We start from the raw sequence: 230,686 nt of genomic DNA, 5'->3' as shown, positions 1-230,686 counted from the left end.
CAGAATGCGCTGCTCGGCGGCGGACGGTATGACGGTCTCTCGGAGATGCTGGGCGGGCCGCGCGCGCCGGGAATCGGATTCGCGATCGGTGAGGACCGGCTGATTCTCACGTTGCAGGCTCAGGCCAAGGCTGCTTCCGCGACGAAGAAGCTCGATGCGTTCATCGCCCCCATGGGCGTGGAGCGCAACGCCGCCGCGCTGGCTCTTGCGAAAGACCTTCGGAGAGCGGGGCTGTCGGTCGAGGTCGGCGACGGTGGGTTCCGCCTGAAGAAGTCGTTCGAGGCCGCGGACAAGGTCGCGCGGAGAATTGTCATTCTCGGCGAGGACGAGGTCGCGAGCGAGGTCTACACCGTGAAGGAGTTCGCCACAGCCACGCAGACGAAGGTGCCTAAGGCAGAGCTGGTGGAAGCGCTGCAAGCTTAGGGCAGCTTTTTGTCGACGAGCAGGGCTGAATCACCGCTGGGAGAGACCTTGGTGCCGATTAGCGCTTCGATCCGGTCCCAGACCTGGCGGTCGTTTTCGATCTCGATGTGTTGCCGCATGAAGGTGCGGGCGAACCACGGGTAGCCGTCGAGCGGCACCGGGCTACTGCGGTAGCTGGATTGAAAGTTCCCAAGGATGGTCGTGCGCTTCGGGTCCATCGCCTGAATGGTCGCCCGTCCGTGGAGAAGCCCCTCGGTCTGATAGAAGTTGATGGCCTCGTGGACGTTCGGCGGAATGGTGCCGTCGTCTTCCGCGAGCTTTTCGACGCTGTCGACCTGCACGGTGAGCAGGACGGGGATATTCATGCCCTGGAGACGTTTCGCCAGCGTGATGGTCTCGGACGCACCCCAGCTATGGCCGTAAAGGACGATCCGGGCGGAGCTCTTTTCGGCCGGGCTAAGGCATCCGTCGCGGTTCTCGTCGAGCAGGTCGAGCAATCTATCGAGGGCGTGGGTCGCGTCGTGGTTGGCAAAGACCTCGGTATGAAGCGTATCGGGATAGCGGCGCTGGAGCTGCTGCGCCATCAGGGCTTCGCGGTGGACATAGTTTGTGGCGTGCACGCGGCCGCCCATGAATCCGAGGACGATAAGCTTGCGGGGTGCCTCAGAGGTGCGCTGCAGCGCGGTGGGCGTGGCGCAGAAGAGAGCCGTCTTCGCGTGAAGCTGGGTGGAAAAGGCGGCGATCAGAAGAAGTGCTAGGGAGGCCCGTGCGATTCGCATGATGTGCTCTCTGCGCGATGGCGTATCTCGTGTCCGTGGCGAACACACTCTGGATTGGATCACAGCGGCTGTACGATTGGCTCTTTTTCATGGAGATCGGTTTTGCAGGACGGAAACAGCGCTACGATAGGGGCGTCTGCTGGGAGTGGGAACGATGCTTCGTCGCGAGTTTCTGATCGGTTTGGCATTGGCGGCAACGGTACGCCCGGAGAAGCCTGGCGTCCGTCTGGCCCGCGCGGCGCGAGCTCAGCTCGGCGTGACCAGAGGGTACGATCCCGGGTACGCCCGAATCGCGTTTCCAAACGGCGATGTACCGCGCGAAACCGGGGTCTGCGCCGATGTCGTCGTGCGCGCCGGACGAAATGGGCTGGGGCTCGACCTGCAGGAGCTTTTGCATACGGATATCGCCAAGAACTTCGGGGCCTATCCGGCACGGGCAACGTGGGGACAGACGAAGCCGGACACCAACATCGACCACCGCAGGGTGCCCAATCTGGAGACCTTCTGGGCCCGGACAGGATGCCAGATCTGGGTAGCGAAAGGCGCGGTGGCCGGCAACGAGTTCCCTGCTCCTCTCCTTGTCGGCGATATGCTGAGCTGGCGTCTGGGCGGACGGTTGCCGCATGTCGGCGTGGTCAGTTCGGTGGACCTGCTGGGAGCGGTCGTGGTGCACAACATCGGCGGTGGCGTGGAGGAGAATCGTTTGTTCGGGTTCCGCGATCAGAAGGCGTTCGGCCACTATCGTCGGCCTTCGGCTTAACGCACATCGATTACTATGGCGATGTCTGGTGTCCATCTTCTTCCAAGGATTCTTATGCGTTTTGCTCTTCCCATGCGTCTTCTCTCCGCCACCCTGGCCCTTTCGTGTGTCTGTGTGGCGCAGCCGGACCGCAAGCCGATGGTGGTCGTGATCAGCCTGGACGCGTTCGCGGCGGAGAGCCTGAAAGATCCGAATCTGCCGGCTCCTACGCTGCACTGGATGATGAAGACGGGAGCTTACGCGGCGGCGATGCAGCCCATCAACCCGACCGTGACCTGGCCGAACCACACGGCGATCATTACGGGAGTCAACGCCTCGAAGCACCATGTGCTGGTCAATGGATTGATCCAGGGACAGCGCGGCACGGATGATCCGAAGATCCAGTTCGCCGCACCCAAGAAGGTGCTGGTCGCGGTACCGACGGTGTATGACGCGGCCCACGAGGCCGGGTTGACGACCGCCGAGGTCGACTGGGTCGCGATCACGCATCCCGGAACCATCGACTGGAGCTTTCCCGAGCGCGCCGATGAAGGGCCGATCGTGGACGATCTCGTGAAGGACGGATCGATGACGAAGGACCAGGTCGCGCACTTCTTCAAGCCGTCGCAGGCCTGGCGCGACCGCATCTACACGCTCGCGGCGGTGGACATCCTCAAGAAGCACCACCCGAACCTGAGCCTCTTCCACCTGCTCGCCCTCGACGGCATCGAGCACAAGACGGGGTACGGCAACGACGCGGGACGCAACACGATCGCATTCCTGGACGATCGCGTCAAGGACATCGTGGACGCGGTGCGGGAGGGCGGCGACCTCGACCGCACCACCTTTATCATCGTCTCCGACCATGGGCAGGAGAGCACGCACTATGTCATGCACCCCAACGCCCTGCTGCGCGACAGCGAATCGAAGCCGGGTGGCCAAACCTACGCGATCCCCGAGGGCGGCTACGCGCTGCTCTACCAGCAGCATGCGACGCCGGAGTCGACCGAGGCGCTGGCCAAGGTGTTTCGCGGGCAGAAGGGCGTGAGGGCTGTGCTGACGCCGGAGCAGGCCGCGAAGGATGGCTGGCCGACGCCCGCGCAGACCAACCAGGCACCCGACCTGCTGCTCTACGCCCAGGACGACTACAGGTTCGGCGATGGCGACAAGGAGCCATTCGTAACGACCGCGCTCGAGGCCGGCGCGCACGGCTTCCCCAACACCGTGCCGCTGATGCAGGCGATCTTCATCGCCTCCGGACGTGGGATCAAGGCCGAAGGCAAGATTCCGGCGATCCCGAATATCGATGTGGCACCGACCATCGCGAAGCTGCTGGGAATCTCGTTTACGGGGATCGACGGAAAGCCGCTGACGGCGATTTTGAAGTAAGACAAAGGCGCCCTATGCGGGCGACGGTCACTTCGTGACACGTATTGCGCTTCGCGGTGGGCCTCCTGTTGGTCGGTAATAAATTTCGTTGCCGACCAATGGGGTAAGACGCCCGAGGGACTAAAAGGGCTTGCGAACGCCTACAATAGAAACATTGTGACACTCGACTTTTTAGGCACGCTCGAACGCACCAAGTACTGCGGAGATCTCCGCGCTAGTGATGACGGTACGACCGTCGTTTTGATGGGCTGGGTGAACCGGCGCCGCGACCATGGCAACCTGATCTTCCTCGATCTGCGCGACCGCACCGGGCTCGCCCAGGTGGTGCTCGATAACGAGTTCGCCCCGATTGCACACGGCAAAGGCGAGCAGTCGCGCCCTGAGTACGTGGTTGCGGTCGTTGGCAAAGTCCGCCGCCGCGCCGCCGGCCTCGAAAATCCGAATATGGCCACCGGCGAGGTCGAAGTGCTTGCCAGCGAGTTGCTGATTCTGAACGAGGCGAAGACGCCTCCCTTCCCGATCGCGGAAGAGGGCGCGGTGAACGAAGAGGTGCGGCTGAAGTACCGCTATCTCGACCTGCGCCGCCCGGCGATGCAGTACAACTTCGCGCTGCGCAGCAAGGTCGCGCGTGCCATCCGCAACTACCTCTCGGACGAGGGCTTCCTGGAGATCGAGACGCCGTTCATGACGCGGTCGACCCCCGAAGGCGCGCGTGACTATCTCGTGCCCAGCCGCGTGCATGGCGGCCAGTTCTATGCGCTGCCGCAGTCGCCGCAGATCTTCAAGCAGATCCTGATGATCTCGGGCTTCGACAAGTACTTCCAGATTGCGCGCTGCTTCCGCGATGAGGATCTCCGCGCGGATCGCCAGCCGGAGTTCACCCAGATCGATCTCGAGATGACGTTCCCGCGGCAGGAGACGGTCTTCAAGGTCGTCGAGGGTTTTTTGACCGCTGCGTTCAAGACCGCCGGCATCGATCTCAAGACGCCATTCGTGCAGATGACCTACGACAACGCCATCGCGAAGTACGGCATCGACAAGCCGGATATGCGTCTGCCGGCGATGGTCGATCTCTCAACCGAGCTGACGGCGGAGCTACGCGAGACGCTGAAGATCGAGCAGGGCTTGCCTGTGCTCGGCTTCACGATTCCCCGCGTCGGCGAGCTGAGCGGCACGGCGCGCAAGTCGCTATTGAGCGAAATTCGCGCGAGCTTTGGCGATTCGGGACTCGATGTGCTCGATCTCGCTCGGCTGGGCACCAACGAGACCTTCGCGCCGCTGGCGAACGCGATCCACGCACAGCTTTCGACCGAGCTGGAGACCTTCTACGGCAAGGCGCTGGAAGCGGGCGATTTGAGCGTTGTCGTGACGCCGAAGCTGGGCACCCCCGCGATGTGGAACTACGACGTGCAGTGGATCTGGAAGAAGGTCGGCGCGCTTCGTCTGCAGCTCGGCCAAAAGTATGCCGACAAGCACGGCTTCTACACCAAGACCGGCACCGAGGCGGACTTCAAGTTCCTCTGGGTCACCGACTTCCCCATGTACGAGTGGGACGAAGAAGCGAAGGTCTGGAACGCCGCGCACCATCCCTTCACCTCGCCGCACGAAGAGGACATCAAGGCCGGTCGCCTGACGTCGGACAAGGGTGCCGTCCGCGCACTCGCCTACGACGTTGTGCTGAACGGCACGGAGCTCGGGTCGGGCTCGATCCGTATCCACCGCAAGGATGTGCAGGCGGAGATCTTCCGTTCGCTCGGCATGTCGGATGAAGAAGCAAAGGAGCGCTTCGGCTTCTTCCTCGATGCGCTTGAGTACGGCACGCCTCCACACGGCGGCATCGCGCTTGGGCTGGATCGTATCGTCATGATCCTGGCCGGTGCGACGAGCCTCCGCGAGGTGATCGCATTCCCGAAGACGGCCAAGGCGATCGACCTGATGGTCGATGCTCCGAGCGATGTGAGCGAACAGCAGTTGAAGGAACTCAGCCTGCGGATCGCAACACGCAGCTAAGGGTTCTTCTGCGGAAAAGGTCCACATCCGGCTTCGGAGGTGGACCTTCTGCTTGAGCGGGTGCACGTTCCGTGGGAGCGATCACAGCCCTGTATCGCAGACCTCAATGGCCTCGCTGAGATGGGCGAACAGGAAGGGCGCCGAGAAGAGCGCGGTGACGCCGTTATCGAAGGTCACCAGCACTCCATTATCGATACATTCCGTTTCCGTAATGCAAAGTGGTTCCATATCTCTGACACTAGGCTTTTCGGGGAAGCTTGTCGGTATCGGCTCTTACAGAGCGACGCAGCGGAGGTCTTTGCTCCGGTCCTCGGAGTGGCTGAAATTGGCGTAGTGATCCAGGTGGTCCTTGATCACCTGGTAGCACTCACAGGACCTTTTCTTGAGCCCCGCAACGTCCAGGATGCGAATCTCGCCCCGAGTGTAGTCGATGAGTCCTTCCAGCTTCAGCGTCCTGGCTGCAATGGAAACCGAGGGCCGCGTGCTTCCCAGCATCTCCGCCAGAAAGTCGTGCGACATCGTGAAGTTGTCGTCGTTTCCCCGGTCCGCGCAGATCAGGAGCCATCGGGCCAGACGGCTTTCGACCTCATGCTTCGCATTGCAGGCCGTGGATTGCGCCGACTGCACGAGCTGCGCCTGGACATACGCCAGCGCAAGTCTTTGGAACTGGCCGCCACACTCGAATTCGCGCCTGGCGGCTTCCATGAGGCACGAGTATCCACGGCCCGCGATCTGGGTATAGACCCGATTCAGACTCTTCTTCGTCCCCATCAAGGCGGATACGCCGATGACGGATTCGTAACCGAAGGTGCCAACCTCGACCTGCGCACCATTCATAAAAGTGACCGTCATGGAAGCCATGCCTGCCTCGACGAAGAACAGGTGTTGAATCGGCTTGCCGGGAAATTCGAACTCGTGCTCTACCTCGAAGACAACCGGTTTGAGATTGAGCCGCAGGATAATGTCGGGATGGAGCGCCTTCAGGATGGTGTTTCGAAAGACGGGAATCGGCATGCCTTTTCACCTGCACAATCTTTGGGCTGGCAAGGGCTTGCGGTCCCTCCGACCAGCAGGATAGAAGAGGAGACCTGTCGATACTGTTCCCCATTGCTCATCGGAAACATTTTTTCAATCTCATGAGCCAGATCGCGGCGCAAAGCTCCAAACGCAACAAGTGGAAGGAGATCATCCATATTTTGCTTGTGTGCGCTATGTCATCCTGCGAACATAGTGGCTATGAAGGGTACGATCCTGCACAGTCTGCTGATCGGCGTCACCAGGGCTCTCGTGGATTCTCCTGAGCTCGTCTTCGTGACGGTCACCCCATCGGAGCGTGGCTACAACCTTGATATCCAGGTGGCTTCGTCGGACATCGGCAAGGTGATCGGCAAGCAGGGGCGGACGGCCCGGGCGATTCGAAGCATTGTCGGAGCGGCCGCCGTGAAGCTGAAGACCACGGCCTGTGTGAACATAGCCGCTCTTCCGCTTCGTTGAACCTCTCAGAGCAATTCGGCTCAGCATGTCCAGGGAGAACCCGCTATCGTTGGTCTTCGAGGTGGGGCCCATGCAAGGCAAGCATACGATTTTCGATACCCGAAGAGTGTCGCTGGACGATGACCGGGAAGGCTCGAGCTCTACCGGTCAACGCGGCGAATCCCCCATCGCGCATGTGTCTCCTGCACCGTCGCCTCTCGCGGACAAGCGTGAGGGCCCAGCACCCTTCAAACCGAACCGGAGTCTTCATCTGATTCGCGCACGGGCCTGAGCGCAAGAAGCTCATCGACGGAATACTGTGCGTGCGTCCCGTCCGAAAAGCTGACGAAGATACCGTCTCCATGATCACGGTCCACTGCTGTCACCAAAATCGTATCTGCCATACGCCCTCCGTTGCGGGCTGGATGTTAGCCAATTGCCTCGAGGCTCTATGCGACCCGTTATGTACCATCATCGCGAAAATGGCGACGGAACGTGGGATTCCATCTGCCCAACGTGCTTCCGGACGACCGCCCATGCCTCGACGGAACCACTCCTGCCCAGGCTGGAAATACACCATCGCTGTGCGCTCGACTCCGTGGCACGGATGATGATGACGAATGACCGCGAGGGTCGAGGCCAGGTGCAGCCTGTACTCTGCTTGCTCTCAACCGAGACCTCGGTCCCTCACACATGAATTCCACGCTAGCCGCCAAACGCTTGTCGGTCATCCTTCCGACATAAGGGAACTTTCCAGCGGACTCCGCCTGGTGGCTATCCCAATCTGGCTGCCGTGGGCCAGAGGACGGCCACTATAGAGGAACCTCTATCCCTCGCAGTCGCAGTCGCCAAGGGCTCGTTCCGTAGCCACAGACCGTGACCGGCCCCTTCGCCCGTTCGTGTATATTCGCACCATCGTTTCCAGGATGATGGCCTTCCCCGCGCGTGCGTTTCCCCGGCACTTCCGCGCTGCGCCATCGCGTTGGACGAGAGATCGGCAAGCGGAGACACAGGCAATGAAGCGGATGGTTCGTTGGACAGGCGTATCGGTCGTGGCACTGGGCACATTCGCAGCAGGAGCGCAGACCGCGCTAACCTACCAGAAGCCGCCCGCGCCCATTGAGCAGTTGCTGGACGCCCCTCGCACGCCTGAGGTGCTGCTCTCGCCCGATGGCAGGACCATGCTGATCCAGCAGCCGGCGACGTTCCCCACGATCGCCGATGTCGCCCAGCCGCGCTATCGCCTCGCAGGCATTCGCTTCAACCCGAAGGTAAGCGGGCCGAGCGTGGAGCAATACGCGATCGGTGCGAGTTTGCAGCGCGTCGGAGGACCAGCCAGGCTGATCACCGGCCTCCCGGCCAAGATGAGGCTGACCAATGCCGTCTGGTCGCCGGACTCGAAGCACGTGGCGTTTGTGGAGCGCAACGACGTTACAGCAACAGCCGGGCTGGAGCTCTGGGTCATCGACGTGGTGGCGTCTCATGCGCATCGACTCGGCACCGTGCATCTCGATGCCGTGCTTGGCCGCACGCCCTGCGAGTGGCTCCCGGACGCGAAGGCATTGCTGTGCAAGGTCATTCCCACACCACGCGGCGCGGCTCCCAGGCAGAGCGAGATTCCGGCAGGCCCTGACATCAGTGAGAACCTGGGCAAGGTCACACCCGCTCCCACCTATGAGGACATGCTTCAGACCGAGACCGACTCAGCGATCTTCGAGTACTACGCCACCTCGCAGCTTGCGGTTGTGCCTCTGGTTGGCCCCGCCCGCATGCTTCCGGTAAAGGGCATGCTCGAAGGCGTATCGCCGTCACCCGACGGCAGGTACGCCCTGGTCTCGATGCTGCACCGGCCCTTCAGCTACACGGTTCCGGCGCAGCGTTTTCCGATGAAGACCGAGATCGTCACGCTGAAGGCCGGGGTGCCGAAGGTTCTGCAGGATCGCTCCCTGCTCGACAGCCAGCCCATCTCACGCGACGCCGTCGAGCCCGGACCGCGCGACTACCAGTGGCGCAGCGATGCACCCGCGACTCTGGTCTGGGTGGAGGCCGCGGATGGAGGCCGGCCGAAGAAAGGCGCAGCGGTCTACGACCGCGTCCTGTCGCTGCCCGAGCCGTTCGAAGGCCAGCCGACGATGATCTACGAGGCTCCGTTGCGGATCGCGCGCGGCGGCCCGGGCGGCGGACGCGGCATCGAGTGGGGCAACGAGCACCTGGCCATCGTCAGCGAGGCTCGCTTCTCCGATCGCAAATCGATGCTGGTCGCATTCGACCCATCATCGCCCGGCAACGGGATCAAGACGCTTTATTCCGGCTCGTCGCAGGAGCGCTACAAGAACCCCGGACGCCCGCTGACGGTCGAGAACGCCAGCGGCAAGCGCGTGCTGAAGCTTACGGCGGACGGTCAGGGCGTGTACTTCGTCGCGCCGGGCGCAACGCCCACGGGCGACAAACCCTTCCTCGCGGTCATGCCCCTCAGCGGCGGGGCAGAACAGATCCTCTTTCGCTCCTCGGATCCCTATTACGACGAGCCTGTAGCCCTGCTGCCGGACGACAAGGTCTTGATCCGCCGCGAGAGCCAGACCATGTCGCCGAACTACTTCGCGGCTCCCTTCCACGGTGGCGATCCCGTAGCCCTGACGGTCTTCCCGGCACGCTATGCCGGCGTCAAAATGCCCACCAAGCAGCTTCTGAAGTACAAGCGCGCCGACGGCGTCGACCTCACCGCGACCCTGTGGCTGCCGGCCGGCTACGACAAGAGCCAAGGCCCACTGCCCACGCTCATGGAGGCCTATCCCGCCGAGTTCAAGACGCGCGACGCAGCCAGCCAGGTGGCGGGGTCGCCCAACCGCTATCCCACCTTCGGCGGGCAGTCGCATGTGTACCTCGTGCAGTCCGGCTACGCCATCCTCGATAGCGCTACGATTCCCATCATCGGCGAAGGCGACCAGCAGCCGAACGATACCTACGTGGAACAACTCGTCGCAGGAGCCAAGGCCGCGATCGACGAAGGCGTTCGCCTGGGAGTCGTGGATCGCTCGCGCGTTGCCGTCATGGGCCATAGCTACGGTGCCTTCATGACCGCCAACCTGCTGGCCCATACCGATATCTTCCGGGCCGGTATCGCGGAGAGCGGCGCCTACAACCGCAGCCTGACGCCCTACGGATTCCAGAACGAAGACCGCACGTACTGGCAGGCGCCCGACCTTTATAACAAGATGTCGCCCTTCAGTTATGCGGACAAGATCAAGACGCCCATCCTGCTCATCCACGGCGAAGCCGATGACAACACCGGCACCTATCCCATCCAGAGCGAACGCTTCTACGCCGCGCTGAAGGGCCAGGGAGCCACGGTGCGGCTGGTCTTTCTGCCACTGGAGCCGCACGCGTACGGCGCGCTGGAGACCAGGCAGCATGTGCTGTGGGAGATCGACCGCTGGATGAACACCTACGTCCGGCCTGCGGTCTCTCCGATCCAGAAGACGGCTGCGAAGTAGGCTAGTTCATCCACCGCTTGTCGGTGGGATCCTTGTCATCCGGCGCGACGTAGCGGCCTTCCTTGTCGAAGTGAACCTCGCGGTCCTGCTTGCGCATGTAGACCTCGAACTTCTTCGCGGCATTGCGGCGCTTGCGGCGGTAATAGTCGTTGCGCATCGCGTAATAGCGTTCGGAGAGGTTGAAGCTCGCGTTCGGCAGGAAGCCGCGGCGCGGCGCATAGCGCATATAAAGGTAGCCCGCGAGTCCGCAGCACAGGCAGGTCAGCGCACCGAAGCGGTTCGGCCCAAGGATAAGGATCGCGAGATAGTAAAGCCCGTAGATAGCAACGAGATACTTCAGCTTCAAGGTAAAGATGAAGTTGAAGCGAATCATCTCTTCGCCGGACACGTAGGCGGAAGCCACAAGAAGAGCGAGGATGGCTCCGCGCGGCCCGGCCGCAGCCACCAGAGGACTCATGCGGAAGAGCCCGGTCATGGCCAGCAGCGCGGCGAACAGCGCCCCGGCAGCCGAGGTAAGAAGGTAGTACTCCGTCAGCCAGCGGCTGCCGAACTGATCCTCCAACTGCGAGCCGAAGAACCAGAGCGTCAGCAGCCAGAAGATCGTGTTCAGGATGCCGGTCACGACAAACTCGTACGTGAAGAGCTGCCAGACCTGACCGTGGAAGAGCGTCGCCGGGATCAGGGTGACGAAGCCGAGGAGCCTCTCCAGCAGGTCCGGCGAGAAACTCCCCAGTACGGCGATGGCGAAGAAGGCACCCAGGCTGATGAGAACGAGCCTGCGTGTCGCTCCGTGAAACGGGGGGAAAGTAAGCGTGATGGGGCCGCGTGCCATGTACAGCTATTTCACCACAGGTTGGACGGCGGGGACTCCAACCCCGGGGGCGTTGCGAATCCCGCGCGCGGGCACGGGGTAAACCGCATAGCTGCGATGGCCGGCCGCATCCACCGTCCGGATACCGAAGATCGTGTTGTCCTTCGAGACCGCCAGGGTGATCTTCGTGACGTGAACCGGCTGCACGGCAGTCCAATCGGTCTGGTCGGTGGGGCGGGAGAGAATCTCGTAGAAGGCACCCGCGGGCATGCCCACAGGCGGCTCCCAGCTCAGTTCCGTGTTGTTGTCCAGGTTCGTCGTGGTGACGTGTACGTTCTGCGGAACGCCCGGAGCGGCGGCGAAGGTCGCAAGCGACGCGGCATTCGTCCGCGCGACCTGCGCCACATAGTTGAAGTCGACGAACTTGATATTGTCCTCGATCTCAATGCCCTTCTCGACGCGCGGGGTCTGGTGCTGGTGGTTGAAGTTCTCCTGCCACTCCGTGATGCGAACCGCGGGGAAGCCTTCCAGGTTGAAGCTGGTGTGATCGCCACCGCGCAGGAAACGGTCACGGCGAAGAATCATCACCGGCTGGAAGGCCGGAACAAGCCGCATGGCCATCGATCGAGCCTTGCCGGGACCAGCCGGAGCCGCGCCCTGCGCATGCTGCCCCATGTACGTGCGGGAGTTGTCCAAGATGGCGCGGGCAATCTCCCGCGAGGGCGAATCCGACTCGGAGCCGAGTGTCTGGATGAGGTGAACCTGCTCGATGGTTGCCGGTCCCGGGACGCCTTCCGAGAACACCCGCACCTTATTCTTGTCCTGCGTCGTATCGCCCGGCGTGGTGTCGCCGCCGACGATGTCGTTATTCAGCACTGCTTCAAGCTGCCAGCCCTCGGCCTTCGCAAGACGCGCAAGGTGCCGGCTTCCGTTCAGCCCCTGCTCTTCTCCCGCGACCGCCACGAAGACGATGGTCGACGGAAATTTGAGCTGGCTCAGCACCCGCGCGCATTCGAGGGAGACGGCCACACCGCTGGCATCGTCGTTCGCGCCCGGAGCGGGATCGTGAGTATTGAAGTTGTCCGAGTTGCGGGAGTCGTAATGCCCCGTGACGAGCACCCGCCGCGCACTCTGGGCAGGGTCCGTTCCCTTCAGCACAGCATAGATATTGTTAAGCTGCGTGTCCTTGAGGATGCGGGTCCCGGGCGTACCGGCCTCGACGAAGGTGTCGCGCTTCACCTCAAGACATCCCCCGCAGTCGGCTGAATACGACTGAAATTGCTGCTCGATCCAGTCGGCGGCGGCCAGGATGCCGGTCCCGGGAGGGAGATCCTTGTCCATGCTGGAGAGTGTGCTGCGGTTCTTGAAGGACACAAGCTTGGTGATCGTGGCCTGGATGCGGTCGGCCGAAACCTGCTGGAGCGCCTTCGCGATGGCGGGATCGGCCGGAGCGGCAGGAACCTGCGCGGCAAGAGGAAGCGCCAGGGAGACAGCGAGGACGGCGGAGCGGCGAAGAAGGGTGAGCAACATGGTCAGTTCGGCCTCTGGTATCTGATATATGTCTGAAGGGTGTAGATCTAGGTACGAGTGGATCCAGCAAAAAGACGCGCTACCATTCCTATGTTGCAGACCTGCTGGATGACGGAAGATTCATCCCGCGAGACCGGCACGGATGCGATGATGTTCTCTCTGCATCGTTTGTATCATCCTGTGGAGGTTCTTTGATGCCAGCACTTTGTCCCGAATGCGAGAACCTGGTCGTGGTGGACGCCGACGCGGTGGAGGAAGGCGATCTGCTGGAGTGCGATGAGTGCGGTGCGGAACTGGAGATCGTCTCGCTGGAGCCGCTGAAGGTAGTCCTCATGGATGGGCTGGGGTATGACGATCCGGAAGAGCTTTCGTTCGCCGACGAAGTGGAGTGACACGCCGCAAGTTGCTGAAACGACGTATAATTGGAGCATGAAAAACGCTTCCCGGTCCCGGTTTGGTTCCCTTGTTCTGGCGGTTTGTCTCGCAGGTACGGGCGCTTCCGTGCTGCAGCCGGTAGCCTTGATGGCACAGGCTTCGCAACGGACGGTGTCGGGAAGGGTGACCGATAAGTCGGACGCCCCGATGAAGGGCGCGATCGTCTACCTGAAGGACGACCATACGCTTTCGATCAAGAGCTTTATCGCCGACGAGACAGGCAGCTTCCGCTTCGGCCAGCTCTCCTCCACCACCGACTACGAGTTGTGGGCAGAGCACAATGGCAAGAAGAGCGCCGTGAAGACGATCAGCTCCTTCGATTCAAAGACCGCGTTCACCATCAACCTGAAAGTCGATACAGGCAGCTAAAGATTTCTTCCGCAATGAAGAGGGGGAAGGCCAAATGGCCTTCCCCCTCTTCATTGCGTACGGCTTGCCTGGTGCGTTAACGCCTGTGGGGGAGCCGCTGGACGGCTCCCCCCACAGGGTTCGGTTGCGATTGCGTTAGAAGACGAACTTGATCTTCAGACGGATCTGACGTGGGGTCTGGAACGCAGTCGGCACGCCATACTCGCTGTTGAGAGTAATCTGCGAAGCCGTTGTGTTCGAAAGGCCCTGGTAGTCGTAGGCGTGCATGAGGAGCGAGTAGTTCAGCGCGCCACCGGTGTTGTAACCGACCGGCTTGATGAACTGACCCGACTTGTTCGGCGAGTTGATCTTCGAACCGTAGATCACGGGACGCTTGGTGTTCAGGACGTTGGTCAGGTTGGCTTCGAATCCGAGACGCCATGCTTCGTGAGCCTTGCTGACCTGGTAGGCATGCGTGAAGGACAGATCCGACTGGAAGAAGACGGGGGTCCGGCGCAGGTAGGGGGTTCCGTAGGTCATGAAGCCAGTTGCATCCGCCGTGATGGGGATCCACTTGGCGCGACCCTCGGGGTAGACCTGGTAGCTGCCGCCACCGGCCACGTCGATGTAGGAGCTGAGAGGGGTGCCTGAGTAGATCTGCTGGAAGAGACCAACGGTCGACTCGTGACGCTTCAGGGGGCTGAAGCGGTAGTAGGTAATCGCCTTGAAGGTGTGCGGGCGATCCGTGGCGAGCAGGCCGTTGAAGGGCTTGCCGTGCGCGTCGAACTGGAAGTACGGCTCGTCGAAAGCGCGTCCGGAGTTCGGGCTGGTGGAGCGGATACCAGCTACCGTCGTCGAGTTTCCATCGGCGATATCGGAGTCCACAAGACCGCTGTAGTTTCCACGAAGACGACTGTAGGTGTAGTCGAACTGACCGAACCAGTGACGGCTGGCTACCTTCGTGAAGCGGAACTCCACACCATCGTAAGCACGAGCAGCCTTCGGCTGGTTAGGGCAGGTGGGGCAGTTGGGTACGGGCTGCGTGTCGATTCCTTCACCCGGGTTGGAGATGGGGAAGGCTTCGCCGTTGGGGGTCTGAATTCCGGTGTCTTCGATCGCATGATCGACACGGCGGCGGGTCCAGCGGCTCTCGAACGACCAGTTACGCGAAATCTGGTAGTCCGCACCGAAGACAGCCTCGTGCTGACGGAAGGGCTTGAGGTTGGGATCGACGCCTGGCTTGACCGGGTTCGCAGGATCGTTCGCAGCGATGCGGAAGTCCTGGTTCTCGATGAAGCGGATGGCGGGGGCGGGCGTGACGGCCGCGAGGTTGGCAGGTCCGGTTCCAGAGCAGTAGTGACCGTTTGCGTCACGGATGGGCTGGATGCGAGTGTAGTTTGCGTCGTCGAGGGCATAGTAGCAACCATGCCAGTAGTTGCCGCCGAAGGAACCGATGGCGAGGTTGAGTTTGAAGACATCGTTGAAGACGCCGTAGGAGCCGAAGAGCTTCAGCTTGCCATTCTGGAAGACATCCCAGGCAGCGCCGAGACGGGGAGCAACCTTGCCGCCGAGGCCGAAGCTGATGCCCGAGGGGTACAGGTTGAAGGAAGGAACGTACTCTTTCTCCAGACGAACGCCGAGGTTAAGGGTAAGGCCGTGACCGACCGTCCAGGCATCCTGCACGTACAGTCCATGGTTGTTTGAAGAGACCTGACCGTTCCCGTTGGTGTACTCGCGAACGATGGCATATCCGTAGTTACCACGGCAGCTCGTCGGATCGAAGCCGCCGGCGGTGCCGGTCTGGCCGTAGCGAGCCAGGTTGGTCGTTTCGATCGCTGCGCAGTTGGGCTGGTTCGCCGAGAGAGGCGAGTAGGTCTGGCCCCAGTACACCTGAACAAGGGCGCTGTTGTAGAGCTGACGGATGTTGTACGTCTGGTGGTTCAACTGGTAGCCGACCTTCAGGTTGTGCTGTCCGAAGAAGCCCTTCTTGAAGTAGGCGAGGTCCTGGTTGAACTGGTGGACGATGTTCTGGGTTGCGGCAGTGGCGGTGTTATCCGCGATGTTGGCGTAACCGGAGGCCTGCTGGGCGGGCGCACCCGCGTTGCTGGTAGAGCCGACCGTTCCGTCGAGGGCGGTGGTACCGATGCCCGAGGCGGAGAACAGGTAACGGATTCCGGCAGGAGTTCCTACGGTATGAAGGTTGTTATAGAAGTAGCCGTAGCGAGTCGTGGCGACAAGCGAAGGCGTGATGGTGATGTCCGCGCCGGCCGTAAAGGTCGAGTTGGGCTGCACGCTGCCAAGGCCATGGTTGAAGTTGAAGGGGTTCGAGGTCGAGCTGCTGTTGAAGAGCCCGTTGATCGAATCCGGGTTGGGCAGCGTGCTTCCGGAGATGCGGTAGTACTGGTACAGGAAGGCACCGAAGACGCGGATCTTGTCCGTGACCTTACCGTCGAGACGGATAAGGCTGTAGTACTGCTGCGTGTCCTGGGTGGAGACGACCGGACCGATGCTCGAAACAGCTCCGTTGGTGAAGTTGAAGTTGGTCGTCCGGCGGGTCGAGGTGAAATACGGCTCAATCGCAGCGGTCATCCAGAGGCGATCCTTCATCAGGTAGCCGGTGACGATGGCGCCGGGCTGCACCTGACGATAGTGATCCTTGATCGGCGTGTAGTTCTGGTACGGGATGTCGAGGCGATTGCTTGCGTTGGCGGAGATCTGCGGATTGAAGCGGACGGTCGTCGCGGGGCTCGCGTCCAGCGGATCCGCTTCGTAGTAGGTGAGCAGTTCCCCGTGGAAGTTGTTGCTTCCACGCTTCTCGGTCGCGGTGACAACGCCGCCAAGTGCGCCGCCGAACTCAGCAGCGAAACCGGAGGTCTTGACTTCCACTTCCTGGATGAACTCGAAGGGCAGGTTCGACTTCGACTGACCGCTATCGAGCGCGCTGCTCTGCATGCCGTCGATCAGGTAGCCGTTTTCGCTGGAGGTTGCGCCGTCGATCGAGTAACCGTTGGCCTGAAGCGGTTCCTGGCGGGCGCCGGGGGCAAACTGAATCACGGACTGGAAGGAGCGGCCACGCGGATCGTAGTCGAGCACGTCGCGGGTCACGTTGGTCTGAGCGTTGGATTGGGTGACGTCGATGAGGGGAACGGCGGTGGAGACTTCGATGACCGTCTTGTCCGAACCGATCGAGAGGTTGATATCGATGCTCGGAAGGCGACCCACCTGAAGCAGGATGCCATCGCGCTTGGTCTCGGAGAAGCCGCTCGCGCTGACCGTCAGAGAGTAGGATCCTGGAGGCAGGTTGGTGAAGCGATAGTAGCCCGACTTGTCTGTGTTCGCGGTTTTTTCACCGATCAATTGGCTTCCGGAGACGGTAACCAGAGCTCCCGCGATGTTGGCACCGCTGGGATCCTTGATCGTTCCCTGGATGCCTGCCGTGGTCTCCTGCGCCTGTGCGGCGGGAACCAGAGCTAGGATCATCAGGAACAGGGTAAAGACAGCCGCAAGAGAGCGGCATGCCCTTGTAAAGGCATGGTTCATAGGTATGGACCTCTTCGGAAAAAGTCTCCAGATCGCTCTGGAGTGAAACATTTGGTTCTTTTTTATTCGCTGCGGTCTTTGCCGATGTCAGCGTTCCTACAGTTGTTCGAACTGCACGCGTCCCGCAAGGAAAGCGTTTTGTTGCGATCCCTCAAAGACTGAGGGAGACGACAAGACGGGCCAAGAAAAGCCTGCCTGCCAAAACTGTGTTGTCGGATACAAAACAGAGCGTACAGATGGCTGGACTGTTCGTCAAATTTTTATCAATTTTTTTGTGAGCGGATGCCCGTTTTCGGGAAACTTATTCGAAGCTGCTTACGTATAAGCGGATTCCGGACTCAAAGTGCTTCATAGCGGTCGCCATGGCTCGGCGGCTGGCTCGTGACCAGGATGCTGAGGTCTTGTTTGCTATGATTTGCAGCCTGGTGAGCCTGTCCCGGCGCAATCTCGACCCCTTCGCCCGCCTTCAGCACATAGACATGGTGCTCGATCTCCATGGTGAGCTCGCCCTCCAGCACATAGAAGAACTGCCGCGACACCTTGTGATAGTGGCGCGTCTCGAAAGCGGCCGGCGGCAGCCGTTCCTCGATGATGTTCAGCGCCGGCGTACGCACAAGGTACCAGCCGTCGGAGACATCGTTGTGATCGCCTCCCCAGCGATAGTGTTCGGCGGTGCCTCGGCTGATGGGGGTTGCGGGCATGCATGCTCCTTGGATGTGATGGCTACAGTGGGATATTCCCATGCTTTTTTGGCGGGTTCTTTTCGCGTTTGGTCGCGAGCATGTCCAGCGCGGTGTTGAGCCGGCGGCGCGTCTCCGAGGGCGGAATCACGGCATCGACGTAACCTCGTTCGGCGGCGACATACGGGTTGGCAAAACGCTCGCGAAACTCGGCAACCTTCTCGGCGCGGGCCTCGCTCAGAATTTGTAACTTTTCTTGTTCCGTAAACGGTTTGCCCTGTGGCCACATGGCTTCCGCGTCCTTCACCGTGCGCGCAAGCTCGCTCTTGTAGACGATATTGACCGCACCCTCGGGTCCCATTACCGCGATCTCAGCCGTCGGCCAGGCGATGTTCAAATCCGCCCGCAGATGCTTCGAGTTCATCACGCAATAGGCTCCGCCGTATGCCTTGCGGGTGATGACGGTGAGCTTCGGAACCGTCGCTTCCGCAAACGCATAGAGCAGCTTGGCACCATGGCGGATGATGCCTCCATGCTCCTGCTGGACGCCGGGCATGAACCCCGGAACGTCTTCGAAGACGATGAGCGGAATACTGAAAGCGTCGCAAAAACGCACGAACCGCGCGGCTTTTACGCTCGCGTTGATGTCCAGCACACCGGCCAGGAAGGCTGGCTGATTGGCGACGATGCCTACGGGACGTCCATCCATGCGCGCGAAGCCGATGACGATGTTCCGCGCATAGGCCTCCTGGATCTCGAAGAAATAGGCCTCGTCGACCACGCGGGTGATGACGTCCTTGATGTCGTAGGGCTGATTCGACTCGGTCGGGATCAGCGTGTCAAGAGCCTTGTCCGCGCGATCGCGTGGGTCGGTGTTCGGCCGTCGCGGTGGATCTTCAAGGTTGTTCGAAGGCAGAAAGCCAAGGAGCTCGCGGACCAGCGCCAGGCACTCACGGTCGTCCGCGGCGATGAAGTGGGCTACGCCGGAGATTTCGTTGTGGGTCGCGGCACCGCCAAGGTCGGACATCGTGACGTCTTCATGGGTCACCGTCTTGATCACATCCGGCCCGGTGACGAACATGTAGCTCGTCTTCGCGGTCATCAACGTAAAGTCCGTGATGGCGGGCGAATAGACGGCTCCGCCAGCGCATGGCCCCAGGATCGCCGAGATCTGCGGCACGACACCCGACGCCAGCGTGTTGCGCAGAAAGATGTCCGTATACCCGGCCAGCGAGACGACGCCCTCCTGAATGCGAGCTCCGCCGGAGTCATTCAAGCCCACGACCGGAGCGCCGACCTTCATGGCAAGGTCCATCATCTTCACGATCTTCGCGGCATTTGCCTCCGACAACGACCCGCCAAGCACGGTAAAGTCCTGCGCGAAGACGAACGTCACCCGCCCGTTGACGCGACCGTACCCGGTAATAAAGCCGTCGCCCGGCACGCGCTGCGCGGCCATGCCGAAGTCGGTCGCGCGGTGGGTGACGAACTTGTCGGCCTCCTCGAAGGTGCCCTCGTCCAGCAGGAAGTCGATGCGCTCCCGCGCGGAGAGCTTGCCCGCCTTGGTTTCGCGGGCGCGTCGCTCGGGGCCTCCTCCCTCTTCGGCGATGGCGTTGCGGGCGGCGAGTTCGAGCAGTTGGCGCGCTGACTGGGGAAGGGCGGGATCGGCCATAGGGGGTGATTTTAGCAGCGCGAGACGAAGGCTTTCGAGGCGCACACGCTCCGGACTGCGTAAAATAGAGGGATCGTAAAGTTTTGCAGTCCGAAGGATGGTTTTCCGAATGAGCATGGGTACAACGACGGTTTTGATGGCGCAGGTTGAGCAGGCTGCCGCGGCGGCTGGTTTGAAGGTCACGGCAACCGAGCCCGGTGTCGACTTCTCCGGCAAGGCAACCACGAAGTTTACGCTGGCATTGGCCGCCGACGCGTCGAAGACGCAGGGCCTGGAGCTGAGCGAGAAGTTTGAGTTTGGCCGCACGGATCTGCTGGAGGCGGTGAAGACCTACCTCGCCGAAACCGCAACGCGCCTGAAGAATCCACGGCCGAACGACTATATGACCTTGAGCGGCCTGCCGGTCAGCTTCTCGAAGTTCGGATGGCCCTTCCATCCCTCGAGCTCGGGCGCGGATACGTTCCTCGTGCATGGTGAAGTGAAGCTCGAAGACGGCGAAGACAGCCCTTTGCACGCGAAGGTTGCGGCTTCCATGACCGTCACCTTCGCCACCATCGTTCCGGCGATGGAGCAGCCGTTTGCCGAAGGCTTTATCTACAACGCCGTGCGCAAGACGATGGACCAGGGACAGCTTGAGCTCGTCAAGAGCGGCAACCGCCAGCCCGTGCCCGTCACCACGCGGTACTACAGCATGAAGCAGTCGAAGTTCATCTTCAACGACACCAGCGAGACGCAGCGTCGTGAGTTCCTGGCCGCGAAGGTCTACTGGCTCTCGGGCGTGCTGGGCAAAGGCGCTCCGGTCTGGGTGCTCGATCCGCGCGATGCCCAGTACCTCAATACGACCGTCAGCGACCTGAAGGCTTCCGTTGCGACGCTGGTAAGCGATGGTCTGCTCGCGCCGGCCGGCGACGACGGATTCGTCACACCCACCCAGAAGCTGATGGAAGCGCGCGCCCAGTATGAGGTCGACATGGCCGACGCACTCGCCTTCATCAAACCCACCTTCAACGAAGACATGCGCGGCGGACATACCAACATGTAGTCGCGTTGCCGTCTCTCAAAAACGCCGTCCGGGGTTGCTCCCGGACGGCGTTTTCTTATTTTGAGCATCTGGACAACGGCCCCGGGGTGGAATCCATCTGATTGATTTTGCATGCGTTATGCATGCCCAGGAGAACGTGATGAAAACCTTGAAATTCGCAGCACCGGCACTTGCAGTGGTTCTCCTTGGAACGGCGGGACTATCGTTCGCCCAGGGCTACCCGCAGCCGCAGCCGTACCCCCAGCAGCAACAGCAGGGTTATCCCCCGCAGGGTCAGCCCGGGTATGGGCAGGACCGGGACAATCGCTGGGAGGCACCACCCCAGGAGATGCGCGAGTTTGCCCGGCAGGGCTTCCGTGACGGCATTCAGGGGGCGCGCCGGGACATGGAGAACCATCGCCGGCCGAATGTAAACAACCGCGACGAGTTCCGTCATCCGCAGGTACCGCGCAACGTCCGCGACGACTACCGCATGGGATTCCGCCGTGGCTACGACATGGCCGTCCAGCGTGCAGCGGGTGGTCCGGGCAACGGATACGGCCCGCCGAACCGGCCTTACTAAAAGCCACATCCTTCATGGCAACACTTGGACGCCGTATGGGTTTTCTCTCCTGTACGGCGTTCTTGCTGTGCCGGGTAAACAGTTCCGGACGCAGGCAATGCCCAAAGGCGAAAGGATGTGTGCGATGAGAACGATGCGTTGGGCTGCACCGATGTTGGCTTTGGCGATGCTTGGATCCGTGAGCGCTGCAAGGGCCCAGTATGGGCCTCCCCCGCCGCCGCATGAGGGCTATGGACAGGGTGGATGGGATGTACCGCCGGGTGAACTGCGTGAGATTGCGCGCCAGGGCTTTCGCGATGGCATCGTGGGCGCGGAGCGCGATATCCAGAACCACCGGCGACCGAATGTGAATAACCGCGATGAGTTCCGCCGTCCGCATGTGCCGGAGAATGTGCGCGGCGACTACCGCATGGGGTTTCGGCGCGGCTATGACGTCGGCATCCGGCATGCGCTCGGATACGGCGCACCACCTCCGCCACGGCCCTACTAGCGATTGGGTGGTCCATCGAAATCCCGGCTGAGTAGAATTGGCTTGCGTGGTCTTTGACCGCGCAAGCCTCTTTCGTTTTCCGACTCTGCCGTTCGACGCTGCCTGGAGTGTGTACGTGAAAAAGTTACAGATTCACCCTTCGCTTGTTCTGGCCGGTCTTTTGCTTGCCCCCGCTTCCACCTGGGCTCAGTCGCAGGCCTCGCAGACGACGACCGTACCCGCCAAAGCGGCGCAGACAAAGAAAGCCCCCGCAAAGACAGCGCGCAGCAAAACGCCTGACAAGGCGGCCCCCGAACAGACGGACGAGGTGCAGGCCACACCCGGCGCGGCCACCATGACCCGCGTCGCCGAAGCGCCGGTGGCAGGTCTGCGCCGCCGCGATGCCGATGCCGTAGCGGTGACGATTCCCGGCAAACAGGCGAGCCCAAACGTCGACGCGACCTCCGAGCTTTTGATCCACGACTTCGACTTCGACGGCGTACCCGTCCCCACCACCAAGCTCCACTTCAAGGAACTCAGCCCCGGCGTCCTGGAGATTCGATCGCTCGCCTCGCAGGTCGGCATCTGGCGCTTCTACGTGCGCGACTCCGCCAACTACTATGGGCTCGGCGAGCACTTCGACGTCCTGAACCACTCGCACCAGATCGTGAAGAACCTCTCCCAGGACAACGGCGGCCCCAAGGGCAGCTCAACCTACAAGCCGATGCCCTTCTTCATGAGCACCACCGGTTACGGCCTGTGGGTGGATACGACCGGCGAGGCCACCTTCGACATGAACGCAACCAGCAAGGACGACGCCATCGTCGACGTGGCCGCGGGACGCCTGCGCATCGTCCTCTTCTTGGGCCCGCAGTTCAGGACCATCCTTGCAAACTTCACGGCCCTCTCAGGACGCGCCATCGTGCCTCCCTACTGGGCCTTCGCGCCATGGAAGGGACGCGACTTCCACCAGAACGACGCACAGGTACTCGAAGACGTCGACAAGATGCGCGCGCTCGGTCTGCCCGCCAGCGTCATCCTCATCGATTCGCCCTGGGCCTCCGCCTACAACAACTACAAGTTCAACCCGAAGCAGTTCAACGACGCACCCGGCATGATCAAGCATCTGCACGAGCAGGGCTACAAGATGGTGCTATGGCATACCTCATGGATCAACTCGAAGTCCGACCCGCCGCACGAGGCCGGCTTTGAAGGCAAGATTGCCGCGATGTCCGACAACTATGCCGAGGCCGCGGGCAATGGCTACTTCGTCAAGAACCTGAAGGGCGAGCCCTACGTCGGTCGCTGGTGGAAGGGCGAGGGATCGCTCATCGACTTCACCAAGCCCGCCGCGAAGCGCTGGTGGCAGGATCAGGTGCGTCTCGCGATCGCTGCCGGCGCCGATGGATTCAAGGATGACGATGCCGAAGGCAACTTCATCGGCGACGTCTCCTTCGCCGATGGCAGCGACCAGCGCGTCATGCGCAACCGCTACGCCGTGCTCTACAACAACGCAATGGAAGAGCTGATCCAGAAAGATCTGAAGGGCAACGGCGTCCTCTTCGCCCGCAGCGTGACCGCCGGAGCGAACGGAATCGGCATGTTGTGGGGTGGCGACAACGAAGCCAGCTTCAGCCCCGACAACGGCCTCCCCACTGTCGTCACAGCCGGCATTGGCGCGGGTCTAAGCGGCATGCCGCTCTGGGCCACCGACCTCGGCGGCTACGAAAAAACAGCCTCCACGCCCGACGTTCCGCTGTTGATGCGTTGGACCGAGTACTCCGCCTTCTCCCCCGTGATGCAGGTGATGTCCGAGGCGAACATCTCGCCATGGGACTTCGATCAGAAGACCGGAGGAACACGCGCGCTCGACAACTACCGCAAGTACTCCGTGCTGCATATGAGCCTGTTCCCCTATCGCTACGCAGCCGCCCTCGAGGCCCAGAAGACAGGCATGCCGCTGATGCGTGCGCTTGTGCTCGACAACCAGAACGACGCCCACGCGCAATCGCGCAAGGATGAATATCTCTTCGGCCCCGACATGCTCGTCGCTCCGGTCATCGATGAGGGCACATCGCGCGTCGTCTATCTCCCCGAGCATGCCGGCGCGGAAAAGGCTCCCATCCGCTGGATTCAGTACTGGACCGGTGTCGCCACCAACGGCGGCACCACCATCGTGGAGCAGGCCCCGCTCGATACGATCCCCGTCTGGATTCGTGCCGGCGCGGTCATCCCGAAGATCCCCGAGGATGTGATGACGCTTGTCCCTTCGAGCGAAAGCGGCAACACCTCCATCAAGACGCTCGATGATCGGCGTATCTTCGAGATCGTCGGCAGCTCCGCCGAGGATGTCACCGAGACCGACTTCGAAGGCCGCACGCTGGTCCACAGCGGCAACAAGCTGACGATCTCAGGCGAAAAGAAGGCCCATATCACCCTGCGGTGGAAGTTCGCCAACGCCCGCGGCGTAACGCTCGAAGGAGCGACCATCACCGCGCAGAACGGCGGCGCGGTCGAGTTCGACTACGCCGGAACCCCGGTCACCGTCGCCTGGCGGTAGGCCGGCGGCGGTGGATACGAGAGAATGCCGTTGGCGATCTGTGAGGCTACGGCGACGTTGTAAGCGCGCACCCGTGCCGGCATGAAGAAGCACTCGATCCAGCCAAGGATGTGCGGGATCCCGGTCCAGAAGAACAGCACATAGAGGATGCCGAGCCCGGTATTGCCCAGGTAGAAGTGATGGATGCCCCATCCCCCGAGGAAGATGGCAAAGAGCACACCGGCGATCTCGTCCTTGCGGGCGCGTTCGTACTCGGCGTAAAACCAGGCACGCTGCTGGTCGTTCATGCGGGCGGTATAGATGCTGTCGGGATAGAGCATAGCGGATACCTCGTCGGAAAGCAGTACGCAGGACCGCGAGGCGTAGTTCCCATGCCTTAAAAACCATCGCCGCACTCGAATGAGTGCGGCGATGGTCAATGTTGAACCTAAACTTCTTTGACGCCATCCACGAACGCCTTCAGCTTGCGGCTGCGGCTCGGGTGACGAAGCTTCCGGAGAGCCTTCGCCTCGATCTGCCGGATGCGCTCACGCGTCACCTGGAAGCTCTGGCCGACCTCTTCAAGCGTATGCTCGGAGCCGTCTTCAAGGCCAAAGCGCATCTTGATCACACGCTCTTCGCGCGGGGTCAGCGTACGCAGCACCTGCGACGTGTACTCCTTGAGGTTCACCGAGATCACGGCATCCGACGGGCTGACCGCCATGCGATCTTCGATAAAGTCGCCAAGGTGCGAATCTTCCTCTTCACCAATCGGCGTCTCAAGCGAGATGGGCTCCTGTGCGATCTTCAGGACCTTGCGGACCTTCGCAACCGGGATATCCATACGACGCGCGATCTCTTCCGAGGAGGCCTCACGCCCAAGCTCCTGCACCAACTGGCGCGACGTCCGGATCAGCTTGTTGATCGTCTCGATCATGTGTACCGGAATACGGATCGTACGAGCCTGATCCGCAATGGCGCGCGTAATCGCCTGACGAATCCACCACGTCGCGTACGTCGAGAACTTGTAGCCACGGCGATACTCGAACTTGTCGACCGCCTTCATCAGGCCGATGTTGCCCTCCTGAATCAGGTCGAGGAACTGCAGGCCGCGGTTCGTGTACTTCTTGGCAATCGACACCACGAGGCGAAGGTTGGCCTCGATGAGTTCACGCTTGGCGCGCTCGGCATCCATGTCGCCCTGGATCATCTCGCGCTGCGTGCGCTTCAGATCCACCAGCGAGATACCGGCATCCTTCTCCACCTGCTCGAGATCGATGCGGCAGTTCTTCTGCTGGCGCTTGTACTCCTTCTTCAGCTCTTCCGAGCGCGAAGCCTCATACTTGGCGTCCAGCGACTTGATCTGGCGCTCCAGCGTACGCATCGCGTCGACGGTCTTGTTCACCTTGTCGAGCAGCCGCTTCTTCTCGCCGTTGGTGTACTTCAACTCGCGCACAACGCGGTTGATGTACACGTGCTCGCGGCCGATCAGCCAGCGCAGCTTGCGCTGATCCTTGACCTTCTGCTTGGTGTCCTTGGTCGTCGAAGGCTCAAGCTTCTCTTCGAGCTGCGAGACCTTCTTCTGGTGCTTGACGATCACGTCGATACGGCTCACGGTCGCGCGTACGCGGGACTGCAGGATCTCCTCGGTGAGCTCTTCCTCGTCGAAGGTGACCACTTCCTTGATGTTCCGCACCCCGCGGCGCAGATCCTCACCCAGGCCGACGATCTCGCGAATCACGATCGGCGAACGGGAGATGGCCTTCATCACGCGGATCTGCCCGCGCTCGATGCGCTTGGCGATCTCGACCTCACCCTCGCGCGTGAGCAGCGGCACGGTGCCCATCTCGCGCAGGTACATGCGGACAGGGTCGTTGGTCTTCTCAAGCGTTCCGGGCGAGAGATCGAGTTCGACGTCGTCGGACTCTTCCCCGGCCTCGGGCTCGTACTTGTCCCGATCCGACATGCGTCCTTCGCCCGAAAGCACGTCGATGCCCTGGGTATTGATGGTCGTCAACAGGTCGTCGAGGTCGTCGGGAGAGGTAATATCGCCCGGCAGCAGGTCGTTGACTTCCCCATAGGTGAGGTAGCCCTTCTCCTTGCCGGTGTCGATCAGTTTATCTAGGTCGTCGTCGTACTTATCGATTTCATCAGCCACGTGTGGACTCGCTTCTTGCTTAAATTTTTGCGGGAATAAATCGTACCCAAACCGTTCTCGGACGGCGGTAGATAGAGGCTTCCCTTGTGATTGGATGCGGTGGCTGGAAATTTGGATATGCGGATAAAACCGCGGTGGCAAGCCATATTGACGCTCACTGTGGAGGGTCGGGGCGCTCACTTTTCCAGCGATCACAAGTGTATCACGTCTACTATTGGACGCCGATATCGCGGAAAAGACTCATTTTGGGACGTACGCTTGCCGATGCGTAAAAAACATTGACATTCGTTTGGGACAGGCATTCGATGGAAAAAGGTAGAAAACTCCCCCGGCTTTCAGGCAGCGGAGGGAATGGCTGGAAAGGTCTCATTGCTGGAAGTACGCAATGAGAAGAGCAATCTTCGACAGCAGGAAGAGAATTACTTCTCCGGGTATCCGCATCGAAAACCGACCCCATCGAACCAATAAAGGTTGCATGGGCCTCACCTCCTCTACAGAGAGATCGTCCCGGGCGGCAACCCGGGACGTTTCGCTTTTCAGGGCGAAACTCGCAATCCCACGGTGATGCCCTGTGCGAGCCTGATCTCTGTTGAGGCGAGTTAAGGATCTGCTGGTCGATTCCCTTCAGGAATGCGTCGTCAGCAATTATTTTCCGCTTTGTTTCAAGACGGGAAAAGACTCGGTGGAGCCTCGCGCAGCGTCTCCCCCTTGGCCCCGTCCTGGTGCCTCGGACAGCGCCGAGAGTGGATATCCACGCCGTTCGACCCATACTCATGGTGGCAATGGACGCACCGCATCCGGTAGATCGTCTGCCCCGGAAAGCTGTCGGACGGAAATCCCGTGTTGGCAATCACCTCTTGCCCATTCTTGTTCCGGAAACCCGGAGTCGTACTCGGATGTCGTGGCATAAACTCCCTAAAGCTCCCGCATACGCCGCATAATCTGCACCAGTTCAACCTGCAGACGGTTGGACATCTCCGTATCGCCCCGGCGGTCGGCCTCGGCGAGCATCGTCCGCAGTTCGCGCTGCCGCCGTTGCAGCCCACGCGTCTCCAGGTTCACCAGCGCCTCCCGCACCTGGTCCACCGGCGTCTGCACCCGTCCCCCAAGACTCGGTGGAGCATCGTCCCCCGATCCACGCCCCAGCGCCCGCGCCAGAATCTGCCGCGTCTCCGCATCCACCGCAGCGTCCAGCGGATTGTCCGGCGCCGGCCCGTTCGCCAGCGACTCAAATAAACTCGCCGCCGCCATCCCCTCGTACCAGGACGGATTGTTCGAAAGCCGCTCCGCCGCCAGAGCCCGGGTCGGATCCGAATCCGGCAGAACCAGCGCCCGCAGCAGAATCGCCTCCGTCTCCGAAACCGGCTCCGCCCTTCGCGCAGGCAGACTCGCCACACGGCCGGCAGCGGCCTGCTTCACCTCCTGCAGCAGAATCCCCGAGTCGATCCCCAGCTTCTGCGCCGCGTCCAGTGCAAAGCTGTTTCGCTGCAAAGCATTGGGCATCCGGCGGATATGCGGCAGCAGATAGTTCATCGCCTTCACATTCGACTCCGCCGTCCGAGCCGGAAACTCCTGACGCGCCCGCTCGATCAGATAATCCGCATACCGCACCGCCCCACGCAGCGCCGCCAGATACGCCTGAATCCCACGCTCCTTCACATAGCGGTCCGGATCGAGCCCACCCTCCAGCGTCACGATCTTCACCTCGAAGTCCTCTTCCGTCAGCAGCGCGATCGACTTCTCCGCCGCCGCCCGCCCCGCGTTGTCGGGGTCGAAGTTCAGCACTGCCCGATGCGTGAACCGCGCAAGCTGCCTGACCTGCATCTCGGTAAAGGCCGTACCGGATGTCGCTACCACCGAATGCACCCCGGCCATATACACGGAGATGCAATCCATCTGCCCTTCCACCAGCAGCACAAAGTCGTTCGTCTTGATCGCCGACTTCGCCTTATCCAGGTTGAACAGCACCTGGCCCTTGGTATAGAGCGGCGTCTCCGGCGAGTTGAAGTACTTCGCCACAGGCCGTCCTTTTTCGTCGTTCTCCTCGATCGCGCGGCCCGTAAACGCAATCGGCTTGCCTGCCTCGTTCATGATCGGGAACATGATGCGCCGCCGGAACTTCGCGTACATCTGACCCTGCCGCCCGTCGGCCTCTTCCTTGGCCGAAAACAACCCGGACTGCCGCAACGCATCCTCCGAAAAGTGCGGCTGCAGCCTCTCCCGCATGTCGTTGAAGCTCTCCGGCGCATAGCCGATGCGGAACGTCTTGATCGTCTCCGGCGTCACCCCGCGCCCCGTCAGATACTCCCTCGCCCGCGCCGCCTCGGGACTCTTCAGCATGCCCTCGAAGTACTGCGTCGCGCCCTCGTGCAGGTCCATCAACTGCCGCCGAATCCCCGCCTCGCGCGCCTCTTCCGGCGAGTTGAACTCCCGCTTCGGCAGCGGAATCCCGCACTTCGTGGCCACCGTCCGCACCGACTCCGGAAAGCTGATCGACTCCATCTTCATCACAAACGTGAAGACATCGCCCTTCTCATGGCAACCAAAGCAGTAGAAGTAGTTGTGCGTCGCATTGACCGAAAAGCTCGGGCTCTTCTCTTTATGGAAGGGACACAAACCGGAGAAGTTCTGCGCGCCGGACTTCTTCAGCTTCACGTAGTCGCCGATGATCCGCACAATGTCGGCCTGCTGCTTGACGGTTTGTGCGAAGTCGTCCGCCATGGGGTCTTTTCCAGTTTAGAACGCGGCGGGCTGTGGACGTTGGGCACCAAATCGAAGCGGCGAACGCGATTTTTCGGAACTTCCTAAGGGAGCGTGGGTTGAAACCAACTGTACGCGGGACGGCGGTTCGCGAAGAAAGTTTCACCGCAACGCCTACAGCCCGGCCGAACCTGTATCGCAAGGGAGCAAGACAATGAAGAACCTGAAGACGACTCAGACATTTCGCAAGTTTCTGGTGCTGGCCGCTCTGGCCCTCGCGCCTCTGGCCTCCTACGCCGGGGTCATTATCTCCGTGGGCTTTGCGCCCCCTGCGTTGCCCGTCTATGCACAGCCCATCTGCCCCGGCGACGGGTATCTCTGGACTCCCGGCTACTGGGCCTACGGTCCGGGCGGCTACTACTGGGTTCCCGGCGTATGGGTCCAGCCGCCCACCGTCGGCCTCCTCTGGACGCCCGGATACTGGGGATGGGGCGGTGGTGCCTACATCTTCCACGCCGGATACTGGGGACCCCACGTCGGCTTCTATGGTGGCATCAACTACGGCTTCGGATACGTCGGCAGCGGCTTCTATGGCGGTGAATGGCGCGGCGGCCACTTCGCCTACAACGCGGCCTACTCACACGTGAACACCGCCGTGATCCACAACACCTACGTCAACCGCGTCACGATCAACAACACCGTCATCAACAACCACACCAGCTTCAACGGCGGCAGCGGTGGCATCCAGGCTCGTCCTTCGGCGCAGGAAGCTCAGTTCGAGCATGAGAACCATGTGCAGCCCACCAGCGTGCAGCAGGCTCACTTCCAGCAGGCCAGCACCAACCGAGCCAACTTCGCCTCGGCCAATGGTGGACATCCTCAGGTCGCCGCCATGGCTCGTCCCGGTGCGATGAACACGGCTGTCCCGGCGCGTGGCGGCTTCGGTGGCAATGCCCAGAACCGGCCTGCAGGAAACAATGCTGCCCGTCCCAACACGCCCGGCAACGGCAGCTTCCAGAACAACCGCGCTGCCGCAGCGCCACAGGCCAGGGCGCAGGTCCAGCCGCAGGCACGTCCCCAGGCGGAGGCGAGGCCCCAGGCAGCGCCAAGGCCCCAGGCGGCGCCTCGTCAGGAAGCCGCAAGGCCGCAGGCTCAACCGCATGCCCAGGCACCTCGCGGTGGCGGCGGGGAGCACCACCGCTAAACACCAGCCGCTCCAACCAGACACCACGCAGGGCCAGGGATCTCTCCCCGGCCCTGCGCTGCGTTGGCGGCATCGATTAGTAGAATCATGAAGTGAGTTCCCCTTCCCGTTCCATCGATCGCACACGCATCCGCATCGTGCTCGTGCGCGCCCGCAATCCCGGCAACATCGGCGCGGTCGCGCGAGCCATGCATGACTTCGGCTTCCACGATCTGCACGTCGTCAACGAGTTCGCCATCCCCTTCGAGGCCGCCAAGTCCGCCATCGACGCCTCCGACGTCCTCGAGTCCGCGACCCTCTCCGCGACCGTCGCCGAAGCCGTCGCGGGCTGCACCCTCGTCATCGGCACCACGGCCGTCGGGGAGCGCGATCTGCGGCATCCCCTCCTCGGCCTCGCCGACGCCTCCGTCCGCATACGCAGTGAAGCCGCCGGGGAAGGCCGCGTGGCCCTGCTCTTCGGCTCCGAAAAAACCGGCCTCTCCAACGAAGACCTCAGCTTCTGCGATCTTCTCCTCACCATCCCCATGGAAGAGTACGAAGGCATCCGGCATCCCTCCATGAACCTTGGTCAGGCCGTGGCCGTCTGCCTCTGGGAGCTCGTCCGCCCCGGCGTCGCGCCCGAAGGCGTCAAGGTCCAGGCAGCCGACGCCGCCGAGATCGAACGCCTCATGGCGCTCCTCTACGAAGTCCTCGATGAGACCGAGTACACCCGCCGCCACGCCGCCAGCGCCTCCATGGAGCAGGTGCGCCGCCGCCTTCACCGCATGCGGCTCGAGACCGAAGACATCCCCGTCTGGATGGGAATCCTCCGCCAGATACTCTGGAAGATCCGTACCCCATCCGGCACGAGCAAGTCGTAACGGTTGATATACCAAATGCTAGACTGATGCGAAACTTCCGGGCACGCCTTCAGGCTTGGATTTCCGTCAGCTTTTCCGGGCAGAATCTCGTCTGAACTCGTATTGCCCGCTGTTTCCGAGGAGAACGTTCATGCCGTCGCGCACCAAACCTGTATCTCGCGTTGCAACCAGCGCCGCCCTTCTCGGTGCCTGCCTGCTGCCTCTGGCCGCCGTATCCCAGCAGCGGATCCTGACCAAAGACGACTACGCCAACGCGGAAAAGTTCATGGCCTACGGGGCGAACCCCCTCGTCCAGCACACCATGGCGACGCCTACCTTCCTGCCCGACGGGCGCTTCTGGTATCGCGACACCGGCGACGACGGCGTCGTCTTCTTCATGGTCGACCCCGCCAAGGGCACCAAAACGCCCGCCTTCGACCAGGTAAAACTCGCCGCCGCGCTCAACGCCGCCATGGCCAAGGCTCCCCTGCCCGACGGCATGGCCGCCCCCCGCACCATCGATCCTCATCGCCTGCCCATCACCGACTTCACCCCCGGCGACGGACAGACCTTCACCGTCAGCATGGGCAGCGCCATGCGCATGCACTGCGACATGGCCGGTGCCGGCACATGCACCCCCCTGCCGGGCGGCGGACAGGGGAGCGGAGGCGGTCGTGGCGGACGCAACCGCGCCGCAGCCGAGCTCTCCCCCGACAAAAAGAAGCAGGCCTTCATCCGCGACTGGAACCTCTGGATCCGCGACGTCAAGACCGGCGAAGAGACCCAGCTCACCACCGACGGCCAGAAGAACTACGGCTACGCCACCGACAACGCCGGATGGACCCACTCCAACAACCCCATCCTCGTCTGGTCCCCCGACTCCAACAAAATCGCCACCTTCCAGCAGGACCAGCGCAAGACCGGTGACATGTACCTCATCAGCACCAACAACGGTCACCCCAAGCTCGAGGCCTGGAAGTATCCCCTCGCCGGTGACAAGGACATCACCATGATCGAGCGCGTCGTCATCGACGTGCCCGCCAAGAAGGTCGTCCGCTTCAAGATGCCGCCCGACCAGCACCGCTCCACCCTGTGCGACGACATCAGTTGCCGCGGCGGCTCCGGCTGGGACGACGTGATGTGGAGCGACGACTCCAAATCCATCGCCTTCGTCTCCACCGCCCGCGACCACCGGCAGGAATGGCTGCGCATCGCCAACCCCGAGACCGGCGACATCCGCGAGGTCTACACCGAGACCGTGCCCAAGTTCTTCGAGAGCGGCAACGGCAAGGTCAACTGGAAATACCTGCCCGCCTCCAACGAGTTCCTCTGGTTCTCCGAGCGCGACAACTGGGGCCAGATGTACCTCTATGACCTGACCACCGGCAAGCTCAAGAACCAGATCACCACCGGCGAAGGCAACGTCACGCAGGTCCTGCGGATCGACGAGAAGGCCCGCGTCCTCTACTTCAAGGCTGTCGGCAAGGAGAAGGGCTGGGACCCCTACTACGAGGCCTTCTACCGCATCGACTTCGACGGCAAGAACATGAAGCTGCTCTCGCCCGAGAAAGCCGACCATCAGATCACCCTGTCCCCTGACGGCAGGTTCTTCGTCGACGTCTACTCCACCGTCACCGAGCCCCAGACCGCCGTCGTCCGCGACGACGCCACCGGCCGCATCGCCGTGCAGCTTGGCCGCCAGGACATCAGCCGTCTCCTCGCCAGCGGATGGGTTCCCCCCACCCCCATCACCGTCAAGGGCCGCGACGGCAAAACCGACCTCTACGGCTTCATGTTCAAGCCCACCAAAATCGAGATGGGCCGCAAGTATCCCATCATCAACCACGTCTACCCCGGCCCCCAGACCGGCTCCTGCGGCGCACGCACCTTCGCCGCCGCGCACGGTGATCTGCAGTCCCTCGCCGAGCTCGGCTTCGTCGTCGTATGCATCGACGGCATGGGCACACCATGGCGCTCGAAGACCTTCCACGAGTTCTACTACGGCGACATGGGCGACGCCACCATCCCCGACCAGGTCGCCGGCATGAAGGACCTTGCCGCAAAGTATCCCTTCATCGACCTCTCCCGGGCCGGCATCTACGGCCACTCCGGTGGAGGCAACGCCACCGCCGGCGCCATGTTCCACTTCCCCGACTTCTTCGCCGTCGGCATCGCCGAGAGCGGCAACCACGACAACCGCGAGTACGAAGACGACTGGGCCGAGAAGTGGTCGGGCCTCGAAACCATCAGTGCCGATGGCTCCTCCAGCTACGACAGCCAGGCCAACCAGAACTACGCCAAGAACCTCAAGGGCCATCTCCTGCTCGCGCACGGCACCTTCGACGACAACGTGCCACCCAATAACACCCTCATCGTCGTGGAGCAGCTCATCAAGGCCAACAAGGACTTCGACCTCCTGATGATCCCCAACGTCCCCCACGGATACGGCTACGCCACCCAGTACATGACCCGCCGCCGCTGGGACTACTTCGTCCGCTACCTCGCCGGCAACACACCCCCGAAGGAGTACGAGATGCAGCCACCCGAACGGTTGATGTCCGCCATGGGCCTTGGCCCCGACGCGGATGAACCCAACGACACCGAGTTCGATGTCACCGGCAACGACCTCTGGCAAAGTAAGTAACAAAAACCATCACACATGACAAAAGAGGCCGACAGCGATTCCTGTCGGCCTCTTTTCATGAAACGTCGCCCCGTTTATCGCAAGGCGACTGCTTCGAGTCCACTATTCGACCACGCTTCCATCCGCGCTCGTAGCCGCCCGCGTGCTTCCCGAAGCGCTCGACACCACCCATCCTCCAGTCGTGTTCGAAAGCGTCGCAGAGCCCGTCAGGTTCGGCGCAAGATTCGCCCGGATGCTGGGAAACGCGTTCTGCGTCTCCGGAGCCGTCGCCCACGCCGGCGTTCCCGAAAGCCCATAGTGATAGCTCACCTGCGTCGTCGCTCCAGGCTGATCCGTCGTGGGCGTCGTGCTGTCGATCGACGACACCGACCAGTGTCCATAGCAGAAGTTGCCGTATCCCGGCTGGTTCACATCCGCCGTCCACGCCGAACGTCCCTGGTCCGAAAGATCGTAGTTCGTCACCTGCTTCGAAAGGATGATCAGCTCCTTCTTCTCGCCGGTGGTGCGGACCAGAAGCCCCTGGTCGACCAGCGCATCGAACGGTGCCGTCTTGTCGCCATCCGAAGTGTTCGCCTGCGTCGGGAACTTCTTCGACTGCGTCCAGAGACATGCCGGATGAGCGTCGTAGTACGTATTCAGCGCACTCTTGTAATTCAGCGAATTGTCGGCAGTTTTCTTGCAACCTGCCACGCCCAGTACAGCAACGGCGCAGAGAGCAACTGCCTGTGTGATCTGGTTCAGCGAAGTCTTCATCGGTGCATCCTCCTCGTTCTAAAGGTCTGATGCCTCGAACGGGACGATAGTCAACCAGGCAACCTTTACAGCCAACCCTTGGCCCGCGCAATCCGGGCCGCGTCGATACGATTCGACGCATCCAGCTTCGCGATCGCCTCTGAAAGATAGTTCCGCACCGTCCCCTCCGAAAGCCGCAACGCCGTCGCAATCTCAGCCGTCGAACGCCCCTCGCCGGCCCGCTGCAAAATCTGCCTCTCACGATCCGTCAGCGGATCCAGCTCCGCGTTCCACGCCTCCGCAGCCAGCGCCGGATCCACCACACGCAGTCCCCGATGCACCCTCCGCACCGCATCCGCCAGCTCCGCCGCCGGCCGATCCTTCAACAGATACCCCCGCGCCCCCGCATCGAGCGCCCTCCGCAAATACCCGGGACGCGCAAACGTCGTCAGGATCACCGTCCGCACCGCCGGATGCGTCCCCCGCAGGTGAGCCGCCACCTCCAGCCCCGTCATCAGCGGCATCTCGATATCCGTCACCAGCACATCCGGCGTCAGCTTCACCACCGCGTCGAGCGCCTCGCGACCGTTCGCCGCACACGCCACCACCTTGATGTCCGGCTCCAGGTCCAGCAGCGCCGCCAGCGCCCCCAGCACCATGTTCTGGTCCTCGGCAATCACCACACGAATCTTGTTCGCAGTCGTCAACGCGCAGCCTCGATCGGGAGCCGAATCAACAGCCGCGTCCCCGCTCCACTCTCAATCGAAAACACCCCGCCCAGCGCCGCCACCCGCTCCCGCATCCCACGCAACCCATTGCCTTCACGCTCAATCCGATGCATCCCATCATCCTCCACCTCCAGCGCATGGAAGCCGCTCGTCGTCGAAATGCTCACGCGGCACTCCGTAGCCTCCGCATGCCGCACGATGTTCGTCACCGCCTCGCGCACCGCCAGCGAAAGCACCGTCTCCTGCGTCACCGTCATCGGCACCGCACGGTGCGCACCGCCATCCGGAAGCTCCGGTGTCGTTGCCGCGCAGCGCAACGCAACCCCAGCAGCATCCAGCGTCCGCCGTGCCTGTTCCAGCTCCGCCGCAAGCCCCTGCGCACGATACCCGCCGATCGCCTCCCGCACTTCCTTCAGCGCCGTCCGCGCCGTGTTCTCGACATCCGCGATCTCACGCGCCGCACGCGCCGGATCCTGCGCCGCGCCCTCCTGCAACAAACGCCCCGCCAACTCCGCCTTCAACACAATCACCGAAAGCGTATGCCCCAGCACATCATGCAGATCCCGCGCAATCCTCTCGCGCTCCGCCACCGCCGCCAGTTGCTCAATCTCTTCATGCGCCATTCTCAACTTGCAGTCCGCGCGCTTCTGCTCTCCCACAAAGAAATTCGACACCCCAATCACGACGATGAACATCACCGTCGAAGCGACGCTGATCAGATTCACATGAAAGATCGCGCCCTCAGCCACCACCATCAGACACTCTGTCGCGAGCACCGTCGCCACCATCTTCCGCGAAGGCGCGCACAGCGGAAACACCGCGGCCGTAAACACAAAGAAGGTGGAAGCACCCGGGTTCGCCGGGTACGACAGAAGCCCAAGTCCCGTAAAGCTCAGCGCCCACAACGCACTCGTCCGCGGCGTCACGGCCCGCATGCATGCCACGTACAACCCCAGGAACACCGCATAGATTCCCAGGCATTGCACCCAGTACGCCGTGCTGTGACGAAAGAACGGTTCAATGAAGTAGAAGACCGAATACACCAGCCAGATATAGTCGCGACGGCCCTGTGGCCCGTTGCGCCTCGTCCAGTCGCTGCTCGCGTTCGCCTTCTCCAGTGCGGTCATGCTCTCTCCCCGTGCAGCGGCGCCCCCTGTAACACCGGAGCGCCTTGCCAGAAGTGTACTCGCGACAGCCCTAGGCATTCTTCTGCGACCGGTTGAAGACAAGCCAGCTCGTGCCCAGCATCAGCATCGTAAATCCCGCCAGCGCCAGCCAGTGCGTCGAGACCGCAACATCCGGCTCCTGGTACCCGAAGATGCTCTGCATCAACTGCGACAGATGATACGTCGGCAGCACCGGAGCGAACGCCTGCAGCCAGCGCGGCAGAAAGTGCAAAGGCACCCACAGTCCGCTCAGGAACGACATCGGCAGATAGATCAGATTCACAATCCCGGGAGCCGCATTCGCCGGCACCACCAGAGCCAGCAAAAGCCCCATGCTCGCGAAGGCAGTCGAGCCCGCCACCGTGAACGCCATCATCTTGGCAAGCTCCACCCCGCTCAGCGAAACCCCCGCCATCGTCACGCCAATCGTCGTCAGGATCGAGACGATGATCAAACCAAACGCAATCGCCGCCATGCACTTCGCAAACAGATACGCCGCCGGAGGCATCGGACTCGCCTGTTTCACCTCCAGCCATCCCGCGGCCCGCTCCCCCGCCATGCCGACGCCGATCCCGAACAATGCCGAACCGACCAGCCCGAACACCGCGTAGCTCGCCAGCATGTACTTCGCAATATGCACGCCCCCTTCGATGCCATGCCTGTTCGCGACGCCAAACAGCAGGTAAAACATCACCGGGAACCCAATCGTAGCGGCCGAGAAAGAGCGTGTCCGCAGCAGCTTCAGAAACTCGTACTTCGTCTCTTTCACGAAGATGTTCACCACCGGAGCAGTTCCGGCGACGGGATAAAGAGCACTGGTAGCCATGGTGTTTCTCCTTCGTACAAAAAACATTTTGAGAAGAATCGGAAGGTGGAGAGGGCTTTGTGTTTGTGGGCCGAAAGCCCACCCCATCGCGTGCCTCGCCACCAGCAGGTTGCGTTAGTTCGTTGAAGTCAATTCAAGGAAGGCATCTTCCAGCAGGGGACTCGTCACCTCAAGGTTCGATAACGTTGCATCCGCCGCAAACATGCGACGAAGCACCACTTCCGCATCCACCGCCGTCACCGTCACCACGCTTCCCTGCCGAGCCACGTCAGTCACCGTGGGCATCTCCCACAGCGCCTCATCGCTCATCGCCGTATGGCAGCGAATCCGCCGCCCATGCGCACCCGTCGCGTGGCTCTTGATCTCCGCCGGCGTCCCCTCCGACACAATCTTTCCCTTGTTGATCACCACAATCCGGTGCGCCAGCGCATCCGCCTCTTCCAGATAATGCGTCGTCAGCAGCACCGTCTTGCCGCGCGCCGCCAGCGACCGGATCTGCACCCAGAGCCCCCGCCGCGCCTCGATATCCATCCCCACCGTCGGCTCATCCAGAAAGATCAGATCCGGGTCACCGGCCAGCGCCAGCCCGAACAGAACCCTCTGCTTCTGCCCTCCGCTCAGCGTGCCGAACTGCTTGTTCGCGATCCCCTCAAGCTGCGCGATCCGCACAATCTCCGCCTCCGGCAGCGGGTGCGGATAGTAGCTCCGGAACAGGTCGATATGCTCCCGCACCGTCATCACTTCAGGAATCCGTGCCACCTGCAACATCGCCCCAATCCGAACCCGCGCAGCCGGATCCCGGGGATCCTGCCCAAACACACGCACCGAACCCGAAGTCGGCGCAATCAAGCCCAGCAGGCACCGGATCGCAGTCGACTTCCCCGCCCCGTTCGGCCCCAGCAGCGCCAGAATCTCGCCCCGCCGCAGCGTCAGCGAGAGCCCATCCAGCGCCCGCGTCCCGCCATACTGCTTGACGACCCCATCCAGGCCCGCGATACGGGCCGCCGCCGGAGCCGTCGCTACCCGATCCTGCACTCCCTCCAAAACCGTTACCGTCGCCATGCCGATCACCTCAAGGTCCTGCGTCACCTGCTTACAGAACCAATCATCCGCGACCCCGCCCCGGCAAAACAGTGTCACGAATCAGCAGTCTGAGGTGACAGATGTCACCGCGCGCCCCGCGAAAGGGCTGGACAATGATGAAAAGGGAGGCCTACACTGCCACCCTGTTTGCTTCGCACCCGGCAAAGGATGCGAAGAGCACCGCGAGGTGAACCATGCTCCCCTTCGATAACCGGCCCTGGGCCAAACGCGTCGCCGCCATCGTCATCGTCTGCACCATCGTCTGCGAGATCTCAGTCGCCCTCTGGATTCGCGCTGAAGGCCCCCTCGACTTCTCCGAGATCCTCGCCTTCGTTCTCTTCTTCCTCGCCGTCGTCCCACCCAACATCCACATCCTCCGCAGCAAACGACCCATCGTCCAAAAGGACGATGGCACCGCATCCACGCGCGGCCGTATCGCGCAGGGTGGCGTCGAAACCGCAAAGGTCTCATCGTAGCCGCCGCTACATGTACTCCGTGCCGTACTGCACCGGAATCTGCGTGAACGCAATCCGAGTCGGCGCAGCCTCCCGCGCCGGCAGCATCCCCGCAAAATGCACCGTCGTGTGCCCGAACTTCAGATTCAGCTTATCCATCGCGCTCGAAAGCTGGGCACGGTTATCCGGATCGCCAAACAGCCCCACCTGAAACTCGTCCTCGGGCACCAGCTCCCGCAGCGTAACCCCCACAAAAAACGGCTTCTGAAACTCCGGACCCACCGGCCTCTGCGCCCACATCTTCCGCAGAATATCCAGCAGCGAAAGCGTGTCCTGGCAGTCCGGAAACCGCGCCTCCATCCCCCACCCGGAGTGCTTGATCCCGCTCGTATGCTTCTTGCTCTTCATCCGCTCCGCCTCTTCGCGGCTCAGCATGTACTTGATCGTCACCGCCATCGACCCCGTATAGAACTTCTCCATCCGCAGCCGCATCGCCGCCTTGTGTAGCAGCTTATGCGCCACCGCCCACGCCCCCTCCTGCGACCGATGCTCCGGCCCCAGCACATGCGAGTGACCCAGCGACTTCTGCACCTCCGCCGCCACCGGAGCCCCATCATCCCCCGTCGCCGCGCCCCGCAGCCAGTGATACAGCCGATCTCCCCACACCGAATCCCATAGCGCGTGCATCCCCGTCCGGTCCAGCGCCAGCAGCTCCGGCATCGTGCGAATCCCCTTCGCGTTCAGCCGAATCTCCGTCTTCGCCCCCACCCCCGGCAGATCCCTCAGTTCCAGATGCGCAATCGCCCGCGGCAACTGCGAAGGCAGCAGCCCGATCAACCCATCCGGCTTCTGCATATCGCTCGCAATCTTCGCCAGGTACCGGTTCGGAGCCATCCCGATCGAGCACCGCAGCGTCTCGCCCACATCATCCTTGATCGCCTGCTTGATCTCCAGCGCAATCTTCCGCGCACGCGGAGGCTCCTGCTCCCGCCCGATCAACTGGCACACCATCTCGTCGATCGAAGGCGTATGCGCCACCGGACAGCATCGCTCCACCGCCTCCGCAATCTTGTGCGAAAACTTCGCGTACTCCGTATGCGACCCGGCCACCAGAATGATCTCCGGACAGATCCTCTTCGCCTCACCCACCTGCGTGCCCGTCTTGATCCCCAGCGCCTTCGCCTCGTAGCTCGCCGCGATACACGAGGTCGTATCCGCCATCGTAGGCACCACGGCCAAAGGCCGGTCCCGCCACTCCGGATGCAACTGCTGTTCCACCGAGGCGAAGAAGCTGTTCAGGTCGATATGCAGGAACCCGAACCGGTCCGCCTGCAACCGGCGGAAGCCCTCCTCGTACTCCGGAATGTGCACCTCATCCGCCATAAAACGCCTCGTCTCATTCTAAAGCGCGCTTCGTCGTTTCTTCGCCAACCCACGAAAACCTTTCAACATCCCCCAGTTCGCCGTCTTTTGCCGTTGCGGTTGCCCTTTTGGTTGTCATCCCCGAAGGGGATCTGCTTCTTCTTTTGCTGTTGCTGTTGTTCCTGCTTCTGCTTCCAGGTACCCCAAGGATTCAGCCTTGGGTCTCCCAGGACCGCCAACAAAACGGGCTTTCGCCCCTGGGGCATGCCTTCCTATCCCAGACAGGCAAACCCAAACTTGCCCCCGTGCACCTCCATCCGCGATCATCGTACCAACATGGAAAACCTGGCCGCCCTCACCACCGAAGCCCGCAACCCTGCCTCCGCGAAGATCGACGAGCTCTCCACCCTCGACCTCCTCACCGTCATCAACGACGAAGACGCAAAGGTAGCAGCGGCGGTCCAGGCCGAGCTCCCCCGCATCGCCCAGGCCGTCGACGCCATCGCAGCCCGCTTCCAGCAGGGCGGACGCCTCTTCTACACCGGAGCCGGAACCAGCGGACGACTCGGAGTCCTCGACGCCAGCGAGTGCCCCCCCACCTTCTCCGTGACCGCCGAACTCGTACAAGGACTCATCGCCGGCGGCGACCGCGCCCTGCGCCTCTCCTCCGAGCACTCCGAAGACTCCAAAGAAGAGGGAGCCCGCGACCTCGCCGCCGCCGGCTTCACCGCCAACGACACCCTCGTCGGCATCGCCGCCTCCGGCCGCACCCCCTATGTCATCGGCACCCTCGAATACGCCCGCTCCCTCGGAGCTCTCACCGTCTCCCTCACCTGCGTCGCCAACTCCGCAATGGCCGCTGTAGCCGAGATTGCCATCGCCCCCGTCACCGGCCCCGAGGTCCTCACCGGAAGCACCCGCATGAAGGCCGGTACCGCCACCAAGCTCGTCCTCAACATGCTCTCGACGGGAATCATGATACGCACCGGAGCCGTCTACGGCAACCTCATGGTGAACGTAAAGCCGACGAACGCGAAACTCGTCGACCGCGCCGAACGCATCATCGCCAGCGCCACCGGATGCGATCAGGCCACCGCCGCCCGCCTCCTGGAAGAGTCCGGCAAGTCCGTCAAGACCGCCATCGTCATGCACAAGCTATCCCTCGACCGCGCCTCCGCCGAAGCCAGACTCACGGCCGCCAAGGGAATCCTGCGCACCGCCCTGGAGCAATAAAACGGAGCGGCACCAGACCGAGCGGAACAAAGGAGCATGGCTCAGCCGCCGCGAAACGGAAAGACATGGCTGTAGCCATGCCGAAAAAGGCCGCTCTTAAGATCATCGATTCATTCCCAAAGGGAATCGTCGCGCCTCGTCCGCCCCCCAAGCCCCAAGACTCAAACCCGCCCAACTGACAACTGGGAAATGAAAACGTACAACTGCCTTCACAGGTACTCCTTCAACCGATCCCCAAACCGCGAATAAAGAAACGAAACCAGAATCAAAGCCACGCCCACGGCCACGAACAGGAAGATCCGTTCCCCCTGCGGCAGCCCCCAGATATCGACCACCAGCAGCTTCGCCACGCCCACCAGCAGCAGCCCCAACCCCGACAACCGAAAGCTCCTCTCCCCCGCCGCCAGCGCCACCAGGAAAAACGCCAAACCCAGCCCGCTCCACGCCATGGTCAGGTTCCCGCCATGGAACTCCGCCGGAGCCCACGCCGCCAGCAGCGCAAACACGGCAAAGAAGAACACCTGCTCCGGGTGCTCCAGCACAGCACCCATCCAGTGCCGCTCCGCCAACGCCTTGCGCCGCAGGAAAAACCCGACCGGCACAGCCGCCCCCAGCAGCCCGACAGCCGTAAAGAACGCCACCCTCCCCCACCCCTGCGGCCAGACCGTCGTCTCCCCCGCGAACAGCACCGGAGCAAGATTCACCGTCAGACCCCGTGCCACCACCATCACCGCCAGAATCAGCGCCTTGCTCCGAATCCTGGCCCCATCCCTCACCAGCGCAGCCCCCGCCAGCACCAGCGCAAACCCCGCCCACCCCGCCGCCAGCCACCTCTCCGGCAGCTCCATGTACAGCAGCGAAGACACCAGCGCGCTCGCGCACCACATCACCGCGCCACCCACCAGCGACCGCTCCCGGGAAGCCGCCTCCAGAGCCCGCCCAATCCCCTCATAGAACAACAAGCATCCCGCGACCACCCCGACCCCGGCCCAAAGCCGCAGGTCTCCCCATCCCGCCTGCGCGCCGCTCTGGAAGTTGACCGCCACCAGCCACACCAGCGACCCCAGCAAAGCCCCATACCCCTGCAACCGAGGCCCAGCCGACCGTTCCCGAATCCCAACCTCCAGCAGCACCAGCGCAAGCCCCACCCATGCCACCGCCAGCCACGCCGGAGCGATCTCAAGATACAGCAGGAACATCGCCAGCCCGCTCGCAGCCCACATCACCACCTCGGAGACGCCCTGACTCTCCAGCGCATGCACCGCATCCGCGCCCGCCCGCAGACGCAGATGCAGCGCCACACAACCCGCCATCACACTCAGCCCCGCCCACAGCCTCACATCCCCAAAACCCGCCGTCCCCGCAGCACTCAGGTTGACCACCATCAACCGCACCAGAGCCACCGCCAGCACCGCATACCCCTCGACCCGCAGCCCCATCGACCGCGACCGAATCCCTACCTCCGCCAGCACCAGCGCCAGCAAACCCCACACCAGCACCAGCGTCCACCCCGGAATCACGATCCAGAGCCCGGCGACCGTACACAACGCCGCCGCAAACGAGCTCAGCATCAGCGTCCCGGCATACGGAGAAATGTCGTGACCCAGCGGCTCCGCCTCCCGCCGCCCCAGCCACTCCGCATTCCCCCACATCGCCGCCGCGACCACGAAGAACGTCGTCGCCACCAACGCCGAGTCCGCCGTCCACGCCCCGCCGACGATCTCTCCATGCATCGCGATCATCTGCCCCACCACCAGCAGATGCACCAGCATCCCCAGCCACCGCATCAGCCTCTCGCGCAGCACCACGCCACACACAAACAGCGCCTCGCCCTCCAGCACCCAAAGCAGCGGCCACGTCACCCCATGGAACCGGAACGGAATCGCCGCCACCAGCAGCACCGACCCAATCGTCACCAGCACCGCGAACGCAGGCCTCCGCCGCCCGCGCATCGCAAACGCCAGCCCCATCTCCACCGCGCCCAGCGCCAGCAGCGCCCGGAACGCATACTCCGGGTGAAAGCTCTGGTACTTCATCAGCGTCATCACGCCAATCGAGTTCAGCACCGCGACCAGCCCCGACATCCCCTCCGCCGCCGCGCTCTTCGGCTTCCGCACGCAGTACCCCGCCCGGAAGATCGCCCAGAACAAAAGCAGCAGCCCCGTACTCTGCCCCCACAGCGGAAACGGATGCCCCGGCCCGCCATAGCTCTCCAGCACCTTGTCGAGCCACAGGAAGTGGTTTCCATAAGCCGCCAGAACCCCGGCGATCTCCAGCCCGTACCACTCCTCCCGCACACACACGAACTCCAGCCCCAGCGCCAGCACCGCGCTCGCCAGCAGACTGAACGCCGACACCTGGCTGATCGTCACCGTCGAAAACGCCAGCAGAAACGCCAGTCCCGTCACCACCTGCGACCGGTATCGCAGCGAGTGCACCACCATCCCTACGCCCACCGCGAACAGCAGCACCAGGTCCACCGCCTGCGACCGCAGCACCTGCGTCGCCGGAAAGAAGTACATCGCATACGTGGTCAAGAACCCGAGCGCCCACCCGCCCCCAATCCCCGCCCGCGCAAACACCCTGTACTGAGCCTTCGGCTCCAGCCAGAGTCCCCCGCCCAGCATCACCAGCGCCACGCCAAACGCCATCAGAATCCGCCCCACCGGACCCACATGCGTCACCTCATACGCCAGCCCAAACGCCACGCCGAACACCACAAACGTCACGCCGATCCGGTTCAGCCAGTTGGTCCCCAGCCTCTGCTCCAGCGACTCCCGCTCCTTCGCCGCAACGAACACCTGCTCTGCAACAAGAGGTGGAGGCGGTGGTGGAGGCGCAGGCGCAGGCGCAACAACAGGCTCTGCCTCACGAAACACCGGCTCCGGCGCCACGAACTCCCCGGTCACCGAAGCGGCCACAACCGGAGCGGCCGCCACAGGCGGTGGCACAGCCAAAACTTCTTCCGTCGGAACAGCGACAGGGGCCACAAACGCAACAGGCTCAGCCACCGGCGCCCGATACGCAGCCGGACGAATCGTAATTTCTTCCGCTGCTTTTTCCGCCTCAGCCTTCGCCACAACCGCGGCCATCTGCCAGGCGATCGCCTTCTCCATTGCCGCGATCTGGTTCCGCAACCGGGAGATCTCTTCGTCCTGCCGCTCCATCCGCTCGCGAGCCTCGCGGTTATCGAACCCGCGAACGACCAGCCAGCCCAAAACCACCAGCAGCAGAATCCAAATCTCCAAGCGCCACCCCTCCGACCCGGAATCGTTACCTACGCAGGGTACCTGAAGACATAAGCGCCAGCGACGCAAAAGAAAAGCTCAGCCCCCGATGGAGGCCCGGCCTAACCCATCCACAAACTTCGGACTAGAGCCCCGAACAACCCACGAACCAGAGCATCACAATGTCCTAGTTAACCAAGTCTTCCGTTCCCATAGCTTGAGGCTGCGCCGCATACCGCTGCTCCAGCCAGCCCATCCCCTGACACTCTTCGAGATAATCCGCAACGCTATCGAAGTCCACCAGAGGAGGAAGATCGATCGCATAGAGCTTTCCGTCCGCATTCTCGCAGCTCGCGCCAAGCTCCTCCACCCGTGCGAAGACCACATCCTTCTTCTCCATCCCTTCGTCGCAAAAGACGATCTGAATCGCCCGGTGCCCACCGCGGCGGACGACCTCCTGCACCACGGGATTCTTGTTCTCGGCGGAAGCGATAGCCCTCACCACATCCATGAAGTTGATTTCAAGTGTGTGCCATGGCGAATTGCGGATCTCATATCGATCCTCCCCCACCTTCACCGACCACACTCCTTCGCCGCCAACCCCATCCTCAGCGTCCGGGAGATCGATCACAACCTTCACAAACTCTTCTTCCGATTCAGACATCCGCCCCCTTAAAACAACCCACGCGGCCCAGGCATCTCAATCCCAAAGTGCTCATACGCCAGCCGCGTAGCCACCCTACCTCTCGGCGTACGATCCAGAAACCCAATCTGGATCAAAAACGGCTCATACACCTCTTCCAGCGCATCCTGCTCCTCAGCCAACGCGGCCGCCAAAGTATTCAGCCCCACCGGCCCCCCATCGTACTTCTCGATGATCGTCATCAGCAGCCGCCGGTCCAACTGATCGAACCCATGCGCATCCACCTCGAGCATCTCCAGCGCCGCCATCGCCACCGGACGCGTAATCTCCCCATTCGCCCGCACCTGCGCATAGTCCCGCACCCGCCGCAGCAGCCGGTTCGCAATACGCGGAGTCCCCCGCGACCGCATCGCAATCTCCGCCGCTCCATCATGGTCGATCGGCACCCCCATCACCTCCGCCGACCGCTCCACCACAAACCGCAGCTCATCTTCGGTGTAGAACTCCAACCGCAGCAAAATCCCAAACCGAGACCGCAGCGGCGAACTCAACAACCCCGGCCGCGTCGTCGCCGCCACAAACGTAAACGGCTTGATCTCCATCACATGCGTCCGCGCGCTCGGCCCGGTCCCGATCATGATGTCCAGCGTATAGTCCTCGAGCGCCGTATACAGCTTCTCTTCCAACACTGCCTGCAACCGGTGAATCTCGTCTAGAAACAACACCTGCTTCTCCCGCAGGTTCGTCAGAATCGCCGTCAGATCCCCCTGAATCTGCAACGCAGGCCCACTCGTCTGCTGGTACCCCACCCCAAGCTCATTCGCAATAATCGTCGCCAGCGTCGTCTTCCCCAGCCCCGGAGGCCCAAACAGCAGCACATGGTCCAAAGCCTCCCCACGGCTCTTCGCTGCCTCCAGCGCAATCGCCAACTGCTCCTTCGCCTTCTCCTGCCCAATGAACTCCGCCAGCCGCGTCGGTCGCAGCTTCAGCTCAAACGCCGCGTCTTCCTCCCCGCGCTTGCCGGAAACCAGCCGATCCGCATCCTTGCTCATCGTCGTAAAGCGCCCCCAAAGGCGATGGTAAGGCGAAGCCCGCCCCCGCGCAACCTACGCATGACTTTCCAAACCCGCAAGGAGCCCTTGCCGTTGCCCCCTTGGTTGTCATCCCCGAAGGAGATTTGCTTCTGCCGTTGCCTGTGCTGATCCTCCTTTCATCGTGTCGATCGAGGTACGCCTCGCTTTCTCCACCGCTCAATCCCCCAGCAGATCCTCCCCAGCCCCCGCCCGCAGCATCCACACCACGCATCCATGCGCCGGCACCACCACACCTTTCACCTCCCCCGTCCGCCCCGCCGCGGTCCCGTCCCAGACATTCCGTACCCTGTACTTCCCCTTCCCCAGCCCATACTTCGCAAACTCCACATCCATCGTCATCGGCGTATCCCCCACATTGAACAACGCCAGCGCCTTCTCCCGCCCCGGCAGATCCGCCGTCCACGCAATCAAATCGCCTTCATGCGAAACCTCCCGGCTTCCCATCGAAGCCTGGTCGATCCGGATCAGATCCCGATTCACCAACAACGTCGTCGTAAACCCATCCAGCATCGTCAGATTCGCCCCCAGAATCAGCGGCGACCGAGCCATCGCCCAAAGCGTAATCTGCGTCTTCGATTCATCCTCCGTCAGCCGCGACGTCCGAGCCTTCCCCCACCCCGGCTGCGGCCGCAGCTCACCCAGCGGAAGCATATCCGCATCCGGCCAGTTCCCCGGCTTCGCATACTTCTCCCACGCCGCCACCCGCGCAAACTGGCTCGTCACGCTTTGCGGAAACCCCGTCTCCGCCTTCCACACATCCCAGATGTCATCCGAGATCCGCCACATCTGCGCCAGCTCCCCCACCTCCGCAGCATGACTCAAATTCGTCGGCCCCGGCGACAGACTCAACACCACCGGCCTGCCCGCCTTCTCGATCGCCCGTCGAATCATCCGGATCTCATCCACCTTGTACGGATGGTCCGAAATACAATCCACCTTCAGCAGATCCACCCCCCACCCTGCAAACTGCCGCAGCAGCGAGTCGTAATACGCCTGCCCCGCCGCATTGTCCTTGACGCCCCAGTTCGTAGGGTCCCACGGACAGGCATCCTCCTGGTCCGCGACATCCACCGCATGAAACGCGCTTCCCTCAACCGGCGTATTGGCGATCACCGCCATCCGCGGAATCCCCCGCACAATATGAATGCCAAACTTCAGCCCCGCCGCATGCACATCCCGCCCAATCTGCTCGAACCCACGATCTCCCACCGCCGAAGGAAATCGCGTCACCGCCGGAATATACCGGCCATACGCATCGATCAGCATCCCCGACGTCGAAGGCTTCGGGCTGTCCGTGGGGTTCACCATGAACCACCCCTCGTCGATCACCGCGTAGTTCCACCCGTAGGGCTTCAGTGCCGTCGCCAGCACCTTCACATTGGCCCGAAACTGCTCCTCGGTAATGGTCAGCCCGTACGCATCCCAGCTATTCCATCCCATCGGAGGAGTTGCCGCCACCGGCTTGGTCGTTTGCGCGACCACCCCACTCGCAATCATCAAAACAAAGGCAAAAAGACGAATCCGCATGCGACGAACCTTACCACATTGTCCTGCCGGACGGGCGCCCTGCGCGGGCGGCGGTCACTTCGTGACGCGTATACCGGTCTTGCCGCAATGATCTCGTGCGGGCCTTCCGTTGGTCGGCACGGAACTCTGTTCCCGACCAACGGAAGGGCCACGCGAAGCGGTAAAAAGGCGTGTGAACGCCCGCCGCCCGCGTTGGGCGCTTTTATTGCAGTAAAGCGATGGAAACCGCCGTAAGGCTCTTCACGCCCGTCTCCAGAGTAGGCTCCGGATCCGGCTCGAACCGGCTCGTATGCCATCCCGGCAGCTCTTTCCCCGCCGCCTTCGCCGCTGCCAGCTTCGCCGGATTCGCCGATCCCAGCCGGTAATACATCACCGGAATCTTCCCATCCAGCCCAAAAACACCCACATCCTCCGAGCCCATCGCCACCGGCTCCGGCTCCACCTTCTCCGCACCCAGAGCCTTCACCAGCGCCGCATGCACCCTCTCCGCAAGCGCCGGATCGTTGTACTGCAGCGGAGCCGACTCATCCTCCAGCACCGTCACCACCGGCTCCAGCCCCTTCGGCAACGCCGCAGATACCGCAATCCCCGCCGCCATCGACCGAATCCCATCGAGAATCACCTTCCGCCCAGCATCCGACAGCGACCGCGTCGTCAGCTCCAGCTTCACCTCGTTCGGAATGATATTCCGCTTCGTTCCGCCGTGGATATCCCCCACCGTCACAACCGACGGGTCCAGCGGATTCTCCTCCCTGCTCACAATCGTCTGCAACTGCATGATGAACTCCGCCGCCAGCACCACCGGATCGCGCCCTTGGTTCGGCCTCGCCCCATGCCCGCCAATCCCCTTGATCGTCACATCGATCGAAGTCGAACTCGCCATCGCCGCCCCGCTCCGCATCGCCACGGTTCCCGCGGCATGCTCGGCCGAATCGTGCAGCCCAATCACCATATCCGGCTTCCCGAACCGTTCATACAGGTGGTCCGCAATCATAGCCTTCGCCCCATCGATGGTCTCTTCCGAGGGCTGCCCAACAATCATCAGCGTGCCATGCCAAAGCCCCTTGTTCGCCGCCAGAGCCCGCGCCGTCCCCACCAGCACGGTCGTATGCACATCATGCCCGCACGCATGCATCACCCCGACCTCCTGGCCGCTCTTGTTCTTGGTCATCACATGGCTCGCATAGGGAACGCCCGTCTCCTCGATCACCGGCAGTGCGTCCATATCCCCCCGCACCAGCAACGTCGGCCCCGCCCCGTTCTTCAAGATCCCCACAACCCCATACGCCTTCGACCCATCCGGATAAACTCCCACGTGATCCGTAACGGTGTAGCCAGCCTTCTTCAGCTCCGCCGACACCATCGCAGAGGTATTCGCTTCAAAGTGCGAGAGCTCCGGATGCGCATGCAGGCCCTTGTACATCGTCACCAGCCCAGGCATCTCCTGCTTCTCAAACGCAGCCACATCCTGCCCGAACAACGCGGCACCCGAAATAACCAGCAAAGCAGCAACACCAGCCTTCAGCATGGGAGACTCCTCACGACAGAACGAAGAATTTCTTCCGAGTCTAAACCCTAGGCAGTATGCACTTTTTAGTGATTTAGATTTGCGGCCCGTCTTTCCAGTCGATTGAGAGCATTTTTCTTCAGGATGGGATTGTCCGAAAGCGCAAGCGCTTGCAGCTTGCTCTCGACGTCCTCTCCGGGAAGTTTGCCAAGCGCCCAGATTGCCTTGACGGCCAAGGCCCTGTACTCATCAAAATCCAGATACTCCGGTATCCATTGCGTCGCACGAGAAAGCGCCGTCACCGCCGAAGGGCTTCGCAAATCGTCCAACGCGCTTACCACATCCTCGTGCCTGAAGTGCCAATCTGCTTCTACGAGATGACAGAGGATATCTTCGTGCTCAGGGCCAAAACCGAAGACAAACCAATGATCAGCGCATACTCCAAATCCTCGGCATTCTTGGTTTCATAAGCTGCTTCAAGCACGGCCATCGCCATTTTGCCGTTCTGAACCGACGCAGGAAAATGGCGTAAGAATTCTTCCTTGGAAATTCGACTCTTCCCTGAGGGAGGACTAATGACCAAACTGGATACGAGTTTTCGTTCTTGAGGCGTCATTTAAAGTGAATAGGATTGAGGTCGTTAGCAGTTTATCAATACCTATGACACTCCACGTCACCATGGAAACCGATGAAGATGGCTGGATCGTAGTCGAATGCCCTGCCTTGCCCGGTTGCGTATCTCAGGGCCGCACCGAGGAAGAGGCCATGGCAAACATCAAAGATGCAATTGAAGCTTGGATGTGGGCCGAAGATCAAAAGGCGATTGGAGAGTTGCCATCGGATCGTTCAGCGGTCTGAGTAGCCGTTTAATCCCCACAGACAGGCCCTGTTTCCCACAAAGATAACTGTCGCAAGAATTGTGCAAGTGGGATGAGCCTTGATGCATGGGAACGCTCACCAACATCTCCGGAGAAGAAGCTGCCAAGGCCTTCATGCGTGCCGGATGGGAGCGCCAAGGTCAGCGAGGTAGCCACCTCGTTTTAAGCAAGCCAGGAATGCGCTGTCACCTTACGATCCCGCAGCACAAAGAACTCGCAAGGGGACGCTTCGTTCCCTCATTCGAATGCGAGACTGACCGTGGATGAGTTTCTTGCGCTTCTACAGTATTTCCGCCTGGGAATACTGCGCGGTTATCGAAGCAAAAACATACCACTTTCCGCTGAACGGCATTTCCATCCATTTGGCCACAAAATCCATGCATGTACCCACGTTTTAGCGTCCAAAACCCTTCTGGTGAAACATTGGGGTTTTCGCATCGTCCACCCGTAACTCCTTTCGATCACCATGATTACAGACAGCGCATCATTCTCCTCTTTTCATACCAATTTTTAGGCCCACCTAACCCAAGAGGTCAGACCAAAAGCAAATCGCGCCCCAGACCACAGGGCGCGATGCAAGCGAAACCGACACGGAATCAGACCGTCATCACATCTTTTTCCTTGGCCTTGAACATCTCCTCGAGCACCTTGATCTGCGCGTCGGTAAGCTGCTGAATCTCTTCATTCGCGCGCTTTTCATCGTCCGCCGAGATCAGCTTGTCCTTGGCCGCCTTCTTCACCGCCTCGTTGCCGTCACGGCGAATATTGCGCATCGACGTCTTGTGCCCTTCCAGAACGCCCGCCAGATGCTTGACCGCCTCCTTGCGCCGCTCCTCCGTCATCGGCGGAATCGGCACGCGGATAATGCGCCCATCGTGCATGGGGTTGAAGCCCTGACCGCTCGTACGAATCGCCTTCTCAATCGCGCCAACCAGCGAGATCTCCCACGGCTGCACCACGATCAGTTGCGCCTCGGGCGTCGTCACCTGCGCTACCTGCGAGATCTGCGTGTCCGTGCCGTAATAGTCGATCTTGATCTGGTCCAGCATGTGGACGCTCGCGCGACCGGTGCGCGTAGACAGCAAATTCGCGCGAAAATCCTCGATCGTCTTGTCCATCCGTGTCTTCACCTGCACTTGCAGGTCCTTCAAAGCCGGAATACTCGCCATTGCCGATGCCATGTGTCTCTCCTCAAAAACGCCGTCTCCTATCTTAGAGGAAATGCGGCGTCTCGACACCTCGCAGGGGTCGCCGCCGCCCAAGACTAGCCCCGTTTGTACTCCGGACGCGGGAACGATTGGAGATGCTCGATGGCCTCGGCGGCACGCTGGCGGAGACCGGTCCGCTCAGCCTCGCTCTTGCGCCGCAGGGTCTGGTACGGCATCTGCATCCGGAACATGCCGCCCAGCACAGGCTCATGACGCTCAAGGAAGGTCCAGTAGAGTGCAGTAAACGGGCATGATCCGGGGCCCGTGGACTTCTTTGGATCGAACTGGCAGCGGCCACACAGGTTCGACATCCGGTTGATGTAGGCAGCACCCGAGACGTACGGCTTGGTGGCCGTGAGGCCGCCATCCGCGTAAGTCGACATGCCCAGCACATTCGGCTCAACGACCCAGTCGAAGGCGTCCACGTACGCGAACCAGAACCAGTCCGTCAGCTCGCGAGGAGAAAAGCCGCACAGCGTGGCCAGGTTCGAGAGGACCATGAGCCGTGGAATGTGGTGCGACCACCCCTCCGCGATGACCTGCGCCACCGTCGTATCGACACAGCGCAGACCCGACGCGACACCCCAGTAGGCAGCCGGAAGCGGCAACGACGCGCCGAGAGCCGATGGCCGCGCACCCCGGTAGGCTTCTTCATCTGGGTAGGCGGAGGATGAGGCTTCCTGCGCAGGACCTGGGCGTTCCTGCGGGACATGGTCAACGAGCAGGCGGTATCCATCGGTCTGCTGATGCACATGCCGCATGAACTCGCGCCATCCGAGAAGCTGGCGGATGAATCCCTCGGCACTGGCCATGGGAATCGAACCGGACCCGGCGGCTGTGGCCACATCCCCGATCAAGGCGGCGGGCAGGAGACGTCCAAGATTGACGAGCGCCGAGGTCTTGGAGTGAAAGAGCTGGGGCTCATCGTCGCGCATCGCATCCTCGAACGGCCCGAAATGAGGCAACAGACGCGTGAGCGCGAACTGCCACATGCGGTCGCAGTCGGCCTGCGTGCAGGGCAGGTCGAAGCTTTCCGTGGTGCCGAAGTGGTCGGCGTACACCGTGTCGACCATCGCGATGACCTCGCGCGTAATCTCGTCCGGCGCGAATCCCGGCGCGATCGGCACAGGCACCTGTCCCTTGTAGGGCAGGCGGTTCTCCGCGTCGAAGGAAAACTGTCCGCCCACCGGCTTGGCGTTGTGCATGAGGATTCCGGTCTTCTGCCGCATCGCGCGATAGAAGCGATCCATCACGTAACTTCGGCCATGCCGGTACGGACCATACACGGCCATAAAGTCATCGAGCGTCGAGAGCCAGGTCGTATCCGCCACGAATCGCATGTTGAGGCCATGCTCGATGGCGGTCGCAAGATCGAGCCGAAGCTCCCGCTCGGCGGGCGTCATGCAGACCAGTTCCGGAAGACCGCGTGCGCGTTGCAGCTCCAGAAGCCCCTGACCATGGCTCTTCGGCGAGAAGTGATACAGGACGGCGACACCCCGCGCAGCCTGCTCCAGCGCGAAGTGGCGCATGTTGGCGATAAGCACCACGAGCTTCTTCCTGTGATACGGGCGGCGCATGGCCTTCGCGGTCGATTCCACGATGACGATGCCCGTGGCCTGCGCCCCCTGTTCGGCGAGCGGTCCCGTCCGGTCCGTGAAGCGATCGTACGGCACATAGATCCAGCGTCTGCCGGCGATGTCTTCCGCAGTCGGCTGCGCCGTGGCGATTCGTGCTGAAAACGTCTGCATTCCAGCATGGAAGCACAAAGAGGATAGAGTCTGCTGCCGCGACGGATGCATTTGTTCCATGCATCCGCCGCTTGGACGGCAAACTCCATCCTCATGAAAAAACGGCGCCTATTATTTCGTCTCAAGCTCCAGGATCTGAATCGAGTATCCGGGAATCGTGTACGTGAATTTGCCCGAAGCCTTCTTGAACGTGCCGTCGACAGGCACGATCTTCGTCGGCGTGGTGATCGTATTGGTTGCGCCCAGCGTCTTCGCGCTCAGCGTCACCAGCTTCGCCGTTGGAGCGACCTTCGTCGCACCATCGAGCGCAATGGTCATCGTCTTCGGCGTCGAGCTTCCGTTCACCAGCTTCAGATGAATCGTGCCCGTGGCCGCCGTACGCGTCGCCGAGTAGAAGAAGCGGCTTCCCGCGCCCTCGCTCTTGCCCGTCAGGATTTCGTCGCCGAGATACTTGTTGAACATCACCTGCGCGTAATAGCTGGGCGAACCATAGCTGGTCATCGCGTCATAGCCGATCAGATCGCTCTCCCACTGCATGCCGTTCGGATTCACGTTCACCAGCAGAGGCGCATACGACGCCATCTTGATCAGGTCGCTGTTGCGCTCCATCGACGTCATGAAGGCCGCATCGCCAAGCGCCGAACCGAAGTTCGGGGTAGGACCACCCTCGCGCGTCGCCCACTCCCCCACGAAGATTGCCGGACCATTCCGGTCCATCGTGTCGTAGTGGTCGTCCATCTCGTAGAACTCCTGCGCCTTCTTGTAATAGTGGTCGTCAATCATATCCGGCTTCATCCCGTTGACTGGCGTGGTCGCGATCAACTGCAGCTCCGGATACTTGGCCTTGATGGCCTTATAGAACTGCGCGTAGCGGCCGTCGTAGCTGCCCGACTTGTCGAACCAATCCTCATTGCCAATCTCGACGTAGCTCAAAGGATAAGGCTCCGGATGCCCATTCTTCGCACGCTCCGCGCCCCACTTCGTGCTTGTGCTTCCGGTGATGTACTCGATCTCATCGAGCGCATCCTGCACATACGGTTCGAGGTCCTTGCCCGGCTTGATGTAGTCATGCTTCAACGCGTAGCCGGCGAACACGGCAAGCAGAGGCTGCATCTTCAGGTCTTCGCACCAGTTCAAGAACTCAGGCAGACCGAACTGGTCCGTCGACCAGTAGTTCCACGGGCTGCGATGTCCGGGACGATCGACAACAGGGCCGATCGTCTTCTTCCAATCGAAGCGCTCGTTGATGTAGTCGCCTTCCAGATAGTTGCCGCCGGGGAAGCGCAGAAAGCGCGGCTGCATGGCCGCGAGCTTCTCCATCAGGTCCGCACGGCTGCCGCGTTCGCGGTTCTTGTAGGTCGGCGGGAAGAGGCTTACCAGATCGATCCAGACCTTACCCGGGTGAGCGACCGCAAGCAGAAGCTCGTTCTCGACGTTCGCCGGATGATCGGCACTCGTGGTCAGGGTAAAGTCGTACTGCTTCCACTCGGTCGTCAGGGGAGCCGTGACTGCTTCAGGCCCCTTGCCAGTGTCGTTGTTGGTCAGGCGCACATGCACCGGGCCCACCGCGGAAGAGTCCGCCTTGGCCCAGAACGATCCCTTGTAGGTCGTGCTCGGCCGGACCGGGATGCCCCAGAAGCCGCGGTTCGAGATGCCGGCCAGATCCTTGTCCGACGCCTTCGTCACCGTCAACTGCATGCACTCCGGCAGCGCCGCGCTGGGGCCGCCGGTCTTCATCAGCTCATCATGGATCTCGGCGTCACCCATGGGACGAAGCAGCCAGTGGCTATCGCCCCAGCTGCCGTGAAAGGTGCGGATATTGATGAGATCGCCGTAGAGACCGCCCTCATACGAGTAGTTGATCTCTTCGGTCATCAGGCCATAGAGCTTTGGGCTGACCTTGGCCTTCACATGCTGTGTGTCGATTGTGAGCGTAGCCTGCGCGAGTGCGCCGATGGGCGCAAGAACCAGCGAGGCGGCAAGGGTAGAACGGAGAATCCCACGGAAACGGTGCATGCAGAGCATCCTCATCTTTCGGTGTGCGGCACAAAGAAGTGCTGTTTCGAGAAAACGTATTCTTGAGTCCACAACAAGATACCCGATCCGCAGTGCAACGCGCCAGATTTTATTCGGCACCGGGGTGCGAGGACGGTGTGCCGCGCCCCGTCAGACGGCGGATGAGATCGACCTCAGCCTGCCGGTAGGGCGTGCCGTCGTGGCGAAATACCTCGTGGAACCACACCGTCGGCTGGCTCAACACATAGGGCTTCTGCCACGAATCCCAGGGCAGATACGTCTGCGTCTTGCCGGCGACCAGGCCCCAGTTGATGGCTCCAACGTGGTATTTCTTCGCAACCGGAAGGCTTCCGTCGAAGGTACTGCCCGCGCCGCGCGCCATGTACTCCGTGCAGAGAATCGGACGCCCAAGCGGCTGCAACGACTGGATGCGCGCCTCAAAGTCTTCCGGCCAGCCGTAGTTATGGAAACTGATGATGTCGGACTCTGTAAGCTGAATCTTCGCCACCGCACTCCACTTCGAAGCATTCGCCCAGTCGTCCCCCGTCCACACGCCGCTGGTCAAAGGCTGCACCGGATGCGCCGAACGCACCCATGCAAACACCTTGGGAAGAAGTCCGGCAACGAGATCAGCCTTGTGTGGAGCCTCATCGAACCGCTTATCGTTGCCATTGTCGGGCTCGTTCCAGACGTCCCAGCCGAGGATCCGGTCGTCGTTGGCAAACGCCCCCACGACGCCTGTCACATACGCCTTCAGCTTCGGCTCGTAGGACTTGTCGACGAGGCCCTTCGTGCCGGGGCTCTGCACCCAGCCCGAGTTATGCACGCCGGGAATGGGAGGGTGCTGCGGACCAAGCTTCGGGTCGGTCTCCCAGCAGGAGTCGAAGAGCACCAGAAGGGGCCGGATGTGGTGCTTCGCGGCGATGCCAAGAAACGTATCGAGGCGCTTCTTGAAGCCTTCCGGATCCTGCTCCCAGAGCTGGTCCTGCAGGAACACACGCATGGTGTTCATGCCAATCGCCTCGGCCAACCCGAGCTCACGGTCGTTGATCGCAGGGTTGAAGGTCGCGGCCTGGAACATCTCCAGTTGGTTGATCGCATCGGACGGAATGAAGTTCGCGCCCACCAGCCAGGGCTGTTTCGCATACCAGGCGTTGGCCTGCTCGGGCGTCCAGCGCTTCTGCGCAAACCCCGCTGAAAACGCACCCAGAACGAACATCACGACGACAAGCAAGCGAATCCGCATGGAAACTCCCAACCGATGAAGCAATCGATTTCATTCGCTGGAAAGGTTACCAGACCGCGGCCTTCACTTGCTCTCCGGAATGACCCCGCCAAGACCTCGGTCCGCCTTTTTCTTCTTCGTGGGATAGACCTTCGGAGGCGGCGGAGGGGCGAGCACCTCTTCCACACGCTCCGCCATCGCCCTCCAGTACTTCACGTCCGGCGGCCTCGCCGAGGGCACGCTCTGGCGCATCGCGCAGTACCATCGCGCCCATTCGAGCTCACGCGCTCCCTTGTTCTTCAGCGCAGCTTCTACCCGCGCGACCTCCGACGGAACCGCCACTAGCGTGTCCTCCCGCGCAGGCGCCGGCACGCATCCACCAGGTCAGCGTCTTTCTTCGCAAAGCAGAACCGCAGCAGATCTTCCCCACCGCCGGGACGGAAGAACGCCGAACCCGCCACCGAACCCACGCCCGTCTCCTTGAGCAGCGTGCGAGCTTTGGCCGCGGCGTTCGCGCCTTCAATCGACGATGCATCCGCAAGGATGTAATACGCGCCATCCGGCACATGCGGCGTCATGCCGGCATCGCGCAGCGCATCGACCAGCATTGTCCTCTTCTCCTGGTGATCCCGCGCCAGCCCGGTGTAATACGAGGGTGGCAACTGCTCCACGCCGTCGGCCACTCCATGCTGGAAGGGCGCGGGGGCACACACATAGGTCAGGTCGTGGAAATAGCCAATGGAGCCGACCCACTTCGCATCGGCGATCAGGTAGCCGATGCGCCAGCCCGTCACCGAAAACGTCTTCGAGAAGCCCGACATCAGGATCGTCCGCTCGCGCAGGCCGGGCAGTTCCATTGGGCTGACATGTTTCGCATTGCCATAGACGAAGTGCTCGTAGATCTCATCGGTGAAGAGGAAGAGGTCGAACTCGTCGGCGATGGCTCCAATCGCCTCCAGCTCCGTGCGCGTAAATACCTTGCCGGAGGGATTGCACGGGGTATTCACGACCACGGCGCGGGTCCTGGGCGTGATCGCAGCGCGCACCGCCTCGAGATCCAGCTCCCAGGTTCCGTACCTGAGCGCAACCGGCACCGGAACGATCCGCATGCCCTTGAACATGCCCAGGTGATAGCCGTAGAACGGCTCAAAGACCACAACCTCATCGCCAGGATTGAGCAGCGCATGGCATGCGGCCTGGAATGCGCCCGTGGCTCCGCTGGTGATCAGCACCTCGCGCTCCGGGTCGACCTCGATGCCATGCGTGCGTGCCACCTGAGCGGCAATCGCCTGGCGCAAACGCAGAATTCCTTCGAGCCGCGTATAGATGTTGAGACCGTCGCGGATGGCCTTGTGCGCGCCTTCGGCGACCACCGCCGGCACCTCCGTATCGCAGACGCCCTGCGCCAGGTTCACACCACCCATCGCGTCGCACGCAACACTCATCGCGCGAATCTCCGACTGCAGAACACGCGGCGCCAGCTCGCTCAGGCGCAGCGAAGAAGCTGTATCCATCATTGCAAGATTCCCTTCGCACACGTCGATCACATGCGTCGACTTCATCTTACCGCTCCGCCGCCTTCCCCGCCGGAGCGGAAGCCCGTGCTAGGGCCGGCAGGTATCGGCCAGATCCGGACTTTCGACAGGGAGTCCATACCGCCTCTGGATCCCAGCGAGCACACCGCAGATCTTCCGTAGCTCTTCCTCGGCAACCTCAAGCGCGGCGTGTGCCTCCGGGCGCCTGATCTCATCCCGCACCACTCCAAGAAGCCCGCGCAGCGTATCGAGCGGATCGGCGATCTGGCCGACGATCGTCTCCACGAGCACCCCGGCCACCGCCTCCTTCTCCCCCTCGACGAGCCTCGCTTCCGCCATCTTCGAACTGGTCGTCTCGGTCGCCAGCGTGGTAATCGCAGACACCGCGCCGTTGGCGTCGAAGACAGGCGTCGCATTCAGATTCCAGGAGCGATGGACGCCCGGAGACGACAGCAACTCCCCCTCGATCTCCACATCGAGCACATGCTCCCCGGCGGCTGCTCGTTCCAGCACCTCGCGGAGTCCTGGAACATCCGGAACGGCCTCAAGGCAGCACTTCCCGAGTATGTCTTCGACCGCGCAGCCCAACATATCCGCCGATCGTTGATTGAAACGCAGAAAGCGGAAGTCTCGGGCGTCGATCAACGCAAGCCCAATCGGAGCCGTGCGGTAGATCGCCTCAAGCTCCGTCCACTGCCGGAACAACTGCTTCTCCCTGTCCTCGCTCACCTGCCGCGCCAGCACCGCCTGCGTGACGTCGGTCGCCTGCACCATGACGCCTTCCACCACACCCGCCGCGTTGCGAATCGGTTGGTAGATAAAGTCGAAGTGCCGCACGTCCCATTCCTGGGTCTGCTCATGGACATAGCGGCAGGGCAGCTCCTTCCCAACGAACGGAGTGCCGGTTCGATAGACTCTATCGAGCAGACCGAAGAAGGGCTGCCCTTTCATCTCCGGATAGACCTCCCGCACGGACTTGCCCAGCACATTGGCCTTGGTCCGCCCCATCAGTTCCAGATACAGCGGATTGACGAACCGGTAGTGGTGGTCGGGGCCCATCAGGATCAGCAGAGGGGTCGGGGCCTGCATGAAGAGGTCGTACAACTCGCTCCCCGAGATCTCCGTGATCGTCGCTAGAGAGGGCGTCGACGCCCTCTCCAACTGCAACTCGGCAAGTTGTCTGTCATTCAGGTCCAACTCCACCCAACGCTGCGGAGAGGTAGGCCGGTTGATCGTCAACAATACTCCCTGCACCGTCTGAAACATCGCCTGCTTCTCGAGACTCGACTGCATGACCAGTCCGAGAAACTCATCCTCATGTCCGTAGGTATTGATTCTAAAGTCGATTTCGGAGCTCGCGTTTTGGCCCTTCGCAATTCCTACCGTCACAAGAAACAACTCATCCCTGGTATGACTAAATGCAAGCCTGACCCTCAAGCGCACTCTCCTGTCCTTGCGCCATCTTCGGCGTCTCTCGATCCATCGCAAACGACGTGTTCCGCAAGAGCGAGCGGCACACGCGCGCAGCGAAATCACCACAGAAGCAACGTTGTACTTGGATTCAACAAAGAAGTCACGATACTTTATAAGGATTCATCAGAAATCCCTCGACTTTAGTAACCAAGATCTTCCCAAAATAGGAACGGAGGAGTTACTTCAGTCCCGTCGACTGAGCCTGTTCATGCGCATGGTAGCTCGACCGCACAAGGGGTCCAGATTCCACGTGCCTGAAGCCCATCGCCATCGCCTCATGCTTCAGGAAGGCGAACTCGTCCGGCGTGTAATAACGCGTCATTGGCAGGTGATCGCGTGATGGCCGCAGGTACTGGCCGACCGTGAGGATATCGACCTTACGATCCGCAAGATCGCGAAATACCTGCAGCAGTTCGTGCATCTCTTCGCCCATGCCGACGATGATTCCCGTCTTGGTGACGATGGTGTTGCCCTTCTCTGCCGCGATCGTTTTCGCGTTTGCAAGAAATGCCAGCGATCTTTCGTAACGTCCACCGCTTTTGGCTACGCGATACAGGCGCGGCACGGTTTCGATGTTGTGGTTCAGAATCTCCGGACGCGCCTCGACCACCAATCGCAGCGCCGCATCGACGCCCTGGAAGTCCGGCGTCAGCACCTCGACCTGGCAGCCCGGAGCCTGCAGGCGGATCTCCTGGATGACGTTGACGAAGGCCGTTGCCGCACCCATGTTGTCGTCGTCGCGATTCACGCTGGTGATGACGGCGTGCATAATGCCCAACTGCGCCACGGCGAAGGCCACACGCTTCGGCTCATCGTGGTCGATCGGAGAAGGCTTGCCCTTGGGCACCGCGCAGAAGCCACAGCGCCGGGTACACAGGTTGCCGAGCATCATGAAGGTGGCGGTCTTGTGGTTCCAGCATTCGCCGATATTCGGGCACTGCGCGCTCTCGCAGACGGTGTGCAGGTTGAGCTCGCGGGCCAGCTTCTTCAAATTATGGAAGGTCTCGCCCATGGGCGCTCGGGCCTTCAGCCACTCGGGCTTTTTGGCCGGCTTACGCGGGGAAAGATCAATCTGAACGAGCTCGGCGGTGGGCGGCGTCATCTGATGACTATTCTATCGCGCCCGGTCGTTTCGGGTTCCACGGATCGAGATGCCGGGGCGTTTGTATCGATCAGATCCGCATCCTCTCGCGGACCTCGGTCCGGCTGAGATACAGGAAAAAGCAGAGATTCAGCAGGGACATCACCCAGAGTCCGGCGTTTCCCGTGGTTCGTGCCGTGTATCCGTACATGACTGATATCAGGAGGGTTCCGGCAAGTACCATCGCCCAACCCCAGCGGCGCATGCGCAGAAGGCCGAAGACACCGACAACAATCATCGTCGCGACGGGGAGCACCACGTACCGCGCGTGACCGGTGTATACCCCGTTCAGAGCGCCCATGACGCCAACCAGGGCGACCACCAGCATCCACATACAGATTCCGGCGATGCCTGGGAGCAGTTTGCCTTTTACGTCGTCGCTCATGTCTTTCCTCGTGTCCTTGCGCTTAGAGCGTATGCAGATACGCCAGCAGATCGTCCAGATCCTGTTGATCCATCGTGTTGCCCATGGCGGGCATGAGATTGCGGCCGTGCAGGACGGTCGCGCTGACCCGTTCGTCGTTGGCAGGAGCCCCGCTGGGCAGAGACTTCTTCTTGTAGAGGCCGACCAGGGCGGGCCCGTGGAGCGCCTCGTCCTTGCGGTCGTAGTGGCAGGCAGCGCAGTGCGTGGCGAATACCGCGTGGCCGCGTGACTGCTGCGGGTTCAATTGCTCCAACGGCACCGGCGGGTTTGCCTGCTTACATCCGGCCAGCACGCCTGCCAGCCCTAAACCCACCAAAGTTCCGGTCAACCCTCTCATGCATCGCATACTTTCATTCTCGCAGGCCATGGAGCGGGCCGCCAGTCTTCTATTTTTGGAAGGCTGAAATCCTATTCCTTCTATTTTTCATGAGCCGCGTGGGTCCTGTAGAAGAAAACCCGAAGAAATGGGGATATTTGGTTTGGCACGCCGATTGCTCTGTATATCTCTGTAAATGCTCACCGAGCGAACGGTCATCACCGTTCCGGGTAAGCCAAATACGATGCAGGCCCGGATAAACCTCACCCAAAGATGGTGTTGTTGCCAGTCTGAATCGCCTCTCTCTCGAGAGGCACTCTGAGGAGGCCGTGACAGGCCATTCGCTTTACCAGGCACCGAGCCGCCGGATCTGGCGGCTCTCATGCGCTCAGCGCACACTTTCCCCTTGCATGAACCAAGAATTCGAGATAACATGTGAGTTGCCTTGTGAGACCGGCTGTGGGTGCCGTTCATGATGCGCCTGTCCAGCCCTATCAAGCCTGGACAGAACCTGCTACCCGAAGACCTGAGAAGTCCGAGCGAATCAGAAGATTCCATGAAGCACTCTCTTCTGTCTCTTCTGTCCGGCTACTTCGGCTGCATGGCTCCTAGAGCGCCTCGTGTTCCAACGTGTTAAACGGGTGATGTGTCAGTCCATGGAATTCGTATAGTTTCTGTGGAATCTCGTATAGTTTCTCTGGAATCAAGAGAGATCAGAAAAAGAGATCGCACGAAAGATCGAACCGGTCGACCGAACGATTGAAAGACTGATTTCGACTGGAGCAGCACGGCGGATTGATCCACCTGTGCAAGCTCCGTCCAGAACAAGAAGCGAACCGAAGCAAAAACGTCCGTCTGAGTAAAACTTGAGACCGTTTCTTTCGAAGATGCACCGCCGGTTTGGCTACCACGCTCCCGCACTGCCGGGCAGCATGATGACGTCCCCCTGCGCCCCTACCCTCTCTTTGTCTCCGTGCGGGACGCCTCAAGCGTCCGGAACGACTGCAAACGTTTACTCCCAACTAAAGCTCCAGGAAGTGGAAGCATGACTTCAGATCAGAATAGCCCCGACGTGCAACAGAGCGTTCAGGGAGGACCTCCTCCTGTGTCTTCACAGGATTCGCTCTTTACCGGTACATCCAACACGCATGGCATGGGTCAATCGAAGTCCAGCCGGCGCCGGCGCCGCAAGCGGAAGTCGAAGTCAGAGGGCGGCGACTCCGGGGAGCAGGCAGGGGGAGAGCAGAGTGTTGGCTCCGTCCAGGCATCGGCCGCAACCGAATCGGCACCGCGCCAGCAGCAGCCTTTTCAGGCCAATGGCGGCGGCCAGCAGCAGCAGAATAACGGCGAAGGCGGATCCACGAAGCGTTGGAAGAAGAAGTTCCGGGACCGTAAGCGGACGGGCAGTGGAGGTGGCGGGTTTGAGAACAACCCCGGCAACCAGAGCTCGGGCGGCGGCTTTTCGCAGAACAACCAGAATGGAGGCGGCCAGGGCGGCTTCCGCTCTGCGGATACGCACCAGTTTGGCAATAACGCCGGTGCCAGCAGCAAGCGTAAGGGTCCGTATGGTGGAAAGCAGCAGCGTTCGGGCGGCGGTGGTGGCGGGCGGAGCTTCGTCGGTCCGATGGACCACAGCTACCGGGCGGTGAACGGCAACTTTGCCGATACGCCTCCTTCGACCATCGAGACGCACCAGAACGGCAACTACCAGGGCCGTGGACATGCTCGTCCTTCGTTTGTGTCGGATTCGCAGCCGATCGACTACTCGCAGGGCCGCGCGATTCCGATTGCGGAAGACGCTCCGACCAAGATCATCTTCTTTATCGAGGATCTTTTCTTCCTGGCGAAGATCTCCGAGACGGCCCGCAAGTTGGGCGTCAAGGTGGCGTTCATGAAGAACGACAAGGATGCGATCGCGGCTCTGACGGCCTCGGAAGAGGCTGATCGGCCAGGACTTATCGTATTCGACCTGAACAATGCGAATGCCAAGCCGCTGACGCTGATTCCGAAGCTGAAGGCCAAGCTGAAGAAGTCGACGTCGATCATCGGGTTCCTTTCGCACCTGCAGGGTGACCTGAAGGCGAAGGCCGTCGAGGCGGGTTGCGATACGGTGATGCCGCGCTCGGCCTTCTCGCAGAACCTCCCGAACCTGCTGCGGCGGTATGGGATTGTGGAAGAAGAAGAGCCGAACTTCAACATGTAATTCGACTGGAAACGGCCCTTGCGGGCCGTTTCCGTTTGGGTGATTGGTCTGTCCTGTGGTCTCAAAAGTGGTATGAAGGTGCACCGTTTTCGGTGCACCTTTTTATTTGTTCGTATCCTGGTGTTCTAAAGGGGTTACGGGTGGGCGATGCGAAAATCCCCATGTTTCACCAGAAGGATTCTGGACGCTAAGACGTGGGCTCATGCATGGATATTGTGGCCAAATGTATGGAAAATGCGGTTCACGGAAAAGTGGTCTGATCTTGCTTCGATCAACGCACGTCCGTGCGAAGATCTGCGGTGGGATCAGCCGGGGGGCCAGGTCATGTGGCGGCCACCGAGGACGTGGACGTGGAGGTGGTTGACGGTTTGGCCTCCATCGTCGCCGGTGTTGAGGACGAGGCGATAGCCGTTTTCGAGACCCTGCTCACGGGCTACCCTGGCGGCGGAGGCCATGAGGTGACCGAGCATGGCTTCGTCCCCGGCCTGGGCCATGGACTGGACGTGAACCTTCGGGATGACGAGGACATGGACCGGCGCCTGGGGATGAATGTCGGCGAAGGCGAAGACGGTTTCATCTTCGTAGAGGGGCTTGACCGGGATGGTGCCGGAGGCGATTTTGCAGAACAGACAGTCCATGGCGGCTCCTACTTCTTGAAATATTTCGGGGTTCCGGTTACCCAGGGGTTGTAGTCGCGGGCGAACTGGGCCCGGCTCTGGATGGAGGGGTGGCTGTAGGTCCAGAAGACGACGAAGGGGCTGGGGTGGGGCTCGGCCAGGGAGGTTTCGCCAAGGACCTGAAAGGACTTCTGTCCGGTGGCCTGGGGATCGGGGACGAGGCCGTGAATGGCTTCGAGGCCATAGACGTCGGCGGCGTGCTCCTCCCAGCGGCTGAAGGCGTTGCCGATGGGTTCGGCGAGGAAGCTGCCTATGGAGACGACGAGGAGAAGGATGACGATGAAGCCCCAGTCCTGCTGGGAGCCGACGCGCCAGACGCCTCCGTAGCGCTTGAGGAGACCTTGGGCGACGACGTACATGAGGAAGAAGCCGAGGAGGAGCATGACGGCGGTGAAGGCCAGGCCGATGGGGATGTGGTTGAGGCGGTAGTGGCCCATCTCGTGGCCGAAGATGAAGGAGATTTCGTCGGGGGTGGATCCGGCGATGGTCGTGTCCCAGACGACGACGCGCTTGGAGGCTCCGAAGCCGGTGACGTAGGCGTTCATGCCGGTGACCTTGGCGGAGGCGTTCATGAGGAACATGCGCTCGGGCGGGATGCCGATGCCGCCGCGGGTGGCTACCTTCTCCAGCTGGGTTACGAGGGCCGGGTTGGAGGTCTGGAGGGGCTCGAATTTGTTGAAGAGGGGGTCGATGACGTAGGGGGTGATGAAGACGCCGATGAGGACGAAGACCATGGCGGCTGCCCAGTAGGCGAACCACCAGCGGCGGGGGAACTTCCGGATGAGGAGGACGAGGCCCATCATCATGAGCATGCCGATACCGTAGGTGAGGATGGAGCTCTTGGCCTGGTCGGCGAACCAGCTTGCCCAGCTTTGGACGGACTGACCGTACTCGACGGCGAGGTGGTGGCGGTAGAGGGTGAGGGGCAGGTTGAGGAGGCCGGTGAGGAGAAAGAGCTCGAGGAGAAAGATGGCGCCCTGGGTCCACTTGCTTTTGGATAGGTTGACGGCGACGTTGCGCATGCGGAAGGCGATGCCGAGGGTGAGGATGCCGAGGAGCTGGAGGATGCCCCAGCCGGTCTCGACGAAGCTGAGGGCGATGCGGGCGTGGGAGTAGTGCTCGGCCTTCTGCTGGGTGGCGGGGGAGAGGGTGTAGGCGTCGTTCGTGCTTGTTGCGGGGGTCTGGGCCGGGAGGAGGGTGGATGTGCCGATCAAGGCGAAGAGAATCAAGACGAGCAAACGCAGACGAATCACAGAACCCTCCTAAAGGCCGATGGTGTCAGTGTATCGTCTGGGGGTTGTGAGATGGGCGTGAGGGATGCAGGGCCGGGGTTTCGAGGACTCATGTTCTGAGTTGGGAGACCTTACCTGCCCTGCGAGTGCGTCGGGTTGTACACGTCAGCCGATGCTGCATGACGCGGTCGGAAGTCTGCCGGCTGACCGGACTCAGGCGGTAGGTCGGCGAAGGGATTGGCGATTTTGCACTCATCGAGGACTGTGGAATAGCTCCAGGAAATTCCTTTTCAAGGAGCGAGTCTGAAGGAATACGAGAGATCGGACTCGATGAGCGGAATCGCTCCTTGAGATTGACGGATCAATGAGACGCAGATAGCCGCGTGGAAATGGGGAGCCAGGCTTGACGACGCGCATTACGAGGAGACCAGTGGGCGACATTATTGCACCTCTATCGCGGAGACGATCGCGTCTCCTTTGGTTGGTCTGAACTCAAGAATCACCATACCGTCCCTGGCATTTACTTCGAACTGCCGTTGATATGCGGTCAGCGGTCCTCCTGCGGCGGCTGCCACGTCCAGATCGGCTACAACCTTCTGGCCGTTTGCGAAGACGTCGAAGATACGCTCGCCGGGATGCAGCGATGGCTCCACAAACGTTAAGACGACGGGATGTTTCCCGTCACCGGCGGGCACACGATACGTGAACGATCCGGCACGATAGGTCGCCGCCACCTCCGGACTGCTGGTGTGGGCAATGGATACAGGAGCGGGAGCCCTGCCCCGCCCCCCGGGACCCGAGACACTCCCTGCCGTTCCGCCCTCGAAGAACGTATCCGATCCGAAGTGTTTTTCATCGCTCGCCCCTGCAACCAGTGCGCCGCAATCGATCAAGGTGTTCTTCGCGGCGGCTTCGGATAGATGCCACTCGGTCCGATCCTCTACCTCTCCCTTGGCGAAGGTCCCACTGGCAAGGATCTTGTTTGCACCGGGCACGAGCACGACGTTCTTCCAGACACAGATGCGCTCCGGGCAGTCTGCAAGGACTCCAATGAGCTTTCCATTGACCTTCAGCGAGGTCTTCGACGCGTTGCTGTACACACGCACATCGGCCACACGGTAGGCCCGCTCGGTATAGAGGCTGGAGTTGATGTGTACGGTCGGCGTATTCGTCCAGTTGGCTTTGTAAAAGAAGTACGGGTCCTTCCTATGCTTGTGGTCGAAGGTCACGATGCCTTTCGTATTGATGTCCTGGGCATTGCCTTCGCTGCGCGTGGTGCTTCCGAAGTCGAAGGAATTCCACAGAAACGTACCCCACAGGTACGGTTTGTTCTGCAGGGTCGACCAGTTCTGTTCGTGAATGTAGGATTCGTATTCCTCCGCCTGGGGCCGGTTGCGAGATTCCGCGCCACCCAGCGCATTGTCCGAGTGCAGTGAGATAGCTCCCCCGGCGCCATATTCCGTGACCGCCATGGGCTGTGCCGGCCGCGTGCGGTGGAGGGAGTCAAGATGAGGACCTAAGTCCGACGGTTTGTCGTAGTACCAGCCGAAGTAGCGATTTGCGCCGGAAAGGTCTGTGACGGCTCCGGTGATGGGCACGGTGGCGCCTGGAGCGAGCGCATGCTGCTCACAGCAGGTGGCCAGCGTCGTGGGTCGAAGAGGGTCGAGCTCGTGGGCGAGTTGGTTCAGTTCCTTGAGCAGAGGCAGGGGGTCTGGAAGGGCGCCACCATTGTTCCCGACGAATCCCGGGATACCGTTGCCGAAATCGATCTCATTGCCGATGGACCATGTGACCACCGAAGGGTGGTTGAAGTCCTGCGCGATCAGCTCCCGCAGTTGCTGGCGGGCGTTCTCACGAAGCGCTGCGGTAGGTTCCGAGTGGTCGCCCAACGTCCACTGGCTGACCAGGGGTATCTCGTCCCAGACCACAAGACCGTCGCGGTCCGCGAGATCATGAATTGGCTGGCCATGCTGGTAGTGGGTCAAGCGGATGCCGGTCACACCCATCTCACGCATCATCGCTTCATCCGCGGCAACATCCTCCGGTTGCGATGCCCACCCCTTTCCTTCACGGTCCTGGTGGTAGCCGACTCCATGAACCGCGACGTGCTTCCCATTGAGGAACAGTCCTTGATTCGGATCGAACCGAACCTGACGAATGCCAAAGGGAACAGAAACGCGATCCACCAGTTGAGAGGACTTGCTGGAGAGCTCCACCACCAGCCGGTACAGGTAAGGATCGTCCACGCCCTGCCAGAGATGCGGATGCGTCACAGCCACGTTTGCAATGCCTTCTGCCACGCTCGCTGGTGCCACGGTGACAGTCTGCTCCTGTTGTCCCGCGATCTTCCCCTGCGCGTCAACGAGCATGGTTCGGAGCATAAGCGTGCCACTCTGCTCACTGTCGTTGCGCACCCGTGCGCGCACCTGCACCTGCGCCCCGGCAGACGCGATGGACGTCGTCTTCGCATAGACCCCGGAGGAGCCGTAGTCCGTCAGGTCGAGGTGCATCTTTTTGGTGAAGATGAGGCTTACCGGACGATACAAGCCGCCGTATACAAAGAAGTCTCCTGTCAGCGGCAATACGTCGGCAGTCGAACTCCCCAGCGCGGGTTTCGTGTTGTCCACCTTCACGGTGAGCGTGTTCTCACGGCCGGGCTTGAGGGCTGCCGTGCTATCCAGGCGAAAGCGCGAGAATCCTCCACGGTGCGTGCCGAGTAAGGTTCCGTTCAACCACACCGTGGCGATGCGGCTTGCTGCGTCAAATTGCAGAAAGCTTTCCATCCCAGAGACGTTCGCGGGCGGCGTGAAGGCGAGCTTGTACCAGCCGACTCCCTGCGTCGTCACCACGTTCTGGGCGGTGTTGATATGGGACGCCGGCGCATCCTTGTAGTAGCCTGCCCGGTTCCAGGTGTGGGGCACGCTGACGGTCGTCCATGTTGCGTCCGGTTCGGTCTGTAACTCCGTGGCCGACTCCGGCCCGAACTTGAAGCGCCATCCATCGCGGAGTGACATCTCGACACGGGCATCGTTAGCCGTGGAACGCTGGGTTTCGTTTGTTGCAGACCGTTGCGCCTGATCGTCCAGGGTGAGCAGCAAAAAGCAGATCATCAGCAAACAAGGAATGCGTGGCAAGGCAGGCTCCATGGAATTGCGCGGTTAGATGGAAAGCGCGATTATAGACATCACATCAAGCGCTGTCACCGGGCTGATTGAAACCGATATTGAGGCGGCTCAAGGGCCGACCATGCCTTGACCTCAACGCTCGCTGAGGAGAAGGCGCTGGCCGTGCTCGTGACGCAACTGGCGAACGAGTGAGCGGTAGACTTCTCCAGGCGAGCGTGGCCGATCGAAATGGTCAGCGAGGTGAGAGGCTGTTTTATGCGGTTGTCGGAACTTGGAGAACGCATCTGCATTTTAGGGCCTTCCAACAGCGGCAAATCGACGCTTGCCGAAGCCATTGCCCGAAAGCGTGACTTGGACGTGGTTCATCTGGACCAGCTTCACCATCTTCCCCATACGGACTGGAAGATGCGTCCGGCAGGCGAGTTCCTCGCTCTGCATGATGAGGCGATCGCCAGAGAACGGTGGGTCATCGACGGGAATTACTCAAAGTGCTTCCCGCAGCGTTTCCAGCGTGCGACAGGGATCGTGCTGCTGGATATCTCGACATCCGCAAGCTTGTTTCGATACGTTCGCAGGACACTCTTTGGCAGGGGAAGAATCGGCGCACTCGAGGGCGGACAGGACAGCATCAAGCTTTCCATGATCCATCACATTGCGGTGGTTACGCCACGGAACCGAAGGCGCTACGCAGATGTTTACCGGCAGATCAAGCTGCCGAAGGTGTCTCTGGACTCCATGCACGCGATCGACGCGTGCTATCAGGATTGGGAGCTGGAACGTAGGCCGCGGAGAACGGGATAGTCTCTTGCGTCGGGGTCTCGATCGATTCAGTTTGGCTTCGGCCATTTCAGTATGGGAGGGTGAAGCGCTCGACGAGCGTTCTTATTCGTTCTTTCTGGCGGCTGCGCGGAAATCGCCTGGTTCTTGTGAGCTCGGCGATCCCGTGAAGGCTTGCCCAAAACAGTTCCGCTAGAACCTCCGACTTCGAGCCATGGCCCTGAAACAACTCCAGGAGCTGGGCAAATGCGAAGCGCAGTTCCGGAGGCGTCGCCGCGTCGCCGAATGGAACGCTCAAGCTGAGCGAAAACATCACTTCATACAGCGCCGGTGAAGACGCGGCGAACTCCAGGTATGCGACCGCAAACGATTCGACGGGGTTTCCACTCCTGGCCCGCTTCCGTGCCTTCTCCAAAGCGAGGCCTATCTCCTGGAAGCCCTCGATCGCAACCGCAGCGAGGATTCCATCGCGGCTTCCGAAATGAGAGTACAAGACGGGTTGGCTGTATGAAATTTCGTCGGCTAGCCGCCGAACGGTCACGCTGGGCCACCCTTCAAGCTCCGCGATTCGTCGTGCGGCGCTGAGAATCTGTGTCCGGCGGGTGGCTCTGTCGCGCAGTTTTCGTTCCGCGATGCGGTTTGCTGCCTGTTTCGTTTCCATCGACCATCATTATAGCAACGCTATTTAAAATAGCGGATTGATAAATTTTCGGAATCTTCTTGCATCGACGCGGGATTGCCCGCATCATTTATAGCGTTGCTAGATTTTCTATCGAAAACACTTCGGGTGCGGCGATTCTTTTGCGTATCCGATCGACAATCCTCTTATCTTCAGCACGCTCCCTGCTTTCGCGATAGGGAGAGAAAGAACAGACACCCCATGAACACGACAACAGGCTTCGATCGTTCGACTTTGAAAAAGAATTCGCCGCTCTTCTGGTTCACGCTGCTCGTGCCGGTGGCTATTATCGGGATCGGCATCAACTTCATTCTCAACCCGGTTGGGGCTTCCACTGGCTTCGGCATTCCAATCCACGACCCGGCCGCGTTTCCTTTTATGTGGATCAAGGGAATTCGCGACATCTTTTCGGGTCTTGTCGTGCTGACGTTTCTTCTTCGGGGAGACCGGCGCACCACGGCGATCCTCTTCGCGCTTGCAGTCTTGATCCCGATCGGCGATGGCTTTGTCATTCTGAGTCATCTTGGCTTTGCGCCGCCGATCTTCATCCACTGGGGAACCGCGCTTTACATGGCGATCGTTGCCGCATTTCTTCTTCGGACGGAGTAGCCGTCATGCAACCGCAGGTGTTGTTTCTGGAGGAATTCATCATGGAAATCCTGGATGTTGCTGCGATGATGGTCGCTGGACTGATGGTTGGATGTGAACTGGCCATCGCCGTTTTCATTCACCCCACGCTCGATAAACTGCCGGATGGTGCTCATCAGCCAGCCGCAAGCGCGATCGCTCGCGTTCTGGGGACGGTGATGCCGTTTTGGTACAACCTTACGTTTTTGCTGACGCTCGCCGAGCTTGTTCTCCGGTGGCACCAAACGGCACACGTGTCTATCGTGCTCGCTGCATCGGCTTCTCTGTGGATGTTGGCGAGTGTGTATTCGCTCATCGCTCTTGTGCCGGTGAACAACCGGATTCAATCCTGGGACACGTCCGCTCCGCCTGCCGATTGGAAGAAGTACCGGCGTACATGGGATATGCATCACCGGTGGCGTACTGCCGTGCTCACGATAGCTTTTGGGTTTCTCCTTGTGGGCGTTCGCTAGTGCTTGTTCGCTCAAACGGCAAGGGGAAAGAGAGAGCGCGGCATGCATCGGCTGCTTCGATCTGCGAGTGTGGCGGGTGCGTCTGACGTCCTGGTGAATTTGATGGACGTGCTGTGTGAGGCGGGGGCGGATGCCGGGGCCACGGCACGGGCGGCGGCTGTCCACGAGGAACGAAGGGCGTTGGAGGCTTTGATCCGGCGGGGGGTTCGGGTGGATCTGGCATTGGCGGCGGCTTTGCACCGGTTTTCGGAGTTTGTGCGGTTGTTGCCGGTAGCGACGGGTGAGGAGCGGCACCTGGCTTTCGCGGTCGCCTCGCAGTATGGGGGGGTAGAGATGGTGCGGATGTTGCTGGATGCCTGGGAGTATCCGAACCGGTATAACCCCGTGGGAGGGCACTCGCATGGCACGCCCCTGCACCAGACGGCGGGGTTTGGGTATTTGGAGCTGGTGAGACTGCTGGTGGAGCGAGGGGGGCAGACGGATTGGAAGGATGTGCTTTGGGGTGGGACTCCGGAGGATTGGGCGCGGCACGAGGGGAGGGTGGAGGTCGCGGAGTCTTTGCGGGAGGTGGATGAGGCGATGTCAAAAGCAACCGCAGATCCCCTGCAGGGATGAAGCCCCAAAGGCCAGCGCGTGTCCGTCTAACCGGTGGGGGCGGAAATCCGATACACTCCCCATCAGCGCCGCCTTCAGGATTCTTCATGCCCAAGTACCACCCCGTTTCCCTGCTCCTCGCCCTTGCCCTTCTGCCTGCCGCTCGTGCGGCTGGCCCTGCCGACGTGCCGAAGACGGCTCCAGACTCGAAGCTGATGACGGCGCTGGAGACGGAGCTGACGCGCGCCATGAACACGCTGGGGAACGATCCGGCGGCGAAGGCCAAGTCGCCCAAGCCTTACTTTTTGTCGTATGCGGTGGCGGATGCGAGCAGCCTGACGATGTCGGCGCAGTTTGGGGCTTTGACGAGCTCGAACCAATCGCATACGCGGACGGCCGACGTGCAGGTGAGGCTGGGGGAGCCGGCTCTCGACAATACGCATGGTGACCATCGGAACTCGGCGTTGTCGACGATTCCGCTGCCGCTGACGGACGATCCGGCGGCGCTGTCGCGGTCGCTCTGGTATGCGACGAACCGGGGGTACGGGCGAGCACTGGACAGCTTTTTGAAGGTGAAGACGGAGCAGCAGGTTCGGGCGAAGGAAGAGGACGTTTCGGCGGACTTTTCGACCGAGCAGCCGAAGACGGATATGCTGCCTGCTTCGCCGGCTCTGACGGTGGACAAGGCGGTGTGGGAGGGGCGGCTGCGGGAGCTTTCGGGGCTGTTCAAGAAGTTTCCGGATGTGTTCTTCAACAATGTGAACCTGCAGGCTTCGACGGAGACGGATTATTTTGTTTCTTCCGAAGGCGCTAAGGTTTCTACGCCATCGCATGTGGCCCGGCTGGTGATTGTGGCCAGGACGCGGGCGGCGGATGGGATGGACCTGTTCCGCGTGGAGACGTTTGAATCCGATGAGGCCGGGCATCTGCCGGAGCAGAAGGTTCTGATCGAGAAGACGTTGGCCATGGCTCAGAATCTTGTTGCACTGCGGAATGCTCCGATTACGGAGCCCTATAACGGGCCCGCCATTCTTTCGGGGAGGGCGTCTGCGGTGTTCTTCCATGAGGTGCTGGGACATCGGCTGGAGGGGCAGAGGCAGCGCGGCGATGAGGAAGGGCAGACGTTTACGCGGCTTCTGAATAAGCCGATTCTGCCTACGTTCCTGTCGGTCGCGGACGATCCTACGCTCGCTACGTTTGAGGGGCATCCGCTTTCGGGGCACTATGTGTATGACGATGAAGGGCAGCCAGCACGACGGGTGGACCTGATCCAGGACGGCGTTCTGAAGACGTTTCTGATGTCGCGTTTGCCGATTGCGAGCTTCTCGCATTCGAACGGGCATGGACGCGCGGAGACGGGCAGGATGCCTACGGGGCGGCAGGGGAACCTGATCGTCACGAGCACGAAGACGGAGAGTGACAAGGCGCTGCGGGCGCAGTTGATTGAAGAGGCGAAGAAGCAGGGTAAGGCTTACGGGCTTTACTTTGAAGACATCAGCTCGGGGTTCGCGGTGACGACGCGGCGGTCGCCGCAGGCGTTCCAGGTGATTCCGCTGGTGGTGTATCGGGTGTATGTGGATGGAAGGCCGGATGAGCTGGTGCGGGGCGTGTCGATTGTGGGAACTCCGCAGGCGGCGCTGAACCGGATTCTGGCGACGAACGACAAGCCGGATATCTTCAATGGTATCTGCGGGGCGGAGTCGGGATCGATTCCGGTGAGCGCGGTGGCTCCGGCGATGCTGGTTTCGGAGATCGAGACGCAGAGGCAGTCGCAGGGGATCGCACGGCCTCCGATCTTGCCACCTCCTTCGGACGGCAAGTAGGCGTTCCCATGCCTTTTTACTGCGCGTGGCTCTCCCGGGGCCTGCGGCAAGACCGTTCGTCGAGAAGAGGATTCAGAGGCTCGATGCCCCACATCTCAGAAGCGAGATGTGGGGCACCCTGTTTGCGGCTAGTTCTTGAGTAGGTCGGCGATGGGGATGGCGTCGGGGAAGACGGTGGAGTGGGTGACTTCGCTCCACTTCGCGGCTTCGGAGGCTCGGGCTTCTTCGACGTCGCGGACGCGGGTTACGGCGTCCACACCGAGGATGAGGCGCTTGGGGACGTCATCGCTATGGGCGAGCTTGAGGATGACCTGGGCGATGCGTTTGGGGTCGCCCTCGGAGTGGCCCCGGACGGCGTTGAGGAGCTTCATCATGGGGCCTACGGTGGGCTCGTAGTCGGGCAGGAGGTCTGGGGTATTTTCACCGGCGCGCTGGGCCCAGTTGGTGCGGATGCCGCCGGGTTCGAGCGTGCAGATCTTGACGCCGAAGGGAGCGACTTCGAGGCCGACCGAGTCGCTGAATCCGCCTACGGCCCACTTGGCGGCATGGTAAGGCGAGTTGGCGGGATAGGCGATGCGCCCACCGATGGAGGAGACCTGGAAGATGTGGCCGCCGCGCTGCGCGCGCATGATGGGAATGGCGGCGCGCGTGGTGTAGACGACGCCGTAGAAGCAGGTGTCGACGACGGCCTTGAAGTCTTCGGGGCTTGTCTGCTCGAAGGGGGCGAAGTGGCCGTAGCCAGCGTTGTTGACGAGGACGTCGAGGCGTCCGTAGGTGTCTACGGCGGTTTGGACGGCGGCGATCGCGGCGGACTCTTCGCGGACCTCGAGGGTTATGGGGGTGATGCGGTTGCCGTATTGTTCTACGAGCGGGGCGAGTTGTTCGGGGCGACGGGCGGCGGCGACGACGCTGTGGCCTGCGGCGAGGGCGGCTTCGGCGATGTCGCGTCCTAGGCCGTTTCCACTTCCTGTGATGAGCCAGATCTTGGGCATTTTGGTTCTCCTGTGTATAGGATTGCAGAATGACTGACTGGTTGCTCATTTATTTCAGGCATTGTGAAGTGAGAGCGAGGCCGGGGCTAAAGCCCCTCTCTACTCCCAAGAGCAAAGGCAACCGCAGATCCCTTTCGGGGATGACAACCAAAGAGGATGGGGTTTAGCGGACGGCGCGCCAGAAGATCTGGAAGCCGTTTTCGATGAGGGCTTCGCGGTGCCTGGGGTCTTTGGCGATGAAGTCCATCGTGGCCTCCTGCATGGCGGACATGAGAGATGCCGCGTAGCCCGCGGGCATCTCCTTGAGGCCGTTACGGGCTTCGAGGTCGCTGAGCATCTTCTCGATCACGGTGCGGGACTGGATGGTGCGTTTCCTGGTCTTTGGCGTGATGAGGTTCGAGAGGTTCAGGTACACCGAAACCATGCGGCGGCTGGGGGATTCGATCCACCAGGAGAGATAGGCTCTCCAGACGTGGCGAGCGCGCGCTTCGAGGCTGGCGGTTTGCGGGTAGGCCTGGTTGATACGGGTGAGGGCTTCTTCCTTGAGCTCCAGGTAGAGCACGTTGAGGAGATCTTCCTTGTTGGGGAAGTAGGTGAAGAGGGTTCCGGTGGCGATGCCGGCGCGTTCGGCGATGCGGGCGGTGGTCGCGGACAGGCCTACGTCGGCGATCTCCGCGATGGCCGCTTCGAGGATGGCCGTTCGTTTTTCGGGACTCCGTGCGCGGGCCATGGTGAGAGGGTACAACAGCGAAGGGGGCGCGGTGTGATCCGCGCCCCCTTCGCTGTTGCTGCGTAAAGGTTAGAACTTGACGCTGAAGGTGCCGGTGATGGCGCGGGGGGCGCCGGGCTGGAGGGTGTTGTTGTTGACCGAGGTGGGATCGCTGGCGACGAAGCCGTTTGTGCCGATGGTGCCCCAGTACTTGGTGCTGGCGATGTTGTAGACGTTGAGCTGGAGCTTGAGCTGGTCGAAGGGGCCGACCTCGTCGACGTGGTAGCTGGTGCCGAACTCGCCGAGCATGCGGCCGCCGACCGAGTTGTCGTTGGTGTAGGTGAAGTAGCGCTTGCCCATGTAGTCGGCTCCCATGTGGGCGTCGAAGCCCCGGTGGGAGTAGGTGAGGGCGGTTTTGTAGAGGACCTGCGGGGAGTCGACGGCGATCTTGCCGCCGGTCTGGATGACCGAGGTGGGGCTGGCGTTGTAGTTGGAGTCGTAGGTCGACTTGGAGAAGGTGAGGGCGTTGTAGAAGCTCCAGTCGGAGGTGAGGCGGGTGGTGATGGCTCCGTCGACGCCGTTGGTGGTGACGCCGCCTACGTTGGAGAGGATGGACGCGTTGCCGGCGATGCCGGGGCCCTGCTGGATGGCGAGGAGGCGGTTGGAGAAGTTGACGTGGAAGAAGCTGGCCTGGGCCTGGACGTGGTTGTTGGTGAGGCGGTATCCGGCCTCTTCGCTCCAGGAGGATTCGGACTTGAGGTTGCTGGTGAGGGCGTTGAAGCCGGCCTGCGTGGTTCCCCAGGGCGAGGTGCCGAAGCCCTTGCCGCCGGCCTGGAAGGCGCGGACGTTTTCGGCGACGCTGGCGAAGACCTCGTTGGCAGCGTTGAGCTTGACGTTGACTCCGACCTGCGGGAGGAAGGGCTTGCCGGAGGTGAGCTTGCCCTGCGCGTAGTTGGCGGTGGAGTCGGTGGGGGCGAGGTTGATGCCTACGTTGTAGCCGACGAGGGTTCCGGTGGTGTAGGTCTCGCTGGTCTTGAAGCCGGCGGCGAGGGTGATGGCGGAGGTGAGCTTGAACTGATCCTGGAGGTGGATCTGGAAGAGGTTGGTGGGGAAGTTATAGGCCCACTGGGTCCAGAAGGGGAAGACGGGGGTGTCGTAGATGGAGCGGCCGGGGCCGTCGAGGGTGGTGGCGTAGTAACGGCGGGCGAGGTCGAAGCTTTCCTTTTCGAACCAGACACCGCCTTCGAGGGTGTTGCGCGGGGTCTCGTAGGAGAGGGTGCTGATGACGCCGCCGCGCGCGATACGGTACTCGGAGGTGCGTTCGGAGATGGGGGAGACGGCGGTGCCGCTTACGTCGTAGGTGGCGACGTAGGGGGTGTACCAGAGGCCGGCGCCGTTGTTGTGGTGGCCGTAGACGGTGGTCTTCGAGGTGAGGTGGTCGGTGAGGGCGGTCTTGTAGTTGACGTAGCCGAGGAAGTCCTTGCGGAGGCCGCCGGCGGCGTAGTAGCCGACGTCTTCGGGGTCGTTGGAGAGGTCACCGAAGCCGCCGGGCTGAAGGAGCGGGATGCTGCCTGGGAAGGCTGTGGAGATACCGGCGAAGACCTTACCGCCGCCGCCCTGGGCGTTATAGGCGTTGGCGGCCTGGAGGGCTGTCTTCCAGTCGCCGAAGTTGTCTGTCTTGTAGCCGAGGGTGTTGACCCAGACCTTGTTCTCGTCCTGGTAGTCGACTTCCTGACGGTTGGAGTAGTCGGCGTAGACGGTGAGGACGCCCTTGGAGCCGACGAACTGCTGGAGCTTGGTGTTGAACTGGAAGTAGCTCTGGCGGATGGGTCCGTCGCCGCGCCACTTGTTGGAGGTCTGGTAGACGCCGTCGACAAAGAGGCGGGTGTGGGTTTTGAGGAGGCCGGTGTCGTAGCGGGCGAAGGTGCGGGAGCCGTTGAAGCTGCCGAAGGACTGGGTGGCCTGGAAGCCGCGCTTGTCGGAGGGGTCGGTGGAGTAGAACTGGACGGCGCCGCCGAGGTTGGAGGTGGAGGCGGTGTCGAGGGAGCCGGTGCCCTGCGAGAGGGCGGCGTGGCCGAGGTTCTCGTCGATGAGGGCGCGGCTGATGTGCAGGCCGTTGAGGTTGCCGTAGGACATGTCGCCGAGCGGTACGTCGTCGAGGGTGAAGCCAAGCTGGTTCTGGTTGAAGCCGCGGATGGAGATGCGGACGGCCCACTCGTACGCGCCGTAGGGGTCGGCGGAGGTGATGGAGACGGAGGGGAGCCGGTTGAGGACGGCGATGGGCGAGGTGCCGGGGGTCTGCTCGAGGAGGATCTTCTGGTCGATGGACTGGACGTCGCGGGTTTCACCCTGCGCGGTGACGGTGACCTGCTCGGTGGAGGTAGCGCGGGCCGGGGTGGGGGCCGGGGGTTGAGGAGCAGGGTCTTGCTGGGCTTTCGCGCGGGTTGCGCCAAGCAGAGTGGCAGCCAAAGTGGCCGCGACAAGGAGCGTCTTCTTCAATGTTCCTCCTAATACGGTACGGTCCTCGCGGAATCTGGAATCGCGCACATTTCAGAGGGGTGAGCCCTGAAGGGGAGTGCGCGAGCGGTCGAGTGGGCGGCCCGGGATTGGGTCGCGCCTCGATTCCTGGCGGGATTGGTGTCGAGACTAGAGGAGGGGATTCGCGCGGGATGTTGAGGGCGGGTGAAAATGCGGTGAATCGAAGGGGCGCGCCTGTGGAAGACACATTCGACTATGATTCATCCAAACGGTTCACGAGACACACTCCCGGATGCCCATGGTCAAACTTGCTGTCGCCTTTACCCTCGCGCTCAACCTTGGCGCTTTTGCCGCTCACGTCCCTGCCCCGAGGGCCGCTGCAACGGCGGTGAACGATCCGATGCTGCAGGCCATGAAGGCTGAGCTGGAACGCGAGCAGGCCGGTCTGGTGCTGCCGGGGATGCAGAGGCCTTTCTTTATCGAGTATCGACTCGACGACATTCGGACGTACGAGGCGATTGCCAACTATGGCGCGCTGACGCGGGAAGAGGAGCAGCACCAGAGGGTGGTGCGGGTGACGGTGCGGATTGGGTCGTACGACTCGGATTCGAGCTCGAGCCGTGGCGATGGAAGTCTGCAGCTTGCGCCCCAGGATAACGATCCGGCAGCGCTGCGGTATGCGCTGTGGACGGCTACGGATGAGGCCTATAAGAACGCCTTGCGGGCCTACTCCACCAAGCAGGCTACGCTGAAGCGGTTTGAGCAGCAGAGGACCGAGCAGGACTTTGCGCCGGCCAAGGCGGTAACGGCGATCGAGCCACTGGTACCGCTGGAGATCGACAGGGCGGAGTGGAAGAAGCGGCTGATTGAGGCGAGCGGGCTGTTTCTGGAGCAGCCGGGTGCGGCGCATATCGACTACTCGACCGCGAACGTGCGCGGGATTGCGGTGAACCGGTTCCTGGTGAATACGGAGGGGACGGTGCTGCGTCATGGGTACGCGGGGTATACGGACGCGATCTCGGTGGGGACGCAGGCTCCGGATGGGATGCGGCTTTCACGGGACAACGGATCGACGGCGGCCAAGGCGAGCGAATTGGAGTCTGCGGCGGCCTTCAAGAAGCGGGTTCTGGACGATTTGAAGAGTCTGGAGGAGTTGAGGAACGCTCCGGTGGTTTCGTCGGAGGATTATCACGGGCCTGTGCTGTTCTCGGGCGATGCCTCGGCGGATGTGATGAACAGGCTGTTTGTGCCGAATATTGAGGCCGACCGGCCGGAGCTGGGGACGACGGCTCGGACGCAGGGGGCGTATACGTCGAGCTACAGGTCGCGGGTACTGCCGGAGATTCTTTCCGTGACGGACGATCCGACGGAGAAGACGTTCGCCGGACAGACGCTGCTGGGGTCGTATACGACGGACGACGAGGGCGTGCCGGCTGAGGCGGTGGATGTGGTGATCCATGGGAAGCTGACGAACTACCTGATTGGGCGGACGCCGGTACGGGATTTCGCGAGCTCGAATGGGCATGGGCGCGCGGCTCCGGGACAGGCGGCGCATGCGCGTTCCGCGGTGATTACGTTCAAGCCGACCCAGGCAGTGCCCGCAGCCGAGATGCATGCGCGTCTGCTGGCGATGGCGCGAGAGCAGGGGCGCGATGTGTACGAGGTGGAGACGCTGGCCGGAGAGCTGGCTCCGCGTCTGCTGTACCTGGTGCATGCCAAGGATGGCTCGAAGGAGCTGGTGCGTGGGGCGGTCTTCGACGAGCTGGATAATCGGAGCTTGCGGTCGGATATTGTTGCGGCGGGGGACGATCCGTTTGTTGCGCAGACGCTGGGTGCGGTGCCGCAGACGACGATTACGCCATCGCTGCTGTTTGGGGACATCGGGGTGAAGAGGGCGACGGAAGAGCAGCAGAAGCTGCCTTACTATCCGCCGCCGGTGGTGAAGTAGGCCACTAGTTTGCGGCTGCGATGGCTGCGACGATGCGGTCCATGGCATCGCGGTCGGCGGTGGTGCGCGGGGTGTGGTTGCCGACCATGACGGAGAAGATGATGGTCTTGCCACTGGCTGCGACGAGGTAGCCGCTGAGCGCGCGCGCCTCGCCGAGGGTGCCGGTCTTGGCGAAGAGATTGTCCTTGAGCGGGGCCTTGGGGAACCGGGCGATGAGGGTGCCGTCTTCGCCGCCGATGGGCAGGGTCTTCTTCCAGTCAGCGAACCAGGGTTGGGTGGTGGCCCAGGCGAGGAGCTTCGTGGTGGCGCGGGGCGTGACGAGGTCGTGGCCGCTGAGGCCGGAGCCATCGAAGAAGAGGAAATCGTCGGGGTCCAGGCCTACCTTTGAGGTCATGAAGGCGCGCAGGATGCCTTCGCCTTGTGCGCCGGAGCCACCACATGCGAGACGCGTTGCGATCTGATGGAGGAGGATCTCGGCGTGCTGGTTCTGGCTGATCTTGTTGGTGACGGTGAGATCGTCGAGGAGCGGGACGGAGACGTGCCGGGCGAGTTCGCGGCGCTCTTCTCCGTGCGATAGCGGGGCTTCCGTAAGCTGGGCGGTGCGGCACAAGAGAGTTCCCCTGGCGGAGTCTTCGGCGACCTGTATGGACTGCTCCACGAAGCCGCGAGGCTCGGAGGGGAGCTGGTGCTTCGCGCGGGCTTTGCCGGTGACCTGGATGCCGCGGGCTTCGAGCATGCTTTTGAGGGCGAGGGCGGCGTACTCGGCTGGGTCTTCGATGGCGATGTCTTCGTTGTCGGGCCGGGCATCGGTGGCGATGGTTCCGTAGATGCGGAGGACGCGAGAGCCGATCATGCGTTCGAACTGGACGTGATTGCCGGACTTTGCGGGGCCCGTGGTGAGGCCGGAGGCGTCGATGCGGTAGTAGGCGGGCATGGTGGGGTCGACGACGATGGAGACGGCATCGCCGGCGTTGACGCCCGGCTCAACGGTGAGCCCGATGGCGTTGTCGTTGATGGTGAGGGCGGAGACGGGCGCGCCGTAGTACCAGAGGGCATCGTCGATAGACCAGTCGGCTGGGTAAGGCTCCCAGGGGAAGAGGGTGTCGTCGCCGACGATGTCGCCGTCGATGAGCTTGAGGCCGGAGGCAGCGATCTGATCGGCCATGGCGGCGAGGTGGCGCAAGGGGTCAACGGGCATGTCTCCCGCTACTTTTTTGGGGCGGTCTTTGGGCGAGAGGTAGGGGATGGTGCGGCCGGAGAGGTTGGCATCGCCGGCTCCGACGATCGTGACGTCGCCCTTGAGCGATGAGGTGCCGGTGAAGGTGCCGCGGCCTACTATGCGGGTGGTGAAGGTCTTGTCGGGGCCGAGGAGGGCGATGGCGGTCGTGGTGGTGAAGAGCTTGGCGTTCGAGGCGGGCTGGAAGAGCTGGGCCTCGTTCATGCCGTAGAGCGGGGTGCCATCGAGCCGGGTGACGGCCACGCCCCAGTGGGCGCGGGAGACGCCGGGTTCGGAGACGATGGTTTGCACCTGGTGGGCAAGATCGTGGCGGGCCAGATCGGTTGTCTGCGCCATCGCGAGACCGCAACCGAGGCTGAAGACCGCGGTGAGAAATGCACCCCTACATGGAAGCTGTCGCATGGGCGCAGTGTAGCAGCATCGCGCCCTGCGAGGATGGCGGCGTGGGTCTGCTTGCTCAGGGCTCTGCGTGACGGTTGCGGGTGAGGGAGTAGTAGAGGACGGGTGTGACGATGAGGCTGAGGGCGATGGAGAGGGTGAGGCCTCCGATGACGGCGATGGCGAGGGGCTGCAACATCTGTGAACCGGCGCCGAGCGCGAACGCGAGAGGAAGCATGCCGCCTACGGCCGCGATGGCGGTCATGACGATGGGGCGGAGGCGGCGCTGGGCGGCGTGAAGCATGGCGGCGCGCGCGTCGACGCTGGGTCCGCGGTACTTCTCGTCGGCGTCGAGGAGGAGGATGCCGTTCTTGGCGACGATGCCGATGACCATGATGAGTCCCATGAAGCTGGCCACGTTGAAGTTCGTCTTCGTGATGAGAAGAGCGAGGACCACGCCGGCGATGGAGAGGATGGAGCTGGTGAGGATGGCGATGGGCGCAGAGAAGTTGCGGAACTCCGCGAGCAGGACGACGAAGACGAGCCCCAGGGCAAGGACTAAGACGCGGGCGAGATCGGCGAAGGACTTCTGCTGCTCCTGGTAGGTGCCGCCGTACTCCACGCGGACGGAGGATGGGATGTTGAGGGCGGCGACCTTGGTCTTGACCTGCTCCATGGTGCCGCCGAGGTCGGAGCCTTCGAGGCGGCCGCTGACGAGGATGACCTGCTGGAGGTTTTCGCGGCGGATCTCGTTTTGCGGGGGGAGCTGCTCGACCTCGGCCATGGCGCCGAGGGATGCGGTGTGGCCTGAGGCGGAGTTGAAGATGGTGTTCTCGATAGCGTCGAGGGAGGCGCGGCTCTCGTCGCCGAGGCGCACACGGATGGTGTAGGGGCGGCCGTTGAGGATGAGGGGGTCGTTGGTGGGGAGGCCGTCGAGGATGGAGGTTGCGTCCTCGGCGACCTCCTGCGGGGTGAAGCCCAGTTTGGCCGCGAGAGTGGGGTTGATTCTGAAGTTGGTGGCGGGCCCGCTGACAGTGTTGTCGATGCCGTTCTGGGTATCGACGACGCCGGGGATGGTCTGGAGGGCGGCCTGCACGCGAGGGGCGAGATCGTGGAGTGCGGTCACGTCGTTCGAGAAGAGCTTGATCTGGATGGGCTCGGGCGAGTTGGAGAGATCGCCGATCATGTCCTGAAGGACCTGCGTGAACTCGACGTCGAGGGCGGGCTCACGCTTCTTGACGCGCTCGCGAACGTCGGCGATGACCTCGTCGATGGGGCGGTCGCGCTTGCTCTTGAGGCGCACGGTGAAGTCGCCGTAATTGGCCTCGGTGACGGCGGCGAGGCCCATCTGGAGGCCGGTGCGGCGGGAGGTGATGAGGACTTCGGGGGTGTCGCGGAGGATCTGCTCCACGTCCTGGAGGATGCGGTCGGTTTCGGCGAGGGAGGTTCCGGCGGGGGTGAGGTAGTCGAGGATGAAGGCGCCTTCGTCCATCTCCGGAAGGAGATCCGTGGCGAGATTGCGATAGGCGAAGTAGGAGCCGACGACGAGGAGCGCACAGAGGCCGACGAGGGCGAGAGGCTTGCTCAACGCCCACTCGAGTGCCGATGCGTGCTTGTGGAGAACCCACTGCATGGCTTTGCCGTGGTCTTCGTCGGCGACGATGGGTTCTTCAGCGACGACGGGTTCGTCCGCCGCGCGGGGCTTCACCTTGAGGAGGACGAGCGAGAGGGCGGGCGTCCAGGTGACGGCGAGGACGAGCGAGGTGAGGAGAGCCGCAGTCATGGTGACGGCGAGCGCACGGAAGAAGCTGCCGGTGACGCCGCTGACCGCGATCAGGGGGAGGAAGACGACGACCGGGGTAAGGGTGGAGCCGAGGAGTGGGATGGTGATCTCACGCAGGGCCATGCGCACGGCGTCGATGCGGTTCTGTCCGGCGTTGCGATGCACGACGATGTTCTCGACGACGACGATGGCGTCGTCGATGACGAGGCCGATGGCTGCGGCGAGGCCGCCGAGGGTCATGAGGTTGAAGCTCTGGCCGATGATCCAGAGGAGGAGAATTGTCACCGCGACGGTTACAGGAATGACGAGGCCGGCGATGAGCGAGGAGCTCCAGTCGCCGAGGAAGAGAAAAAGGATGACGCAGGCGAGGATGAGGCCGATGAGGATGGCGTCGCGGACGCTGGAGATGCTCTCGCGGACGAGCTCGGATTGATCGTAGAAGGGTGCGATCTTCACGCCAGGTGGGATTTTGGCTTGCAGGGTCTTGAGCTCGGCGGCGACGGCGTCCGCTACGGCGACCGTATTGCTGGAGGGCTGACGCGCGATGTTGAGGAGCACCGCGGGAGCTCCGTTCGAGGTAACCATCGTGTAGACGGGCAGGACGCCGGGCTTGACCACTGCGACGTCGTTTACCTTGACCGATACACCGCCCGGGGTGGTCTTGATGACGAGGTTGCCGAGCTCGGTCGCGCTGTGAGCCTGAGCACCGACTAGGCCGAGGATAAGCTCGTGGTTCGCCTCGTACAGGCCGGGGGAGTCGATCATATTCGAGGCCTGGACGCCGTTGACGAGATCGAGCAGCGTGACGCCCGCGGTCTGCATGCGGGCCATGTTGGGCACGATGTGGAACTCAGGGACCTTGCCGCCCTGCACGACGACGGTGCTGACGCCATCGACGCGATTGAGGGGCGGCTTGAGGTCGTAGGTGGCTAGTTCCCAGAGCTGGGTCTGCGAGACGGTATCCTTGCCGCGATCCTCCGCGGTGAGGGCATAGCCGAGGATGGGGAAGGTGGCGAAGGTGAGGCGGTTGGTGGTGATCTTCGCGGTGCTGGGCAGGCTTTGCGAGACCTTGGAGAGGGCGGCGTCGGTGAGCTGGAGGGTGCGGAACATGTCCACGTTCCAGTCGAAGAAGAGGCTGACCTCGGCGGAGCCGCGCGAGGTGGTACTGCGCACGGTCTTCAAGCCGGGGACGGAGTTGATGGCGTCTTCGATGGGCTTGGTGATGGTGACCTGCATCTGCTCGACAGGCATGACGCCGTTGTCGACGCCGATGACGACGCGGGGAAAGTTGGTGTCGGGGAAGACGGCGATGGGCACCTGGAACGCAGCGTAGATGCCCGCGGCGGTGATGAGCAGGATCGCGAAGAAGATGGTCTTCGCGGAGCGCGAGAGCCAGAAGCCGGAGGTGTCGGGGGCGCTCACTTGTCGTCTCCGTCTTTCTTTCCAGCGGATGGTTTGGCATCGTCGGCCTCGGCTGCGGGGGCCTTGCCTACCTTGACCTTCGTGCCTTCGTCGAGTCCGTAGGCTCCGGTGGTGATGACGGTGTCGGTCGCGGACACGCCATCGAGCACCTGTACGTCCTCGGCGGTGGTGATTCCGAGCGTGACGGGCTTCTTGTGGGCAGTTCCATCGGATGCCATGAGCATGACGAACTTCGAGACACCGTCGGGACCGGCCTGGATGGCCTCCGCGGGAATGAGCAGCGTATCCTTCGCGGTGCGGCCGGTGATGGTGGCGTGGACGGGTGTACCTACCTTGTAGAGGCCTTTGGGGTTCTCGATGCGGAGCCAGACTTCAACCGTCGTGGAACCGGGATCGAGGGCCGGGCTGATGAGGGAGACCTTCGCGTGGACGGGTTCTTCGATGCCGGGGATCCTGACGGTCGCGGTCGCGCCGAGGACGAGTTGCTGCGCCTGAATCTGGGCCATGTGGAGCTTGGCGAGGAGAGCGGAGGTGTCCATGACGGTGAGGAGCGGGGTGCCGGCTGCGGCGGTCTCTCCGGCAAAGAGCGAGCGGTCGGTGACGACGCCGGAGATGGGGCTGTGAATCTCGGTATAGCTGAGCTGCGCGGCGGCACCGAGGTATTTGCCCTTGGCGGACTGAAGCTGGCCCTGCGCGGTTTCCAGGGCGCTCTTGCGGCCGATCTTCTGGACGGAGTCGAGGTGCTGCTTTGCGATGTCGTAGGCGGACTGGGCCTGCACGAGCGCGGCCTTTGCGGTGTCGAGATCGCGGCCGGGGATGGCACCCTGGGTAAAGAGCTGCGTGCGGGCGGCCACGATGGTCTCGTTGAGCTTCAGGGTGCTCTCGGCCTGCTTGAGATCGTTCTCGGCCCGGGTGGTGTCTTCGGGGACGGTAGCCTGCACGGCGTTCTCGTAGGTGCCCTGCGCGGCGGTGTAGGTGCCCTTGTTGTCGAGGACGGCAGCGCTGAGGTCGCCGTTCTCGAGCGTGGCGAGGAGCTGGCCCTCCTTGACGCGTACGCCGCGCTGCACGTAGAAGCGCTTGACGGGGGCCGAGACCTTGGGAGAGATGGCGGCCTGGGCGAGCGGGGCGAGGGTGGCGTCGGCCTGGATCTGCTCGGCGATGGTTCCCTGCTCGGGGTGCGCGACCTGCACGTAGACCTCGGGCCTGGGAGCGGCCTCTTCCCTGGCCTTGCAGCCTGTGATCGTACATGCGCCGATCAGCGTCAGTAGTGTGCCGAGTCTCTTCGTCATATCGTTCCTGTCAGAAGCTGGAGTTGGGCGAGCGCGGTCTGGTAGCGGACGGCGCCGTCGGCGCGGGCTACCTCGGCTGCGGTCAATGAGTTCTGGGCGTCGACGACCTCGAGGACGGTGGACTCGCCGGCGGTGTAACGCATGCGGGTGAGGCGCAGGGATTCAGCGGCGGTCTGCACGCTGTCTTCGAAGGACGCGAGTTGCGCCTGGGCGGCGGCGGCCTCGGCGTAGAACTCTTCAAGCTGCGCGATGAGGCGGCGCTGTGTGGCCGTCAGAGCTACCTTGGCGGCGTCGCGCTGGATCTCGCTCTGCTTGACCTTGTGCGCGGTGGAGAGCCAGTTCCAGACGGGGATGTCGAGCGTGGCGCTGGCGGAGTAGCCGAGGTTGCGCACACCCTGCGGGCCGTTGGCGGCGAACTGCTCGGCGTCGATACCGTAGGTGTAGCTGAGGGCGAGGTCGGGCAAGTACGCTGCGCGGGCGGCGGTGACGCTGAGGTTGCTGGCCTTCAACTGGGCGAGCGCGCTCTGTAGCTCGGGGTTCAGTTTGCCTGCTGCGGCTTCGATCTCCGGGCGGGGAGCGAGCGGTGGGGCGTCGGCGGAGATCGCCACCTGGTAGGGCGAGCGCGGGTCGGGGTTGAGCAGGACGCCGAGTTCAAGTTTGGCCCTGTTGTAGGAGAGCGTGGCGTCGGCCAGGTCGCGATCGCGCTGCTGCTGTTGCAGCTTTGCCTTCACGACATCGGCGTGGGCGACCTCGCGGACGGCTTCGCGCTGGGTGGTCTGCTTGGTGAAATCGGTGGCCTCACGCGCTGCGCGTTGGGCCACGGTCCACTTTGCATAGGACGACGAGACGCCGTAATAGAGGGCCACCACGGTGGCGACGAGGCCACGTCGGGCTACTTCCATCTCGGCCTGCGCGACGGCGGCTTGCGCAGAGGCGAGCGATACGGCGTTGAAGCCCTGGAGGCCGAGCGTCTCCGTGACGATGCCCTGACTGGCGTATTCGCGCACGGCGTTGTTTGCGATGAACTTGGGCGCGGCCTGTGAGCCGGTTGAACCGGCGGAGTTGGTGGCACCGTTCGGCTGCGTGTAGAGATAGGCGTTGTGGTAGGTCGCGGTAGGCAGCAGGGCTGCGCGCGCAATCGATTTTTCAAGGCCCGCGACCTTGCTGGCGGCGACCGCGGCGGCGAAGGCGGGTTCGTTGGCGCGTGCGCGTTCGATGGCCTGGTTGAGGGTGATGACCGGGCCTTCCGGTGCCGGGATTGCCGGCCGGGGAGGCGCGGCAGGCAATGCCTGTCCTGCGCCTCCCTGCACCGCGCACGCCAGCAGCAACAGCGCGAGCGTGGATGCTTTGCGTTGTTGCATCGTCTTCACTGCTTTCCGACCACGACGACCATGAAGGAGCCGGGGAGGGCTGCGGCGCGGCCACGCGGATTCGCCGCGGAGGGTGCGGGCTTGGGTCCCATGATGGCGGCGGCGAGGTAGATGCGGCCGGTGCTTTCGTCGAAGGCCATGGTGCGCGCGCCGAGCACGGTCTTGACCGTTTCGACCGCGGGGAAGTTCTTCGCCTTCGTATTCACGACGGTGAGGGTGCCTTCGCCGTTCGACGAGAAGGCGAGGCCGGTCTTCGCGTCGAAGCCCGCAGCGTCGGGGCCGTCGCCGACCTCGGCGAGGCCGAGGAGCTTGCCGGCGGCGTAGTCCGTCACGGCCATTTTCTTGCCATCGCAGACCGAGTAAAGCTTGTGGCCGGTGATATCGATCGCCATGCCGGAGGGCGACTCGCAGCCCGTGAGGGGCCATTCTCCTGTGAGTTTGAGGGTGTTCGCGTCGAGGCGGACGATCTCGTTCTTGTCTTCGATGTTGTCGTAGATCATGCCGGTGCCGTCGGCCTGGGGGAACTCGGGTTTGCCGGGCAGGGCGATGGTCGCGACGACGGTGCGGGTTTTTGTATCGATGACCGTTACATTCTTGCTGCGGCCGTTGAAGGCCCACACTGTCTTCGTCTTCGGCTCGAAGAGGATGCCGTCGGGGTTGGTGCCTGCCGGGATGGTCGCCACGTTGGCGAGGGTGGCACGATCGAAGACGTAGACCGCATTGCCCGCGCCGTCGCTGACGTAGCCGAACCTGCCGTCGGGGTCGAGGGCGACGCCGTGGGTGCTCTTGTAGCCGGTAAGCTGGCCGACGACCTTCCCGGTGGTGGTGTCGAGAACCTCGACCTTCGGGCCGTGGGTGACGTAAAGGCGGTGCGCGGGAGCATCCATGGTGAGGTAGTCCCATCCGCCCTCGCCGCCGATGGTCCACTTGGTCTCTACGGCGTAGCTCTTCTGCGCGTGGGCGGCGGGAAGGAGAGAGCAGAGGGCGAGCGCGGCGGCTCCAGTGAACGTGCGTCCGCGCGATATCCGGGTGTGAGTCATGGTCTTCTCCATTTGGCTCGATCTTGAGTCAATCTTGGGTCGATCTTTGGGGTCAGGGCGTGCTGCGCCCCATGCCCACTATTGCAAACGGAGATTAAGAGACTCTGAAGGTGGGAAGTTTGACGATAACGGTGGTGCCCGTGCCGAGGGTGCTCTCGAGGGCGATCGTGCCGGCGAGACGCGCGACGAGCGCCTTGCAGATCGCGAGACCAAGGCCGGTGCCGCCGGTGCTGCGACTGCGGGATCGGTCGCCACGGTAGAAGCGCTCAAAGACGTGCGGCAGATCTTCCGGGGCGATGCCGGCGCCATGATCTTCGACGCGGATCTCCGCCGTGCCGCCGATGGCGCGAACGACGATGCTGACGGTAGCGCCGGGGGCGCTGTGCTGGATCGCGTTCTGGACGAGGTTCGCGGCGATGAGGCGAAGCGCTTCCGCGTCCGAGGCGACGATCACGTCTGGGACGGCATCGAGTTCGACGCGCACGCCGCGATCCTCCGCCATGGGGGCGAGCTCATCAACGACGGCACGCAGCACGGACGGGGCAGAGACGCCGGTTGGCGATCCGGGGGATTCCTCGTGGTGTTCCGCGCGGGCGAGGAGGAGCATCTTGCCGACGATGGCTTCCATGCGCTCGCAGTCCACCTGCGTGCGCTCCAGGCCACTGGCGTACTCGGCGGCGGTGCGTTCGCGCATGGTGAGGAGCTGAAGCGAGGATTTGACTACGGCCACGCCGGTCTTGAGCTCGTGGGCAGCGTCGGAGACGAAGCGGTCGCGTTGCAGGAAGGATTCCCTGAGGCCATCGAGCACATCGGCCAGGGCGACCGCCAGCGGCTTGAGCTCCCTGGTGGCCATGACGCGGTCCGACGGGGCAAACTCCCAGGACTGCACGGAGACGGTCGAGGCGTCGTCGGCGAGCTCGCGAAGGGGTGCGAGGCCACGCTTGAGCAGCCAGGCCATTAGTAGGGCCGTAAGCACCATGACGGCGATGCTCATGAGCGCGTAGAACCGGACGGCCTCGCGGATCTCGTGCCAGACATGGTTTACGGGCGATCCGTAGAGGATGGTGACGCGGCGGGCGATGCCTCCGCCCTTTTCGCCGGGGTCGACCATGCGCACGCCCTCGACCCGCACCATGAAGTAGCGGATGCCGTTGACCTCCCGGGGAAAGTAGAAGCCACCACTGCGGCGGAAGGCCTCGCGCTGGCCGGACGGATGGGCGAGGGCGCCGGAGGCCTGTTCCTGCGTCCAGTTGGTGGAGCGGCCCAGCGAGGTGCCGTCCTGCGCGAGGACAAGGTAGAGGTCGTCGGCGGGCAGCCTCTTCTCGGTGCCGTCGAGCATGACGGTGTCGGCCTCGTCCCCGGCCTGCTGGACGGAGCCCAGGAGTGAGTCGGCACGACCGCGGAGCATGACGTCGAAGGTCTGGAAGCGCTCGTGGCGCTCGTGGGCGAGGGCGAGGGCGGAGACCAGCACCGCGGCGAGGAGTTCCACGGCCAGCATGACGACGATGAGGCGCCGGACGATGGAGTAGGGCTTCACCGGGGCGTCTCCTGTTCGAGGATCAGCCGGTAGCCACGGCCACGGAGGGTTTCGATGCTGGGTACCCTGGCGGCTCCGTCGAGCTTCTTCCGCAGGTTCGAGAGATGCGCCTCGATGACGTTGGAATGGTGCTCCCAGTTGTAATCGTAGAGATGCTCGAGGAGTTCTTTCTTCGAGACGATGACGCGGGGGCGATGCATGAGGTACTCGAGCACGCGGTACTCGGTGGGGGAGAGCTCAATCTGCCTCTGGCCACGGGAGACGGTCTGCTCGAGGGTGTTCATGACGAGGTCGCCGACGCGGAGATCGGGATGGGCGACGCCTTTGCCACGGCGCACGAGTGCCTTGACGCGGGCGATGAGTTCACCGAGGTCGAAGGGTTTGGTGAGGTAGTCGTCGGCGCCTGCATTCAGAAGGGTGATGACGGAGGAGGGCTCGGCGCGGGCGGTGAGAATGAGCACCGGCGTGCCGTCGCTCTGGGCACGCATACGGCGGAGGATGCCGAGGCCGTCGAGCCCCGGCAGCATCAGGTCGAGGATGACGGCGTCGTAGCAGGCGTTGCCCGCGAGATCGACGCCGGTGAGACCGTCGGCGGCATGATCCACGGCGAAGCCTGGGCCTTCGCGCAGGGCGGTCGCGACGTTCTCAGCCAGCCGCACTTCGTCCTCTACCAGCAGGATTCGCATCTAGGCAGTATCGCGCACGAGGCTTAAGTTGTGCTGAAGAGGCTAGACCAGCCGCTTCCCTGCTGCCTCCAACCGGACGGAGGCGAGGTAGACGAGGAACTCCTGGATCCAGCGGCCCATGAGCAGGCAGAGAAGAAGCATGGTGAAGAGAAGCACCCAGAAGTGCTCGGCCATCCAGATGCGCATGAGAGCGTACCAGGAGATGTACCCGACGTGATAGCCGGGGGTCGGGACTCCGTAAGAGGTAAAGGATGTCTTGCGTAGAAGACTGACGCTCTGCGAGATATCGCTGGACTGGGAGCGGTCCTGGAAGACCTCGGCGAAGCGATCGACGACCTCGTCGTTGCGGAGAACGATGAGGACCATGGAACGACCGGGGCCGGCGGGCGACTCCGTTCCTTCGATCATCAGGTCCGGCGTGCCCTCGTCGTTGGAGGGCAGATCGTTCTGCGCGCCATTCAGCTTCTGCCATACGGGCAAGCCTTGCAGCGAACGGAGAAAGCCGTTGAGTCGTCCGAAGAGGGCCTGGTTCACATGCACGCCAGTGGCGTCGAAGGTGACGGGCAGCGAGCCTTCCAACTGTCCGAAGGCGGGCTGATCGCCCACGCTGCCGAGGATGAGATAGTCGCGCCCGTTGACGAGGGCAGCATCTGGCCCGGCGACCTGCACGCGTAGGGAGGGATAGCCGGTCTGCGTGCCGAAGTGGCTCATGAGATAGAGGAGCAGGGCGATCTCCCTGGGGGTCGGGTTCGCCGGCATGACGACGGTGGTATCGGCGAGGTCGGCGAGGCGTGTGAAGGGGAAGCCCGCGTTGGCGAAGAGCTCGAGGTTGGGCATGGCGGCCCAGTGGGTGAGACCACGGATGTCGAGTGCAGAGTCGCGCAGGATATCGCCGCGCAGGGCCCGGGCCGGGTTTTGGCCGGTCTCGTTCGGATTCGCGGGGACGAAGTCGAAGTTCATCGTCATGGTGTTGCCGAAGGGGCGAAGGGTTTCGACGGGCAGAAGGATGGCTCGGGTCCTGTCCGTGGAGCCTTTGCCCGGAGCGAGTGGCGTCTCGGTGACGAGGACGCCGTTAACGTAGAGACGGAGCGCGGAACCCTGGGCGACGGCGAGCGCGTTATAGCGGTAGCTGAGCTTGAGGTTGAGGTTCTGGTTTTCGCCGTAGAAGAGATCGGGAGGAAGGCGGAAGTAGACCGGCAGGGGCTGCGATCCGTTCGAGGTCATGGAGGCCTGACGGTCGGCGAAGAGCGTCTTGAGGCGGTCGGTCATGAGCCAGCGCGGGGCGTCATCGGGTTTGCGCGGGGCAGGCATGGCGAAGTCGCCGATGCGGACGGTATCGCCGGCGGCGGCGACGTTGTCTCCGCCCTGAGCGTGCGAGACGGTCATGAGCGCGAGACTCTGGGCCACATGCAGCAACTGGTCATCATCGTCGCCGACGAGGGCGAGGACGCTTCCGGTGGGGTCTGTGGGGTTGGGCTTGAGGCTCATGGAGGCACCGCCCTGCGGAACCTGCATGGCGGGGGGGAGGCTCGCTCCGTGGTTGGAGAAGACGATGACATCGCCGGCGGGAACGGTGCCGATCGAGACCGAGAAGTGAATGGGCTTGGCGCTTTGCTGGACGCCGAACCACGAGGCCACGATGCCAGCCGCCTCAAGCATCTTCGGCGTGGGCGCGGACAGGAAACAGAACGGGATGGTGGTGGTGGTCTGGAGGTCGGGATCGAAGAGCGGCAGAGGCAGCAGGCTCAGGTCGCGGCGGACGGGGATGCGATCGCCCACGACGAGGAGAGTCGACGAAGCGCCGATGGCGGCGAGCACAGTCGCTTTCGTCTGCGGATCGAGCTGCAGCGCGGTGCCTCCGGTGAACTCGAAGGTGAGGTCGTTGTTGCGGATGAGGAGGTCCGACGGAACGCCCATGGAGGCGATGGCAAAGTCGCCGCGGCCCATTGCCTGGTCGGGAGCCTGGATGACGCCGATGGGCGTGCCGTTCATGAGGACGCGGATGGAGGCGGTCTTCGGCAGGACGAGCGAGTTGAAGTGGTAGGCGAGATTGATCTGCGCACGTCTTGGAACACGGGAGTTCGAGAGGACAAAGCCCAAGGACGCGTATGAATGCGGGCCGTGCAGTTCCAGCGCGCTCTGTACGCCCATGTCTTTGAGGGTGATCCTGTCGGTGGCCTCGGCCTCGGTGACGCGGGGAATCTCCACCGCAACGGTTGCGGATGAGGCGTCCACAGGGGTTTGTGCCTGCGACGCGGCGGAGAGGAGGGCAAGCGCGGCCAGGACGCCGACCACGGCTTTCCGCCTTGGCAAAAGGCCGCGCAGGACGCCTCCGAAGCCGGTGAACGAGAGCCGGATGACGCGGCCGAGGCTGACCAGGGGACGATCCGCTTCAATGTTTCCGCGTGAGGTGATCCAGGAGTCGGCGCGGGAGTAGATCGCGCGGGTGAGGGTCTCCTGTTCGACGATGGTGGGGGTCTCAAAGCGCAGGCGCAGCTTTTGGCCGTACTGCCCGGCGACACGTCCGCCGATCTCGCGGGCGTGGGTCTGCGCCGGGAACGAGACGCGGAACCTCGTGCCCTTCTCGAAGGTCACCCCCTCCGGCACGATGACCGATGCTCCACCAACGGAGATGTCGGTCGTTACGGTGTCGACGGGGGCCATGCCGTCCTGGCGCATGCGGATGACGATCTTCGCCATGATGCGGACTGCGGTGCGCCTCTGCTGCTGTTCGTTGGCGACGGCTGCGGCCACGCCGAGGATAACCATGTTGAAGAGGATCCAGACCAGGTTGCTCAGCACAGTGCCGGGGTGTTGGGGATCGGTGACCAGCAGACGGTAGGGGACGACGCAGATGCCGATCAGGTTCAGGCCAAGCAGCCAGGTCGTGGGGGCCGCGATGTGGTGGTCGAAGCGCGTCTCGGCCAGCGTGCTTCCCTTGTCGGTGACGTTGAACTTGCCGAGCTTGGGGTTGATCAGCGCAAGCAGCGTGGGCATGAGGATGTAAGGTGCGAGGACGGTCTCGTAGATCTCGTTCCAGAATGAGTGCCTGTGTTTGCCCTGCACACGGGAGTTGGTGATGCTGGAGATGACGAGGTGTGGCATGGCGTAGGCGAGGATAGCCACCCAGTAGCCCGGGATGATGGTACGTCCGCCAAGCATGTAGACGAGAGGCGCGCACAGGAACACCAGGCGCGGCACCGCATACAGGAAGTGCAGCATGGCGTTGAAGTAGCAGAGGCGCTGCGTGAACTTCATGCCGGTGGCAAACAGGGGGTTGTCGGTGCGGAAGATCTGGATCATGCCGCGCGCCCAGCGGATGCGCTGGCCGACGTGCGCGGACAGGGTTTCCGTGGCGAGTCCGGCGGCCTGGGGCAAATTGATATACGCTGTGCCCCAGCCCTTCTTCTGCATCTTGAGCGACGTGTGCGCGTCTTCCGTCACCGTTTCGACGGCGATGCCGCCCACTTCGTCCAACGCCGCGCGCCGGATGACCGCGCAGGAGCCGCAGAAGAAGGTCGCGTCCCAGAGATCGTTGCCATCCTGAATGACGCCGTAGAAGAGCTCGCCCTCGTTGGGAATGGTCTTGTACTGCTGAAGATTGCGCTCGAAGGGATCGGCCGAGTAGAAGAAGTGCGGCGTCTGCAGCATGGCGAGGTTCTCGTCGGCGAGGAACCAGCCGACGGTGACCTGAAGGAAGCTGCGGGTGGGGACGTGGTCGCAGTCGAAGATGGTGACCAGGGGCGAATCCATGGTTTCGAGCGCGTGGTTGATGTTGCCGGCTTTGGCGTGATTGTGCTTCGCGCGCGTGACGTAGCCGATGCCGGCCTCTTCACAGAACTCCCGAAAGTCTTCGCGGGTGCCGTCGTCGAGGATCGCCACATGCAGCTTGCGCGGCGGGTAGTCCATGTTGATGGCCGCCAGGGCCGTGTAGCGCACCAGCGACAAAGGCTCGTTGTAGGTGGGGATGAGCACGTCGACATGGGGCCACTTGGTCTCGTCGATCGGCAGCGGGATCGGCCTGCGCTCCAGCGGAGCGACGGTCTGCATGAAGCCGAGGATCATGATGAAGATGGTGTAGGCCTCGGCCGAGAGCAGCACAAGCATCAGCACCGCGTCGATGGTGATGCGGTGGTTGGTCTCATCGGAGAAGTACTGCACGATGAGGTTGACGCGCCACCAGCCGTAGCGCAGCGTGGCGGCCAGGGAGATCAGCATGAGCGCGACCGTCACGACGCGGGACGTGGAACTGCGGTTCAGCACAAGCACCAGGAATACGCTGATACCGCCGACCACGATCTGCTTCGGCCAACTGAGATAGAGGCTGACGAACTGAAACAGGAGAAAAAGCGCCACACAGGTGACGACGAATCGGAAGACCCGCTGCGGGAATGTCTGTGTATCGGAAAAGGAGGTCACACCTCTACTCTCCTCGGGTTTGGCGTCTTGTCAAGCGGATGGTCACGCAAGGCGGAAAATCGCAGACTTTCCTGCCCTGACGTCCAATAGATGAACAGCTCGGGGCCAAGCGCGGGGAGGATTCCATTCGGTAAACCCTATTGACCTGCCAACAGATGGTTCCCAAAGTACCCACAACTGTGGGTTACTATAGATTGGATTCCGCAAGGGGCCATCCGAGAGCATTCAGTGCCGCAAACCCCAAACAGCATACCGAACGACGAAAACCCCGCGGACGGCGTATGGCGTACCATCGGCCGCATCCAGCACAAGCATATATCGGACGGCCACGACAACGCATGAGCCAAACCTGCCATCTAGAGGAAGTATTGGGAAGATCAGGAAACCAAGAGTGAAGCGAGTTGCCGCCATCCAGCCTGAAATTCAGGCTATTCCGAGAAAGCCCCAGAGCGGTCGCGTCCACGCGGCTGACTCCGTCGCAGAGCAGAACGCTCGCTCGTGCGCGCTGCTTGTCGAGGCGATTCAGGATATCGGTTTGTTCATGCTCGATTCGACAGGCCGCGTGCTGACGTGGAACACGGGCGCTGAACGGATCAGCGGTTACACCCCCTCGGACATCCTCGGACAGAGCTTCGAGGTGCTTCTGCCGATCCCGCTCGACCCTGCCAATCCTGGTCCGCTGCCTTTGCAGACCGCGGCCAGCACGGGCCGGTATGAGGCTCAGGGCTGGAGCCTGCGCAAGGATGGGAGCCGCTTCTGGGCGATGGTCCTGCTCTCGCCGATCTATGTCAGTGCTCAACTTGAAGGATTCGCGGTTGTCACGCGGGACCTGACGCATCGGATGGAAAGCAACGAGGCGCTGAGCCGCTCTGAAATAGCGCTGCAAAAGGAGCGCGACCGGCTCCAGGTGACGCTCGAGGCCATCGGCGACGGGGTCATCTCGACCGACACCGAGGGTCGGATCCTCTTCCTGAACGCCGTGGCCTCGTCCTTAACGGGGTGGAGCCTGGAAGAGGCGCGAGGATTGCCCATCCGGCATGTCTTTCACCTGGTCCCCGCGGGCGACGGCATCAGCGAGCTGAACGCTGCGGAGGCTTGCCTGGCCACGCGCACGCCTTACCCGCTGCGCGATGGCGGACGGCTGCTCTCACGCAACGGGCAGGAGCATGTGATTCAGGACTCCGCCGCGCCGATCCTGGACCGCAATGGCGAATTGACCGGGGCCGTGCTGGTGTTTCAGGACGTGACGCATGTGCGGCAGGTGCAGACGGAGCTTCGGCACCAGACGCTGCACGATGCTCTGACCGGCCTGCCGAACCGCAAGCAGCTCGAAAACAAGCTGCACGATGCGATTGAAGACTCCGAGGTACGTGGCACGGAGCACGTGCTTTGCTTTCTGGATCTGGATCGTTTCAAGATCATCAACGATACGGCCGGTCACTCCGTCGGCGACATGTTCCTGCGGGCCGCGACTGAGGCCATCCGGCGCGGGGTACGCGAGACGGACCTCGTGGCCCGCCTCGGAGGCGACGAATTCGCGATTCTGCTCCTGGACTGCCGACTGGAAGAGGCCGCGCCGATCCTGACCCGGGTCGCCGAGGCCGTCGCCGCCATCCGCTTCCAGTGGGAGGGTCATCTTTATCAGGTTACGGTCAGCATCGGGGTAGCGGGCATTACGCAACGTTCGGGATCTTCCTCGCATGTGATGAAGCAGGCTGACGTTGCGTGCTACTCGGCCAAGCGGGCAGGACGCAACCGCGTGATGCTCTACCGGCCCGACCAGGCGGGCGGCGAGGAAAACCATCGCGAGCTGCATATGGCAGCCGAGATCGGCGAGGCGCTCGCGCAGAACCGGTTTACGCTCTATGCGCAGAAGATCGTTCCCACCAAGCCGGGCGGGAAGGAGTATTGCGAGATCCTGGTACGCATGATCGACCGGGACGGCGGACACATTCCTCCGGGCGACTTCATCCCGGCTGCCGAGCGCTACGACCTGATGGTCGAGGTCGACCGCTGGGTGATGCAGGAGATCTTCACCAATCTCGCCCCGGACATTCTGCGGCATCCATGCCTGACGGTGAGCCTGAACCTCTCCGCGCAATCCCTGAACGACCCGAAGTTTCTGCCGTTCTTCCTCGACCTGCTGAAGCGCTCCGGGATTCCGGGTTCGCGGCTGATTCTCGAGATCACGGAGACCGCGATTGTCAACAATCTCTCGATCGCCAGCACCATCGTGGAGCAGCTCCGCGCCTACGGGTGCCGGGTTGCCCTGGACGACTTCGGGACCGGCCTGAGTTCGTTCGGCTACCTGCGGACCTTTCGCGTGGACCTGATCAAGATTGAGGGGAGCTTCGTGCGCAACATGCTCTCGAACCCGGTGGACCTGACGATCGTGCGGTCGATCAACCAGATTGCCCACGAGCTCAAGATCTTGACGGTCGCCGAGTTCGTCGAAGACGAGGCAACGATCCAGATGCTGGAGAAGTTGGGCGTGGACTTTGGCCAGGGATATGCACTGGGCCGTCCGGAGCCCATGCTGACCATGCTGGAATCGCTTCCATACGACTGAACGCGGCCTGACGTCACGCACTGGAAAGCACACGTTCCGTCTCCGGACGTGGGCTTTCCAGTGGCGCCAACGGCTATCGTTAGCGCTTGGCCTTCTCGGCTGGAGCCTTCTTCGCGGCTACTTTCTTCGCTGTTACTTTCTTCACTGCGGCCTTCTTGACGACGGTCTTAACCACCGCCTTCTTGACAGCTTTCTTGGCCGTCTTCGCGGTAACTGGAGCGGACTGGACCGCCGAAGCGACCGAGGCCGGTGCCTGGGACAGCTTCGCCTGATGCGTGACAAGGAGCTTCTCAATCTTCTGGAGCAAGATCCTCGTCTGCATCGGCTTGATCAACATCTTGTCCGCGCCGGCTGCGTCCGAATCTTCATCCGACAGCGGAAAAGCCGTCAAAAGAGCAACTGCGGGATGGTACTTTGCCGTGCGGGCCGCCTTGATCACTTCGATGCCGGAGGCGTCGCTCTCCATCCGCATATCAGTAATGATCATGTCGTACTCGCGCTTCAGAATCTTCGACTTGCCCTCCTTGGCCGAGGCGGCCGTATCCACGTCAAAGCCGCTGATCTCCAGCACAGCCTTCAACGTCAGTAGAACGGCAATCTCATCGTCGACCAGCAGAATCCTTCGTTGCTTCACCCGCACACCTCCAGGCCCAACCTCGCCTTGTTCCTTCGGAAATTTGTTCTCGGCAATGATCATATTCTGCTTCCGGGGCGATTGCTGCAACATCCTTGCCAGAACGGCTCGTTTCATCGTGTTTCTGCCGCATCCGCTCCGATGAAATCGCATCGCATAGAGAGGCCGGTGCTATACTTCACGTTGCAGCCCGGCGTTTCAATGTACGGGCCTGAAAAATTCAACCAACGCACGGTCTGCCCGTAAACAGGCTGTGGAGGCGACCTATTCCCCCGATCGATAAACGCTCCGCAAAGTCTTTCATCCGCACCAACGAACGCATTCGCGCACGCGAAGTCCGCGTCATTGACGAAAACGGCGATCAGCTTGGCGTCATGGCTCCCTTTGAAGCCCTGAAGATGGCCCGTGAACGCCAACTCGACCTCGTCGAGATCTCGCCCAATGCCGTTCCCCCCGTCTGCAAAATTCAGGACTATGGCAAGTTCCTTTACGAGAAGGACAAGTCCGATCGCGCCGCGCGCAAGAAGCAGAAGGTCATCGTCATCAAGGAAGTCAAGTTCTCCGTCACGGTGGATGAGCATGACTACCAGACCAAAAAGAACCAGGCCGTCCGCTTCCTGGGCGAAGGCGACAAGGTCAAGGCCTCGCTTCGCTTCAAAGGCCGCCAGATGGCGCATCGTGACCTCGGTTACAAGATCATCAACCGTCTGATCCTCGATATCGGCGAAGCCGGCATCGTCGAGTTCATGCCCCGCATGGAAGGCACGACGCTCCACGCCATCATTGCTCCGTCGAAGAAGGCCGAGCAGCAGGCTGCGGCAGCGGCTATTGCCCCGAAGAAGCCCGCTCCGGCACCGGTAGCAGTGGCTCCGGCACCTGCCGCCGAACCAGCCAGCTAATCCTCACCAGAAAGCCTGAAAACCCCCTGCGCAGAGAAGTCAACTGCGTAGGGGGTTTTCTATTGGGCCGCGCAACATCGGGGACTCAGCGCTAACGGCACCCGCACGCAAAACAGACTTTTTTAGAGCTTTAGCATACGTCCATCACGCATAGAGAAAGCTCACGGAGCACCTTCGTCTCCGCCGCAGTTTCTCCCTGGTACGGGTTTGCTACGTGCTTCCTTGCGCGACACGCAATCCTACGAAATCTGCCCGAAAAGACCAGTCCAGGGCATTACTTCTTATAAGAATCAACCACATAACAGATTTACAGGTAGTGACCTTAGTAATTCAAAACGTATATTACAACGATATGTTGTTGTTTTTATTGGACTTAGCTCAAGATACATCTTATGGTTACTTCATCGCCGGAGTCTAGCGAAAAATTTTAGAACCTCTCAAGGAGCAACATCATGAAGAACATCGTCCGCGCTTTCGTCGTCGCCCTCGCCATCACCGGTTTCGCCGCCGCTTCTCACGTCTCGGTCGCCCAGACCAACTCCCAGAAGGTTACCCTCTCCAAGAACTCCGCTTTCCCGGTTCCCATGTGCCCGCCCGATGACCCGACCGGCTGCGGAACCAACTAAACAAATCGTCGCGGCCTACAACTTTAGCGGTAAGTACGGGAAAAGAAGTATCTTTATCGTTGCTCTTCACACCGGCCCCCGATAGACTTATACGAGTCTCGGGGGCGGTGCCATGAAAAGTCAACTCGTGATCGACATGATCTCGTTGGGCGAGTGCTTAGCTTGCGCTTTAGCGTTGCTTGTCCTTCTGTTACGCAATCAATTTCGGAGCTACCTCAGCCTCTCTCTTTTCCTTACTACCCGGCTCGTCTCCGATCTCGTCATGGCTGCCATCATGATGCGTTTGCAGACGGATCATGCTGCTTACAAGACCTTCTATCCAGTGTATTTTTACGTGTACTGGATCAGCTATGCGCTCGAAGCCGTTCTTCTGTTGATGGCTGTGCATGGAATATACCGTCTCGCGATGGCCCCACTCCAGGGTTTGCAGCGTTTGGGCATGCTTGTCTTCCGATGGGCAGCAGCCGTCTCTCTCGCTGTTACGCTCGGTCTGGCCTTCGGTCCCCACATCACGGCTTCCCGGTTCATTGTGCGGTTTGTAGCGCAGCTTCAGCAGACCTCAAGCATCCTGACCCTGTGCCTTCTCCTCTTTGTTTGCTTTGCGATCCGTCCGATGGGGCTTTCGTATCGGAGCCGTATCTTTGGAGCGAGCCTGGGTCTTGGCATGCTGGCCACGACGAACCTCGTGGTGTCCGCCTGGATCGCGAGCGGACGACAACTGTATTCGGTCGTCAATATTGGCAATGGAATTGCGATTTGTGCTGCCTTCTGTGTTTGGGGCGTCTACTTTGCGATCCCGGAACCGAAACGTCGCATGATTATCCTGCCTACGACGTCGCCTTTCCTGCGGTGGAATCAGATTTCTCAAGCACTTGGCGACGAGCCGGGCTATGTGGCGATCGCCGGGGTGCCGCCAGAGATGTTCGCCGATGCCGAGATCGAGGTCATGAAGCGGGCTTCGCGCAAGATGGTCGAATATCCCGAGATGGCATAACAGCTTACCAACGAAACCTGAAGGGCCGCTTCCAGAAGCGGCCCTTCTCTTTTTGCTGGTAGCGCGTGGGCGCTTGTCTGGATATCCTGGGCAGCGGGCAAGAAGAAGGGCCACCCGGTATAGGGTGGCCCTTCCTGCTGGTTGTGAGGCGCTTGCTTTACTGATTCTCGGAGCGCTTCCAGTTGATCAGGTCGCCCAGCGTGGTGCTGCTGGAGGAGCTGGAGGAGGAAGAGCTGGACGACTTGCTGCTGCCGCCGGTGTGCTCGCGCTCCTTGTAGCTCTCGACCTCGGCGCGGCTGGCTTCTTCGCCGACAGCGCGAATGGACAGACCGACCTTCTTCTCTTCCTGGTTCATCTTGACGATCTTGAACTCGTGCTCCGAGTCCACATCCATCTTGACGGGCTGGCCGGTCGCATCGACAGCCTCGGAGACGTGGCAAAGGCCCTCGACTCCTTCGGCGATCTCAATGAAGGCGCCGAACTGCGCGGTGCGCAGAACCTTACCCTTGATGACGTCGCCGATGCGGTGCTGGGCGAAGAACGTATCCCAGACATCGGGCTGAAGCTGTTTGACGCCAAGCGACAGGCGGCGGTTTTCAGGCTCGACTCCGAGGACGATCGCGCGGACCTTCTCACCCTTCTTGAGAACTTCCGAGGGGTGCTTGATGCGCTTGGTCCAGGAGAGGTTGGAGACGTGAACCAGGCCGTCGATGCCGTCTTCGATCTCGATGAAGGCGCCGAAGTCGGTGAGGTTGCGTACGCGGCCCTCGATGATGGCACCCGTGGGGTACTTCTCTTCGAGCTGCTCCCAGGGGTTTTCCTGGAGCTGCTTCATGCCGAGGGAGATGCGGCGGTCGTTCGGGTTGACCGAGAGGATGATGGTGTCGACCTCATCGCCGGGCTTGACCATCTTCGACGGATGCTTCATCCGCTTAGACCAGGTCATCTCGGAGACGTGAACGAGACCTTCGATTCCCTGCTCGAGCTCCACGAACGCGCCGTAGTCGGTAACCGACAGAACGCGACCGCGAACCTGCGCACCGATCGGGTAACGCTCGGTGGCGTCGAGCCATGGGTCAGGCGTGAGCTGCTTGAAGCCGAGCGAAACGCGCTGCTTATCCTTGTCGAACTTGAGCACCTTGACCTGGATCTCGTCGCCTACGTTGACGAGGTCGCGGGGGTGGGTGAGACGGCCCCAGCTCATGTCGGTGATGTGGAGCAGGCCATCGAGGCCGCCCATATCGACGAATGCGCCGTAGTCGGTGAGGTTCTTGACCGTTCCGGTCAGGACCGAACCCTCTTCGAGTGTCGAAAGGGTGACGGCCTTCTTGGCGTTCTGGTCTTCCTCGAGCAGCTCCTTGCGGGAGATGACGACGTTGCCGCGCTTTTTGTTGAGCTTGATGACGCGGACTTCGATCTCGGTGCCGATGTAGCCGTCGAGGTTACGTACGGGACGCACCTCAACCTGCGAACCGGGCAGGAATGCCTTGATGCCGATGTCGACGGTGAGACCGCCCTTGACGCGCGAGAGGACCATGCCCTTGACGGGCACCTTGTCGTTCGCGGCCTGCTCCAGCTTGTCCCAGACCTTGTGCCGCAGAGCCTTTTCGTAGCTGACGAGGTAACCGCCCTCGGCCTCTTCGCGCTCTACAACCACTTCCACGGAATCGCCGACGGCGAACTTGGGCTTCTGCTCGGCATCGAGTACCTGCTCGAGAGGAATGAGGCCCTCGCTCTTGAGGCCGATGTCGACCACGACGTGCTTGTCGGTGATCTTGACGACGGTGCCGGTGACGACGACTTCTTCTGCGGTCATCGACTGGGCTGCTGCGCTCTCGGCCGCCTGTTCGCGGTCGAAGTTCGCAAGCGCCGCGGCGAAGTCGGCTGCGTCGTAATCGGGCTCGTCATCTTCAGCAGAGGCATCGGCTGAGGCCTGCACTTCGACCGGTGTTTCCGCGGGTGCGGCGACAGCGACGGGTGCGTCCACGACGGCGTGGGTGGTTGGGGTGGATTCGTTGGACAGTTCGGCGTTCTCCGCTGTCGACTCAGGCGTGATGGTTTCCAGTTCGGTGTTCAGGGGTTTGCTCTCGGTGTAATCGGGATTATGGTCGTCTACCATGATAGTGCGTACTCCAGGACCCAAGGATCAAGCGCCACTTCTTCTCTCGCCAGTCGTCTCTCGTCGTCGAGTCTCCGGTGGCCTCAGAAGAGAGCCCTACCGCCGACTTGTATTGACCGAGAAACGGAGCAGGCAGGGAGGAGAACACATGCTTGCAGAGGAGCGGCTGCACTTGGATCCCACACGCAGTTGCTCACTTCAAAGCTTATGCCTGATTCGGACGGGAGTCAATGAGGGAGTGCCGAAGGTCAGCGAAGGGCCAACGAAAGCCTTTCTTGCTCGCGGAATTCGAAATCCTATGGGCGACCGACCAAATCAATCAATCGGGTTGCGGCGGCTAAACTCTTGATGGCGTAAAGCGGTGTAGCAGCCACAATAGTCTTCTCGATGCTGCTACGCTTCGCCGGCTTATCGATTGTGATTGCCTCACCATAGAGCCGCTCTGGTGCCCAAGCCAGAAAAGCATACCAAGGATCCCACCCTCTCTTGAGCTTCTCCTGCGTGTCGGCAGGGCCTACCAGATATTGCGTATTCGCAACCGCCATAATCGGCTCGATGAATGTCGGATCGTTTTCGTCATAAAAACATAGATTGACGCCGAGAACTCGGCTGGAATCGCCTTTTCGGACATACAGCCTGATTAGGCCCTCTGCCAGATACGCCCGCCGCGAAATACTGCTTCCCATATTGAGGGCCACAACGTTCCCCAAGAGCGATTCGTACTCAGGAAGGGCTTTATCCAAATCACGAAGAAGTTTGATACAGTCCGCATGCATATCGAGCACAGCACGGATTGCCTTACCCATCTGCTTACCATTTTCATTCTCCATAAAACCTCCCGACAGGTTCGCCCGCAGGCCAGCCAAACGCCTCAAGTGGCACGAAGTAATCCGATGTGTAAAAACTCAAACCCGCCCAGTTCACAGGAAGCGATGGAGTTCTTAGGCCTTTGAAAGACTCAAAACCTCTCCCCTTGAGAAAGCTTGCGAGCTCCTTCAAAAGCTCATTGCCGTTCGCCTCGCTATCTGCCGTCTCCAAAATGTCTCGCCACTCTAAACCAAAAAATCTCTCGGCTGAACTTGAATCGCCAGACATACGAACGCTATCTTCAATTTCTTGATGTGCGAATATGCGCGTCAAATACACAACAAAACGGTGATCTTTGGCACAAGTCCATTCGTGAAGCGCAGCTTTGTCGTCGAGGAGCTGCAGGTATTTAACCAACTGATCGTTCTTCCCGACCCCGCTTTTCGTGGAGTTTAGCTTCATTTCAAACAGGACGATGAGGGGACAAATCGAGGGCCCCGTGAACCTGAGAATGAGATCGGGTTCTCCGTAGCGTTGGGAATTTGGCCAAAATTTCATTTCAAGGTTCATGAAGCTGCTGAGGGCAATGCCTTCATGGAAGAGTTGAGACGCAAGTGACGATTGCTGTGGACCGACATTCTTTGCCCGCTCAAATAGCTCCTGCCAAAAGAGCGAAGGCGGGATATGACGGAGATGCCCGAAGACAGCTGAAGTCAGCCAGTCTTCCTGAGTCTCGACTTCCGGTAGCCGCTTTCCGTGGATCTCTGCCAGCAACATTCGGAGAATCGTAGCACCAATATGGTTGGCGATGTGGACTCTCTTACGTTGCAAATGCAAGCAAAGACAAGAACGGAAGCCCCGACTTATTCTCAGAAACAAAAGCAACGGCAAAAGCAGATTCCCTTCGGGAATGACAAACAAAGGGCAATTGCAAACACAACGGCAACGCACCTGTAGCAGAGCCGTGGGTGGAGAATGGCTATCCGTGCCTGCACCAAAACCCCACATCTCAGAATCGAGATGTGGGGCACCCGGTTCGTTGGCTTCCTTTTCAGGATGTGGCGGGTAGAGTTGCCGGCGTTTTCGCCGTTCTCCGCAGGATGGCGGCGGAGAGCAGGGTGATCACCAGACCGACGGGAAACGGCTCAATAAAGGTCATGGCGGCGTTGTAAAAGGGGTTTTTGTACATTTCCCTGAAGTGCTGTGCCGCTTCGACCTGTTTCTGGATGGCGGCGGCGCTCGCTCCGGAGGCGCGCAGCTTCTCGATGGCCCCGGCTCCGTACTGGTCCATCATGTGCGGCATGAACTTGAAGTAGATGATCTCCCAGGTGACAACGTAGAAGATGCAGGAGATCAGGGTGATGGAGATACCGACGCCGAAGCCCCGGGCGAAGGTAATGTAGCCCTCACCGTTGGTCTCGCGGTAGGAGCGGATGCCGAAGTAGACCAGAAGGAACGACAAAACAATGGAGGTGTAGCCGATGACGTAGCCGGCGTTGCCGATCTTCTCGAGGAACGGCAGGGTGCCGACCATCATGGCTGAGGAGATGACGCCGGAGATGAGGCCGAAGGTGAGGATGGTCTTTTTCATGGGAACTCCGTAGGAAGATCGAATGCGTGAGCCAACCATCTGGGTTCGGGAGCCGTTTTGTCGTCATGCTTTCGGGTGATTTTGGCTTTGGGAGCCGAAATCATGCGAAAGGGTGAGGGATTTCAGGGCAGGAGGCCAAGTTCCTTGCCGAGCTGGACGGCCTGGGTACGCCGTTTGGCGCCGAGTTTATCGAAGACGCGGCTGGAGTGGGTCTTGACGGTGTTCTCGCTGACGTAGAGCGTGGCGGCGATCTCGCGGTTGCTGAGCCCCTTGGCGATGAGCTCGAGGATCTCGAACTCGCGCGGAGTGATGCCGAGGCCATCGCGTCTGGTGGTATCCGGCAGAGCGGGGACGGGGGGTTCGGCGAGTGCGGGCTGCGGGCGCTTGCCGGCGATGCGCTGGCCGAGCCAGATGCCGAGGCCGGCGAAGATGGCGGCGACGAGTCCACCGTAGATTTCGAGCGAGTGCTCGACGACGAGGAAGCGGTACTGGGTCCACTGGAGCAGCGCGATGAGGATGCCGCCCAGGAGTCCGTAGATCAGCACATGACGTCGCATCCTTTTCCCTGTGTGTGGATTTACCCCCGAGAGTACGCCGTTGGGGAGGGACGCGGCAAGAGCCGGAGCGGTTCCGGGCGGGGTGGCTATTCTATGGAAACGATTTCGGTGTATCCTCAACAGCAATTATGCGCGCCCCTATTTCTCGTCTTCTGATCGCCGCCACCTTCGTCGCCGCCACCACGACGCTCCATGCGCAGCAGCCCACTGCGCCGGAGCCGAAGCACCAGGACACCGAGGTCTATGAGCCGGTTCCGCCGATTGTGACACCGGGCAAGACCGACGATGCGCCGCCTTCGGACGCGATCGTGCTGTTCGACGGCAAGAACCTGGACCAGTGGGTGATGAACAAGGACAAATCGCCTGTGATGTGGCCGGTTGCGGACAACATCATGACCGTGAGCAAGGCTCCGGGGTCGGGGAATATCGAGACCAAGAAGACGTTCAAGAACTACCAGCTCCATATTGAGTGGCGAATTCCCACCAACATTACAGGATCGGACCAGGCGCGCGGGAACAGTGGGGTGTTTCTGGCCTCGACCGGCCCAGGCGACGCGGGGTATGAGCTGCAGGTGCTGGATAACTACAACAACAAGACGTACGTGAACGGGCAGGTGGGAAGCATCTACAAGCAGGCGATTCCGCTGGCGAACCCGGCGCGCAAGCCAGGGGAGTGGCAGACGTATGAGGTCGTCTGGACGGCTCCTACGTTTCATAGCGATGGGACGCTGAAGACGCCGGCCTACGCTACGGTGTTTATGAACGGCGTGCTGGTGGAGAACCACTTTCAACTAAAGGGCGAGACGCGGTATATCGGGCAGCCGTTTTACAAGGCGTACGACCGGGCTCCGATCAAGCTGCAGGCGCATGGGGACCATAGCGAGCCGATCAGCTTCCGGAATATCTGGGTGCGGGAGCTGCCGTAGGATCGGGTTCGCGTCGCTCCTGAAGGAAGCGGGAAGGCGGATGAGTGCAGGCAACGGCCTGGCTCATCCGCCTTTCGCTTTTGCGGTGTGGGTGGCGGGCGGTCTCACGGAGAATCACGCGATAGATTGCCATTGCCACGCCGACGAGCGCGAGGAGGTTCGGGCATGGGGTCATTCTAAGGCGTGGGAGCGGCATGCGTTCGCTATACTTGCGCGTATGGACCGGCTTTGGACTCCGTGGCGCTATGCCTATATTACGAAGACGGCTCCGACGCGTCCGGGTGTGCCGGAGGCTCTGGATGCGTGGCCGGGGCCGCAGTCCGGGGAGCATGACTGCGTGTTCTGCAACATGATTCATGCGGTGGACTATGCGGTGGCCAACGGTATGGCGCGGGAAGAAGCCGAGCGGGAGGCGTTGATCGTCTCGCGGGGGGCAACGACGTTTCTTTGCCTGAACCGGTATCCGTATTCGACAGGGCATGTGATGGTGGTGCCGTATGCGCACACCGATTCGCTCGCGAGCCTTGCCCCGGAGACCGCGCAGGAGATGATGGCAACCGCGCAGCGGGTCGAGGCCATGCTGCGGAGTGTGTATCGGCCGCAGGGGTTGAACTTTGGGCTGAATTTAGGGGAGGCGGCGGGCGCGGGCGTGGCGGCGCATCTGCATCTGCATGCTCTGCCGCGGTGGTCGGGCGATACGAACTTTATGACGGTGACGGCGGAGACCCGCGTGCTGCCGGAGATGCTGGAGACGACCTGGCAGAGGCTGAGGGACTGCGTGCAGGCGGACACGGACTAAGGTTTCGCTTCGGGTTCGGTTGGGGGACTCTGGCGTGCGAGGCGCGTGGCTTCAAAGTTGGTGATCTGCCATTGGCCGGACGGCGTCTTCTGGTAGACGCGCGTGTACCGGAAGCTGCCGGTGATGGGCGTACCCTCGTTGACACCCTGGACCTCGGCGCGCGAGGTGACCACGGCGGTGGTACCGAGGAGCTTCACCTTCATGTCGCTGAGGTCGATCTTGGAGATGACCAGCATCCGCGTGCGCATGCGCTCCAGTTGCTGGGCCTTGGTGTTGACCTCGCCCGCCATGGAGATGCCGAAGTAATCGTCGGAGAGAAGCTTGGACATTTCGGCGATGTTGCCGGTCAGTTGCGCGTCGCGCCACTGGGTCTCCATGGACTCGATCTGCTTTTTCACGTCTCGTTTGCCGGTGTGCCTGGCGACCTTGGCAAGACACAGGGCCGGGACACCCGCCGCGAAGACTGCCAGGAGAAGAACAAGACCGCGAGATGAAGCAGCGCAACAGAGTCGACGAAGGGTCATGACCGTACCGGATAGTAGTCCGGTTTTTCCCTATAAGTCAAAACAAAATCAGTGGGCGGTCGATGTGGTGGAAAAAGCTAGCAGATCGCGATGAGGTTCTCCATCTGGCGGTCCTTCATGAGCTGAAAGAATCCGCCGATGGCGTACTGGTGAAAGTGAGGGGAGGCGCGGTGGAAGTCGACGGCGGCCTGGTCGCGGTACTGCTCGTAGAGGAGGACGGTGGTGGCGTCTCCGTCGATGAAATGAGCGACGTAGGTGACGCAACCTGGCTCCTGCCGGGTGGCAAGAGTCAGGTTGCGCAGGATCTCGGAGACCGTATCGTGATCTTCAGCGTTGAACTTCAGCCGTACGGTAAAGCTGATCATGGACCGCTCTCCCTCTCGCGTTTAGCTGCGCAATGCCTCTTCGAACGCCGGCGTGGTGATGGTCTGGTCGCGATCGGGTCCGGTGGAGACCATGCCGATCTTGGCGCCGGACTCCTTCTCGACGAAGGCGAGATAGTCCTTCGCGAGCTGCGGTAACTGATCGTACTCCGTGATGCCCTCGGTGGTGGTGTTCCAGCCCTTGAGGGTGGTGTAAACGGGCTGGATGGAGTCGAAGCCGCGCATGTCGGCGGGGATGACGTCGGTCTCCTTGCCGTCGATGCGGTAGTGCGTGCAGACGGGGATCTCGACGCACTCGTCCATGACGTCCATCTTGGTCACGACGAGCCATTCGGTGCCGTTGATCATGTTGGAGTAGCGGAGCAGGGGCAGGTCGAGCCAGCCGCAGCGGCGCGGACGGCCGGTGACGGCGCCGTACTCCTGTCCGCGGGCGCGGAGGAGGTCGGCGGTGTCGTCGTGGATCTCAGTGGGAAACGGGCCTTCGCCGACGCGGGTGACGTAGGCCTTGGTGACGCCGATGACGGTGCCGATCTGGGTGGGGCCGACGCCGGTTCCGGTGACGGCTCCGCCGGCGGTCGCGGACGACGACGTCACGAACGGATAGGTGCCGTGGTCGATGTCGAGCAGAGCGCCCTGGGCGCCTTCGAACATCACCTTTTCACCGTTGCGGATGGCATCGTTGAGCATGACGGCGGTGTCGGTGACAAAGGGCGCGATCTGGTCGGCGGCGCGGGCGTACTCCTCGTAGATGGCCTTGGGGTCGAGGGGCTCGGTGCCGAAGAGAGCGCGGGCGATGGTGTTCTTCTCGTAGCAGGCGTTGTTGATGTGCGTGCGGAGGAGGTTCGAGTTGAGCAGGTCGATGACGCGCAGGCCACTGCGGTGCATCTTGTCTTCGTAGGCCGGTCCGATGCCGCGGCTGGTGGTTCCGATCTTGGTGCGGCCGGGGGCGTTCTCGGCGGCGAGCTCGATCATGCGGTGGTAGGGCAGGATGACCTGGGCGCGGTTGGAGACGAAGAGCTGCTCGTCAACCGGGAGGCCGGCGTCCTTGAGCTTCTTGACCTCCGAGAGGAAGGCCATGGGATCGAGCACCACGCCGTTGCCGATGACGCCCTTGCAATCCGGGCGCAGAACGCCGCAGGGGATCAGTTGCAGGACGAACTTGCGGCCCTTGATGATGACGGTATGGCCGGCGTTGTGTCCACCTGCGTAACGGGCGACGACGGAGAACTTCTCCGAGAGCACGTCGACGATCTTGCCTTTGCCTTCATCGCCCCACTGGGCACCAAGAATTACCGCTGATTTACGCTGAGTCACGAGTATGTCCGCTCCGGGGCCACGAGATAGATACGAATGCGCTGGCCCGCTGAAAGCGGCATTCACCTAATTATAACTTCGTCGTGTCCTGCCGGACGGGCCCAGTACGCGCGGAGCGGGCGTTTGCACGCCTTTTTCCGGCTTCGCGGGGCTCTCCCGTTGGTCGAGAACAGGGTTCCGTGGCGAGCAACGCGAGAACCAGCACATCGTGCGTCGGCAACACCGGTATACACGGCACGAAGTGCCCGCCGCCCGCGCAGGGCGCTCTTAGTTGTCGTGATGGACGAGAAGCAGGGTCATGTCGTCGTGCTGGGGTGCTCCCTGGGCGAAGCGCTCGACGGCGGCGAAGGCGTTCAACATCTGGGTGGCGGGTGGCTGGGTGGCGTCGCTGTTGAGTGAGAAGAGGAGGCCGCGTTCGCCCCATTCTTCGCCGGAGGCGTCTTCGGCCTCGCTGAAGCCGTCGGTGTAGGCGGCCAGGGTGGCGCCGGGTTCGAGGATGAGGGTCTCGGACTCGTACTCGGCTACCGGAAAGAGTCCCAGGACGGGGCCGCCGGTGGTGAGACGCCTGACTTTGCCGGCTTCCATGAGCAGCGGGGGGTTGTGGCCGCCGTTGACGTAGGTCATCTCGTTGGTTTCGGGCTGGAGGAGCGCGAGGAAGAAGGTGGCGTATTTGCTGGCGGAGGACGACTCGTAGATGAGCCCGTTGAGGCGGCGCATCACCTCGATGAGCGAGACGTCCGGCTGGAGCATCAGGCTGCGCAGGCAGGCCCGCAGGGTGGCCATGAGGAGCGCCGAAGGGATGCCCTTGCCGCTGACGTCGCCGATGGCGCAGCAGAGCTTGCCGCCCTCGGTGACGAAGACGTCAAAGTAGTCGCCGCCGACGCGTTCGGCGGACTGGCAGCGGCCGGAGACGCTGATGCGGGGAAGCGAGGGGAGGGTGCGGGGGAGGAGATGCTCCTGCACCTCGCGGGCGAGTTCGAGCTCGCGGGTCATGCGCTCGCTTTTGCGGCCTTCGGCGACGAGGGCTTCGAGGGTGAGCGCGGCTTCGAGGGCCTGGCCCATCTGGTGGCCGAAGCGCTGGAGGAGGCGAATCTCCATGGGGCCGAAGGGCTGGTCGGGGCGGCGGCGGATGACGGCGAAGCCGGGGAGGCCACGCCGGCCGACGAACGGCACGACGAGCTGCGCACCGAGGATCTGCAACGCGGAGATGTCGGCGCGGTCGGCCAGGAAGAGCCAGGGGGTGGAGTAGTCCCTGGCGATCGGCGCTGGGCGCTGCGTGCGGCGGAGGTGTGAAACCGTGGAGCTTTTCTCGCTGAAGCGGACGTCCGGAGTGTTCATCTCGCCCTGCTGATGCCGCACGCAGTAGCTGCCAGCCTCCTCGCGAAGGAAGATGGTCAACGAGGTCAGGCGCAGGCCGGTCGCGAAGCGCGCGGGAATCTTCCGCATCAGGCTGGCGAGATCGACGATGTGCGAGGTCTCTTCGCCCAGTTCGGTGAAGAAGAGATAGCGATCGTAGATAGCGGGGCGAAGCTTCTGCTTCGTCCAATCCTTGAGTCGCCTCGTGCTGAACCTGCGATGGATGGGGATATCAGCCTGCATAGGGGAGGGCTTCTCGCTTGAAGATCGAGTGTAACGCAGGGTGATACGGCTGGATGAAGCGCCAAGTTCAGCGTTGGGTTGAAACCGGGGCATGTGGGCAGGGCACCGGATGCACATTTTGCCCGTTCCAGGCGTGGCATAATGTCCCAAGAGGATGCAGCATGGCGACCCACAATGTTCTCAACGAGTACATCGGCGGAAGTACCTCCCTTGCTCTGGCTAAGCTTGTCGAGCATGGGCTTCCGACAGAGAGTCTGGCGCTCTTGCGGGAGAAGGGACTTACCTTCACGGAGATGTCTGCGATTATCTCCCCGCGGACGCTGAAGCACCGGAAGGCCCGTGGCGAAAACCTCTCATCGGAGGAGACGGATCGGGCGATTCGTGTCTCCTCGATTGTGGCGCTTGCGGAGTCGGTCTTTGGAAACCCCGTGAAAGCAATGGGATGGCTACGCTATCCAAACACTCGGCTCGAAGACCGGACACCTTTGAGCATGCTTCACACAGAGGCAGGTGGAAGGCTGGTGGAAGGCATTTTGTACAGCATCTCTGAAGGCATCTACAGCTGATGTTTCTATGGCGAGTCAGCCAGTATACGAATCTCACCGGGCTGGGTGGTGAGCTGTCAGGTGGGCGCTGGCACACCAAGTCGCCGGGGAAGCGTGTGCTCTATGTTGCCGAGCACCCTGCGGTCGCGCTGATTGAACACCTTGCCAACCTTGGAGCTTTACCGGAGTTCCTTCCAGATCACTATCAGCTTCTGAAGATTGTTGCGCCCGATAAGATAGAGATCGGTGAACTGACTGTGCGGCAGTTGGCCAGCATCGACCCGGAATCTTTCCCAACAACACATGCCATTGGGGATCGCTGGCTTGCTGCAGGAAAATCAGCCATCCTCCGCGTGCCTTCGATTCCCTCTCCCGAGTCGTGGAACTATCTCCTGAATCCTCTTCACCCCGACGCGTCTCAAATCCGCATCGAATGGGCGAAGACGGTGCGTTACGACCGCCGCCTGTTTCATCTATCGAAATAGAGAACCGATGCCTGAACTTCCCGAAGTCGAAACCGTAGCCAATGGCGTTCACGAACGCGTCCACGGACAGACGATCCTCTCGGTCTGGACAAGCGATAAGCCGCAGACCTTCAAGACGCCTCCCGCCGAGATCGCCGAGGCCCTGACCGGGGCGAAGATCGAGCGGGTGCGGCGGGTGGGGAAGACGATCGTCGCCGACCTGAGCAAGGGGCGGCCGCAGTTTCTGGTGCACCTGGGGATGACCGGCCGGTTGCTGGTTTCGACCGCCGAGACACCGGTGCCTCCGCATACGCACGCCATTTTGAGCCTGAGCGGCGGTAAGGAGCTGCGGTTTGTGGATGCGCGGCGGTTTGGGCGACTCTCGCTGGACCGCGAAGGGTACGGCGGACCGGGTCGGGAGCCGTTGACGATCTCGGACGACGACTTTGTGGCGCTGTTCAAGGGCCGGAAGATTGCGATCAAAGCGGCTCTGCTGAACCAGTCGCTGCTGCATGGCGTGGGGAATATCTATGCGGACGAGAGCTTGTTTCGGGCAGGGATACGGCCTCGGCGGGCGGCTGGACGGCTAACGCGGGCGGAGTTGCTGCGGCTGAAGCTGGCACTGGTGGAGGTGCTGAAGCATGCCATCAGCCTGGGTGGGTCGTCGGTGTCGGACTATGTGGATGCCGATGGGGTTGCGGGATTCTTCCAGTTGGAGCACATGGTGTACAGCCGGGCTGGAGAGACCTGCAAGATCTGCGCCACGCCGCTGAAGAAGCTGGTTGTAGGCGGACGTACGACGGTATTTTGTCCGACGTGCCAGCACTAAAAGATCTGAAAGTTGACGCCGACATGGATCTCTACCGGCACCGGTTTTCCATCGCGTGTCGCGGGGGTAAACCGATACTGCTGCACGGCTTCGACTGCCTTCGCATCCAGGCTTAGGGCGGCTTTCCGGTCCTTGGGCTTGACCTTATCGGCAAGCGATTGGTCCACGCGCACATGCTGCGGCATGCCATCCACATCGACGGTGAGCGCCACAATGACCTCTCCGCCGAGCTTCCTCTTTCGCGCCAGCTCGGAGAACTCCGGATCCACGAAGTGAATCGCCCTGGGGGACGTTACTTGAGAATGCGACGGCGGTGTCTGCTCCGTTACGGGAGCAGTGGCCGGAGCAACACCCTGTCCCATGGCCGCCACCGGCCCCATCATCAACAAAAGAACCCAGAACCAGTAGCGCCGCATGATCCGCACCTCCTGCAATCCCAGATTAGACTTATGCCGACGCCTTTCGATGGCTGCCTGATCCCCCAGCCGCCTGTTCGGCCGATACCGCCGCGCCGACGACACGGGTCTCTGCGTCATCCTGCACGACTTCGAGCGAGTAGCTCTGCAGCGGACTCATCTTCACCATCTTCTGCACGTAGTCCTTCAACATCGACAAATCGACGAAGCGGACATTAAAGCCGGCGAGGAAGAACTTGCCGGGCCCATCGAGGTGGATGGAGCTGGCGGTGCCCGCGGCCAGCGCCTTGTGCCACAGACGCTTGAACTCGAGGCAGCGGGCGTCGCCCTTGGCGGCGGCCTCGAAGACCTCTTCGGGTTCCATGTCCAGGAACCGGAGGCGCATGGCGCGATGGCCCATGATGCCCTCCATGTGGCCGCGTCCACCGCATCCGCAATAGTTTTCCTTGTCGTCGAGCGAGACGACCATGTGGCCGCCCTCCCACACGCCGGGCATGAAGGGGTAGCGGCCGTAGCCGATGCCGACGCCGAGGGTCCAGACGCGGAGGATCGAGTCCAGGCGTCCGTGCGCGGCGGCGATGCCGGCGGCAAAGCCGTCTGCGTCGTTGATGAGATTGACCGGCACGTCGAGGCCGTTTTCCTTGAGCTTGGCGGCCAGCACCTCCTGAAAGCGTGCGCCCTTCAACTGCGGGAGATTCGGTGCCTCTTCGACGACGCCGTTCTTGATGAGGCCCGGGAGACCGACGCCCACCGACATCAGGTCCGTGGCACCGTCCGCCACGGCGACGATCTGCTGGCAGAGGGTGTGAATGATCGCATCCGCGGGCATCTCGACCAGCGCGTATTCGTCGTCATGCGCGTCCGGAAAGGTCTTCAACCCGCCCGAGAGCTTATGGTCCACCACGAGCCCGGCCACCACGCGCTCCGATAAAGTCACCCCGATACTCTTCGCCATCGATCGCCCCAATCGCTTGCCTGTAAGAAAAACAAAGCATCAACCCAAATGGTGCAGAGGGTCAAGGTTCCATCGGCTCGCAAACGTACGTTACTGAAATTTGCTCACGCGGTTCAGACCGTTGAACGCGGCAACTTTATAACATTCCGCGAGAGTGGGATAGTTGAACACGGTATCTACGAAATAGTCCAGCTTTCCTCCCAGAGCCATGACGGCCTGCCCGATATGCAGCAGTTCACTGGCTCCTTCGCCGATGATGTGCACGCCGAGAATGGCGTGGGTCATGCGGTGGAAGATGAGCTTGAGGCGACCTGTCGTATCTCCGCGAATCTGCCCACGGGCGATCTCGCGGTAGTACGCCACGCCCACCTCGTAGGGCACATCCTCTTCGGTCAACTGCTCTTCGGTCTTGCCGATGAAGCTGATCTCGGGGATGGTGTAGATGCCGTAGGGGTAGAAGCTGGGGTTCGAGAGGACGGTCTCGTCGCCGAAGGCGCGGGCGGCTGCGATGCGGCCCTGCTCCATGGAGACCGAGGCCAGCGACGGGAAGCCGATGACGTCGCCGCCGGCAAAGACGTTGGGGACCTTGGTGCGGAAGTCCTTGTCCACCGGGATGCGTCCGCGCGAGTCGGCTTCGACGCCGATGGCGCCGAGGTTGAGCTCGTCCACGTTGCCCTGGCGACCGACGGCGTAAAGGAGCGCGTCGCCCTGGAGTTTCTTTTTGCTCTCGAGGTTGGCGACGACGGTGCCGTCGGGCATCTCTTCGACCGACTCCACCTCTTCGTTGAGGCGCATGGTCACGCGGGAGTCGCGGAGGTGGTAGCTGAGCGCCTCGACGATCTCCTGGTCGGCGAACTCCAGCAGACGCGGGCGGCGCTCGATGAGGGTGACGCGGACGCCGAGCGCGGAGAACATGCAGGTGTACTCGACGCCGATGACGCCGCCGCCGACGACGATCATCGTCTTGGGCAGGTTGGGCAGGTCGAGCACGAGGTCGGAGTTGATGATGCTGCGGCCGTTCACCGGGACCTTGGCCGAGGCAGCCGGCTTGGTGCCCGTGGCGATGAGGACGTTCTTGGTCTCGTAGACGACCGAGCCCTTGGAGTTGGTGACCTGGATGTGGTTTGCATCGACGAAGCTGGCTACGCCGACCAGCATCTCGATGTTGTTGCGCGAGAGCTGGGCTTCGGTGACGTCGATCTCGGTCTTGATGACGTGCTGGACTCGGAAGGCCAGATCGGCCATCGTGATCCGCTCCTTGACCCGGTAGTTCATGCCGTAGATGGACCGGTAGTTGTAGCCGGAGAGGTGCAGCACAGCCTCTCGCATCGTCTTCGAGGGGATGGTGCCGGTCGAGATGCAGGCTCCGCCTACGACCTCGCGCATCTCCACCAGTGCTACCTTCTTACCGAGCTTCGCGGCGTAAATCGCGGCTCTCTGGCCGGCGGGGCCGGAACCAATCACGATCAAATCGTATACAGTGCTCATGCGCGCGTGTTCTTCCCTGTCGCGGTTGTTGGCCTCAAGCGTGGACGGCCCTTACGTTTCATTCCCGGCTGGCGATCTCTTTCCGGTCCGCGCAGCCCTTCAGCACCGAAAAATCCTGATCGATGCCTAAAAACTACCATACGCCCATTGCGGGGTCGTGCGCCTACACTGGAGCATGGTTCGCTATGCGATCAGCGCCGGAGAGTATGGTTTTCCGTCCCGTGGGACCGCGTCTCTGCTTGACCAGATTCATCGGCTGGCGGCGGCAGGAGTTGAGTTTCTGCAGCTCCGGGAGAAGCACCTGGGGGCGGGAGAACTCGCCGCACTGACGCGGGAGATTCTCGCGATTCTGGCCGCTTCCGGTGCGCCAACCCGCCTGTTGATCAGCGCCCGGGCGGATGTGGCGGTTGCCACGCGAGCGCACGGCGTTCACCTGACCTCTGCCTGCGGCGGTCTGACGGCTGGGCAGATTCGAGACCTGTACCGGATGCGTGGGCTTCCGAAGCCGGTGGTCAGCAGGGCCTGCCACACGCACAGCGAGGTGCTTGCCGCCCGGAACGAGAGTACCGACCTCATTCTCTTCAGCCCGGTCTTCGGGAAGGGCGAGATGCCAGGAACGGGGCTTCCGGCGTTGCAAGAGGCCTGCGCCGTCGCCGCGTACGTCCCGGTGCTGGCGCTAGGGGGCGTGACGGCTGCAAATGCCTCCTCCTGCCTGACGGCAGGGGCTGCAGGCGTGGCGGGGATCCGTCTCTTTCAGGGCGATGATTTCGTCCCGACCACCACCCGCCGGATGCCCTGAAGGTCCTTGAGAAACTCGACGCCGTCCCAACCGGTCATGAGTACGCGTAACCCATCCTCCTGGCCAAAGCCGATCTCCATGGCCAGCAGACCGCCGCTCCGGAGCGTCTGCCATGCCTGCGGGATCAGGCGCCGATAGATCTCCAGACCGTCCTCCCCGGCAAAGAGCGCGGTGGAAGGCTCGAACTCCGTCACCTGCGGATGCATGGTCGCGCGGTCGCCGGAGGGGATATAGGGCGGATTGCTCACGACCACGTCCACGCCCGGCTCCACACCGGCCAGCAGATCGCCCAGCCGGAACCGAACCGTGACGCCGTTCGCCGCGGCGTTCTCCCGGGCGACCTCCAGTGCGGCCTCCGAGATGTCCACCGCCTCCACCGCGGCTTCCGGCAGAGCATGGGCCAGCGAGACCGCGATCGCTCCGGAGCCGGTGCCTACGTCCACGATTCTCCCAGCCGAAGGCATACGGGCGATCACGGCCTCCACAAGCAGCTCCGTCTCCGGACGAGGGATGAGCGTGGCGCGGGTGACGCGAAACGGAAGCCCGTAGAACTCCTGCTCCCCGGTGATGTACTGGATGGGCTCCATGGCGAGCCTGCGGGCGATGAGGCTTGCGATGCGGGCGATCTCGGCTTCGGCCAGAAGACGCTCAGGCCGGATGAAGAGCTCCGTGCGACCCACGCCGAGCGCGTGCATCAGCAGAACGTCGGCGTCGCGGGATGCGTTTTCGCGCAGCTCCGGCGTTCCGGAAAGCTGTCCCGACATCGCAACCTGCATCTCTCGAAGCGTCATCGCCGCGCCACCCGCAGATGGAACCCGAAATCCTCCAGCACAGGCATCACGGCGAGCACCAGGAGAAGCCCCGCGAGAGGGAGCGCCGAGAGAAAGCCCTCGTGTTTGAACGCCACGGCGCCCACCACGCCACCGACGAAGAACAACCCGACCAGCGTCCCCAGAAGCGTCAGCTTCGCCATATCGGCACGCACCGGGACGCCCTGCGCGGACGTGCCCCAGTACACCATCTTGCCCAACTCGATTCCGATATCGGTCACCATGCCGGTGACATGGGTCGTCCTCATCTCCGCGTGCGAGATCTTCGTGATCATCGCGTTCTGCAGCCCCATGGTGTAGCACAGCAGGGCCACCGTAGCCGACACGGCGAGCCACGCATGCTGCTGCAGACGGCCGCCCATCAGCGCGAAGCACACCAGCAGGCACGCCTGCACGCACAACGGAAGCGCATACTCGCTCTCCAGATTGCGCCGCCGCGCCCAGTTGACGAGGATGGCCGTCGACGCCGCACCCAGCATAAAGCAGGCCAGCGCGCCGGCCCCGGCCAGCATTGGCCGCACCTGCCCGAGCGCAAGGTTATCCGCCATGGAGGAGACGATCCCCGACATATGCGACGTGTACTGCCGCACGGCGAGATATCCACCCGCATTCACAGCCCCCGCGACGAACGCGAGAAAGCAGGCCAGATGACGGTTCGCCGTCTGGCTCCTCTGCTTCCCCGTCAGATCCCGCAGGTAAAAAAGTGGCATCGCTTCTTTATCATCGCCCAAACGATATGCAGACGCTGGAATTCGCAATGCGGACAAGGCTACGGCTGAGGCTTTTTCTCTCGCGTGTGAAGCTGCTTGGCCAAACCGCATCCCCCGCGCGCCAGATCGCGGTCGACGCCCTCCTGGTCGCCGGGCTGCATCTTCGCCACGTCGTAGAGGAAGACGGTCTTGTCCTCGATCTTCGGCAGACGTTCCACCAGATCCGGGCGGCCCGCGAGCCCGACCGCGTGCAGGCCGGCGCGATCGTGGTAGACGAGGTATCGCCCATCCGGCTTCGCCTCGACCACGGCCTGCGTGTCCTCCTTGCGGTCGGCGATGAAGGTGTAGGAGCGCGGGGCGACGCGCATCATCGAGGTGTGGGGGTGCTTCGGGCCGAGGAGGGGATCGGCTCCGCAGGAGACCTTGCCGTTCTTCTGATAAAGCCGGTCCACCAGATAGATGAGCGGAGGACCCGAGTACTGGGAGGTCTCCTCCGCCAGGGCGCTGGCTGGAAACTGCGCGGCGGCGACCGTATGGAGCAGGGCCCGGTGACCGGCCTGAATGGTGTGATCGGGCTTCATCGCGTCATTGTGCAGCGCCTCGTAGAGAATGAACGGAGAGGCGAGGGCCACGAACGGAAGCGCCACGAGACCGACGCCGGCGATCTCCGCCGTCTCCTTGGCGCTCAAGCGGAAGTGCCATTCAAGCTCCTTCGGGGTGGGGTCGGGCGTCTGGACAAGCTTGCCCTTGTTCGACGCCAGAGGATTGCCCGCGAGCGGCACGGCCACATCGTTGACCGGCAGGGGGTCGGACGCCACTTCGACCGCGACCGGCTTCAGCGCGACGGAGACGACGTGTCCGTGCAGCAGCGTTCCGGCGGGTGCGACCTGGCGGGAGCCTACCCAGACGGCATGCACGAGCTTCAGATCGACCGGGTCGCCGGGGTTCAGCTTCGCGGGCACCAGGGCAGCGTCGGTTTCGACCGTGACGGGGGTATTGGCGGGCAGCGTCACGGTCTCCTGCGCGGAGGCGGCAATGGAAAAGAGGCACAGGGCGGCTACGAACGATCGAGGCATGGAAGAGAAAACGAAGTTTGGCTCTCCAAAGTTCCCCGGAGATAAAAACTGATTGTTTGCATGGGGTTGAATGACGAACTCTTCATGATGCCTTAAGCTCCGATAGCATCTGATTCAACTATGACGTCTTCCGGCAAGACCCTCCGTCTCCTCTTCGCGCTCACCCTGGTCCCGTCCGCCGCCCCGTTGATGCAGGCGCAGAGTCCCGTCGAGATCATTCAGCAGATGGTCGCGCATGAGGACGATGCGGCGCTGCACAAGCAGCATTTCGCCTATACCGCGACGGAACGGTCCGAACGCACCGGGAACCATCTTTGGAAGGAGCGGATCGCCGAGACCAGCGATGGCAAGGTGCGGTTTCTGCTCGAAGAGGACGGCACGCCGCTCTCCCCCGACCGGGTGGGTCGCGAGCGCGGGCGGCTGGCCGGGATCGCCACCAACCCAGCGGACTTTATCGCCGCCGAGCATGCCAGGAAGAACGACGAAGACAAGGCCAAGGCCATGCTCGATCTGCTTCCGAAGGCGTTTCTGCTGGAGAATCTGCGGAAAGAGGGCAATCTGACCATGATCGACTTCCGCCCCGATCCCGCCTACCAGACGCAGTCGATGGAGGAGAAGGTGCTCCATGGGATGTCGGGCACGGTCTCGATCGACAATCGCGCGGAGCGTCTGCATACGATCAAGGCGAGCCTGGCGAAGGATGTCAGCGTGGGGTTCGGGCTGGCAACCGTGCACGCCGGATCGAGCTTTGCGACGACTCGCGACCAGGTGGCACCGGGCCAGTGGAAGACCGTCGTGGTGGATACGGCGATCAACGGAAAGGCCATTCTGTTCAAGTCGCTGGGCAAGAACGAGCATGTCGAGCGCAGCGACTTCAAGCTGCTGCCCTTCGAGATGAGCGTGAAAGATGCGGTGGCCGTCGTCGAACAGTAACAAGGAGGCAACAAAAAAAGGCCGCCCTGTAAGGGACGGCCTTCGTCAACGAGGTCTTCGTTAGCGGGGATACTCGCCCGGGTTTCCGGTTTCCTGCTTCTTCTTGATCGCGTGCTTCTTTTCGATATGGTGTGCGACCAGCCCGCCACCGGCACCGATACCCGCGCCTGCCACGGCACCGACAGGGCCACCGACCTTCGCGCCGATCAGAGCGCCGCCTACGGCACCGCCGCCCACGAACTTGGCCTTGGTGTGATGCTTCGCCTGGTGCGCGTCAACCTGCGCCTTGGCGTCCTCATGCGATTCCTGCGCGATTGCCGAAGAGGTGAACATCCCCGCGGCCAAAACCAGCGATCCTGCCATCATTGCGATCTTCATGACTCCTCCTCAAACAGCACAGGAAGAGAGATGCCTTGGCGGGAACGTGCAGATGCCCGCAAATAAAGAGTATTCACGGCCAACCCCGCGCTCGCATGCGTTGGAGAGGAGCGGACACCGCGTAAAAAGGGACGCAGCCGAAGCCGCGTCCCCTTTTGCCGATCTCACCCCACTCCGTTAGCGGCGTCCGCCGCCCTCATGGGGCTGACCGCCACCACCGCCCCCGTGAGGAGCCGGTGCGGCGTGCTGCTGCGGGGCAGCCGGACGGGCCTGCTGCTGGGGCGCCGGGCGGGGTGCAGCCTGGGCCTGAGGACGAGCGACCTGCGGCTGTGCCCTCTGTTGCTGTTGCACCCTCTGCTGTTGCATCTGCTGGTTGCGCTGCTGGGTCTGCTGCTGAGCCTGGGCAGCCCTCTGCTGCTGTTGCGCCTGCTGATTCCGCTGCTGCGTCTGCTGCTGGACCTGCGCGTTGCGTTGCTGTTGCTGCGCCTGCTGGGTACGCTGCTGCTGTTGCTGGTTCAGCTGCGTGCGCTGCTGCTGAACCTGCGCGTTCCTCTGGTTCTGCTGCTGCTCCTGCACGTTCCGCTGCTGTTGCTGCGCCTGCTGGTTCCGCTGTTGCTGCTGCACCTGCGCAGTACGCTGCTGTTGCTGCTGCTGGTTACGCTGCTGGGGATTGTTCGGCTGGCCTGGACGGTTCTGCTGCCCCACAAATCCCTGTGCCGGAGCCTGCATGCGAACCGCCGACACCGGACGCGCCGCGGCAATCACAGCAGGCTGGCCATGATTCTGGTTATAGAACTGCCGCGGATTCGCCGCAGCCTGCTGGCGGAACTGCACCTGCGTCTGCATGGGAGGCGTGCGCTGCTCGCGCAGAACGGCGAGCTCCTGCGGGCGTGGACGAGCATCGATGCCGCCGCGTCCGCCGTTGTAGGAGACACGGTTGTTGATGACGGTGTTGTTGATCGTCACATTCCGCACGTAGACGTTCCGGATGTTGCGTTCGTTGATGCGGTTGACCGAGCGGTTGTAGTAAAAGTCGTTGCCGCGCCAGTAGCCGCCCTCATAGCCGGTTCCAATGTAGCCGAAGCCGTAGTTGATCCCGCCGTAGAAGCCGATGTGGCGGGCCCAGAAGCCATGGTGGAAGCGATAGCGGCCGCCATAGGCACCCCAGTATCCGGGCGTCCAAAGAGCTCCGGCGTACGGTGCCGCAACCCACACGCCCGGAACCCAGTAGTAGCCTGCGTTCGCATAGTTCCAGTAGCCAGGGGTCCAGATATCGTTCGGCTCGGGAGCCTCGGGCTGGTCGTAGACAGGAAGCGGAGGAGGAGGAGCGCTCGCCTCTTCCACCGTATCGTAGAGATCGTCGACGGCCTGCTGATCGTTGTCGTAGCCGTAGTTGCCACTCTGCTGATTGGAATCGTAGGCCGGCTGCTGCTGCGGATACGCCTCGCCGCTCTGCGCAGGCTGGTAGGCCTGCTGTTGGCCAAGCACGCGCGTCCGCGCAGGTGCCTGGGCGCTCTGCGCAGGTGCCGATGTCACCGGGGCATTGGGATCCACCGGGGCAAGATTCGCCGCCGCTGGATCCTGGCCGCTGTTGTCGATGATCGTTGCCGGGGTCGCCTGGTTGCTCTTGCAGCCCGAGATGCCTGCTACCGCTGCCAGCGCAACCGCGCCCATCAAAACTCGCTTGATACCGTTCATGGCACTCTTCTCCGAAACCGTTCCGCCCATCCGTTGCCGGCGGACTAAGTACGTGTGATGCACGCTCTGTGGTTCGCGTCCACAAAAAGCTCAACCGACGCCCTGCCAGAAGAAACACGTTCGGAGTAAAATCCACTCTATGAGCCCGCGCTGCCCCATTTTGAAGCGCTTTCGTCACGGCCGCCGCGACCGCGGACGCGCCTGAGCTCTATCCCTTCTCCTCGCCCCGCCGGCGAACTCTACCGCACCAACGTACCCAAGTATCCCCTTAGGAGAACCACGCATGTCGAACGACGTCGCTGTCCACCCAGATTCCTTCCACGCTAAATCCACCCTGACCTCCGGCGGCAAGACCGTCTCGCTCTATCGCCTGCAGGCCCTGACCGAAGCCGGCATCGACCTCACCAAGCTCCCCTTCTCCCTCCGTATCCTGCTGGAAAACCTCCTCCGCCACGAAGACGGCTCGTCCGTCACCGCCGACGACATCCGCTTCCTCGCCAACTGGGACGCCAAGGCCGAACCCTCCCGCGAGATCGCTTACATGCCCGCCCGCGTGCTGATGCAGGACTTCACCGGCGTTCCAGCTATCGTCGATCTCGCCGCCATGCGTGACGCCATGCGCGCCCTCGGCGGCGACCCGGAAAAGATCAACCCCCTGCAGCCCGCCGAACTGGTCATCGACCACTCGGTCCAGGTCGACGAGTTCGGGACGACCAATGCCTATGACTTAAACGCCGCATTGGAGTTCCAGCGCAACCGCGAGCGCTACGCCTTCCTCAAGTGGGGCCAGACTGCCTTCAACAACTTCTCCGCCGTGCCGCCGGGGATGGGCATCTGCCACCAGGTCAACCTCGAGTACCTCGCCCGCGTCGTCTTCACCACGCAGCCTGACGCGAACGGCGAAGTCGTCGCCTATCCCGACACGCTCGTCGGCACCGACTCCCATACCACCATGGTCAACGGTCTCGGCGTTCTCGGCTGGGGCGTCGGCGGCATCGAGGCAGAGGCCGCCATGCTCGGCCAGCCGGTTTCCATGCTCGTCCCCCAGGTCGTCGGCTTCAAGCTGACCGGCAAGCTCAAGGAAGGCACCACCGCCACCGATCTCGTCCTGACCGTCACCGAAGCGCTCCGCAAGCTGGGCGTCGTCGGCAAGTTCGTCGAGTTCTACGGCCCCGGCATCACCGAGCTCCCACTCGCCGACCGCGCCACCATCGCCAACATGGCCCCCGAATACGGCGCCACCTGCGGCATCTTCCCCGTCGACAGGGAAACCCTCAACTACCTGCGCCTGACCGGCCGCACCGACGACCAGATCGCCCTCGTTGAGGCCTACTACCGCGAGCAGGGTCTCTTCCATACGCCCGACGCACCCGAAGCCGTCTACAGCGCAACGCTTTCGCTTGACCTGGCCACTGTGGAACCCTCGGTCGCCGGCCCCAAGCGTCCCCAGGACCGCGTCCTCCTCTCGCAGGCCGCGACCAGCTTCGCGCAGCAGCTCCCCGCGCTGCTCGGCCCCAACGCCAACAAGCAGGCCGCGCGGCAGATGGTCCGGTGGGAAGGCGAGGGCGGACACGCCAGCGCCCATGGTGACCTCACCGCCTCGCTCGGCTCCCCTGCACCCGCCGTCTCGGGCGATCTCGTCCCCGTAGCCACCCTGACGCCCGGCCCCGCAGCGATTCACGTCGAAGCCCCCGTCACCAGCATCCAGGGCCGCTTCGGCGTCGACCCAGAGCCCTACCTCTCGGACGGCTCCATCGTCATCGCCGCCATCACCTCCTGTACCAACACCTCCAACCCCTACGTCATGATGGCCGCCGGCCTGCTCGCCAAGAAGGCTGTCGAGAAGGGCCTCCGCACCCCACCCTGGGTCAAGAGCTCCCTCGCCCCGGGCTCCCGCGTCGTCACCGACTACTACGTCCGCGCCGGCCTCATGCCGTACCTCGACGCGCTTCGCTTCCAGGTCGTCGGCTACGGCTGCACCACCTGCATCGGGAACTCGGGCCCCCTGCCCACCGACGTCTCCAAGGCCATCGAGGACCACAACCTCGTCGCCGTCTCCGTCCTCTCCGGCAATCGCAACTTCGAGGGCCGTATCTCCGCCGAAGTTCGCGCCAATTACCTGATGAGCCCGCCGCTCGTCGTCGCCTACGCCCTCGCCGGCCACATCAGCCACAACTTCGACACCGATCCTCTGGGAACCGACAAGACCGGCGCGCCGATCTACCTGAAGGACATCTGGCCCAGCCAGGCTGAGGTGAACGAAGCCGTCTCCAGCTCCATCGACGCCGCCATGTTCCGCCACCAGTACTCCACCGTCTCCGACGGCGACCAGAACTGGCAGCACCTCAAGTTCCCCGAAGGCGACACCTACGGATGGGAGCCCGACTCCACCTACATCCGCAAGGCGCCGTACTTCGACGGCATGCCCGCCACTCCCGCGCCGGTCGAGGACATCACCGGCGCCCGCGTCCTCGCCGTCCTGGGAGATTCGGTCACCACCGATCACATCTCCCCAGCCGGCTCCATCAAGCGCAACGGCCCCGCCGGCAAGTACCTCGAAGACCACGGCGTGAAGCCTGCGGACTTCAACTCCTACGGCAGCCGCCGCGGCAACCACGAGGTCATGGTCCGCGGAACGTTCGCCAACGTCCGCCTGAAGAACAAGCTGGCTCCCGGCACGGAAGGCGGCGTAACCCGTCTCCTCCCCGAAGGCACCGGCATGTCCATCTACGACGCCTCGGTCGCCTACGCCGAACGCGGCACCCCCCTTGCCATCCTCGCCGGCAAGGAGTACGGTTCGGGCTCCTCGCGCGACTGGGCCGCCAAGGGACCACGCCTCCTCGGCATCAAGTTCGTCATCGCCGAGAGCTACGAGCGCATCCACCGCTCCAACCTGGTCGGCATGGGCATCCTGCCCTTGCAGTTCCAGCCCGGGGAGAGCGTCGAATCGCACCTGTTGACCGGCGAGGAGACCTTCACGCTCGGCGAAAACCCCGGCGACCTGAAGGCGATGCTCGACTCAGGCTTCGCCAACGGCAAGAGCCTGCTGGTGAAGACCACCGCCCCCGACGGTACCACCAACGAGTTCCCCGTGATGGTCCGGATCGATACCCCACAGGAGATCCTCTACTACCAGCACGGCGGCATTCTGCAGTACGTCCTCCGCCAACTTGCCGCAAAGTAAACGCCTTGCAACAAAACAACGGGCTACTCCATCAGGAGTAGCCCGTTTCCTTTGCGCACCCGGTCTGATCTGATTGCCTCTACGGTTTACTGGACCGTGGATGAGGTGACCAAACTTCCCGTCTCGTGATGCCACTCGGGGTGTCGCGGTCAAACATTGACCCCCACCCCAAACAGTCCTACCCTTGGAACAGAAAGTACGGACCTGAACCCATGCTCATTACGCCCCTGCAACTCGAACACGAACCGTTAGAGTTCGCCGAAAATATCGCCCCCGGCGTGCTCGACTACGCCCCCGACGTTCAGCAGATTGGGCCTCTGCCCGTTACCGGGCGCGCCGATCTCCTCCTCGAAAACCGGGGACACAACGATGTCGTCAACGACATCCGCCTCCGAGCCAGCTACACGGGGAACCTGGAAGTCCTCTGCGCTCGCTGCGTGGAACCCGTCCCGTTTCCGCTCGAAGGCTCCTTCGACCTCATCTTTCGACCGCAGGACGCCGACGCCGAAGCCGGCGAGCGAGCCATTACGGAAGATGAGACCGAAATAGGGTATTATGACGAGAGCGGTCTTCTGCTGGAGGACGTCGTGCGCGAACAGGTGCTTCTCTCCCTGCCAGCCCGAACCCTCTGCACACCGGACTGTAAAGGGCTTTGCCCGCGCTGTGGCCAGAATCTGAACTCAGCTTCCTGCAACTGCGAGTCGACAGCAGTCGACCCCAGATGGAATGCGCTTGCAGGCCTGGCCGGCCGGATCCAGTCCTAGACCACTAAGTTTCGCCCAAGCCATCCGCTGAGCGGCCCTTGGGTACTTCGAAAGGAACTACCATGCCTAACCCGAAGCGCCGCCATTCCAAGCGCCGCACCGCCCTCCGCCGCGCCCACGACTTCCTCACCCCTGAGAACCCGGCTCTCTGCCCCAACTGCGGCGAGCGCAAGCTCTCGCATCGCGCATGCCCCAAGTGCGGCGAGTACAAGGGACGTTCCGTCCTGGCAGTCAAGCAGGCCAGCTAAGCTGTTTCATTACCAGGCACTTCGACGGGATAGATGCCGACAGATATCGTAGTCGATGCAATGGGTTCCGATAAGGCCCCCGAATCCGAGATTCGCGGGGCCATTCTGGCGTGCCGTCAGCTTGACGTGCGCGTCCATCTCGTTGGACCTGAACATATTATTGGGCCGGCGCTCAAGACGGCGCTCCGTGGGCAGAAGCTGCCCATTGAGATCGTGCATGCCTCCGAGTGGATCAGCATGGACGACAAGGCCGCACAGGCCGTGCGCGCCAAGCGCGACTCCTCCATGCGTGTCGGCCTCAAGCTGGTCCGCGAGGGCAAGGCTGCGGGCTTCTTTACCGCCGGCAATACCGGCGCCGCCATGGCTACGGCCAAGATGGTGCTCGGCATGCTCTCGGGTGTTCATCGGCCCGCACTCGCGACGATCCTGCCGACCGTAACCGGCAACCCTTCGCTGCTGCTCGATGTCGGCGCCAACGTCGATTCGGACCCAGAAAATCTCGTGCAGTTCGCCATCATGGGACACATGTACGCGAAAAACGTGCTGCATTTCCACAACCCTCGCGTCGGCCTGCTCTCGATCGGCGAAGAGGACTCGAAGGGCAACGCGCTCACGCGCGACACGCTTCCTCTGCTCCGTCAGGTCCCCGTGCTGAACTTCATCGGCAACGTCGAGGGGCGAGACCTCTTCAACGCGCACTGCGATGTAGCAGTCTGCGACGGCTTCGTTGGCAATGTCGCACTCAAGACCTGCGAAGGCGTGGCTAAGCTGGTGAGCGTCAGCCTTCGCCAGTCCTTGAAGTCGACGGTCACGTCCCAAGTCGGTGCCCTGCTCTCCCGCAGAGCCTTCGCCGAGTTCAAGAAAAGCCTGGACTACTCCGAGTACGGTGGAGCGCCTTTGCTCGGCGTACAGGGAGTCTGCATCGTGGGGCATGGCTCGTCGAACGAGCGTGCCATCATGAACGGCATCCGCGTCGCTGCCGAGTTCGCCCACGCCGAGGTCAACTCGGGCATTGAGGCCGCAATCCGCAACCGCCCAGCACCGATTCCAATTGCATAAAACGATCCTGCCGGACAGGCCTGCTCCGCACAGGGCGGTTACAGCGTGACTCTCATGCCGGTGTTGCCGGATCAGAACATATTGATCCTTGCGTTGCTTGGGACTAGGTTCGGCCTGCTCTTGGCTGGGCGATGACCAGACCGCGCGGTGTTGGCAACAGCACCACCGAGATCAAGCCCTCGTCTTCCATCTTCAACGCCGCATCCCGCACCACGCGCATATGCGACGACGCATCATGCATCAGGATCACCCCGGTCGGCTTCATCTGCGGCAGAAACCGCTTTACCTCGGCCTCGCGGATCGGCGTATCGGAGTCTGAAAACAGCAGATCGATCGTACCTTCCACCTTCATCTCCAGCGATGATTCGTTCCGAAACTCCATCCACGGCAGCAGCTCCGAGCCCGCCAGCCGCGCCTTCGCCTTCTCGTAGACGACCGGGTCGAACTCACAACTGATCACCTTGCCGAAGCCGTTGCGCTGCATGCCGCGCGCAATCCACTCGGTAGAAACGCCCAGGAACGAGCCCGTCTCGACCACCAGCTCCGGCTTGATCGTCGTCACCAGCGTGGCAAGAAACTCCAGCACCTCGACCTCGGCGGTCATGGAGTCGATCATCGACCAGCGCTCCGGATGCGGGCACTCGGGCGTAGCCCTGTGGTACTCCGGCAACAGCGAACCGGCAGCACGCTCGTGCTGCAGCATCACCTTGTGTTCCTGTTTCAGCTTCTTCTTGAACAAACCCATACGTCATTATCACCGAACCGCACGCCAGATTCGGAGTCCCGGTGCTCAGTCGTGCATCCTAGACGTATGGCCTCTCTGAAATGGACTACGAACGACATCCCCGACCAGACCGGCAAACGCGCCCTCGTTACCGGCGCAAACAGTGGTATCGGCTTCTATACGGCGCTTGAACTGGCGCGTCACGGAGCCACCGTCGTGTTAGCCTCCCGCGACCCAAGGAAGGCTGCCGAAGCCGCCGCGCGCATCCTGAAGGAGGTTCCCGGCGCCAAGCTCGAGAAGTCCTCGCTCGATCTTGCCTCCCTTGCCTCCGTACGCGCCTTCGCGACCACGCAGACCGACATCCCGCTCGATCTGCTGATCAACAACGCCGGTGTCATGGCTCCGCCGAAGCGGAAGGAGACGCTGGATGGCATGGAGCTGCAGTTCGGCACGAACGTCGTCGGCCACTTCGCCCTGACGGCGTTGCTTCTGCCTTCGCTGACGCCCGCAGCCCGCGTCGTCACGCTGGCCTCGATCGCGCACAAGAGCGGCAAGCTGGACTTCAACGATCTCCAGTCCACCGCCAGGTACAACCCCATGCGCGCCTACCAGCAGTCGAAGCTCGCGGACCTGATGTTCGCCTTCGAGTTGCAACGCCGCCTGAAGCTCGCCGGATCGGCCATTGAGAGCATCGCTGCGCACCCCGGCGTGGCGAACACCAACCTCTTCCACAGCCCCGAACACGGCACTCTCATCAGCGCAGCGCGCCGCTTCATGGGCGTTCTCTTCGACAACTTCCTGAACTCGCAACCTTCCGGGGCTCTGCCGACGCTCTATGCAGCGACAGCTCCCGAAGCCAAGCCGGGAGGATACTACGGTCCGCAGGGCTTCCAGGAGATGCGCGGAGGCGACGTCGGTCCCGCGAAGGTCGCTCCGCAGGCCCGCGACGAGGCCGCGGCGGCCCACCTGTGGAAGGTATGCGAAGAACTCTGCGGCCTGCAAATGCTCTAGTCCTGCCGGATTCCTCGCCGAGCAACGGAAGGCCCGCACGGCTGGATCGCGCCAGGACCGGTATAAATGACCGACTGATACGCAAGGCGCTTTACAGCCCTGCGTACCAGTCGTAGCCAAGCTTGGTCCAGTAGTCGTCCGGCCTCTGGTCTGTATAAGCGATCAGCCCGATCCGCTTGATCTGCTTGTACCCGTATTTGATGGGCATATGCAGACGCAGAGGCGCGCCATGAAGCTGCGTCAGCGGCTTCCCTGCCATTTCGGTCACGAGCAACGACTGCGGATGCCGGCACGCGCTGAGGTCGTATCCGCAGTAATAGTCGCCGTACGGCGTCTCCATGTAGACGAACTTCGGGTCGCGTCCATTCACCTTCGCCGGTGGATAAAGATCGAGCAGATCGACCAACCGCACGCCGGCCCAGTGGACGATCTCGCTCCAGCCTTCGATGCACTTGAACTCCGTCACCAGCTCATGCCGGGGCAGCTTCAGGATGTCGTCCATCGTCAGGGAGAGACCAGGCGTCGCGTCGTCGAAGCTGGTCTCGCTCTCGCCCGCCTCCTCCTGTCCCCTCATCGGGTTGCCGAAGGAGTCTTTGGCGCGGGTCCACTCGGCCTTGCGCGGCGTTGCGGGGCCTTTTGCATCGGACTCCACCGGAGTTCCCCCGATATACCGCGGCGTGGTCACGTAGTTCCACGTCGTGATGTCCTTCTGGAACTGCGGAAACCTTTCCGGGTTCGCGACGCCAGCCATCTGTAGCCGCCATGTGCTCACGTCGAGTTCGTCGCGTAGGCCGTACGGCCCATTGAAGCGAAGATCGACGGAATCCTTGACGTGATACGTGGGCGCGAGGCCGCGCTCGTTGAAGACCGCCCGCGCCACCTTCGCGTCGGCCTGAAAGGCCTTGCGCAGGGGCAGTTCCTGCCGCCCCACGGAGGGGCTACGGTCAATCCAGCGATACCCCGCGTAGCCTGCCGCAGCGGCCGCCGCCCCCACCATCAGGCTGCGTCGGGTCATCGAGGCCGAGCGAGCGCGGATCGCCGCGTCGGGATCCACCGCGGGCCTCTCTTCGCCCTGCGTGGGTTCAACCGGAGCCTCGTCCACGGGGTCGGTTCCTGCCGGTGCGATTGCCTCGAACGCGCTCGGCTCCGGCTCGGAATCTTCTCCGGCTCGGGGGCCGGCGGCCTCGGGCAGCACGGGCTCGTTCGGGTCGGCGTTAGGATCTTCAAGCTCGCTCATGCATCTCTCGTTTCTTCGCTGTAGGGCTTTTCGTCCACGGGGCGGATCTCGTATCCCGTCACCATGCCGCGAAAGTTGTTCCAGCCCGTCTTGATGACCTGCCCGACGTGCAGCAGGAAGAAGCCCATGAAACCGATGGTGAGGAAAAAGTGCTCCCAACGTGCCATCTCATACCCGCCCAGCAAGCTGGTGAGATAGTGCGCCTGGGTAGGCTTGTAGATGGCGAGACCAGTGCACAGAGAGCCGAATCCCATCACAATGATGCTCGTGTAGGCGATCTTCTGGGCCGCATTGAACTTCCGCACCGGCGGATGCACCTTCGTCAGGTGAAGGTCGTACAGCGTCACGTGGATGGCCTCGCGCCAGGACTTCATCGTCGGCACCAGAAACCGCCACTCGCCTGAAAATGCCAGGTAAAGCACATACACCAGGCCGTTCAGCGCGAAGATCCACATGAAGAAAAAGTGGTATCCCAGGCCGTTTGTGATGCGGTAGGGCGCGTTGAGCCAGCGGTACACCCACTCCGGCCAGAAGCGGAAGAGCGTGATGGAGCCGATGCCGATCCGGTAGATGCGGTGCGGGTGATGGTAGAGATTGTCCGAGTCGCCCCAGTAGATCAGCATCCCCGACCAGATCATCGTGAACAACACAGGGAAGTTGATCCAGTGCATCCAGCGGATGGCGCGGGGATGCTTCAACTCCAGACGGATCGTCGGCGTGGCTTCAACTTCCGCAAGATCAGCCATATGAGCGTCAGACTGACAGGATGAGACGGGGGATGGCAAGTTAATTCCCTCCCGGGAGAGCCTTTGTGGGGTCGGGACTCGTCTCTTAGAGTGCGAGACGGTAGCCTTGGTTACAGACGGGATGAGAATGCTCAATCGATTTCGTGGGATGGCGCTTCTGTTAGCCGGAGGTTTGTCGATGGCACAGGCACAGCAACAGACAGCGCATCCAGGGGTCGAGATGCGGGCTTTCCTGCACGTCGACGTCGACGGCGCGCCCAACGCCTATGGCCCGCCGGGCAGGAAGGCGCTCGATTTCGAAAAGAATGCTCATGAAGGCGCGAAGCTGTCGGGCAAGGTTGTGGGCTATCTCACTGAAAAGCATAGCCGCAAGCCTGTCCTCCAGGGCCCGAACGATCCTTATCCCGGCTATTACATCTCGACCACGGGCTTCTACGACCGGTCGGTCGACGATGAGACCAACCCCAGGCGCTACGTGAACGCCGCCAAGATCAACTATGTCGTGCTCGGCGATTTCGGACGCAGGCACCATGTGAAACTCGGCGATTTCGTTGCAGTCTACAGCTCCCGCACCAAAAAGAGCGTCTACGCAATCGTCGGCGACGAGGGCAATCCGTCCGGCTGCGAAGGATCGCTGGCGCTGGTGCAAAATCTCGGCTACGCCATCACCGACGGCAAGGAAGACTCGGTCGACGACACCGAGATTACGATCCGCTACTTCCCCGGAACGAACCCGAACCATCTCTTCTTCAATTCGCAGGCCAAGCTGGACGCAGCCGCCAAGGCGATGGGCTTGAGCAAGGCATTCTAAAGCTCCCCGGGACGCATCCAAATACCGCATGGTGACCCGTTGAGCTTCCTCCAACTCTGCCTCTACCTGGCCGGCATCTTCGTCGTGGCCAACCTCATCCTGACGATTGTGTTGAAAGCCGCCGGCAAGGCCCCGGCATTCTGGCTCGCGCTCCAGAGCACCATCGCCATCGCGGCAACCATCGGATTCCTCGGGCTCGCATGGGGCCCGCTGGAGGACGTCCAGGGGCTCTACTCTCCCACAGCCCTCACCTACATCGTTCAGGGTCTCTTTGTTGCCGTCATGGTGCTTGGTGTTGGGCGCCTTCTTGGGGGTCTGTTCGATCGCCTCTCCGGCAGACAGGGCGGCGTGTTTCAGACCAGCCTCTTCCTCGCCCTCCTCAGCCCGTTCTACAGCCACTCCGTCGTCTGGGGGGCCCTTTACCGCATGCCCGGTACGACCATGACCAAACAGGCAACGGTCGTGGCCAGCGGCTACCAGCACGCAGGCCGGTCAAGGCAGACGCATGGCGACTGGGTCGACGTCATGTTCGCCGGCGAGCGGCGCAAACGGCACTTCATCTCCGGGGAGCCCTATCTTCTCGGGAGCGGCCATGACGCCTGTCCGCTTCGCGCAGCGCACGCCGGAGACGCCATGGAAATCGAAGGCCGCAAGAGCCCCTTCGGCTTCGCGGCCACAACGTTTACCCCTGCTCAACCCGTTGCCTGCCCGGAAGGATCTTAGCGAATGACAATCCGCACCGGTTTGCCCTGCTCGTCGGCATAGCTGACCTCACGGTTTGTCATCGTTACCTTCTCCGGCTTCACCCCTACGGCAAACTTTGGTGCCTGGTCCGCCTCGGTCACACATGCCGTCCACCGAACGCAGGGCAGCGCCTTCGTGCTGCCCGGCGTGTGGTCCCAGTTCTGCACGATCAGCGGCTGTTCGCCATCCCGCAGTACAAGCACATCGTTCGAGTAGTTGATGTAGACGTGCGCGCCCGCAACCGGTGCTCCGTCGACAGACATCGAGCCAAGCGGATCGCGCAGAAAAAGCCTCTGGTGATACACATACAGACCCACCACGAAGAGCACCAGAAGAAGCGCGAAAAACTTTCTCATCCTTTGTCCTTCTCCTCGTGATACTCCTGCTCGGTATTGATGCTCCACAGCACGGACTTCTCGACGTGTCCCGAGACCAGGCCATCGACCACCGACATCGCGGTCAGCATCGAGTGATCCTGGTTGTTGTACTTGTGCATGCCGTTGCGGCCCACGAGAAAGAGGTTCTCAAACGAGTCGGTAAAGGCACGCAGTTCGTCGAAGCGGTTGTACGTGCCGAAGTAGGCGGGATATGTCTTGGGCACGCGCACCACATGACCGTCGAGCACCTCTGCCGTCTTCAGGATGCCGATCTTCTCCAGCTCCGAGGCCGCAAACACCTTCAGCTCCTCGTCCGGCATCGACCACAGCGGATCGGTCTCGTAGCAGAAGTACTCCAGGCCGAGCCAGACCTTCGTGGGATCCGCGATCATATGCGGACTCCAGTTGTTGAAGATCTGCAGACGTCCAAGCAGCACGTCCGGCTCCTGGATGTAGATCCATGTGTCCTTCAACAAGCCGCCCTCGGGCTCAGTCACGGAGAGCCGGTTTGCGAGAATGCCCACCGTGATGAAGTCGCGGTACTCCAGCCCCTCGGAGACCTCCTTCACGGCTGTGGGAATCTCGCAGTCGAGCGCACGCACCAGCTCCTTCATCGGCATCGTCGAAAAGAAGAGATCGCCCTTGAAGGTCGCGCGCGCGCCGTCAGGGCCGATCGTGTCGACGCCCAGGATGCGCTTGCCTGCGACGTGCAGACGATCGACCGTCTGCCGCATGTGGATCTCCCCACCCATCTGCACGATAAGGTTGGCGACATGCTCCCAGAGCTGCCCGGGGCCGAACTTCGGATACATGAACCGCTCAATCAGCGACGTGTCGGTCGACTTCTGCGCAAGATCCTTCGCGGGCTTCTGCTTGCCGAAGCGCGTCGTCAGAAAGTGCTTCACCGCGGTCGTCAGCGAGAGGCCCTTGATGCGCTGCGCACCCCACTCGGCCGAGATCTGGTCGCACGGCGTGCCCCATACCTTCTCCGTGTAGCTCTTGAAGAAGGTCAGATAAAGCTCACGTCCGAAGCGGTTGATGAGGAAGTCTTCGAGGCTCTTCTCCGGCGTAATCTGCCGCACCCGCGAGGTCATGTAGCTCGCTCCGACCCGCACCGTGCGCGTGATGCCAAGATTCTTCAGCGTATTGCCCGTCAGCTTGATGGGGTAGTCGAAGAACTTGCGCAGGTAGTAGATACGGCTCTTGCGCGGACGGATCAGCATCACCAGGTCGGGATCGACCGGCTCTGGAGCAGGCAGCACTTCCGTGTGCGGCGCAACCTCTTCCTCATCCGTCTTGTGCAACGGACCAACGCCACGCAGTACCGGCTCCTCTTCGAGCACCGCCGGCACTTCCACGATGCGCGTCTTGCCCTGGTAGGCGATCTCGGTGGCACCCACCTCGGGCGGCATCAGATCGATCCACCACTGCATCACGCGGTCCGACTTCGAAAAGAAGCGGTGCCCGCCGATGTCCATGCGGTTGCCCTTGTAGCGAATCGTGCGCGAGATGCCGCCGATCTCCTCCGATGCCTCGAGGATCACGGGCTTGATGTCCGTACGACGCAGGAGTTCCAGTGCCGCTGTGAGGCCCGCCGGGCCGGCTCCGATGATGATTGCTTTTTTTGACACGCGACTCCTGAGTATACGGAAGTCTGACGCAAATCGCGTGTCTGCGGACTACACCCGGGCTGAAGCGGCCGCGCGCGGAGGCGTGACGCTGCACGTCACACACGCCACCAGATGCTCGTTGTAAGCCACTGCCGGCTTCTGCACCTTGGTGCAGGCCTCGACATATTCAGCCCGAATGGCCTTGTACTCGCTGGTAACAACGGCGTTCATCCGCATGCCCACTTCGTAGGTACGGGTCTTCGCAATTGCCTTGTCGCGTGCATCCAGAAGACGCTTGCCGTCTTCGCAGGCCAATGTCATTTAATCCCCAGTCTGATTGTGCGTACTAGCCCGAGCCTACCATGCCCGCTATTTTGCGTCTGTACGCCGTTCCTCATGGACGCGGGGCTCGGCGCGGTCGATAATCAGGCTCTATGCTGTCGGGCTCCCTCGAAACCGGTCTCGAAGTCCTCGATCTGAGAGCGGATGCCCTCTTCGCATCGCGGAAGCTGCACACTCGCGACACTCTCGACCAGATCGCAACCTGTCCAAGCCATAGGTCACCTCTTGCATCGATTGTATGACCGTCAGAAGAAAAGCCCCATGTCAGACAAACATCTGTCCAGCATGGGGCTTCCATTTCGGGCTTACTCCGCCCGTCCAGCCACTTCAAACGCCAGAGCCCCATCGGAATCCGTCGTAATCTTCACCGTATCCCCATGCAGCACCGTCCCATCGAGGATCTTCACCGCCAGCTTATCCTGCACCAGCCGTTGGACGGCCCTCTTCAGCGGCCTCGCTCCATACGCCTTGTCGTAGCCGGCCTTGAAGATCGCGCTCCTCGCCTCGGGCGTCAGTTCCAGCGTGATCTTGCGGTCGTTCAACATGCCCTGCAGCTCCGCGAGCCTGAGGTCGATAATGTGCGTCAACTGCCCCTCACTCAGCGCGCGGAAGATCACGATATCGTCCACACGATTGAGGAACTCCGGCCGGAAGTGCTGTTTGAGCGTATCCATCACGCGCGTCGTCGCTTCCTCAAAGCCCTCATCGTTGTCCGCCCAGGCCGTCGTCAACTGCGCCGCACCCAGGTTCGAGGTCATGATCAGCACCGTGTTCTTGAAATCCACCGTGCGCCCCTTGGAGTCCGTCAGACGGCCATCGTCCAACACCTGCAGCAGCACGTTGAACACATCCGGATGCGCCTTCTCGATCTCGTCGAACAGCACCACCGCATACGGCCTGCGACGCACCGCCTCGGTCAACTGCCCGCCTTCGTCATAGCCGACATACCCCGGAGGCGCTCCAATCAGCCGCGCCACCGCATGCTTCTCCATGTACTCCGACATGTCGATCCGCACCATCGCAGCCTCATCGTCGAACAGGAACTCCGCCAGCGCTCTGGCCGTCTCCGTCTTACCCACGCCCGTCGGTCCCAGGAAGATGAAGCTGCCGATCGGCCTCTTCGGATCGGACAGACCCGCACGCGACCTTCGAATGGCATTCGCCACCACCTCCAGCGCCTTGTCCTGACCGACGACACGCTCCCGCAGACGCGTCTCCATGTTGACGAGCTTCTGCATCTCGCCCTCGAGCATCTTCGACACAGGAATCCCCGTCCACTTGCTCACAACCGCGGCGATATCCTCCTCGTCGACCTCTTCCTTCAGCATGCGCGTCGTCGTCCCGGCGTTGATCGCATCCTGCGACGCCGTCAATCCCGCAAGCTCAGCGTCCAACCGCGGAATCTCGCCATACTGAAGCTCCGCCGCCCGCTGCAGGTTGCCCTTGCGCGTCTCCTCGGTCGCCTGGAACCGCAGAGCCTCCAACTGCTCCTTCAACTCCGCGATCTTGCCGATGGCGCCGCGCTCGGTCTGCCACCGGGCACGCAGGCCGGCAACCTCCTCCTGCACCTCGGCGAGCTCCTTCTCGACGATCTCCGCCCGCTCCTTGCTGTTGGCGTCGGTCTCCCGGCTCAGCGCGGCCTTCTCGATCTCGAGCGAGGTCGCCCTGCGCTCCAGGTCGTCGATCTCCACCGGCACCGACCCAATCTGGATCGCCAACGCAGCAGCCGCCTCATCCACGAGGTCGATCGCCTTGTCCGGCAGAAACCGGTCCGAGATATAGCGGTGCGACAGCGTAGCCGCCGCCACAATCGCCGCATCCTTGATCCGGACTTTATGGTGTGCCTCATACTTCTCGCGCAACCCACGCAGAATCGCGACCGTATCCTCCACGTTCGGCTCGCCGACGTAGACGATCTGGAAACGCCGCTCCAGCGCTGCGTCCTTCTCGATGTACTTCCGGTACTCGTTCAGCGTCGTCGCGCCGATCGCCCGCAGACCGCCACGCGCCAGCGCCGGCTTCAGCATGTTGGAAGCATCCAGCGAGCCCTCGCTCGCACCCGCACCAACCAGCGTATGCAACTCATCGATGAAGAGAATGATCTCCCCGTTCGACTCCTCGATCTCCTTCAGAACAGCCTTCAGGCGGTCCTCGAACTCACCGCGGAACTTTGCTCCCGCGATCATCGCGCCGAGATCGAGCGACACGACGCGCTTATCCCGCAGAATCTCCGGCACATCGCCCAAAAAGATCCTCCGCGCCAGGCCTTCGACGATCGCCGTCTTGCCGACACCCGGCTCACCGATCAGAACGGGGTTGTTCTTCGTGCGCCGCGAAAGCACCTGCACCACGCGGCGAATCTCCTCATCGCGGCCGATCACCGGGTCCAGCTTGCCCCGCCGCGCCAGCTCCGTCAGATCCTTCGAGTACTTCTCCAGCGCCTGGAACTTGCCCTCGGGATTCTGATCCGTCACCCGCTGCGAGCCGCGCACCGCGGTCAACGCCTTCAAGATCGCGTCATGCGTCGCACCAAAGCTCGCCAGTGCCGTCGCCACCGTCTCCGCGGCCCCGCCGGACTTCGCCAGCTTGGGCTCCGTCAGCGCCAGCAGAAAATGCTCCGTCGAGACAAACTCGTCCTTGAACGATTCCGCCTCCTTGAACGCCTGGTCGATCACCTTCTGCGCCGCCTGTCCAAGCCCCGGCTGTCCCCCGCCCTGCACCTTCGGCAGCTTGTCCACCGCCGCGTTCACCCTGGCCAGCAACTGCTGCACCGGCACACCAATCTTCTCCAGCACCGGCACCACGACACCCTCGCGGTCCTCCAGCAGTGCCGCCATCAGGTGAAGCGGCAACACCTCCGGATTGCCGTTGTCGGTCGCATGCGCCGCCGCACCCTGCACGGCCTCAGAGGCTTTTACGGTTAGTCTGTCCCAGCGAATCGCCATAATACGGATCTCCTGAAAACTCTTAGTCAGAGTTTAGACGCAGCAGAGCGTAAGTGGATGCAAAAATGTGAGCGAACTACACTCATATACGTGCGCGTCGTCACAGACACACTCTCCCGATGCTCCTCCTCCCCAGCCAAATCCGGAACAGCCACTCTGAATTCTTCGGCGTCGCCCCCGGGCCGGGTTTACGATAGCGCTACGTCCCGCTCTTTGAGGTATTTACCGATGTCGACCGTAGGAATGGCGCAGCAGCAGCCCTTTTCCGCCCCCTCCGCCCGCCCCGTCGCCATGGAGCGATCTGCAGGCGTCCCCTGGTACATCTACATGGGCGTCATCGCCATCACCTCCGCCCAGATCGGCGGCAACTGGGATATCTCCTGGCACCGCTCCATCGGACGCGACGCCTTCCTCACCGCGCCACACCTCATGATCTACGCCTGCGGAGTCATCGCGGCGGTCATCTGCAGCTACCTCATCTTCGCCACCACCTTCGGGAACTCCGAGGAGATGCGCCGCGTCTCGGTCAACGTCCTCGGCTTCCGCGCCCCGCTCGGAGCCTTTCTGGCGGCATGGGGCGGCATCGCCATGCTCACCTCCGCCCCCTTCGACAACTTCTGGCACAACGCCTACGGCGTCGACGTCAAGATCATCAGCCCGCCCCACACACTGCTCATCCTCGGCATCCGCGCGGTCGGCATCGGTGTGCTGTTCCTCATCCTGGCCGCGATGAACCGCGAGGCCACCGGCGAGGTGGAGACACCCACCCACCGCAGGCTGCAGAATCTCTTCCTCTATATCGGCGGCCTCACCATCTGCGGCCAGATGCTCTTCCTCCTCGAGACCACCTGGGACGTCAAGCTGCATTCCGCAACACCCTACATCGCACTCTCCCTCTTCCTGCCGGTGATGTTTGCCCTTCTGGCGCAATCGTCGCGCGCACGCTGGGCCTGCACCATCACGGCCTCCATCTACACCGCCTACGCGCTGGCCGAGATCCTCATCTTCCCGCTCTTCCCGGCCGCTCCCAAGCTTGGCCCCGTCTTCTTCCCGGTCACACACCTGGTCCCGGCAAAGTTCCCCATCCTCGTTATCATCCCGGCCATCGCGCTCGATCTGCTCTGGCAGAGAACAAAATCCTGGAAGTTCTGGCAGATCGCACTCGCCTCCGGCGTCCTCTTCACCGTCGTCATGTTCCTCGTCGAGTGGCCCTTCGCCAGCTTCCTGCTCTCGAAGGCCAGCGAAAACCGATTCTTCGGCACCATCTACTTCGACTACAACTCGCCCTCGAACGGTGTCGATCGCATGCGCCAGTGGCTCAATCCAGCCGGTCCCGCCACCATGGCAGTCGCCCTGGCCTGGGCCTCGCTCTACGGAGCCGCCGGCACCTATCTCGGCCTGCGCTTCGGGCGCTGGATGCGGGGTGTCCAGCGTTGAGAAACATCCTCCGAACCCTGCTCTGCCTTCTCCTGATCGTCCCCGCGGCCCGCGCCCACGTCGGCTCCAAGGATGTCTTCGAGACCATCGACGCCGGCCCCTACAAGCTCTTCGTCACCATCCGCCCACCCCTGGTCATCCCCGGCGTCGCCGACGTGGAGGTCCGCGTCTCCGGCGCGGCCGTAACGGCTATGCAGATCACGCCCACACCGCTCACCGGCGAAGCCTCGAAGCATCCGCCCACCGCCGATACGATGGCCGTATCCAAGGTCGATCCCGCGTTCTTCACCGGCAGCGTCTGGATCATGGCCCCCGGATCGTGGCAGGTGCGCTTCACGGTCGACGGAGCTGCCGGTCCCCAGACCGCATCCATTCCCGTCCCCGCCGTCCCGCTCGCCACGCTCAAGATGCAGCGCGGCATGGGCTGGGCGCTTGGCCTGATGGGCCTCTTCCTCGTAGCCTCCATGACCGGACTCGTCGGGGCCGCCGTTCGCGAGTCAAGACTCGCCCCGGGAGTCATCGCCGACGCAAAGCGACGCCGCTGGGGCTATGCCGCCATGGCCTGCGCGCTGATTCTGCTCTCCACCATCGTCTGGCTGGGCGGGGCCTGGTGGGACCGCAACGCCGTAGCCTACGCCAGCAACATCTACCAGCCGATGAAGGCCACGGCGAGCCTGAACGGCGACGTCCTCGACCTGCAGCTCGCGGGCATCGCCCCCAGGAAAGAGAAGGAGCGCCTGCCCGTCGATCGCCCGAAGAACGATCTCCTGCCCGACCACGGCAAGCTCATCCACCTCTACGCCATCCGCGAACCCGAAATGGATGCCGCCTTCCACCTGCATCCGGATCTGGCCGCCCCTGGCGACTTCCGCATCGCACTTCCGGCCATGCCCCCGGGCACCTACCGCCTCTTCGGAGACATCGTCCACAAGAGCGGCTTTCCCGAGACCGTCGTCACCACCCTCACCATCCCCGCCGGCCTGCCCGCCGCGCATCTCGGGCCCGATGACGCCGAGGCCACGCCCGCCCCGCTCTCCGCCGGCGCGATGGGCACCACCTACAAGCTCCCCGACGGCTACTCCATGGTCTGGGACGCCCCCGCATCGCTCACCGCAAACACCGCCGAGGTCTTCCGCTTCCGCCTGCTGGGCCCGGACGGCCAACCCGCCAACAGCATGGAGCCCTACCTCGGCATGGCCGGCCACGCCGCCTTCGTCAAAACGGACGGCACCGTCTTCGCCCACACCCATCCCGACGGGTCCGCTGCCATGCCCGCCATGGACATCGCCAACGGCACCATGGACGCCATGGCTGGCATGTCGCCCGCTCCGGTAGGCCCGGAGGTTGGCTTCCCCTACGGCTTTCCCAGCCCCGGACGCTACCGCATCTTCGTCCAGATGAAACACTCCGGCACAGTCGAAACCGGCGTCTTCGACGCTCTGGTCAAGTAACGCCGCATCTAGCGATACCGCGGTGCGTCCAGTTCGTTCGGGTGTTCCATCGGAGTTTCATTGTGCGGAAGGAAGAGCGAAAAGACGGTCCCATGGTGCCTCGCATCGACCGAGCTCTTACCCCTCAGCGTGCCTTGATGGCGCTCCACGATCCCCGCCGAAATCCATAGCCCAAGCCCGGTTCCGTTCAGGTCCTTCGTCGTATAGAACGGCTCGAACACCCGCGCAAGCACCTGCGGCGGCATGCCATGCCCGGTATCGGCAATCGTGATCCGCACCCCGGCCCGGCCCGTGGCTGGTTCATGCACGTCGTGCGCCCGCGCGATCAGCCTTCCCCCGTTGCGCATCGCGTCGATCGCATTCGCGATCAGGTTGTTCAGCACCTGGCGAATATCGTTTTCAAAACACAGAATACGGGTCGTGGAGGCATAGCGAGTATCCACCTTGATGCCCGAATTCGTCAGGCGCCCCTGGTAAAGGTTCAACACCGCATCGACCAGTTCGCCCGGCGTCACCAGCGTGGGCTTCACCGCCTGCCGGTGGAACCGCAGCGTCTGCGTTGCGATCTGCGACACCCGCGAGAGCTCCGACTGCGCCATGTGGACGTAGATCTTCAGCTCCTCCGGCAGATTCTCCGAGAGCGCGATCAGGTACAGCAGGTTCGTGATCGCCTCCAGCGGATTGTTGATCTCGTGCGAGATCGAACTCGCCAGCCTGCCCACCGCGGCCAGCTTCTCACTCTGCACCAGCGCCGCCTCGGCTCTCTTCTGGTGCGTGATGTCGAGCGAAGATGCCGTAATCGCCTGAACCGATCCATCCGCCGCATACACCGGCGTGTAACTCACGTTGAAGACGCGATGCTCCCCCGGATGCGCCGGCAACTCGCTCTCCACAATCAGGTCCCGAACCGCCTTCCCCTCGGAGACCGTGCGGATGATGTCTTCCAGGTTCGGCGAGATCGGCGCAAGCTCCGTGAGCGGCCGGCCGATGATCTGATCGGGCGGCAGGCCGATAATCTCCGCCTGCCGGTCGTTGATTCTCAGGAAGCGGAAGTCTTCCGCCGAGAAGAGCGACAGACCGATGCCCGCCGTCTGGTAGATCGTCTCCAGCTCAGCCCTCTGCCGCTCCGTCTCCCTCTGCTTGCGCTCGAGCGCCTGTGCGGAGCTGCGGATGTCGTCGATGTCCATGGCCACGCCGAGCCAGTGCAGGATCGCCCCAGCCTCATCCCGGACAGGCAACCCGCGCAGCCACCAGAGACGTGGGTGGCCATCGCCGGCGCGGAAGATGCGCGCTTCGATGTTGTACTCCTCGCCGGTTTGGACCGAATGCGTCCACGCAGCGACGACGGCACCCCGGTCGTCCGGATGGAAGCCCTCCAGCCAGCCAAGGCCACCCAGCTCTTCGAGCGTCAGCCCGATGTAGTCCAGAAAGCCCTGGTTCGCGTAGGTAATGTTCCCGGCGGGATCACCCATCCAGATCGCCTGCGGATTCAGATCCGCAAGGATGCGATAGCGCTCCTCACTGGCTGCGAGCGCCTCTTCGCTGCGCTTGCGTTCGGTGATGTCGATGGCAACACCGCCGATGCGTTTGCCGGAGGTGCCGATGCGCTGTCCACGGCTCTCGATCCAGATGGCCGAACCGTCTGCGGCGATGACCTGGTAGTCGACCGTGGCGATCTCACCCTGGGCGCAGGCGACGACTGCCTGAATCACGCGTTCGCGGTGGGCTGGAAGGACGATCGAGCGAAAGGCTTCGCGATGCGTGAGGACATCCAGCGGATGCCCATAGACCGGGTGAGAGCCCGGCCCGTACGTGACGATGCCGGTCTGGAGGTCCATGTCCCAGGTGGCGACGCGGGCCGCCTGCTGGACGGTGGCCAGCATCTCCTGCTGGTCGCGGAAAGCCCTCTCCGCAAGACGCCGCTCCGTGATGTCGCGGAAGAAGATGATGATCCCTTCATCCGAGGGGCGGCATTCGACATTCAGGAAAAGGCGAAGCGGCTCCGGATAATAGGTGTCGAACTGAGTGACAACGCGCTCTTCCATCGTGCGGCGGTAGTTGATCCAGTGGTCGCTGGCCGGATCGGCGGTCGCCGGAAACTCCTCCCAGACACTCTTGCCGATCAGATCGTTCTCCGGGTGCAGAAGCTCGCAGGCGCGTCGATTGAGGAAGGTGTAGCGGTAGTTGCGGTCGAGCATCACGATCGCATCCGTCGTGACCTCGAAGACCTCCTGGAGTTGCCGGGAGACGGAGTCCCGATGCAGCTCCGCGCGTTTGCGGTCGCCGATATCGTGGAAGAAGATGAGAATGCCGGCCTCGACCGGCGTGGCCGTCACCTTGAACCAGTAGTCGAGCGGGGCCGGATAATAGGCCTCGAAGCTGCCTGCGATGCGCTTTTCCAGGGCATTGCGATAGGTGGAGTGAAACGGCTCGACAAGATTGCCGGGAAAAAGCTCAAAAATATTCTCCCCGATCAGCTTCGGAACGCCGAGCAGATCGATCGCCGGCTGGTTCGCATAGGTGAAACGGTAGCTGAAGTCCACTGCGACAACGCAATCGGGAGAGGCGTCGAGCAACTCATAAAACTGATCGTGCGTGAGACTCCCGTGGGTCTGCCGGGGCACGGAAGGGGCCGTCTCCGGATTCACCGAAGCCGAGGCATCACGCTCTGACAGGGGACTGAACAAATCGATTCCATGGTTGCAACGGGTAGTGGATCAAGGGATTAGGAGTCGGGACCCGAACGCGGTGGTAGCTGCGCGACAAGTGCCGCCAGTTCGTCGACACGTTCCCGCAGCGCATGGATCTCGGCCTCCAGCAGATCCAGCCGCGACGGACTTCCCGGGCTGGAGGTCGACACCGCCGCCGTAACCGCCATCGAGGGCGCCTCGCCCAGCAGATGAGCATACCGCGACTCGCGCGCTCCGGGCTGGCGTGGAAGCTGAATCGTCAGCGCAGTCGTCCGCGCCGGGGGAGCTGCGGGATCGAGCGCCGGTGACCGGCTCGCCAGCCTCTCCAGCGTCGTCTGGACCGCCGTCAGATCGTCGAAGGAATACAACCGGTCGGCACGCGAGCGAAGCTCACCCGGCGTCTGCGGGCCACGCAGCAAAAGCAGGCAGATCAGGGCCGTCTCGTCCCGGCGCAGGTTCAGCACCGTCCGTGCCCGATGTTCATACTTGGCGACACGCGCGTCGCGCATCGCGCTGACCAGCCCCATATCCTCCAGAGACTGCAGCGCACCAAACACATCCCGCTCGCTCAGGTCGACCACCGGGTCCCGGCTCGAACGCTGGTTGCACGCGTTCACCAGAGCATTCAGCGACAAAGGATACTGCTCCGGCGTCGTGATCTCCTTCTCGATCAAAGAGCCGAGAACCCGCAGTTGGATGGGATCGAGAGGGACGCCGAAGGGAGGGGTAGCAGATTCAGTCATAAGGGGCGCACGTGGGAATCGACAATAAGATTACAAAGAACCGCGCCCTTCGGCCAACTCTTCACGAAAGTCTGGGTTAGACTCATAAGAGCGAATGGCGATTACTAAATCTCATTCGACCAATCTCATTGTATGGGCATGACTTACGCCTGTCCCTCGGAGTATGGATGCAGATTTTGCGTGGTAAGTGGTTTGGGCCCCTGGTAGTTATTTTCACGCTCTGCATCGCAACCGTCTCCGCACGGGCGAACGATGACGATGCCTCCGTTCTTGGCCTCAAGGGCCAGCATTTTCACCTCAAGCTCCATCATCTCCACACTGGCGAGAACCTCGACGTCGTCTACAAGATCGGCAGCACCTATGTGCCCTCCGGCCTGGCCAAATTGAACTACTTCCTGCGCGACCACCGCACCAACGACGAAGGCCACTACGACCCGAAGGAGTTCGATCTCCTCCACGACATCCTTGCCAAACTCGGACGTGCCGACAGCGAGATCGACATCGTCTGCGGCTACCGCACCCCGCAGAGCAACACCTTCCTCAGAACGCGCAGCTCCAACACCGGCGTCGCGAAGAACAGCCAGCACATCCAGTCCAAAGCGATCGACATCCGCATCCCGGGCGTCTCGACCGTAAAGCTGCGCGACACAGCCCTTTCGCTCGGCCTCGGCGGCGTAGGCTACTACCCTGTCAGCCAGTTCGTGCACGTCGACGTCGGCCCCGTCCGCCGCTGGTCCTACTTCGGAAGCGGCGACTGACGATTCCTCCGGACATGAGATTCGTCAGGGAATCGAACTCGCTCCGGCAGGCCCGAACCGCGACGCACTTGGGATTTGGTTCCAGGATTTTGTCACGAATCAGTGCGCAGATCGCATTTTGCCCGTCGATACAGCCGTAGCGGACAGAAGTGCTCGCCTGGTCGTTGCCCCGAGAAAGGCGTCGCATACGGCGGAGTGAGCCAACGCTTTGATCGCCGCAACAGCGATGGTGCATGGTCTTCATGTGGCCACGCTGAATAAAAAACACTTCGAAAAGCGCGGCGTGGAGTTGGTGGATTTCTAGCTAACCCGGCCCATTTGCCGTGGCCCAGTCCCGAGCCTTTTCAAAAGCCCCCCGCGTCTTCCACACCGTCCGCGCCCACTTATCGCCAATCGCCTCGAACTCCTTCTTCGCTACGGCGGCATCCTTGAACCGGAAAGCCATCAGCGCGAAGTGATTCTCCTCCCCCGGCGCAGCCCCAAACGCAGTCTCCAGCGCGGCATGCCCCCGCTGAAGACGCGGCCAGTCCAGCTCCGGATGGAACTTGCCATTGCTCCGGCTGATCATCACAGTCGCGATCTGAAAGTAGAGGATGTCCCCTGCATCCCCGCCGCGCTGGTCCGCCGTCTTCTTGATGAAGTCGAGTGACTCCTTCTCACTCCCATCCCACTTGGGCAGAAGGTAGTTGGCATAGCGCTCGTAGTAGTACGGGTAGTCCGGCTCGAACCTGATCGCCTGTTCAAAGAGCTTCTTCGCCCGATCCTTCTCCCAATCCTCGGCCAGCGCGACGATCTGGAGCGCGGCATACCACTCCGGGCACTTCTGGTCGAGCTTAAGCGCGTCGTGAAGAATCCCCTCCGCCTTCTTCGCCCGCTCGGTAAACAGCGGCCACGCCGAATCCGGCACCTTATCCGACTCCGCACCACCCCGCGCCACCCACGCATAGCTCGTATAGAAGTTGGCCAACGCCACCCGCGCGGTAATGGATTCCGGCTTCGCCTTCATCCACTCCTCCAGATGCTGCCGCCGCACCGCCAGAAGCTGCTCGTCGTTCTCCTTGGGGTTGAGCAGGTCATAAAACGTATGCAGCACCCACGCACCGCCCGGGGCCCGCGTCTTCTCCGTCCGCAGCCGCGTAGCGATCGATTCCAGCTTGTCGAAATCCCCATGCAGCAGCAGGTTCTCCGTCCGCGAAACGCGCCTTGGTCCCGGCTCCGGCTCTTCACCAAGCGTGTGGAGGCTGCCATCGTCAGCAGGCGTGCTCTTCTGGGCAGATGCGGAATGGACACACACGAGCAGCGGAAGGAACAGAAGAATCTTCAGACGATGCATGGCTTCTCCAGGGGCTTCCCGATGCGAACCCTGCCCCGAGCATAAAGTCTCCCTGACCAGCCGGCAATCGTGTACGACAAAGGCTCCCGTCGCCGGGAGCCTTTGTCGTTGTTGCGATTTTTAGTCGTCCGCGCAAAGCGCGGTCGAAGGCTTAGTCGCCCGAAACCGTCTCGGGAATGCTCGAGACCACTTCCACGTTCGAAGCCGGTGCCGGTGCCGCGGGCTTGATCCCACCCAGTCCGCCGATCTCGCCGATGGCGACAAATCCGCCGGGCATGTCGGGTTCCTTGAGGATCTCCTTGCGGTACAGCTTGGCCATCTTCGCGTTCTCGGCATCCTGCTTGATCTTCGCGTCGCGCGCCCGGATCTTCTCCTCGCGGGCGTTCTTCGCGATACCGGACTTCTCGAACGTATCGTTGGCGGCTGCATCGACGTGCGCCTGGTTCAGGACCAGGTCATACTTGTCCTGCTTATCGAGACCGACCTTCTTACCACCGGCGAAGATCTCGTGGCGGCCGTGCTCCTCGTACCACTTGGTGAGCGACGACGTCATGTGCATCTTCTCGATGATGTTGCGCCAGCCCACACCCGTGTTGTACGCGCAGAAGCTGATCTCGCCCTCCTGCGTCGCGTACGGGATGATGCACTGCTCGGTCCGGCGGAAATCGTAGTTGAACAGATCCTGGAACCACATGCCTGCGATGAACAGGAAGTTCCAACGATCCGCGCGGCGCTTCTCGATGTCGGCCATCGTACGATCGCCCGTGACCTTGCCGTAGTTGCGGCCGGTCGCGCCGAAGCACTTGTCGAACTTCTGCAGCAGATCCATGATGCGGAAGTGCGTCGGAGCCTTCGTGGGATCGTAGTTGCGCAGCAGCGCAAGCGACACACCCACGATCGACAGGAACTTGCCGCGGGCCGCATCGTTCACGCGAGCCACGTCCTTCGCAAGCTGCACCGCATCCAGGAACGCCGTTACGGGAACAGCTTCCTTCGTTTCCTTATCGATCATCAGCGCCATGCCGATACCGCAGTTCGGGTGGCATCCGCAGGAGAGCTGGCCCCAGTCGTGATCCGGTCCGTGAACCAGATCCGCCCAGTCCGAGAACGTCGACATGAACGAGATCGGGAACCAGTCGCGCGTGCTCTCGCCAAGGCCCGTCTGCGAACGCACATCGTGCGCAAGGTGCGAAAGCGTGTAACGCTGCGCCATGCGGCGCTCGTCCGACACATCCTCATCGCGGCCCGTGAAGCTCACCGGCTGGAACGAAAGGAAGTTGATCTTCTTCGGGTTGTCGAGCGCGAACTCGATGATGCGGCCAACCTGCTCGTTGTTGATGCCGTTGATGATACAGGTGACGGGAACGATATCCACACCGGCCGCGTGCAGGTTGTGGATCGCCTGCAGCTTCACATCGAACGAGTTGCCCACCTTGCGATGCGAGTTGGCGGCATTGCCGATACCGTCGAACTGCAGATACGCGTAGCGCAGACCGGCCTCAGCCGCGGCGCGCGCGAACTCAGCCGACTTCGCGAACTCAATCCCGTTGGTCGCAGCCTGCACCGAGTTGTAACCCACCTTGCGGGCATACGCGACGGCATCCAGGAAGTAAGGCGAAAGCGTGGGCTCGCCACCCGAGAACTGAACCGACATCTGGCGGCGCGGCTTGATGGTGATCGCGTTGTCCAGCATGGTCTTGATCTCGTCCCACGTCAGTTCGTGGACGAATCCAACCTGGTTCGCATCCATGAAGCAGGGATCGCACATCATGTTGCAGCGGTTCGTCAGATCGATCGTCAGCACCGATCCACGTCCGTGCGTCACGGTCGACGTTCCGTGGTTGTGCAGCTTCTCATCGTTGTGTGCCTTGATGTCGCGGCCCGGGAACACATCCTCGAGGTGCTTCATCATCGGCGGATCGATCGACATGACATCTTCGAAGTGGCCATGGATCGGGCAGTCCTTCACCATCAGGATCTGGCCGTCGCGCTCGATGATCTGCGCCTTGATCTCGCCGACCTTCTCATTCAGAAGAATCTCGTGGGGCAGCTTGCCGTCCACGATCTGCTGGCGAATCTCAGGGATGCATTTCGGGCAGAGAGAGTCCGTCGTACGCGGCCAGCCAAGGGGCGGCTTCTCTTTCTGGTAGCTCTTGAGCAGGGGCTTGTCGCTCCACTTGGGCGTAAAGCTCGCGTTCGGGTTGATCGAATTCAACCTGCTGAAGACGGCCCAACCGGCTTTTGCACCGTAGGTGAGTGTCTTTTCGAAGAACTTCGCTGCCTTAGGCATGGGGGTCTCGCTCCTGTAAGGAAAATCTGTCCAACTAAATGTCTTGAGTCCTGCTTTGGATTCCGGGGAATCCAGGTTGGATTCGCGGAATCGTGACAACTCGTTCATCATCTACCTCCCAGAGGCCGGAACGAAGCACCGAGGAGCGAACGGCAAGAATCTGCATTGAACGGGGATTCAAGAGCTCCAATCGGGATGCCGCCACAAAACCGGGTGCCCCGCATCTCGAAGTTGCGATGTGGGAATCCCGCCTCCAGCTCCCAAGGCAGGGAGAGCAAGCCGATGGTGCCCCACCTTCGCGACAGGCACCATCGGCGCGAAGCTTGTCTGGCGCCACAAAATCCCCCGGGGGCGTTTACTCTTCTCCTGTGAAACGCCTCCTCCCACTCGTCGTCCTGCTAGGCTGCTCCCACCCCGTCGTCCTCCAACCCATCGCGACCACCCTGCCCGCCGACGGACGCCTGCACCTCGCCGCCATCCTCCCCAACACCTCCAGCCTCAGCGCGCCCCCCCGCACCCTCCTCCAACAGGACGGCCCCAACACAAAGCTCCTCGTCCGCGCACCCGTCACCCCGGGAACCCTCCGCCTCGCCATAGCCACCAAGACCCTCCCCATGACCTTCACCCCCGACCAAGCCCCCAGCCGCTCCGCCCCCAACCTCCCCGACTGGTTCCCCCTGCACACCGCCGAGGACCGCGACGCCTTCCGCCGCTGGTTCACCGCCGTAGCCGACCGCGCCGCCGACCTCCCACCCGCCAAACTCCCCGCCGAGATCTCCGACTGCTCCGCCCTCCTCCGCTACAGCCTCCGCGAAGCCCTCCGTGCGCACGACGACAAGTGGTACGCCGACGCCGGCCGCGACATGCCCACGCTCCCCTCCGTCCTCCAGTGGACCTACCCCAACACCCCCATGGGCAACGGCCTCTTCCGCACCCGCCCCGGCGCCTTCACCCCGTCCGACCTCACCAGCGGCACCTTCGCCCAGTTCGCCGACGCCAAAACCCTCGTCGCCGCCAACAGCTTCCTCCTAAGCCGCAACCTCGCCCGAGCCCGCCCCGGCGACCTCATCTTCTACCGCCTCCTCGAAGACGACTCCCAATTTCACTCGATGATCGTCACCGGCCCCCACGCTGAGTGGGTCGTCTACCACACAGGCCCCGTAAACGGGACAAAAGGGGAGATGCGCCGCGTCCTATTGGCAGACTTGATTCACCACCCCGATCCCCGCTGGCGTCCCATCCCGTCCAATGAGAACTTTCTAGGCGTATACCGTTGGAATCTCCTCGCCGAAGACCGCTAAACACATCTCCGAGGACTGCGGAAGACGGAACGGCATGGCCTCAGCCATGCCACAACGGTCTGCTCTTACGATCATGGTCTGAGATTCCCGCAGGGAATCGTTTTGGCTTCTGAATCCGTCTGGGCTTCAATTCCTCAATCCCCCAGCGATCCCGAAAGACGCGCACCACCAAGGAGTAGTACGCTGCGAAAGAAACAAACGGGGCAGGTCACCATGCAGGTCAAGGCCAAGTTCGGCATAGTAGCGGCAGCTCTCCTTCTGCTCGCCTTCACCCCCACGGCCCACGCCGCCCCCGAGCCCTACTTCAACCTCAGCACCTACAAATCCTTCGCCCCCAACGAAAAGCCCAGGATCCACCTCTACGCCCGCAACGTCGACACCCTCGAGTTCCGCGTCTACCACATCGACGACCCAGACAAGTTCATCGCCAACCTGCCCCAGATGCACTCCTTCGGCGACCAGCACGTCTACTCCCCCGTCGAGCAGATCGACGAAAAGACCCTCCTCGAACGCTTCCACGACTGGAAGCGCGGTCTCTGGTCCGGCGTCAAGGACTTCCTCCGCACCCAGCTCTCCCACAAAACCCGTCAGGCCCTCACCGCTAAACAGTCCGGCCTCGCGAAGCGCAGCCGCATCGTCGGCGTAGCCCAGTTCGCCCAGATCCCCCTCCTCAACGACAAGCAGCTCGTAGCGCGCTGGCATCAGGAGATGCCCCCCACCTTCGTCAGCGACAACCAGGTCCTGCCCATCGACGCCCTCCCCGCCGGCATGTACCTCGTCGAGGCCACCGACGCCCACCTCAAGGCCTACACCGTCCTCATGGTCTCCCAGACCGCCCTCGTCACCCGCACCGTAGCCGGCAGCCTCCTCGCCTACGTCGTCGACCGCATCACCGGAGCCCCCGTCAGCGGAGCCGCCATCTCCCTCGGCCTCAGCGGCCATCCCCTCACCCAGAAGACCACCGACGCCGAAGGCACCGCCGAGTTCACCCCGCCCGCCGGCCCATCCACCGACGCCCCGACCGATGGAACGGACGGCACCGACGGCATCGACCACAACAAGATGTGGCTCGTCGCCCGCAAGGGCTCCGACGTAGCCCTCGTCGCCCCCTACTTCGGCTCCTTCACCGCCGTGCGCGGCACCACCTACACCAGCTTCGTCTACACCGATCGCCCCGTTTACCGCCCCGGCCACACCGTCCACTGGAAGGCCGTCCTCCGCCAGTACGCCGCGAACACCCTCGTCCTGCCGAAGTTCTCCCAGGCACACGTCACCATCACCGACGACCAGCAAAAGCAGCTCTTCGACAAGAACGTCGCCGTCTCCGCCGACGGCACCCTCAACGGCGACCTCATCCTCGCCACCGACACCTCCCTCGGCGACTACACCATCAACGTAAGCGGCGTCCAGGACAGCAACGTCGGCGTCTCCGGATACGCCAGCTTCAAGGTCGAGGAGTACCGCAAGCCCGAGTACGAGGTCCGCGTCTCCGCTGCCCAGCAGCATCTTCTGCAAGGCTCCCCCAACACCCTCACCATCGACTCCCGTTACTTCTTCGGCGAACCCGTCACCGGCGCCAAGGTCAAGTGGACCGTTCAGCAGACCCCGCACTCCTGGTGGGACTCCGAAGACGACGACTCCGACCACACCATGGCCACCGAAGAGGGCGACGACAGCAGTTACCCCGGCAGCAACGGCGATGAGGAAGCCACCGGCACCGGAACCCTCAACGCCGACGGCAAACTCGTCGTCAAGATCCCCACCCGCTTCGTAGAACGCGACCACAACGACAAGGACTACACCGTCACCGCCGGCGTCACCGACCCCGCCGGCCGCGAGATCAGCGGAGCCTACAAGTTCCTCGCCACCTACGGCTCCTTCCGCATTCACGCCGAGCCCGTCAGCTACTTCGCCCGCAAAGGCGATCCCATCACCCTCAAGCTCTCCGCCGTCGACTACGAAAACCACCCCATCGCCACCAGGATCCACCTCAAACTCACGCAGTCCAAATACAGCAACGGCAAAACCCAGACCCTCGACGCAGGCGCGGCCGACGGCAGCACCGACGCCAAAGGCGAAGGCGCCGTGCAGGTCACCCCCACCCTCTCCGGCTCCATCGAGGTCCTCGCCACCGCCGACACCCCTGAGCACCGCACCGTGCAGGACGCCACCTGGCTCTACGTCTCCGGCCCCAGGGAAACCATCGACGCCGACGACCTCGACGACTCCTCCCGCCAGATGAAGATCCTCGCCGACAAGAAGTCCTATGCCCCCGGCGACATCGCGCACCTGAGCATCGTCGGCGACATCACCGGCTTCTCCGCCCTCATCACCGCCACCGGCTACACCGCCGAGTTCCGCAAAACCCTCACCACCACCGGACAGGCCCTCACCTTCGACCTCCCCATCACCAAGGACGCGCAGCCTAACCTCACCATCGACGCCGTACTGATCAAGGACAACCAGCTCTACCAGGCCCACAAATCCCTTAAGGTCCCACCCACCCAACAGGCCCTGCAGATCGAGATCACACCCGCAGCCCAGACCTTCCAGCCCCAGCAGACCGCCGCCTACGACGTCGTTACGAAAGATGCCACCGGCCACCCCGTCTCCGCCGAACTCAGCTTCGGCGTCGTCGACGAAGCCATCTACGCCCTCTATAAAGACCACTCCGGCGACCTGCTCAAATCCATGTACCCCGAGCGTGAGACCTACGCCAGCTTCGACTCTTCCCTCACCTTCTTCTTCTCCGGCGAAGCCGGCAATAAATCCCCCATGCTCGCCGAGCGCCACACCCGTTACCGCCCCATGCTCGCGCAGGTCAAGCCCGTCAACGACGCCAAGTCCCCGCACATCCGCAAGGACTTCCCCGACACCGCCTTCTGGGCCCCCGACATCCACACCGACGCCAACGGCCACGCCCGCGTCACCCTCAAGTTCCCCGACTCCCTCACCACCTGGCGCACCACCGTCCGGGCCATCACGCGCGACTCCAAAGCCGGCTCGCTCATCAACCGCGTTATCGTGCGCAAAAACGTCATCGTCCGCATGGGCCAGCCGCGCTTCCTGCGCAACGGCGACACCGTCTCCGTCCCGGTCATCGTCCACAACTACCTCACCGACACCAAGCAAGTCACGCTCTCCCTCGAAGCCACCGGCCTCGATGTCGTGGGCGGTTCCACCCAACAGGTCACCGTCCCCGCCAAGGGCGAAGCCACCGCCTACTGGAAGCTCAAGGCCAGCCACATCGGCACCGCCAAGCTGCTGGCGAAAGCCATCACCAACGAAGAGTCCGACGCCCTCGAAATCTCCTTCCCCGTCAAACCCAGCGGCGTCCAAAAGACCGTCAACGCCTCAGGCTCCATCGCAGGCACCGGCGACAAATCCACCCCCATCGCGTTCCCCGCCAACACCGACCCCGCAGCCCACAACATCACCGTCACCGTCAGCCCCTCCATCGCGGGCTCCATCTTCGGCGCGCTCGACTACCTCAGCACCTTCCCCTACGGCTGCACCGAGCAGACCATGTCCAGCTTCCTGCCCAACATCCTCATCGCCGACGCCGCCAAAAAACTCCCCATCCCCAGGCCCAACCAGGCCACGCTCGACGCCAAAATTCAAGCAGGTTTCGACCGCCTCGCCGACTACCAGCACGCCGACGGCGGATGGGGCTGGTGGAAGGAGGACAACTCCCAGATCTTCATGACCGCCTACGTCGTCAGCGGCTACGGCCAGGCCAAAAAAGCCGGCTACGACAAGGCCGGTGAAAGCCTGCGCCGCGGCATCCAGTTCCTCGAGAACACCCTCAAGGCGCACCCCCGCATGCTCCCCGAGCTCCGCGCCTATACCGTCTACGCGCTCGCCGAAGCCGGCACCGGCGACCACAAGCTCCTCGCGAACGAGATCGACACCCTCTACAACCGCCGCACCGACCTCAGCGCCCAGGGCCTCGCCTTCTCCGGCCTCGCCATGCTCGAAGTCAACGACAGGCGCGCCCAGGAAATAGCAACCATCCTCGTTACAAAAGCAGTCAAGGAAGGCGACCGCGTGAGCTGGCCCTCGGCCCGCCAACCCCTCCTCGACATCGCGGCCGACTCCAGCGCCGAAGCCACGGGCTACGCATTGAAGTTCCTCGTACACGCCCAGCCCAACAGCCCCCTGCTCACCGGTGCCGCCCAATGGCTCGTCGCCAACCGCAGCGAGGGCTCCTACTGGGTCTCCACCGAGCAGACCGCCTCTGTCCTCTTCGGTCTCACCGACTACCTCGCCGCTACCCACGAACTAAGCGGCGACGCCGACCTCGAAGTCTTCCTCAACGGAACCTCCGCCGCCAAAAAGCACTTCACCCAGTCCGACATCCTCGCCGGCTCCGTCCTCACCGTCACCCTCGACCCCGGCAAACTCGCTCCGCAAGCGAACACCGTGAAGATCGTCGCCCACACCTCCGGCCGCGCCTACTACAGCACCGTCGGCACGTACTTCTCCACCGACAAGAGCTCCTACCAGCAGGGCACCATGAGTCTCAACATCGCCCGCGACTACTTCAAGCTCGTCCCCACGACCACCAAGGACAACACCATCGTCTACAACCTCCAGCCTCTGAACGGTCCCGTCCAGCAAGGCGACGTCCTCGCCGTCCACCTCGGCATCACCGGCTCACCCCAGAAATACCTCCTCATCGAAGACCCCATCCCCGCTGGCACCGAGTTCATCCCCAGCGAGTCCACCTACAACATCGTCCAGCGCCCCAGCGACTGGGGCTACTGGTACACCCGCCGCGAGTTCCACGACGACCGCGCCGCCATCTTCGCCACCTCCTTCGAGAAGCGGCAGGAGTCCTTCTACCTCCTCAAAGTCATCAACCCGGGCAGCTTCGAGATCAGCCCAGCCTCCGTCGCGCCCATGTACCAGCCCGGCATCCAGGCCACCACCGACGAGCTCCATCTCGACGTCAAGGAGGTGCAGTAATGCTCGCCCGCCTCAACGCCAGGACCCTCCTCCTCGCCGCAGCCGGAAGCATCGCCGTCGCCGTCGCGATCGCCCTCTGGCTTCAAATCCCCGACTCTCACACCTGGGAGTTCGCACTCTCCGTCCTCACCGGTATCGCGATCGTCCTCGCCACCCTCTGGCTCAAAGCCACCATTCTGCGCCGCATCCGCATCGGCCAGGCCGCCACACCGAAGTCCATGGCCATCCTCGTCCCCTGGATCGCCGTCTTCTGGATCCTCGTCCATCTCATCCAGCTCCTCACCATCCACGTTGTGGAGCGAGCCGGCTTCTGGAACTCCCGTCTCTCCGCCCGCCAGCGCACCCTCTTCACCGAGCCCCGCCTCGAATCCTGGCAGAACGACGCCATCAGCACCCTCCTCTGGTTCGTCCTCCCCGGCCTGCTCCTCCCCCTCATCATCGAGACCGTCTCCAGCGGCACCCTCAAGACCGCAGCCCGCGTGTACCGGCGCTGGCAGCTCTGGCTCACCGTCGGGGTCGCGACCACCCTCGGCGGTTGGCTCACGGGCAAGCTCACCACCTGGCACCCCTCCGAGACCGTCCACGGCGAACTCCTCAGCGCCATCGCCCGCCTCAGCCTCCTCTACGCGCTCCTCCTCGCCATAGCCCTCATCGCCCTAGCCATCATCTCCAACCAACTCGCCCGCTCCGCCACCAGGCAAGACTGAGCCACCAATCCGGGTGCCCCACATCTCGATCCTGAGATGTGGGAATGCCGCCACCGAACCTCCCCACAGAGTTGCTTCGCCCAACAGCCGTGCCGTAAACGCCAGCTTTTACAATCACGACTTAAGATTCCCGCAGCGAATCGTTTCGGCTTTTGTCGTTGCCTTCTACTCCCTACTCCCTGCCTTGAGGCACTCCACTCGTCAACCACCCCACCACCACCCCAACCCCATACCCCTTCACCAACCGCCGAACCATCGCCCCCGCTTCCCGATGCGCGACCTGCGCCTCCGCCAGCGATCCGGGCCGCTCCAGCTTCCCTTCGACATCCTTGACGAGCCCCACCTCCATAGACCCACCAGGCTCCGCCAAAGCCTCCACCAGCCCCTCCCGAAACCAAAGCGGCACCCCATCGGAAGCCCGCGCCTCCACCAGAACATGCAGCATCTCATGCAGCAAAAGCCCCGGCGCACGCACCCCCGCCGGCTGCATAAAGATCCGTTCCCCCCGCGTAGCCGCCAACGTCCAACCCGGCTCACCCGTCACCCCCCGAAACAGCGCCACGGTCGGAAACACCCTCACCACCGGATGCACCGCCTCCGACACCCGCACAAGCCCCCTTGCCCTCCGCCAGGCCTCATCCCCCTTCTTCACCATCTCCCCATCCGGAGCCGTCGAAACGAGCGTCCACCCCACTCCATCCCGCGTCTGCCACCCCGCATCCTGCGCAGTCACCCGCACCGCCGCCCCCGGAAAATAGAACCGCAGAATCGCCCCCGCATCCCTCCCCTCCCCTGCCATCACCCGGGCCCCCGCCTGGCTCAACCCAACCCCATGCCCATACCCTTTCCCCTCGAACACAGCCGACTGCCCCACCACCCGCACCGTATACAAATCGCTCCGCAGCCGGTTCCACCCTAGCTCCCGCCCCATCGCAAACCGAAACGCCGGCCCCGCCATCTCAAACCCGCCCACCCGAATCCGGCCCACCCTCCCCGACCCCGTCCTCCGCACCACCGCGATCTCGCGCACCGGCCCCACGACCGCAAACCCCTCCCGCACCAAAGCCTGCCGAAGCTCCTCCAATCCAATCTCCGCATGCCACTGCGAGGGAGCCCTCTCGCTCGCCGGATCCGCCTGCGACCGCAACCACACCTGCGCAACCCCACCCCACGCCACCGAGGAAGCCTCCGTCACCCCACCGCTGCTCTGCGTAAAGTACCCCGGAACCTGCCGTCCCCCGACCCACAACGTCTCCCCCGCCGTCTCCCTCACCGCATCCGCAATCGCCCCCGAAACCGCCCCCAGCCGAAGCACCTGCGTCTTCGTGGAATCCGTCAACTCACCCGGATGCGTCATCGCATAGCTCCGCACCACCACCGCCAGCGCCCGCAGCGAAGCCGGAGGCTCATCCGCCGCAGCCTCGCCGCTCAGCACCGCCGCGACATACCGTTCACTCGGCAGCGTCACCCTCACCCGCAACCCATCCCGCTCCGAGTCCACCCGCCAACTCCCCGCCGCCGAAGCCTTCCGCCGCGTATCCGTCTCCACCCGCACATCCCCCAGGACCACCACCCCCACCGCAGCCCCAGACTTCACCGTAACGGCTCTTCCCAGCGCCTGAAACGCACACCCCGGACAAGCCTTCCACGTCACCGCCCCGCTCAAAGGCGTAACCGTGACCGCCCCCACCCGATCCGTATCGAACATCCTCACCGTAAGGTCCCGAGCCGTCACATCCTGACCCCAGGCCCCAGCCGTAAACAACAAAACGAGCCACAAAACCGGGTGCCCCAAGTCTTGCCTCTGAGACCCGGGTTCCGATCGCGCCGTAAAACCCCTCATCGCCCCAAACCCTCCACCACCCGCCGACCCAACCCAGCCGCATCCGCCCCACTCCCTCGCGGCACATACACCACCACCACCGTCTTCCCCGACGCCACCCCCGCAAACCATCCATGCGTCCAGCTCTGCCCCGGATCCTTCACCGTTCCCGTCTTCCCCACCAACCCCGGCATCCGGGCGTTATCCGCCATCCCAAACTGCACACTATCCTCAAGCCCCCCCATCACCACGGGAGTCGCCCTCGATGCCAGAATCCGGTAGGCCTGCGCCATCTGCAAGGGAGTCACCCTCGACCCCACCACCCCCAGCGCCGTCAAAACCCGACCCTCCGGACTCCCGTCACTCTCCGCCGAAGGCAGCCCAAAACGAACCAGCCCCATACGCAACTCGAAATCCGACATCCGCTCCGCCAGCCGCGCAAAATACGTGTTGCACGAATAAGCCAGCGCCGCACGCCCGTCGAACACGGTCACGTCCCGCGGATGCGTACACGCCAGATTCCTCCCACCCACCGCCAGATTCCCCCGGCACTCGACCGTGGTTCCCGGCTGCACCAGCCGGGCGTCCAGTCCCAGGTACAAAATGAACGGCTTCAACGTAGACCCCGGCAGCGCCGCCGCCTCTGGCCCAGTCTTCGCCAGAAGCCTGCCCGTCCTCACATCCATCAGCACCGCCGACGCTCCGGTCCCACGCAACGCCTCATCCAGCACGGCCTTCTGCCCCGCCGCCACGCCCGTCGATACCAACACCGCAACCGCCGCGCAAAAAAGTCGCCTCAGCATCTTCGTCACCTGTCGTTCATCTTATGGAGGTTCCCCCAGTCGAAACATCCCTTTTCGACGGGATAGGAATAGACTGATTCCATGCATATGTCGGCCAGTACGGGGAAAAACGACCGCAGGCTACGCTTTGTGCTGAAGCTCTCCATGGCGCTCACCACCGCCTACATCGCCGGAACGTTCCTCTTCGGCCTCCGCGCCCACTCCCTCGCGCTCATCTCCGAAGCCGGCCACAACGTCTCCGACCTCCTCGCCATCCTGCTCTCGTTCCTCGCCGTCTTCCTCCAGTCACGCCCCGCCAACGATCGCAAGACCTTCGGCTACCAGCGCGCCGGCGTCCTCGCCGCCTTCGTCAACGCCCTCACCCTCATCGTCCTCTCCGGCTGGATCGCCATCGCCGCCATCGGACGCCTGCACTCTCCCGTCCCCGTCCAGCCCAACGTCATGATGATCGTTGCCACCTTCGGCGTCCTCATGAACGGAGCCGTCGCCGCTCTCCTCTGGCGCTTCTCCCGCGACGTCAACATCCGTTCCGTCTTCCTCCACATGCTCGGCGACACCCTCTCCACCGCCGCCGTCATCGCCGGAGGCGCTGGCATCCTCTTCACCGGCCTCACCTGGATCGACCCCGTCCTCTCCCTCATCATCGCCGGCCTCATCCTCTGGTCCAGCGCCGGCATCGTCCGCGAGACCTTCAACATCCTCCTCGAGGGCACCCCCAAGGGCCTCCAGGTCCCCGAGATCCGCGCCGCGATCCAGAAGATCCCCGGCGTCCTCGGTGTCCACGACCTCCACGTCTGGAGCCTCACCACCGACTCCCACGCTCTCGCCAGCCACATCACCATCGGCGACCGCCCCCTCGCCGAGTCCCGCGCGATCCTCAAGGAAGTCAACCACGCCCTGGAGCATCGCTTCCAGATCCACCACACCACCATCCAGTTCGAAGCCACCGACTGCTCCAAGGCCGAGGGCTGCTGCAACCCGCCCCGCCCCGTCGAAGAGCACGCCTGCTCCCACGACCACGCGCACTAAAAGCATTGACAACAACGCTCGAAGTGCATCAAGTAATAGCAGAATGTGTGGAAGATGCTTCCACAATTGCCGATGCAGTAAAAAGCCCCTCCGTGGCAGGAACCACTCGTGGGCTGTTGCAAACGCTAGTTGATGTTGTGCAGCCAGAGGAAAGCTTTGAACAGCAGGAAGAGCAGAATCTCTCCCGGCAGCTCAAACAGCAGCTTCACCCATTTGACTCGTACAAGTCTCATGGGCGTTACCTCCTCAAAGGATCGCCTCGGGGCCCTAACCCCGAGGCGTTTCGCTTGTTAGGGCGAAACTTGTACATCCCTCCGGAGTGCCCTTTGAGCGTTCCTGCCTTTGAGTCAGCGCCTCAGTATGTCATCTCGATGTCATCTCGTTTCCATTCCGCGCTATACCAAATTGACGCCGGGTTTGAGGGCCAAAGGCCCGTCTCATCACAGCCTGGGGCAACGCCCCAAGGTAAAACGGCCAAAGCCGGCAAAGGGCTGAAAGCCCGCCCCAATACAGCCGCCAACTCCAGCTGCTCCCGAGTCACCGTATACGTCCTGCGAAGTGAAAGAACCCCCGTATTTTTTCTCGAAGCGCCGCTCTCTAGAACAGGGACCGCCACGAAGCCGGGTGCTCAACCCAGAAAAAAGGCCCGCGCCGCAAACAACAGGCGCAGGCCATCTTCGCTGTCGGAGCTACCGTATCAGTTGCGCCACAATCCCATCCGCCAACTCGACTTCCTCCCGCGAAACCGTATGCGGCCGCCCCGGATACCGCTTCGTCACCACCTCGGCCCCCATCCCCTCGAGGATCGCCGCCGAAGTCTCCACCCGCGTCCACGGCACATGCGGATCCGGGTCTCCCGAAAGCATCAGCACCGGAGTCCCCGCCAAACCCGCCGCTCGTGACCCCGCAGCGACCTCGGCATCCGTCCCGATCAGCCCGCCCGTCAGCGCAATCAGCCCGCCATACCGCGCCGGATACCGCGCCACGAACTCCGTCGAGAGACATGCGCCCTGCGAGAACCCGCACAGCACAATCTTCTCCGTAGGAATCCCAGCCGCAATCACCTCATCCGCAATCGCCTTCACCTTCGCCAAAGCCGACGAAAGCCACGGCTCGTTCTGCGCCTGTGGGGCCAGAAACGAAGTCGGATACCACGTCCGGCCGGCCGCCTGCGGGGCCAGGTAAGCCAGCCCCGGATGCGACATCTCCCGGCTCAGCCCCAGAATGTCCTCAGCCGAAGCCCCGCGCCCATGCAGCAGAATCACCACCCCGCGCGCCTCGGCGAGCGGCTCGCCGAGGTGCAGCACCGGTTGGTCCTTATGCGGATCGAGAGCACTCACTGAGCACCGCCCTTCTTCAGCTCGATCACCGGCAGATTCTTCTCCACCTGCGCCCTCTTCGGCTCCAGCCACGGCGGCAGCTTCAGACCCTCGCCCAGCGACTCCACCGGCTCATCCAGTGCAAAACCCGGAGGATCCGTCGCAATCTCGAACAGCACGCCACCCGGCTCACGGAAGTAAATCGAGTGGAAGTACGTACGATCCTGCACCGGCGTCACCGCCAGCCCCTCGTTCGTCAGCAGCTCTTTCCACGCAAGCTGCGCCGCATCGTCCGTCGTGCGGAACGCAATGTGATGCACCGAACCCGCGCCCATCCGCCCATACGACGGATTCTTCGGCACCACCAAATCGATATGGTTGCCCAGAGCAGCGCCCGGAGCCGAAAACCTCGTCCTGTTCCCCTCCACCGCAACCTGAGGGAAGCCCATCGTCGTCAGCACCTGCGCGGTGCGCCCGGCATCCGCCAGCGCCAGCGTCACCCCGAAGAAGCCGCGAATCGCATGCTCCGCCGGAATATCCGCAAAGCGCGAAGGCTGCACCGGTGCCGCATCGGCATGGGCCACAATCTCCAGCCGCATCCCATCCGGATCGGCGAACGAAAGCACCTGCTCGTCAAACCTCTGCCCCGTCCGCTCCGCCGGAACGCCGTGCGCCAAAAGGTGCTTCTCCCAAAACTCCAACGAACCCGCAGGCACGCTGAAGGCAGTGGCCGTGGTCTCTCCAACACCATGCGATCCACGCGTGGCACCCGGCCACGGGAAGAAGGTCAGGATGGTGCCGGGCGATCCGGCATCGTCCCCGAAGTAGAAGTGGAAGCTTCCCGGGTCATCGAAGTTGATGGTGCGCTTGACGAAGCGAAGCCCCAGAACCTGCGTATAAAAATCGAGGTTGCGCTGCGGGTTGGAGGCGATGGCTGTGACGTGATGAAGACCAACGATCGGTGTAGGCATGGACGTACTTCTTTCTGTGGGCGGGGCGATCGATCCGCGAGCCGCATCCGAATGATCTGATGTCATCCGCCTCATTTTGATTCTTCCGGCCGTACAGTCTCATAAAACGACATCATCCGGAATGCCCATCTCGCAGCATCGGTTCTGCTCATCCCTCGACGAAACTGTGTCCCCTCGACAAGCGCTTGCATGGGATCGCAGTCGAACTGGGGATTGCCTGGCACCCGGAAGTTGATCCCGACTCCCTGATCCACCTGGTGTCTGAAACATGGCCACAAAACCCATACATTTCACCAGGTTTTCCATGCAAAACACCATACGTTCGCGACCGAAAAGTTTCTGGTGAATCCTTGGGAAATACGTGTGGTCTACCGGTAAGCCGTTTAGAAAACCATCTTTACGGAGAGTGCACCAAAAATGGTGCAAGATAGCGGCAAAGTGGTCTAACCAAATGCAAAATGCCCCGGGCCATTGGCCCGGGGCATCGCGTCTTCCGCTACTGTTTGGGGAGGGTCTTCAGACGGTCCGCAAGCAGCTTTTCGAGGTCTTCGAGAGCCTTCGAGAAGCCCTCGATGCCTTCCTTCAGTTTGTCGTGCGCCATCTTGTCCGCCGCGTGCATCTCTTCGAACTTGGCCTTGTCGATCGTCAGCTTCTCAATCGCAAGGGTCTTCGAGTAGGCCGGGTCCAGCTTCTTCGTCAGTTCGCCTTCCTTCGCATCCAACTCGCCCAGCAGCTTCGGAGCGATCGTCAACAGATCGCAACCCGCCAGCTCCTCGATCTCGCCGATGTTGCGGAAGCTCGCGCCCATCACCACGGTCTTGTAGTCGAACTTCTTGTAATAGTGGTAGATCGTCGTCACCGACTGCACGCCCGGGTCGTCCGCGCCCACGTAGTCCTTGCCCGTGTCTTTCTTGTACCAATCCAGGATGCGGCCCACGAACGGCGAGATCAGCGTTACCTTCGCCTCGGCGCAGGCGATCGCCTGGTGCAGACCGAACAGAAGCGTCAGGTTGCAGTGAATGCCTTCCTTCTCCAGAATCTCGGCGGCCTTGATGCCCTCCCAGGTGCTGGCGATCTTCACCAGCACGCGCGACCGCGGAATCCCCGCCTTGTCGTACTGCGCGATGATGTCCCTGGCCTGCTCCAGCGTCTTCTCGGTATCGTACGAAAGGCGCGCATCCACCTCGGTCGAAACCCGGCCCGGAACGATGTCCAGAATCTTGCGGCCGAAGGCCACGGCCAGCGTCTTGAACGCCAGTGCCGCTACCGTCTCATCGCTCGCGCCCTCGCCCGCTTCCTTGCGAGCGGTCTGCAGGCAGTCGTCGACGATCTGCGCGTACGCAGGCATGGTCGCGGCGGCTGCGATCAGCGAGGGGTTGGTCGTGGAATCCGTCGGCTTGAACTTCACAATCGAATTGATGTCGCCGGAGTCGGCGACCACGGTGGTCATGGTGCGAAGTTGTTCAAGGAGTGTTGCCATGGTGGTAAGACCTTTCGTTCGCGAATTTCGTCGCCTTTAGATTAGCAGGATTCCACATCCCCACTTGCTATGGGATGTCTTCGATGGCCTCGCTGGTTCGGCTTTCGTTTCCGCTGCGGTCCAGCGCCGTAACGCGGTAGCGGTAACGATGATGGGGCAGCACAGCGGTGTCGCGGAAGGCCGGTTCGGTGAGCGGTTCGGGCGTCAGCAGGCGCGGGGTGGAGAAAGGATCGGCAAGATCGACGCGGTAGACGCGATAGCCGGCGAGATCCGACTCCGTGTTCGCCTCCCAGGAAAGATCGAGCGTGGCCTTGCCGTTCAGCGATCCCGGCACCGACTCCAAACCACGGGGCGGTGCCGGCGGGAACGTATCGCGGAGCGCCACGGAGATCGTGCTGGTCGGCTCGCTGCGCAGTTGCAGTGCCCGCCCCCCAAGCTCCACATTCGAAATGCGTTGCGCCGTATATGTATACGTCAGGCCGGTCACCGGAGCCGTATCGAGCATCCCGTTGGCCGGCGTCGCGGGACGTAACAACACAGGTGCCGCCGGGTCGGTCTTCTTGCCGACGGGAATGTCCCCTTGCTTTTTCTCCTTCGGAGCGGCAGCCTGCGGCTGGACCAGCGTCCTGGTGACCTCCACGGCAGCCTCGGGAGGGGTCGGCCCCCACTCCAGCACTACCCCCGGGCGTGTCTGCGTGGCATGAAAGGCTGCCACGACCGGTTCCGCCGGACCCGACGGCGCGAAGACCGGTGCGGTTGGCGCGGCGGAGCGCCCGGACGGGTTCAGCAGACGAATTCTGTAGGCGATCGCCAGCCTGGGCCCCGCCAGCAGCGAGGCGGGCAACTTGTCCTCAGCCGTCGAGGCACCGGCGTGTCCCGGCAGATGCAGTACGGCCGTGCAAGGAACAGGAACCGGCCTGGGCGGCTTGACCCGAGGCGGTGGAAGCACCGGATCGCGGCAGATTTCGACCGTCACGGGAAAGCCGATATCCACTCCATCGGTCGTGCGTGTGGGTGGGCTCCAAGAAATTTTGACCCGGTCACCAATCCGTAGTGCGCTCAGGTCCGTAGCTTTGTCAGGAAGATTGAGTGACGGGGGACGCGGATTCCCCGGGCTGGCGCATCCAATGCAGAGAAGGCCGACCGCAACTCCGGCGGCAAGAACGGCCGGGAAACGCAACTTTAGCATCGAATTCGGGTGAAGCATCACAGACAAAGCCTAGCACCGAGCGTGCAACGGACTGGCAGAGGATACGAGGAGCTCGTCAAGGCCCCGTAAAAAAAGAATTCGAAGATCAGGCATCTATTGATGTCACTTCAACATCTGTTTACAGTATAAAGAGCTGAGGACAACCTTATGTCGACTCAAACCACACTTCCAGATCAGCAAATGGAGACCATCCCGGCAACTCCGGATGAAAGCCAGGCTGAAACGATTGAAGTTCAGACCGAGGCCCCCCTCGGTCATCAACAGGTTGACCCCACTGCAGCCGAGGCTTTTATCACCGAGAAGCGAATCGGTGAGCGGATCAAGCATCTCCGTTTGAAGAAGTCGATGGGTCTGGTCGAACTTGGCCGTCACACCGGACTCTCGGCAAGTTTCCTGTCTCAACTCGAGACCGGGCGCGTCGTGCCCACGCTGCGCAACCTCGCCCGCATCGCCATGGTCTTCTCGAAGGACCTTAATTACTTCTTCGAGCCGGAGCCGCAGACGCTGTTCCGCGTTCACCGCGGCAAGGATCGTGTCCGTCTTCCGCAGTCGGGCGTGGACGATCCGGCGTACTACTTCGAGAGCCTGGGTTACATGGTTCCCGAACGTCATCTCGATCCGTACTTCGCCGAGTTTCTGCCCAAGAAGGCAGGCCGCGAGGTGAGGGCTCACCAACACACCGGCTGTGAGTTCCTCTATCTGCTGGGTGGGCAGCTCGATGTGCGTCATGGAGACGCGGTCTACCATGTAGAGCCGGGCGACGCGATCTACTTCGACGCCAATACGATCCACAGCTACAACTGCGCCAGCGCGGAGTCGGCAACGGCCCTGATCGTGACGATGCAGCAGCCGGGATCCGGACGCCAGACGTCCGGGATGGTGCGCCGCAATCCGGACCTCACGTCCAAGAAATCGACGGATCATGGCGAGCCCGGCGTGAAGCCCAAGCGCATCGGCCTCGCTCCCAACCCACTGAGTGGTCGTCCCCAGTAAAGAGGTCCAACCTCTAGCCTGAAAAGTGGTCTGAAAGTGCACCGGTTTCCGGTGCACTTTTTTCTTTGCCCGTATCCTGGTGTTCTGAAGGACTTACACGCCTTCGATGCAAAAAAACCAACGTTTCACCAGAAACGTTCTTGTCTCGAAAACGTGGTGAAATGCATGGATTTCATGGCAAAAACGTGGTGAAAAGCGTGTAGAAAACGGTCCGATCAGCCGGGCTAGGGTTTGAAATGCAGATAGCCCCAGTGGGTGGGGATGTGCATGTTGATCAGGCCTTGCGGGGTCCAGACCCAGTTGTCTTCCTTCGGCTGTCCGGGGGTCCACTCGACACGGCTGAAGTTGACGCGCCAGGTGTCGCCGGTTTTGGGTGCGGGGACCGGGAGGCGGCTGGCGTAGGCGGTCCAGGGGATCGCGATCTCGACGGTCCAGCCCTTGTCTCGATCGGAGGGATCGTTCAGGGTGCCCTGCACGGATACGGCGGTCTTGAGACCGGGGATATCCCATGAGTTATCGGCCTTGCCGTGTTCGCGGTAGGGCTTGTTCAGGAAGAGATCCCATGAGGTGTTGAGGGCGTTGATCTCGAACTCGAAGTAGCCGGGGTCGGTGTCGAGGGGCTTGAGGAAGAGCTCGAAGTCGTTGTCGCGGAAGATGACGGAGTCGTGCTCGGTGAGCTTGGCGTGGACGTTCGGCTCTTCAAGTTCGGCGGCGATGTAGAGGTATTGATCGTCCCAGAGCATCTTGGCGCGGGTGCGGAACTTAGGCGTGGGGAGTTCCTTGCCCTGGATGTCCATGAAGTCCGTGGTCCAGGGAGCGGCGGTCCAGGCTGCATCGTCGAGTTTGCCGTCGATGTGGACCGGGCTCGTGGCGCGGGGGCAGTCGTAGGCCTTGGGGGCGGGCAGATTGGCTTCGGTGGGGAGCTGGAGGGCGAGGAAGAGAAGCGGCAGAATCAGCATGTGGGCTTCCTACTTTTCGGATTGGTTTCCGTGGTCACGACAGACGGGGTATAGCGTGTGGGCTGCTTCCAAAGATAGCGGAAGAGGGCGTCGAATTCGCGCTCGCGGGATGCCGGGTGGTTGACGCGGTGTCCCTGGCCGAGGGGTTCGATGAGGGCGTGGACTTCGTGGAAGCGGTCGGGGATGAGCACCGGGCTGGGGCTGAAGTAGCGGAAGTTGTCGCTGACGAGGATGCGTCCGTTGTTGCAGGATCCGGCGCGTCCGAGGTCGCGGCCATAGGAGATGGGATCGGCGTGGACTTCCGTATGCCCGCGGTGCGTGAAGGAACCGTCGTCGCGATTGAGCTGGTAGATGCAATCGGGGCGTGAACGGTAGGGGCTGCGCGGGGCATAGTACACGTGGGCGTCCAGTGCGCCGGAGACGATGGCGGCATAGATGACGGCGTGAAGCGGGTACTTTCTGGACTGGGCAAGGGACTGGCTGGTGACGCCGAGGATGCGGTCGCCCGCTACGGCGGTGCGGCGGATGGCGGGTTTGCAGAGGGCGAGGGTGAGAAAGGGGTGGGAGCCGGCGCGGGGTTTGGGAGCGCAGGGGGCGGTGCCGTCGTTGTAGGAGAGTTTGTAGAGATAGGTCTTCATGGGTTTGGTTGAGCTGGATTCGAAACTGAGGCGGCGGAGGGTATGACCGCAGTACCCGACCCTCTCTCGACGGCTGTGCGGTCGAGATGAGGATGGGTATCCATCGATGGCTTCTTCTTTAGGTCGTGTGGTCGACGACGATCTTCCAGCCGGCATCGGTCTTTTCGAAGACGAGGGAGAAGATGCCGTCGGCTGGGCCTCCGGCCTTCTTGGAGCGGTCGAGGTGATAGTGGCCGAGCACGACGGCGAACTTTTCATCCAGCGGATGAACCTCCAACTCCGAGAAGCCGAGCGTGCCCATCGCCTCCTTGTTGGGATAGTTCTTCTTGTACTCGAGCACCATCTGGTCGTAGCCACGCGAGATGTGCGAACCGATGAAGAGCGTGTCCGGCGAGTTTTTGTAGCCGGAGGCGAAGGCGTCGATGTTGCCGTCGTTCCAGGCTCGCTCCTGCGCCAGAAGAACCTTGATGACGCCAAGCTCCTGGGGGGTTGCGACCTTCAACTGAGCGGGGGCATGCGCGGAGGTGGCCAGGAGAGCGATGACGAGGACAGAGAGCAGGCGGCGCATGGGGTATCTCCTTGGAGGGAAGAGGGCGAAAGAAGGTTCAACGACGCATCGGCTTTCCGAAATCCTATACTGATATGCATGAACGCCGATACGGATATCGCCACAACGCACGTTGTGCATGCGGTCTGCTCGCTGGACTGCCCTGACTCCTGTGGCGTGCTCGTCACGATCGACACGGCCTCGGGCCGCGCCACCAAGGTACAGGGCGATCCCACGCACCCGGTGACGCGCGGTTTTCTGTGCGGCAAGGTGGCGAAGATGCTTGACCGTGTCTATGCACCGGACCGGTTGCTGTATCCCATGCGGCGCAAGGCCGGGGTGCCGAAGGGGAAGCTCGCCCATGGGCGGGAGGCCGAGGCCTTCGAGCGGATCACGTGGGATGAGGCGATCGAAGAGATCAGTGTGCGACTGGAGGGCATTGCGCGGGAGCATGGACCGGAGTCGGTGCTGCCTTACAGCTATGCCGGGACGATCGGACAGTTGGGCTATGGTTCGATGGACCGCCGCTTCTTTCATCGGATGGGAGCGTCGCAACTGGACCGCACGATCTGCTCCTCGGCGGGTGGCGCGGCGTTGACGAGCGTGTATGGGATTCGGCTGGGGACAAAGCCGCAGGACTATGCGAAGGCCGGGATGATCCTCGCGTGGGGCGCGAACATCCATGGCAACAATATTCATCTTTGGCCGTTCATTGAAGAGGCTCGGCGGAACGGGGCGAAGCTGGTGGTGATCGATCCGTACCGGACGCGTACGGCTGCGCTGGCGGATGAGCATCTTGCGATCCGGCCGGGCACCGACACGCTGCTGGCGCTGGGGATGATGCATGTGATCTTCCGCGAGGGGCTGGAGGATAAGGCTTATCTGGAGGCATGCGTGCGGCCCGGGGATGCGGAGGCGCTGCGAACGCATGCGTTGCAGGCGGAGCATGCTCCGGAGGCGGTTGCTGCGGTCACGGGGATTGCTGGGGAGAAGATCGAGGAGCTGGCGCGGGCGTATGCGACGACCTTTGCGACGAGCGGGAAGGGTGCAGCGATCCGGCTGAACTACGGCGTGCAACGGAGCGAAAACGGAGGCACGGCGGCGCGGGCGGTTGCGATGCTGCCGCTTGTGATCGGGAGCTGGCAGCACGAAGGCGGAGGTTTGACGCTTTCGACGAGTGGGAGCTTTCCGTTCAACACCACGGCGACGCAGATGCCGGAGCTGATGCTGCAGAGTCCGCTGGGGCGGGCGTCGCGGGTGGTGAATATGAGCGAGCTGGGGCAGGCGCTTACCACCTTGAGCGATCCTCCGGTGAAGGCGATGTTTGTGTACAACTCAAACCCGGCGGTGGTGGCTCCGAACCAGAATGCGGTGCTGAAGGGGATGGCGCGGGAGGACCTGTTTACGGTGGTCCATGAGCAGTTTTTTACGGATACCGCAGACTATGCGGACTACCTGCTGCCGGCGCCGACGTTTCTCGAGACGAAGGATGTGCAGGGGAGTTATGGGCATCTGTTGGCGCAGGTCTCGCAGAGGGCGATCGAGCCGCGGGGCGAGGTGCGGAACAATGTCCGGCTGTTTGGGGAGCTGGGGAAGAGGATGTTTGGGGATGCGTGCTTCGACGATCGCGAGGACGAGCTGATCGACCAGGCTCTGACAACGGATCACCCGTTCTTTGCCGGGATTACGCGGGAGCGGCTGGAGCGCGAGGGGCATGCGGCACTGGTGCTTCCGGGGCCGCTGCCCTTCAGCACAGCCGACTGGTTCAAGACGGCCAGCGGACGGGCGGAGTTGAAGCCTTTGCCGATGTTCGTGGCGGCGGTCGAGTCGCGGAATGCTCCGGCGGCGCGGGCGTATCCTCTGGAGTTTCTGCCGCGCAAGGCCGACAACTACATGAACTCGACGTTCGTGAACCATCCGGGGCACCAGAGGCTGGAGGCGAAGAACGCGGGCGTGCTGGAGATGCATCCTACCGATGCCGCGCCGCGCGGGATCGCCAGCGGGGATACGGTGGAGATCTTCAATGCGCGGGGAAGTATCGCGCTGAAGGCGGTCGTGAATGAACAGGTGGGCGAGGGCGTGGTGGCCGCGCGTCTGGGGTGGAATAAGCTTTCCGCGGGCTCGGCGGGTTTGAACGCGCTGACCTCGGAGACGCTGACGGATATCGGGGGCGGGGCGACGTTCTATTCGACGCTCGTCGAGGTGAGGCGAGCGGTTTCGACGGGCGACGAGCGTCCGTTGCACCAGTGAAGGTGCAACTATTACCTTCCGAGGCCCCTCATGATGAAAAACCGGCGCTGCCGAGTGCGGATTTCCTGCCCGGCACGTCTAAAAACCACCGCCGGGCGAATGCCACGAGGAACGAGCTGGACCAAAGTGTTTTGGTCGTGATTTTGGTCTGGACTCGCTAACCGCGGGGCACTCACCTATAATCAGGGTTTGCCGAAGGAACCTGCCGGGCGCGATCTTGAGAGCAGTGAGGGTGTGCGTATTTTTACCGTAAAGCGAGAGAGCGGAAGCTCCCTGAATCATCAAACCACCACGCCTGTGCGCCCGCGCCTCTGCCGCTTCCGCCACGCAAGTGCCTTCGCCGTGCTCGCAATCTGCACGGGGTCGGCGTCGTTTCTTACCGTATCCGCAGAGGCCCAGGCGGCCGCGCCCGGCTCTCCGCAGGCGCTGTGCCAGCCGCAGGTCATCGGAAATCGCCGTATTCCCAAGGAGTCCGTGCTGGCACGGCTCTTCTCGCACCAGGGCGACTTGTATGATGCGGCGCTTGTCGAGCGCGACTTCAACTCGTTGTGGAACACGGGCTATTTCGACGACATTCACATTGAGCGGGCCGATACACCGGCCTGCGTGCAGTTGATCGTCGTGGTCCGGGAAAAGCCGACCATCCGCGAGATCAACTACAAGGGCGTCAACGCGGTTTCGCAGTCGGACATCCTGGATCGGTTCAAGAAGGCCAAGGTGCCGCTCACGGTCGAGAGCCAGTACGACCCGACCAAGATCAAGCGTGCGGAAGTGGTTCTTGCCGAGCTGCTGGGTGAGCACGGACACCAGTTCGCGGTCATCAAGACCGAAGTAAAGAATATTCCTCCCGCTGCGGTTGCCATCACCTTCAATGTGAAGGAAGGCCCGACGGTCAAGGTTGGCAAGATCGAGTTCACCGGCAACGAAAATCTCTCGGACCGCACGCTGCGCGCCGCGATGAAGAACCTGAAGCCGATCGGCATTCCGCACTCGATCATCCTTGAGAATCTGTTCGCCAAGACGTTCGACGCTTCGAAGCTGGACGAGGACACGGAGCGTGTCCGTCAGGCGTATCGCGAGCGCGGTTACTTCAAGGTGATTCCGAGCGAGGCACAGTCCAAGGTGCGCGATGCGGGTGGTTTGAATCCGTTCACGCTGCGTCCCTCGACGGGCAAGCGCGCGGACATCCTCATCCCGATCGAAGAGGGTGCGCGTTACAAGCTTGGCGGCATTAACTTTACGGGAAACAAGGCTGTCACGAATCTGAAGGTCCTTCGCGCGCAGTTCGCGCAGAAGGATGGCGAGTACTTCAACGCCACCAAGTTCGGCGAAGGCATCAAGGCATTGCAGAAGGCATACGGACAGCTTGGCTATATCAACTTCGTCGGCCAGCCTGTACCGCGCTTTGACGAAGCCAAGAAGCTGATTTATCTGGACATCGATATCGACGAGGGCAAGCCCTTCTACGTATCGCGCATCGAGTTCACGGGCAACACGATTACCCGCGACAAGGTCATCCGCCGCGAACTGCTGCTTGAAGAAGGCCAGATCTACAACAGCCAGCTTTGGGACCTTTCGATTCTGCGTTTGAACCAGTTGAACTACTTTGAAGCGCTGAAGGCCGATCAGGACTCCGAGTCGCGCCAGAACGCGGACGAGGGCACGGTCGACCTGCTGCTGAAGCTGAAGGAGAAGGGCAAGAACTCCATCGGTTTGAACGGCGGTATCAGCGGTAACTCGGGTACGTTCATCGGACTCAACTACGAGACGAACAACTTCCTGGGACTGGGCGAGACGCTTTCGGTTCAGGCCAATGTCGGCGATCTCTCTCGCAACCTGAGCCTGGGCTTCACCGAGCCTTACCTGCGTAACAAGCCGATCTCGCTGGGCGTACAGGTGTTCACCAGCAAGTACGACTACAACCCGGCGAAGAGCTACGGTATCTCGAACAGCGCTTCGGCCAACCTGACCGCGGCCCAGACCTCGCAGTTGACGAACTACAACACGTCGACGACGGGTCTTACGGTTTCGCTGTCGGAGCCTCTGCGTCATCTCTTCGCGCTGAAGGGCGTTACCCGCGTGGGCGTTTCGTTCGCCCTGTCGCGTTCGTCGATCTCGACCTTCAACGACAACACACGCAACGTGTTCCAGTCGCTTGCCTTCCGTTCGGGTGTCGCGGGACAGAACCAGTTGAGCGGCATTATCACCTCGGTGATCTCGCCCAGCTTTACGTTCTCCTCGCTGGATCGTGGCGTAGGCCCGCACAACGGCAAGGACTTCAACGCGACCTTCCAGATCGCCGGCGCGGGCGGCAACGTCAAGTACATCCGCCCGGTTGTCAGCTATCGCCAGTTCTTCCCGATGAAGGGTCTGCGCGTGAGCCGCGAGGGACATAACGTTCTCGGCTACCGCCTGCAGTTCGCCCACATTGAAGGCTTCGGCGGCGAAGTCGCTCCGCCGGCCGATCGTATCTACACCGGTGGCGAAGCGGACGTTCGCGGCTTCGACGTGCGTTCGTCCTCGCCGTACACCTTCATTCCGAACAAGGTCGAGTTCAACCTGACCAACCCGGATGGAACGCTGGTCCCGCGCGACCCGACGAACCCGACGCTGGGCAATGTGCAGATTCCCCTGCCCATCTACCGCCTGGTCTCGATCGGTGGCGACACGAGCTTTACCGCCAACGTCGAGTACCGCATCCCGATCGCGAATCAGGTCACCTTCGCCTTCTTCAACGACTTCGGCATGACGATGGATCTGCTGCCTGGCCAGTTGCGCCAGAACGCAGCCGGTCTGTCGACGATCTCGAGCCCGCTGTATGGCTGCCCGACGTTTGTCAACGGCGCCTGCTTCGGCGGCAAGAAGGTGGAGTTCCCGCTCCAACTGAACAACGTGCCGTTCACGAACTACGTGCCGCGCATGTCGACGGGTGCCGAGCTTCAGGTGATCCTGCCGATCGTCAATGCTCCGTTCCGCCTCTACTACGCGTACAACGCGCTTCGCCTGTATCGCGATGTGCCGCAGCAACTGGCAGTGGACGACGCGACCTTCCGCAGCTTCTTCCCGAACTCGGGTGCGGGCTTGTTCTCCTACCAACAGGCGCTCCAGTACTACGGAGCCAACTACACCCTGCGCGAGCCGAGAAAGACCTTCCGCCTCTCGGTCAGCACTACCTTCTAACCGGAGCGTTGCAGTAAAAAGGCCACCCAATCGGGTGGCCTTTTTGCTGCGTGTGTCCTGCCGGACGGGCCCGCTGCGCGCGGGTCACTGGGTGACATGTATACCTGTGTTGCCGACTCAAGATGTTCTGGGCCTCGCGTTGCTCGGCGGGAAACTCTATTGACCGCCGCCCGCGCAGGGCCCCGTCCGGCAGGCCTCATGCACCGTTGTGGTGCGCGGATCATCTAAACCGCAGGACTATACTGAAAGATGCTTATGAAGAACGAAAATACCATGAATCATCCGCTCGATCTTGCGCAGGGCCGCACGATCCGCTCGACGACCGTGCTCTGCGTGCGGCGTGGGGACTCCGTCGTGATGGCCGCAGACGGCCAGGTTACGCTCGGCACGACCGTCATGAAAGGCTCGGCCAAGAAGATCCGCCGCATGTACCAGGACAAGGTTCTGGCGGGATTCGCGGGATCGACCGCCGATGCGTTCTCGCTGTTCAGCCGCTTTGAAGGCAAGCTGGAACAGTACGCCGGCAACCTGGGGCGGTCGGCTGTGGAACTGGCCAAGGAGTGGCGCACGGACAAGATGCTGCGGCACCTTGAGGCACTGCTGATTGTGACCGACCTGAAGCAGACGTTCGTGCTCTCGGGCGATGGCGATGTCATCGATCCGGATGAAGGCGTTGTGGCGATTGGGTCGGGCGGCAGCTTTGCACTGGCCTCGGCTCGGGCACTGATCGAAAACACGGACCTGAGCGCGCGGGAGATCGCGGAAAAGAGCCTGATCATTGCGGGCAAGATCTGTATTTATACCAACGACAACCTGATGATTGAAGAATTAAAGGCATAGCTTTGAGCTCTTGGCTGTTGGTGGTTCGCTGACGGCCGGGAGCTGCTTTCTCCTAAGGACACCATGGCAATCTTTTTACCCGGAACTGCAGAAGACCAGGCACTCGCGCTCGACGATATGACTCCGCGCGAGATCGTGGCGGAACTCGATAAGTACGTTGTTGGACAGCACGCGGCCAAGCGCGCCGTGGCCATTGCGCTGCGCAATCGCATGCGCCGGCAGAAGCTCGCGCCCGATCTCGCGGACGAGATCATGCCGAAGAACATCATCATGATCGGGCCTACTGGAGTGGGCAAGACGGAAATTGCCCGGAGGCTCGCGAAGCTGACGAACTCGCCGTTTCTGAAGGTGGAGGCGAGCAAGTTTACCGAGGTTGGCTACGTTGGGCGGGACGTGGAGTCCATGATTCGCGACCTGGTGGAGAACGCGATCGACATGGTGCGCGAGGAGAAGCTGGAAGAGGTGGAGGACAAGGCGGAGCTGGGCGCGGAAGAGCGCGTGCTCGACCTGCTGCTGCCACCCAATACGACTCCGCCCTCCACGGTTCCGATGCCTGCGGGGGGCGAGGCTCCCGCGACGCCGGCCTCCAAGGTGATTGAGCTTCCCGTGGTGACGGTCGATGAAGACCACACGACGGACGGCGCGCAGGAGAAGCACGACAAAGCGGTCGCCCAGCATGAACACGTCCTCGAGATGAACGCTACGCCCGCCGGGAACGCGGCTGCGCGGGAGAAGCTGCGGCAGCAGTTTCGCGAGGGCAAGCTGGATGACAAGATGGTCGAGCTCGATGTGCGCGACCGCAACCAGCCTTCGTTCGAGGTGATCTCCACGCAGGGCCAGGAGGAGATGGACATCAACCTGAAGGACATGCTCCCGGGGCTGTTCGGGCAAAGGACCAAGAAGCGCAAGATGAAGGTGTCGGAGGCGTTCGACTACCTGGTGCAGGAAGAAGAGGGCCGCCTGATCGATATGGATCAGGTGACGCGGATTGCGATTGAGCGCGTTGAGGACTCGGGCATGGTGTTTCTCGACGAGATCGACAAGATCGCCGGACGCGAGGGCGGCAATGGGCCGGATGTGTCGCGCGAGGGCGTGCAGCGGGATATTCTGCCGATCGTGGAGGGCACGACGGTTTCGACGAAGTACGGCATGGTGTCGACGGACCACATTCTGTTTATTGCTGCGGGTGCGTTCCATGTGACGAAGCCGAGCGACCTGATTCCGGAGCTGCAGGGGCGCTTCCCGATCCGCGTAGAGCTGCATTCGCTGACGGTGAGCGACTTTGTCCGGATTCTGACGGAGCCGAAGTCGTCGCTGGTGAAGCAGTCGACGGCGTTGCTGGAGACCGAAGGGCTGAAGCTGGAGTTTACGCCGGAGGCGCTGCAGGAGATGGCGCAGTTCGCGTTTCGGGTGAATGAGACGACGGAGAACATCGGGGCGCGGCGTTTGCACACGATTATGGAGCGGGTTCTGGATGAGATCAGCTTCCAGGCTCCGGATTTGATGAAGAACGTCGGTGCTACGGCGGAGGGTGTGGTGGGCGAGATTCAGCCTACGCTACCTTTGGTCTCGGAGCTGACCTCGGTGAAGCGTGAGGAGCAGCCGCCGGCACCGCCGCTGCCTGTGATCGAGCGCAAGACGGATACGGGCGTGGAGCGGGTGATTGTGATCGATCCGGAGTATGTGCGGCAGCAGGTGGCTTCGATCGTGAAGGATCAGGATCTGAGCCGGTACATTCTGTAAGGTTCCTTGCGCGACAAAACGTACGACAAAGCGCGGGCCTCGGTGAGGTCCGCGCTTCTGTTTGCCAGGGCCTAGGCTTCGAGGGTGGCGTCGAGGGTAATCTCGGCGGCCTTCAGCAGGCGCGAGATGGGGCAGCCTTCCTTGGCGGTCTTGGCGAGTTCGTCGAACTTTTCCTTGGTCGCGGTGGGGACCTTGGCCTTGGTGGTGAGGTGGATCTTGGTCACGGTCGGACCCTCTTCCTTCTTCATCTCAAGGGTGAGGACGGCGGTGGTCTCGATGGAGTCCGGGGTGAGGCCGGCACCGGTGAGCTGTGCGGAGAGTGCCATCGTGAAGCAGCCGGCGTGGGCGGCGGCGATAAGTTCCTCGGGGTTGGTACCGATGCCGGTCTCAAACCGCGATCCAAAGCTGTACTGCGTCTCCTTCAACACGCCGGACTGGGTGGAGATGGTGCCTTTGCCCTCTTTGAGTGAGCCATGCCAAACTGCGCTTGCGCTGCGATCCATGATGTTCTCCTGTACTGCTGCTTTTCTATCCAACTTCTATGAGATGCATGTTGCGGGGCTTTGGGTTTCGAGTTCCCTTGGCCGACATCCTGCACAAGGCATAGCATAAAAGCATGCAACAGAATGTGACTGAGCTTGTGCCTCTTCTTGCCCGCACCCCGAAGGCGCTGGACGCGCTTCTGCGTGGTTTGCCTGAGACCTGGACCCATCGCAATGAAGGCGATGGAAGCTGGAACGTCTTTGACGTGCTTGGGCATATGGCCCACTGCGAGCGCCATGACTGGATGCCGCGGGCGCGGATCATCCTTGAGGCCGGAGAGACGGTTCCCTTCCCTCCGCTGGACCGTACGGCGCACTTCCGGGCCAGCGAGGGGAAGACGCTGGAGGAGCTGCTGGATCAGTTCGCGGCTCTGCGGGCCGAGAGCCTGGTGGGGCTGAAGGCGATAAATCTGACGGAAGCGCAACTGGAGTTGAAGGGGCAGCATCCGGCGTTTGGGGTGGTTACGCTGGGGGAGCTGCTGACTACATGGGCGGTACATGATCTTACGCACCTGCACCAGATTTCGCGGGTGATGGCGTATCAGCAGAGGGAGAATGTTGGGCCCTGGAGTGCGTACCTTGGGGTGTTGAAGAAGGGGTAACGGCAAACACGAGATGCGGGGGTCTCTCCGCTGCGCGATGGACGATGAAACTGCCCCTCGCTGCGGTCGAGATGACGCAGATTTTTGGGTGGTTGAAGAAGAACGAGCAACGGCAAGGACGGAAGCAGATTCCCTTCGGGAATGACAACCAAAGACCGAAGGCTGAAGCTAGCGTTCGAACTCGAAGGTTACTTTGCCGTTGGCGTCGAGGACCAGGTAGGCGTCGAACTTTTTGCCGGCCTTGGAGACGAAGCCTTTGATGAGAGCCGTTCGGGCTTTCTTGGAGCAAAGGGCTTTGACCTGGCTCTCAGACAGCTTCTTCTTGGCTACCTCGGCCCAGATGACGAAGTCGCAGCCGCCTCCGGAGTTGGTGCACTCGTAGAGCTTCTGGTTGGACTTCAGCTTCACTTCGCCGTTGGCGCAGCGGGGGCAGAGAATGGCACCTTCCGCCACCTTGAACTCGCCGGCGGGGGCCTTGGCGACGATGCGGGGGGCGGGGGTGGAGGCGAGGACGACGGGGATGTCCTCGCGGAGGTACTCTTCGATCTCTTCGCGGAGCTCGGTAGCGTTGTACTCGCCACGCTCGATGCCGGCGAGCTTTTCTTCCATGGCGGCGGTGAGGGACGGGCTGGAGATGCGTTCGCTGACCTGGCCGATGAGGGCTGTGCCCTTGGGGGTGGGGTAGAAGAACTTGCCTTCGCGGAGGATGTAGCCGGACTGTTCGAGACGCTGGATGATGGCGGCGCGCGTGGATTCGGTGCCGAGGCCCTTGCCGCGGAGGATGGCTCGGAGCTCGTCGTCGTCGATGGCTTTGCCGGCGGTCTCCATGGCGGCGATGAGGGTGGCGTCGGTGTAGCGGGTGGGGGGCTTGCGCTCCTTGGTGACGAGGTCGAGCTGCTCGACGGGGTAGCGTTCGCCTTTTTTGAGCGGAGGGAGGGTTCCTACGGGCTCGCCGTCTTCGCGGTCGGGCTCGGCGGCGGCTCCGCCGTAGAGGATAGTCCAGCCGGGGTCCAGGACGCGGGCTCCGTTGGCCTGAAACTTCTTGCCGGCGATGTCGATGCCGACCTTCGTCTCTTCGGTGCGCTTTTCGGGCAGAAAGATGGACACGAAGCGGGTAGCGACGAGGATGTAGACGTTGCGCTCATCCTGCGAAAGGCGCGCGGTGGAGGAGCGGGTGGGAATGATGGCGTGGTGGTCGGAGAGCTTGGCGTCGTCGACGTAGTTCTTGCCGAGGGGAGGGCCGTGCTCGGCGCGGTCGATGGCCTCTTCCATGATTCTGGGGTCGATCTTTAGGGAGAGGGCCTTGAGCGTAGAGGCCAAGCCGGGGACCATGTCGGTGCCGATGTGGCGGGAGCTGGTCCTTGGGTAGGTGAGGACCTTGTGATTCTCGTAGAGGGCCTGTGCGATCTCGAGGGTGCGACTTGCGGTGTATCCGTGGCGCTTGTTGGCGTCTTTCTGGAGGGCTCCGAGGTTGTGGAGCTGCTGCGGAAGGCGGCGCGATTGCTTGACGTCGACCGACTCGATGAGGGCCTCGTTGGGGAGAGGGATGGCCTTCTGGAGGGCTTCGACTTCGGTCTTTTCTTCGAAGTCGAAGGTGATCTTGCCACCTTCGAGAAAGTTAAGGGCCTTGGCCACGAAGCCCGGGAGCGGGGCGTGGAGCTGGTAGAAGTAAGACTTGACGAAGCCGGTGATCTGCTCCTCGCGGCGGACGATGAGGGCGAGGGTAGGGGTCTGGACGCGGCCCACGGTGGAGAGGGTGCCGTTGGTGATGGTGTAGGCGCGGGTGTAGTTCATGCCCCAGAGCCAGTCGATCTCGGCGCGGGTCTGGGCGGAGTCGCCGAGGGCGTCGTAGTCGGTGGAGGGTCGGAGGCGCTGGAAGGCGTCGCGGATAGCCTCCTCGGTGAGGGAGCTGGCCCAGAAGCGGAGGACGGGCTTCTTGCAGCCGGCGAGGGTGTAGATGCGGCGGAAGATGGCTTCGCCCTCGCGGCCGGCGTCGGCGGCGTTGACGACTTCGGTGGTGGTCTTGGCGTTGAGGAGTTTCTTGACGACGGCGAATTGGTCTGCGGTCTGGGGGTTGGGGACGTACTGCCAGGCGGTGGGGATCATGGGGAGCTTGGCCGCGGTCCAGCCGCCGGCCCAGGCGGGGTTCAGCGTCTCGGGCATGGGCAGGTTGACGAGATGGCCGATGGCGTAGGTGACGATGACATCGGGGCCGGAGAAGAAGCCGTTTTCCTTCTTGTCGCAGCCGAGGACACGCGCGATGTCGCGGGCTACGGACGGCTTTTCGGCTACGACGACACGCATCGTTCCAGTTTACCGGGGCTTCCAAAGTGGAGGGCGAGGCGTCCTATCTGGCTGGAGGAATTCTGATGAAGATCGCATCCCTGATTCTTGCGGCGGTTGTGGCTTTGCCGGTTGCGGCGCAGCAGCAGGTGCCTATCGTTCCTCCTACCCCGGCGACCGATCCGGCCGCACCGGGAGCGCCTACGGCTCCAAGCAAGCCGATGCCGCCGGAGACGACCCCGAAGGGATCTCCCGCGAAGAAGCCCAGCACGAAGAAGAAGGCTGCGCCGAAGAAACCGGTCGAGAAACCGGCTAGCAATGCACCGGCTCCTGCTTAGAACGATGTTCTGCCGGAGGGACCATTCCGCGCGGGCGGTCACTTCGTGACGCGTAACTGCTTCGCATGGTCCTGCCGGGGCCTACGGCAGGACCGTTGGTCGGGCTTGGATGCTGAGCCGGCCGTCGATTACTGCGGGCGGTAGTCTTCCCGGATGGGTGTGAAGACATCGAGGACTTCGCTGGCCGCGAGAGCTGAGGCCTGGTGCTCCACGCCGCCGTCGACCACGAAGCTGTCCCCGGCGTGGACGTCGAAGATATGACCGCCGACGTCGAGGCGAAGGGCTCCCTTGACGACGTAGACGAGCTGATCGTGGGGATGGCTGTGGCGGGCACCTACCCAGTCGGCCTCGAAGAAGTGCCGGACGAGCATGATCTTTTCGTTGTGGGCCATCACCTGACGGATCATGCCGGGTTCGGGTGTCTGGCTCACCGGGTCGGCGTTGCGGATAATGGCGTTTGCATCCTCGATCAAGGTCTTGTCTCCCAAAGGTAAGTGCGTCCAGAGTACGCGAGGGCCAATGGCGCGGGCAATGCGGGGAATCGTTTTCCCAAAGGCCTCTTCCTCTGTCTATACTTCTCCCGCCGTCTGAAGTTACCGTTCTGCGTTCCTTTCTGTTTTCCCGAGGACTCCGATGCACGCCCCTACTCGCCGCACGTTTCTGGCCGGCACCGCCGCCGTCCTCGCTTCTTCATCTTCTCTCCTGAACGCCCAGCAGAACGCCGACCCTGCGGCTCCGCGTGGACGCGACCGAAACCTGCTGACGAAGGCCTTTCCGGCAGACATGGTGAAGTCTGCGCTGATTCCGATCGAGAGCTACCGGCCTTTTCCGACGATCAAGGACCGGGCGGGATGGAAGGGGCTGCGCGCGGAGACGAAGGCCGGGCTGATCTCGGATGGCGAGGCGTTCCTTGGATTTCACTGGCCGGAGATGCCGGCGACCGTCTTCCTTGAGTACGCGCGGATGGGGAATCGCACGGACTATGAGGGGATTCGCGGGAAGCGGAATGGAGCGCTGAAGGCTCTGCTGTTTGCGGAGTGCGTGGAGGCCAAGGGCAGGTTTCGCGACGACATTGTGAATGGGATCTGGGCGCTGTGCGAGCAGAGCTTCTGGGGTGTGCCGGCTCACCTCTACATCCAGAAGGCAGACCTTGGGCTGCCCGATCCGCGCGACCCGATCGTGGACCTTTTTGCGGCGGAGACGGCGGCTCTGCTGGCGACGGCGGTGTATCTGCTGGGGGATACGCTTGACCAGGTGAATCCGCTGGTGCGGGAGAGGGTGATCTTTGAGGCGGAGAGGCGGATTCTGGAGCCGTGTCTCGCGCAGAATTTTATGTGGATGGGGCTGCCGGGTGGAAAGCCCCGGCACGATCTGCCGTGGCTTGAGGATCCGCAGCATGGCGAGGTGCAGCCGGTGAACAACTGGGATGCGTGGATTTGCTGGAACTGGCTGACGGTAACGCTGTTCCTCGATCACGATCCGGAGCGGCGGGCGAAGGGCGTCGCGAAGATGATGGTGTGCCTGGACAAGTTCATCAACACGTATCCGGATGATGGCGGCTGTGAAGAGGGTCCGGGGTATTGGAATGTCGCGGCGGGCGCGATGATGGATGGGCTGGAGCTGCTGCGATCGGCGACGCATGGGACGGTCGATATTTATTCGCATCCGCTGCTCCTGGAGATGGCACTGTATATGCCGCGGACGCAGATTGCGGGTGATTTCTACATCAACCAGGGGGATGCGAGTTCCATCATTCATCTGGACGCGGACAAGATGTATCGGTTCGGCAAGCGGCTGAAGAGCAAGGAGCTGATGTCGCTGGCGGTGTCGGCGATTCCGCCCAACTACGGGCCGGTGACGGTGCCGGCGTTGTTCGCCGAGGTGGAGCTCAGGTCGCAGGGCATGGGTAAGGCTCCGTACTATCGCGATGTGTGGCTACGGGATACGCATATCTTTGCGGCGCGGCAGCAGGAGGGCTCGACCGATGGACTTTACCTGGCCTGCATTGCGAGCGATAACGGGAAGAGCCACAGCCATAACGACACGGGAAGCGTTTGGGTGTACTCGAATGGACTGCCGATCCTGATGGATCTGGGCGGCGAGACATACCAGAAGAAGAGCTTCGACAAGCACCGGTACGAGATCGAGTCGACACAGTCGGGTTTCCATAACCTGCCCAGCGTTAGCGGCTTGGATGAGGGTGTGGGGATTCCGTTTGAGGCGACGGACCATAGCTACAAGGCCACCGAGGCGTATGCGGAGTTGGGGATGGAGCTGAAGAAGGCGTATCCGGCGGCGGCGAAGATCAAGAGCTGGCGGCGGACGGTGAAGCTGACGCGCGGGGCGGTGCAATCGGTCGAGATGGTGGATGCGTTTTACCTGGAATCGCCGGAGGAGGTCATCCTGAACCTGATGACGACCTGTACGGTGACGGAGGTTTCGAAGGGGGTGTTGGAGTTGAAGGATCCGGTGTTTGGGCATACGGTGAACCCCGCGCCGGGGACGACGACTCCGCCGATCCGGATTGCGTTCGATGCGGCGCTGCTTACGTTTGCGGTCGATGTGTTTACTTCGGAGAACCGCGAGCTGAATGAGAACTGGCATGGGAAGGCCAACCGCATTCGGCTGAAGACGAAGGGGCCGGTTTCGAGTGGGAAGCTGAAGGTGACGCTAACGCGGGTTTAGAAGGGCCAGACGCGGCGGACGGCGCGGGTCAGGATCTGGGTTCGCTGCTCCGGGGTGAGGTCGAGGTGTGAGCGAAAGAGGGCTATGGCCTGGGCGTAGGTGAGAGACGGGAGCGAGACGGGCCAGTCGGTGGCGGCCATGAGGCGCTCGGGACCGAAGGCTTTGAGAAGGGCCTGGACGCGGGGTTGGGTGTCGGGGTAGGGGTAGGGCTGTTTCGAGATCGTCCCGAGGTGGGAGAGCTTGGTGAAGACCTTGGGGTAGCGGCTCAAGACTAAGAGGTTCAGATCATTGCTAAGAGGAGCGTCGGCCATATGGTCGATGACTACCGTCAGGTCTGGGTTCGCTTCGATGAGGGGGTGGATATCGGGGAGGCGGGAGGCTGGGATCAGGAGGGTCATGGGGACCTTCAACTGCTCGCAGCGGCGCCAAAGTTTCGGCATCAACGGCCCTTTGATCCAGTCGCCTTCGGGGGTGGCGGCGGGGCTGAGACGGACTCCGTGGAAGCCCTGAACTTCGGTGAGGCGGGAGAGTTGGTCGGGGGCGGCGGGGTCTTCGGGGTTGACGCGGCAGACGCCCATGAATTGCTTTGGATATCGGCGAAGAACGTCGGCGAGGTAGGCGTTGTCCCAGCGGTAGTGGATGACCTGGATGAGGACGGTGCGGTCGACTCCGTTGGCCTGCATGAGGGCGAGGAGGGCTTCGGCGGAGGCGTCGATGTCCGGAGGGTGGGAGTTGGGGGCGTAGGGGAAACGCGGGTTGCGGGTGAAGACGTGGACATGGGCGTCGATGAGCGGCTCGGGTTTTGTGACGACGGCGGCGGTGGCGGTGGTGAGGAATTGGCGGCGGTTCATCAAAGGCATACCCCAGGGGCTAAAGCCCTTTTGCTGGCGGTCCTGTGGAACCCGGGGCTGAAGCCTCTCTTCTTTTCTTGCCCGGTGACGTGGGCCTAAAGCCCCACTCTAATCCGGAGAGTAACGGCAAGAACAGAAGCAGATCCTCTTCGGGGATGACAACCAAAGGGCAAGCTCGGGGCGGTTTAGGTGATGGGAGCTGGGTTGAAGAGAGCGAACTCGTTGTGGAGGCCCCAGTGGTCGGCGTAGGTTTGGTGCTGGCCGCTGGCGGTCTTCAGGATCATGTCGAAGATCTGCTGGCCTACTTCTTCGATGGTGGCTTCGCCGGAGGCGATGGTGCCGGCGTCGATGTCGATCAGGTCGTGCCAGCGCCTGGCTAAGGCGGTGCGCGTGGAAACCTTGATGACCGGAGCCATGGCGAGGCCGTAGGGGGTTCCGCGACCGGTGGTGAAGACGTGCATGTTCATCCCGGCGGCTAGCTGGAGGGTGCCACAGACGAAGTCGCTGGCGGGGGTGGCGGCGAAGAGGAGGCCCTTGGTGGCGACACGCTCGCCGGGGCCGTAGACACCGGCGATGGGCGAGGTGCCGGACTTGGCGATGGAGCCCATGGCCTTCTCGACGATGTTGGCGAGGCCACCGCGCTTGTTGCCGGGGGAGGGATTGGCGCTGCGGTCGGCTCCTCCATGGGCGAGGTAGGCGTCGTACCAGGCCATCTCGCGGATGAGGTCTTTGCCGACTTGCTCTGTGGCTGCTCTTGCCGTGAGGAGATGGATGGCGTCGCGGACTTCGGTGACCTCGGAGAACATGACCGTGGCACCGGCGCGGACGAGGAGGTCGGCGGCGTAGCCTACGGCGGGGTTCGCTGTGACTCCCGAAAAGGCGTCGCTGCCCCCGCACTGGAGGCCTACGACGAGGTCGGAGGCGGGGCGGGTGACGCGGCGGCGCTTGTCGAGTTGTTCGAGGCGGGTTTCCGCGATATCCATGATGGCCTGGACCATGTCGCCGAAGCTCTTGTGCTCTTCGTCCTGGAGGCGGACGACGTATGGGCCGGTTTGCAGGATCGGCAGGGTACTCGATGGGAGCATCTGCGCAGGCTGGAGTTTTTCGCACCCGAGCGAAACCAGCATGGGGGCTCCGCCGAGGTTGGGGTTGAGTGCGAGGTTGTGCAGGGTGCGGATGGGGATCTCGGCGCCGGGAGCGTTGATGGCTACGCCGCAGCCGTAGGGGTGGGTGATGGCGATGACGTCGTCGACATGAGGGTACCTGGGCAGGAGCTCGGCCTTGATCTTCTTGATGGCGTAGTCGACTGTCGCGGCGACGCACTGGACGGTGGTGGAGATGGCGAGGATGTTGCGGGTGCCGACGGTGCCGTCGTCGTTGACGTAGCCCTCGAAGGTAAAGCCTTCGAGCGGAGCCGGATGGGGGGTGGCCGTAGTGTGGACGGGCAGGTGGTCGAGGGCGGGGGCTTCGGGCATAGAGAGGATGCCCTCGTGAACCCAGCCGCCCTGCGGGATGTCCTGCTCCGCGTGACCGATGAGGACACCGTAGCGGATGACGGGTGCTCCCGCGGGGATAGCCACCAGCGCGACCTTATGGGCCTCGGGGACGTCTTCCGCGAGGACCAGGCCGGACGGGAAGACGGTGCCGGCGGGGAGGCCGCCGGCGTTGACGAGGATGGCTACGTTATCCGCGGGATGGACCTTGACGTAGAGGGGTTCGCTCATGCGGGTTTGCCGTCGAGGGAGTGCGGGAGGGTTGGTGCTTGGAGCTCTGCCGGCAGCAGGGCTGTGGGGAAGTTCTGGTAGCAGACGGGGCGGAGGAAGCGGTCGATGGACATGGCTCCGACGGAGGTGGCGCGAGGGTCGGAGGTGGCGGGGTAGGGTCCTCCGTGGACCATGGCGTAGGAGACCTCGACGCCGGTGGGAAAGCCATTGATGAGGATGCGGCCAGCCTTCCGCTCCAGGATGGGCAGAAGGGACTGTGCCAGGGGTAAATCGGCGTCGTCCATATGGACGGTGGCCGTGAGCTGACCTTCAAGGGATTCGGCGATGACTTTGAATTCAGCTTCGGTCGTGCAGGCGATGAGGAGGGTGGTGGGGCCGAAGACCTCTTCGGAGAGCTCAGGCGTGGCGAGGAAGGCCTGCGAGGTGGTGCGGAAGAGTGCGGGCTGGGCGGAGGACGGGCCATTCGAGGGTAGGCCCTGCGCGAGGAGCTCGACCGAGGGGATGGCGCCGAAGGCGGCAGTTCCCTTCTCGTAGGCGGCGTGAATGCCGGCGTTGAGCATGGTGCCGGGGGTGGCGGCGGAGAAGGTGACGGCGGCGGTGGTGGAGAGCGTCTCAAACGACGAACCGGCGAGGCCGAGGACGATACCGGGCTTGGTGCAGAACTGGCCGACTCCCATGGTGGCGGAGGCGACAAGGGACTCTGCGATGGCAGCTCCGCGGCTGGCGAGGGCCGCGGGCAGGATGAAGACGGGGTTGGTGGCGGACATCTCGGCGTAGACCGGAATGGGCTGGGGACGGGCCTGAGCAAGGGCGACGAGGGCGAGGCCGCCGCGACGGGAGCCGGTGAAGCCGACGGCCTGGATGGCGGGGTGTTTGACGAGGGCTTCACCAACCGCGTTGCCGGTGCTGAAGAGGAGCGAGAAGGTGCCAGGAGGCATCTTGCAGTCGCGCACGGCCTGCTGGATGGCGCGGCCGATGAGCTCGGAGGTGCCGAGGTGCGAGGGGTGGGCTTTGGCGACCACGGGACAGCCGGCGGCGAGGGCGGAGGCGGTGTCTCCACCGGCGACGGAGAAGGCGAGCGGGAAGTTGCTGGCTCCGAAGACGGCGACGGGGCCGACGGGGATCTTGCGGGAGCGGAGGTCGGGGCGTGCGAGGGGCTTGCGATCGGGGAGGGCGGAGTCGAGGGTGAGATTGAGGAAGGAGCCGGTGCGGATGACCTGGGCGAAGAGGCGGAGCTGTCCGCAGGTGCGGCCGCGTTCGCCTTCGAGGCGGGGACGGGGCAGGCCGGACTCGGCCATGACGCGGAGGATGAGCTCTTCGCCGAGGGCTTCGATGTTGGCGGCGATGGTCTCGAGGAAGAGGGCGCGGGCCTCGAGGGGCGCGGCGCGGTAGGGATCGAAGGCAGCGGCGGCGAGGATGCAGGCCTGATCGACGTCGAGGGGGGTGCCGCCGGGGAAGTCGGGGCCGAGGGTCTCGCCGGTGGCGGGGTTGATGGCCTGAGTGGGGGTGTCGGTGCCGCGGACGGTAGTGAGGCCGATGAGCATTTCGCCGGTGATGGGCATTGTTCGAGTCTCCGTTACTTCGACTTTACTGCTGTTTGTCCTGCCGAACGTGCCCGCTCCGCGCGGGGCGTTCACTTCCTGACACGTATACCGGCCGGAGCACGCTGAGGTCGTGCGGGCCTTCCGTTGGCCGGCAAGGGCTATTGGGTGGGCGCTGCCAGGCCGAGGTCTTCTGGGGTGAGGCGGCGGATGGGACCGGTGATGACGACGTAACTGATGATGGCCATCAAGGCCGTAATGCCTACGAACATGAGGGCGATGCGGAAGTTGCCGGTGCGCTGGACGAGGTAGCCGATGAAGATGGGGGTGGTGATGCCGGCGATGTTGCCGCAGAGGTTGAAGAGGCCGCCGTTGAGGCCGACCATGCCCTTGGGTGAGGTGTCGGAGATGACGGTCCAGCCGAGGGCTCCGAAACCCTTGCCGAAGAAGGCTATAGACATGAGGGCGATGACGACCGTGGTGGAGGTCACGAGGTTGCAGAGCATGATGGACATCGCACAGGTCATGCCGAGGACGATGGGAAGCTTGCGGGCGAGGGTGACGGATTTGCCCGCGGCGATGAGGCGGTCGGAGGTGATTCCACCAAGCACGCCTCCAGCAAAACCGCAGAAGGCAGGCAGGGCGGAGGCGAGGCCGGCCTTGGGGAGCGACATGTGGAGGACCTGGTGGAGGTAGATGGGGAACCAGCTCAGGAAGAACCAGGTGAGGGTGACGATGCAGTATTGGCCTAAGTAAATGCCGAAGAGCATGCGGGTGCCAAAGAGGCGGAAGACGATGTCCCAGGTGAGGCGGGGGCCGGCGCTCTGGGTGCCGATGAGGCAGAGGCCTCCGCCCTGCTCGATCTTTTCGATCTCGGCAGCATTGACGCCGGGATGAGCTTTGACGTCGTAGATGATGCGGAACCAGAAGGCGGCGAGGGCCAGACCGATGAGTCCCAGGAGCCAGAAGCACTGCTTCCATCCGTAGGCGCTAGCGACCCAGCCCATGAGCGGTCCGAAGATAACGACGGAGAAGTATTGGCTGGAGTTGAAGATGGCCGAGGCCATGCCGCGTTCGGTGGAGGGGAACCAGGCGGCGACGACTCGTCCGTTACCGGGAAAGACAGGGGCCTGGACGAGCCCGGAGAGGAGGCGCAGGCCGAAGATGGCGACGAAGGCGGTCCCGAGGTTCGCGATGATGGTGCCGTGGAGGTATCCGGCGAAGCCAACCGCGGCGGCGAGTAGCGACCAGAGGATGATGGCGGTGCCGTAGATGCGCTTGGTGCCGAAGCGGTCAAGCATGTAGCCGGATGGGAGTTGCGCGACGACGTAGGCCCAACTGAATCCGGAGAGGAGGTAGCCGAGCTGGATGGCGTTGAGGTGCAGATCGCGAGTGAAGGCGATGGAGGTGATGGAGAGGACGACGCGGTCTCCGTAGGAGAAGGAGGAGATGGCGAAGAGGGCCGCGAGGATGAGGAAACGGACTTTGGTGGGGCGGGTTTCGGGCATCTTCGGCGACCTGAATGAGGCTTGGATGGAGTTTGGTGTGGATGCGTTCGTTCGTCGCCGCGGTGACACCCACATCTCAGAATCGAGATGTGGGGCACCCGATCTTTGTGGCTAGCTTCTTCCGGCCATGAGGGCTTTGAGGCTGGCCAGTTCGGACTCGGTAAGGTCGGTGAGGGGCGTGCGGACGTGGCCCGGGGTGCGACCGATGAGCTTGACGCCGGCCTTGACGATCGAGACGGCGTAACCCTTGCGGCGGTCGCGGATGTCGATGTATGGCATGACGAAGTCGCGGAGTTCGCGGGAGACGTGCGCGTGGTCTTTGCGGCGGACGGCAGCGTAGAAGTCCATGGCCCACTGGGGCAGGAAGTTGAAGATCGCCGACGAGTAGGTGGTGACGCCCATCTCGAGATACGGGAGAGCGAAGGTCTCGGCGGTGGGCAGGCCACCGACGTAGGTGAGGCGGTCGCCTAGCTTCAGGTAGATCTTCGTCATGGTCTCGATGTCGCCGACGCCATCCTTGAAACCGATGAGGTTGGGGCAGAGATCGGCCATCCTGGCCAGCGTGTCGGCTTTGAGGATGGCGTTGTCGCGGCTGTAGACGATGACGCCGAGGCTGGTGGAATCGCAGACGGCTTTGACGTGCGCGATGAGGCCTTCGGGATCGGGGTTGACGAGGTAGGGCGGGAAGAGCAGGAGGCCGTCCGCACCGGCCTTCTCGGCAGCCGCTGCGAACTGCTTCGCGATGGCGGTGCCGTAGCCGCAGCCGGCCAGGATGGGGATGCGGCCTGCGGTCTCTTCGACCGCGGCACGGACGACGTTGGAGAACTCATCGAGGGTGAGGGAGAAGAACTCACCGGTGCCTCCGGCGGCGAAGAGGCCAGCGGGCGAGTACTCGTTGAGCCACGCGATGTGCTCGCGGTAGGAGGACTCGTGGAAGGTGTCGTTGGCGCGGAAGTGCGTGACGGGAAAAGAGAGAAGGCCGGAGCCTATCTGTGCGGCAAGTGCTTTGGGATCCATCAGCGGCTCGTTGGAATGACGTGACTGCTTGCGTCATCCACTATAGCGAACGGGGGTGAGGTTTGGCTGAAGGCTAGAAGGCGCGGTGGGAGAGTTTGTAGATGAGAAAGACGATGAGGATCATGCCGGCGGCGATGATGCCGAGCAGGGCACCGATGAAACGGGTGGCGGTGCGCTCCTGCTCGGGGGTGGGGTGGGTGATGCCGAAGACGTCGATGAAGACGCGGGTGATCCACTGAATGATAGCCATGCGGTATACCTCTTTCCTGCTCTATTCCAGCATGGCCGGGACGATTGCGGTTGACTCTTTCGAGTGAGTTTCCGGGGCTTCTTTATGCGGGGATGGCCGGGCTGCGTTTGGCGTTGGCCATTCCGTAGAGGGCGATGTAGACGTAGCAGACGGCGGGGAGGAGAAAGGCGTTTTGCAGGCCGATGGTGTCGGCGAGTTTGCCGGTGGCGAGGGGGATGATGGCTCCGCCGACGATCGCGGCGATCATGAGACTGGAACCGCGGCTGGTGAGGGAGCCGAGGTCCTGGATGCCCATGGTGAAGATGGATGGGAACATGATGGAGTTGCAGAAGCCAACCGCGAGCAAGGCGAACATAGCGGTGTGTCCGTGGGTGAGGACCGTCATGATGACGAGCAGGCAGGCGACGATGCCAGCAAAGGCGACGACCGGGCCGGTGCGGACCTTCTGAAGGACCGCTGAGCCGATGAAGCGGCCGAGCATCGCTCCGCCCCAGTAAACCATGAGGAACTTGGCGGCGGTGGCTTCGCCGAGACCGGCGATCTGCGGCAGTCCCATGTAGCTGACGAGGAGGGAGCCGATGGAGACTTCGGCGCCGACGTAGGTGAAGATGCCGAGGGCACCGCCGAGCAGCCAGGGCTTGTTCCAGATGCTCTGGGTTTCGCTGGCGTTGTCGCCGAAGGCTCCGGGACGGAAGTCCTGGGTGACCTCGGCGGACTGCTGGTGGTTCTTGAGCTTGATGAGTCCGAGCGCGGTGGCGAGGAGAAGCAGGACAAGCGCCATGCCGATGTAGGGGAGGCGGACGGAAGAGGCCTGCGTGGCGCGGAAGGCCTGGCGAGCTACGTCGGACATGCCGTTGAGGACCTGGGGCGTCGCGGTGGGAACGCCACGGAGGATGTAGAGCGAGCCGAGGAAGGGCGCGATGAAGGTGCCGACGGAGTTGAAGGCCTGCGAGAGATTGAGACGGCTGGAGGCGGTGGCCGGGGGGCCGATGATGGTCACGTACGGGTTGACGGCTACCTGGACGGTGGTCATGCCGGCGGCGAGGATGATGAGCGCGGTGAGGAAGATGGGGAAGAGGGCATAGTCGGCGGCGGGTAGGAAGCCTGCGGCTCCGATGGCCATGACGACGAGTCCGATGACCATGGCGCGCTTGTAGCCGAGCCACTCGACGAGGCGACCGCCGGGATAGGAGAAGACGAAGTAGGAGGAGAAGAAGGCGAACTGCACCATCATGGCCTTGGTGTAGTTGAGCTCGAAGATGAGCTTGAGATGCGGGATGATGACGTCGTTGAGGCAGGTGAGGAAGCCGACCATGAAGAAGAGCGCGGTGGTGACGGACATGGCAAGGGTGTCGGTCTTGCCTTCGTAGTTGCCGCCGATACCGGGGGCGCTGACGTTCTGAATGGGGGCTGCCATGAAGATCCTTCTTTCGATACGGAAACTTGGTGAAGAAAAACGCTTGTCTGAAATATCGTAAATGGGGCGGGAGGTCGGACCCGGAATTGAAGTGCCCAATTGCGATTGGATGTCTCTGTTGCGGCTTGTGATTCTGGGCTCGGGAGGTGTCGATAGACGAAAAGACTGTGAGAAAAAGGCGGAAAAGCGTGAAAAAGAAACAAAGGCAAAGACGGGATGGAGATTCAGATCTTTTCTTGTTTCCCGTTCGCGTCTTTTTCCGAATTCTCTTTTCGGGGCTTAAACGAAACCAGGGGTTCACGGCTTTTCGCCTTGAACCCCTGACTGGTTGGAGTGCCGTTTGTTTTGTCTAGTAAAGGATTTTGAGGCCGAACTGCAGGATGCGTGGCTCGAAGGTGCTGGAGATGACGCCTCCCGTGCTGGCAGTCTGACCGTTCGTTCCACCGATCGTGCTGGGCAGGAAGAGGTTGGTGTGATTGAGGATGTTGTAGGCCTCGGTACGGAACTCCACTTTGAGGGTCTCCACGGGGGTGGAGAACTTCTTGTTGAGGGCGAGGTCGGCCTGGTAGAAGGGCGTGTTCCGCAGCGGGTTACGGCTGGCGTTGCCGAAGGGGCTGAGGAGATTGCCCGAGGCGTCGCGGGTGGCGGGCAGGGCGAAGGCGGCTGGGTTGACGTACTGGATGTATCCGGTGGACGCGATCTGGGTATTGAGGATCTTGTTGACGCCGGGATTGACGTTGGGGCGGTAGGCATTGAGGCCGCGGTAGTTGGCCGTGATCTGCGTGGAGACCTGGGTGGCAGCGGCTGGGTTGTAGGTGAGGTTGAAGGGCGTGCCGGCCTGGGCCGTATTGATGACGGAGACCTGCCAGCCGCCTAGCGCGGCATCCACGAAGGCGTTGGCGTTCGAGGCGAAGCGGCGTCCGCGTCCGAAGGGGACCTCGTAGACGAGCGAGGTGACGTTGGCGAGGGGCAGGTTGTAGTCCGACTGACCATAGTCCGCAGAGATGTTGTTGCCATCCTGCGGGGCGGGGGTGTTGCCTTCAAGGGCCGCGGAGGCGTTATCGAGCGCGTGCGACCAGGTGAAGGAGTTCAGCAGGGTGAGTCCGCCGAGGAAGCGCTGCTCATACTTGACCTGCAGCGAGTTGTAGTTGGAGGAGAACTCGTTGAGGGCCTCGGTGATATCGGAGGGCCAGTTGGTGAAAGGTCGGGCGAAGCCTTTGGAGGGGTTTTTCTGGTTGGCGTTGAGGAAGCCCTGGAGCTTGAGGCCATGGTTGCCGACGTAGGCGATGTCGAGCAGGGTGTTCTTCGCCAGCGAGCGCTGGACGGAGAAGAAGAAGCTCTCCACGTAGGAATCGCGGGTGTTGCGCGGCATGTACGTGACGGCGGCGGTGGCCGGGTTGAAGGTGGTGACGAGGGTATTCGGGAAGCCCTGATCCATGGTGGCGTAGCAGCTTGGGGTGGTGGAGTTGACGGGGATGATGGCGGCGGGGAGCGGGTTGCAGTGATTGGTGGTGTTCGGCGTGATCTGGCTGACAGCGGCGAACTGGGCCTGCGGCGCGTTGATCGGGAGAACGTCAGCCGATCCGGCACGGGTGTAGTGAGCGAAGCTGACGCCGAAGCCTCCGCGCAGGACGGTCTTGTTGTCGATGGAGTAGGCGAATCCGATGCGCGGACCGAAGTCGTTGAGGTCGGGGTCCATGAGGGTCTTGCCATAGACGCCGCCGAAGTTGACGGGAGTGACGCCTACACCGCCAGCACCGGGGCTGGTGGTGAGCATGGTCTGGGTGATGGGGTCGAAGTTGGAGACGTAGTTGTTCTGCTCGGAGTAGGGCGAGCCATACTCCCAGCGGAGGCCGAGGTTGAGGGTGAGTCGGGGACTGACCTTCCAATCATCCTGAGCGTAGGCGTTGTGCATGGTCTGGCGGAGGTGAGCGACGAAGTAGTTGGCCAGCGAGTAAGAGCTGGTATTGCCGAAGAGGAAGTCGGCCCAGTAGTTGTCGGAGACAGAGGTTCCGCCGGCGTTGGAGTAGGCACCACCGTAGTTGAAGGAGCCGTAGAGGGGATTGTTGTCGTTGACGGCCATCCAGATGTGTTCGTACTCATAGCCGAACTTCATGGAGTGGCGGCCTTTGACCCAGGTGAAGTTGAGCTTGGGATCGAGGACGGCGGGGTTCTGCCACTGGGGGTTGGTGCTTTGGCGACCGATGGTGGAGAAGCCGGAGATGCTGATGGTGGGCAGACCACCGGCGACGATGGGATTGGTGGGCAGGCCGGGGATGGTAATGGCGTTGTTGCCGATGGAGAGCGAGTACTTGCCGGCCTTGGTGCGGGAGAGACCGAGACGCGCATCGATGATCTTGTCGGAGCCAAAGAGGTGGGTGTATCCGGCGGCGACCTGCTGGTCGAGGACGCGGATGGTTCCGTTGGTGGATCCGTCGAGCGGAAGAGGCATGGCGGGGTAGTTGACGCCGGTCTCCTTGCGGTCGGAGACGCGAAGGAACCAGGAGCTGGCGTCGCTCTGGTGGAAGTCGAGGCGGAGGTCGCCCTTGTCGGAGTTATCGGAGAAGGGGACCTGGACCGGGTAGTCGTTCGAAGCCAGGCCGGTGGCGGCGTTGCCGGATACCGGCAGACCGTTGAGCTGCTTGAAGAAGCCAATAATCTGCTGGGAGATGGGGTTGATGGCAGCAGTGGGGATGCGCGTTCCGGCGGCGTAGGTGATGCCGGTGACAGGGTTCTTGACGTTGACGGCGAGAATGCCGTTGAGCTCGTTCTGCGTGGGGAGGGTGAGGACGGAGAGCGGGGTGAGCTTCTGGCGGAAGCCCTCGTAGTCGAGGAAGAAGAAGAGCCGGTCCTTGAGGATGGGTCCACCAAAGTTCATGCCGAACTGGTTGCGTTTGAAGTCCGGCTTTTTGAAGGGGGTAGTTCCAATGGTGGGCTTGAAGAACCCGGCGGCATTCAGCGCGGTGTTGCGGATGAACTCATAGAGGACGGCGTGATACTTGTTGGTTCCGGAGAGCGAAGCGACGTTGATGGTGGCGCCGGAAGAACGGCCGTACTCGGCGCTCTCGTTGTTGGTGACGACCTGGAACTGCGAGACGGAGTCGGGCGGGATAGCGATGATCTGGTTGTCGAAGCCCTGGTTGGATTCCCCGTAGGCGTTGTTATCCAGGCCGTCGAGCAGGAAGTTGTTGAACATGGAGCGCTGGCCGTTGATGTTGTAGGCGCCCGCGCGGACGAGCGAGTTGATGGAACTGGTCGTGGCGGCGGAGGGCGGCTGGCGGGAGCCTACGACGAGGCCGAGGAGGTCGGAGTAGTTGCGGCTGACGAGGGGAAGGGCGGCGGTCTGGTAGCCGGTGATGGTCTGGCCGCGCTCGGAGGTCTCGGTCTCCACCTGGAGGGCGACGCCGGAGACGGTGACGGTCTGGGTGTCGCCGGCGGCGGCGAGGGTGAGATCGATGCGCTGGCGGTTGCCGATGGAGACGGAGATGTTGGTGGCGGTGACATCGGCGAAACCGGCATGGGTAACGACAACGTTGTACTGGCCAACGCGGAGGTTCGGGACCTCGTAGTCGCCGGAGTCCTTCGTGGTGGTGGTGCTGACGGCTCCCGTGGCGATGTTGGTGACGGTGATGGTGGCAGCGGAGACGACTGCACCGGAGGGATCGTGGACGGTGCCGACGATGCTTCCGTTTTCAAACTGCGCCATGGCGGCGAGAGGGAGAAGCAGGCAGAGATATGCCAGAAGTCTTAGAGAGAATGTACGCATGAAGCGAAGTTAGCGGGGAGCTGTGAATGAACGTTGAACGTTCGATCAACAGATGAAGACAGCGCCGGATTGGCGCGGGTTTGCTTGGCGGCTAGATGAGGCAGAATGCCGTGGGGAGACCTTCAGCGGAGACGGCGGCGGTGGACTGAGTTTTGGCTGGGATGATCGAGATACGGCTGCGGCCATTGGTGAGTTCGACGACGCGAGAGCCGGTCGCGGTACCGAGGTTGTCGATGAGCTTGCCTTCACCGGAGAGTGTGTAACGGATTCGGTTGCGTGCTTCGAGACAGAGAATTCCGCTGGCGTCGAGCAGCTTCGCTTCGAGGGTAACCCTGGTGGGAGAGCGTTCCATGACTTCGAGGGTTAGCCTGGCTGGAGTGCCCCAGGGCTCAGTCTGGTAGATGAAGGCGATCTCGTCTTCAACTCTTTCGTGAGTGGCGGTGGTGGCGACTACCTTGAGATGATTTTCGCCAGCAAGAAAGGGTGTGTCCCAGCGTAAGCCGGCGGCTGGAAAGTTCTGGATGTCGCGCTTGCGGATGCCGAGGGATTTGCCGTTGAGGAAGAGCTCCGCCACCGGACAGTTGGAGTAGACCTTGACCGTGCGGGGCTCGTTGGGCCTGCCCCAGCGGACGGGCCAGGTGTGGCCATAGATGTGGGCCATGGGCTTCTCGGCGAGGTAGGACTGGAAGACGTAGTATCCCTCCTTGGGCGTGAGGTCGCGCTCGACGATGCCCTTCTGGTTGATGCGGGGGACGGGGTTTTCGGGGCGGAGGGGCGTGGTGAAGTCCTTGAAGCACCACTGCAGGGCACCGGTGAGCCATGGAAGCGAGTGCTGGGTCTTGAGGTGCCAGTCGAAGAGATCGCAGGCGTAGGACTCCGACCAGTCGCCATCGCGGGAGACGCGGGCTTCGCCGCCCTGGGCCATGTAGGCGAGGCCACGCTCGGCGGTGTCGCCCTCTTTGATGACGGTGATGGTCTTGTAGGGGTCTTCGGCGTGGCGGCCGGCGTGGTTGTCGGCACCCCACTCGGCGTGGAGGAGGTGTTTGACGCGGGGGCGTTGCTTGTCGAGGGAGGACTCGTAGTCGACGAAGCGTCCGCCATACCAGCCGGCCCAGATGGACGGAGAGTAGACATCGGGGATGGTGCGGGCGAAGTCGCAGCGGCGGATGACGGTCTTGCGCGAGGGGTCGAGGGCGTGGGCGATGTCCTGGAGCTGCTGGAGGTACGCGGGGATGGCAACCATGTCGACCGATGGATACTCGCCCTCCCAGTCGTCTTCGTTGCCGAGGCCCCAGAGGATGATGGAGGGATGGTTGCGGTGCTGGTCGATCATGGTGGCGAGCTTCTCTTTACCCTGGTGCTGGAAGGCCTCGGAGCCGACGCCGCCACGGCACCAGGAGACCTCTTCCCAGACCAGGATGCCGAGTTCGTCGCAGAGGTCGAGGACGAGGCGCTGCTGCTGGTAGTGGGCGAGACGGATGAAGTTGGCGCCCATGTCGCGGATCATGTGCATCTCTTTGCGGAGGATGCCGGCGGGGGTGGCGGCAGCGTATCCGGCGTGGTCCTCGTGGCGGTGGGTGCCCTGGAGAAGGAGGCGCTCGCCATTGAGGAGGAAGGGGCCGTCCTGCTGGAACTCGCAGAAACGGATGCCGAAGCGCTGGATCTGGATGGAATCGCCGAGAGTGAAGGTGCAGGTGTAGAGCGCGGGGGTTTTGGGGTGCCAGAGCCGGGGGTTGGGAAGGACGAAGGTGGTGAGGGTCTCTGTGCCGGTCCAGGGCATCTGGGAGCGGCTGACGGTGTGGACGGTCTTGCCCTTAGGGTCTTTGATCGTGAGGCTGAGGGGGAGAGCCGTCGTGGCGGTGGTTGGATTGTGGAGACGGGCTTCTACCTTGACCGACGCGGGGGCTCCCTTCCCTGCTTCTACGTGGACGTGGAGTTGCTCGATGGAGACGGAAGGAACGTAGACGAGATGGACGCTGCGGTAGAGGCCTCCGTAGAGGGTGAAGTCGGAGAGGTCAGACGGCATGCGGTCGAGGTCGGGGGAGTTGTCGCAGAGGATGCTGAGGAGAGCTCCATCTTTGTTCATCGCTCCGGGTTGGGCGAGGAGTTCGGTCAGGTCGAGGACGTACTCGTCGTAGCCTCCGATATGACGGCCGGCGAGATGGGGGCCGAGATAGACCTCGGAGGACTGGCCGGCACCCTCGATATGGAGCAGGGTGCGACCGTTGGGATGGGGATTGGCGACGGGGACGGTGATGCGGTACCAGCCCCTGCCGCGGTAGGCGGGAACGTCGGGGTCGCAGCCGTCGTAGTCGTTGAAGCAATGGGGGAGGGTGACGGGGGTCCAGGGGGCGAGGGGCTGGTTGCTCCAGACCTCGAAAGGTCCGGCGAGGGGCATGCGAAGGAACTCCCATCCGGAGTCGAGGGTGTGGACGGAGGAGGTCTGGGCGCGGGCGAGGCTGGGGGGCAGAAGAGCAGCGGCGGTAGCGAGTTCGAGAAACTGACGGCGCGAGAGAGAGGTCATGGGTGCCCTTTGGGTCGTGGTGGGTCTCATACGCCAGGGCTGAGGAAGGAGTGGGCCGAGGAAGAGATTTCGAAAGACCGGTTCACAGTTGTTTCGATCGGAACGCATTGGGTCCGAATCCACAAGGTGAAAACGGTTTCAAACCTCGATACATCCGGGTTTTGTGCAGGGAAATGGCTTTTCTCCGCTGGCCATGGGGCAAGAAGAAGCATGGGTTGGCGCACGATTGCGAGCATCATCCTTGCCTGATAGGCTTGTAACCACTCTCGCTGGTTACGAAGATCCGAGTCAACAGAAGTCCAGACGAACCCAGAACGGCTTGTCCTTGAAACGCTTTCATATTGGGTCACTGCAACTCGATGTTGAACAACGGGTCCTTTATCAAGACCGGGATGTGATCCCATTGCCGCCGAAGGCGATGGACATTCTGATTGTGCTGCTGGAAGACGCGGGACAGGTGGTGACCCGCGAGACGATCCGGCAGAGGGTGTGGGAGAGCACCTTCGTCGAAGAAGCGAATATCACGAAGAATATCGGCCTGCTGCGGAGCACGCTGCGGGCCCATCTGGACGATACCGACCCGATCAAGACGATTACGAAGCGCGGCTACCAGTTCGTCGGACCGGTGGATATGCGACCGAAGACGGAGTCGGGAAGCCACATCGCTTCAGGTGCGTACCCGGAGGAAGTCGTGGTGATTCCGCTGGATGAGGAGTCGCGGATCGCCCTGGAGGAGGCTGAACCGGTGGTGCATGCGGCTTCCGTTCCGGTGGTTGATGCTCCGCGTGCGATCCCGGTACGGCGTGTCTGGGGACGGCGTGGCGGATGGATCGCGGCGTCGGTGATCCTGCTGGCCGCGTGTACGGGGTTTGCGGTGGACCGGTGGAGGTCGGGGCATGCCGCGGCGGCGAAGCAGCGTGCGTCGCTGGCGATTCTGAGCCTGCATAACCTCTCCGACAACGCATCGGAGAACTGGCTGGGGGCGGCGCTGACGGAGACTCTGGGCTCGGATCTGAGCGGCGATAACGGGGTGCGGCTGGTCTCGGGCGAGCGGGTGGCCGAGGCGGAGCGCGACCTGACACTGGGGGAGGCGCGGTCGTATGACGACAGAGCGATTCAGTCGGTGGGGCGGCGGTTGGCGTGCGATCTGGCTCTGACGGGGTCGTATCTGCCGGAGGGCGACCGGATCCGGGTGGATTTGCAACTGCGGAATGCGGCAACAGGAACGATCGTGACGACCTTCAGCAGGGTGATCGACAAGCACCAACTGATCGGGACAGTGGCAGAGGCCAGCGCAAAGCTGCGGCAGTCGATAGGGCTGGCCCCGGCAGAGGCAGTGGTCGACTATCTGCAGGGCACGTCCCCGTCGGAGCAGGATGGAGTGCGGCTTTACCTGGAGGGTCAGCGGCTTCTGCAGGAGGGCCGGTTTCAGGAAGCGGAGCCCCTGTTAAGCCAAGCGGTGCTGCTGAAGCCGGAGAGAGCGCTGGCGCACTCGGCACTGGCCTCGGCGTGGCAGGCGATGGGGTATGTGGAGCGGGCGCGTGAAGAGGCCAGGATGGGACTGGCGCGTTCGGGTTCGCTGCCGGCGGAGAAAAAGCTGGTGCTCGAGGCCGGTGCGTATGCCATCTTTACGGACTGGCCGAAGGCGATCGCGGCTTACAGGCAGTTGACGGCGCTGCATCCGGACGATCTGGACTATCCCGCGGCCCTGGCGGAGTGTTTGTACAAATCGGGAAGCCCGAAGCAGGCGCTGCAAACGCTCCAAACGATGTTGGGTTCGTCGAAGATTGCGGCGAACGATCCTCGTTTCACCATCCTGGAGGCGTCGTCCGCTGCGGCGATGGGTGACTGGAGGGCGCAGTTGATGTACGCCGGGGAGACGATCCGGTTGGCTCGGGCGCATTCATCGCCTTATTTTGAGAGCAAGGGTCTGTGGTCCGAGGGGCTGGCCTGGGCGAGGGTCGGAGATCTTGAGCATGCACTGGGGGACTTCCACGAAGCGCAGCAGATCAGCTCGCGGATCGGCGACGAACTGGGACAGGCGAATGTGTTGACGTCGCTTGGGTCGGAGCAGGGCTATCGCAAGGACCCGCAGGCGGTGGTGACGCTTCGCCAGGCGCTGGCGATCTTCGACCGGCTCGGGAACCGGGGCGGCGAAATCGGTGCATGGAGCGAGTTGGGATGCGCGTTGACCTACACCGAGGACTGGGCCGGGGCGAAGGCTGCGTTTCACTCGGCCATCGATCGGGCGAACGAAGTGCATAATCCGGCGCTGGCGTTCGGGGCGGTATTGGACCTGGCGTATGTGGCGAGCAACCAGGACGATCTCGACGCGGAGCTGAAGTACGCCAATGAGGCGCTGAAGATATCGCGAGCCGCGGGGAATATCGATGGGATTGGGAGTTCGCTGGAGTACCTGGGCGATGTGGCCTTCGAGAAGGGGAACCTTACCGAGGCGCGGTCCTGGTATGACCAGGCGATGGTCTCGATGAAGCAGCAGAACAGCGGATACGCGACCGGCAAGCTGCTGTATCTCATGGCGCAACTGGACATGGCGACGGGCGACCTGGCCTCGGCAAGGCGGCGCGAAGACGAGATCAACGGCATGCATGTGCTGAAGGGCGAGAGGCTGGAGCAGCAGATGCTGACCGAGGCCGCGCTAAGGATCGAGGAAGGACGTCCGGAGGATGTGATGGGGCCGATGACCGATCTGACCGATCATTACACGACGGCTCTACCGGCGGCGGAGGCGTGGCGTCTCATTGCGGCCTCCTACCTGGAGCGGGGCGATGTGGCGCATGCACGGAGCGCGATCGAGAAGGCTCTCCCGATGGCGCGGGATTCGGAAAACACGAGAGACTACCTGATTCCTGAGACGCTGCTGGCGGCTCGGATCGACGCGGCGGAAGGCCACGGGATGAGGGCTGAGGCAACGCTGGGCGAGTTGCTGAAGAAGGCGCAGGCGATCCAGAGCGAGCGGTTACAACTGGAAGTGCGTCTTGCGGCGGGAACGATTGCACTCGAGCAGGGGCACCGGACAGAGGGCGAGCGCACCTTGCAGAGGGTCATCGCCGAGGCGTCACAGCGTGGGTTTGGTCTGACAGAGCGCAAGGCTCGCAAGGCACTGGCCACTTCGGCTAAGAGTTAGACCGCTCGGAACTTTTCTTTATTTACTGGCACTTACGGTCACAGACCGGCGTCCGGTTTGAAAGAAGTTAGAAAGAAAGGCGAGCTTCGCAAGGACTTTTGGTCGGACCGCTCTGTAGAGTGCGAGTTGTTCCTCCACTTTCCACCCGCGAGTTCATGATGCCCGCTTACAAATTGATTCTTCCGGTGATCTCCTTTCCATCCGCCAAGCCGCTGCCTCCTTTGAAGGCGCCCGCTGAGAAGAAGGCGAGTGCCCTTGTTCCGGACGACACGTTTGGTTTGCCCGGCAATCGGGTTCCGCCGCTCGATGATCCGTTCGCCTGTTAGGCAACGTCAGAAGCAACAGCCGTCACGGATGCTGTCCCCCCTCCTAAAGGGGGGTTTGTTCCCTCCTCTGGGGTGATGTACTTTTAGACATCAACACCATCCATGAGGCCACGTTCTGACGCGCACTGTTCCAGCCCGACGCGAGAGACAGCTCTTCGCGACGCACCGAAAGGCAAAGGTTGGGATATGTCTTCTGGCTGTGCTGTGTTTCGGAGACAGACTGAGGGCGCAGTCTACGTGTTCCGGCGTGGCGCTGACGCCGGCGGCTTCGGCGGATTGCGCGGCGCGGCATGTACCGGTCGCTACCGCTGCGAAACTGGATCCGGCGCGAGCCTACAACATCACCGAGCTGATCGATCTGGCGGAGCAGAATAATCCCAGAACGCGCATTGCGTGGGAGCGAGCTCGGCAGAGGGCCAATGAACTGGGAGTGGCGAAGAGCGCTTACTTCCCTCTGCTGGTGTTTCAGGTGATCGGCGGGGACCAGAAGACGATCAGCCCGTTTCCCGTGGCGCTGGAGGCGCGCGGGTATAACTCGGTGACGATCCCGATTATCCAGCCGCAGTTGAGCCTGCAATATCTGCTGTTCGACTTCGGCAAGCGCGGAGCACGGGTGGATGCGGCGCTGGCGGAGAAGATCGCCGCAGGAGCGAACTTCGTGCAGGCCAACCAGGATGTAGCGTTTCAGGTGGCGACGGGATACTACAAGTTGCTGACCGCGCAGGAGCGTCTCGCGGCGACGCGGGAGACGTTGAAGACCGCGCAGACGACACAGGATGCCGCTGAGACGCAGCTCGCCAATGGTCGGTCCACGCTGCCGGATGTTTATAACGCGAAGGCAGAGACGGCGCAGGCGGTGTTCGACATGGAGTCGGCCGATGGCGACGAGAAGATCTCGCGGGTGAATCTGGCGGAGGTGGTAGGAGCCGAACCAAGCCCCGATCTTCAGATCGATGCGATGGTGAACGCACCGCTGCCGGACTCGCTGACGGCTTCGGTGGATGCGTTGATCGAGAGAGCGGTGGCGAACAGGCCGGATCTGGCGGCGCAGGCGGCGGAGATTCGCGCGGCGGACGACAGAATCAAGCTGGCAAAGGCGGAGTATCTGCCGCAGATTGCGATCAAGGCCAGCGGGGCTCAGACCATGATCTGGCCGAGCCCGGATGCGGGTCTGCTGGGCAATGCGAATGAGCCGACCTGGACCGCATACCTGGGGCTGGAGTGGAAGGTCTTCGACGGCGGCGCGCGTCGCAATGAGCTGGCCGCGGCACAGTCGCGGCGGCGCGAGGCACTGGACGAGCTGACCGAGAAACACGACAAGGCGACGCGTGAGGTGTGGTCGGCGTATATCGCGTTCCGGACGGCACTGAAGAAGGAGCAGGCTTCGGTGTCGTTGCTGGCGGCTGCGAACGAATCGTACAACGCGTCGCTTGAGGCGTATCAGTACGGGGTGAAGAACCTGATCGATGTCGTAACGGCCGAGAAGCAATTGGCGCAGGCGCGGCTGTCGAGTGTGTCGGCGCGGTCGCAGTTGTTTCTGGAAGCGGTGGATTTGGAGTTCGTCACAGGCAATCTGCTGCGGAGCCTTCCGAAGGCCACGAAAGTTCAGGCACCTGCCGTTCCGCCAACAGGAGGAGCAACACCATGATCCAACTCCGGGCCAGCCGTATCGCCGTGGGGGGAGCAATGCTCCTGCTGACGGGCTGCGGGCATGCGCCGAACATCGATATTATCGGCTCGTTCTTTCCGGTGTGGATGCTCTGCCTGGTGATTGCGATCCCGCTTGCCTTTGGGGTGCGCATGCTTCTGCTGCGGTTCAAACTTGAGAGTGAGGTTGGACCGCTTGCCCTCTTCTATCCGTGCGTGGTCATTCTCTTTACCAGCCTGCTTTGGCTGATCTTTTTCCGGTAGGAGGCAGACGATGGAGCAAGTGACAACTGTTGAGCCGCACGCGACGTCCAGCCCGAAAGCCGGGCTGGGGCGCTTGATCGGGATCGGCGTCGTGGTTGCAGCCGTGGCGATGCTGGCGATCGTGGCGTTGCAGGTGGATCTGCATCCGCGCACGGACGACGCGAGCGTGCGAGCCAACTTCATCGAGATTGCGCCGGAGGTGAGCGGCCGGCTGACGGAGCTGCCAGTCAAGGACAACGCGTACGTGAAGCAGGGCGGGACGCTGTTTATTATCGACCCGCGACCCTATGAGTATGCGTTGCAGCAGGCGCTTTCCGACCAGGAGGCGCTGGAGCAGCAGATCGTGGATGCCAAGCGGCATATCGCAGCACAGAGCAGCGCTGCGGAGGCTGCGCGGGCGGGTCTGCATAGTTCGGAGACAGGCGTGCAGACGGCGGGGAGCCAGATCGACGTTTCGGCTGCAGCGGTGACGCGAGCGCAGGCCGCGGTTGCGGCCGCAGAGGCGCAGTTGAAGCTTGCTACGAACAATCTGCACCGGATTGAACCGTTGCTGAAGAAGCAGTATGTGACGGTGGAGCAGATCGACCAGGCGAATACGACCGTGCGTGTCGCGCAGGGCAACTACGACGAGGCGCAGGCGGGATTGTCGCAGGCACAGGCCGCGCAGCAGCAGGCGAACTTCCGCAAGGTGGAGGCGGCTTCGCTGGCGGTCGAACAACAGGCTCGGCTTGGACAGGCGATCCATACGATTGATACGGTGGACACGCTGGAGTCGCAGCGTCCCGCGAAGGCGGCGAAGGTGGACGCCGCGCGTCTGGATCTGGAGAGGACGAAGGTCGTCGCGCCCTTCGATGCGTATGTGACGAATCTGAATCTATCGGTGGGTGCGTATGCGAGGCCGGGCATCCCACTGTTCACGTTGATCGATACGCGAACCTGGTATGTGATCGCCAACTACCGGGAGTCGAAGTTGAAGAACATCCACCTGCACGACCATGTGGATCTGTACCTGATGGGGCATCCGGACAGGCGGTTCAATGGCACGGTGGAGAGCATCGGATATGGCGTGTTTCCGGAGGATGGGGCTGTCGCACAAGGGCTTCCCAACATCGATCGCACGCTGAACTGGGTGCATCTTTCGACGCGGTTTCCGGTGAGGATTCGCGTTCAGGATCCCGACCCTGAACTATTCCGCATCGGGGCGACCGCAGTGACGGTCGTGCGCTAGACGATGGCCACCGGCGCCATCGCGAGTGTTCAGACGGCTCCGCGCTTATCGTGGACGGAGGCGATGCTGCAGGATCTGCAGCCGACACCGGGCAGGCTGGCGGCTACGCTGCGGGTTGTGCTGGCTTCGATCATCGCGCTTCTGCTGATGGAGACGCTACAGATGCCGTTCATCGCGATCGGCATGTACTTTATCTTTCTGATCGGGCGGGACAGCCCGGCGGTCTCGCTGCGGTCTTCGCTGTTCTCCCTGGGGATTGTGTGTTTTGCAATCGTGGTGGAGTTTGGGGTCGTGATCCTGAGCGACAACGATCCGATGGCGCGCCTTTTGAGCGTGGCCGTGGTCACGTTCATTGCCGGGATGATCGTGGTGACGACCAGCCAGCCTGCACTTGGATCGAGCTTCGGGCTGATCTACTGCACGGTGATCAGCCTATGGGAGATCCATGCACCGGCCGATCGACTGGTGAAGACGTCGCTCTATCTGGTTGGGACGTTCCTGATTGCGCTGGGGAGTGCTGTGGCGGTCGAGTATATCTTCGGCGACCGGAATCCAGCGGCGAAGCTGCAGGAACAGAGGCGCATTCGATACAGCGCGCTGGCAACGATGTTTGAGCTGTATGCCGAGAATGCTCCGCAGGAGAAGCGTTTTCAAGCGGCGTCCGCGGTGTCGCGCATTGCGATTGCCGGACAGGCAGGCATGATGACGCTGTACAACGCCATTGTGGAGCAGAACCTCGACACCGGGAATTTGCCGATCGCGCTGCGGCCTCGCATCACCATGCTGGCGCAGTTGATGGATGTTGCCGCCGCGTTTGGCTTGCAGAATCCGGTTGAGGTCGATGCAGACACGCGCGTTCGGTCGGCACGGCTCGCGGAGGCATGCCGGCAGGTGATTCCCGGGGTTCCAGCCAAGCTCCCCGTGGGACTGCAGCTTGGGCCAACAGGACAGTCCATGTTGCTGGACCGCGTGGAGGGAGCGCTGCACTCTATCCTGACGATGCCCCATGATGTTGGATCGAAAAGAAAACGGGAGCTGGTGGCTCTCCCGCGCAAGGAGATTCCGTTCTTCATCCCGGGTGCGATCCGGAATCCGGAGAGTGTCGCGTTTGGGCTGAAGATCAGTCTGTGCGCGACGTTTTGCTACGTGCTCTATCACGCGCTGGCGTGGCCGGGCATCTCGACTGCGGTGACGACGGTGTTGGTGACGGGTCTGAGCAGCACGGGCGCACTGAAGCAGAGGTTGATCTTCCGCGTGCTTGGCTCCTTGATCGGCGGGCTGATCCTGGCGCTCGGTGCGGCCGTCTTTCTCTTTCCGCATATGGACTCCTTGACGTCGCTGGTGTTGCTGGAGGCGGCGATCGCGTTTATTGCAGCGTGGATTGCGGCAGGGCCGAGGCTGAACTATATCGGGCTTCAGATCGCGTTTGCGTTTTACCTCGTCGCGTATGAGGGATTCAGCGCCCCGACCCAGTTAGCACCGGCGCGCGACCGTTTCGTGGGCATCATGATCGCGCTCGGGGTGATGCTTCTGGTCTTCGACCAGCTTTGGCCGGTGCGTACGACGACCGTGATGCGGCGCGGACTGGCGGCGGTTCTTCGGGTGGGAGCAGATCTGTTTACGACGCTCAATATGGGCTGGGACGATGAGGGCAAACATCAGGAACTGCTGCGGCACGCGGATGTGTTGCGCGACCGGCTGGGCGCCACGGTCGCAAGTCTGCGCAGCGCGAACACGTCTGTCCCGTTTGAGTTTGGGGCACACCGCGAAGAGCATATCCAGACCGGGGATATGATCCTGCGTTCCGCGATTACGGCGGCGGCACTCTTCTGGAACCAGCTTTCGGTGCTTCATAACGCCCAGGACCTGGACTACCTTCGCAACCCGGAGCTGCGAGCGATGCGGCAAAGGCTGGCAGCGCAGTTGATCGCCATGGCGGATGGCGTCGCGTCGACGGAGCCTATTGCCAGCAAGAACTCGGAGGTGTTGCTGACACCTGCGATTCTGGCGAATCCGCGGTATGCGGAGTATGCAACGAATACTCTCGATCGCTTTGAGGAGCTCCAGAACTTTGTGGCAATTCTGGAGCGCCCTCGATAGAGCGCTATCTCGTGCCGGCGCGGGACTCGATTTCGAGAGTGACCGGGCCGATGAGGCCGGACGGCAGCAGGGGTGAGGCAGCGTTGTATTTGCGGATGTTGGTCTGCGTGTAGGTCTTGGTGACGCCGGGTTGGGCGTCGCCGATGAGGCGGTTGGGCCACAGGTTGGTCACCTCGAGTTCGAGGCGGTTGGGGCCTGCGGCGAGGCTGTCGGTGATGTCGAGGCGGTAGGGCATGGCCCAGATTGTACCGGCGGGTTTGCCGTTGATCCGTACCGTGCAGATCTCGCGGAGATCGGTGAGGGTGAGGATGGTGCGATCGCCCGCGGTATGGGTGGGCTGAATGGTCGTGCGATAGGTGGCGGTGCCGGAGAAGAAACGGATGCCGGAGTCGGGCGAGGTGGACCAGTCCTGGAAAGTAGTCAGGGTTTGCGGAGTGGCGGGTGCGCCGCGGTTGGGCTGGAAGGCTACCGTCCACTGAGAGGCGGGAAGTTCGGTGACGGCGGCGGGCTGGATCCGGGTGGTCAGTTCCCTGCCGTCGGAGAGCTTGAGGGTGTAGGTTCCGGGGGCAGCGTTGGGGAGACGAGGGGTCTTCGGGTCTCCGATGACTGCGGTGGAGATGGGTGCGCCGTCTTTGCGGACTTCCGTAACGTGGAGACGGGCGGGTTGGGAGAAGAGGACAAAGATGGAGCCGTGGGGATCCAGGTGAAGCGGGACGGTAGTGCGCCCCTCCGCCGCGGTATAGGCGAGTTGTGGAGTCGTGGTTCCTTCGAGTGGGTTCCAGAGCTCGGGCATGCGATTGTCGATGCGGAAGCGGGGGGCCACGTCGATCGTCTTGCCGGTGCGATTGCGGACGAAGTAGATATCGGTCTGGCCTTCGCGGCGGTGAATGTAGTCGAGCTGCGTCTCGGGGGCTTCGAAGTCGGGTGCGAGATGCAGTGTTGCGAGAGCGGAGCGGGTATCACCCCCGCAGAAGACGGTTCCCTTCCCATACGAATGCTGCGCCGGGCAGGACTGCCAGAGATCGTGCGTGAGCTGGACGAAGCGTGACGCGTCCTTCGGAGAGACGTTGCCCGTCGGCGCCAAGGGGGTTTCGCCGATGACGCTTCCACCCTGCTGCACGTAGGCGGCGATGTGCTCCAGAGAGGCGAGGGAGAGACGGCGGCCGTTTGGAAGGAAGAGGAGGCGGTAGGTGTTGCCGGCGGGGGTGCGCAGGCCACTGGGCGTGACGATGAGGGTGCGGAGGAGGGCGTCTTCGTTGGTGACGTCGTAGTCGTAGCCGGGCAGGACGTGAGCGGGATCGTCGTGCTTGAGACGAACAAAGTTGGGGACTTCATCGCCGTAGAAGTAGAGGACATCGTCGACGGCATGGCCCTGCTGAAGGAGGAACTGGGCGCGGTTGAGATAGCTGAAGAAGGGCTCGCTCTGTTGCCACCAGGTGATGCGCGGATTCATATGGGTGCCGGCGAAGTACTCGTTACCCGGCAGGCCGAAGGAGGCAGGCGACGAGGTGAACTCGTGCCAGACAAGTCGATTCATCCCCTCGGTGAGGCCCTGATCGAAGGAGGGTTTGAGGTCGGTCGCCAGGGACTCGGACCAATGAGGACCGATGGAGGTCATACCCTCCTGCGCGACGAACTGTTTGCCGTAGATGTTTGCGGCGCTGGCGGCTTCCTTGGTGAAGTAGCGGTCTTCGTCGGTGGAGCGGTGCTCGTTGGATTGCGCCCAGTATTCGGTCTGGGGGACGGCGGAGGAACGGAAGGTTTCGAGGGCGTCGAGCGGGGCGGAGTGCGGGCCACCGGATTCCGACTGGATGCCCAGGCCGTACTCTTTGGCGCGGTCGGCGAAGTGGTCGTAGTGGTCGGTGACGAGATCGCCCACGGTGCGGCGGAGATCGTTGAGGAAGCGCTCGGAGGTGCCGCGATCGTCGAGGATGCGGCCGGTGACGATGGGGAGGTAGCGGATGGGGTCGTAGCCACGGCGGTGCTGGAACTCGGCCTGGAAGCGACCGGTCCAGTTGGTGCCGCCGAGCTCCCAGGAGTCGGTGGCGAGGTTGACGAGAGTGGTGTGAAGGTAGGGGCGGCTGGCCTCGAGGAGAGGCGTGACGGTGTGGGTCCAGTAGGTATCGAAGGCGGCACGGTCGAGGTAGTCGATGGCGAGCCCCTGCCAGGCGCCGCTGGAGGTGGAGACGCGTGCGTCGGAAGAGGTATAGCCGATGCGAAGGATCTCCCACGCGGTGTTGGTCGGGGCGTGCCAGTTGGTGTGGCCGGAAGCGTCCACCTGCGTGGTGATGTCGAGGACGCTCGAGAGCGTGGCATCGGCTTCTGAAGGATCGCCGGTCGCGGCACCGAGGAGGTTTTCGGTGTGCGGCATGGAGAAGCTGCCTTCGGCGGCAGCCGACTTGAGGCGAAGCTGACGGATGGGCGCGCGTTTGTCGCCTGACTGGCCAGGGAGAGAGGCCCCATGAGCAAGGGGGTAGGCAAGCACAGCGATCTGCTGGTAGAAGCCGTTCTTAATGGCGGGTGTGGGGAGCGTGCCGGGAGCCTTGCCCGCAGCGACGACAGTGCTGGACCAGGTGAGGACCTTCGAGGCATCGGCGGGTTTGACGTCTGGGCCGCCGAGGTTCCAGCCGCTGGTGATGTTGAGGGTGACTTCGAGATGCAGAGCGGCGGCGGTCTTCAAGGCGTGGACATAGAGCTTTGTCCATGCAGGACTGCCGAAGGTTGGACCGGGAGGGACGTCTGCGTTGCCGTTCTGGCTGGAGCCATTGGCGTCGACCAGGAGTACGCCGCCGAAGCCTTTGCGGCTCATCTCGGTGAGCTCGTAGGTGATGGTGTCTTCGGTCGTGTTGCCGTTGAGCCACCACCAGTAGCAGCGCAGCTTGGCCTGAGCCGGCGGGGTCTTGAAGCCCTGGCGCAGCGTTGCCTCCGAGTGGGTGGTCTGGGCAGGTGCACATGCAGGGAGGAGGGTTACCAGCAAAAGGGCAAGGAGAGTCTTTGAGCGAATGGGCGAGCGAATGGGCATGACACCTGAGTTCTGCAATGTTTGTTGAGACTACAAGAAATCCCGGGGCGCGAGGCCCCGGGACCGGAAGAGCAGCAGGTTAGAAGTTGATGCGTGCGGTGAGCTGACCGATGCGTGCGTCGTTGGCCTGGGAGGCAATGCCGTTGGGCGTTGCCAGGGATCCACCGCCCGCAGCGGATGCCGAGTTGGCGACCCCGAGCGAGGTGCTGGGGCCACCCCAGTTCGGAGTATTGAGGATGTTGAAGAACTCACCGCGAATCTCGAAGCTGGTGCCTTCGCGGAGGATGAACTTCTTGAACATCGACAGATCGGCAAGAGGCTTGATGGGCTGGCGGATGTTGAGGTAGTTGCTGTTGGACTGCGAGGTGTAGGGAATACGCGTGCGGAAGGCAGGGTTGGGCGAACGCGAGTCGCAGCCTACTTTGGTTGCGTAGGTGCCGCTGGGGTCGAGGGTCGTGTTGACGTTGGCGACGGTGACCGCGCCTGAGCCCAGGACTGTGGACTGCTGGTAGCAGGTGTTGAACTGGCGGTAGAGGTTCTTGTCGGGCTGGTGGTAGTCACCGATGATATCCACGTTGCTGGGTGCGGCGATGAGTGGACCATTGGCGAGCCGAATGACGCTGTTGAGGGACCAGCCGCCAAGGAGCAAACGCTCGATGTAGGGTTTGCCTGCAAACCTGGGCAACTGGTAGGTGCCGAAGATATTGCCGAACATGGTGGGGTTGTTGTCCTGCACGGAGTAGAGCTTGCCGACGGCGAGCGCGTAGTTGTCCAGGAAGCCGTTGTGCAGCATGACCTTATCCCAGGTGAAATTGCCCTGGAGGCTGAAGCCATGGCGCATGGGACGTGAGACCTGGATCTGGAGGGCGTTGTAGGGGGCTGAGCCGATGGAAGAGTACTGCTCGGTGACGGAACCAAACTCCGGGAACGGAAGCAGGAGGAGGTTGCGCTGGATGGTGGCTCCATTGAGGGAGGGCTGCTGAGGCAGAGCGCCCGCCATCGGGTTAGCTACGGTCGCGTTGAGGGTGTTGGCCATGGCCCCGCCCTGGTTGTAGTACTGCGCCGGCAGGACGTTGATGTTGTGGTTGACCTCAAGACGCGTGGGTCGCGCCCCCACGTAGGCGATCTGCAGAGTCAGGGAACCGGGGAACTGCTGCTGCACGCTGGCCGAATACTGCGCGCTCTTCGGCTGGACGTGATTGGGATCGACGAAGCTGACGCTCTGACCGAGTGCGGTCGAGAGGCCAAGCGAGCTGCCGGTGGGCAGAGCGACACCATTCGGGAAAGGGTTCGAGAGTGTGTTGAGCGGTGTGTTAGCCGTGTAGTTGTTGTAGCTCGTGGTCTGCGAGAAGCCGGTGCCGATGGGAGTTTCGAGCGTGTTGAAGTAGATAATGCCGAAGCCTGCGCGGACGACCGTGCCGGGAGCCGCCTGGTAGGCAGCACCGATGCGCGGCTGGAAGTTGTTCAGGTCGCGCGGGTAGGGGAACCGGTTGGAGCTCGACGTGAACTGGAGGCCACCCTTCACTGCCTGGCCATTGACTGCGATTCCCAAGGGGTTGGCGCAGGTGGTGCAGAAGTTGGAGACCATCTTGTTGTAACGCTCCGTGAAGGGAGACTCGTAGTCCCAACGGAAGCCGAGGTTGACGGTCAGCTTGGAGTTGACGCGCCAGTCATCCTGGACAAACGGGGCTGCGTAGATCTGCTGGAGGGCGTAGGCAGGGGTGATGTTGTAGGAGATGGAGGAGAAGGTACCAAGCAGGAGAGCCGCGATGGGGTCGCCCGAGTTGGCATCGCCGACGTTGTAGTTCTGCTGGGTAAAGCGGCGATCGAAGGCAATGGAGCTCTGGTTGCCCGAGGGGCCTGAGGTGTTGCCGAAGCCGGACTGGGGATTCTGGACGTTGTAACGGATGAGGTTTCCTTCGAAGCCTAGACGGAGCGTGTGGCTGCCGAGCGTCTTGGTGAGGATTTCTTCGATGGATCCTGTGGTGTTCTCGCTGACCTGTCCACCTGCGCCCGCAGCCAGAGTTGCGTAGCCATCGGTGATGGATAGGCCGGGAAAGCTCTTGTACGGCAGGTTGGTTCCGCTGATGCCGAGGGTGCTGAGGTCAAAGTTTGAGTTGCCAGGATAGGCGAGACCGAAGGGATGGTAGAGGAGGCCGAAGCGCGAGTCGAGCACCATGCTGGAGGAGAACTGGTGGACATCGTCGACGCTGCCGCCACGATTGTTGCGGTAGACGCTGTAGCCATAGCCACCGGGACCAATGCCCTTGGGAAAGCCCTGCAGCGGGTAGCTCTGGGTGAGTCCCGAACGGAAGAAGATACCGTTGATCTTGTTCTTCTGGCCGATCGCGTGATCCATGCGGACGATGAAGGAAGGGTAGGTGCTGGGATAGGAGGTTTGGGTGGAGATGTAGTTGGTGCCCGTGGTGACGCCGGCGATGCTGGGCGCCGGAAAGTAGGAGGCGAAGGCCTTACCGGATGCCGTGATGCGCGAGGCGATGTTGTTGTTGGCGAAGAACGCGGTACGGTTTCCGTTGATGTCGACCGGCGAGTTGGGATCGAAGAGCTGGATGCCGTTGGTGCAACGACCGGTGCCGTCGAACGCGGTGCAGAGTGCCGAAAAGTCGCCGCCAAGTTCAGCCGCGGTAGGAACCTTGGTGCTGTAGTTGATGGCGGTGTGCGAGGCGTAGCGCTCGAAGGCGACCATGAAGAAGGTCTTGTCACGACCGTTGTAGAGATGAGGAATGACGACGGGACCGTCGACGACGAAGCCGGTCTGGCTGAGCTGGTCGTTGTTGCGGCGCGTGGGGTTGACTGCGGCGTACTGGGTGGGTACCTTCTCGGAGGTGTTGGCGTTGAGGTAGGTGTTCTGGAAGACGTAGTAGGCGGCGCCGTGGAGCTTGTTGGTTCCGGTTCGGACGACGGTGTTGGTGACGGTGCCGTTACCGTGGCCCACCTGGGCGTCGAAGATCGAGGTCTGGACCTTTACCTCCTCCACGGCTTCCGGCGAGGGGACGAAGCCGGAGTAGCTGGAGCCGGAGAAGCGCTCGGCGGGATCGTCGGGAATGCCGTTGAGGGTAAGGCGGTTGTGGCCTCCATTTCCGGCCGAGACGATCTGGACAGCGACGCCGGAGAAGGGATTGGTGAACTGGCTGGACTTGCCCTGGAAGTATCCGCCGGATCCGCCGTTGAGGACGCCGGCAGCGAGCGTGGCCATGACGAAGGGATTGCGGCCCTCGTTGGGGAGGTCGGTGACCTCCTGCGTGGAGAGGGTGGTGGCGATGTTCGCGGATCCGGTGTCGAGCAGGCTGTTTTCCGCCGTGACCGAGATGGTCTCGGACGCGGCACCGACGGTGAGAGCGAAGTCTACGGTCTGGACCTGGCCGGCCGTGAGGACGACGTCCTGGCGATTTTCCGTCTTGAAGGTTGGCGCGGTGGCGGTGACTTTGTAGGTGCCCGGATTCAGGGCTGGGAAGTTGTAGGCGCCGGCACCATTCGAGACGCCGCTGGTCTTGAAGTGGGTCGAGGTCTCCTCGGCAACAATGGTGGCTCCGGCAACCTTGGCCCCGGTCGGGTCGGTCACCTCGCCCTGGATACCGCCGAGATAACGCTGCGCGCTGGCCGTGAGGGTGAGACCGAAGATGAGGGCGAGAACCGCGGTGAAGCAGGAAATCCTGTTGATGAAACGACTTTGCACTTGAACCTCCGAAGGTTTGAAGCGGAAACAGATGACGCCAGCCGACCGTATCTTTTCCGGAGAACGTTTTCCGTACCCCGAAGCGACGACCGATATGGCTTTGAAAAGACGCCCCATCCTCGGGATCGCAGGTAACGATGGGCAAGTTAATTTACCGGAAGATACCCGCTAGAATTTACCGTTAAAAGTCCATATAAACAAAATGCTTTCAACGACTTATACGATTCCAGAAACACTTTCCAGATGGGAGGTTAGAAGTCGTGCCTGGGTTCAAAACGTGGCCTCTACGTGCTAAACTGGTGGCCTTTGGAGTATGGAAAGATCATGGGCTCCCAGTTGAATGCCCCGGTGGAAGAAGGCCTCGACGAACCGAGCGTCGAAGAGCGTCGCCAATTGATCGACCGGGTTGCGGCCAGTGCGCAGTTCAGACGGTCCGCACGTCTGCGGGACTTTTTGCTGTACGTGGGAGGGCAGTCCCTGAAGGAGGGCCGCCCGGAGATCCATGAGCAGGAGATCGGGACGAAGGTCTTTGGGCGGTCGCCCTCGTACGACCGCAGCCAGGACAATATCGTCCGCGTGAATGCGACGGAGCTGCGCAAGCGGATTGAGCTGTACTTCGCCACCGAGGGTGGGCACGAGACGCTGGTGTTGGAGATTCCCCGGGGAGGCTATAAGCCGATCTTCCGCCGGAGGGTGCCGGGTACGCCCCTGCTCCCGGAGATGGCGGCAGAGACGGAAACGGTCTTGGAAACGTCTGACGCCACTCCAATGCCGCCCCGGAGCCGCCCATCTCTGATTTGGGTGGGTTTATGTGTCATGCTGGCGATTGCCTGCGCAGTGCTGCTGGTGCAAAACCTGACGTTTCGCTCCGCAAGCACTGGATGGGCGGGACGCCCCACTGTGGAATTGTTCTGGAAGGACTTCGCGAAGGGCCAGACGGAGATCGACATCGTTCTGCCCGACGCCTCGGTAACATTGAGCGAAGAGATCACCCACCACAGGATGTCGATGAACGACTTTCTGGACCACAACTTCATCAACCAGGCCGAGCAGGCTTCGCTGAGTCCAGACCGCGTCAGGGACCTGCAGGGTATCTTCGGGCATACTTTGGTGATGCTGGGGGACTTCCTTGCCGCGCAGCAGATCCTCGCGCTGACTCCGATGCTGCCCTCGCTGCGGCTCCAGCAGGCCCGGTCCTATACGACGGACGCAATCAAGCAGAACAGCTTCATCCTGATCGGCGGGCGCAAGGCGAATCCGTGGATGGGGCTCTTCGATGGCCAGATGAACTTCAGCCTGGACTTCGATACCGAGCGTGCCGAGTCTCTGTCGCATGTCACCAATCGGCATCCACGTCCGGAAGAACAGGCGGTCTACACCCCGAGAATGGACGCGAACGCGTTTGCCGGATACAGCGTGATCGCATACCTGCCGAATCCCAGCGGTACCGGGAACGTGATTACGCTCGCCGGGACGGACTCGGAGGCGACCAGGGTGGCCGCGGAGTTTCTCACGTCGGAGACTTCGATGGCGAAGTTTCGCAGCACGCTGAAGGTGAAGAAATTTCCGCACTTCGAGGTGCTGCTGAAGACCTCGCGCTTGAGCGGGACATCGTTCAACGCGGAGATGGTGGCGTACCGGGCTTATCCGGATAACAACTAGACAGCACTCGCTTTCTTATCTGGGCGAAGCGTGGATCTCCGCGATATAGCCGCCGGGGAACCTGACCATGGCGGAGTGCGCACCCGCGTCCGGCGTCAGGATGATGGCGCCAAACGATGTGGCGCGCTTCAACGTGGCGTCGAGATCGTCCACCTCATACCCCGTCGTCTCAAGACCATAGGGGAACGGAAGAATGCCATCGGTGACCATGACGAGCGCCTTGCCGAACTTCGATGCAAGATGAATGCGTCGATAGGTGTAGTTGGTTCGACCAATCTCCGCACCCGGAGCTGCGGCTTCATCGTTCACGACATGGCCCTGCGAGAACTGCAGATAGCTGTGCAGGAAAGCTGTGACCGCGTCGGGTGAGACGTAAATGCGGTTCTCCGGAGGGTGGGCCAAAGCAGGTGATGACGGTGGCCTGGTGTGCCAGTAGATCTGCGTCATGAGCCCACCGGGAAAGCGGAGCACGGCATCGCGGCCGATGGGGTCAGGGAAGGCCTGCACAACAACCTCCGCTCCAGATGCCCGTGCTGCCGTGACGGCGCGATCCATATCTTCCACCAGAAGGCCCGTACGCTCCGAGCCGAATGGATAGGGTATCGGCGTGAGGAAGCCGAAGAGCGAGATATTGCCCGAGGGGGTTTGCAGGAGTTGCGAGGTTGTAGAGCTCGGCGTCGGCGTGACGGTTGTAACGACCTGTTTGGTGCTTGCGCCGCCGAAGGTTCCGAGGAAGCTTGCCACGAAGGCGTCCGTATCGCGAGGAGCTACGTAGACGTGGGTTGTTCCGTACTGTGGAGCGACTGCAACCGTGCCGGACAACGTCTGGGCTTCGAGTGGAAGAAGCGCGATCCATAACGACAGGAAGAGTGTGGGGAGCGTGCGATGTTCTCGGTTCATGGCTTATCTGCGATTGTAGTGTCACGCGTGCCGCGGCGATCCCCGTGCGGATTCCCTTCTCGCGCGCGGTCGTGTGCGAGGCTCGTGCCGAGAGCGGGAAGGGCAACAGCAGGGCCTATGGATACCCAGCGGGCTATGTCTTCCCCCCCCTAAAGAGCCAAATATTTTTACCGCAATGAGGGTTGTGGGTTGCGTGGGCAGGGGTCACTCTAACAACATTGCCACGCTCTCAGATTCGATCGCGGCACAGGAGGGTGTATCCATGCTGCTTAGTCCCAATGAGACGTTCCTGACGGTCTGCGAGGCTCCGATGGAGTCCGAAGAGTCCCGGTTGGTGCGACGGGCGAAGGATGGCGATGAGGCTGCGTTTGTCGAGCTTCACCGGAGGCATGCGCGGCTGGCGGCTTCGGTGATCTTCCGGATTATGAAGAACCCGGAGGATACGGAGGATGTCCTGCAGGAGACGTTCGTGCGGGCGTTGACGCATCTCCATCGCTTCGATGGGCGGTCGAAGTTTTCGACGTGGCTGACGCGGATCGCAATCAATACATCGCTGATGCAGTTGCGCAGGCGGAAGAGCAGGCCGGAGTATGTGCTGGACCGGAACTATGACGGCGAGGCGGAGATCATGCCGGACCTGGCGGATCCTGGGCTGGATCCGGAAAAGAGCTTCCTCCGCAACAGCGCGTTGAGCGAAGTGAGAGGGGCCATGCAGAGGCTTCCGTTGGTGCTCCGGGAGACGATCGCGCTGCGGTGCTCGGAAGGGATGCCGGTGCGGGAGATTGCGAGCACCATGGGTGTTTCAGTCGCGGCGGCGAAGTCGCGCCTGTTACGGGCGAATCAGGCGGTGAGGGAGATCCTGGAAGCAGATGCGAGGGCCCATCTTTACCGGAGCAGCTACACGAGGACGCTGACGGGGGCTCGGGGGCGGCAGATTTAAGGCACTCTCTCGTCGCAACGGCAACAGCGGAGGGAAAATGCGAAGAGCCCCGGAGGGCCGGGGCTCTTCGTGTGCGATGCGATGGGGTTATGCTTCGACGATGACGGGCTCGGGCGTGGCGGTGGAGCGGGTCGGCTCGGAACCAGGCTTGCGGATGTCGATGCCGCCCTTGAAGAAGGCACCATCCTCGATGGAGATGCGTGCGGCCTGGACGTCGCCGGTGAGCGAACCTTCGCTGCGGATGTCGACGCGGTCCGATGCCTGGATGTTGCCGCGCACCTTGCCGAGTACAACGACCTCGCGAGCGAGGATGTTGGCGGCGACCTGTCCGTTGCGGCCTACGGTGACGCGATTGCCAGGCAGGTTGATGGCTCCTTCGACCTTTCCGTCGATGTAGAGAGACTCGGAACCGGAGAGCTCACCCTTGACGATGAGGCTCTTGCCGATGGTGGCCTGGTCGCCGGAGGGAACGGGTGCGGGTGCGGAAGCGCTGGGAACCGACGGGCGGGCGGTAGCAGTCTCGAAGGTTGACGGCACGCTCGAAGGGCGGGTGGGCTCGGGGGCTTGGGGAGTCGTGCTTCCGGGCTGGTTTGGTTTCCACATGATGTCTCTAATTCCTTCCCTGCTACAAATGGTGGGGTCTTCGGTCCTCGCAGTGGACGGCGATAGGCCGGCCCATGGGTGATCTGCGGGAGTTCCACGCTTTCATCACGATACTACTTTGACAACGGTCCCGCGACCCGGGAGACGGTGCAAAAGTTATGGGGTAACCAGCGTGATTCCTGCCGATTTGGGCTGGTGTTTGGCCAAATCCCGGGGGTTTGCTTGCGTTCACAGCGTTCGTGGCCTAATCTGCCGCCATGCAGACCTTCCACTGGGCTTTGGTGCCACTGCTCTTCGTGTTGAACGCGTCGTATGGAGTTTCGCAAGGGAAACCGGCTGCGCCTCCTCGAACGCATGCCGTGACACTGGGTCCGGGAAAGAGCGTTCCGTTTACCCCCCCAGAGGCGGACGCGGCAAACCGTCGGGAAGAGACCGTGACGGTGCGGGTGAGGGCGTTGTTTGTCGACACGCGGCAGCGCGAATGGACGATGGGCGAGGCGCACGATGTGACCGACCGTAGCTTTGTGGTGCGGCGGGCGCTCAGGATCAATGACCGGCTCCCGGGCGAGGCTGCGGACAGGTGGGTTTGGCAGCCAGGACCTTGGCTGCTGGTGGATCGGGTGACAGGGAGGATTGCGGTGGTGCGGCTCCCGGACTTCGATCCAGTGGTGTCGGACGTGGTTTGGTTTCGGGACTTTGGCGCGTATTGCGGGGTGGGAGGACGGGGTGGGCTGGTCGCGGTCGTGGCGCAGATTGGGGGGCGGAAGGCTGTGGCACAGAAGCAGATTGGGAGCTGGCCGCAGGCGAACCACTTTATCCCCGTGTGCAAGGCGGCGGTTTGGGAGAGAGGACCGATGCGGGTGACGATGCAGGCCACCGGAGGCGAGGCGAGCACGTTCGCGGTCGTGGGGACCGCGGCGATTGTGGAGGAGGGGGATGGCGGGGATGAGAATTAGCGGAACCTTGACTCGCCAGGAGGCGTACTGAGCACTATGAGACTGATCATCGCGTTCTTCTTTCCCTGGCTTACGTTCTTTCTGATCGGGCGACCGATTTCGGGGCTGGTCTGCCTGCTGCTGCAGTGCACGATCCTCGGCTGGCTGCCGGCCACGATCTGGGCGGTGTATGCGCTGAGCCAGTACAAAACGGACCGGAAGATCTATCGAGCTCTCAGGGCTTAGCCCTGACGGACGGGCTGCGCGTGGCGGCCTCTCGTTGGATGGCTCGCAATTTCGGGTAAATTCACCTTATGCGATTTTTAGGAAGTCTGGCGGCGGTGGTGTTGGGGTTTGGGGCTGTGGCCTCGGGGCAGTCGATGCCTGGGATGGCGATGGGCACGATGCACACGATTCCCTCACCCGAACAACTGCCGGTGCCGGTGAAGATGACGGGGATCGGGAATGGGCATATCCCGATTACAGCTACCCCCGAGGCGCAGGCCTGGTTCGACCAGGGGCTGAATCTTTATCACGACTTCTGGGACTACGAATCAACCAAGGCATTTGAGCAGGGCGTGCGGGTGGATCCGAACTGCGCCATGTGCTTCTGGGGACTGGCAATTGGGGAAGGGTTTCGGGGTGGTCCGGACTCGATCTACGGACAGAAGGCTCTCACGCGAGCGGTGGCTTTGAAGAAAACGGTGAGCGAGCGGGAGAGGCTCTATATCGAGGCCGCACAGGAAGACTCCAGGCGGAAGAAGAATCCGAAGTACAAGAAGCTGCGGAAGCTGGTGGCGAAGTATCCCGGGGATCTGCAGGCGCGAATCTTTCTGGCGGTGAATCTGCAGGATGGGTACGACGACAAGGGTGAGCCGAAGGCAGGGACCAGAGAGGCAGTCGGGATGCTCGAGGCGGTGCTGAAGGAGGCGCCGAACGATTCGGCGGCGAACCACTACTGGATTCACGCGATGGAGCCAAGCAATCATCCGGAGATGGCCATTCCGAGTGCGGCGCTGCTGGCCAGCCTGGCTCCCACGTCGGGGCACATGGTGCATATGCCTGGTCACATTTATTACCGGGTAGGCAACTATGTGGCGGCGCAGCAGTGGTTTACAGCTTCCACCGAGGCCGACGAGAAGTACATGCGCGAGCAGAAGGTTGGGGTGGATGATGACTGGAACTACGTCCACAATATGCAGTACTCGATCGCAAATCTGATGGAGCAGGGGCGGCTGGTGGAGGCGAATGCCCTTTCGGACAAGCTGAGCGCGGCCCGGGGTGAGCTGTCGGCTACGTTGTATATCTGGTCGGCCCGGGATGACATGGCGCGGGTGAGCAACCGGCTTCCGGTGGCGCTCAGGGTGGGCGACTGGAATGGAGTGCTTGCGATGTTGGAGGGGGCTCCGGTCAAGGAGGCAAATCTGGCGTTTCTGGCGAGTGAGTTGAAGGAGTATGCGCTGGGAATGAAGGCTCTGGACGCGGGCAGGACGGGTGAGGCCGAGGCTGCGGCGGGGCGGCTGGACGTAGGGCTCGACGCGATGAAGAAGACGGTGGATGCGGCGGACGCGAAGAAGAAGTCCGAGAAGAAGGAGAAAGACGATCGGGCCAAAGGGAATGCCGCTCCGCAGGTTCCGGTGATGCCGGATGCGGAGGCCGGTCCCCTCGTGAAGGAGTTCGCGATCGCGTCGCTGGAGCTGCGCGCGGACCTTCTGATTGCGAAGGGGAAGGTCGAGGACGGAAAGAAGCTGTTCGTCGACGCGGCCAAGAAGGAGAAGGATCTGGGGTATCGGGAGCCTCCTTTTTATATCCGTCCGGTGGGCGAGACGGAGGCGATCGCCCTGCTGCGGGCCAGGGACTACGCCGGGGCCAGGGCGGGGTATGAGGCCGGGTTGGCGGATCGGCCGAAGTCGGGGTTCGATCTGTACGGGCTGGCCAGGGTGAAGGAGCTCTCGGGGGATGCGAGCGGGGCGAAGGCGGGGTATGCCGCGTTTCTGACGGCATGGCCCAAGGCGGATAAAGGATTACCGGAGGTGGTGCATGCCCGGGCGGTGGTGGGGGCGGCGGGAACGGTAGGGGCGCTTTAGAAACCCATTTCTCGGAAGCGAGACACGGGCACCCGAGTTCTAGACTGTCTGTATGGAAAGTTTTGAGACGTTGCTGGGTGAGGCGGAGGTAGCGCATGGGCATCTGTGCGCGGGGCAGATTCTTGGGGTGCGGATGGCGATGCTCGGATGCCGCCTGCTTGGGATCGAGGAGCCTCGGGGACGGGACCGCAAGCGGCTGGTGACGTATGTCGAGATCGACCGGTGCGCGACCGATGCGATTGCGGTAGTGACGGGATGCCGGCTGGGGAAGCGGGCGCTGAAGTTTCGGGACTGGGGGAAGATGGCGGCTACGTTTGTCGATCTTCAGGGCAAGGCGGTACGGGTGGCGGCTCTGGAATCCTCGAAGGCCCGGGCTCGTGAGCTCTATCCGGAGATGGGGGATAAGAATCAGCAGCAGATGCGCGCTTACCGGGAGATGCCGGATGATGAGCTGTTTTCCGCGCAGTGGGTGTCGGTGGCGATCGAAGCGCGGGAGATGCCTGGTTACAAATCGGCGCGGATCGTGTGTGCGGAGTGTGGGGAGGGAATCAACTACGACCGGGAGGTCTTGGTAGAGGGGCGGGCGCTTTGTTTGGGGTGTGCGGCACCGGGGCAGAGGTATTTTCAACCTTTGACGTAGCGGCATACCCACCTCGCAAAGGCGAGGTATGAAGCACTCAGGCTGCTCGCATGTTCGGGCTTAAATAAGCGGGGCCGTCTGGTTGGCAGACGGCCCCGTTTCGTTTAAGCCTGTTGGGTCTAGCGGTAGTAGCCGCGGTAAAAACTGTGCTCGCGCTCCCAACGCTCGTGGCGGAGGAACTCTTCGCGACGAAACTCCTCGCGGCGGCGATCGGCGTAGAAGCCACGGTCGTAGACAGGGCCGTACACGGGGCCGCGATAGACGGGGTGGCCGAACTGGACACCGACGGCGAACTGCTGGGCTTGCGCCTTCTGCGGTGCTGCCATCAGGACCGCTCCGGCAAGCGTCCCGGCGAGTATGACCTTCGTGAAGATACCCTTCAAACCATTGGTTTTGATAGAGTTCGTTTTCATGACAACCTCCTGAGCTACATACAAATGAACACTCATTCAGTGCGGGAGTTTCGTGGTTTTACGATTTTTTTGGATTCCCGGGAAAAGGAGCCGGATGGTTATTTCCGGATATAGAGGGAGATGCGGCGGGTATCCGGGGCTTTGTCCGGGATGGGATCCGTGTCGGCTGGGGTCGGTGGTGGAAAGGGCTCGACGACGAGGCGGTTGGGGTCGATGCCCTGGGCTTCCAGTTCTTTGCGCACGGACTCGGTGCGCTGACGGGTGAGGAGATCCTGGTTCATTGGCTTGGAAGACGTGTTGGGGTAGCCTTCGAGGCGAAGACCGACATTCGGGTTGCCGCGCATGACCTGCGCGGCACGGTCGACAGTTGCCAGACCATCGGGGTCGAGGGCCGGTTTCGAGGTCTCGTAGGTGACATTGCCGAGCTGGGGCAGGGCCGTGACAACGGGTGCCGTGGTAGGCGGCGCAATGCGGTGGTGGCGCACGAACCAGACGGAAAAGGCAAGGACGGCGAGAAAGGGCAGGATCCAGAGCCAGATAGAGAGTCGATTGGTCGCTTCTTCGGCTTCAATGCGGTCTTGCGACATGCGGCTTCCTCGCGTCCGGGGTTAGGCGTTCTCTTCCGATTCAATCATGTCGAGGCGGTTTTTCTCTTCGAGGATTTCAACGTGAGGCTCCGGGTGGAATCCGGAGGGAGCCGGCTCGGGAACTTCGGTGGTCTCTTCGATGGAGATGGCCGGGTGATGCCTACGAAAGATCTCATCGACCTGTTCGGTCATCGGCTCGGTGGTTTCGACGGCGACGACCGTGCCTCCGTTGACGATGCCGTCCATGATGTGCGGCAGATCGGCATCGGGAACGCGGATTCCGGCGAGGGTTTCGGTGGAGATTTTGCCGGTGAGTGCGGTGCGCGCGTCGCCGACCACGGCGATGGAAGACTCGTCGACACCGAGTTCGAGGAGATCGTGGACCGTCCCGGAGGCCGAGGCGTCGTCGCGGAACAGGCAGAGGAGCGTGGTTTGTTCAACAGTCTGGATCATGAGTTCTCCCTTCGCACCTGGAAGTTCAGAGGCGCGGATGGAGGGAAAGGATGTACCGAGGGCGCTGGAGCTGGAGCCCCACATCCCGGGAATCGAGATGTGGGGCACCCGCGTGGTGGTGCTATTGGGCTTGCTCGACGGCCTGGGCAGCGCGGAAGAGGGTGGTCTCATCGAAGTGGCGGGCCATAAGCTGGACGCCGATGGGGAGGCCTTCCCTTGTAGTGCCACAAGGGACGGAGATACCGCAGATACCGGCGAGCGAGGCGGAGACGGAGTAGACATCGGCCAGGTACATGGCGACGGGATCGTCGGTCTTTTCGCCGAGCTTGAAGGGCGGGGTGGGGGTCATCGGGGTGACGAGGACGTCACAGACGTCGAAGGCCTTGAGGAAGTCGCGGGTGAGCAGCGTGCGGACCTGCTGGGCCTTCGCGTAGTAGGCGTCATAGTAACCCGCGGAGAGTGAGTAGGTTCCAAGGAGGATCCGGCGCTTGACCTCGGGTCCGAAACCCTCGTCGCGGGTCTTCTTGAACATATTGGAGAGGGTGTTGGCTTCGGTGGAGCGGAGGCCAAACCGGACACCGTCGAAGCGGGAGAGGTTGGAACTGGCCTCGGCGGTGGCGATGACATAGTAGGTTGGGATCGCGTATTTGGTGTGTGGGAGCGAGACCGGGACGATGGTGCATCCCTTCTCTTTGAGCTGTTCGATGGATCGGTCGATGGCGGCGCGGATCTCGGGGTCGAGGCCTTCTTCGAAATACTCGGCAGGGACGCCTATACGCAGACCTTCGACTGGGCGTTCGAGCGCGCCGACGTAGTCACCCACGGGGCGATCGGCGCTGGTGGCGTCGAAGGTATCCTGACCGGCGAGGACGTGGAGCATCGTGGCGGCGTCGCGGACAGTGCGGGTGAAGGGGCCAACGCGGTCCAGCGATGAGGCAAAGGCGATGAGGCCGTAGCGGGAGACACGTCCGTAGGTGGGCAGGAGGCCGACCACACCGCAGAAGGCGGCTGGCTGGCGGATAGAGCCTCCGGTGTCGGTACCGAGGGTGGCTACGGCAAAGTCGGCAGCCACGGCTGCGGCGGAGCCACCGGAGGAGCCTCCGGGGACGCGGTCGAGGGCGCGTGGGTTGCGGACGGGGCCATAGGCGGAGTTTTCGTTCGATGAGCCCATGGCGAACTCGTCGCAGTTAAGCTTGCCGAGGAGAATGGCTCCGGCCGCCTCGAGTCTGGTGACGGCGGTCGCGTCATAGGGCGGGCGATAACCCTTGAGGATAAGAGAGCCGGCGGTAGCGGGCGCTCCGGTCATGGCGAGCACGTCCTTAATGCCAACGGGGACGCCCGCGAGAGGAGGCAGGGGCTGGCCGGCGGCGGCGAGGGCGTCGATACGGCTGGCCTGGGCGTAGGCGCGGTCGCGGGTGAGGGCCAGGTAGGAGTTGATTCCCTTGCCTTCCGGGCCGTCTTCGGCGGCGATCCGGGCGTAGTGGGCGTCCGCGAGCGCAGTGGCGGTGGTGGTGCCGGCGGCGATGGCGGAACGGACGCTGTCGATGGTTGGTTCGGTCACTTCGGTGTCTTCCTCGGCGGGTTCGGTGTAGCGATGAACCCCATGTCCCAGGGGCTAAAGCCCCGTTTCGTGGCAATTTGGCATGTCCGCGCTGAAGCCCGGACCTATCTGAGAAGCTGTACTTAGCGCTCGATGACCTTCGGAACCTTGAAGAAGCGGCCGTCGGTTTCGGGGGCGGATTGCATGACGGCCTTGCGATCGACGGAGGGACGGATCTCGTCGGAGCGGAGCTCGGAGCCGGTGGTATCGAGTTCGCGGCTGCCGATGTGGGCAAGCATGTCGCCGACCTGAGCCATGATGGGGACACCGGTAGTGTCGAGGGACTGAAGCTGCTGGACGTGGCCGAGGATGGCGTTGAGGTCGCGCTGCATGAGCGGCTCCTCTTCGGGGGTGAGCTCAAGGTTGGCGAGCTCGGCGACGCGGCGGACGTCTTCGATCGTGACGGATGCGATGCTCATTGCGGGTACTTACCTCTTTCGTTCAAAGTGTATCGCGGTGATGGGGACGCCCGCGATCTTTTGGAGGTCGTGCTGGAGGATGGAGCGCGTAGCGTTGAACTGCTGCAGCCACGTTTGGTCGGCGACCTGGACCGTGAGGGTGCCCTCCTCAAGGCCTACAATCTCTCCGCGCTCGGCGAGCACCCGGCCGCAGGCGATGGGCCACGCCGAGGCGAGGCGATCGGCAGGGCTCAGGGCACGGAGGCTCTGGCGGAGGTTGTGGCGGAGGAGATCGCGCATATTTTCCATTTAGGAAGCTCCTGCGATGCGGTCGATGTCGGCGGCTGGAACGATCTCGTTCGCTGCGCTGGGGAGCTTCTCGAGGACGAAATCGCGGATGGCACGGAGAAACACCGGGGTGGCGAAGGTTTCGGCCCAGAGTTGCGTCGTTTTAGGAATGAAGGACGCTTCCCTGCCCTCGAAATCGAGGATACCCTGCTCCAGGGATGCAGCGGTTTGTTCGGGAAAGAAGACGCCGGTGGTGGGACTGACGGTCTCGAGGGAGCCACCGGCCCCGTAGGCGATCACGGGGCGTCCACAGGCCTGAGCCTCGAGGGGGACCATGCCAAAGTCCTCGTCGGCGGCGAAGAGAAGGGCGCGGCATTGGGAGTACTCACGCCAGAGGTCTACGGTGGAGAGCTCGCCGAGGAAGGTGACGGTGGGGCCTGCGATTTTTTTGAGACGCGCGATCTCGGGGCCGGTGCCGGAGACGCGCAGCGGACGGCCGAGGCGGTTGCAGGCTTCGATCATGAGCTCCGTGCGCTTGTAGGGGACGAGGCGCCCGGCGGCCAGGTAGTGTGCGCCTGGGTTTTCAGCGATCACGGCTCGATGGAGATCGATGGGAGGATGGATCACTCTGGAGTCGCGATGGTAAAAGCGCTGGATACGGGCGGCAACGTAGTTGGAATTGGAGAGGAAGTATGTCACCTTGGCGGCGGAGGCAAGGTCGCGGCGACGGACGTATCCGGCGGTCGCGGAGAAGATGGCCCTAGTGAGACCCTTCATGCCGTCCCGGTAGGCCTCGTAGCCGTCGTAGAGGTAGCGCATGGGGGAGTGGCAGTAGCAGATGTGAGTCGCGTGGGGAGAGAGTCGGATGCCCTTGACGGGGCCTGAGTCCGAAGAGAGGACGAGGTCGAAGGCCCGGAGGTCGAGGCTGGCAGCTGCAGCCGGGTAGAGGGGCATCATGTGGCGATGATGCGTGGTGCCGAAGGGGAGTTTCTGGAGGAAGGAGGTGTGGAGGGTGCGGTTTTTGAGAGAGTCGGGCAGGCCGGGAGGAGCGGCGACGAGCGTGAAGAGTTCAGCTTGCGGGAAGAGGGCGGCAAGGCACTCGGCGACGCGCTCTCCGCCGCCGCGCGTGACGAACCAATGATGGACGATGGCTACGCGCAGGGTGATGGGCCTCTCCATCGAGGATACCGGATGTTCCGGGGCGGGCAAAGGCGGGGCGGCAGCGGGAATCTGACACGGAAAAATACGCGGCGTTTCGCTCGGAACAGCGTATTTTGACGGTCTATTTTGCCGGTCTATTTTGACGGTCTTAGAAGGCGCCGTCCTGATTGGCGACCGAACGGAGGGTGCGTGCGAGAATCTTCAGATCGTTGGTGAGTGACCAGGTTTCTACATATTTCTTATCGAGCTGGACGCGGGCGGGGTAGCTGAGGGTGCTTCGTCCGGAGACCTGCCACAGGCCGGTGAGGCCTGGGTTCACGCGGCAATAGAAGCTGAAGTATTCGGCGTACTTTTCGACCTCGGCGGCGACGATGGGGCGCGGGCCGACAAGGCTCATGGTGCCGTTGAAGACGTTCCAGAGCTGCGGGAGCTCGTCGAGCGAGTATCGGCGCAGGAAATAGCCAAAGCGGGTGATGCGTGGGTCGCGGCGGAGCTTGTGGGTCTGCTGCCACTCCTTGCGGGCCTCGGGGTGTTGAGCGAGGTAGTCTTCGAGCACCTCGGCGGAGTTCACGCACATGGTGCGGAACTTCCACATCGAGAAGAAGCTCCCGTTCCGGCGGAGGCGGCGATGCGAGTAGAAGATTGGGCCCGGCGAGGTCAAGACGACCAGAGCGGCGATGACGGCGAGTATGGGAAGAAAAAACGGGGCCGAGGCAATGACGAGGAGGCAGTCTGCCCAGCGCTTGATGACGCGGTACCGGAAGAGCTGGGAAGGAACGCGGTTGCGCCGACCTGAGTCCGTCTGGGTGCGGGTTGAAGTCTCCGTATAGCCAAAGCCGACGTCCATGGTCGAGGAGTCGGCTGGAGAGTTCGTAAATTGGTGTTCCGCTTGGCTCAAATCACTGCATCCTTGTGGCTCGCGGTGCGCGAAGCCAGACTGTTATGCCTGCTTGTTGTCACCTAATACGCGGTTTGCGAACGATTGCGCGGGAGTCCGGACGTGAAGGGGTACCCTTCTTCAAGTCTAACCTCAAACGATAGAGACAGTTGCTGACCCTCAGGCTCTGAAGGGAAACCCTCATGTCTTATTGCTTACTGTGATGCAGGAAGAGGAACAAGTGCTGCCCGAGGATGCGAACCGGTCTTTTATGGTGTGGATGTCTCCCAATACTCTACCTGCGGAGCGAGAAAATGCGTGAAAAAACCAGAACCGGGACGACGAAGGTGCCGATTCGGGCCATGGAAAAGTTATTCGCTAGACTGGTAGGGTGAAGATCATTGAAACAGCACTGCGGGATGTGAAGTTGGTTGAGCCTCGGCGATTTGGGGACGACCGTGGGTGGTTTGCGGAGTTTTATAACCGGCAGGCGTTTGCCGGTGCGGGTTTACCGACGGATTTCGTGCAGGACAACCAGTCGCACTCGGCACGCGGCGTACTTCGGGGGCTGCATTACCAACTGGGCAAGCCGCAGGGAAAGCTGGTGAGGGCACTCCGGGGACACATCTGGGATGTGGCCGTGGATCTGCGGAAGGACTCGCCGGACTTTGGAAAATGGGCAGCATTCGACCTGAAGGGACCTGAGCTGACCGAGGCGAGTCAGATGCTCTGGATTCCGGAGGGTTTCGCGCATGGGTTTCTGGTGGTGTCGGAGACGGCTGACGTGCTTTACAAGACGACCGATCTCTATCACCCCGCCGGCGAGCGGTGCATCGTTTGGAATGACGCTACGCTGGCGATCACCTGGCCGCTGGAGGGGATCACTCCTCTTGTTTCCGGCAAGGATGCGGTGGGTACCGCGTTCTTAGAGGCGGATTTGCCTCCGGTTTAGGCCGTATGTCCTTCCGGACGGATTCCATGGAGTTCCTATCCGATGCTTTTGAGCCACGATTCGGCTTCGTCCAGCCTTCCGATAGGCGTGTAGGTGCCCTCGCAGGGGCCTTCCTCCGTGCCCGCGATGAGGAAGGCCTGACGGAGACCGGCGTTATTCGCTGCCCCAATGTCTGAGCAGCGATCGCCGATCATGACCGACTGGGCCAGATCGATGCCGAACTCGGCGGCTCCGCGCAGGAGCATGCCCGGAGCAGGTTTGCGGTCGATATGGTCGCGGCGGTACTCGCCCAGGCCGTGCTCAGGATGGTACGGACAGTAATAGACGGCGTCGAGCTCGACATGCTCCTTGCGAAGCTGCGCGCGCATCCAGTCCATGAGGCCGTCGAACTGGGCGACCGAGTAGTAGCCGCGCGCGATGCCGGCCTGGTTAGTGACGACGATGATGCGGTAGCCAAGACTCATGGCGGTGCGGCAGAGGGAGAAGATGCCCTCGACGAAGGTGACGTCCTCGGCGCGGTGAAGATAGCCGATCTCGTGATTGATGACGCCGTCGCGGTCGAGGAAGAGTGCTCTTTGGATCATTCGGATGGGACTCCACGCAGGTTGAAGGGTTGAAGAATTTGCCACGGTTGGCCGCCAGGGCCTCCGAAGAGGGCATCGATCTGACCGAGGGCCATCGCTGGGGTGATCTCCTGCAGGCACAGGTTGCTGGTGCAAGGGGCGAAGTCCTGTCCGTCGTAGCAGGGGCGGCAGGAGAGATGGTCTCCACCCCAGATGGCCGTGACGTTTTGGCCGCGAGGGAGGAACGAGGCGGGGTCGGTCGGGCCGAAAAGTGCGACGATCCGGACGGGAGTGATGCCTGCCAGGTGAAGGGGTCCGGTGTCGTGCGAGATGGCGACGTCCGAGTCGCCGAAGGCGGCGACGACCTGCGGCAGAGTGAGGGAGCCGATGGTATCGATGAGCGCGGGACAGGCCAGCGGAGCGAAGGCCGGCTGAACCCAGGAGTCGTCGGGGCCGCCGATGAGGACGACCTCCCAACCGCGGGCGAGGAGCTGGCGGGTGAGCTCGACATAGAGCTCGACCGGCCAGCGGCGAAGGGTTTGCTGGCGGAGCATGTTGCTGGCGCCCGCGGGGACGATGGCTACGCGGATGGGCGCGGCACGGTTGGGAAGAGGACTGGGAGGGAGATGTTCGGGGCGCGCGGGCGGGATGCTGATTTCGTCGGCGTCGTCGGGGCGGCCGGAAAGAATGCGGAGGATTTCGCGGGAGTGATGGCGACCGGGCAGAATGCGGCGTGCGCGGTCCTGTTTATCGAGATGCAGCTTGCTGGCGGCGCGGACGGGCAGGGTGAGGATGCGGTAGCGGGGGTCGTAGTAGAGGGTGGCGCAGAGGTCGTAGCGACGGCGGGAGAGGAGACGCCAGATGCGGGCGATCTCGCGAACGCGGGCCGGGGCGCTGCCACCGAAAATGGCCTTGTCGTCGGCGACGATGGGGTTGATCCAGGGGTAGCATGCGAGAAGGGGGGCGACGGCTTTGCCGCAAAGCCAGTCCACTGTATCGGCCGGCCGTGCGAAGGCGCGAACGGCCGCGACGGCCATGACGACATCGCCGATCGCGCCGAATTTGACGATGAGGATGGACTTCATGGCTTGCTGTCGTCGAGAAACACGCTCTGATTGCGCAGGATGGAGATGAAGGCAAGGTAGCGCATCAGCATGTCGTAGCGGGTGGGGCCAAGGGCGCGGAGGGCGGTCTTGAGGAGGCGGTGAACCAGGTCGATCCGGCGGTCGTGGGGGTTGAACTCACTCCATCCGGCCTTCGCCGGGGCGGCCTTCCCTTTGACGAGGCCAAGCTTTTTGGCGAACGCGGCGAAGGGGCCACGAGCGTCGAAGGGGTTCTGCCCAGTCCAGCGCGCGTGGTGCTTTGAGTAAATCCGGCGGGCGAGGCGGTTGAGGGCGGTTCCGTCTGAAAAAGTGTCGAAGCCGTACGGGATGGCCTCAAGGGCGAGGTCGTGGCTGGCGTTGACGTGGGCCTTGTAGTCGGCGAAGAGGCGATGGAGGTCGGGTCGGTCTGCGAGCGTGTAGCGATCGGTGTTCCTGGACAGCATCGCGGGATCGGAGACGGTGATGCCGCTGAAATGGAAGAAGCGGAGAAGCTCTGTCTGGTTAACCACATAGCCTGTGGCGGTTTCGGTCAAAGAGCGCTCGTGCAGGTTCCAGTAAGCCATGTTCAAGCCAAGGTGAGGAAGGATGCCTACGTCGAAGAAGACAGGCGCGAGGTTCATCCACTTCTGGTCGACGAAAAGGCCGCTGCGGCCTTCGCTAAAACCGAGTTCCAGGCAGCGCTGCTCCCACCAGGCGAGGATCCGGTCGCTCTGCGGCGACCGCCGAACACCGAAGAAGCCGAGGTTGTAGGTGCCGTTGTAGAGGTGGTCCTGCTCGGAGGGTGATTTGCCGTCGAAGACCGGCGTGGTGATGTGGGGGGTGAGGACGCCGTCGTGATGGTCGAGCGCGTCGAAGACCGGGGTGAGGGGGGCGTAGACGAAGATGTCGGGGTCGAGATAGACGAGCTTCTCAAGGTCATAGGTGCCGATGAGGTGCTTGAGGAAGGTCGGCTTGACGTTGGTGTTGAGCTCGAGGATGTCGTACTTCATGGCTTCGCGATAGACGTCTTCGAGGCCGATGTGATGGAGCGAAACCGGGGTGAAGACGTCGGCTTCGGAGGCGAAGACGGAGGGCTCGGCGTGATCGGCGACGACGAGGACGAAGAAGCGGTGGCCGGGGTGGTGCGCCATGTACGACGATGCCAGCGTGCGGGCGTAGGCAAGATAGTTGGGGGAGACGATGGTGCAGGCTGCGGAACTCAAAGGAGACACCCGGGGTGGAACGGTGCTGTCATCCCTGAAGGATATCAATAAGCTGCGGGTTATTGGGGGGACGGGAGCTGGACGTGCATAAGGGGATCGATGAGATGAACGACGGTTGCGACGATCTCACTCGACGGGCCGTGGTTGGGGGTGCAGAACCACTCCTTGACGGCTCCGAACATGGCCCACGCAACGGTGGAGGCGAGCATACCGGGAGCAACGCCGGGAACGGGATGACGCTGGATGCCATCGAGGAGCATGGTGCGGACGACGCGGATGACGGCGGACTCGAGGTGGGGCTCCATCTGCTGGGAGGGACAGGATGGGCCGGGGGTCGAGGTGAGGAAGTCGCAGAGGGCCTGGACGATGCCGGTGAGAGCCGTGGAGCAATCGAAGGTGATGCCGCGCTGGGTGATCAGGTCGTGGCAGCGGGTGGCGACCATGTCGTCCAGGAGCGCGAACTTGTCGGCGTAGTGGTCGTAGAAGGTGACGCGATTGACGGTCGCCGCGTCGGCGATCTCCTGGATGGAGATCTTGTCGAACTCGCGTGTGGCGAGGAGATTCGCGAGGGCCTGCTGGAGCAGATGGCGGGTGCGGCGAATGCGTGGATCGGTGGAATTTGGCGGCATGGCTCTCGCTTTAGGGTAACAATTTTTGCAACTTGTGTTGCTTAAGCTACATCTGTCGTTTATATGTAGACGACAGATGTCGTTCAGGAGGATGTATGAAGATTGCCGCTTTGATTGCCCGGATTCTGTTGGGTGTGATGTTTACGGTGTTTGGTTTGAACGGGTTTCTGCACTTTATTCCGCAGCCGCCGATGGCTCCGGGGGATGCGCTGACCTTTGTCATGGTGCTCGCAGGCACGCATTACATGGTGCTGGTGTTTGCGATCCAGATTGTGTGCGGAATCTTGTTTCTGGTGGGCAAGTATGTGCCGCTGGCGCTTACGCTGATCGGGCCCGTGATCGTGAATATTCTGCTGTTCCACGGACTGATGCAGCCGGCCGGGATTATTCCGGGAGCCCTTGCTACGGTGCTGTGGTTTGTCGTCTTCGCGAAGGAGCGGGATGCGTTCGCGGGAATCTTCCGAGCCTAGTCGCTGAAGGGATGAGCGTGGCCCGGGGCTTCGATAAGCTCAATCAGGAAGCGGAGGGGGGAGACCCAGAACTGAACGTGGGCTCCTCCGTACGCCCTGGCGGGCTTGGGATCGCCGGCGGGGAGGCATCCCTGGCCGCGTAGATCCAGGCCTGCTTCGGCCAGGTTCTCAACCGTGTAGGCGAGATGATTGAGGATGCTTTTGCTGCCGCGGAGAGCGGCGGTGATGGGGCTCGTGGCGCCAAGCGGGGAGATGAGCTCGATGGTGGGTGTGGTCTCCGAGCGGCCAAACTGGACGCTTACGCCGAGGACCTCGTCATGGGTGATGGCGGTCCACTGGTTAAGCTGGAGGGTCGCTTCGAGGAAGGCACGGCCGGCGACGATGTCTTCGACGACCAGGCCGATGTGGTCGAAGGTCATGCGAGCTCCGCGAGCACCTGGGCGAGGGAGTCGTGCCAGTCGAGCATGGTGTAGTGGTAAGTTTCTTTGAGTT

General features: G+C 62.4%; 189 protein-coding genes and 1 pseudogene (2 of these 190 cut by a window edge). 72 read left to right on the top strand and 118 right to left on the bottom strand.

Annotation, left to right across the window (positions count from 1 at the left end):
* Positions 1–423 carry the end of a histidine--tRNA ligase gene (hisS, locus tag BM400_RS05750; protein WP_089837459.1) on the top strand. 873 nt of this gene lie to the left of the window's left edge, so only the last 423 of its 1,296 coding nucleotides appear in the window; the start codon falls outside the window, past its left edge; it ends in the stop codon at positions 421–423.
* Here the strand turns inward: hisS and BM400_RS05745 are convergent.
* Positions 420–1,202, bottom strand: coding sequence for a hypothetical protein (locus tag BM400_RS05745; RefSeq protein ID WP_089837458.1), 783 nt, complete (start codon positions 1,200–1,202; stop codon positions 420–422). The two genes, hisS and BM400_RS05745, sit on opposite strands and share 4 nt — an antisense overlap.
* Positions 1,203–1,356: 154 nt before the next feature.
* On the opposite strand from BM400_RS05745, the gene BM400_RS05740 reads away from it, so the two are divergent.
* The 3 genes from BM400_RS05740 (at position 1,357) to aspS (ending at position 5,340) form a co-directional block, all read left to right on the top strand.
* The gene (locus tag BM400_RS05740) at positions 1,357–1,962 is read left to right on the top strand and encodes a DUF1287 domain-containing protein (RefSeq protein WP_141223817.1); all 606 of its coding nucleotides are present in this window, start codon (positions 1,357–1,359) and stop codon (positions 1,960–1,962) included.
* Positions 1,963–2,016: 54 nt separating this feature from the next.
* Positions 2,017–3,330: an alkaline phosphatase family protein gene (locus BM400_RS05735; protein WP_089837454.1), complete on the top strand. Its 1,314-nt coding sequence runs from the start codon at positions 2,017–2,019 to the stop codon at positions 3,328–3,330.
* Between the two features lie 156 nt (positions 3,331–3,486).
* Positions 3,487–5,340, top strand: coding sequence for an aspartate--tRNA ligase (aspS, locus tag BM400_RS05730; RefSeq protein WP_089837453.1), 1,854 nt, complete (start codon positions 3,487–3,489; stop codon positions 5,338–5,340).
* 81 nt (positions 5,341–5,421) lie between these two features.
* On the opposite strand, the gene BM400_RS21930 is transcribed toward aspS, so the two are convergent.
* Together BM400_RS21930 and BM400_RS05725 are read right to left on the bottom strand one after the other, a co-directional pair.
* A complete protein-coding gene (locus BM400_RS21930) occupies positions 5,422–5,568 on the bottom strand; it encodes a hypothetical protein (RefSeq protein WP_175528885.1) in 147 nt (48 codons plus the stop codon).
* Positions 5,569–5,613: 45 nt separating this feature from the next.
* Positions 5,614–6,354 carry a Crp/Fnr family transcriptional regulator gene (locus BM400_RS05725; protein WP_089837451.1) on the bottom strand — a complete coding sequence of 247 codons (741 nt, stop codon included), beginning with the start codon at positions 6,352–6,354 and terminating at the stop codon, positions 5,614–5,616.
* Positions 6,355–6,576: 222 nt separating this feature from the next.
* Between BM400_RS05725 and BM400_RS05720 the strand changes: the two genes are divergently transcribed.
* Positions 6,577–6,834, top strand: coding sequence for a KH domain-containing protein (locus tag BM400_RS05720; RefSeq protein ID WP_245781703.1), 258 nt, complete (start codon positions 6,577–6,579; stop codon positions 6,832–6,834).
* Between the two features lie 227 nt (positions 6,835–7,061).
* On the opposite strand, the gene BM400_RS21925 is transcribed toward BM400_RS05720, so the two are convergent.
* The gene (locus BM400_RS21925) at positions 7,062–7,217 is read right to left on the bottom strand and encodes a hypothetical protein (protein WP_175528884.1); all 156 of its coding nucleotides are present in this window, start codon (positions 7,215–7,217) and stop codon (positions 7,062–7,064) included.
* Positions 7,218–7,829: 612 nt separating this feature from the next.
* Here BM400_RS21925 and BM400_RS05715 point away from each other — a divergent pair.
* A complete protein-coding gene (locus BM400_RS05715; protein WP_089837449.1) occupies positions 7,830–10,307 on the top strand; it encodes an alpha/beta hydrolase family protein in 2,478 nt (825 codons plus the stop codon).
* 1 nt (position 10,308) lies between these two features.
* Here the strand turns inward: BM400_RS05715 and BM400_RS05710 are convergent, their stop codons facing one another.
* On the bottom strand, positions 10,309–11,139 hold the full coding sequence (locus BM400_RS05710; RefSeq protein WP_089837447.1) for a rhomboid family intramembrane serine protease: 831 nt from the start codon (positions 11,137–11,139) through the stop codon (positions 10,309–10,311).
* Between the two features lie 6 nt (positions 11,140–11,145).
* Positions 11,146–12,648 carry a M28 family metallopeptidase gene (locus tag BM400_RS05705; protein WP_089837445.1) on the bottom strand — a complete coding sequence of 501 codons (1,503 nt, stop codon included), beginning with the start codon at positions 12,646–12,648 and terminating at the stop codon, positions 11,146–11,148.
* A gap of 194 nt (positions 12,649–12,842) precedes the next feature.
* Here BM400_RS05705 and BM400_RS05700 point away from each other — a divergent pair, with 194 nt between their 5' ends.
* Both BM400_RS05700 and BM400_RS05695 read left to right on the top strand, forming a co-directional pair.
* The gene (locus BM400_RS05700) at positions 12,843–13,040 is read left to right on the top strand and encodes a hypothetical protein (RefSeq protein ID WP_089837443.1); all 198 of its coding nucleotides are present in this window, start codon (positions 12,843–12,845) and stop codon (positions 13,038–13,040) included.
* 37 nt (positions 13,041–13,077) lie between these two features.
* Entirely contained in the window at positions 13,078–13,452 is a 375-nt protein-coding gene (locus BM400_RS05695) for a carboxypeptidase-like regulatory domain-containing protein (protein ID WP_089837441.1), read from the top strand.
* Between the two features lie 135 nt (positions 13,453–13,587).
* Here the strand turns inward: BM400_RS05695 and BM400_RS05690 are convergent, their stop codons facing one another.
* From BM400_RS05690 to BM400_RS05680, 3 genes are all read right to left on the bottom strand, one after another.
* Entirely contained in the window at positions 13,588–16,911 is a 3,324-nt protein-coding gene (locus BM400_RS05690; RefSeq protein ID WP_175528883.1) for a TonB-dependent receptor, read from the bottom strand.
* 398 nt (positions 16,912–17,309) lie between these two features.
* Positions 17,310–17,672, bottom strand: coding sequence for a cupin domain-containing protein (locus BM400_RS05685; protein ID WP_089837436.1), 363 nt, complete (start codon positions 17,670–17,672; stop codon positions 17,310–17,312).
* A gap of 22 nt (positions 17,673–17,694) precedes the next feature.
* Positions 17,695–19,323, bottom strand: coding sequence for an acyl-CoA carboxylase subunit beta (locus BM400_RS05680; RefSeq protein WP_089837434.1), 1,629 nt, complete (start codon positions 19,321–19,323; stop codon positions 17,695–17,697).
* A gap of 109 nt (positions 19,324–19,432) precedes the next feature.
* Here BM400_RS05680 and BM400_RS05675 point away from each other — a divergent pair, with 109 nt between their 5' ends.
* The 4 genes from BM400_RS05675 to BM400_RS05660 all read left to right on the top strand — a co-directional run bounded on the left by BM400_RS05675 (position 19,433) and on the right by BM400_RS05660 (position 23,956).
* Positions 19,433–20,365: a hypothetical protein gene (locus BM400_RS05675; protein ID WP_089837432.1), complete on the top strand. Its 933-nt coding sequence runs from the start codon at positions 19,433–19,435 to the stop codon at positions 20,363–20,365.
* Between the two features lie 139 nt (positions 20,366–20,504).
* Positions 20,505–20,927 (top strand): hypothetical protein, encoded by a 423-nt coding sequence (locus BM400_RS05670; protein WP_089841534.1) that lies wholly within the window; start codon positions 20,505–20,507, stop codon positions 20,925–20,927.
* 124 nt (positions 20,928–21,051) lie between these two features.
* Positions 21,052–21,417 carry a hypothetical protein gene (locus BM400_RS05665; RefSeq protein WP_089837430.1) on the top strand — a complete coding sequence of 122 codons (366 nt, stop codon included), beginning with the start codon at positions 21,052–21,054 and terminating at the stop codon, positions 21,415–21,417.
* A gap of 115 nt (positions 21,418–21,532) precedes the next feature.
* A complete protein-coding gene (locus BM400_RS05660) occupies positions 21,533–23,956 on the top strand; it encodes a TIM-barrel domain-containing protein (protein ID WP_245781702.1) in 2,424 nt (807 codons plus the stop codon).
* Here the strand turns inward: BM400_RS05660 and BM400_RS05655 are convergent.
* The 3 genes from BM400_RS05655 to dnaG all read right to left on the bottom strand — a co-directional run bounded on the left by BM400_RS05655 (position 23,920) and on the right by dnaG (position 28,814).
* Positions 23,920–24,276 carry a TM2 domain-containing protein gene (locus BM400_RS05655; RefSeq protein ID WP_175528882.1) on the bottom strand — a complete coding sequence of 119 codons (357 nt, stop codon included), beginning with the start codon at positions 24,274–24,276 and terminating at the stop codon, positions 23,920–23,922. The two genes, BM400_RS05660 and BM400_RS05655, sit on opposite strands and share 37 nt — an antisense overlap.
* 107 nt (positions 24,277–24,383) lie before the next feature.
* The gene (gene rpoD, locus BM400_RS05650) at positions 24,384–26,093 is read right to left on the bottom strand and encodes an RNA polymerase sigma factor RpoD (RefSeq protein ID WP_089837428.1); all 1,710 of its coding nucleotides are present in this window, start codon (positions 26,091–26,093) and stop codon (positions 24,384–24,386) included.
* A gap of 915 nt (positions 26,094–27,008) precedes the next feature.
* Entirely contained in the window at positions 27,009–28,814 is a 1,806-nt protein-coding gene (gene dnaG, locus BM400_RS05645) for a DNA primase (RefSeq protein ID WP_089837426.1), read from the bottom strand.
* 193 nt (positions 28,815–29,007) lie between these two features.
* Here dnaG and BM400_RS05640 point away from each other — a divergent pair, with 193 nt between their 5' ends.
* From BM400_RS05640 to BM400_RS05630, 3 genes are all read left to right on the top strand, one after another.
* Positions 29,008–29,997 (top strand): YXWGXW repeat-containing protein, encoded by a 990-nt coding sequence (locus tag BM400_RS05640; RefSeq protein WP_089837424.1) that lies wholly within the window; start codon positions 29,008–29,010, stop codon positions 29,995–29,997.
* A 92-nt stretch (positions 29,998–30,089) separates the two neighbouring features.
* On the top strand, positions 30,090–30,857 hold the full coding sequence (locus BM400_RS05635) for an RNA methyltransferase (RefSeq protein WP_089837422.1): 768 nt from the start codon (positions 30,090–30,092) through the stop codon (positions 30,855–30,857).
* Between the two features lie 130 nt (positions 30,858–30,987).
* Positions 30,988–33,480, top strand: a complete 2,493-nt coding sequence (locus BM400_RS05630) for a S9 family peptidase (RefSeq protein ID WP_089837420.1) — start codon at positions 30,988–30,990, stop codon at positions 33,478–33,480.
* A gap of 102 nt (positions 33,481–33,582) precedes the next feature.
* Here the strand turns inward: BM400_RS05630 and BM400_RS05625 are convergent, their stop codons facing one another.
* From BM400_RS05625 to BM400_RS05605, 5 genes are all read right to left on the bottom strand, one after another.
* Positions 33,583–34,233 (bottom strand): hypothetical protein, encoded by a 651-nt coding sequence (locus BM400_RS05625; protein ID WP_089837418.1) that lies wholly within the window; start codon positions 34,231–34,233, stop codon positions 33,583–33,585.
* A 65-nt stretch (positions 34,234–34,298) separates the two neighbouring features.
* Positions 34,299–34,919, bottom strand: coding sequence for a response regulator transcription factor (locus BM400_RS05620; RefSeq protein ID WP_089837416.1), 621 nt, complete (start codon positions 34,917–34,919; stop codon positions 34,299–34,301).
* The gene (locus tag BM400_RS05615) at positions 34,916–36,067 is read right to left on the bottom strand and encodes a sensor histidine kinase (protein WP_089837414.1); all 1,152 of its coding nucleotides are present in this window, start codon (positions 36,065–36,067) and stop codon (positions 34,916–34,918) included. Before BM400_RS05615 ends, BM400_RS05620 begins: the two co-directional genes overlap by 4 nt.
* Positions 36,068–36,137: 70 nt before the next feature.
* Positions 36,138–36,932, bottom strand: a complete 795-nt coding sequence (locus BM400_RS05610; RefSeq protein ID WP_089837412.1) for an ABC transporter permease — start codon at positions 36,930–36,932, stop codon at positions 36,138–36,140.
* A gap of 114 nt (positions 36,933–37,046) precedes the next feature.
* On the bottom strand, positions 37,047–38,072 hold the full coding sequence (locus tag BM400_RS05605; protein ID WP_245781701.1) for an ABC transporter ATP-binding protein: 1,026 nt from the start codon (positions 38,070–38,072) through the stop codon (positions 37,047–37,049).
* 137 nt (positions 38,073–38,209) lie between these two features.
* Here BM400_RS05605 and BM400_RS05600 point away from each other — a divergent pair, with 137 nt between their 5' ends.
* The gene (locus BM400_RS05600) at positions 38,210–38,491 is read left to right on the top strand and encodes a hypothetical protein (RefSeq protein ID WP_089837410.1); all 282 of its coding nucleotides are present in this window, start codon (positions 38,210–38,212) and stop codon (positions 38,489–38,491) included.
* A 6-nt stretch (positions 38,492–38,497) separates the two neighbouring features.
* Here BM400_RS05600 and BM400_RS05595 read toward each other — a convergent pair whose 3' ends face one another.
* The gene (locus tag BM400_RS05595) at positions 38,498–39,853 is read right to left on the bottom strand and encodes a Y-family DNA polymerase (protein WP_089837407.1); all 1,356 of its coding nucleotides are present in this window, start codon (positions 39,851–39,853) and stop codon (positions 38,498–38,500) included.
* Positions 39,854–40,168: 315 nt separating this feature from the next.
* Between BM400_RS05595 and murQ the strand changes: the two genes are divergently transcribed.
* A complete protein-coding gene (gene murQ, locus BM400_RS05585) occupies positions 40,169–41,065 on the top strand; it encodes an N-acetylmuramic acid 6-phosphate etherase (protein WP_089837403.1) in 897 nt (298 codons plus the stop codon).
* Positions 41,066–41,274: 209 nt separating this feature from the next.
* On the opposite strand, the gene BM400_RS05580 is transcribed toward murQ, so the two are convergent.
* The 7 genes from BM400_RS05580 to BM400_RS21585 all read right to left on the bottom strand — a co-directional run bounded on the left by BM400_RS05580 (position 41,275) and on the right by BM400_RS21585 (position 49,679).
* Positions 41,275–44,313 (bottom strand): DUF2339 domain-containing protein, encoded by a 3,039-nt coding sequence (locus BM400_RS05580; protein ID WP_089837401.1) that lies wholly within the window; start codon positions 44,311–44,313, stop codon positions 41,275–41,277.
* Between the two features lie 166 nt (positions 44,314–44,479).
* A complete protein-coding gene (locus BM400_RS05575) occupies positions 44,480–44,956 on the bottom strand; it encodes a DUF4265 domain-containing protein (RefSeq protein WP_089837399.1) in 477 nt (158 codons plus the stop codon).
* Between the two features lie 8 nt (positions 44,957–44,964).
* A complete protein-coding gene (ruvB, locus tag BM400_RS05570; RefSeq protein ID WP_089837397.1) occupies positions 44,965–45,987 on the bottom strand; it encodes a Holliday junction branch migration DNA helicase RuvB in 1,023 nt (340 codons plus the stop codon).
* Positions 45,988–46,185: 198 nt separating this feature from the next.
* Positions 46,186–47,556 (bottom strand): alpha-galactosidase, encoded by a 1,371-nt coding sequence (locus BM400_RS05565; protein ID WP_089837395.1) that lies wholly within the window; start codon positions 47,554–47,556, stop codon positions 46,186–46,188.
* 202 nt (positions 47,557–47,758) lie between these two features.
* Positions 47,759–49,084: an amidohydrolase gene (locus tag BM400_RS05560; RefSeq protein ID WP_089837392.1), complete on the bottom strand. Its 1,326-nt coding sequence runs from the start codon at positions 49,082–49,084 to the stop codon at positions 47,759–47,761.
* Positions 49,085–49,149: 65 nt separating this feature from the next.
* Positions 49,150–49,392, bottom strand: a complete 243-nt coding sequence (locus BM400_RS05555) for a hypothetical protein (RefSeq protein WP_089837390.1) — start codon at positions 49,390–49,392, stop codon at positions 49,150–49,152.
* A gap of 41 nt (positions 49,393–49,433) precedes the next feature.
* Positions 49,434–49,679: a hypothetical protein gene (locus tag BM400_RS21585; RefSeq protein WP_141223816.1), complete on the bottom strand. Its 246-nt coding sequence runs from the start codon at positions 49,677–49,679 to the stop codon at positions 49,434–49,436.
* Between the two features lie 62 nt (positions 49,680–49,741).
* On the opposite strand from BM400_RS21585, the gene BM400_RS05550 reads away from it, so the two are divergent.
* Positions 49,742–49,921 (top strand): type II toxin-antitoxin system HicB family antitoxin, encoded by a 180-nt coding sequence (locus BM400_RS05550; protein ID WP_245781700.1) that lies wholly within the window; start codon positions 49,742–49,744, stop codon positions 49,919–49,921.
* Positions 49,922–50,007: 86 nt separating this feature from the next.
* A complete protein-coding gene (locus tag BM400_RS22900) occupies positions 50,008–50,208 on the top strand; it encodes a type II toxin-antitoxin system HicA family toxin (protein WP_217644080.1) in 201 nt (66 codons plus the stop codon).
* Between the two features lie 329 nt (positions 50,209–50,537).
* Here BM400_RS22900 and frr read toward each other — a convergent pair whose 3' ends face one another.
* From frr to BM400_RS05495, 10 genes are all read right to left on the bottom strand, one after another.
* On the bottom strand, positions 50,538–51,122 hold the full coding sequence (gene frr / locus BM400_RS05540) for a ribosome recycling factor (protein WP_089837385.1): 585 nt from the start codon (positions 51,120–51,122) through the stop codon (positions 50,538–50,540).
* Between the two features lie 83 nt (positions 51,123–51,205).
* Positions 51,206–52,897 carry a cryptochrome/photolyase family protein gene (locus BM400_RS05535; protein WP_089837383.1) on the bottom strand — a complete coding sequence of 564 codons (1,692 nt, stop codon included), beginning with the start codon at positions 52,895–52,897 and terminating at the stop codon, positions 51,206–51,208.
* 111 nt (positions 52,898–53,008) lie between these two features.
* The gene (locus BM400_RS05530; protein WP_089841526.1) at positions 53,009–54,913 is read right to left on the bottom strand and encodes an alpha-L-arabinofuranosidase C-terminal domain-containing protein; all 1,905 of its coding nucleotides are present in this window, start codon (positions 54,911–54,913) and stop codon (positions 53,009–53,011) included.
* Positions 54,914–55,022: 109 nt separating this feature from the next.
* On the bottom strand, positions 55,023–56,159 hold the full coding sequence (locus BM400_RS05525; protein ID WP_089837380.1) for a cellulase family glycosylhydrolase: 1,137 nt from the start codon (positions 56,157–56,159) through the stop codon (positions 55,023–55,025).
* 63 nt (positions 56,160–56,222) lie between these two features.
* Positions 56,223–56,480 carry a hypothetical protein gene (locus BM400_RS05520; protein ID WP_089837378.1) on the bottom strand — a complete coding sequence of 86 codons (258 nt, stop codon included), beginning with the start codon at positions 56,478–56,480 and terminating at the stop codon, positions 56,223–56,225.
* A complete protein-coding gene (locus tag BM400_RS05515) occupies positions 56,480–57,700 on the bottom strand; it encodes an aminotransferase class I/II-fold pyridoxal phosphate-dependent enzyme (protein WP_245781699.1) in 1,221 nt (406 codons plus the stop codon). The genes BM400_RS05520 and BM400_RS05515 overlap by 1 nt, the downstream gene beginning before the upstream one ends.
* Before the next feature lie 42 nt (positions 57,701–57,742).
* Positions 57,743–59,062, bottom strand: coding sequence for a PAS domain-containing protein (locus BM400_RS05510; protein WP_141223815.1), 1,320 nt, complete (start codon positions 59,060–59,062; stop codon positions 57,743–57,745).
* Between the two features lie 262 nt (positions 59,063–59,324).
* Positions 59,325–60,248: a lipoyl synthase gene (gene lipA / locus BM400_RS05505; protein ID WP_089837374.1), complete on the bottom strand. Its 924-nt coding sequence runs from the start codon at positions 60,246–60,248 to the stop codon at positions 59,325–59,327.
* A gap of 70 nt (positions 60,249–60,318) precedes the next feature.
* Positions 60,319–60,672, bottom strand: a complete 354-nt coding sequence (locus tag BM400_RS05500; protein ID WP_089837372.1) for a hypothetical protein — start codon at positions 60,670–60,672, stop codon at positions 60,319–60,321.
* 22 nt (positions 60,673–60,694) lie between these two features.
* A complete protein-coding gene (locus BM400_RS05495) occupies positions 60,695–61,057 on the bottom strand; it encodes a c-type cytochrome (protein WP_245781698.1) in 363 nt (120 codons plus the stop codon).
* Positions 61,058–62,072: 1,015 nt separating this feature from the next.
* Here BM400_RS05495 and BM400_RS05490 point away from each other — a divergent pair.
* Complete coding sequence (locus BM400_RS05490; protein ID WP_089837368.1) at positions 62,073–63,230, top strand: response regulator; 1,158 nt, start codon at positions 62,073–62,075, stop codon at positions 63,228–63,230.
* 305 nt (positions 63,231–63,535) lie between these two features.
* On the opposite strand, the gene BM400_RS05485 is transcribed toward BM400_RS05490, so the two are convergent.
* The 3 genes from BM400_RS05485 to BM400_RS05475 form a co-directional block, all read right to left on the bottom strand.
* Entirely contained in the window at positions 63,536–63,868 is a 333-nt protein-coding gene (locus BM400_RS05485) for a histidine triad nucleotide-binding protein (RefSeq protein ID WP_089837366.1), read from the bottom strand.
* Positions 63,869–63,876: 8 nt separating this feature from the next.
* The gene (locus BM400_RS05480) at positions 63,877–65,160 is read right to left on the bottom strand and encodes a M48 family metallopeptidase (RefSeq protein ID WP_245781697.1); all 1,284 of its coding nucleotides are present in this window, start codon (positions 65,158–65,160) and stop codon (positions 63,877–63,879) included.
* A gap of 419 nt (positions 65,161–65,579) precedes the next feature.
* Complete coding sequence (locus BM400_RS05475; RefSeq protein ID WP_245781696.1) at positions 65,580–68,273, bottom strand: glycoside hydrolase family 2 TIM barrel-domain containing protein; 2,694 nt, start codon at positions 68,271–68,273, stop codon at positions 65,580–65,582.
* A gap of 246 nt (positions 68,274–68,519) precedes the next feature.
* Between BM400_RS05475 and BM400_RS05470 the strand changes: the two genes are divergently transcribed.
* On the top strand, positions 68,520–69,065 hold the full coding sequence (locus tag BM400_RS05470) for a P-loop NTPase family protein (protein WP_089841520.1): 546 nt from the start codon (positions 68,520–68,522) through the stop codon (positions 69,063–69,065).
* A 46-nt stretch (positions 69,066–69,111) separates the two neighbouring features.
* Here BM400_RS05470 and BM400_RS05465 read toward each other — a convergent pair whose 3' ends face one another.
* Positions 69,112–69,702 carry a TetR/AcrR family transcriptional regulator gene (locus BM400_RS05465; RefSeq protein WP_089837362.1) on the bottom strand — a complete coding sequence of 197 codons (591 nt, stop codon included), beginning with the start codon at positions 69,700–69,702 and terminating at the stop codon, positions 69,112–69,114.
* Between the two features lie 126 nt (positions 69,703–69,828).
* Here BM400_RS05465 and BM400_RS05460 point away from each other — a divergent pair, with 126 nt between their 5' ends.
* The 4 genes from BM400_RS05460 to BM400_RS05445 all read left to right on the top strand — a co-directional run bounded on the left by BM400_RS05460 (position 69,829) and on the right by BM400_RS05445 (position 73,237).
* The gene (locus BM400_RS05460; protein ID WP_175528881.1) at positions 69,829–70,329 is read left to right on the top strand and encodes a DUF4267 domain-containing protein; all 501 of its coding nucleotides are present in this window, start codon (positions 69,829–69,831) and stop codon (positions 70,327–70,329) included.
* Between the two features lie 5 nt (positions 70,330–70,334).
* Positions 70,335–70,820 carry an anthrone oxygenase family protein gene (locus BM400_RS05455; protein ID WP_089837358.1) on the top strand — a complete coding sequence of 162 codons (486 nt, stop codon included), beginning with the start codon at positions 70,335–70,337 and terminating at the stop codon, positions 70,818–70,820.
* A 42-nt stretch (positions 70,821–70,862) separates the two neighbouring features.
* Entirely contained in the window at positions 70,863–71,435 is a 573-nt protein-coding gene (locus BM400_RS05450; protein ID WP_089837356.1) for an ankyrin repeat domain-containing protein, read from the top strand.
* An 86-nt stretch (positions 71,436–71,521) separates the two neighbouring features.
* Positions 71,522–73,237 carry a metallopeptidase TldD-related protein gene (locus tag BM400_RS05445; RefSeq protein ID WP_089837354.1) on the top strand — a complete coding sequence of 572 codons (1,716 nt, stop codon included), beginning with the start codon at positions 71,522–71,524 and terminating at the stop codon, positions 73,235–73,237.
* Between the two features lie 128 nt (positions 73,238–73,365).
* On the opposite strand, the gene BM400_RS05440 is transcribed toward BM400_RS05445, so the two are convergent.
* From BM400_RS05440 to BM400_RS05430, 3 genes are all read right to left on the bottom strand, one after another.
* Positions 73,366–74,229: an SDR family NAD(P)-dependent oxidoreductase gene (locus BM400_RS05440; protein ID WP_089837352.1), complete on the bottom strand. Its 864-nt coding sequence runs from the start codon at positions 74,227–74,229 to the stop codon at positions 73,366–73,368.
* 163 nt (positions 74,230–74,392) lie between these two features.
* A complete protein-coding gene (locus BM400_RS05435) occupies positions 74,393–74,959 on the bottom strand; it encodes a TetR/AcrR family transcriptional regulator (protein WP_089837350.1) in 567 nt (188 codons plus the stop codon).
* Positions 74,960–75,028: 69 nt separating this feature from the next.
* Entirely contained in the window at positions 75,029–77,437 is a 2,409-nt protein-coding gene (locus tag BM400_RS05430; RefSeq protein ID WP_089837348.1) for a TonB-dependent receptor domain-containing protein, read from the bottom strand.
* A 271-nt stretch (positions 77,438–77,708) separates the two neighbouring features.
* Between BM400_RS05430 and BM400_RS05425 the strand changes: the two genes are divergently transcribed.
* On the top strand, positions 77,709–79,364 hold the full coding sequence (locus BM400_RS05425; RefSeq protein ID WP_089837346.1) for a metallopeptidase TldD-related protein: 1,656 nt from the start codon (positions 77,709–77,711) through the stop codon (positions 79,362–79,364).
* Between the two features lie 4 nt (positions 79,365–79,368).
* Here BM400_RS05425 and dacB read toward each other — a convergent pair whose 3' ends face one another.
* The 8 genes from dacB to bcsA all read right to left on the bottom strand — a co-directional run bounded on the left by dacB (position 79,369) and on the right by bcsA (position 94,525).
* Complete coding sequence (gene dacB, locus BM400_RS05420; protein WP_089837344.1) at positions 79,369–81,003, bottom strand: D-alanyl-D-alanine carboxypeptidase/D-alanyl-D-alanine endopeptidase; 1,635 nt, start codon at positions 81,001–81,003, stop codon at positions 79,369–79,371.
* A gap of 55 nt (positions 81,004–81,058) precedes the next feature.
* The gene (locus BM400_RS05415) at positions 81,059–84,184 is read right to left on the bottom strand and encodes an efflux RND transporter permease subunit (RefSeq protein ID WP_089837342.1); all 3,126 of its coding nucleotides are present in this window, start codon (positions 84,182–84,184) and stop codon (positions 81,059–81,061) included.
* A complete protein-coding gene (locus tag BM400_RS05410) occupies positions 84,181–85,473 on the bottom strand; it encodes an efflux RND transporter periplasmic adaptor subunit (protein ID WP_089837341.1) in 1,293 nt (430 codons plus the stop codon). The genes BM400_RS05415 and BM400_RS05410 overlap by 4 nt, the downstream gene beginning before the upstream one ends.
* Positions 85,470–86,834: a TolC family protein gene (locus tag BM400_RS05405; RefSeq protein ID WP_089841518.1), complete on the bottom strand. Its 1,365-nt coding sequence runs from the start codon at positions 86,832–86,834 to the stop codon at positions 85,470–85,472. The genes BM400_RS05410 and BM400_RS05405 overlap by 4 nt, the downstream gene beginning before the upstream one ends.
* Positions 86,835–86,839: 5 nt before the next feature.
* On the bottom strand, positions 86,840–87,883 hold the full coding sequence (locus tag BM400_RS05400) for a YncE family protein (protein WP_089841516.1): 1,044 nt from the start codon (positions 87,881–87,883) through the stop codon (positions 86,840–86,842).
* Between the two features lie 94 nt (positions 87,884–87,977).
* Positions 87,978–89,420, bottom strand: a complete 1,443-nt coding sequence (locus BM400_RS05395) for a sensor histidine kinase (protein ID WP_089837339.1) — start codon at positions 89,418–89,420, stop codon at positions 87,978–87,980.
* Complete coding sequence (locus BM400_RS05390; RefSeq protein ID WP_089837337.1) at positions 89,417–90,106, bottom strand: response regulator transcription factor; 690 nt, start codon at positions 90,104–90,106, stop codon at positions 89,417–89,419. The genes BM400_RS05395 and BM400_RS05390 overlap by 4 nt, the downstream gene beginning before the upstream one ends.
* Positions 90,107–90,148: 42 nt before the next feature.
* Positions 90,149–94,525, bottom strand: coding sequence for a UDP-forming cellulose synthase catalytic subunit (gene bcsA, locus BM400_RS05385; RefSeq protein WP_089837335.1), 4,377 nt, complete (start codon positions 94,523–94,525; stop codon positions 90,149–90,151).
* A gap of 391 nt (positions 94,526–94,916) precedes the next feature.
* On the opposite strand from bcsA, the gene BM400_RS05380 reads away from it, so the two are divergent.
* Positions 94,917–97,094 (top strand): EAL domain-containing protein, encoded by a 2,178-nt coding sequence (locus tag BM400_RS05380; RefSeq protein WP_089837333.1) that lies wholly within the window; start codon positions 94,917–94,919, stop codon positions 97,092–97,094.
* Positions 97,095–97,173: 79 nt separating this feature from the next.
* On the opposite strand, the gene BM400_RS05375 is transcribed toward BM400_RS05380, so the two are convergent.
* Complete coding sequence (locus tag BM400_RS05375) at positions 97,174–97,791, bottom strand: response regulator (protein WP_089841514.1); 618 nt, start codon at positions 97,789–97,791, stop codon at positions 97,174–97,176.
* A 155-nt stretch (positions 97,792–97,946) separates the two neighbouring features.
* Here BM400_RS05375 and infC point away from each other — a divergent pair, with 155 nt between their 5' ends.
* The 3 genes from infC (at position 97,947) to BM400_RS05365 (ending at position 100,247) form a co-directional block, all read left to right on the top strand.
* Positions 97,947–98,627 carry a translation initiation factor IF-3 gene (gene infC, locus BM400_RS05370; RefSeq protein ID WP_425432398.1) on the top strand — a complete coding sequence of 227 codons (681 nt, stop codon included), beginning with the start codon at positions 97,947–97,949 and terminating at the stop codon, positions 98,625–98,627.
* Positions 98,628–99,079: 452 nt separating this feature from the next.
* Entirely contained in the window at positions 99,080–99,253 is a 174-nt protein-coding gene (locus tag BM400_RS21920) for a hypothetical protein (protein ID WP_175528880.1), read from the top strand.
* Positions 99,254–99,365: 112 nt separating this feature from the next.
* Positions 99,366–100,247 (top strand): hypothetical protein, encoded by an 882-nt coding sequence (locus tag BM400_RS05365; RefSeq protein ID WP_089837328.1) that lies wholly within the window; start codon positions 99,366–99,368, stop codon positions 100,245–100,247.
* A gap of 157 nt (positions 100,248–100,404) precedes the next feature.
* Here the strand turns inward: BM400_RS05365 and BM400_RS05360 are convergent, their stop codons facing one another.
* From BM400_RS05360 to BM400_RS22765, 5 genes are all read right to left on the bottom strand, one after another.
* Entirely contained in the window at positions 100,405–102,366 is a 1,962-nt protein-coding gene (locus BM400_RS05360; protein ID WP_089837326.1) for a 30S ribosomal protein S1, read from the bottom strand.
* Positions 102,367–102,662: 296 nt separating this feature from the next.
* Complete coding sequence (locus BM400_RS05355) at positions 102,663–103,196, bottom strand: hypothetical protein (protein ID WP_089837324.1); 534 nt, start codon at positions 103,194–103,196, stop codon at positions 102,663–102,665.
* On the bottom strand, positions 103,186–103,950 hold the full coding sequence (locus BM400_RS05350) for a hypothetical protein (RefSeq protein ID WP_141223814.1): 765 nt from the start codon (positions 103,948–103,950) through the stop codon (positions 103,186–103,188). Before BM400_RS05350 ends, BM400_RS05355 begins: the two co-directional genes overlap by 11 nt.
* Before the next feature lie 274 nt (positions 103,951–104,224).
* Entirely contained in the window at positions 104,225–104,764 is a 540-nt protein-coding gene (locus tag BM400_RS05345; protein ID WP_089841512.1) for a DUF4199 domain-containing protein, read from the bottom strand.
* Positions 104,765–104,886: 122 nt separating this feature from the next.
* The gene (locus tag BM400_RS22765; protein WP_089837320.1) at positions 104,887–105,321 is read right to left on the bottom strand and encodes a response regulator transcription factor; all 435 of its coding nucleotides are present in this window, start codon (positions 105,319–105,321) and stop codon (positions 104,887–104,889) included.
* A gap of 128 nt (positions 105,322–105,449) precedes the next feature.
* Between BM400_RS22765 and BM400_RS05335 the strand changes: the two genes are divergently transcribed.
* Together BM400_RS05335 and BM400_RS05330 are read left to right on the top strand one after the other, a co-directional pair.
* The gene (locus tag BM400_RS05335) at positions 105,450–106,247 is read left to right on the top strand and encodes a 3-keto-disaccharide hydrolase (RefSeq protein WP_089837318.1); all 798 of its coding nucleotides are present in this window, start codon (positions 105,450–105,452) and stop codon (positions 106,245–106,247) included.
* Positions 106,248–106,464: 217 nt separating this feature from the next.
* Positions 106,465–107,046, top strand: coding sequence for an HIT family protein (locus BM400_RS05330; RefSeq protein WP_089837316.1), 582 nt, complete (start codon positions 106,465–106,467; stop codon positions 107,044–107,046).
* On the opposite strand, the gene BM400_RS05325 is transcribed toward BM400_RS05330, so the two are convergent.
* From BM400_RS05325 to BM400_RS05310, 4 genes are all read right to left on the bottom strand, one after another.
* Complete coding sequence (locus BM400_RS05325; protein WP_245781695.1) at positions 107,043–107,444, bottom strand: nuclear transport factor 2 family protein; 402 nt, start codon at positions 107,442–107,444, stop codon at positions 107,043–107,045. The two genes, BM400_RS05330 and BM400_RS05325, sit on opposite strands and share 4 nt — an antisense overlap.
* A gap of 203 nt (positions 107,445–107,647) precedes the next feature.
* Positions 107,648–107,935 (bottom strand): putative quinol monooxygenase, encoded by a 288-nt coding sequence (locus BM400_RS05320; RefSeq protein ID WP_089837312.1) that lies wholly within the window; start codon positions 107,933–107,935, stop codon positions 107,648–107,650.
* A gap of 21 nt (positions 107,936–107,956) precedes the next feature.
* The gene (locus tag BM400_RS05315) at positions 107,957–109,267 is read right to left on the bottom strand and encodes an adenylosuccinate synthase (protein ID WP_089837310.1); all 1,311 of its coding nucleotides are present in this window, start codon (positions 109,265–109,267) and stop codon (positions 107,957–107,959) included.
* A gap of 267 nt (positions 109,268–109,534) precedes the next feature.
* A complete protein-coding gene (locus BM400_RS05310) occupies positions 109,535–110,866 on the bottom strand; it encodes a PP2C family protein-serine/threonine phosphatase (RefSeq protein ID WP_175528879.1) in 1,332 nt (443 codons plus the stop codon).
* A 161-nt stretch (positions 110,867–111,027) separates the two neighbouring features.
* Here BM400_RS05310 and BM400_RS05305 point away from each other — a divergent pair, with 161 nt between their 5' ends.
* From BM400_RS05305 to mutM, 3 genes are read left to right on the top strand one after another with little or no spacing between them, the layout of a single operon-like run.
* Positions 111,028–111,432 carry an antitoxin Xre/MbcA/ParS toxin-binding domain-containing protein gene (locus BM400_RS05305; RefSeq protein ID WP_175528878.1) on the top strand — a complete coding sequence of 135 codons (405 nt, stop codon included), beginning with the start codon at positions 111,028–111,030 and terminating at the stop codon, positions 111,430–111,432.
* Complete coding sequence (locus BM400_RS05300; protein WP_089837306.1) at positions 111,432–111,896, top strand: RES family NAD+ phosphorylase; 465 nt, start codon at positions 111,432–111,434, stop codon at positions 111,894–111,896. The genes BM400_RS05305 and BM400_RS05300 overlap by 1 nt, the downstream gene beginning before the upstream one ends.
* A 7-nt stretch (positions 111,897–111,903) precedes the next feature.
* On the top strand, positions 111,904–112,704 hold the full coding sequence (gene mutM / locus BM400_RS05295) for a bifunctional DNA-formamidopyrimidine glycosylase/DNA-(apurinic or apyrimidinic site) lyase (protein ID WP_089837304.1): 801 nt from the start codon (positions 111,904–111,906) through the stop codon (positions 112,702–112,704).
* Here the strand turns inward: mutM and BM400_RS05290 are convergent.
* From BM400_RS05290 to sthA, 3 genes are all read right to left on the bottom strand, one after another.
* Entirely contained in the window at positions 112,701–113,120 is a 420-nt protein-coding gene (locus tag BM400_RS05290; protein ID WP_175528877.1) for an energy transducer TonB, read from the bottom strand. The two genes, mutM and BM400_RS05290, sit on opposite strands and share 4 nt — an antisense overlap.
* A gap of 31 nt (positions 113,121–113,151) precedes the next feature.
* Entirely contained in the window at positions 113,152–114,075 is a 924-nt protein-coding gene (locus tag BM400_RS05285; RefSeq protein ID WP_089837300.1) for an ROK family protein, read from the bottom strand.
* A gap of 90 nt (positions 114,076–114,165) precedes the next feature.
* Entirely contained in the window at positions 114,166–115,563 is a 1,398-nt protein-coding gene (sthA, locus tag BM400_RS05280) for a Si-specific NAD(P)(+) transhydrogenase (RefSeq protein WP_089837298.1), read from the bottom strand.
* 175 nt (positions 115,564–115,738) lie between these two features.
* Between sthA and BM400_RS05275 the strand changes: the two genes are divergently transcribed.
* A complete protein-coding gene (locus BM400_RS05275) occupies positions 115,739–116,362 on the top strand; it encodes a thiamine phosphate synthase (RefSeq protein WP_089837297.1) in 624 nt (207 codons plus the stop codon).
* Here BM400_RS05275 and prmC read toward each other — a convergent pair.
* The 3 genes and pseudogenes from prmC to BM400_RS05260 form a co-directional block, all read right to left on the bottom strand.
* The gene (gene prmC / locus BM400_RS05270) at positions 116,317–117,153 is read right to left on the bottom strand and encodes a peptide chain release factor N(5)-glutamine methyltransferase (RefSeq protein WP_089837295.1); all 837 of its coding nucleotides are present in this window, start codon (positions 117,151–117,153) and stop codon (positions 116,317–116,319) included. The genes BM400_RS05275 and prmC overlap by 46 nt on opposite strands.
* Before the next feature lie 29 nt (positions 117,154–117,182).
* Positions 117,183–117,902: pseudogene (locus BM400_RS05265) on the bottom strand (YoaK family protein); the annotation flags it as partial.
* 59 nt (positions 117,903–117,961) lie between these two features.
* On the bottom strand, positions 117,962–118,978 hold the full coding sequence (locus BM400_RS05260; RefSeq protein ID WP_089837291.1) for a hypothetical protein: 1,017 nt from the start codon (positions 118,976–118,978) through the stop codon (positions 117,962–117,964).
* Positions 118,979–119,098: 120 nt separating this feature from the next.
* Between BM400_RS05260 and BM400_RS05255 the strand changes: the two genes are divergently transcribed.
* Positions 119,099–119,911, top strand: a complete 813-nt coding sequence (locus BM400_RS05255) for a hypothetical protein (RefSeq protein WP_089837290.1) — start codon at positions 119,099–119,101, stop codon at positions 119,909–119,911.
* A 60-nt stretch (positions 119,912–119,971) separates the two neighbouring features.
* Here the strand turns inward: BM400_RS05255 and BM400_RS05250 are convergent, their stop codons facing one another.
* Complete coding sequence (locus BM400_RS05250; RefSeq protein ID WP_089837288.1) at positions 119,972–120,289, bottom strand: hypothetical protein; 318 nt, start codon at positions 120,287–120,289, stop codon at positions 119,972–119,974.
* Positions 120,290–120,466: 177 nt separating this feature from the next.
* Positions 120,467–121,987, bottom strand: a complete 1,521-nt coding sequence (locus tag BM400_RS21580) for a YXWGXW repeat-containing protein (protein ID WP_245781694.1) — start codon at positions 121,985–121,987, stop codon at positions 120,467–120,469.
* A gap of 283 nt (positions 121,988–122,270) precedes the next feature.
* Here BM400_RS21580 and acnA point away from each other — a divergent pair, with 283 nt between their 5' ends.
* From acnA to plsX, 4 genes are all read left to right on the top strand, one after another.
* Entirely contained in the window at positions 122,271–125,171 is a 2,901-nt protein-coding gene (acnA, locus tag BM400_RS05235) for an aconitate hydratase (protein WP_089837286.1), read from the top strand.
* A gap of 212 nt (positions 125,172–125,383) precedes the next feature.
* Complete coding sequence (locus BM400_RS05230) at positions 125,384–125,935, top strand: YceD family protein (RefSeq protein ID WP_089837284.1); 552 nt, start codon at positions 125,384–125,386, stop codon at positions 125,933–125,935.
* A 62-nt stretch (positions 125,936–125,997) separates the two neighbouring features.
* Positions 125,998–126,183 carry a 50S ribosomal protein L32 gene (gene rpmF / locus BM400_RS05225; RefSeq protein WP_089837282.1) on the top strand — a complete coding sequence of 62 codons (186 nt, stop codon included), beginning with the start codon at positions 125,998–126,000 and terminating at the stop codon, positions 126,181–126,183.
* Between the two features lie 33 nt (positions 126,184–126,216).
* Entirely contained in the window at positions 126,217–127,242 is a 1,026-nt protein-coding gene (plsX, locus tag BM400_RS05220; protein ID WP_089837279.1) for a phosphate acyltransferase PlsX, read from the top strand.
* 103 nt (positions 127,243–127,345) lie between these two features.
* On the opposite strand, the gene BM400_RS05215 is transcribed toward plsX, so the two are convergent.
* Positions 127,346–127,987: an O-methyltransferase gene (locus tag BM400_RS05215; RefSeq protein ID WP_089837277.1), complete on the bottom strand. Its 642-nt coding sequence runs from the start codon at positions 127,985–127,987 to the stop codon at positions 127,346–127,348.
* A gap of 66 nt (positions 127,988–128,053) precedes the next feature.
* Here BM400_RS05215 and BM400_RS05210 point away from each other — a divergent pair, with 66 nt between their 5' ends.
* Positions 128,054–128,977 carry an oxidoreductase gene (locus tag BM400_RS05210; RefSeq protein WP_089837275.1) on the top strand — a complete coding sequence of 308 codons (924 nt, stop codon included), beginning with the start codon at positions 128,054–128,056 and terminating at the stop codon, positions 128,975–128,977.
* A 91-nt stretch (positions 128,978–129,068) separates the two neighbouring features.
* On the opposite strand, the gene BM400_RS05205 is transcribed toward BM400_RS05210, so the two are convergent.
* The gene (locus tag BM400_RS05205; protein WP_245781693.1) at positions 129,069–130,214 is read right to left on the bottom strand and encodes a molybdopterin-dependent oxidoreductase; all 1,146 of its coding nucleotides are present in this window, start codon (positions 130,212–130,214) and stop codon (positions 129,069–129,071) included.
* Entirely contained in the window at positions 130,211–130,960 is a 750-nt protein-coding gene (locus BM400_RS05200) for a cytochrome b/b6 domain-containing protein (protein ID WP_089837273.1), read from the bottom strand. Before BM400_RS05200 ends, BM400_RS05205 begins: the two co-directional genes overlap by 4 nt.
* A gap of 178 nt (positions 130,961–131,138) precedes the next feature.
* On the opposite strand from BM400_RS05200, the gene BM400_RS05195 reads away from it, so the two are divergent.
* Together BM400_RS05195 and BM400_RS05190 are read left to right on the top strand one after the other, a co-directional pair.
* Positions 131,139–131,771, top strand: a complete 633-nt coding sequence (locus BM400_RS05195) for a glycoside hydrolase family 75 protein (RefSeq protein ID WP_245781692.1) — start codon at positions 131,139–131,141, stop codon at positions 131,769–131,771.
* Between the two features lie 39 nt (positions 131,772–131,810).
* Positions 131,811–132,494 carry a hypothetical protein gene (locus tag BM400_RS05190; protein ID WP_089837270.1) on the top strand — a complete coding sequence of 228 codons (684 nt, stop codon included), beginning with the start codon at positions 131,811–131,813 and terminating at the stop codon, positions 132,492–132,494.
* On the opposite strand, the gene BM400_RS05185 is transcribed toward BM400_RS05190, so the two are convergent.
* The 4 genes from BM400_RS05185 to clpB form a co-directional block, all read right to left on the bottom strand.
* The gene (locus BM400_RS05185) at positions 132,491–132,871 is read right to left on the bottom strand and encodes a hypothetical protein (protein WP_089837268.1); all 381 of its coding nucleotides are present in this window, start codon (positions 132,869–132,871) and stop codon (positions 132,491–132,493) included. The genes BM400_RS05190 and BM400_RS05185 overlap by 4 nt on opposite strands.
* Positions 132,868–134,523 carry an NAD(P)/FAD-dependent oxidoreductase gene (locus tag BM400_RS05180; protein ID WP_089837266.1) on the bottom strand — a complete coding sequence of 552 codons (1,656 nt, stop codon included), beginning with the start codon at positions 134,521–134,523 and terminating at the stop codon, positions 132,868–132,870. Before BM400_RS05180 ends, BM400_RS05185 begins: the two co-directional genes overlap by 4 nt.
* A 48-nt stretch (positions 134,524–134,571) precedes the next feature.
* Complete coding sequence (locus tag BM400_RS05175) at positions 134,572–134,823, bottom strand: hypothetical protein (protein WP_089837264.1); 252 nt, start codon at positions 134,821–134,823, stop codon at positions 134,572–134,574.
* A 326-nt stretch (positions 134,824–135,149) separates the two neighbouring features.
* Positions 135,150–137,789, bottom strand: a complete 2,640-nt coding sequence (gene clpB, locus BM400_RS05170; RefSeq protein ID WP_089837262.1) for an ATP-dependent chaperone ClpB — start codon at positions 137,787–137,789, stop codon at positions 135,150–135,152.
* Between the two features lie 228 nt (positions 137,790–138,017).
* Between clpB and BM400_RS05165 the strand changes: the two genes are divergently transcribed.
* Together BM400_RS05165 and BM400_RS05160 are read left to right on the top strand one after the other, a co-directional pair.
* A complete protein-coding gene (locus tag BM400_RS05165; RefSeq protein ID WP_175528876.1) occupies positions 138,018–139,226 on the top strand; it encodes a hypothetical protein in 1,209 nt (402 codons plus the stop codon).
* On the top strand, positions 139,223–140,677 hold the full coding sequence (locus tag BM400_RS05160; RefSeq protein ID WP_089837261.1) for a hypothetical protein: 1,455 nt from the start codon (positions 139,223–139,225) through the stop codon (positions 140,675–140,677). The genes BM400_RS05165 and BM400_RS05160 overlap by 4 nt, the downstream gene beginning before the upstream one ends.
* 8 nt (positions 140,678–140,685) lie before the next feature.
* On the opposite strand, the gene BM400_RS05155 is transcribed toward BM400_RS05160, so the two are convergent.
* Both BM400_RS05155 and BM400_RS05150 read right to left on the bottom strand, forming a co-directional pair.
* The gene (locus BM400_RS05155; protein ID WP_141223813.1) at positions 140,686–143,301 is read right to left on the bottom strand and encodes a PAS domain-containing protein; all 2,616 of its coding nucleotides are present in this window, start codon (positions 143,299–143,301) and stop codon (positions 140,686–140,688) included.
* Positions 143,302–143,402: 101 nt separating this feature from the next.
* A complete protein-coding gene (locus BM400_RS05150; RefSeq protein WP_089837257.1) occupies positions 143,403–144,110 on the bottom strand; it encodes a YceH family protein in 708 nt (235 codons plus the stop codon).
* Positions 144,111–144,277: 167 nt separating this feature from the next.
* On the opposite strand from BM400_RS05150, the gene BM400_RS05145 reads away from it, so the two are divergent.
* A complete protein-coding gene (locus tag BM400_RS05145; RefSeq protein WP_089837255.1) occupies positions 144,278–144,868 on the top strand; it encodes a YcbK family protein in 591 nt (196 codons plus the stop codon).
* A gap of 304 nt (positions 144,869–145,172) precedes the next feature.
* On the opposite strand, the gene BM400_RS05140 is transcribed toward BM400_RS05145, so the two are convergent.
* Together BM400_RS05140 and BM400_RS05135 are read right to left on the bottom strand one after the other, a co-directional pair.
* Entirely contained in the window at positions 145,173–146,201 is a 1,029-nt protein-coding gene (locus BM400_RS05140; protein WP_089837248.1) for a DUF4034 domain-containing protein, read from the bottom strand.
* A 151-nt stretch (positions 146,202–146,352) separates the two neighbouring features.
* Complete coding sequence (locus BM400_RS05135) at positions 146,353–148,491, bottom strand: radical SAM protein (RefSeq protein ID WP_089837246.1); 2,139 nt, start codon at positions 148,489–148,491, stop codon at positions 146,353–146,355.
* 368 nt (positions 148,492–148,859) lie between these two features.
* On the opposite strand from BM400_RS05135, the gene BM400_RS05130 reads away from it, so the two are divergent.
* The 3 genes from BM400_RS05130 (at position 148,860) to BM400_RS05120 (ending at position 155,467) form a co-directional block, all read left to right on the top strand.
* On the top strand, positions 148,860–149,792 hold the full coding sequence (locus tag BM400_RS05130; protein WP_175528875.1) for a DUF1175 family protein: 933 nt from the start codon (positions 148,860–148,862) through the stop codon (positions 149,790–149,792).
* Positions 149,793–150,005: 213 nt separating this feature from the next.
* Positions 150,006–154,760 (top strand): alpha-2-macroglobulin family protein, encoded by a 4,755-nt coding sequence (locus BM400_RS05125; protein WP_089837243.1) that lies wholly within the window; start codon positions 150,006–150,008, stop codon positions 154,758–154,760.
* Positions 154,760–155,467 (top strand): hypothetical protein, encoded by a 708-nt coding sequence (locus BM400_RS05120; RefSeq protein WP_089837241.1) that lies wholly within the window; start codon positions 154,760–154,762, stop codon positions 155,465–155,467. Before BM400_RS05125 ends, BM400_RS05120 begins: the two co-directional genes overlap by 1 nt.
* A gap of 172 nt (positions 155,468–155,639) precedes the next feature.
* Here BM400_RS05120 and BM400_RS22760 read toward each other — a convergent pair whose 3' ends face one another.
* A complete protein-coding gene (locus tag BM400_RS22760) occupies positions 155,640–157,247 on the bottom strand; it encodes a SpoIID/LytB domain-containing protein (RefSeq protein WP_175528874.1) in 1,608 nt (535 codons plus the stop codon).
* Between the two features lie 59 nt (positions 157,248–157,306).
* Positions 157,307–158,092, bottom strand: a complete 786-nt coding sequence (locus BM400_RS05110; RefSeq protein WP_089837237.1) for a penicillin-binding transpeptidase domain-containing protein — start codon at positions 158,090–158,092, stop codon at positions 157,307–157,309.
* Positions 158,093–158,173: 81 nt separating this feature from the next.
* Here BM400_RS05110 and BM400_RS05105 point away from each other — a divergent pair, with 81 nt between their 5' ends.
* Positions 158,174–159,121 carry a cation diffusion facilitator family transporter gene (locus BM400_RS05105; protein WP_089837235.1) on the top strand — a complete coding sequence of 316 codons (948 nt, stop codon included), beginning with the start codon at positions 158,174–158,176 and terminating at the stop codon, positions 159,119–159,121.
* A gap of 689 nt (positions 159,122–159,810) precedes the next feature.
* On the opposite strand, the gene BM400_RS05100 is transcribed toward BM400_RS05105, so the two are convergent.
* The 4 genes from BM400_RS05100 to BM400_RS05085 all read right to left on the bottom strand — a co-directional run bounded on the left by BM400_RS05100 (position 159,811) and on the right by BM400_RS05085 (position 163,867).
* On the bottom strand, positions 159,811–160,461 hold the full coding sequence (locus BM400_RS05100; protein WP_089837234.1) for an alpha/beta hydrolase: 651 nt from the start codon (positions 160,459–160,461) through the stop codon (positions 159,811–159,813).
* Complete coding sequence (locus BM400_RS05095) at positions 160,458–161,411, bottom strand: ring-cleaving dioxygenase (protein WP_089837232.1); 954 nt, start codon at positions 161,409–161,411, stop codon at positions 160,458–160,460. The genes BM400_RS05100 and BM400_RS05095 overlap by 4 nt, the downstream gene beginning before the upstream one ends.
* A 496-nt stretch (positions 161,412–161,907) precedes the next feature.
* On the bottom strand, positions 161,908–162,891 hold the full coding sequence (locus tag BM400_RS05090) for a transaldolase (RefSeq protein WP_089837229.1): 984 nt from the start codon (positions 162,889–162,891) through the stop codon (positions 161,908–161,910).
* 67 nt (positions 162,892–162,958) lie between these two features.
* Positions 162,959–163,867 (bottom strand): fibronectin type III domain-containing protein, encoded by a 909-nt coding sequence (locus BM400_RS05085; protein ID WP_141223812.1) that lies wholly within the window; start codon positions 163,865–163,867, stop codon positions 162,959–162,961.
* 381 nt (positions 163,868–164,248) lie between these two features.
* On the opposite strand from BM400_RS05085, the gene BM400_RS05080 reads away from it, so the two are divergent.
* A complete protein-coding gene (locus tag BM400_RS05080; RefSeq protein ID WP_245781691.1) occupies positions 164,249–165,094 on the top strand; it encodes a helix-turn-helix domain-containing protein in 846 nt (281 codons plus the stop codon).
* A 224-nt stretch (positions 165,095–165,318) separates the two neighbouring features.
* Here BM400_RS05080 and BM400_RS05075 read toward each other — a convergent pair whose 3' ends face one another.
* The 3 genes from BM400_RS05075 to BM400_RS05065 form a co-directional block, all read right to left on the bottom strand.
* Positions 165,319–166,053, bottom strand: a complete 735-nt coding sequence (locus BM400_RS05075) for a carbohydrate-binding family 9-like protein (protein WP_089837223.1) — start codon at positions 166,051–166,053, stop codon at positions 165,319–165,321.
* Positions 166,047–166,691, bottom strand: a complete 645-nt coding sequence (locus BM400_RS05070; RefSeq protein WP_089837220.1) for an Nmad2 family putative nucleotide modification protein — start codon at positions 166,689–166,691, stop codon at positions 166,047–166,049. The genes BM400_RS05075 and BM400_RS05070 overlap by 7 nt, the downstream gene beginning before the upstream one ends.
* A 118-nt stretch (positions 166,692–166,809) precedes the next feature.
* A complete protein-coding gene (locus tag BM400_RS05065) occupies positions 166,810–167,259 on the bottom strand; it encodes a YybH family protein (RefSeq protein WP_089837218.1) in 450 nt (149 codons plus the stop codon).
* Between the two features lie 78 nt (positions 167,260–167,337).
* Here BM400_RS05065 and BM400_RS05060 point away from each other — a divergent pair, with 78 nt between their 5' ends.
* The 4 genes from BM400_RS05060 to hslU all read left to right on the top strand — a co-directional run bounded on the left by BM400_RS05060 (position 167,338) and on the right by hslU (position 175,251).
* Positions 167,338–169,488 carry a molybdopterin-containing oxidoreductase family protein gene (locus tag BM400_RS05060; protein ID WP_089837216.1) on the top strand — a complete coding sequence of 717 codons (2,151 nt, stop codon included), beginning with the start codon at positions 167,338–167,340 and terminating at the stop codon, positions 169,486–169,488.
* A gap of 189 nt (positions 169,489–169,677) precedes the next feature.
* A complete protein-coding gene (bamA, locus tag BM400_RS05055) occupies positions 169,678–172,668 on the top strand; it encodes an outer membrane protein assembly factor BamA (RefSeq protein WP_425432385.1) in 2,991 nt (996 codons plus the stop codon).
* 255 nt (positions 172,669–172,923) lie between these two features.
* Positions 172,924–173,508, top strand: a complete 585-nt coding sequence (hslV, locus tag BM400_RS05050) for an ATP-dependent protease subunit HslV (RefSeq protein ID WP_281245486.1) — start codon at positions 172,924–172,926, stop codon at positions 173,506–173,508.
* 63 nt (positions 173,509–173,571) lie between these two features.
* Entirely contained in the window at positions 173,572–175,251 is a 1,680-nt protein-coding gene (hslU, locus tag BM400_RS05045; protein ID WP_089837212.1) for an ATP-dependent protease ATPase subunit HslU, read from the top strand.
* Positions 175,252–175,322: 71 nt separating this feature from the next.
* On the opposite strand, the gene BM400_RS05040 is transcribed toward hslU, so the two are convergent.
* Positions 175,323–175,754 carry an OsmC family protein gene (locus BM400_RS05040; RefSeq protein WP_089837210.1) on the bottom strand — a complete coding sequence of 144 codons (432 nt, stop codon included), beginning with the start codon at positions 175,752–175,754 and terminating at the stop codon, positions 175,323–175,325.
* Positions 175,755–175,867: 113 nt separating this feature from the next.
* On the opposite strand from BM400_RS05040, the gene BM400_RS05035 reads away from it, so the two are divergent.
* On the top strand, positions 175,868–176,395 hold the full coding sequence (locus BM400_RS05035; protein WP_089837207.1) for a DinB family protein: 528 nt from the start codon (positions 175,868–175,870) through the stop codon (positions 176,393–176,395).
* A gap of 168 nt (positions 176,396–176,563) precedes the next feature.
* On the opposite strand, the gene BM400_RS05030 is transcribed toward BM400_RS05035, so the two are convergent.
* Positions 176,564–178,699, bottom strand: coding sequence for a type IA DNA topoisomerase (locus BM400_RS05030; RefSeq protein ID WP_089837204.1), 2,136 nt, complete (start codon positions 178,697–178,699; stop codon positions 176,564–176,566).
* A 65-nt stretch (positions 178,700–178,764) separates the two neighbouring features.
* On the opposite strand from BM400_RS05030, the gene BM400_RS05025 reads away from it, so the two are divergent.
* The gene (locus tag BM400_RS05025; RefSeq protein WP_089837202.1) at positions 178,765–179,016 is read left to right on the top strand and encodes a hypothetical protein; all 252 of its coding nucleotides are present in this window, start codon (positions 178,765–178,767) and stop codon (positions 179,014–179,016) included.
* 128 nt (positions 179,017–179,144) lie between these two features.
* Here BM400_RS05025 and BM400_RS05020 read toward each other — a convergent pair whose 3' ends face one another.
* Complete coding sequence (locus BM400_RS05020) at positions 179,145–179,489, bottom strand: cupin domain-containing protein (protein ID WP_245781690.1); 345 nt, start codon at positions 179,487–179,489, stop codon at positions 179,145–179,147.
* Positions 179,490–179,649: 160 nt separating this feature from the next.
* Here BM400_RS05020 and BM400_RS05015 point away from each other — a divergent pair, with 160 nt between their 5' ends.
* Positions 179,650–181,701 (top strand): heparinase II/III family protein, encoded by a 2,052-nt coding sequence (locus tag BM400_RS05015; protein WP_089837200.1) that lies wholly within the window; start codon positions 179,650–179,652, stop codon positions 181,699–181,701.
* Here BM400_RS05015 and BM400_RS05010 read toward each other — a convergent pair.
* From BM400_RS05010 to BM400_RS04975, 9 genes are all read right to left on the bottom strand, one after another.
* Complete coding sequence (locus BM400_RS05010; protein ID WP_245781689.1) at positions 181,698–182,552, bottom strand: amidohydrolase family protein; 855 nt, start codon at positions 182,550–182,552, stop codon at positions 181,698–181,700. The two genes, BM400_RS05015 and BM400_RS05010, sit on opposite strands and share 4 nt — an antisense overlap.
* Before the next feature lie 185 nt (positions 182,553–182,737).
* Entirely contained in the window at positions 182,738–184,276 is a 1,539-nt protein-coding gene (gene garD / locus BM400_RS05005; protein WP_089837195.1) for a galactarate dehydratase, read from the bottom strand.
* A complete protein-coding gene (locus BM400_RS05000) occupies positions 184,273–185,838 on the bottom strand; it encodes an aldehyde dehydrogenase (NADP(+)) (RefSeq protein ID WP_089837192.1) in 1,566 nt (521 codons plus the stop codon). The genes garD and BM400_RS05000 overlap by 4 nt, the downstream gene beginning before the upstream one ends.
* A 140-nt stretch (positions 185,839–185,978) precedes the next feature.
* Positions 185,979–187,325: an MFS transporter gene (locus tag BM400_RS04995; protein ID WP_089837190.1), complete on the bottom strand. Its 1,347-nt coding sequence runs from the start codon at positions 187,323–187,325 to the stop codon at positions 185,979–185,981.
* A 111-nt stretch (positions 187,326–187,436) separates the two neighbouring features.
* Positions 187,437–188,342, bottom strand: a complete 906-nt coding sequence (gene kdgD / locus BM400_RS04990; RefSeq protein ID WP_089837188.1) for a 5-dehydro-4-deoxyglucarate dehydratase — start codon at positions 188,340–188,342, stop codon at positions 187,437–187,439.
* 73 nt (positions 188,343–188,415) lie between these two features.
* The gene (locus BM400_RS21915; RefSeq protein WP_175528873.1) at positions 188,416–188,592 is read right to left on the bottom strand and encodes a hypothetical protein; all 177 of its coding nucleotides are present in this window, start codon (positions 188,590–188,592) and stop codon (positions 188,416–188,418) included.
* An 82-nt stretch (positions 188,593–188,674) separates the two neighbouring features.
* The gene (locus BM400_RS04985; RefSeq protein ID WP_089837186.1) at positions 188,675–190,009 is read right to left on the bottom strand and encodes a sugar MFS transporter; all 1,335 of its coding nucleotides are present in this window, start codon (positions 190,007–190,009) and stop codon (positions 188,675–188,677) included.
* Between the two features lie 349 nt (positions 190,010–190,358).
* Positions 190,359–193,775 (bottom strand): TonB-dependent receptor, encoded by a 3,417-nt coding sequence (locus BM400_RS04980; RefSeq protein WP_089837184.1) that lies wholly within the window; start codon positions 193,773–193,775, stop codon positions 190,359–190,361.
* A gap of 91 nt (positions 193,776–193,866) precedes the next feature.
* The gene (locus BM400_RS04975) at positions 193,867–196,299 is read right to left on the bottom strand and encodes a glycoside hydrolase family 2 protein (protein WP_089837182.1); all 2,433 of its coding nucleotides are present in this window, start codon (positions 196,297–196,299) and stop codon (positions 193,867–193,869) included.
* 394 nt (positions 196,300–196,693) lie between these two features.
* Between BM400_RS04975 and BM400_RS04970 the strand changes: the two genes are divergently transcribed.
* From BM400_RS04970 to BM400_RS04950, 5 genes are all read left to right on the top strand, one after another.
* A complete protein-coding gene (locus BM400_RS04970; protein ID WP_175528872.1) occupies positions 196,694–199,447 on the top strand; it encodes a tetratricopeptide repeat protein in 2,754 nt (917 codons plus the stop codon).
* Between the two features lie 573 nt (positions 199,448–200,020).
* Positions 200,021–201,421 carry a TolC family protein gene (locus BM400_RS04965; protein WP_245781688.1) on the top strand — a complete coding sequence of 467 codons (1,401 nt, stop codon included), beginning with the start codon at positions 200,021–200,023 and terminating at the stop codon, positions 201,419–201,421.
* Complete coding sequence (locus tag BM400_RS04960; RefSeq protein WP_089837176.1) at positions 201,418–201,684, top strand: YtcA family lipoprotein; 267 nt, start codon at positions 201,418–201,420, stop codon at positions 201,682–201,684. The genes BM400_RS04965 and BM400_RS04960 overlap by 4 nt, the downstream gene beginning before the upstream one ends.
* Positions 201,685–201,694: 10 nt before the next feature.
* A complete protein-coding gene (locus BM400_RS04955; RefSeq protein ID WP_089837174.1) occupies positions 201,695–202,912 on the top strand; it encodes an efflux RND transporter periplasmic adaptor subunit in 1,218 nt (405 codons plus the stop codon).
* Positions 202,913–202,915: 3 nt separating this feature from the next.
* On the top strand, positions 202,916–205,012 hold the full coding sequence (locus BM400_RS04950) for an FUSC family protein (RefSeq protein WP_089837172.1): 2,097 nt from the start codon (positions 202,916–202,918) through the stop codon (positions 205,010–205,012).
* A 4-nt stretch (positions 205,013–205,016) separates the two neighbouring features.
* On the opposite strand, the gene BM400_RS04945 is transcribed toward BM400_RS04950, so the two are convergent.
* Together BM400_RS04945 and BM400_RS04940 are read right to left on the bottom strand one after the other, a co-directional pair.
* Entirely contained in the window at positions 205,017–208,034 is a 3,018-nt protein-coding gene (locus BM400_RS04945; RefSeq protein ID WP_089837170.1) for a glycosyl hydrolase, read from the bottom strand.
* A 79-nt stretch (positions 208,035–208,113) separates the two neighbouring features.
* Complete coding sequence (locus tag BM400_RS04940; protein ID WP_245781687.1) at positions 208,114–211,731, bottom strand: TonB-dependent receptor; 3,618 nt, start codon at positions 211,729–211,731, stop codon at positions 208,114–208,116.
* A 306-nt stretch (positions 211,732–212,037) separates the two neighbouring features.
* On the opposite strand from BM400_RS04940, the gene BM400_RS04935 reads away from it, so the two are divergent.
* Positions 212,038–213,393 (top strand): hypothetical protein, encoded by a 1,356-nt coding sequence (locus tag BM400_RS04935; RefSeq protein ID WP_245781686.1) that lies wholly within the window; start codon positions 212,038–212,040, stop codon positions 213,391–213,393.
* Positions 213,394–213,408: 15 nt separating this feature from the next.
* Here BM400_RS04935 and BM400_RS04930 read toward each other — a convergent pair whose 3' ends face one another.
* Entirely contained in the window at positions 213,409–214,293 is an 885-nt protein-coding gene (locus tag BM400_RS04930) for a VOC family protein (RefSeq protein WP_089837165.1), read from the bottom strand.
* Positions 214,294–214,555: 262 nt separating this feature from the next.
* On the opposite strand from BM400_RS04930, the gene BM400_RS04925 reads away from it, so the two are divergent.
* The gene (locus BM400_RS04925) at positions 214,556–215,233 is read left to right on the top strand and encodes an RNA polymerase sigma factor (protein ID WP_175528871.1); all 678 of its coding nucleotides are present in this window, start codon (positions 214,556–214,558) and stop codon (positions 215,231–215,233) included.
* Between the two features lie 87 nt (positions 215,234–215,320).
* Here BM400_RS04925 and BM400_RS04920 read toward each other — a convergent pair whose 3' ends face one another.
* Positions 215,321–215,836, bottom strand: coding sequence for a bactofilin family protein (locus BM400_RS04920; RefSeq protein WP_089837161.1), 516 nt, complete (start codon positions 215,834–215,836; stop codon positions 215,321–215,323).
* 257 nt (positions 215,837–216,093) lie between these two features.
* Between BM400_RS04920 and BM400_RS04915 the strand changes: the two genes are divergently transcribed.
* From BM400_RS04915 to BM400_RS04900, 4 genes are all read left to right on the top strand, one after another.
* Positions 216,094–216,792: a hypothetical protein gene (locus BM400_RS04915; RefSeq protein ID WP_089837159.1), complete on the top strand. Its 699-nt coding sequence runs from the start codon at positions 216,094–216,096 to the stop codon at positions 216,790–216,792.
* Between the two features lie 36 nt (positions 216,793–216,828).
* A complete protein-coding gene (locus BM400_RS04910; RefSeq protein ID WP_089837157.1) occupies positions 216,829–217,017 on the top strand; it encodes a YqaE/Pmp3 family membrane protein in 189 nt (62 codons plus the stop codon).
* Between the two features lie 68 nt (positions 217,018–217,085).
* A complete protein-coding gene (locus BM400_RS04905; RefSeq protein WP_141223810.1) occupies positions 217,086–218,858 on the top strand; it encodes a tetratricopeptide repeat protein in 1,773 nt (590 codons plus the stop codon).
* 52 nt (positions 218,859–218,910) lie between these two features.
* Positions 218,911–219,498 (top strand): FmdE family protein, encoded by a 588-nt coding sequence (locus BM400_RS04900; protein WP_089837153.1) that lies wholly within the window; start codon positions 218,911–218,913, stop codon positions 219,496–219,498.
* Positions 219,499–219,617: 119 nt separating this feature from the next.
* Here the strand turns inward: BM400_RS04900 and BM400_RS04895 are convergent, their stop codons facing one another.
* The 8 genes from BM400_RS04895 to BM400_RS04860 form a co-directional block, all read right to left on the bottom strand.
* Positions 219,618–219,911: a hypothetical protein gene (locus BM400_RS04895; RefSeq protein ID WP_089837151.1), complete on the bottom strand. Its 294-nt coding sequence runs from the start codon at positions 219,909–219,911 to the stop codon at positions 219,618–219,620.
* Between the two features lie 98 nt (positions 219,912–220,009).
* Complete coding sequence (locus BM400_RS04890; protein WP_089837149.1) at positions 220,010–220,498, bottom strand: OmpA family protein; 489 nt, start codon at positions 220,496–220,498, stop codon at positions 220,010–220,012.
* 21 nt (positions 220,499–220,519) lie between these two features.
* Complete coding sequence (locus BM400_RS04885) at positions 220,520–220,951, bottom strand: hypothetical protein (protein ID WP_089837147.1); 432 nt, start codon at positions 220,949–220,951, stop codon at positions 220,520–220,522.
* A gap of 121 nt (positions 220,952–221,072) precedes the next feature.
* Positions 221,073–222,512 carry an Asp-tRNA(Asn)/Glu-tRNA(Gln) amidotransferase subunit GatA gene (gene gatA, locus BM400_RS04880; protein WP_089837145.1) on the bottom strand — a complete coding sequence of 480 codons (1,440 nt, stop codon included), beginning with the start codon at positions 222,510–222,512 and terminating at the stop codon, positions 221,073–221,075.
* A 122-nt stretch (positions 222,513–222,634) separates the two neighbouring features.
* Entirely contained in the window at positions 222,635–222,970 is a 336-nt protein-coding gene (gene gatC, locus BM400_RS04875) for an Asp-tRNA(Asn)/Glu-tRNA(Gln) amidotransferase subunit GatC (protein WP_089837144.1), read from the bottom strand.
* A gap of 9 nt (positions 222,971–222,979) precedes the next feature.
* Positions 222,980–223,258, bottom strand: a complete 279-nt coding sequence (locus BM400_RS04870) for a DciA family protein (protein WP_089837142.1) — start codon at positions 223,256–223,258, stop codon at positions 222,980–222,982.
* Positions 223,259–224,416: a glycosyltransferase gene (locus tag BM400_RS04865; RefSeq protein ID WP_245781685.1), complete on the bottom strand. Its 1,158-nt coding sequence runs from the start codon at positions 224,414–224,416 to the stop codon at positions 223,259–223,261.
* A gap of 130 nt (positions 224,417–224,546) precedes the next feature.
* Positions 224,547–225,296: a sugar transferase gene (locus tag BM400_RS04860; RefSeq protein WP_245781684.1), complete on the bottom strand. Its 750-nt coding sequence runs from the start codon at positions 225,294–225,296 to the stop codon at positions 224,547–224,549.
* A gap of 370 nt (positions 225,297–225,666) precedes the next feature.
* Between BM400_RS04860 and rfbC the strand changes: the two genes are divergently transcribed.
* The gene (gene rfbC / locus BM400_RS04855) at positions 225,667–226,227 is read left to right on the top strand and encodes a dTDP-4-dehydrorhamnose 3,5-epimerase (protein WP_089837139.1); all 561 of its coding nucleotides are present in this window, start codon (positions 225,667–225,669) and stop codon (positions 226,225–226,227) included.
* A gap of 35 nt (positions 226,228–226,262) precedes the next feature.
* Here the strand turns inward: rfbC and BM400_RS04850 are convergent, their stop codons facing one another.
* From BM400_RS04850 to BM400_RS04835, 4 genes are read right to left on the bottom strand one after another with little or no spacing between them, the layout of a single operon-like run.
* A complete protein-coding gene (locus tag BM400_RS04850; RefSeq protein WP_089837137.1) occupies positions 226,263–226,811 on the bottom strand; it encodes a D-glycero-alpha-D-manno-heptose-1,7-bisphosphate 7-phosphatase in 549 nt (182 codons plus the stop codon).
* Complete coding sequence (locus BM400_RS04845; RefSeq protein ID WP_089837135.1) at positions 226,808–227,875, bottom strand: glycosyltransferase family 9 protein; 1,068 nt, start codon at positions 227,873–227,875, stop codon at positions 226,808–226,810. The genes BM400_RS04850 and BM400_RS04845 overlap by 4 nt, the downstream gene beginning before the upstream one ends.
* Positions 227,872–229,104: a glycosyltransferase family protein gene (locus tag BM400_RS04840; RefSeq protein ID WP_089837133.1), complete on the bottom strand. Its 1,233-nt coding sequence runs from the start codon at positions 229,102–229,104 to the stop codon at positions 227,872–227,874. Before BM400_RS04840 ends, BM400_RS04845 begins: the two co-directional genes overlap by 4 nt.
* Before the next feature lie 50 nt (positions 229,105–229,154).
* Positions 229,155–229,724: a TetR/AcrR family transcriptional regulator gene (locus tag BM400_RS04835; protein ID WP_089837131.1), complete on the bottom strand. Its 570-nt coding sequence runs from the start codon at positions 229,722–229,724 to the stop codon at positions 229,155–229,157.
* 95 nt (positions 229,725–229,819) lie between these two features.
* Here BM400_RS04835 and BM400_RS04830 point away from each other — a divergent pair, with 95 nt between their 5' ends.
* Positions 229,820–230,194, top strand: a complete 375-nt coding sequence (locus BM400_RS04830) for a DoxX family membrane protein (protein ID WP_089837129.1) — start codon at positions 229,820–229,822, stop codon at positions 230,192–230,194.
* Here the strand turns inward: BM400_RS04830 and BM400_RS04825 are convergent.
* Both BM400_RS04825 and rfbD read right to left on the bottom strand, forming a co-directional pair.
* Entirely contained in the window at positions 230,191–230,613 is a 423-nt protein-coding gene (locus tag BM400_RS04825) for a VOC family protein (RefSeq protein WP_089837127.1), read from the bottom strand. The two genes, BM400_RS04830 and BM400_RS04825, sit on opposite strands and share 4 nt — an antisense overlap.
* A protein-coding gene (rfbD, locus tag BM400_RS04820) for a dTDP-4-dehydrorhamnose reductase (RefSeq protein ID WP_217644079.1) crosses the window boundary here: on the bottom strand, positions 230,610–230,686 show its 3' portion. 802 nt of this gene lie beyond the right edge of the window; 77 of the gene's 879 nt are visible here — the last part of the coding sequence; its start codon lies beyond the right edge, outside the window; the stop codon is at positions 230,610–230,612. The genes BM400_RS04825 and rfbD overlap by 4 nt, the downstream gene beginning before the upstream one ends.

The sequence above is a fragment of the Granulicella pectinivorans genome, assembly GCF_900114625.1.
Taxonomy (GTDB): domain Bacteria; phylum Acidobacteriota; class Terriglobia; order Terriglobales; family Acidobacteriaceae; genus Edaphobacter; species Edaphobacter pectinivorans.
The sequence above is the reverse complement of the archived record's forward strand: the minus strand, read 5'-3'. Positions and strand labels throughout refer to the sequence as shown.

Bases quoted from the DNA above. Each gene is read 5' to 3' on its own strand.
- BM400_RS05075 (WP_089837223.1), bottom strand. From the start codon at position 166,053: ATGCTGATTCTGCCGCTTCTCTTCCTCGCCCTCCAGCTCCCCACCGAA.
- BM400_RS05285 (WP_089837300.1), bottom strand. From the start codon at position 114,075: ATGGCGAAGAGTATCGGGGTGACTTTATCGGAGCGCGTGGTGGCCGGG.
- BM400_RS04980 (WP_089837184.1), bottom strand. From the start codon at position 193,775: ATGCGTACATTCTCTCTAAGACTTCTGGCATATCTCTGCCTGCTTCTC.
- BM400_RS22900 (WP_217644080.1), top strand. From the start codon at position 50,008: ATGGGAACGCTCACCAACATCTCCGGAGAAGAAGCTGCCAAGGCCTTC.
- dnaG (WP_089837426.1), bottom strand. From the start codon at position 28,814: ATGGCGGACGACTTCGCACAAACCGTCAAGCAGCAGGCCGACATTGTG.
- BM400_RS05425 (WP_089837346.1), top strand. From the start codon at position 77,709: ATGCCCATGGTCAAACTTGCTGTCGCCTTTACCCTCGCGCTCAACCTT.
- BM400_RS04920 (WP_089837161.1), bottom strand. From the start codon at position 215,836: ATGTGGAAACCAAACCAGCCCGGAAGCACGACTCCCCAAGCCCCCGAG.
- BM400_RS04895 (WP_089837151.1), bottom strand. From the start codon at position 219,911: ATGAAAACGAACTCTATCAAAACCAATGGTTTGAAGGGTATCTTCACG.
- BM400_RS04885 (WP_089837147.1), bottom strand. From the start codon at position 220,951: ATGATCCAGACTGTTGAACAAACCACGCTCCTCTGCCTGTTCCGCGAC.
- BM400_RS05010 (WP_245781689.1), bottom strand. From the start codon at position 182,552: ATGAACCGCCGCCAATTCCTCACCACCGCCACCGCCGCCGTCGTCACA.
- BM400_RS04995 (WP_089837190.1), bottom strand. From the start codon at position 187,325: ATGCCCGAAACCCGCCCCACCAAAGTCCGTTTCCTCATCCTCGCGGCC.
- BM400_RS05195 (WP_245781692.1), top strand. From the start codon at position 131,139: ATGGCACAGGCACAGCAACAGACAGCGCATCCAGGGGTCGAGATGCGG.
- BM400_RS05090 (WP_089837229.1), bottom strand. From the start codon at position 162,891: ATGGCAACACTCCTTGAACAACTTCGCACCATGACCACCGTGGTCGCC.
- BM400_RS05310 (WP_175528879.1), bottom strand. From the start codon at position 110,866: ATGCAGGCTGATATCCCCATCCATCGCAGGTTCAGCACGAGGCGACTC.
- BM400_RS05065 (WP_089837218.1), bottom strand. From the start codon at position 167,259: ATGCGCCGCCTGCTCTCTGTCCTCGTCATCGCTCTCCTGGCCACCTCC.
- BM400_RS05440 (WP_089837352.1), bottom strand. From the start codon at position 74,229: ATGCCCAAGATCTGGCTCATCACAGGAAGTGGAAACGGCCTAGGACGC.
- BM400_RS05575 (WP_089837399.1), bottom strand. From the start codon at position 44,956: ATGTCTGAATCGGAAGAAGAGTTTGTGAAGGTTGTGATCGATCTCCCG.
- BM400_RS05405 (WP_089841518.1), bottom strand. From the start codon at position 86,834: ATGCAACAACGCAAAGCATCCACGCTCGCGCTGTTGCTGCTGGCGTGC.
- BM400_RS21925 (WP_175528884.1), bottom strand. From the start codon at position 7,217: ATGGCAGATACGATTTTGGTGACAGCAGTGGACCGTGATCATGGAGAC.
- BM400_RS04945 (WP_089837170.1), bottom strand. From the start codon at position 208,034: ATGCCCATTCGCTCGCCCATTCGCTCAAAGACTCTCCTTGCCCTTTTG.
- BM400_RS04825 (WP_089837127.1), bottom strand. From the start codon at position 230,613: ATGACCTTCGACCACATCGGCCTGGTCGTCGAAGACATCGTCGCCGGC.
- BM400_RS05070 (WP_089837220.1), bottom strand. From the start codon at position 166,691: ATGAAGACCTATCTCTACAAACTCTCCTACAACGACGGCACCGCCCCC.
- BM400_RS05665 (WP_089837430.1), top strand. From the start codon at position 21,052: ATGAGAACGATGCGTTGGGCTGCACCGATGTTGGCTTTGGCGATGCTT.
- BM400_RS05705 (WP_089837445.1), bottom strand. From the start codon at position 12,648: ATGTTGCTCACCCTTCTTCGCCGCTCCGCCGTCCTCGCTGTCTCCCTG.
- BM400_RS05040 (WP_089837210.1), bottom strand. From the start codon at position 175,754: ATGGATCGCAGCGCAAGCGCAGTTTGGCATGGCTCACTCAAAGAGGGC.
- BM400_RS04905 (WP_141223810.1), top strand. From the start codon at position 217,086: ATGCGATTTTTAGGAAGTCTGGCGGCGGTGGTGTTGGGGTTTGGGGCT.
- BM400_RS05350 (WP_141223814.1), bottom strand. From the start codon at position 103,950: ATGTTGCTGGCAGAGATCCACGGAAAGCGGCTACCGGAAGTCGAGACT.
- BM400_RS05355 (WP_089837324.1), bottom strand. From the start codon at position 103,196: ATGGAGAATGAAAATGGTAAGCAGATGGGTAAGGCAATCCGTGCTGTG.
- BM400_RS21920 (WP_175528880.1), top strand. From the start codon at position 99,080: ATGAAGAACATCGTCCGCGCTTTCGTCGTCGCCCTCGCCATCACCGGT.
- BM400_RS05250 (WP_089837288.1), bottom strand. From the start codon at position 120,289: ATGAAGATCGCAATGATGGCAGGATCGCTGGTTTTGGCCGCGGGGATG.
- ruvB (WP_089837397.1), bottom strand. From the start codon at position 45,987: ATGAGCAAGGATGCGGATCGGCTGGTTTCCGGCAAGCGCGGGGAGGAA.
- mutM (WP_089837304.1), top strand. From the start codon at position 111,904: ATGCCTGAACTTCCCGAAGTCGAAACCGTAGCCAATGGCGTTCACGAA.
- BM400_RS05215 (WP_089837277.1), bottom strand. From the start codon at position 127,987: ATGGGTTTGTTCAAGAAGAAGCTGAAACAGGAACACAAGGTGATGCTG.
- BM400_RS05495 (WP_245781698.1), bottom strand. From the start codon at position 61,057: ATGCGATGCATGAGAGGGTTGACCGGAACTTTGGTGGGTTTAGGGCTG.
- BM400_RS05710 (WP_089837447.1), bottom strand. From the start codon at position 11,139: ATGGCACGCGGCCCCATCACGCTTACTTTCCCCCCGTTTCACGGAGCG.
- kdgD (WP_089837188.1), bottom strand. From the start codon at position 188,342: ATGGATCCCAAAGCACTTGCCGCACAGATAGGCTCCGGCCTTCTCTCT.
- BM400_RS05735 (WP_089837454.1), top strand. From the start codon at position 2,017: ATGCGTTTTGCTCTTCCCATGCGTCTTCTCTCCGCCACCCTGGCCCTT.
- BM400_RS04915 (WP_089837159.1), top strand. From the start codon at position 216,094: ATGCAGACCTTCCACTGGGCTTTGGTGCCACTGCTCTTCGTGTTGAAC.
- murQ (WP_089837403.1), top strand. From the start codon at position 40,169: ATGGAAAACCTGGCCGCCCTCACCACCGAAGCCCGCAACCCTGCCTCC.
- BM400_RS05035 (WP_089837207.1), top strand. From the start codon at position 175,868: ATGCAACAGAATGTGACTGAGCTTGTGCCTCTTCTTGCCCGCACCCCG.
- BM400_RS05720 (WP_245781703.1), top strand. From the start codon at position 6,577: ATGAAGGGTACGATCCTGCACAGTCTGCTGATCGGCGTCACCAGGGCT.
- BM400_RS05105 (WP_089837235.1), top strand. From the start codon at position 158,174: ATGCATATGTCGGCCAGTACGGGGAAAAACGACCGCAGGCTACGCTTT.
- plsX (WP_089837279.1), top strand. From the start codon at position 126,217: ATGCCGACAGATATCGTAGTCGATGCAATGGGTTCCGATAAGGCCCCC.
- frr (WP_089837385.1), bottom strand. From the start codon at position 51,122: ATGGCATCGGCAATGGCGAGTATTCCGGCTTTGAAGGACCTGCAAGTG.
- BM400_RS05200 (WP_089837273.1), bottom strand. From the start codon at position 130,960: ATGGCTGATCTTGCGGAAGTTGAAGCCACGCCGACGATCCGTCTGGAG.
- BM400_RS05260 (WP_089837291.1), bottom strand. From the start codon at position 118,978: ATGCCTCGATCGTTCGTAGCCGCCCTGTGCCTCTTTTCCATTGCCGCC.
- BM400_RS05305 (WP_175528878.1), top strand. From the start codon at position 111,028: ATGGCGACCCACAATGTTCTCAACGAGTACATCGGCGGAAGTACCTCC.
- BM400_RS05535 (WP_089837383.1), bottom strand. From the start codon at position 52,897: ATGCAGACGTTTTCAGCACGAATCGCCACGGCGCAGCCGACTGCGGAA.
- BM400_RS04985 (WP_089837186.1), bottom strand. From the start codon at position 190,009: ATGGCAGCCCCCATTCAGAACGTCAGCGCCCCCGGTATCGGCGGCAAC.
- BM400_RS04830 (WP_089837129.1), top strand. From the start codon at position 229,820: ATGAAGATTGCCGCTTTGATTGCCCGGATTCTGTTGGGTGTGATGTTT.
- BM400_RS05725 (WP_089837451.1), bottom strand. From the start codon at position 6,354: ATGCCGATTCCCGTCTTTCGAAACACCATCCTGAAGGCGCTCCATCCC.
- BM400_RS05600 (WP_089837410.1), top strand. From the start codon at position 38,210: ATGCTCCCCTTCGATAACCGGCCCTGGGCCAAACGCGTCGCCGCCATC.
- BM400_RS05135 (WP_089837246.1), bottom strand. From the start codon at position 148,491: ATGCCTAAGGCAGCGAAGTTCTTCGAAAAGACACTCACCTACGGTGCA.
- BM400_RS05485 (WP_089837366.1), bottom strand. From the start codon at position 63,868: ATGGACTGTCTGTTCTGCAAAATCGCCTCCGGCACCATCCCGGTCAAG.
- BM400_RS05345 (WP_089841512.1), bottom strand. From the start codon at position 104,764: ATGAAAAAGACCATCCTCACCTTCGGCCTCATCTCCGGCGTCATCTCC.
- dacB (WP_089837344.1), bottom strand. From the start codon at position 81,003: ATGCGACAGCTTCCATGTAGGGGTGCATTTCTCACCGCGGTCTTCAGC.
- BM400_RS05185 (WP_089837268.1), bottom strand. From the start codon at position 132,871: ATGAGAAAGTTTTTCGCGCTTCTTCTGGTGCTCTTCGTGGTGGGTCTG.
- hslU (WP_089837212.1), top strand. From the start codon at position 173,572: ATGGCAATCTTTTTACCCGGAACTGCAGAAGACCAGGCACTCGCGCTC.
- BM400_RS05680 (WP_089837434.1), bottom strand. From the start codon at position 19,323: ATGGCCGATCCCGCCCTTCCCCAGTCAGCGCGCCAACTGCTCGAACTC.
- BM400_RS05435 (WP_089837350.1), bottom strand. From the start codon at position 74,959: ATGGCCCGCGCACGGAGTCCCGAAAAACGAACGGCCATCCTCGAAGCG.
- acnA (WP_089837286.1), top strand. From the start codon at position 122,271: ATGTCGAACGACGTCGCTGTCCACCCAGATTCCTTCCACGCTAAATCC.
- BM400_RS04930 (WP_089837165.1), bottom strand. From the start codon at position 214,293: ATGAACCGAGAACATCGCACGCTCCCCACACTCTTCCTGTCGTTATGG.
- BM400_RS04845 (WP_089837135.1), bottom strand. From the start codon at position 227,875: ATGAAGTCCATCCTCATCGTCAAATTCGGCGCGATCGGCGATGTCGTC.
- BM400_RS05360 (WP_089837326.1), bottom strand. From the start codon at position 102,366: ATGGTAGACGACCATAATCCCGATTACACCGAGAGCAAACCCCTGAAC.
- BM400_RS05470 (WP_089841520.1), top strand. From the start codon at position 68,520: ATGCGGTTGTCGGAACTTGGAGAACGCATCTGCATTTTAGGGCCTTCC.
- BM400_RS05550 (WP_245781700.1), top strand. From the start codon at position 49,742: ATGGAAACCGATGAAGATGGCTGGATCGTAGTCGAATGCCCTGCCTTG.
- BM400_RS04975 (WP_089837182.1), bottom strand. From the start codon at position 196,299: ATGACCTCTCTCTCGCGCCGTCAGTTTCTCGAACTCGCTACCGCCGCT.
- BM400_RS05095 (WP_089837232.1), bottom strand. From the start codon at position 161,411: ATGCCTACACCGATCGTTGGTCTTCATCACGTCACAGCCATCGCCTCC.
- BM400_RS05450 (WP_089837356.1), top strand. From the start codon at position 70,863: ATGCATCGGCTGCTTCGATCTGCGAGTGTGGCGGGTGCGTCTGACGTC.
- BM400_RS05695 (WP_089837441.1), top strand. From the start codon at position 13,078: ATGAAAAACGCTTCCCGGTCCCGGTTTGGTTCCCTTGTTCTGGCGGTT.
- BM400_RS04900 (WP_089837153.1), top strand. From the start codon at position 218,911: ATGGAAAGTTTTGAGACGTTGCTGGGTGAGGCGGAGGTAGCGCATGGG.
- BM400_RS05565 (WP_089837395.1), bottom strand. From the start codon at position 47,556: ATGCGGATTCGTCTTTTTGCCTTTGTTTTGATGATTGCGAGTGGGGTG.
- BM400_RS05625 (WP_089837418.1), bottom strand. From the start codon at position 34,233: ATGAAGACTTCGCTGAACCAGATCACACAGGCAGTTGCTCTCTGCGCC.
- BM400_RS22765 (WP_089837320.1), bottom strand. From the start codon at position 105,321: ATGCGACGTCATGTGCTGATCTACGGACTCCTGGGCGGCATCCTCATC.
- BM400_RS05490 (WP_089837368.1), top strand. From the start codon at position 62,073: ATGACTTCAGATCAGAATAGCCCCGACGTGCAACAGAGCGTTCAGGGA.
- BM400_RS05140 (WP_089837248.1), bottom strand. From the start codon at position 146,201: ATGCATCGTCTGAAGATTCTTCTGTTCCTTCCGCTGCTCGTGTGTGTC.
- BM400_RS05175 (WP_089837264.1), bottom strand. From the start codon at position 134,823: ATGACATTGGCCTGCGAAGACGGCAAGCGTCTTCTGGATGCACGCGAC.
- BM400_RS05745 (WP_089837458.1), bottom strand. From the start codon at position 1,202: ATGCGAATCGCACGGGCCTCCCTAGCACTTCTTCTGATCGCCGCCTTT.
- BM400_RS05525 (WP_089837380.1), bottom strand. From the start codon at position 56,159: ATGCGGATTCGCTTGCTTGTCGTCGTGATGTTCGTTCTGGGTGCGTTT.
- BM400_RS05290 (WP_175528877.1), bottom strand. From the start codon at position 113,120: ATGCGGCGCTACTGGTTCTGGGTTCTTTTGTTGATGATGGGGCCGGTG.
- BM400_RS05335 (WP_089837318.1), top strand. From the start codon at position 105,450: ATGCGCGCCCCTATTTCTCGTCTTCTGATCGCCGCCACCTTCGTCGCC.
- BM400_RS05465 (WP_089837362.1), bottom strand. From the start codon at position 69,702: ATGGAAACGAAACAGGCAGCAAACCGCATCGCGGAACGAAAACTGCGC.
- BM400_RS05300 (WP_089837306.1), top strand. From the start codon at position 111,432: ATGTTTCTATGGCGAGTCAGCCAGTATACGAATCTCACCGGGCTGGGT.
- BM400_RS05655 (WP_175528882.1), bottom strand. From the start codon at position 24,276: ATGCTCTATCCCGACAGCATCTATACCGCCCGCATGAACGACCAGCAG.
- BM400_RS21585 (WP_141223816.1), bottom strand. From the start codon at position 49,679: ATGACGCCTCAAGAACGAAAACTCGTATCCAGTTTGGTCATTAGTCCT.
- BM400_RS04960 (WP_089837176.1), top strand. From the start codon at position 201,418: ATGATCCAACTCCGGGCCAGCCGTATCGCCGTGGGGGGAGCAATGCTC.
- BM400_RS05150 (WP_089837257.1), bottom strand. From the start codon at position 144,110: ATGACTGAATCTGCTACCCCTCCCTTCGGCGTCCCTCTCGATCCCATC.
- BM400_RS05230 (WP_089837284.1), top strand. From the start codon at position 125,384: ATGCTCATTACGCCCCTGCAACTCGAACACGAACCGTTAGAGTTCGCC.
- prmC (WP_089837295.1), bottom strand. From the start codon at position 117,153: ATGACGCTTCGAGAGATGCAGGTTGCGATGTCGGGACAGCTTTCCGGA.
- BM400_RS05675 (WP_089837432.1), top strand. From the start codon at position 19,433: ATGAGCATGGGTACAACGACGGTTTTGATGGCGCAGGTTGAGCAGGCT.
- BM400_RS04850 (WP_089837137.1), bottom strand. From the start codon at position 226,811: ATGATCCAAAGAGCACTCTTCCTCGACCGCGACGGCGTCATCAATCAC.
- BM400_RS05630 (WP_089837420.1), top strand. From the start codon at position 30,988: ATGCCGTCGCGCACCAAACCTGTATCTCGCGTTGCAACCAGCGCCGCC.
- BM400_RS21580 (WP_245781694.1), bottom strand. From the start codon at position 121,987: ATGAACGGTATCAAGCGAGTTTTGATGGGCGCGGTTGCGCTGGCAGCG.
- BM400_RS05410 (WP_089837341.1), bottom strand. From the start codon at position 85,473: ATGACGAAGAGACTCGGCACACTACTGACGCTGATCGGCGCATGTACG.
- BM400_RS21930 (WP_175528885.1), bottom strand. From the start codon at position 5,568: ATGGAACCACTTTGCATTACGGAAACGGAATGTATCGATAATGGAGTG.
- BM400_RS04950 (WP_089837172.1), top strand. From the start codon at position 202,916: ATGGCCACCGGCGCCATCGCGAGTGTTCAGACGGCTCCGCGCTTATCG.
- BM400_RS05255 (WP_089837290.1), top strand. From the start codon at position 119,099: ATGACGTCTTCCGGCAAGACCCTCCGTCTCCTCTTCGCGCTCACCCTG.
- BM400_RS05375 (WP_089841514.1), bottom strand. From the start codon at position 97,791: ATGATCATTGCCGAGAACAAATTTCCGAAGGAACAAGGCGAGGTTGGG.
- BM400_RS05740 (WP_141223817.1), top strand. From the start codon at position 1,357: ATGCTTCGTCGCGAGTTTCTGATCGGTTTGGCATTGGCGGCAACGGTA.
- BM400_RS05030 (WP_089837204.1), bottom strand. From the start codon at position 178,699: ATGCGTGTCGTCGTAGCCGAAAAGCCGTCCGTAGCCCGCGACATCGCG.
- BM400_RS05060 (WP_089837216.1), top strand. From the start codon at position 167,338: ATGAACGCCGATACGGATATCGCCACAACGCACGTTGTGCATGCGGTC.
- BM400_RS05080 (WP_245781691.1), top strand. From the start codon at position 164,249: ATGTCGACTCAAACCACACTTCCAGATCAGCAAATGGAGACCATCCCG.
- gatC (WP_089837144.1), bottom strand. From the start codon at position 222,970: ATGAGCATCGCATCCGTCACGATCGAAGACGTCCGCCGCGTCGCCGAG.
- lipA (WP_089837374.1), bottom strand. From the start codon at position 60,248: ATGACGCCGCCCACCGCCGAGCTCGTTCAGATTGATCTTTCCCCGCGT.
- BM400_RS04925 (WP_175528871.1), top strand. From the start codon at position 214,556: ATGCTGCTTAGTCCCAATGAGACGTTCCTGACGGTCTGCGAGGCTCCG.
- BM400_RS05560 (WP_089837392.1), bottom strand. From the start codon at position 49,084: ATGCTGAAGGCTGGTGTTGCTGCTTTGCTGGTTATTTCGGGTGCCGCG.
- sthA (WP_089837298.1), bottom strand. From the start codon at position 115,563: ATGAGCACTGTATACGATTTGATCGTGATTGGTTCCGGCCCCGCCGGC.
- BM400_RS05610 (WP_089837412.1), bottom strand. From the start codon at position 36,932: ATGGCTACCAGTGCTCTTTATCCCGTCGCCGGAACTGCTCCGGTGGTG.
- BM400_RS05365 (WP_089837328.1), top strand. From the start codon at position 99,366: ATGAAAAGTCAACTCGTGATCGACATGATCTCGTTGGGCGAGTGCTTA.
- BM400_RS05320 (WP_089837312.1), bottom strand. From the start codon at position 107,935: ATGATCAGCTTTACCGTACGGCTGAAGTTCAACGCTGAAGATCACGAT.
- BM400_RS05275 (WP_089837297.1), top strand. From the start codon at position 115,739: ATGGTTCGCTATGCGATCAGCGCCGGAGAGTATGGTTTTCCGTCCCGT.
- BM400_RS05210 (WP_089837275.1), top strand. From the start codon at position 128,054: ATGGCCTCTCTGAAATGGACTACGAACGACATCCCCGACCAGACCGGC.
- BM400_RS05330 (WP_089837316.1), top strand. From the start codon at position 106,465: ATGGACCGGCTTTGGACTCCGTGGCGCTATGCCTATATTACGAAGACG.
- BM400_RS21915 (WP_175528873.1), bottom strand. From the start codon at position 188,592: ATGGCTATCATTCAGTGGATCACCCGCGTCTTCATCGACGTCTTCGGC.
- BM400_RS05640 (WP_089837424.1), top strand. From the start codon at position 29,008: ATGAAGAACCTGAAGACGACTCAGACATTTCGCAAGTTTCTGGTGCTG.
- BM400_RS05400 (WP_089841516.1), bottom strand. From the start codon at position 87,883: ATGACTCACACCCGGATATCGCGCGGACGCACGTTCACTGGAGCCGCC.
- BM400_RS05515 (WP_245781699.1), bottom strand. From the start codon at position 57,700: ATGAAGTCGACGCATGTGATCGACGTGTGCGAAGGGAATCTTGCAATG.
- BM400_RS05685 (WP_089837436.1), bottom strand. From the start codon at position 17,672: ATGCCCGCAACCCCCATCAGCCGAGGCACCGCCGAACACTATCGCTGG.
- BM400_RS05690 (WP_175528883.1), bottom strand. From the start codon at position 16,911: ATGATCCTAGCTCTGGTTCCCGCCGCACAGGCGCAGGAGACCACGGCA.
- BM400_RS04910 (WP_089837157.1), top strand. From the start codon at position 216,829: ATGAGACTGATCATCGCGTTCTTCTTTCCCTGGCTTACGTTCTTTCTG.
- BM400_RS05000 (WP_089837192.1), bottom strand. From the start codon at position 185,838: ATGCCCATCACCGGCGAAATGCTCATCGGCCTCACTACCGTCCGCGGC.
- BM400_RS04890 (WP_089837149.1), bottom strand. From the start codon at position 220,498: ATGTCGCAAGACCGCATTGAAGCCGAAGAAGCGACCAATCGACTCTCT.
- BM400_RS05595 (WP_089837407.1), bottom strand. From the start codon at position 39,853: ATGGCGGATGAGGTGCACATTCCGGAGTACGAGGAGGGCTTCCGCCGG.
- BM400_RS05145 (WP_089837255.1), top strand. From the start codon at position 144,278: ATGCAGATTTTGCGTGGTAAGTGGTTTGGGCCCCTGGTAGTTATTTTC.
- clpB (WP_089837262.1), bottom strand. From the start codon at position 137,789: ATGGCGATTCGCTGGGACAGACTAACCGTAAAAGCCTCTGAGGCCGTG.
- BM400_RS05500 (WP_089837372.1), bottom strand. From the start codon at position 60,672: ATGAGCGACGACGTAAAAGGCAAACTGCTCCCAGGCATCGCCGGAATC.
- BM400_RS05530 (WP_089841526.1), bottom strand. From the start codon at position 54,913: ATGCACCGTTTCCGTGGGATTCTCCGTTCTACCCTTGCCGCCTCGCTG.
- BM400_RS05700 (WP_089837443.1), top strand. From the start codon at position 12,843: ATGCCAGCACTTTGTCCCGAATGCGAGAACCTGGTCGTGGTGGACGCC.
- BM400_RS05110 (WP_089837237.1), bottom strand. From the start codon at position 158,092: ATGCTGAGGCGACTTTTTTGCGCGGCGGTTGCGGTGTTGGTATCGACG.
- BM400_RS05165 (WP_175528876.1), top strand. From the start codon at position 138,018: ATGTCGACCGTAGGAATGGCGCAGCAGCAGCCCTTTTCCGCCCCCTCC.
- BM400_RS05125 (WP_089837243.1), top strand. From the start codon at position 150,006: ATGCAGGTCAAGGCCAAGTTCGGCATAGTAGCGGCAGCTCTCCTTCTG.
- BM400_RS05205 (WP_245781693.1), bottom strand. From the start codon at position 130,214: ATGAGCGAGCTTGAAGATCCTAACGCCGACCCGAACGAGCCCGTGCTG.
- BM400_RS05120 (WP_089837241.1), top strand. From the start codon at position 154,760: ATGCTCGCCCGCCTCAACGCCAGGACCCTCCTCCTCGCCGCAGCCGGA.
- BM400_RS04865 (WP_245781685.1), bottom strand. From the start codon at position 224,416: ATGGAGAGGCCCATCACCCTGCGCGTAGCCATCGTCCATCATTGGTTC.
- BM400_RS05390 (WP_089837337.1), bottom strand. From the start codon at position 90,106: ATGCGAATCCTGCTGGTAGAGGACGAAGTGCGGCTGGCTGAGAACGTC.
- garD (WP_089837195.1), bottom strand. From the start codon at position 184,276: ATGAGCGAACCCCTCTACGTCAAGGTCCATCCCGCGGATAACGTAGCC.
- BM400_RS04870 (WP_089837142.1), bottom strand. From the start codon at position 223,258: ATGGAAAATATGCGCGATCTCCTCCGCCACAACCTCCGCCAGAGCCTC.
- BM400_RS04955 (WP_089837174.1), top strand. From the start codon at position 201,695: ATGGAGCAAGTGACAACTGTTGAGCCGCACGCGACGTCCAGCCCGAAA.
- BM400_RS05445 (WP_089837354.1), top strand. From the start codon at position 71,522: ATGCCCAAGTACCACCCCGTTTCCCTGCTCCTCGCCCTTGCCCTTCTG.
- hslV (WP_281245486.1), top strand. From the start codon at position 172,924: ATGAAGAACGAAAATACCATGAATCATCCGCTCGATCTTGCGCAGGGC.
- rpmF (WP_089837282.1), top strand. From the start codon at position 125,998: ATGCCTAACCCGAAGCGCCGCCATTCCAAGCGCCGCACCGCCCTCCGC.
- BM400_RS05715 (WP_089837449.1), top strand. From the start codon at position 7,830: ATGAAGCGGATGGTTCGTTGGACAGGCGTATCGGTCGTGGCACTGGGC.
- BM400_RS04835 (WP_089837131.1), bottom strand. From the start codon at position 229,724: ATGCCGCCAAATTCCACCGATCCACGCATTCGCCGCACCCGCCATCTG.
- BM400_RS05670 (WP_089841534.1), top strand. From the start codon at position 20,505: ATGAAAACCTTGAAATTCGCAGCACCGGCACTTGCAGTGGTTCTCCTT.
- BM400_RS05025 (WP_089837202.1), top strand. From the start codon at position 178,765: ATGAAGATCGCATCCCTGATTCTTGCGGCGGTTGTGGCTTTGCCGGTT.
- BM400_RS05455 (WP_089837358.1), top strand. From the start codon at position 70,335: ATGCAACCGCAGGTGTTGTTTCTGGAGGAATTCATCATGGAAATCCTG.
- BM400_RS05015 (WP_089837200.1), top strand. From the start codon at position 179,650: ATGCACGCCCCTACTCGCCGCACGTTTCTGGCCGGCACCGCCGCCGTC.
- BM400_RS05615 (WP_089837414.1), bottom strand. From the start codon at position 36,067: ATGACCGCACTGGAGAAGGCGAACGCGAGCAGCGACTGGACGAGGCGC.